The 230,686-nt window shown below is 53.0% G+C and carries 207 protein-coding genes, 1 tRNA gene, 3 pseudogenes and 1 other annotated feature (2 of these 212 running past the window's edge); of the genes and pseudogenes, 151 read left to right on the forward strand and 60 right to left on the reverse strand.

Features of this window, described 5'->3' with window-relative positions; genetic code table 11:
• Both ACSFXJ_RS07945 and ACSFXJ_RS07950 read right to left on the reverse strand, forming a co-directional pair.
• Positions 1 to 1,045, reverse strand: partial view of a tagaturonate reductase gene (locus ACSFXJ_RS07945; RefSeq protein WP_435925705.1) — the 5' portion only. It extends 389 nt beyond the left edge of the window; only the first 1,045 of its 1,434 coding nucleotides appear in the window; the start codon lies at positions 1,043 to 1,045; the stop codon falls past the left edge of the window.
• 123 nt (positions 1,046 to 1,168) lie between these two features.
• Positions 1,169 to 2,164: a LacI family DNA-binding transcriptional regulator gene (locus tag ACSFXJ_RS07950; RefSeq protein ID WP_435924643.1), complete on the reverse strand. Its 996-nt coding sequence runs from the start codon at positions 2,162 to 2,164 to the stop codon at positions 1,169 to 1,171.
• 177 nt (positions 2,165 to 2,341) lie between these two features.
• On the opposite strand from ACSFXJ_RS07950, the gene ACSFXJ_RS07955 reads away from it, so the two are divergent.
• Entirely contained in the window at positions 2,342 to 4,585 is a 2,244-nt protein-coding gene (locus ACSFXJ_RS07955; protein ID WP_435924644.1) for an AraC family transcriptional regulator, read from the forward strand.
• A 69-nt stretch (positions 4,586 to 4,654) separates the two neighbouring features.
• Here the strand turns inward: ACSFXJ_RS07955 and ACSFXJ_RS07960 are convergent, their stop codons facing one another.
• The gene (locus tag ACSFXJ_RS07960; RefSeq protein ID WP_435924646.1) at positions 4,655 to 5,539 is read right to left on the reverse strand and encodes a carbohydrate ABC transporter permease; all 885 of its coding nucleotides are present in this window, start codon (positions 5,537 to 5,539) and stop codon (positions 4,655 to 4,657) included.
• A 312-nt stretch (positions 5,540 to 5,851) separates the two neighbouring features.
• Here ACSFXJ_RS07960 and ACSFXJ_RS07965 point away from each other — a divergent pair, with 312 nt between their 5' ends.
• The 7 genes from ACSFXJ_RS07965 (at position 5,852) to ACSFXJ_RS07995 (ending at position 14,037) form a co-directional block, all read left to right on the forward strand.
• A complete protein-coding gene (locus ACSFXJ_RS07965; RefSeq protein WP_435925706.1) occupies positions 5,852 to 6,781 on the forward strand; it encodes an ABC transporter permease in 930 nt (309 codons plus the stop codon).
• A gap of 76 nt (positions 6,782 to 6,857) precedes the next feature.
• Positions 6,858 to 8,372 carry an extracellular solute-binding protein gene (locus tag ACSFXJ_RS07970; protein WP_435924647.1) on the forward strand — a complete coding sequence of 505 codons (1,515 nt, stop codon included), beginning with the start codon at positions 6,858 to 6,860 and terminating at the stop codon, positions 8,370 to 8,372.
• Between the two features lie 71 nt (positions 8,373 to 8,443).
• A complete protein-coding gene (locus ACSFXJ_RS07975; RefSeq protein ID WP_435924648.1) occupies positions 8,444 to 9,556 on the forward strand; it encodes a glycoside hydrolase family 88/105 protein in 1,113 nt (370 codons plus the stop codon).
• A complete protein-coding gene (locus ACSFXJ_RS07980) occupies positions 9,549 to 10,973 on the forward strand; it encodes a glycoside hydrolase family 28 protein (protein WP_435924649.1) in 1,425 nt (474 codons plus the stop codon). The genes ACSFXJ_RS07975 and ACSFXJ_RS07980 overlap by 8 nt, the downstream gene beginning before the upstream one ends.
• Positions 10,970 to 12,577, forward strand: a complete 1,608-nt coding sequence (locus ACSFXJ_RS07985; RefSeq protein ID WP_435924650.1) for a glycoside hydrolase family 43 protein — start codon at positions 10,970 to 10,972, stop codon at positions 12,575 to 12,577. The genes ACSFXJ_RS07980 and ACSFXJ_RS07985 overlap by 4 nt, the downstream gene beginning before the upstream one ends.
• Positions 12,578 to 12,771: 194 nt before the next feature.
• Entirely contained in the window at positions 12,772 to 13,695 is a 924-nt protein-coding gene (locus tag ACSFXJ_RS07990; RefSeq protein WP_435924651.1) for a dienelactone hydrolase family protein, read from the forward strand.
• 258 nt (positions 13,696 to 13,953) lie between these two features.
• A complete protein-coding gene (locus ACSFXJ_RS07995; RefSeq protein ID WP_435925707.1) occupies positions 13,954 to 14,037 on the forward strand; it encodes a putative holin-like toxin in 84 nt (27 codons plus the stop codon).
• Between the two features lie 167 nt (positions 14,038 to 14,204).
• On the opposite strand, the gene ACSFXJ_RS08000 is transcribed toward ACSFXJ_RS07995, so the two are convergent.
• The 3 genes from ACSFXJ_RS08000 to ACSFXJ_RS08010 form a co-directional block, all read right to left on the reverse strand.
• Positions 14,205 to 14,555 carry a hypothetical protein gene (locus ACSFXJ_RS08000; RefSeq protein WP_435924652.1) on the reverse strand — a complete coding sequence of 117 codons (351 nt, stop codon included), beginning with the start codon at positions 14,553 to 14,555 and terminating at the stop codon, positions 14,205 to 14,207.
• A gap of 1 nt (position 14,556) precedes the next feature.
• Entirely contained in the window at positions 14,557 to 15,168 is a 612-nt protein-coding gene (locus ACSFXJ_RS08005; protein ID WP_435924653.1) for an ImmA/IrrE family metallo-endopeptidase, read from the reverse strand.
• A 138-nt stretch (positions 15,169 to 15,306) separates the two neighbouring features.
• The gene (locus tag ACSFXJ_RS08010) at positions 15,307 to 15,669 is read right to left on the reverse strand and encodes a helix-turn-helix domain-containing protein (RefSeq protein ID WP_435924654.1); all 363 of its coding nucleotides are present in this window, start codon (positions 15,667 to 15,669) and stop codon (positions 15,307 to 15,309) included.
• A gap of 292 nt (positions 15,670 to 15,961) precedes the next feature.
• Here ACSFXJ_RS08010 and ACSFXJ_RS08015 point away from each other — a divergent pair, with 292 nt between their 5' ends.
• Positions 15,962 to 16,456 (forward strand): ArpU family phage packaging/lysis transcriptional regulator, encoded by a 495-nt coding sequence (locus ACSFXJ_RS08015; protein ID WP_435924655.1) that lies wholly within the window; start codon positions 15,962 to 15,964, stop codon positions 16,454 to 16,456.
• A gap of 191 nt (positions 16,457 to 16,647) precedes the next feature.
• On the opposite strand, the gene ACSFXJ_RS08020 is transcribed toward ACSFXJ_RS08015, so the two are convergent.
• Positions 16,648 to 17,676 (reverse strand): hypothetical protein, encoded by a 1,029-nt coding sequence (locus ACSFXJ_RS08020; protein WP_435924656.1) that lies wholly within the window; start codon positions 17,674 to 17,676, stop codon positions 16,648 to 16,650.
• Between the two features lie 358 nt (positions 17,677 to 18,034).
• Between ACSFXJ_RS08020 and ACSFXJ_RS08025 the strand changes: the two genes are divergently transcribed.
• The 16 genes and pseudogenes from ACSFXJ_RS08025 to ACSFXJ_RS08100 all read left to right on the forward strand — a co-directional run bounded on the left by ACSFXJ_RS08025 (position 18,035) and on the right by ACSFXJ_RS08100 (position 30,518).
• Positions 18,035 to 18,889, forward strand: coding sequence for a hypothetical protein (locus ACSFXJ_RS08025; RefSeq protein ID WP_435924657.1), 855 nt, complete (start codon positions 18,035 to 18,037; stop codon positions 18,887 to 18,889).
• Between the two features lie 8 nt (positions 18,890 to 18,897).
• On the forward strand, positions 18,898 to 19,140 hold the full coding sequence (locus ACSFXJ_RS08030; protein ID WP_435924658.1) for a hypothetical protein: 243 nt from the start codon (positions 18,898 to 18,900) through the stop codon (positions 19,138 to 19,140).
• Between the two features lies 1 nt (position 19,141).
• Entirely contained in the window at positions 19,142 to 20,599 is a 1,458-nt protein-coding gene (locus tag ACSFXJ_RS08035; protein WP_435924659.1) for a phage tail sheath family protein, read from the forward strand.
• A 19-nt stretch (positions 20,600 to 20,618) separates the two neighbouring features.
• On the forward strand, positions 20,619 to 21,035 hold the full coding sequence (locus ACSFXJ_RS08040) for a phage tail tube protein (RefSeq protein ID WP_435924660.1): 417 nt from the start codon (positions 20,619 to 20,621) through the stop codon (positions 21,033 to 21,035).
• Between the two features lie 37 nt (positions 21,036 to 21,072).
• Positions 21,073 to 21,531: a phage tail assembly chaperone gene (locus tag ACSFXJ_RS08045; RefSeq protein ID WP_334075223.1), complete on the forward strand. Its 459-nt coding sequence runs from the start codon at positions 21,073 to 21,075 to the stop codon at positions 21,529 to 21,531.
• A gap of 14 nt (positions 21,532 to 21,545) precedes the next feature.
• Positions 21,546 to 21,695: a hypothetical protein gene (locus ACSFXJ_RS08050; protein ID WP_435925879.1), complete on the forward strand. Its 150-nt coding sequence runs from the start codon at positions 21,546 to 21,548 to the stop codon at positions 21,693 to 21,695.
• A gap of 39 nt (positions 21,696 to 21,734) precedes the next feature.
• Positions 21,735 to 23,465, forward strand: a complete 1,731-nt coding sequence (locus ACSFXJ_RS08055; protein ID WP_435924661.1) for a hypothetical protein — start codon at positions 21,735 to 21,737, stop codon at positions 23,463 to 23,465.
• 14 nt (positions 23,466 to 23,479) lie between these two features.
• Positions 23,480 to 24,112, forward strand: a complete 633-nt coding sequence (locus tag ACSFXJ_RS08060) for a LysM peptidoglycan-binding domain-containing protein (RefSeq protein WP_435924662.1) — start codon at positions 23,480 to 23,482, stop codon at positions 24,110 to 24,112.
• A pseudogene (locus ACSFXJ_RS08065) lies at positions 24,109 to 25,081 on the forward strand (XkdQ/YqbQ family protein). Before ACSFXJ_RS08060 ends, ACSFXJ_RS08065 begins: the two are co-directional and overlap by 4 nt.
• Positions 25,071 to 25,436: a hypothetical protein gene (locus tag ACSFXJ_RS08070; protein WP_435924663.1), complete on the forward strand. Its 366-nt coding sequence runs from the start codon at positions 25,071 to 25,073 to the stop codon at positions 25,434 to 25,436. The pseudogene ACSFXJ_RS08065 and the gene ACSFXJ_RS08070 overlap by 11 nt, the downstream one beginning before the upstream one ends.
• Entirely contained in the window at positions 25,429 to 25,884 is a 456-nt protein-coding gene (locus ACSFXJ_RS08075; RefSeq protein ID WP_435924664.1) for a DUF2634 domain-containing protein, read from the forward strand. The genes ACSFXJ_RS08070 and ACSFXJ_RS08075 overlap by 8 nt, the downstream gene beginning before the upstream one ends.
• The gene (locus ACSFXJ_RS08080) at positions 25,884 to 27,002 is read left to right on the forward strand and encodes a baseplate J/gp47 family protein (protein WP_435924665.1); all 1,119 of its coding nucleotides are present in this window, start codon (positions 25,884 to 25,886) and stop codon (positions 27,000 to 27,002) included. The genes ACSFXJ_RS08075 and ACSFXJ_RS08080 overlap by 1 nt, the downstream gene beginning before the upstream one ends.
• Before the next feature lie 64 nt (positions 27,003 to 27,066).
• Positions 27,067 to 27,618 (forward strand): YmfQ family protein, encoded by a 552-nt coding sequence (locus ACSFXJ_RS08085; protein WP_435925708.1) that lies wholly within the window; start codon positions 27,067 to 27,069, stop codon positions 27,616 to 27,618.
• The gene (locus tag ACSFXJ_RS08090; protein WP_435924666.1) at positions 27,608 to 28,813 is read left to right on the forward strand and encodes a tail fiber protein; all 1,206 of its coding nucleotides are present in this window, start codon (positions 27,608 to 27,610) and stop codon (positions 28,811 to 28,813) included. Before ACSFXJ_RS08085 ends, ACSFXJ_RS08090 begins: the two co-directional genes overlap by 11 nt.
• 447 nt (positions 28,814 to 29,260) lie before the next feature.
• Positions 29,261 to 29,704 (forward strand): phage holin family protein, encoded by a 444-nt coding sequence (locus tag ACSFXJ_RS08095; protein ID WP_435924667.1) that lies wholly within the window; start codon positions 29,261 to 29,263, stop codon positions 29,702 to 29,704.
• Positions 29,682 to 30,518: a glycoside hydrolase family 25 protein gene (locus ACSFXJ_RS08100; protein ID WP_435924668.1), complete on the forward strand. Its 837-nt coding sequence runs from the start codon at positions 29,682 to 29,684 to the stop codon at positions 30,516 to 30,518. Before ACSFXJ_RS08095 ends, ACSFXJ_RS08100 begins: the two co-directional genes overlap by 23 nt.
• A 65-nt stretch (positions 30,519 to 30,583) precedes the next feature.
• Here the strand turns inward: ACSFXJ_RS08100 and ACSFXJ_RS08105 are convergent, their stop codons facing one another.
• A complete protein-coding gene (locus ACSFXJ_RS08105; RefSeq protein ID WP_435924669.1) occupies positions 30,584 to 30,709 on the reverse strand; it encodes a hypothetical protein in 126 nt (41 codons plus the stop codon).
• A 180-nt stretch (positions 30,710 to 30,889) separates the two neighbouring features.
• Here ACSFXJ_RS08105 and ACSFXJ_RS08110 point away from each other — a divergent pair, with 180 nt between their 5' ends.
• From ACSFXJ_RS08110 to ACSFXJ_RS08160, 11 genes and pseudogenes are all read left to right on the forward strand, one after another.
• Positions 30,890 to 31,099, forward strand: coding sequence for a hypothetical protein (locus ACSFXJ_RS08110; RefSeq protein WP_435925709.1), 210 nt, complete (start codon positions 30,890 to 30,892; stop codon positions 31,097 to 31,099).
• Positions 31,089 to 31,319: a hypothetical protein gene (locus tag ACSFXJ_RS08115; protein ID WP_435924670.1), complete on the forward strand. Its 231-nt coding sequence runs from the start codon at positions 31,089 to 31,091 to the stop codon at positions 31,317 to 31,319. Before ACSFXJ_RS08110 ends, ACSFXJ_RS08115 begins: the two co-directional genes overlap by 11 nt.
• Positions 31,320 to 32,584: 1,265 nt before the next feature.
• Entirely contained in the window at positions 32,585 to 33,754 is a 1,170-nt protein-coding gene (locus tag ACSFXJ_RS08120) for an amidohydrolase/deacetylase family metallohydrolase (protein ID WP_435924672.1), read from the forward strand.
• Positions 33,720 to 34,826: a DgaE family pyridoxal phosphate-dependent ammonia lyase gene (locus ACSFXJ_RS08125; protein ID WP_435924673.1), complete on the forward strand. Its 1,107-nt coding sequence runs from the start codon at positions 33,720 to 33,722 to the stop codon at positions 34,824 to 34,826. The genes ACSFXJ_RS08120 and ACSFXJ_RS08125 overlap by 35 nt, the downstream gene beginning before the upstream one ends.
• 2 nt (positions 34,827 to 34,828) lie before the next feature.
• On the forward strand, positions 34,829 to 35,587 hold the full coding sequence (gene dagF / locus ACSFXJ_RS08130; RefSeq protein WP_435924674.1) for a 2-dehydro-3-deoxy-phosphogluconate aldolase: 759 nt from the start codon (positions 34,829 to 34,831) through the stop codon (positions 35,585 to 35,587).
• Positions 35,580 to 36,596, forward strand: a complete 1,017-nt coding sequence (locus ACSFXJ_RS08135) for a sugar kinase (protein ID WP_435924675.1) — start codon at positions 35,580 to 35,582, stop codon at positions 36,594 to 36,596. Before dagF ends, ACSFXJ_RS08135 begins: the two co-directional genes overlap by 8 nt.
• The gene (locus ACSFXJ_RS08140) at positions 36,583 to 37,338 is read left to right on the forward strand and encodes a GntR family transcriptional regulator (protein ID WP_435924676.1); all 756 of its coding nucleotides are present in this window, start codon (positions 36,583 to 36,585) and stop codon (positions 37,336 to 37,338) included. The genes ACSFXJ_RS08135 and ACSFXJ_RS08140 overlap by 14 nt, the downstream gene beginning before the upstream one ends.
• Positions 37,339 to 37,665: 327 nt before the next feature.
• Positions 37,666 to 38,397 carry an SDR family oxidoreductase gene (locus tag ACSFXJ_RS08145; protein ID WP_435924677.1) on the forward strand — a complete coding sequence of 244 codons (732 nt, stop codon included), beginning with the start codon at positions 37,666 to 37,668 and terminating at the stop codon, positions 38,395 to 38,397.
• A gap of 37 nt (positions 38,398 to 38,434) precedes the next feature.
• Positions 38,435 to 39,094 carry a ThuA domain-containing protein gene (locus ACSFXJ_RS08150; protein ID WP_435924678.1) on the forward strand — a complete coding sequence of 220 codons (660 nt, stop codon included), beginning with the start codon at positions 38,435 to 38,437 and terminating at the stop codon, positions 39,092 to 39,094.
• 213 nt (positions 39,095 to 39,307) lie between these two features.
• A pseudogene (locus ACSFXJ_RS08155) lies at positions 39,308 to 39,523 on the forward strand (GntR family transcriptional regulator); the annotation flags it as partial.
• A gap of 705 nt (positions 39,524 to 40,228) precedes the next feature.
• Positions 40,229 to 41,359 (forward strand): sn-glycerol-1-phosphate dehydrogenase, encoded by a 1,131-nt coding sequence (locus ACSFXJ_RS08160; protein ID WP_435924679.1) that lies wholly within the window; start codon positions 40,229 to 40,231, stop codon positions 41,357 to 41,359.
• 365 nt (positions 41,360 to 41,724) lie between these two features.
• On the opposite strand, the gene ACSFXJ_RS08165 is transcribed toward ACSFXJ_RS08160, so the two are convergent.
• A complete protein-coding gene (locus ACSFXJ_RS08165) occupies positions 41,725 to 42,087 on the reverse strand; it encodes a helix-turn-helix transcriptional regulator (RefSeq protein WP_435924680.1) in 363 nt (120 codons plus the stop codon).
• Between the two features lie 185 nt (positions 42,088 to 42,272).
• On the opposite strand from ACSFXJ_RS08165, the gene ACSFXJ_RS08170 reads away from it, so the two are divergent.
• Entirely contained in the window at positions 42,273 to 42,701 is a 429-nt protein-coding gene (locus ACSFXJ_RS08170; protein ID WP_435925710.1) for an RbsD/FucU family protein, read from the forward strand.
• A 44-nt stretch (positions 42,702 to 42,745) separates the two neighbouring features.
• Here the strand turns inward: ACSFXJ_RS08170 and ACSFXJ_RS08175 are convergent, their stop codons facing one another.
• A complete protein-coding gene (locus ACSFXJ_RS08175) occupies positions 42,746 to 43,627 on the reverse strand; it encodes a LysR family transcriptional regulator (protein WP_435924681.1) in 882 nt (293 codons plus the stop codon).
• Between the two features lie 128 nt (positions 43,628 to 43,755).
• Here ACSFXJ_RS08175 and ACSFXJ_RS08180 point away from each other — a divergent pair, with 128 nt between their 5' ends.
• Together ACSFXJ_RS08180 and ACSFXJ_RS08185 are read left to right on the forward strand one after the other, a co-directional pair.
• Positions 43,756 to 44,451, forward strand: a complete 696-nt coding sequence (locus ACSFXJ_RS08180; protein ID WP_435924682.1) for a DMT family transporter — start codon at positions 43,756 to 43,758, stop codon at positions 44,449 to 44,451.
• A complete protein-coding gene (locus tag ACSFXJ_RS08185; RefSeq protein ID WP_435924683.1) occupies positions 44,448 to 45,185 on the forward strand; it encodes an SDR family NAD(P)-dependent oxidoreductase in 738 nt (245 codons plus the stop codon). Before ACSFXJ_RS08180 ends, ACSFXJ_RS08185 begins: the two co-directional genes overlap by 4 nt.
• 78 nt (positions 45,186 to 45,263) lie before the next feature.
• Here the strand turns inward: ACSFXJ_RS08185 and ACSFXJ_RS08190 are convergent, their stop codons facing one another.
• Positions 45,264 to 46,181, reverse strand: a complete 918-nt coding sequence (locus ACSFXJ_RS08190; protein ID WP_435924684.1) for an ArsR/SmtB family transcription factor — start codon at positions 46,179 to 46,181, stop codon at positions 45,264 to 45,266.
• 416 nt (positions 46,182 to 46,597) lie between these two features.
• Between ACSFXJ_RS08190 and ACSFXJ_RS08195 the strand changes: the two genes are divergently transcribed.
• From ACSFXJ_RS08195 to ACSFXJ_RS08250, 12 genes are all read left to right on the forward strand, one after another.
• A complete protein-coding gene (locus tag ACSFXJ_RS08195; protein WP_435925711.1) occupies positions 46,598 to 48,088 on the forward strand; it encodes an alpha-N-arabinofuranosidase in 1,491 nt (496 codons plus the stop codon).
• A 155-nt stretch (positions 48,089 to 48,243) separates the two neighbouring features.
• Positions 48,244 to 49,638 carry an ABC transporter substrate-binding protein gene (locus ACSFXJ_RS08200; RefSeq protein WP_435925712.1) on the forward strand — a complete coding sequence of 465 codons (1,395 nt, stop codon included), beginning with the start codon at positions 48,244 to 48,246 and terminating at the stop codon, positions 49,636 to 49,638.
• A 118-nt stretch (positions 49,639 to 49,756) separates the two neighbouring features.
• A complete protein-coding gene (locus ACSFXJ_RS08205; protein ID WP_435924685.1) occupies positions 49,757 to 50,650 on the forward strand; it encodes a carbohydrate ABC transporter permease in 894 nt (297 codons plus the stop codon).
• 25 nt (positions 50,651 to 50,675) lie between these two features.
• Positions 50,676 to 51,518 (forward strand): carbohydrate ABC transporter permease, encoded by an 843-nt coding sequence (locus tag ACSFXJ_RS08210; RefSeq protein WP_435924686.1) that lies wholly within the window; start codon positions 50,676 to 50,678, stop codon positions 51,516 to 51,518.
• 65 nt (positions 51,519 to 51,583) lie between these two features.
• Complete coding sequence (locus ACSFXJ_RS08215) at positions 51,584 to 52,987, forward strand: arabinan endo-1,5-alpha-L-arabinosidase (protein WP_435925713.1); 1,404 nt, start codon at positions 51,584 to 51,586, stop codon at positions 52,985 to 52,987.
• Between the two features lie 30 nt (positions 52,988 to 53,017).
• Positions 53,018 to 54,499 (forward strand): alpha-N-arabinofuranosidase, encoded by a 1,482-nt coding sequence (locus ACSFXJ_RS08220; protein WP_435924687.1) that lies wholly within the window; start codon positions 53,018 to 53,020, stop codon positions 54,497 to 54,499.
• Positions 54,500 to 54,518: 19 nt separating this feature from the next.
• Complete coding sequence (locus ACSFXJ_RS08225; RefSeq protein ID WP_435924688.1) at positions 54,519 to 55,487, forward strand: glycoside hydrolase family 43 protein; 969 nt, start codon at positions 54,519 to 54,521, stop codon at positions 55,485 to 55,487.
• 197 nt (positions 55,488 to 55,684) lie between these two features.
• A complete protein-coding gene (gene tnpA, locus ACSFXJ_RS08230; RefSeq protein ID WP_148450401.1) occupies positions 55,685 to 56,158 on the forward strand; it encodes an IS200/IS605 family transposase in 474 nt (157 codons plus the stop codon).
• 335 nt (positions 56,159 to 56,493) lie between these two features.
• Positions 56,494 to 57,522, forward strand: a complete 1,029-nt coding sequence (locus tag ACSFXJ_RS08235) for an ArsR/SmtB family transcription factor (protein ID WP_435924689.1) — start codon at positions 56,494 to 56,496, stop codon at positions 57,520 to 57,522.
• Positions 57,523 to 57,573: 51 nt separating this feature from the next.
• Complete coding sequence (locus ACSFXJ_RS08240) at positions 57,574 to 59,403, forward strand: ABC transporter ATP-binding protein (protein WP_435924690.1); 1,830 nt, start codon at positions 57,574 to 57,576, stop codon at positions 59,401 to 59,403.
• Positions 59,400 to 61,277 (forward strand): ABC transporter ATP-binding protein, encoded by a 1,878-nt coding sequence (locus ACSFXJ_RS08245; RefSeq protein ID WP_435924691.1) that lies wholly within the window; start codon positions 59,400 to 59,402, stop codon positions 61,275 to 61,277. Before ACSFXJ_RS08240 ends, ACSFXJ_RS08245 begins: the two co-directional genes overlap by 4 nt.
• A 264-nt stretch (positions 61,278 to 61,541) precedes the next feature.
• Positions 61,542 to 63,089, forward strand: coding sequence for a response regulator transcription factor (locus ACSFXJ_RS08250; RefSeq protein ID WP_435924692.1), 1,548 nt, complete (start codon positions 61,542 to 61,544; stop codon positions 63,087 to 63,089).
• Between the two features lie 220 nt (positions 63,090 to 63,309).
• Here ACSFXJ_RS08250 and ACSFXJ_RS08255 read toward each other — a convergent pair whose 3' ends face one another.
• Positions 63,310 to 64,212, reverse strand: a complete 903-nt coding sequence (locus ACSFXJ_RS08255; protein WP_435924693.1) for an AraC family transcriptional regulator — start codon at positions 64,210 to 64,212, stop codon at positions 63,310 to 63,312.
• Positions 64,213 to 64,350: 138 nt separating this feature from the next.
• On the opposite strand from ACSFXJ_RS08255, the gene yicI reads away from it, so the two are divergent.
• From yicI to ACSFXJ_RS08290, 7 genes are all read left to right on the forward strand, one after another.
• Positions 64,351 to 66,669, forward strand: coding sequence for an alpha-xylosidase (gene yicI, locus ACSFXJ_RS08260; protein ID WP_435924694.1), 2,319 nt, complete (start codon positions 64,351 to 64,353; stop codon positions 66,667 to 66,669).
• Positions 66,670 to 66,792: 123 nt separating this feature from the next.
• Complete coding sequence (locus tag ACSFXJ_RS08265; RefSeq protein ID WP_435924695.1) at positions 66,793 to 68,571, forward strand: sensor histidine kinase; 1,779 nt, start codon at positions 66,793 to 66,795, stop codon at positions 68,569 to 68,571.
• Positions 68,572 to 68,693: 122 nt separating this feature from the next.
• Positions 68,694 to 70,054 (forward strand): IS1182 family transposase gene (locus tag ACSFXJ_RS08270; protein ID WP_435921350.1). Its coding sequence is split into 2 segments (ribosomal slippage): positions 68,694 to 69,264 and positions 69,264 to 70,054, totalling 1,362 coding nucleotides; the frame shifts between segments, so codons are not numbered across the junction.
• A gap of 180 nt (positions 70,055 to 70,234) precedes the next feature.
• Positions 70,235 to 71,215, forward strand: a complete 981-nt coding sequence (locus ACSFXJ_RS08275; RefSeq protein ID WP_435924696.1) for an ABC transporter permease — start codon at positions 70,235 to 70,237, stop codon at positions 71,213 to 71,215.
• Positions 71,216 to 71,228: 13 nt separating this feature from the next.
• A complete protein-coding gene (locus tag ACSFXJ_RS08280; RefSeq protein ID WP_435924697.1) occupies positions 71,229 to 72,131 on the forward strand; it encodes a carbohydrate ABC transporter permease in 903 nt (300 codons plus the stop codon).
• Between the two features lie 196 nt (positions 72,132 to 72,327).
• Positions 72,328 to 74,061 (forward strand): ABC transporter substrate-binding protein, encoded by a 1,734-nt coding sequence (locus ACSFXJ_RS08285; RefSeq protein ID WP_435924698.1) that lies wholly within the window; start codon positions 72,328 to 72,330, stop codon positions 74,059 to 74,061.
• Between the two features lie 100 nt (positions 74,062 to 74,161).
• The gene (locus ACSFXJ_RS08290) at positions 74,162 to 76,534 is read left to right on the forward strand and encodes a glycoside hydrolase family 95 protein (RefSeq protein ID WP_435924699.1); all 2,373 of its coding nucleotides are present in this window, start codon (positions 74,162 to 74,164) and stop codon (positions 76,532 to 76,534) included.
• Here ACSFXJ_RS08290 and ACSFXJ_RS08295 read toward each other — a convergent pair.
• A complete protein-coding gene (locus ACSFXJ_RS08295; RefSeq protein ID WP_435924700.1) occupies positions 76,531 to 77,367 on the reverse strand; it encodes an AraC family transcriptional regulator in 837 nt (278 codons plus the stop codon). The two genes, ACSFXJ_RS08290 and ACSFXJ_RS08295, sit on opposite strands and share 4 nt — an antisense overlap.
• Before the next feature lie 127 nt (positions 77,368 to 77,494).
• Here ACSFXJ_RS08295 and ACSFXJ_RS08300 point away from each other — a divergent pair, with 127 nt between their 5' ends.
• Both ACSFXJ_RS08300 and ACSFXJ_RS08305 read left to right on the forward strand, forming a co-directional pair.
• On the forward strand, positions 77,495 to 79,528 hold the full coding sequence (locus ACSFXJ_RS08300; RefSeq protein WP_435924701.1) for a beta-galactosidase: 2,034 nt from the start codon (positions 77,495 to 77,497) through the stop codon (positions 79,526 to 79,528).
• A gap of 113 nt (positions 79,529 to 79,641) precedes the next feature.
• Positions 79,642 to 80,607, forward strand: coding sequence for a phosphotransferase family protein (locus ACSFXJ_RS08305; RefSeq protein WP_435924702.1), 966 nt, complete (start codon positions 79,642 to 79,644; stop codon positions 80,605 to 80,607).
• A gap of 66 nt (positions 80,608 to 80,673) precedes the next feature.
• Here the strand turns inward: ACSFXJ_RS08305 and ACSFXJ_RS08310 are convergent, their stop codons facing one another.
• Positions 80,674 to 81,747 carry a M42 family metallopeptidase gene (locus ACSFXJ_RS08310; protein WP_435924703.1) on the reverse strand — a complete coding sequence of 358 codons (1,074 nt, stop codon included), beginning with the start codon at positions 81,745 to 81,747 and terminating at the stop codon, positions 80,674 to 80,676.
• Between the two features lie 408 nt (positions 81,748 to 82,155).
• Here ACSFXJ_RS08310 and spoVAC point away from each other — a divergent pair, with 408 nt between their 5' ends.
• The 26 genes from spoVAC (at position 82,156) to ACSFXJ_RS08440 (ending at position 111,757) form a co-directional block, all read left to right on the forward strand.
• Positions 82,156 to 82,656 carry a stage V sporulation protein AC gene (gene spoVAC, locus ACSFXJ_RS08315; protein ID WP_435924704.1) on the forward strand — a complete coding sequence of 167 codons (501 nt, stop codon included), beginning with the start codon at positions 82,156 to 82,158 and terminating at the stop codon, positions 82,654 to 82,656.
• Positions 82,656 to 83,675 carry a stage V sporulation protein AD gene (gene spoVAD / locus ACSFXJ_RS08320; protein WP_435924705.1) on the forward strand — a complete coding sequence of 340 codons (1,020 nt, stop codon included), beginning with the start codon at positions 82,656 to 82,658 and terminating at the stop codon, positions 83,673 to 83,675. Before spoVAC ends, spoVAD begins: the two co-directional genes overlap by 1 nt.
• 2 nt (positions 83,676 to 83,677) lie before the next feature.
• Complete coding sequence (spoVAE, locus tag ACSFXJ_RS08325; RefSeq protein WP_435924706.1) at positions 83,678 to 84,028, forward strand: stage V sporulation protein AE; 351 nt, start codon at positions 83,678 to 83,680, stop codon at positions 84,026 to 84,028.
• Between the two features lie 158 nt (positions 84,029 to 84,186).
• Positions 84,187 to 85,143, forward strand: a complete 957-nt coding sequence (locus tag ACSFXJ_RS08330; RefSeq protein WP_435924707.1) for an AAA family ATPase — start codon at positions 84,187 to 84,189, stop codon at positions 85,141 to 85,143.
• A 2-nt stretch (positions 85,144 to 85,145) separates the two neighbouring features.
• Positions 85,146 to 86,399, forward strand: a complete 1,254-nt coding sequence (locus ACSFXJ_RS08335; RefSeq protein WP_435925714.1) for a DUF58 domain-containing protein — start codon at positions 85,146 to 85,148, stop codon at positions 86,397 to 86,399.
• Positions 86,396 to 88,690, forward strand: coding sequence for a DUF4129 domain-containing transglutaminase family protein (locus ACSFXJ_RS08340; protein ID WP_435924708.1), 2,295 nt, complete (start codon positions 86,396 to 86,398; stop codon positions 88,688 to 88,690). Before ACSFXJ_RS08335 ends, ACSFXJ_RS08340 begins: the two co-directional genes overlap by 4 nt.
• 108 nt (positions 88,691 to 88,798) lie before the next feature.
• Positions 88,799 to 89,326, forward strand: coding sequence for a YqeG family HAD IIIA-type phosphatase (locus ACSFXJ_RS08345; protein ID WP_435924709.1), 528 nt, complete (start codon positions 88,799 to 88,801; stop codon positions 89,324 to 89,326).
• Positions 89,323 to 90,450 (forward strand): ribosome biogenesis GTPase YqeH, encoded by a 1,128-nt coding sequence (yqeH, locus tag ACSFXJ_RS08350; RefSeq protein ID WP_435924710.1) that lies wholly within the window; start codon positions 89,323 to 89,325, stop codon positions 90,448 to 90,450. The genes ACSFXJ_RS08345 and yqeH overlap by 4 nt, the downstream gene beginning before the upstream one ends.
• 50 nt (positions 90,451 to 90,500) lie before the next feature.
• Complete coding sequence (locus ACSFXJ_RS08355) at positions 90,501 to 91,367, forward strand: shikimate dehydrogenase (protein WP_435924711.1); 867 nt, start codon at positions 90,501 to 90,503, stop codon at positions 91,365 to 91,367.
• 263 nt (positions 91,368 to 91,630) lie between these two features.
• On the forward strand, positions 91,631 to 91,921 hold the full coding sequence (gene yhbY / locus ACSFXJ_RS08360) for a ribosome assembly RNA-binding protein YhbY (protein WP_435924712.1): 291 nt from the start codon (positions 91,631 to 91,633) through the stop codon (positions 91,919 to 91,921).
• A gap of 129 nt (positions 91,922 to 92,050) precedes the next feature.
• Positions 92,051 to 92,644 carry a nicotinate-nucleotide adenylyltransferase gene (locus ACSFXJ_RS08365; RefSeq protein WP_435924713.1) on the forward strand — a complete coding sequence of 198 codons (594 nt, stop codon included), beginning with the start codon at positions 92,051 to 92,053 and terminating at the stop codon, positions 92,642 to 92,644.
• Positions 92,628 to 93,203, forward strand: a complete 576-nt coding sequence (yqeK, locus tag ACSFXJ_RS08370) for a bis(5'-nucleosyl)-tetraphosphatase (symmetrical) YqeK (RefSeq protein WP_435924714.1) — start codon at positions 92,628 to 92,630, stop codon at positions 93,201 to 93,203. The genes ACSFXJ_RS08365 and yqeK overlap by 17 nt, the downstream gene beginning before the upstream one ends.
• 29 nt (positions 93,204 to 93,232) lie before the next feature.
• Complete coding sequence (gene rsfS, locus ACSFXJ_RS08375) at positions 93,233 to 93,580, forward strand: ribosome silencing factor (protein ID WP_435924715.1); 348 nt, start codon at positions 93,233 to 93,235, stop codon at positions 93,578 to 93,580.
• A complete protein-coding gene (locus ACSFXJ_RS08380; RefSeq protein ID WP_435924716.1) occupies positions 93,577 to 94,479 on the forward strand; it encodes a CvfB family protein in 903 nt (300 codons plus the stop codon). The genes rsfS and ACSFXJ_RS08380 overlap by 4 nt, the downstream gene beginning before the upstream one ends.
• 30 nt (positions 94,480 to 94,509) lie before the next feature.
• A complete protein-coding gene (locus ACSFXJ_RS08385; protein WP_435924717.1) occupies positions 94,510 to 95,283 on the forward strand; it encodes a class I SAM-dependent DNA methyltransferase in 774 nt (257 codons plus the stop codon).
• Positions 95,284 to 95,516: 233 nt separating this feature from the next.
• Entirely contained in the window at positions 95,517 to 96,164 is a 648-nt protein-coding gene (locus ACSFXJ_RS08390; RefSeq protein ID WP_435924718.1) for an SGNH/GDSL hydrolase family protein, read from the forward strand.
• Between the two features lie 247 nt (positions 96,165 to 96,411).
• The gene (gene rnjA / locus ACSFXJ_RS08395; protein WP_435924719.1) at positions 96,412 to 98,127 is read left to right on the forward strand and encodes a ribonuclease J1; all 1,716 of its coding nucleotides are present in this window, start codon (positions 96,412 to 96,414) and stop codon (positions 98,125 to 98,127) included.
• Between the two features lie 54 nt (positions 98,128 to 98,181).
• Positions 98,182 to 99,162, forward strand: a complete 981-nt coding sequence (locus ACSFXJ_RS08400) for a sugar kinase (protein WP_435924720.1) — start codon at positions 98,182 to 98,184, stop codon at positions 99,160 to 99,162.
• Positions 99,163 to 99,694: 532 nt separating this feature from the next.
• Entirely contained in the window at positions 99,695 to 100,816 is a 1,122-nt protein-coding gene (locus tag ACSFXJ_RS08405; RefSeq protein ID WP_435924721.1) for a glycoside hydrolase family 88 protein, read from the forward strand.
• On the forward strand, positions 100,806 to 102,938 hold the full coding sequence (locus ACSFXJ_RS08410; protein ID WP_435924722.1) for an alginate lyase family protein: 2,133 nt from the start codon (positions 100,806 to 100,808) through the stop codon (positions 102,936 to 102,938). The genes ACSFXJ_RS08405 and ACSFXJ_RS08410 overlap by 11 nt, the downstream gene beginning before the upstream one ends.
• Positions 102,939 to 103,009: 71 nt before the next feature.
• Positions 103,010 to 104,737: a sensor histidine kinase gene (locus ACSFXJ_RS08415; RefSeq protein ID WP_435924723.1), complete on the forward strand. Its 1,728-nt coding sequence runs from the start codon at positions 103,010 to 103,012 to the stop codon at positions 104,735 to 104,737.
• Complete coding sequence (locus tag ACSFXJ_RS08420; protein ID WP_435924724.1) at positions 104,730 to 106,316, forward strand: response regulator transcription factor; 1,587 nt, start codon at positions 104,730 to 104,732, stop codon at positions 106,314 to 106,316. Before ACSFXJ_RS08415 ends, ACSFXJ_RS08420 begins: the two co-directional genes overlap by 8 nt.
• 157 nt (positions 106,317 to 106,473) lie before the next feature.
• Complete coding sequence (locus ACSFXJ_RS08425) at positions 106,474 to 107,403, forward strand: carbohydrate ABC transporter permease (RefSeq protein WP_435924725.1); 930 nt, start codon at positions 106,474 to 106,476, stop codon at positions 107,401 to 107,403.
• Positions 107,404 to 107,416: 13 nt separating this feature from the next.
• A complete protein-coding gene (locus ACSFXJ_RS08430; RefSeq protein WP_435924726.1) occupies positions 107,417 to 108,253 on the forward strand; it encodes a carbohydrate ABC transporter permease in 837 nt (278 codons plus the stop codon).
• Between the two features lie 141 nt (positions 108,254 to 108,394).
• Positions 108,395 to 109,777, forward strand: coding sequence for an ABC transporter substrate-binding protein (locus ACSFXJ_RS08435; RefSeq protein WP_435924727.1), 1,383 nt, complete (start codon positions 108,395 to 108,397; stop codon positions 109,775 to 109,777).
• A 126-nt stretch (positions 109,778 to 109,903) separates the two neighbouring features.
• A complete protein-coding gene (locus ACSFXJ_RS08440) occupies positions 109,904 to 111,757 on the forward strand; it encodes a glycoside hydrolase family 35 protein (RefSeq protein ID WP_435924728.1) in 1,854 nt (617 codons plus the stop codon).
• A gap of 66 nt (positions 111,758 to 111,823) precedes the next feature.
• On the opposite strand, the gene kduD is transcribed toward ACSFXJ_RS08440, so the two are convergent.
• The 3 genes from kduD to kduI are packed head-to-tail and all read right to left on the reverse strand — an operon-like array spanning position 111,824 to position 114,232.
• Positions 111,824 to 112,576 (reverse strand): 2-dehydro-3-deoxy-D-gluconate 5-dehydrogenase KduD, encoded by a 753-nt coding sequence (gene kduD, locus ACSFXJ_RS08445; RefSeq protein ID WP_435924729.1) that lies wholly within the window; start codon positions 112,574 to 112,576, stop codon positions 111,824 to 111,826.
• 35 nt (positions 112,577 to 112,611) lie between these two features.
• Complete coding sequence (locus ACSFXJ_RS08450; RefSeq protein ID WP_435924730.1) at positions 112,612 to 113,361, reverse strand: DeoR/GlpR family DNA-binding transcription regulator; 750 nt, start codon at positions 113,359 to 113,361, stop codon at positions 112,612 to 112,614.
• Between the two features lie 37 nt (positions 113,362 to 113,398).
• A complete protein-coding gene (kduI, locus tag ACSFXJ_RS08455) occupies positions 113,399 to 114,232 on the reverse strand; it encodes a 5-dehydro-4-deoxy-D-glucuronate isomerase (protein ID WP_435924731.1) in 834 nt (277 codons plus the stop codon).
• A gap of 255 nt (positions 114,233 to 114,487) precedes the next feature.
• Between kduI and ACSFXJ_RS08460 the strand changes: the two genes are divergently transcribed.
• The 3 genes from ACSFXJ_RS08460 to ACSFXJ_RS08470 all read left to right on the forward strand — a co-directional run bounded on the left by ACSFXJ_RS08460 (position 114,488) and on the right by ACSFXJ_RS08470 (position 117,864).
• Entirely contained in the window at positions 114,488 to 116,155 is a 1,668-nt protein-coding gene (locus ACSFXJ_RS08460; RefSeq protein ID WP_435924732.1) for a hypothetical protein, read from the forward strand.
• A 37-nt stretch (positions 116,156 to 116,192) separates the two neighbouring features.
• Entirely contained in the window at positions 116,193 to 116,858 is a 666-nt protein-coding gene (locus tag ACSFXJ_RS08465; RefSeq protein ID WP_435924733.1) for a bifunctional 2-keto-4-hydroxyglutarate aldolase/2-keto-3-deoxy-6-phosphogluconate aldolase, read from the forward strand.
• 880 nt (positions 116,859 to 117,738) lie between these two features.
• Positions 117,739 to 117,864: a hypothetical protein gene (locus ACSFXJ_RS08470; RefSeq protein WP_435924734.1), complete on the forward strand. Its 126-nt coding sequence runs from the start codon at positions 117,739 to 117,741 to the stop codon at positions 117,862 to 117,864.
• Between the two features lie 300 nt (positions 117,865 to 118,164).
• Here ACSFXJ_RS08470 and ACSFXJ_RS08475 read toward each other — a convergent pair whose 3' ends face one another.
• From ACSFXJ_RS08475 to ACSFXJ_RS08490, 4 genes are all read right to left on the reverse strand, one after another.
• The gene (locus ACSFXJ_RS08475) at positions 118,165 to 119,268 is read right to left on the reverse strand and encodes a Gfo/Idh/MocA family protein (RefSeq protein ID WP_435924735.1); all 1,104 of its coding nucleotides are present in this window, start codon (positions 119,266 to 119,268) and stop codon (positions 118,165 to 118,167) included.
• A 16-nt stretch (positions 119,269 to 119,284) separates the two neighbouring features.
• The gene (locus ACSFXJ_RS08480; RefSeq protein WP_435924736.1) at positions 119,285 to 120,034 is read right to left on the reverse strand and encodes a ThuA domain-containing protein; all 750 of its coding nucleotides are present in this window, start codon (positions 120,032 to 120,034) and stop codon (positions 119,285 to 119,287) included.
• A gap of 37 nt (positions 120,035 to 120,071) precedes the next feature.
• A complete protein-coding gene (locus tag ACSFXJ_RS08485) occupies positions 120,072 to 121,247 on the reverse strand; it encodes a Gfo/Idh/MocA family protein (protein WP_435924737.1) in 1,176 nt (391 codons plus the stop codon).
• Positions 121,248 to 121,393: 146 nt separating this feature from the next.
• Positions 121,394 to 122,221 (reverse strand): helix-turn-helix domain-containing protein, encoded by an 828-nt coding sequence (locus tag ACSFXJ_RS08490; RefSeq protein ID WP_435924738.1) that lies wholly within the window; start codon positions 122,219 to 122,221, stop codon positions 121,394 to 121,396.
• A 141-nt stretch (positions 122,222 to 122,362) separates the two neighbouring features.
• On the opposite strand from ACSFXJ_RS08490, the gene ACSFXJ_RS08495 reads away from it, so the two are divergent.
• From ACSFXJ_RS08495 to ACSFXJ_RS08635, 29 genes and pseudogenes are all read left to right on the forward strand, one after another.
• Positions 122,363 to 123,412 carry an ABC transporter ATP-binding protein gene (locus ACSFXJ_RS08495; RefSeq protein WP_435924739.1) on the forward strand — a complete coding sequence of 350 codons (1,050 nt, stop codon included), beginning with the start codon at positions 122,363 to 122,365 and terminating at the stop codon, positions 123,410 to 123,412.
• The gene (locus ACSFXJ_RS08500; RefSeq protein ID WP_435924740.1) at positions 123,413 to 124,222 is read left to right on the forward strand and encodes an ABC transporter permease; all 810 of its coding nucleotides are present in this window, start codon (positions 123,413 to 123,415) and stop codon (positions 124,220 to 124,222) included.
• A gap of 4 nt (positions 124,223 to 124,226) precedes the next feature.
• The gene (locus tag ACSFXJ_RS08505) at positions 124,227 to 125,048 is read left to right on the forward strand and encodes an ABC transporter permease (RefSeq protein ID WP_435924741.1); all 822 of its coding nucleotides are present in this window, start codon (positions 124,227 to 124,229) and stop codon (positions 125,046 to 125,048) included.
• Between the two features lie 264 nt (positions 125,049 to 125,312).
• Positions 125,313 to 127,121 carry a sensor histidine kinase gene (locus ACSFXJ_RS08510; RefSeq protein ID WP_435924742.1) on the forward strand — a complete coding sequence of 603 codons (1,809 nt, stop codon included), beginning with the start codon at positions 125,313 to 125,315 and terminating at the stop codon, positions 127,119 to 127,121.
• On the forward strand, positions 127,099 to 128,649 hold the full coding sequence (locus tag ACSFXJ_RS08515; RefSeq protein WP_435924743.1) for a response regulator transcription factor: 1,551 nt from the start codon (positions 127,099 to 127,101) through the stop codon (positions 128,647 to 128,649). The genes ACSFXJ_RS08510 and ACSFXJ_RS08515 overlap by 23 nt, the downstream gene beginning before the upstream one ends.
• Positions 128,650 to 128,837: 188 nt before the next feature.
• Positions 128,838 to 129,797: an ABC transporter permease gene (locus ACSFXJ_RS08520; RefSeq protein WP_435924744.1), complete on the forward strand. Its 960-nt coding sequence runs from the start codon at positions 128,838 to 128,840 to the stop codon at positions 129,795 to 129,797.
• A gap of 15 nt (positions 129,798 to 129,812) precedes the next feature.
• A complete protein-coding gene (locus tag ACSFXJ_RS08525) occupies positions 129,813 to 130,745 on the forward strand; it encodes a carbohydrate ABC transporter permease (RefSeq protein WP_435924745.1) in 933 nt (310 codons plus the stop codon).
• Positions 130,746 to 130,844: 99 nt separating this feature from the next.
• On the forward strand, positions 130,845 to 132,542 hold the full coding sequence (locus tag ACSFXJ_RS08530) for an ABC transporter substrate-binding protein (RefSeq protein WP_435925715.1): 1,698 nt from the start codon (positions 130,845 to 130,847) through the stop codon (positions 132,540 to 132,542).
• Positions 132,543 to 132,740: 198 nt separating this feature from the next.
• Complete coding sequence (locus ACSFXJ_RS08535; RefSeq protein ID WP_435924746.1) at positions 132,741 to 133,712, forward strand: glycosyl hydrolase; 972 nt, start codon at positions 132,741 to 132,743, stop codon at positions 133,710 to 133,712.
• Between the two features lie 220 nt (positions 133,713 to 133,932).
• Positions 133,933 to 136,002, forward strand: a complete 2,070-nt coding sequence (locus tag ACSFXJ_RS08540) for a bifunctional aldolase/short-chain dehydrogenase (RefSeq protein ID WP_435924747.1) — start codon at positions 133,933 to 133,935, stop codon at positions 136,000 to 136,002.
• 105 nt (positions 136,003 to 136,107) lie between these two features.
• Positions 136,108 to 136,866, forward strand: a complete 759-nt coding sequence (locus ACSFXJ_RS08545) for a DeoR/GlpR family DNA-binding transcription regulator (protein ID WP_435924748.1) — start codon at positions 136,108 to 136,110, stop codon at positions 136,864 to 136,866.
• 182 nt (positions 136,867 to 137,048) lie between these two features.
• Complete coding sequence (locus tag ACSFXJ_RS08550; RefSeq protein ID WP_435924749.1) at positions 137,049 to 137,777, forward strand: (Fe-S)-binding protein; 729 nt, start codon at positions 137,049 to 137,051, stop codon at positions 137,775 to 137,777.
• Positions 137,774 to 139,522, forward strand: a complete 1,749-nt coding sequence (locus tag ACSFXJ_RS08555) for a LutB/LldF family L-lactate oxidation iron-sulfur protein (protein ID WP_435924750.1) — start codon at positions 137,774 to 137,776, stop codon at positions 139,520 to 139,522. Before ACSFXJ_RS08550 ends, ACSFXJ_RS08555 begins: the two co-directional genes overlap by 4 nt.
• Positions 139,515 to 140,330, forward strand: a complete 816-nt coding sequence (locus ACSFXJ_RS08560; protein ID WP_435924751.1) for a LutC/YkgG family protein — start codon at positions 139,515 to 139,517, stop codon at positions 140,328 to 140,330. The genes ACSFXJ_RS08555 and ACSFXJ_RS08560 overlap by 8 nt, the downstream gene beginning before the upstream one ends.
• A 468-nt stretch (positions 140,331 to 140,798) precedes the next feature.
• Positions 140,799 to 142,262 (forward strand): rhamnulokinase, encoded by a 1,464-nt coding sequence (gene rhaB, locus ACSFXJ_RS08565; protein ID WP_435924752.1) that lies wholly within the window; start codon positions 140,799 to 140,801, stop codon positions 142,260 to 142,262.
• Between the two features lie 16 nt (positions 142,263 to 142,278).
• Positions 142,279 to 143,535 carry an L-rhamnose isomerase gene (rhaA, locus tag ACSFXJ_RS08570; RefSeq protein WP_435924753.1) on the forward strand — a complete coding sequence of 419 codons (1,257 nt, stop codon included), beginning with the start codon at positions 142,279 to 142,281 and terminating at the stop codon, positions 143,533 to 143,535.
• A gap of 35 nt (positions 143,536 to 143,570) precedes the next feature.
• Positions 143,571 to 144,419: a rhamnulose-1-phosphate aldolase gene (gene rhaD / locus ACSFXJ_RS08575; RefSeq protein ID WP_435924754.1), complete on the forward strand. Its 849-nt coding sequence runs from the start codon at positions 143,571 to 143,573 to the stop codon at positions 144,417 to 144,419.
• A gap of 79 nt (positions 144,420 to 144,498) precedes the next feature.
• Positions 144,499 to 144,855 carry a hypothetical protein gene (locus ACSFXJ_RS08580; protein WP_435924755.1) on the forward strand — a complete coding sequence of 119 codons (357 nt, stop codon included), beginning with the start codon at positions 144,499 to 144,501 and terminating at the stop codon, positions 144,853 to 144,855.
• 52 nt (positions 144,856 to 144,907) lie between these two features.
• Complete coding sequence (ung, locus tag ACSFXJ_RS08585) at positions 144,908 to 145,600, forward strand: uracil-DNA glycosylase (RefSeq protein ID WP_435924756.1); 693 nt, start codon at positions 144,908 to 144,910, stop codon at positions 145,598 to 145,600.
• Between the two features lie 123 nt (positions 145,601 to 145,723).
• Positions 145,724 to 146,686, forward strand: coding sequence for a DUF1861 family protein (locus tag ACSFXJ_RS08590; protein ID WP_435924757.1), 963 nt, complete (start codon positions 145,724 to 145,726; stop codon positions 146,684 to 146,686).
• Between the two features lie 281 nt (positions 146,687 to 146,967).
• The gene (locus ACSFXJ_RS08595; protein WP_435924758.1) at positions 146,968 to 148,011 is read left to right on the forward strand and encodes a sugar phosphate nucleotidyltransferase; all 1,044 of its coding nucleotides are present in this window, start codon (positions 146,968 to 146,970) and stop codon (positions 148,009 to 148,011) included.
• A complete protein-coding gene (locus ACSFXJ_RS08600; RefSeq protein WP_435924759.1) occupies positions 148,008 to 149,171 on the forward strand; it encodes a glycosyltransferase family 4 protein in 1,164 nt (387 codons plus the stop codon). Before ACSFXJ_RS08595 ends, ACSFXJ_RS08600 begins: the two co-directional genes overlap by 4 nt.
• A complete protein-coding gene (locus ACSFXJ_RS08605; protein ID WP_435924760.1) occupies positions 149,161 to 150,243 on the forward strand; it encodes a glycosyl transferase in 1,083 nt (360 codons plus the stop codon). Before ACSFXJ_RS08600 ends, ACSFXJ_RS08605 begins: the two co-directional genes overlap by 11 nt.
• A 105-nt stretch (positions 150,244 to 150,348) precedes the next feature.
• Positions 150,349 to 151,266 (forward strand): annotated as a pseudogene (locus ACSFXJ_RS08610) (aldo/keto reductase).
• A 10-nt stretch (positions 151,267 to 151,276) separates the two neighbouring features.
• Entirely contained in the window at positions 151,277 to 151,510 is a 234-nt protein-coding gene (locus ACSFXJ_RS08615; protein WP_435924761.1) for a hypothetical protein, read from the forward strand.
• A 151-nt stretch (positions 151,511 to 151,661) separates the two neighbouring features.
• On the forward strand, positions 151,662 to 153,965 hold the full coding sequence (locus ACSFXJ_RS08620; RefSeq protein ID WP_435924762.1) for a helix-turn-helix domain-containing protein: 2,304 nt from the start codon (positions 151,662 to 151,664) through the stop codon (positions 153,963 to 153,965).
• An 873-nt stretch (positions 153,966 to 154,838) separates the two neighbouring features.
• Positions 154,839 to 156,455, forward strand: coding sequence for an ABC transporter substrate-binding protein (locus ACSFXJ_RS08625; RefSeq protein ID WP_435925716.1), 1,617 nt, complete (start codon positions 154,839 to 154,841; stop codon positions 156,453 to 156,455).
• An 89-nt stretch (positions 156,456 to 156,544) separates the two neighbouring features.
• Positions 156,545 to 157,456, forward strand: coding sequence for an ABC transporter permease (locus ACSFXJ_RS08630; RefSeq protein WP_435924763.1), 912 nt, complete (start codon positions 156,545 to 156,547; stop codon positions 157,454 to 157,456).
• Between the two features lie 28 nt (positions 157,457 to 157,484).
• Entirely contained in the window at positions 157,485 to 158,378 is an 894-nt protein-coding gene (locus ACSFXJ_RS08635) for a carbohydrate ABC transporter permease (protein WP_435924764.1), read from the forward strand.
• A 306-nt stretch (positions 158,379 to 158,684) separates the two neighbouring features.
• Here ACSFXJ_RS08635 and ACSFXJ_RS08640 read toward each other — a convergent pair whose 3' ends face one another.
• Positions 158,685 to 159,971, reverse strand: coding sequence for a Gfo/Idh/MocA family oxidoreductase (locus tag ACSFXJ_RS08640; protein ID WP_435924765.1), 1,287 nt, complete (start codon positions 159,969 to 159,971; stop codon positions 158,685 to 158,687).
• Positions 159,972 to 160,105: 134 nt separating this feature from the next.
• Between ACSFXJ_RS08640 and ACSFXJ_RS08645 the strand changes: the two genes are divergently transcribed.
• The 9 genes from ACSFXJ_RS08645 to ACSFXJ_RS08685 all read left to right on the forward strand — a co-directional run bounded on the left by ACSFXJ_RS08645 (position 160,106) and on the right by ACSFXJ_RS08685 (position 168,272).
• Entirely contained in the window at positions 160,106 to 160,933 is an 828-nt protein-coding gene (locus ACSFXJ_RS08645) for a helix-turn-helix domain-containing protein (protein WP_435924766.1), read from the forward strand.
• Between the two features lie 152 nt (positions 160,934 to 161,085).
• A complete protein-coding gene (locus ACSFXJ_RS08650; protein ID WP_435924767.1) occupies positions 161,086 to 162,267 on the forward strand; it encodes a radical SAM protein in 1,182 nt (393 codons plus the stop codon).
• A gap of 16 nt (positions 162,268 to 162,283) precedes the next feature.
• Positions 162,284 to 163,309, forward strand: a complete 1,026-nt coding sequence (locus ACSFXJ_RS08655; protein ID WP_435924768.1) for a radical SAM protein — start codon at positions 162,284 to 162,286, stop codon at positions 163,307 to 163,309.
• A complete protein-coding gene (ahbA, locus tag ACSFXJ_RS08660; protein ID WP_435924769.1) occupies positions 163,306 to 163,791 on the forward strand; it encodes a siroheme decarboxylase subunit alpha in 486 nt (161 codons plus the stop codon). The genes ACSFXJ_RS08655 and ahbA overlap by 4 nt, the downstream gene beginning before the upstream one ends.
• On the forward strand, positions 163,784 to 164,242 hold the full coding sequence (gene ahbB, locus ACSFXJ_RS08665) for a siroheme decarboxylase subunit beta (protein WP_435924770.1): 459 nt from the start codon (positions 163,784 to 163,786) through the stop codon (positions 164,240 to 164,242). The genes ahbA and ahbB overlap by 8 nt, the downstream gene beginning before the upstream one ends.
• A gap of 117 nt (positions 164,243 to 164,359) precedes the next feature.
• Positions 164,360 to 164,890, forward strand: coding sequence for a nitroreductase family protein (locus ACSFXJ_RS08670; RefSeq protein WP_435924771.1), 531 nt, complete (start codon positions 164,360 to 164,362; stop codon positions 164,888 to 164,890).
• A 403-nt stretch (positions 164,891 to 165,293) separates the two neighbouring features.
• Positions 165,294 to 166,238 (forward strand): hypothetical protein, encoded by a 945-nt coding sequence (locus tag ACSFXJ_RS08675; protein WP_435924772.1) that lies wholly within the window; start codon positions 165,294 to 165,296, stop codon positions 166,236 to 166,238.
• Positions 166,235 to 167,569 carry a hypothetical protein gene (locus tag ACSFXJ_RS08680; protein ID WP_435924773.1) on the forward strand — a complete coding sequence of 445 codons (1,335 nt, stop codon included), beginning with the start codon at positions 166,235 to 166,237 and terminating at the stop codon, positions 167,567 to 167,569. The genes ACSFXJ_RS08675 and ACSFXJ_RS08680 overlap by 4 nt, the downstream gene beginning before the upstream one ends.
• Before the next feature lie 169 nt (positions 167,570 to 167,738).
• On the forward strand, positions 167,739 to 168,272 hold the full coding sequence (locus ACSFXJ_RS08685) for a DUF1266 domain-containing protein (protein ID WP_435924774.1): 534 nt from the start codon (positions 167,739 to 167,741) through the stop codon (positions 168,270 to 168,272).
• Positions 168,273 to 168,322: 50 nt separating this feature from the next.
• Here ACSFXJ_RS08685 and ACSFXJ_RS08690 read toward each other — a convergent pair whose 3' ends face one another.
• Both ACSFXJ_RS08690 and ACSFXJ_RS08695 read right to left on the reverse strand, forming a co-directional pair.
• Positions 168,323 to 168,721, reverse strand: coding sequence for a hypothetical protein (locus tag ACSFXJ_RS08690; RefSeq protein ID WP_435924775.1), 399 nt, complete (start codon positions 168,719 to 168,721; stop codon positions 168,323 to 168,325).
• Positions 168,722 to 168,851: 130 nt separating this feature from the next.
• A complete protein-coding gene (locus ACSFXJ_RS08695) occupies positions 168,852 to 169,775 on the reverse strand; it encodes a MerR family transcriptional regulator (protein WP_435924776.1) in 924 nt (307 codons plus the stop codon).
• Between the two features lie 220 nt (positions 169,776 to 169,995).
• Between ACSFXJ_RS08695 and ACSFXJ_RS08700 the strand changes: the two genes are divergently transcribed.
• The 4 genes from ACSFXJ_RS08700 to ACSFXJ_RS08715 all read left to right on the forward strand — a co-directional run bounded on the left by ACSFXJ_RS08700 (position 169,996) and on the right by ACSFXJ_RS08715 (position 174,473).
• Positions 169,996 to 170,793: a helix-turn-helix domain-containing protein gene (locus ACSFXJ_RS08700; protein WP_435924777.1), complete on the forward strand. Its 798-nt coding sequence runs from the start codon at positions 169,996 to 169,998 to the stop codon at positions 170,791 to 170,793.
• A 251-nt stretch (positions 170,794 to 171,044) separates the two neighbouring features.
• Positions 171,045 to 171,785, forward strand: a complete 741-nt coding sequence (locus tag ACSFXJ_RS08705; RefSeq protein ID WP_435924778.1) for a hypothetical protein — start codon at positions 171,045 to 171,047, stop codon at positions 171,783 to 171,785.
• 457 nt (positions 171,786 to 172,242) lie between these two features.
• Positions 172,243 to 173,601, forward strand: a complete 1,359-nt coding sequence (locus ACSFXJ_RS08710; RefSeq protein ID WP_435922015.1) for an IS4 family transposase — start codon at positions 172,243 to 172,245, stop codon at positions 173,599 to 173,601.
• 98 nt (positions 173,602 to 173,699) lie between these two features.
• On the forward strand, positions 173,700 to 174,473 hold the full coding sequence (locus ACSFXJ_RS08715; RefSeq protein WP_435924779.1) for a hypothetical protein: 774 nt from the start codon (positions 173,700 to 173,702) through the stop codon (positions 174,471 to 174,473).
• A gap of 538 nt (positions 174,474 to 175,011) precedes the next feature.
• Here ACSFXJ_RS08715 and ACSFXJ_RS08720 read toward each other — a convergent pair.
• Positions 175,012 to 175,085 (reverse strand) — tRNA-Pro (locus tag ACSFXJ_RS08720).
• Between the two features lie 192 nt (positions 175,086 to 175,277).
• Positions 175,278 to 175,494, forward strand: a binding site (T-box leader).
• A 269-nt stretch (positions 175,495 to 175,763) separates the two neighbouring features.
• On the opposite strand from ACSFXJ_RS08720, the gene leuS reads away from it, so the two are divergent.
• Positions 175,764 to 178,205: a leucine--tRNA ligase gene (gene leuS / locus ACSFXJ_RS08725; RefSeq protein ID WP_435924780.1), complete on the forward strand. Its 2,442-nt coding sequence runs from the start codon at positions 175,764 to 175,766 to the stop codon at positions 178,203 to 178,205.
• On the opposite strand, the gene comER is transcribed toward leuS, so the two are convergent.
• Positions 178,202 to 179,059, reverse strand: a complete 858-nt coding sequence (gene comER, locus ACSFXJ_RS08730; protein ID WP_435924781.1) for a late competence protein ComER — start codon at positions 179,057 to 179,059, stop codon at positions 178,202 to 178,204. The two genes, leuS and comER, sit on opposite strands and share 4 nt — an antisense overlap.
• Before the next feature lie 160 nt (positions 179,060 to 179,219).
• Between comER and ACSFXJ_RS08735 the strand changes: the two genes are divergently transcribed.
• The 8 genes from ACSFXJ_RS08735 to ACSFXJ_RS08770 all read left to right on the forward strand — a co-directional run bounded on the left by ACSFXJ_RS08735 (position 179,220) and on the right by ACSFXJ_RS08770 (position 188,179).
• The gene (locus ACSFXJ_RS08735) at positions 179,220 to 179,753 is read left to right on the forward strand and encodes a ComEA family DNA-binding protein (RefSeq protein ID WP_435924782.1); all 534 of its coding nucleotides are present in this window, start codon (positions 179,220 to 179,222) and stop codon (positions 179,751 to 179,753) included.
• Between the two features lie 18 nt (positions 179,754 to 179,771).
• Positions 179,772 to 180,290, forward strand: a complete 519-nt coding sequence (locus ACSFXJ_RS08740) for a deoxycytidylate deaminase (protein ID WP_435924783.1) — start codon at positions 179,772 to 179,774, stop codon at positions 180,288 to 180,290.
• 105 nt (positions 180,291 to 180,395) lie between these two features.
• A complete protein-coding gene (locus ACSFXJ_RS08745) occupies positions 180,396 to 183,002 on the forward strand; it encodes a ComEC/Rec2 family competence protein (RefSeq protein WP_435924784.1) in 2,607 nt (868 codons plus the stop codon).
• A gap of 156 nt (positions 183,003 to 183,158) precedes the next feature.
• Entirely contained in the window at positions 183,159 to 183,707 is a 549-nt protein-coding gene (locus ACSFXJ_RS08750; protein WP_435924785.1) for an RNA polymerase sigma factor, read from the forward strand.
• Positions 183,704 to 184,939 carry a zf-HC2 domain-containing protein gene (locus ACSFXJ_RS08755; protein ID WP_435924786.1) on the forward strand — a complete coding sequence of 412 codons (1,236 nt, stop codon included), beginning with the start codon at positions 183,704 to 183,706 and terminating at the stop codon, positions 184,937 to 184,939. Before ACSFXJ_RS08750 ends, ACSFXJ_RS08755 begins: the two co-directional genes overlap by 4 nt.
• A 282-nt stretch (positions 184,940 to 185,221) precedes the next feature.
• A complete protein-coding gene (gene holA / locus ACSFXJ_RS08760; RefSeq protein ID WP_435924787.1) occupies positions 185,222 to 186,244 on the forward strand; it encodes a DNA polymerase III subunit delta in 1,023 nt (340 codons plus the stop codon).
• A gap of 100 nt (positions 186,245 to 186,344) precedes the next feature.
• The gene (locus ACSFXJ_RS08765; protein ID WP_435924788.1) at positions 186,345 to 187,121 is read left to right on the forward strand and encodes a TetR/AcrR family transcriptional regulator; all 777 of its coding nucleotides are present in this window, start codon (positions 186,345 to 186,347) and stop codon (positions 187,119 to 187,121) included.
• Positions 187,122 to 187,240: 119 nt separating this feature from the next.
• Complete coding sequence (locus ACSFXJ_RS08770) at positions 187,241 to 188,179, forward strand: alpha/beta fold hydrolase (RefSeq protein ID WP_435924789.1); 939 nt, start codon at positions 187,241 to 187,243, stop codon at positions 188,177 to 188,179.
• 49 nt (positions 188,180 to 188,228) lie between these two features.
• Here ACSFXJ_RS08770 and rpsT read toward each other — a convergent pair whose 3' ends face one another.
• Complete coding sequence (gene rpsT, locus ACSFXJ_RS08775) at positions 188,229 to 188,501, reverse strand: 30S ribosomal protein S20 (RefSeq protein ID WP_435924790.1); 273 nt, start codon at positions 188,499 to 188,501, stop codon at positions 188,229 to 188,231.
• A 183-nt stretch (positions 188,502 to 188,684) separates the two neighbouring features.
• Between rpsT and gpr the strand changes: the two genes are divergently transcribed.
• The 4 genes from gpr (at position 188,685) to ACSFXJ_RS08795 (ending at position 192,863) form a co-directional block, all read left to right on the forward strand.
• Positions 188,685 to 189,701 (forward strand): GPR endopeptidase, encoded by a 1,017-nt coding sequence (gene gpr, locus ACSFXJ_RS08780; protein WP_435924791.1) that lies wholly within the window; start codon positions 188,685 to 188,687, stop codon positions 189,699 to 189,701.
• A gap of 148 nt (positions 189,702 to 189,849) precedes the next feature.
• On the forward strand, positions 189,850 to 191,190 hold the full coding sequence (locus tag ACSFXJ_RS08785) for a stage II sporulation protein P (protein WP_435924792.1): 1,341 nt from the start codon (positions 189,850 to 189,852) through the stop codon (positions 191,188 to 191,190).
• 27 nt (positions 191,191 to 191,217) lie between these two features.
• On the forward strand, positions 191,218 to 191,697 hold the full coding sequence (locus tag ACSFXJ_RS08790; protein ID WP_435924793.1) for a hypothetical protein: 480 nt from the start codon (positions 191,218 to 191,220) through the stop codon (positions 191,695 to 191,697).
• A gap of 104 nt (positions 191,698 to 191,801) precedes the next feature.
• Positions 191,802 to 192,863, forward strand: coding sequence for a LacI family DNA-binding transcriptional regulator (locus ACSFXJ_RS08795; protein WP_435924794.1), 1,062 nt, complete (start codon positions 191,802 to 191,804; stop codon positions 192,861 to 192,863).
• A 106-nt stretch (positions 192,864 to 192,969) separates the two neighbouring features.
• On the opposite strand, the gene ACSFXJ_RS08800 is transcribed toward ACSFXJ_RS08795, so the two are convergent.
• The 4 genes from ACSFXJ_RS08800 to ACSFXJ_RS08815 form a co-directional block, all read right to left on the reverse strand.
• Positions 192,970 to 194,142: a glycoside hydrolase family 130 protein gene (locus tag ACSFXJ_RS08800; RefSeq protein ID WP_435924795.1), complete on the reverse strand. Its 1,173-nt coding sequence runs from the start codon at positions 194,140 to 194,142 to the stop codon at positions 192,970 to 192,972.
• Positions 194,143 to 194,175: 33 nt separating this feature from the next.
• The gene (locus ACSFXJ_RS08805; protein ID WP_435924796.1) at positions 194,176 to 195,369 is read right to left on the reverse strand and encodes an AGE family epimerase/isomerase; all 1,194 of its coding nucleotides are present in this window, start codon (positions 195,367 to 195,369) and stop codon (positions 194,176 to 194,178) included.
• A gap of 12 nt (positions 195,370 to 195,381) precedes the next feature.
• Positions 195,382 to 196,341: a glycoside hydrolase family 113 gene (locus ACSFXJ_RS08810; protein WP_435924797.1), complete on the reverse strand. Its 960-nt coding sequence runs from the start codon at positions 196,339 to 196,341 to the stop codon at positions 195,382 to 195,384.
• Between the two features lie 202 nt (positions 196,342 to 196,543).
• Entirely contained in the window at positions 196,544 to 197,584 is a 1,041-nt protein-coding gene (locus tag ACSFXJ_RS08815; protein ID WP_435924798.1) for a substrate-binding domain-containing protein, read from the reverse strand.
• Between the two features lie 240 nt (positions 197,585 to 197,824).
• On the opposite strand from ACSFXJ_RS08815, the gene ACSFXJ_RS08820 reads away from it, so the two are divergent.
• The 7 genes from ACSFXJ_RS08820 (at position 197,825) to ACSFXJ_RS08850 (ending at position 208,255) form a co-directional block, all read left to right on the forward strand.
• The gene (locus tag ACSFXJ_RS08820; protein WP_435924799.1) at positions 197,825 to 199,171 is read left to right on the forward strand and encodes an ABC transporter substrate-binding protein; all 1,347 of its coding nucleotides are present in this window, start codon (positions 197,825 to 197,827) and stop codon (positions 199,169 to 199,171) included.
• A gap of 124 nt (positions 199,172 to 199,295) precedes the next feature.
• A complete protein-coding gene (locus tag ACSFXJ_RS08825) occupies positions 199,296 to 200,171 on the forward strand; it encodes a carbohydrate ABC transporter permease (RefSeq protein ID WP_435924800.1) in 876 nt (291 codons plus the stop codon).
• Position 200,172: 1 nt separating this feature from the next.
• On the forward strand, positions 200,173 to 201,006 hold the full coding sequence (locus tag ACSFXJ_RS08830) for a carbohydrate ABC transporter permease (RefSeq protein WP_435924801.1): 834 nt from the start codon (positions 200,173 to 200,175) through the stop codon (positions 201,004 to 201,006).
• Positions 201,007 to 201,038: 32 nt separating this feature from the next.
• Positions 201,039 to 202,061 (forward strand): glycoside hydrolase family 130 protein, encoded by a 1,023-nt coding sequence (locus ACSFXJ_RS08835; RefSeq protein ID WP_435924802.1) that lies wholly within the window; start codon positions 201,039 to 201,041, stop codon positions 202,059 to 202,061.
• A gap of 120 nt (positions 202,062 to 202,181) precedes the next feature.
• The gene (locus ACSFXJ_RS08840) at positions 202,182 to 203,147 is read left to right on the forward strand and encodes an acetylxylan esterase (RefSeq protein WP_009224130.1); all 966 of its coding nucleotides are present in this window, start codon (positions 202,182 to 202,184) and stop codon (positions 203,145 to 203,147) included.
• A 46-nt stretch (positions 203,148 to 203,193) separates the two neighbouring features.
• The gene (locus ACSFXJ_RS08845; RefSeq protein WP_435924803.1) at positions 203,194 to 205,278 is read left to right on the forward strand and encodes a methyl-accepting chemotaxis protein; all 2,085 of its coding nucleotides are present in this window, start codon (positions 203,194 to 203,196) and stop codon (positions 205,276 to 205,278) included.
• A gap of 184 nt (positions 205,279 to 205,462) precedes the next feature.
• Entirely contained in the window at positions 205,463 to 208,255 is a 2,793-nt protein-coding gene (locus ACSFXJ_RS08850) for a glycosyl hydrolase (protein ID WP_435924804.1), read from the forward strand.
• 76 nt (positions 208,256 to 208,331) lie between these two features.
• On the opposite strand, the gene ACSFXJ_RS08855 is transcribed toward ACSFXJ_RS08850, so the two are convergent.
• The 29 genes from ACSFXJ_RS08855 to ACSFXJ_RS08995 all read right to left on the reverse strand — a co-directional run.
• Positions 208,332 to 208,706, reverse strand: a complete 375-nt coding sequence (locus ACSFXJ_RS08855) for a hypothetical protein (RefSeq protein ID WP_435924805.1) — start codon at positions 208,704 to 208,706, stop codon at positions 208,332 to 208,334.
• Between the two features lie 13 nt (positions 208,707 to 208,719).
• Positions 208,720 to 209,502 carry an N-acetylmuramoyl-L-alanine amidase gene (locus ACSFXJ_RS08860; protein ID WP_219639064.1) on the reverse strand — a complete coding sequence of 261 codons (783 nt, stop codon included), beginning with the start codon at positions 209,500 to 209,502 and terminating at the stop codon, positions 208,720 to 208,722.
• 14 nt (positions 209,503 to 209,516) lie between these two features.
• The gene (locus ACSFXJ_RS08865) at positions 209,517 to 210,587 is read right to left on the reverse strand and encodes a reverse transcriptase domain-containing protein (protein WP_219639063.1); all 1,071 of its coding nucleotides are present in this window, start codon (positions 210,585 to 210,587) and stop codon (positions 209,517 to 209,519) included.
• A 295-nt stretch (positions 210,588 to 210,882) separates the two neighbouring features.
• Positions 210,883 to 211,221, reverse strand: a complete 339-nt coding sequence (avd, locus tag ACSFXJ_RS08870; protein WP_219639062.1) for a diversity-generating retroelement protein Avd — start codon at positions 211,219 to 211,221, stop codon at positions 210,883 to 210,885.
• Between the two features lie 69 nt (positions 211,222 to 211,290).
• Entirely contained in the window at positions 211,291 to 212,769 is a 1,479-nt protein-coding gene (locus ACSFXJ_RS08875; protein WP_435924806.1) for a hypothetical protein, read from the reverse strand.
• Between the two features lie 17 nt (positions 212,770 to 212,786).
• Entirely contained in the window at positions 212,787 to 213,143 is a 357-nt protein-coding gene (locus ACSFXJ_RS08880) for a hypothetical protein (protein ID WP_219639060.1), read from the reverse strand.
• Between the two features lie 14 nt (positions 213,144 to 213,157).
• A complete protein-coding gene (locus ACSFXJ_RS08885; RefSeq protein WP_435924807.1) occupies positions 213,158 to 213,586 on the reverse strand; it encodes a hypothetical protein in 429 nt (142 codons plus the stop codon).
• Between the two features lie 14 nt (positions 213,587 to 213,600).
• Entirely contained in the window at positions 213,601 to 213,987 is a 387-nt protein-coding gene (locus ACSFXJ_RS08890) for a phage tail-collar fiber domain-containing protein (protein ID WP_435924808.1), read from the reverse strand.
• Positions 213,988 to 215,367, reverse strand: a complete 1,380-nt coding sequence (locus ACSFXJ_RS08895) for a hypothetical protein (RefSeq protein WP_435924809.1) — start codon at positions 215,365 to 215,367, stop codon at positions 213,988 to 213,990.
• Complete coding sequence (locus tag ACSFXJ_RS08900; RefSeq protein WP_435924810.1) at positions 215,364 to 216,512, reverse strand: baseplate J/gp47 family protein; 1,149 nt, start codon at positions 216,510 to 216,512, stop codon at positions 215,364 to 215,366. Before ACSFXJ_RS08900 ends, ACSFXJ_RS08895 begins: the two co-directional genes overlap by 4 nt.
• A 2-nt stretch (positions 216,513 to 216,514) precedes the next feature.
• The gene (locus ACSFXJ_RS08905; RefSeq protein WP_219639055.1) at positions 216,515 to 216,934 is read right to left on the reverse strand and encodes a hypothetical protein; all 420 of its coding nucleotides are present in this window, start codon (positions 216,932 to 216,934) and stop codon (positions 216,515 to 216,517) included.
• A complete protein-coding gene (locus tag ACSFXJ_RS08910) occupies positions 216,927 to 217,226 on the reverse strand; it encodes a hypothetical protein (protein WP_435924811.1) in 300 nt (99 codons plus the stop codon). Before ACSFXJ_RS08910 ends, ACSFXJ_RS08905 begins: the two co-directional genes overlap by 8 nt.
• A gap of 5 nt (positions 217,227 to 217,231) precedes the next feature.
• Positions 217,232 to 217,963 (reverse strand): hypothetical protein, encoded by a 732-nt coding sequence (locus ACSFXJ_RS08915; protein ID WP_435924812.1) that lies wholly within the window; start codon positions 217,961 to 217,963, stop codon positions 217,232 to 217,234.
• A gap of 5 nt (positions 217,964 to 217,968) precedes the next feature.
• Entirely contained in the window at positions 217,969 to 218,625 is a 657-nt protein-coding gene (locus tag ACSFXJ_RS08920; RefSeq protein ID WP_435924813.1) for a LysM peptidoglycan-binding domain-containing protein, read from the reverse strand.
• 4 nt (positions 218,626 to 218,629) lie between these two features.
• Positions 218,630 to 221,470: a hypothetical protein gene (locus ACSFXJ_RS08925; RefSeq protein WP_435924814.1), complete on the reverse strand. Its 2,841-nt coding sequence runs from the start codon at positions 221,468 to 221,470 to the stop codon at positions 218,630 to 218,632.
• Positions 221,471 to 221,494: 24 nt separating this feature from the next.
• Complete coding sequence (locus ACSFXJ_RS08930) at positions 221,495 to 221,701, reverse strand: hypothetical protein (RefSeq protein ID WP_219639050.1); 207 nt, start codon at positions 221,699 to 221,701, stop codon at positions 221,495 to 221,497.
• Positions 221,702 to 221,706: 5 nt separating this feature from the next.
• On the reverse strand, positions 221,707 to 222,054 hold the full coding sequence (locus ACSFXJ_RS08935) for a DUF6848 family protein (RefSeq protein WP_219639049.1): 348 nt from the start codon (positions 222,052 to 222,054) through the stop codon (positions 221,707 to 221,709).
• Between the two features lie 17 nt (positions 222,055 to 222,071).
• Positions 222,072 to 222,503, reverse strand: a complete 432-nt coding sequence (locus ACSFXJ_RS08940) for a hypothetical protein (protein ID WP_219639048.1) — start codon at positions 222,501 to 222,503, stop codon at positions 222,072 to 222,074.
• Between the two features lie 13 nt (positions 222,504 to 222,516).
• Entirely contained in the window at positions 222,517 to 223,923 is a 1,407-nt protein-coding gene (locus ACSFXJ_RS08945; protein ID WP_435924815.1) for a DUF2586 domain-containing protein, read from the reverse strand.
• Between the two features lie 5 nt (positions 223,924 to 223,928).
• Positions 223,929 to 224,150: a hypothetical protein gene (locus ACSFXJ_RS08950; RefSeq protein ID WP_219639046.1), complete on the reverse strand. Its 222-nt coding sequence runs from the start codon at positions 224,148 to 224,150 to the stop codon at positions 223,929 to 223,931.
• The gene (locus ACSFXJ_RS08955; RefSeq protein ID WP_435924816.1) at positions 224,147 to 224,638 is read right to left on the reverse strand and encodes a hypothetical protein; all 492 of its coding nucleotides are present in this window, start codon (positions 224,636 to 224,638) and stop codon (positions 224,147 to 224,149) included. The genes ACSFXJ_RS08950 and ACSFXJ_RS08955 overlap by 4 nt, the downstream gene beginning before the upstream one ends.
• A complete protein-coding gene (locus ACSFXJ_RS08960; RefSeq protein WP_435924817.1) occupies positions 224,635 to 225,174 on the reverse strand; it encodes a phage virion morphogenesis protein in 540 nt (179 codons plus the stop codon). The genes ACSFXJ_RS08955 and ACSFXJ_RS08960 overlap by 4 nt, the downstream gene beginning before the upstream one ends.
• Positions 225,174 to 225,614: a DUF1320 domain-containing protein gene (locus tag ACSFXJ_RS08965; protein ID WP_435924818.1), complete on the reverse strand. Its 441-nt coding sequence runs from the start codon at positions 225,612 to 225,614 to the stop codon at positions 225,174 to 225,176. Before ACSFXJ_RS08965 ends, ACSFXJ_RS08960 begins: the two co-directional genes overlap by 1 nt.
• A gap of 121 nt (positions 225,615 to 225,735) precedes the next feature.
• Positions 225,736 to 226,011, reverse strand: coding sequence for a DUF7210 family protein (locus ACSFXJ_RS08970; protein WP_435924819.1), 276 nt, complete (start codon positions 226,009 to 226,011; stop codon positions 225,736 to 225,738).
• A gap of 13 nt (positions 226,012 to 226,024) precedes the next feature.
• Positions 226,025 to 226,939, reverse strand: coding sequence for a hypothetical protein (locus ACSFXJ_RS08975; protein WP_435924820.1), 915 nt, complete (start codon positions 226,937 to 226,939; stop codon positions 226,025 to 226,027).
• Between the two features lie 22 nt (positions 226,940 to 226,961).
• The gene (locus ACSFXJ_RS08980; protein ID WP_219639040.1) at positions 226,962 to 227,315 is read right to left on the reverse strand and encodes a capsid cement protein; all 354 of its coding nucleotides are present in this window, start codon (positions 227,313 to 227,315) and stop codon (positions 226,962 to 226,964) included.
• A 15-nt stretch (positions 227,316 to 227,330) separates the two neighbouring features.
• Positions 227,331 to 228,278: a hypothetical protein gene (locus ACSFXJ_RS08985; protein ID WP_435924821.1), complete on the reverse strand. Its 948-nt coding sequence runs from the start codon at positions 228,276 to 228,278 to the stop codon at positions 227,331 to 227,333.
• A 15-nt stretch (positions 228,279 to 228,293) separates the two neighbouring features.
• Entirely contained in the window at positions 228,294 to 230,546 is a 2,253-nt protein-coding gene (locus ACSFXJ_RS08990) for a phage portal protein family protein (RefSeq protein WP_435924822.1), read from the reverse strand.
• Positions 230,543 to 230,686, reverse strand: partial view of a terminase large subunit domain-containing protein gene (locus tag ACSFXJ_RS08995; RefSeq protein ID WP_435924823.1) — the end only. It continues 1,158 nt past the right edge of the window; the window shows 144 of its 1,302 coding nt (coding positions 1,159-1,302); the start codon falls outside the window, past its right edge; its stop codon occupies positions 230,543 to 230,545. Before ACSFXJ_RS08995 ends, ACSFXJ_RS08990 begins: the two co-directional genes overlap by 4 nt.

A 230,686-nucleotide genomic window follows, 5' to 3' on the forward strand; every position in this document is an offset into this window, starting at 1 on the left:
TAAACGGATTTTTGAACCGTTCCTGGACGGCTTCGGCATACGACTTCAATTCCTGCTCCGGCAAATCCAGCATCGGAATCAGTTCGTCCTCGATCAAGCGCCGCACGAAAGCGGAGAACACTTCGTCGTTCATCACATCTTCGACGGTTTCCAGGCCGGCGAGCAGGCCGAGCGACACCATCGCCGTGTGAGGCCCGTTCAGCAGATGGACCTTCCGCTCGCGGTAAGGCGTCATGTCTTCGGTCACGACGACGTTCAACCCCGCCTTGGCGAGAGGAAGGCGTTCGGACAGCCATGCCGGTCCTTCTATGACCCAGAACAGGAACGGTTCGGCGGTCACCATCAGCTTATCCTGGTAACCCAGCTCCGCTTCAAGCTCCCCGGCTTTATCGCGCGGGTATCCCGGAACGATCCGGTCCACCAGGCTGCAGCAGAACGTATTTTCCGCGTCCAGCCATTGAACGAATTCCTCGCCCAGACTCCAATCCTCCGCATATTTCAGGACGATCTCGCGCAATTTCTCCCCGTTCCGGTCGATCAGCTCGCAAGGAATGATAACGAAGCCTTTTTTGCCGAGTTGAAAGCGTTTGTAAAGCAATGCGGTCAGCTTGCCCGGAAAGCTCTTTTGCGGCGCATCCGCAAGCGTGTCGCCCGGGTGATAAGCGATTCCCGCTTCGGTCGTGTTGGAGGTGATGAACTCCAGATCATCGTTTTCCGCCAGCGCCAAAAAGCTTTCATATTCCGCGTACGGGTTGATAAGGCGGCTGACGCTCGTGATGATCTCGCGGTCGTTTACGGTCTGTCCGTCCAGGATTCCGTTCAACAGTACGGTATAAAGATAGTCCTGTTCGGCCAAAAGGCCGCCGAGCCCTTGATCAAGCGGTTGAATCAGCACGGCGCTGCCTTGGAAAAGCCCTTTATTGTTCATCTGCTGAAGCTGCCAGTCGATAAAGGCCCGCATGAAATTTCCTTCACCGAACTGGATCATCCGCTCGGGATAGGAGGGCAAATCGGGAAAACTGGTTCTGGAAAGCGGCTTGGTCATGGTCATGTTTCGCTCCTTCTCATTATAAAATAATTATGCACACGTGAACATTTTTATTTAAAAAAAGAGAGGCTCTCTTTTTTTAAATCGATATGCGCGGAACGCGTCAAGCATCCCTCAAATCTACATTTCGGCGACGGTTTGCCGGATCATCAGCGTCGTTTTTACGAGAAACTGCTCGGGGTTCGTTTCCGGCTCCTGCATCAGTTCGATCAGCTTCTTGGTACCCAGCTCGCTGATATCGGCGATCGGTCTGCGGACGGTCGTTAACGCCGGATTCGTAAATTTGGCGAATACGATATCGTCGAACCCGATCAGCGACACTTGTCCCGGAACCGATATTTGCGAGGCATAACAGGCGTTCATGGCACCGATGGCCATATCGTCGTTGCCGCAAAACACGAGGGTCGGCGGTTCGGGTAGCTCAAGCAGCGCATTCATCATCCGATAGCCGCTTTCGATGCTGTAATCGCCTGCGACGAAATAATCGGATCTCAAGGGAATGTGATGTGCCAGCAGGCAATCGATGAACCCTTGTTTCCGCACGGCGGAGGATTTGAAGCCCTCTTTCCCTTCGATCATCGCCAGCTTGCGGTGGCCCCTGGCCAAGGCGTATTCGACCGCTTCACGAACTCCGCCGTTGTCGTCGGCCACCACGTTCATGATTCCGGGATCGTCGAGATGCCGGTTCAGCACGACGAGCGGTATTCCGGCCCGGCTGACATGGTAAATGAACGCATTGTCCGCATCGCTCTGGCTCATGACGAGAATGCCGTCAAACCGCTGCGGCGAAATGCCGTCCAGCTGTTTGATGCTGTCGATCCCGTGAACCGTAAGGCTGTAATTTTCGTCGAGCACATGATTGATGCCCTTGATGACGTCGACGAGAAAACTGCCCGAAGTCCCCTGATCAATGCTGGAAAAAAACAAGCCGATCGTGTACGATTTCTTCATAACGAGGCTTTTAGCGTTAAAGTTGGGGATGTAATTCAGCTCGGCGGCGATTTTTTCGATCTTTTCCCGGGTTTCCTTCTTGATGAGGGGATTTCCGTTCAGAGCCCGGGATACCGTCGTATGCGAAACCCCGGCGACTTTGGCGATATCTTTGATTGTGACCATAGGACCTCTTTTTTCGTGTTCAGATTAGTTTCACGGTTTCATTGTAGTACCGTCAACCCTTTAAAGTCAAGGGATTTTTGTTATGCACACGTGAAAAATAATATAGTTGTCATCCGATTATTGAAAGCGCTATAATTGTAATATAAGTACATATTTCGGTTTTCGAGGAGACCATTCATGAGAAAGAGCAGAACGTTTTATAACATCTTCATCCCCTTTCTGCTTTTGGGCCTGGGGTTGGTGATCGGCTTCGGAAGCTATATTTATACGTCGACGATTCATTCGGTGGTGGAAGGGGTGGAAGAAAGCCAGGAGAGCCTGGTCACCCAAATCAGGAACACGCTCGAGCAAAAGATCCAAACGATCGAATATGCCTTCAACACGTACAGTACGACCAAATCGTTTAATACGGTGGTTAACAGCCCGTTAACGGAGCAGGATTTTCAGACCTACCGGGAATTGAATTCCCAATTAAGCTATATCGCGACCATGGGTCTTAACGGTGTCCAATATTCCTTGATCAGCCTGGAGCAGAATTGGAGCATTTCGGGCGGCTCCGTATCCCGGCTCTCGAACGAGGAACGGAAGGAAATCTATGAGACGTATGTCGAGCCCGGGAATCAAAGTTTATTTTGGAAAAAAACAGATACGGGAATCAGGTTCGTCCAGACCCTCCCCGTATATTCGAAAAAGAAAAAGGCGATCGCGCTTTCCGATATTTCGCTGGCCACGCTGAACAACTCGCTCCAAACCAATGCCAGCACGCCGCTTTATATCATTAACAAGCAAGGGGACTTGCTTTATTCCGCGGAAACGGGAGAACAGGCTCTTGCCGGACCGCAGATTTCGCAAATCCTTGAGCAGGCCTCGGATAAGACGCCGGCGGGACAAATCAAGGTCAAGGGGAGCAACGGGGGGGCCATCACGGCGATTTACTCCAAGTCATCCTATAATAACTGGTTGTACGTGACCGTTCTCGACAAGGCGAAGGTGAGCGAAGCGCTGACGGCGACGCGGGTCGGTTTGATCGTTATGGGCTTCGTCATTATGCTGCTTATTGTCATTGTCGCTTACTACCTGTCGATCTATTTGACCCGGCCGTTCCGCAAAATCCAAAGCAGTCTGTCCAAGAGTACCGGGCCGGCGGTACAGGACGAGGTGGATTGGATCATCCGGTCCATCGATTCCATCGTTTCGGAGAAGGAAAGTCTCGAAAACTTGATCGAGCTGGAAAAGCCGAAGCTGGAGATGCAGTTTGTGCTGAATCTCCTGCATAACCGGTTGAACGAGGAGGAAGCGGATCGGAGCGTTCAGAGATTCGGATATGCCATCAACGAAAATACGGTATTCGTCACGATGCTGATCCAGTTGGACAGCTACGGAGACAGGCAGCCGTCGGATAAGGACGTCCTATTGCTAGCCCTAAACAACATGGTGAGAGATATCGTTCCGGAGACGGAACGCCTCCTGCCGATCGTGATGAACGACCAGACGCAGGCAACCGTGCTGCTTTTTCAAAACAGGAACGATAGTCAAATCAAAAAGCAGGTCATGCAATATGCCAAAACGATCATCAGAACGACGAGAGAATCCCTTGATTTTCACGTCAGCGTAGGCATCAGTAACATATACGGATCGTTGATGGAGAGCAAGAAAGCGTGCGACATGAGCCTGGAGGCGCTGCATCAGCGGTTGAACTTGGGCAAGGAGTCCATCATTTTTTACGACGATATTTCCTCCATCTCCTCGGAGCCGATTCCGCTGCAGTATCCGAACGAATTGGAAATGCATTTGTTCGAGGCGATCAGGCTCGGCGACGAAAAGGAGGTATCGAGGTACCTGTATCCCCTGCTCGCCGAAATGATGAAGCACGGGCGAAATCCGATGCATCTTGAGGTTACGCTGGTGCGCTTCGTCAACAATCTGATCCAGTTGGAACAATCCATCGGGGCCCAAGTGCTCATGACGCAAAGCAATGCGAATCTATACCATCGATTGCTGGACACCCGCAATCCGGAAGAAATCGAACGGATCCTGGTGCAGGAGCTCATCCAGCCGATGGTCGACAGCATGAAGGCGAAAACGAGTCAACAGATCCGTTCCATCGCGGATCAGGTCGCCGTCATTATCCGAACGGAATACGACCAGAACATATCGCTGGAATCGATCAGCTCCCGGCTGCATTATAGCCCGAACTATCTGGGCAGCATTTTCAAGAGAGAGTATGACACGACGTTTAGCGATTATTTATTGAATTACCGCCTTGAAATGGCAAAGAAATGGCTTGTCGATACCGACATGTCCGTGAAAGATATCTCGGAACGCCTGAGGTATCAAAATCCGCAAAACTTTATCCGTTATTTCCGCAAGAAGGAACAGGTTACACCCGGCGAATATCGAAAGCTGAAGCTGGGAGGATAAAGCAAGAAGCTTCGGCGTACGCAAGTATCTAATGCGTCAGCCGAAGCTTCTTCTTTGAACAACCGGTTCTCACCCCTTAACCGATCCCAAAAGAGCTCCTTTCGTAAAGTGCTTTTGCACGAAAGGATATGCAATAAGCATTGGGGCGGTGGCGACGACAATCACCGCCATTTTGATCGTTTGCGGCGGCGGCACGACATCCACCGACGCGTTGTCGCCTTGCATGCCGCTGGCTACGATCACGATTTGGCGGAGCAAAATTTGCAGCGGCCATTTATTGGAATCGTTGAGGTACATGATGGCATTCGTGTAGGTATTCCAATAAGTGACGCCATAGAACAGGGAGAGGGTGGCGATGGACGGCAGCGCCAGAGGGAGCATGATCTTCCACAGGATCAACAGGTCGTTGGCCCCGTCCAGCTTTGCCGATTCTTCCAGGCTGTCGGGAAGCGCTTGGAAGAAGTTTCTCATAATGATGAGGTTAAACGCGCTGACGGCCGCAGGAATGATCAGGGACCAATAGGAATCGATCAGCCCGACCGCTTTGACGACCAGGAAGGTCGGGATCATGCCGCCGCTGAACAGCATGGAGAATACGACGATAAAGTTGATGAAGTTACGTCCGGCCAAATATCTGCGGGACAAGCCGTACGCCATCAAGGCGGTCAGCATCATGCTGACGGCCGTCCCCACAAGCGTAGTGCCGGTGGATACGGCGATTCCTTTAAAAATAGTCGGCGTCGAAAATATATATTTGTAGGCATCCAGGGAAAACGCCGTCGGAAACAGGACCAGCTTCTTTTCGACCACCTCTTGGGTGGATGCGAAGGAACTGGCCACCACGTTAATGAAAGGGACCAGACAGGCTACGGCGATCAGCAGCAGCAGTGAATAGTTGATTACATTAAATATAAGGCTGCCCCAGGATTGTTTTTTTAGCGCGGTTTTTGGCACGGTGTAATCCTCCTTGATTTATGATGTAAATCCACTTTAGCAAGGGGTCCGGATTACGTATATAATCATCTCCTACTCGGTCAGTTTCGGAGTTTTGCGACCTCGACTCGAACGGATTACAGGAATAATCACCAGCAACGATGACCCTTCCGGAAACGGCGGTATCCCTTGGCGCACGGCCTCCGGAGGATGGTTGATGATGATTATGTACGTAACCGAAACCGGCGGATATGCTTAGCCATGTACACAGATGCGAGATCGAGGAGGAGACCGCCGTTGAAACAAAATATGAACCCCGCCGTTTCGGCTCCGATGAAATCGGCACCCCGGGAAACCAGGCTAGGCATGTGGAAGGCTATCCGGAAATACAAGCTTCTATATTTAATGATCCTGCCCGGATTCATTTATTTCGTCATATTCAAATATTTGCCGATGGGCGGCCTGATCATCTCTTTCCAGGATTACCAGCCCTTTTTGGGGATTCAGGGAAGCCCATGGGTAGGGTTAAAACATTTTATCCGCTTGTTTACGGAACCGACGTTCACCATGCTGCTCAGCAACACATTGATCCTGTTTGCGCTTGAACTGATCTTTTTCTTTCCGCTGCCGATCATCATATCCCTGATGCTGAACGAGGTCAGGCACAAGCTTTTCAAAAATTCGATTCAGACGATGATTTACATTCCGCACTTTATGTCGTGGGTCATTATCGTATCGATTACTTATGTATTCCTGAACGTGGACGGTGGCGTGATCAATGAATTGATCGCCGCTTTCGGAGGGAAAAAAATCAGCTTTCTGACGTCCCCGGAATGGCTTCGCACGATTTACATCGGCCAAATCATCTGGAAGGAAGTCGGATGGTCCACCATCATTTATTTGGCGGCCATCACCGTCGTGGATACCCAGCTTTACGAAGCGGCGGAAATGGACGGCGCCAGCCGGATGAGGAAGATTTGGCATGTTACGCTGCCGGCGATCCGCCCCGTTATCATTACGCTGCTGATTTTGAAGGTCGGCAATACGCTGGAATTGGGATTCGAGCATATGTACCTGCTCCTGAACTCCCTCAACCGCGAGGTAGGGGAAATTTTCGATACTTATATTTACACGGCAGGCCTGAAAAACGGGCAGTTAAGCTTCAGTACGACGGTAGGACTGTTTAAAGGGTTTGTCGGACTGATCCTGGTCATGCTGACGAACAGGCTGGCCAAAAAGTTCGGTGAAGACGGCGTTTACTGAATGACGAATTCTTGCTTCCGCTTTTGCGGAAGAGGAAGATAAATAACTTGAGAGATGAACAGAGAGGGGATTAGAAATGAAGAAAAAAATCGTGAAACTCGCGGTGCTCGCCATTTGCGGTTCCATGCTGCTCAGCGCTTGCGGCGGGAACAAAGGCGCGGATTCGGCCGGAAAACAAGGCAGTGCCGAGGGCGGAAAAACAAAGATCACCTGGCTGAACATTTTGCAAACGACCTCTCCGCCGACCGACACGGTATTAAACAAAATTGAAGAAGCGACCAATGCGGACATTCAGTTTTCCTGGATCCCGGACCCCTCGAAGGAAGAGCGGATCAATACGGCGCTCGCTTCCGATTCCCTGGCGGATATCGTGACGCTGACCCTTTTGGAGAATTCCTCGGTCCGCAACGCTTTGAAGAACGGAGTGTTCTGGGAAGTGAGCCCGTATTTGGACGAATTCCCTAACCTCGCAGCCATATCGCAGGATATGCGCAACTCCGCTTCGATAGAAGGCAAGCTGTACGGTATCCCGATGCAGAAGGATATCGCCAGAAACGGCATCATTATCCGAAAGGATTGGCTGGATAAACTCGGGCTTCCCGTCCCGAAAACGACCGACGAGCTGTTCGAAATCGCGAAAGCGTTTACGGAGCAAGATCCGGACGGCAACGGCAAAAAAGACACGACCGGCTTTATCGACCGGAGCGACCTCGTATTTGGCGCTTTTAAAACATTAGGCTCTTATTTCGGCACGCCGAGCGGCTGGGATGTCGACGAGAACGGCAAGGTTACGCCCGAGTTTGAATCGGAAGGCTACATTAAGGCGATGGATTACATGAAACGGCTGTATGAAGGCGGCTACATCAATCAGGACTTTGCGGTAACGGCCAAAAAGGACCAGCAGCAGGGCTTTGCCCAAGGCAAAGCGGGCATTTATGTAGGGGCGCTCTTTGACAGCAAGAACCTGCTGAACTCCGCGAAAGGAATTCAGGACGAGATGGAGCTTGTGATGGTCAACGACATTACATCGACCGGGAAAGAAGAAGACCGTGCGATTTGGAGTACCAGCAACGGGGTGGGCGGTTTGATCGCGTTCCCGAGATCGGAAGTGAAGGATGAGCAGGAGCTGAAGCGACTGTTGAAGTTCATCAACGATTTGATGTCCGAGGAAGTATACGCCTTGATGACATACGGGATCGAAGGCGTTCATTATACGATCGATGCGGATAAGGCGGTCACGATCAAGGATACGAAGCTTTGGGAACAGGAAGTGCAGCCGTTTGCGTCTTCGCGGCCAAAGGAACCGGGGTATGAGATCCATGATTCGGACCCTTTAAGAACGGAAGCGGCACGTTTGATTCATGAAAACGAAAAATATGCCGTGTTGAATCCGATGTATTCCCTGGAATCGGAAACCTTCTCGTCGCAAGGCTCCGAGCTGCAGAAGATCGTTACGGACGCAACCTATAAATATATTCTCGGCAAAATCAATCTGGATGAGTTTAAGGAAGCCGTGCAAAACTGGAGAAAATCCGGCGGGGACAAAATCATCTCCGAGTACGAAGCGGCTTATAAAGCGGTCAACGGCTAATCATCTATCGCAACGTTCCGCCGGCCCGGCCGGCGGAACGGATTTATTTCTTCCAAGAGGAGCGATCAAAAATGGCATATCCAACATGGGCCGTGAGAACGGCCGAGTCGATCATGGCCCGGACGCCGAAGCTGTTCGAAGGCTATAACGGCAAATGGTCCTATGACTATGGCGTCGTGCTGAAAGGTTTTGAGCGGTTGTGGAATCTGACCGGGGAAGAACGCTATTTTCAATACATCCGGGATAATATGGATTATTTTATCGGGGAAGACGGTTCGATTCTCGGGTACCGGGGAGATGAGCACAATATCGATCACCTGAACAACGGCAAATTACTTTTCGGCTTATATAGGAAAAACGGGCTGGACAAATACAAGAATGCCGCTTCACTGCTGAGGGACCAACTGAAAACGCATCCCCGTACTTCGGAAGGGGCTTTTTGGCATAAGCAAATTTATCCGTACCAGATTTGGCTCGACGGGCTATACATGGGATCGCCCTTTTATCTGGAGTATTTGCTCTCGTTCGAGCCGGACGGCGACATCGGCGACGTGACGAAGCAGTTCATCCTTTGCGAGCGGCATACGAAGGATGAACGTACGGGGCTGCTGTATCACGCCTGGGACGAAAAGCGCGTTCAGCCTTGGTGCGATCCGGAGACGGGAAAGTCTCCGAATTTTTGGGGCAGATCGTTAGGTTGGTTTGTCATGGCGCTGGCCGACGTCCTCGAGATGCTGCCGAAGGATCATCGGGATTGTGGCGAGCTTGAACGTATTTTCCGGGATACGCTAACCGCGCTTCTCCGGTTCCAGGATAAGGAGGCCGGCGTTTGGTACCAGGTGGTGGATGCCGGAGACCGAAAAGGCAATTATCTGGAGGCCTCCGCTTCCAGCATGATTACGTATGCGATGGCTAAAGGGTTCCGGCTCGGGCTCTTGGACGAAAGCTGGCGGGAGCCGCTGGATCAAGCGTTTACCGGCCTGCTGACGGAATTCGTGCTGGAGACGAAAGAAGGATTTTTAAACTTGAATAAAACCTGCCAAGTGGCGGGGCTCGGCGGATCGGACCGGCGTGACGGCACCTATGCTTATTACATCAGCGAGCCGATCATTACGAACGACTTGAAGGGGCTTGGCGCATTCCTGCTGGCTTGCGCGGAGTACGAGGGACTGAATCATGAATGACGGGCCGATCAAGATGAATACTCGTGAGGCGCAGACGGCTTGGTACAACATCGATGATTACGGGGCGGTAAAAAACGGGGAGGAGCTTTCGACTTTGGCGATTTTGGCCGCCATCAACGCCGCACATCAAGCGGGGGGAGGAACGGTTTTTGTCCCCGCGGGCACGTACCGCACGGGCGCCATTCTTTTGAAAAGCAACATTGAACTGCGCCTTGCCCCCGGAGCGGTTCTTTCCTTCAGCGACAATCCGGAGGACTATCCCGTCGTGCTGTCCCGTTGGGAAGGCGTGGAGACGAAAGTTTACGCTTCTTGCATATTCGGAACCGGGCTTCAAAACGTTTCCGTGACGGGCCAGGGCGTGCTTGAGGGGAACGGCTTTGCATGGTGGGAGAAAAAAAGAAGCAAGCCGGAGGAGCTGGAATATCCGCGGCCCAAACTGATCAGCTTCGATAACTGCAGCCGGGTTACCCTAAGGGATATTACGCTGTTGAATTCGCCGGGCTGGACCGTGCATCCCGTACTGTGCCGCAACGTCACCATCGATAATCTGACGATCGTGAATCCCGCCGATTCCCCCAACACGGACGGGATCAATCCGGAATCATGCAGCAACGTGCGGATCAGCAATTGCCATATCGACGTTGGCGACGATTGCATCGCGATCAAAGCGGGCACGGAGGATACGGAACGGCGGGTTCCTTGTGAAAATATCGCCATCAGCAACTGCACGATGGTCCACGGCCACGGCGGCATCGTTATCGGCAGCGAGATGAGCGGGAACGTGCGGAATGTCGTCGTGACGAATTGCATTTTCCGGGGGACCGATCGGGGAATTCGCCTCAAATCGAGACGAGGCAGAGGCGGGATGGTCGAAGATATCCGCATCAGCAATATCGTCATGGAGGATGTCATTTGCCCGTTCATCCTGAATCTCTACTATTTTTGCGGCCCGAGAGGGAAAGACCGTTATGTGTGGGACAAAAATCCGTACCCGGTGACCGAAGAGACCCCCGGCTTCCGGCGGATTCACTTTTCCCATATTACAGCGCGAAATGTCCATGCGGCAGCAGGATTTTTATACGGTCTTGCCGAGCGGTACATTTCCGAAATCACGTTCGATCATATCGATATTTCGATGGCGGAAAACGCGATTCCCGGGGTTCCGGCTATGATGAGCGGCATCGAAGAGATGAATAACAGAGGCTTTTTCCTTGGAAATGTGAGACATGTCCGCTTTAACCGCGTAACTGTCGGAAATCACGAAGGTCCCGCCTTTTACGTGGAAAACGGAGAACACGTTTCCGTGGAGCATTGCGAGTCCAGAAATACGAAGCGGCCCGAACGGCTGCTGGAACAAGCTTCGGTCCCGCCTTCCGAGCCGGATGCGGGAGAATGTAAGGGAGGAGAACAGCAATGACCACGGAATCCCGAAAGGCCGGGTTTATCCAAAACCCGATCCTGCCCGGATTTAACCCGGACCCCTGTATTTTGCGAGTGGAGGATGTTTACTATATTGCGGTTTCGTCCTTCGAATGGCTCCCGGGAGTCAGGGTTTACAAATCGGATAATTTAGCGGATTGGGAGTATTGCACGGATATATTGACCCATCAGGTCGACCTCCGGGGCAATCCGAAAAATTGCAGCATTTGGGCCCCGCAAATCAGCTACCATGACGGTTTGTTTTATCTGATGTATACCGATGTGAAAAGCACAAAACGCCCTTTTAAGGACAGCCACAATTATTTGATGACGGCTTCGTCGATCCATGGCCTTTGGTCGGAGCCCGTATATTTGAACAGCAGCGGCTTTGATCCGTCCCTGTTCCATGATGACGATGGCCGCAAATGGCTGCTGAACTGCCTGTGGGATTATCGTATTACCGAAGGCAACAAATCCAGCGGTATCGTGATCCAGGAGTACGACCCTGTACAAGGCGAGTTGATCGGGAAGCCGCACAAGCTTTTCGACTGCACGCCGCTGAAAAAAACGGAAGCGCCCCATATTTATAAACGCGGGGGTTATTACTACCTCATTACGGCCGAAGGGGGAACCGGCAGCGGGCATGCCGTTACGGTGGCCCGTTCCAAGGAATTGCTGGGACCGTATGAGGTAGATCCTTTGAATCCGATGCTGACCTCGCGCAACGACCCGGGACTGGAGCTGCAATGCGCAGGCCACGGCAGCCTGGTGGAAACGCCGGACGGAAGTTGGTATATGGCGCATTTGTGCACCCGTCCGGTAGAGGGGCAGTATGCCATTTTGGGAAGGGAAACCGCCCTGCAGCAGGTATATTGGGACGAGGAAGGCTGGCTTCGTCTGACGGCGGGAGGCAATTCTCCGCAGGTCCGGGTGCCGCTTCCCGAAGGGATGACGCCAAGAGAACGCGGCGGCCTGGCGGGAACGGCATTCGAAGATGATTTCTCGGGCGAATCGCTCAAGAAGAACTGGAATACCCTGCGAATCCAGGCGGACGAAGGCTGGTGTTCTCTCGCTGCAAGAAAGGGCTATTTGCGGATTATGGCGGGCGAGTCCCCGCAGAGCTTGTTCCGGCACCATATTTTGGCCATTCGCCAAACCGACAAGTCGTTCCGGGCGGAAACGAGCGTGGACTTTCGAGCGGACCGTTATTTGCAAATGGCGGGCCTTATGCTTTATCTCAATGAGGACAATTATTGGTATGCCTGCGTCAGCCATGAGGAGGGGCGGGGCAAAGTACTTAGGGTTATGCGCTGCGAAATGGATGAGTTTGAACTGGATCCTGTCCTTATTGATCTGAATCCGGGAGAAACGGTTCAATTGGCGGTAGACGTGAACGGCGTCAACGGGCAGTTTTATTACCGGTCGGGCGCGGGCGCGGAGCAAGCTTGGAAGCCATTGGGCAGTCATCGGCATATCGGCTTTTTATCCGGGGGATTTACCGGAAACTTTGTCGGGATCGCCGCTCATGATATGAACCGGTTTGGCGGCAGTTATGCGGATTTCGAGTATTTTAGATATGCAGGACGGGATAGCAAGGTATAAGGACGTATATAAATAGATCGAGATATAAACAAAGCAAAGGCTCTTTGCCGATATATGTTAAGCTCCCATTCTATGACGGAAGGATGGGAGCTATTTGCTAGTTGCGAATTGAAGCAGTTTCTTCGGTAGTCAAGAAGTTGGAATAATAGGTAGAATAAAAAAGGAAGAACTCGATAGGAGGCGAACAAGCCGCTATGGAAAGGGACACAAATAAGGAACGGGAAAAATTGCTTGGTTTACTGGGGGATTTGCCGGAGGAGAGGCCGATATCGGCCAAGTTGCTGAAAACGGAGGAAAGGGACGGGTATCTTCTGGAAACGGTGCTGCTGGATTTGAACGGAATAGAACCGGTGCCCGCTTATGTGGCGAAACCGCTTGAAGGGACCGGGCCGTTTCCGCTCGTCGTCTTTAACCATTCCCATGGCGGAAATTACGGGAACGGCCGCAAGGAGCTGATTAACGGCGCCGCCTATCTTCAGGAGCCTTCATTTGCCAAGGTGCTTACTTCCATGGGGTGTGCCGTTTGCTGCATCGATATGTGGGGCTTCAACGAACGCGGCGGCAAGACCGAGAGCGAGCTTGTGAAAGAAATGCTGTGGACGGGCCGTGTCATGTGGGGCATGATGGTGTTTGACAACCGGCGGCTTCTCGATTACATGTGCGGCCGTGAGGATATCGACCCCTCGCGGATCGCCACGGTCGGCATGTCGATGGGCGGCTTGATGGCCTGGTGGCTGGCGGCGCTTGATGATCGCATCAAGGTGACGATCGACATTTGCGGGCAGGTGGAAGCCCGGACCCTGATCGCTAAGCGAGGACTCGACCATCATGGCTTCTACTCCTATGTCCCCGGCTTGCTGAAGTATTTTACGACGCTCGATATTCAGAAGCTGATCGTGCCGCGTCCCCGAATGAGCCTTGTCGGGAAAAACGACCGGCTCTGTCCGCCGGAAGGCGTGGAGCTGCTGGCGGAGGGACTCCGCCACGAGTATGAGGCCGCAGGGCAACCGGAGCATTGGCAACCGATCCTCGGCGGGGGCGGCCATATGGAGACCGCCGAGATGCGAGCCGCTTGGGTCCCGTTTTTGGCCGAGCATTTGCATGTGCCGGGAGAATGAAGATCGTCATTTGCGCAGACCGGGAAAATTAACGGGAAAATGTCCCTCTAATTCCCGGAAAAACGGTCTAGGTAGAAAAATAACGGGAAAATGTGGAGCTAATTTTACGTATTTCGAGTGAATCGGCATGAACGCCTCAGATTAGCGGGAGCTTTTCCCTTTATTTTGCGAGCAGACGGCGATTTCGTGAAAATAACGGGAGGAATTCCCGTTATTTTTTGAAGGGAAGGTTACTTTCTATAGCAATATCGGTTTCCCATGGAGGTCAAAGATGCACTTTCCTTAATGTTCATGTTCGGCATGTTCATTTTGGCGCTTCTTACCTGCATGAAAAAGAAATAGACCGCCCTCGCTAAGGAAACGGTCTATTCTCGACCTGACTTGTATGGCCGACTGCTCTTTATGCAGTTATTGTACTTAGGAGTCGTGTTGGGCACGGCTCCTTACTATTCTTACCACATTATAGCTCTTTCTTTCGAAAAGCGCAGCGAGCGTAGCATTGGACCGGTTCAGGCAAGACCGTCCATAAGCCTCTCCCCCCATTTAAACCCGAGAACTTCCTCCGCATCCGGGATTTGAACGATAAGCAGCTGGATGTCTGTTCCGGGATGACGGCGGGCGATTTGCGGCAGCAATATCCCGAGCTCCTCATCCTCCGAGCGTTTCAAAATAAGATCCTCCAACAGTACGGAGACGCCGGTTAAGTCGGCAAATTGTTCGGATTCCCATCGTTCAAACGGACCTGCCAGGGGCAAATACAAATTTTCGCTCCAATCCAGTTCGCCCGCCTCTGTCTCGACGATCAACTGAAGGGGCCGAACTTCCTCGACGACGAAATCGCAATACAGCCACAGCCGCAATTTATCGCACCCCTTTGATGTGCATGCCGCCGATCTGGCGTTCCAGCTGGGCCAAGACGCGCCTTGTTTCTCCGGACCACTCCATCGCTGACTGGCTATGTAATTGACGGTCGGCTTCCTTGGCCGCGGCCATCAGGCTGCCGTGCAGCACCCGCCGCTGGATTTGGTCCAGCCGGTTTTCCGCCAACTCGTAAGGGACGCGAAACGTTTCGGCCAGAAAATGAATGGCCTCCCCCCGCTGATCGGGGACCGGGAGCTTGACGAACATGTAGAAGGGGATCGCCGCGTACAAGACGAACTGCTCCGCCTCGGATTCCTGGGCGCTCCTGAACAAAGCGGACATGGTTCTTTGATCTCCGGCATGCCTCAAACAATGGCATAGCTCATGAAAAAACACGACCCGTGATGTAATCTCGTCAGCATGCTTATTCAAAAAAATAACTTGCTCCTCATTATCGGAAAAAGGAGGACATTCCTCGTAAACCAGCTCCACGCCGAAAGCCCGGGCAATATGCTCGATATCGTGCTCGGCCGTGCTCGTAATCCCGTGTTTTAAATATAAGCCGCTGATCCACTGCTCCAATTCTGTTTCCTTATAATAAGAAAACAACATATAACCACCCCAAAAGAGAATGTATGTTCGGTATTTATCGGAAAAGAAGGGCCCTCCAAATCGTCAGGGCCTGCTCGTTATATCGCATTTGTCGGTTTTGCCTTGGTTATTTGATTCGACGCCGCTGACCGAAATCCTTTATTTTTTATCTGGATTTCCGTCTGGCTCCAGCAATTTTTTTTTCTGCTCTCGGTATGCTTTAAGCGCCGCTTCCATCATCGCGATTTCATCCGCCGTATAAGCCTCGGGCCCGCCGTAAAAAGACATGCTGACGCTTTTCCCGTAAGAAGGCGAAGCGTCCTCCGTCCGTCCGAGCAAGTAATCCGCATTCGTATCCAATGCGTCGACGATGCTGCGTAGCGATTCGGGGTCCGGTTTGCGGTCGCTCGTCTCGTATCGGGACAACTGAACGACGGTAAGTCCCGCTTTCACCGCGAGATCTTTTTGCGTCATTTGCTTTTGTTCCCTAAGGAATTTGATCCGATCGCCAAGACTTTGCATAGAAACTCCTCTTTTCCCATTTGGGATAGTATAACATGTTATTGCCAAAATGGTAAATAAAAAGTTAAAAAATTTCACGGTTGGAAATTAATTGACATTACCAAAATGGTAACTTATAATGAAGTTACATTACCGATTCGGTAAACAAATCCAGTATATCAGGAGATTTAGCTCATATCAACGAAAAAAAGGGCTTCATTTATCCTGTTAGGCACCACCATTCGAACAGAGGAGTTGTCAGCATTCAATTACCGATTTGGTAACTTTTTAAATCATACTTGGAGGGATCGCCATGGGAAGAAAACGGACAAGCCTGCTATTAACCGCATTTGAAGCAATGCCGATCGATTATCCGGCCACGCGGGCCGCGGTAGAAAAACGTCTGGAAGAAGTCCGCCAGTATCGGCAGTTCGGTTTCATTCGCCGGGAGGCGGCAATCACCGTAAATTATGAGCCACGATATCATGGCGCCACCCATGCCGTCGGAAAGCCCGCAGAGCGTACCGCCATATCCAATGTGGACCGCGAGGCCGAGCTTGTCCGCAAATCCGAACTTCTGGACAAAGCCCTGGCCGGACTAACGAAAATGCAGCGGGAAGTCATCGAACGGAGCTATCTCGATCCCGAGGGAGAGTTCGACTTTATCAGCTGCGGCGAGATGGGCATCAGCGACCGCACGTACCGCCGGATCAAAGCGGATGCCATCCGCATACTGGCACTGGCGATGAATTTGGAAGTTTACGAGGAACAGGAAGCCGGCATGGTTGCAACGGCCAAAGCCAGATGAATGTTAAAAAAAATGAGAGGCTGGCTTCCGCCGGCTTTTTTGTTTTTGCGGTCAAGGCGCTACCGCGTTGGAAATGACGAACCAGAACAAGAAAAAGCCTATGATGAATAATGCGGCAAATCCCAGAACGCTGCTGATGATGATTTTTTCCAGCATTGTGAATGGTTTCAAGGTTCTCTTCCCCTTCCTCCTCATAAACTCCCGTCCTTTGTGATATCCAATTCGGAAGGCTTCAATTTCCCGTCTGTGAATTCATATTTCACCGTGGCGACTCCCAGAAAAACGCCCATTCCGATTTGAACAGGGAGGTCGGCGATCAGCTTATCGTTTTGAATACCGAATCTCAATATATTTTTAACCGTTGGAACCTCAAACCACTCGCTCGTATCGTTATCCTGAAATACATTTGAATATTTTCTTCCATCATAGGAAGCTTCATATTTACGAATTTCGTGATCCGTCACCACATCCACCTTCAACTTCTTCATCACGAATTCTCTGGGATCGTCAATTGGAATTTCCGCGAAATGATGCGTCAGGATATGGACTTCCGATTCAAAGATTCCGGTTCCTGAGCCTGTCGTCAAAACTACGGCAATTTCTTTTTCACCGTCGGCATTGAGATCAACGAGAAAGATTTGCGGGTAAAAGGAAGGGTTCGTAACATTTATCCAATCGTAATCCTTTGCTTCGCCGTCAAAATGTATCGTCAGCGTTTTAAATATATCGCTTTGTGTTCCTTCATTACCATATATAGCGACTTTTTTGTCCGGCGTTTCGGATAGAAGCAGGCTCGGTTTAGGAGCTGTATCGGACTTTGAGAAATCGGTTTCCGCAGGCTCGCCGGTAATCCTGTTATCCAGGTTCAGCATCTGTTGATTGACGCATCCGGACAATAAAATGACAGAAATGATTGAGGCGAAAAATAATCTTTTCAAACGTGTTCCTCCAATCCCATTTTTTTCAGTATACACACCCTGCCATTCCAATAAGTTTAAAAATTGTCTTATATTATTACTTTTTAGATAAGAACATGCGTTCCTATTTTTGTCCGCTATCTTGCCGCCCCTTGTCCATTCGTTCGACTTTTCCCGTGGTAAATTGGTATTGTGGAAATCGTGAATCCGATCATCCGCAAAAAATATACGCGAAAGCCGCCGACATGTTCGGCGGTTTTTCATTTTTGGGAGGTAAGCCGATTTGAATGCACGCAAAAACAATAAAAATCCTCCGGTCAAAGCGTTAGCTTCAACGGAGGAGGATTGGACACAGCCCCATCATTGCATCGGATGCATCTGGGGGCGTTTTGAAGGAACCAGGCAGTTTTGCAGCTTGCCGAGGTGCGTGCTGGAAGGATGCGAGCTGGGGAGGAGGAAGCGATGATCGAAGTTGAAGTTACCTCCAAACTCCTGCTTGAAGGGGTTATGGCCGCTCTGTCCGGTGCTTTTCCGGGCACCAACATCATATGACGAAAAAGCTGCTGAAAACTATCGGCGGCTTTTTTTATTGCACCAAAATCTCTCCACCTCGCCACATCGCGAAAGGAGGTGAAACATCATACCAGACCAAACGCTGACCGTGATTCGCGGCAAACTGTTGGAAGCCGTCCCGGAGCTGAAAGAGGTTTACATCCTCTCAAAAAAACCGCCCGGATCGAATCCGGCAATGCCCTATGCGGTGCTGTCTCAAGAGGTTGATAGCGGGGGAAGCCCATGGAAAGGATGGCGGTATCCTTTCCATATCCGGCTTTATGCCCCGAAGGACCCCGATCCGACCCGAGAATTGGATGCGCTGACCGCTTCCGTCACCGGAGCTTTGGATAAGCAGCTGTTGAGAGACGAAACCGCCGGGAACTGGGTGGTTTTCTCGGAAGGGCACGCCGGTCCGGACACGCTCGATGAGGAAAACACCGCTGTGGTGCGGCTCTTGTCTTTCGCGAGCCTGTCGCCGCGGCCGCTTGCCGGGGAGACGCTTGTCATCAGCGATCCGTGGTTAACGGCGCTCGTCGCATGGACGCAGCAAAAGCTGGGAGCCAATTGGTCCGTTTATAGCGGAAATTGGCCGTCCATCCCTACCGTCCCGTCCATCCTTTGGCGAATCACCGAAACTACCGCATCTCCAAGAGGATTGTCGTCCTACGAACTGCAAAAGAAAGCGACAGCCTATATCCAGGCCAAGGATTCCGATGAGGAACATATGGTTTTAATGCAGCTTGTGGAGGGCTTGGGGGCGGCGGCGAAAATTCCGCTTGGCGCGGATGAACGCACATTTGTCAGGGTGAACGGGCCGCAGGTCAATACCAAAAGCCTTGCCGATGGTTACGCCGCGACCGGGGAAGGTCCGCTAACCGTTGCTTTAAGCCGGAGAGTCACCCTTTTGACCGAAGATCCGGCGCCACTCATGCAATTTGTCCATTACGAATCCCATATTTGAGGTGAGAAATGTTGAAGGCAGCGAAAAAAGAACCCGTCAAAAAGACGGCATCCAAAACCAATGCCGCCTCCCGGGCGGCTTCGGTCGTTCCGGTCTATTCGCTCGATGAACTGACCGAACACAGCTTGCCCCTTCTCGGCGTTAAGCCGGAAGTACTGACAGGCGCTGTTCATGGAACCCGGCAGGAAGCTTTTAACGTGCAGGAGGCAAAACAGTTAGTCCAACAATTTTTGAAAAGGAAGGTGCAGTAATATGGCAGGAGGAAATTGGAGCGTAACGAACCAGCCGGTGCTTCCCGGCTTGTACATGAATTTTGTGAGCGCGGCGGGAACGGCGATTCAGCCGGGGGCGCGCGGGGTCGTAGTAGCCCCGGTAAAATCCCATTGGGGGCCGGTTAATCAATTTGTTGAAGTGGCGAATGAAGCCGCGATTAAGGAACTGTTTTCGGAGGATGAGTCCGACGGCGCATCCGCTTATACGACGCTGTACTTCGCCTTGCTGGGCGGGCCGAAAAAGCTGCTCGCATACCGGATCGTCGACAGCTCGGCGGCGGCAGCTGAACTGACGCTGAATACGGCGGCAGCCGACAACAGCGTTGTACTTAAGGCGATTTATCCCGGCAAACGCGGGAACGGCTTCAAGGTGACGATCCAGCCGAGCCTCTCCTTGGCAGGCGCGAAAGAGCTGAAGCTTTATGAAGGCGGAACGCTGCTCCGTACGATCGCGATCGGAAATGGGGAAGCTGCTGCAGCCGTGGAAGCCATCAACGGCGATGCCGCCAACAAATGGATCACAGCGGAAAAAATCGCCGACGGCGTGCTCGCGGACGTCTCTGGCGAAGCTTTTTCCGGCGGGGAAAGCGGCATTTCCGGCATCACGAACGCGGATTATATCCAAGCGACCGAAGCGTTCGAAACGCAGGACTTCCATGTGCTGACGTTGGACGGCGTCACCGACGCGGCGCTGCGCACCAGCATCACCGCTTGGTTGAAGCGCGTCCGTAACGAAGGTAAAGGAATTATCGCGACATTGGGCGGCACGGCTGCAGAAGATACCGCAGCGGATGCCGTAAACAAGGCGGTTGCCCGCAGTACGGCAATCGATTACGAAGGCATCGTCAACGTCGGCACGGGCGCAAAAATGAACGGCAAATCGTACTCCTCCGCCCAAGTGGCGGCATGGGTTGCCGGGCTGATCGCCGGCCAATCCCTGAAGGAGTCGACCACGTATGCCGCATCTCCGTTTGAGGACGTGACCCGCCGCTGGACCCGCTCCGAGCAGGAAACGGGCGTGCAGAACGGCGTCTTTTTGTTGGTGCATGACGGTCGGAAGGTGAAGGTGCTGCGGGGCGTGAACAGCTTGGTTTCGCTGCGCGAAGGCCAAAACAAGGGCTGGAAAAAAATCCGCAAAATCCGTGTCATGGACCAAATCAATGCCGATTTGCAGCGGACCGCGGAGGACATCTATATCGGCAAGGTGAACAACACCGAAGAGGGACGCCTTGCGCTGATCAGCGCCGGGAAGCAGTATTTGCAATCCCTTGCGATGGAAAATGTCATCGAATCCACGGGCTTCGACGTGACGCTCGATCCGCGATTCTACGGTACCGCGCCGCAATTCCAGCCGGAGGATGACCAGGTGTTCCTGGCTTGGACGGCGGACGACACCGATGTAATGGAACAAATTTTCGGCACGTTTTACGTGCAATAATTTCGAGGGGGAATAGCAAATGGCACAATATCTTGATCCGGGTCGCATCATTATGGGGACGTTCGGCCAAATTTTTATCGATGGCGTATGGCAGTCGAACCTGAACCATCTGGAGGCCAATGTGGAAGCGGAGAAACGCGAATTGAATCTGGTCGGTACGGATTACACCGTTTTTAAACTGGGCCGCAAAAAAGGAACCGGCACGATGAGCGGTTACAAAGTCTCGTCCGACATGATCTCGAGAGGATTCCAGAAATTTTCGATCATTCACAAGCTCGACGATCCGGAAGCCTACGGATTTGAACGGATTCAGCTGAACAACTGCATGGTGGACAAAATCCAACTGGCGAACTGGACCGCGGGCGAGGAAGTGGCGGAGGAAACGGCGTTCACGTTTGAATCCTACGAGCTGCTGGACCCGATCACCGTGTCCTGATTTTTATGAAACCGAAGTTTAAGGAGGATCCCAACACATGAGCACGGAACAATGGAATGAACAGGATATTTTGGACGGTCTCTTCGAGACGGCAGCGAATCTGCCGGAAGAGACCATTTTTATTGGGCGCTTAAGCTTGCGGATTACGCTGCGGGGTCTGACCTCCAGCAAGGTGGATTCGATCCGCGAACGCTGCACGGTCCGCAAAACGGCCAAAGGCCAGGTGACCGAAAAAATCGACAGCGAACTGTTTAATGCGGCTTTGATTAAGGAAGCGACCGCGGCTTTGGAGGTCGTCAAAAAGCTGGAGGATGGCGGAGAGCAATGCGTCAAACTCAGCGGCTGGGGCGATGACCGGCTCATCAGCCGGTTGAAGCTGTCCGGCGGCGAAGAAGCCGTGCGGCGGATGCTGCTGGCCGGGGAACTGGACGCGGTGGGGGACAAAGTGCTCGAAATTTCCGGCTTCGGGGTAGACATCGACGACGTAAAAAACTGATCGACTCCGGCGGCATGACGACGCTGCTGTTCCATTTGTGGGCGCGGCATCATCTTCGCCCCGGGGTATTCTGGTCTCTACCCAAAGGCGAGCGCCTGCTGCTGCGGGCTTTTTCGGAGAGGGAGCTGGAGATGATGTCTCCGCCTTCCTCGCCCGGAGGCTAAGCTCATAAAGCAAGGCGCTATACGGAGAAAGGAGGGCATATGGCGAATAAAGAAATACTGAGTTTGGAAATTGAAACGGATAGCGGCAAGGTCGAAGAAACGGAGAGAAAGCTTAGTAAATTAGATAAGCTGCTGGAACAAACGCAGAAGAGGGCGGCGCTTTTGGGTAAAACCAAGATTGTCCCTAAGCTCTCCCTGGACGACCGTTTTTCATTAACGGCTGAAAAGGTTATGCGTACCTTATCGCAAATTCAGCGTACAAAAGCGAGTCCAACCATTCGCCCTGTGGACAATGTGTCGGCTAGTGCAGCAAAAATCCGCGCCTCATTGGCTGGATTATCCTCCACGCCCTGGCGTGTGTCACTAGCGGGGGTGGATTGGGATGCGATTATTACAAAACCTTTAACGGAACTGCTTGAGAACGGGACTACTTTTACGGATTCGGGTAAGAAGGCAGGGGAGACATATTTTCAATCCTTTTTATCCGTGATCGATCCGAAAAATATCGCCGGCAAGCTTGGCGGCGGAACTCAAGGAGCTGCTGCCGGCACGGCGGCGACTGGTACAGGAAAAACGGGTAAGGGAGCAACTGGCTCTGGTAATGGAGGCGAGAGCAAAGTCGTCACCATCCTTAAGGACGGATTAAAATCGGTATGGGACTCTACTTTGAGTATTGGGAAGGACCTTGCCAAGGATTACGCCAAAGATGGGGCCAAAAGCTTTATCGATAAAAAAATTCTTAAGAAAGACGACAGTAACGATAAAAAGGCCTCTGCAAGTTCAAGTTCTTGTCAATGTAAATGCGGCGGAGGCGGTTACGGTGCCGGCGGTTACGGCGGCACGGGGGCAGGCGAAAGAAAAAAAGGCAGAAACGGATCGAAAAGCCGCAGAATAGGCGGAGTCGATAATGATTCCTCCGTATCACCGAATCGAAGGATTGCCAATCAGCGGAGAGGATCGAAATTAACCGATACTTTGGGAAAAACTTTAACGAAAACAAAATCAGGGTTGAAGCAAGCGGGGATCGCTACCTTGATTGGCGGCGGGCTCAGCCTTCTTGATAAGAATGGGCCTGCTATACTGGAAGGCGGGAAAAATGCACTTGCAAAAGGGGCTACCTTTGTCAAGGAAAACACTCCGAATCTGCTTGAGAAGACCGGCGGATGGTTGAAAGGCGGAGCAAAATTTCTTGGGAAAGTGGGTAAGGCCATCGATCTTCCAGGCCCGGCCGGTTTACTTTTGGATGCCGGTACCATTGCCACAGCCGGTTCAAAACGGGATAAAACAAAAGCAACCGCTTCGGCGGCTTTATCCGCTGCGGGAGGAGCCATTGGCGGTGCTATCGGCTCCATTATTCCTGGAGCGGGAACTATCGTGGGAGCGACACTTGGTTCAATGGCAGGTGATTTTCTCGGCGGTAAACTGGGCGGTTTTCTATACGATAAATTTTCTAAAAAGAAAAAGAAGAAAGATATGGCTACCGGAACGGATAATCTTGCCTTAAATAACAATGCCGTAAATAACAATGCCGTAAATTCTTTACCGAAGCAAATAGCCTCTAAAAGCACGGAACAGTGGCGGCCTTTCAATGCGGCAAACCTGAATTATTATCAAGGAACGGCGACTTCGCCGCAAATTAATGTAACCCTACCTAAGGGTTCCGTCAGTCTTACCGTCAACAAAGACGAAATCAACTACGAAGAAATCGGAAAAGTAACCGCCCAAAAGATCACAAACGAAATCAGGCTCGCCATGCAAAACGTGAGTTAAAGGAGGGAAGCGCGTTGGATATTCACTTGAGGGATGCGGCGGGGAACGATTTTCAGTTTCCGGTCAATCCCGAAGAAATAACGATCACCAGGGGAAAATCGCTGGAGACGATTAATATTTTGTCCCTCGGGGAGTACGACTTCCCGGCCGGAGAGAAGGTGAAGGAAATCGCCTTCTCTTCTTTTTTTCCGGCGTCGTATGACGAGGGGTACTGCAAGTACAGCAATCTTCCCGATCCGCAGGAGGCGATGAACCGGCTCACCCGGATGATGAACAGCAAGACTCCCGTCAGGCTGATTATTACCGACACGGCGGTCAACGTCCTCGTCATGATCTCCGCGCATAATTCCACGTTCAAGGGCGGTGAACCCGGAGACGTTTATTTTGAACTGACGGCACGCACCTGGCGGGACATGAAGGTTCATACAAATGCGGCGGCAGCCCAAAAATCGCAAGGTTCCCGTCCGGACACCAAGCCGAAAGCCAAAACGTACACGGTCAAATCCGGGGACACGCTGTCCAAAATCGCGAAGCTCGAGCTCGGTAACAGCGCCAAGTGGCAGGACATCTACAACGCCAACGTGAAAATCATCGGCAAAGATCCGAACAAGATCAAGCCCGGTCAGAAGCTGGTGATGCCGTCATGAGTTACGAGGTGGTGCTGCAAAACAAGTATTACCTTCGCGAGCTGATCGAAAGCATTTCGCTGAGCGATTCGCTCGATCAGATTGCCTATCAGGCTTCCGTCACCATGAATATTCCGGCGGATTTTCCGGGGATCGAACCCGGACAGGAGATTCACGTCAGCGGCGTGCCGTTCGGCGAGTCCGGGCAGGTGTACCTGCTTCATCCGGGCGTCGTTTGGGATTGCAGCAGCACGGCCGGGATGACCAAGAAGATGACGCTCACGGTCTATGACCGGACGATCTATCTGGCAAAATCGGAGGACGAGTGTCTTTTTGCGGCGGGAGGAACGGCTTCCCAGCGGCTCAAAAAGCATGCGGCCGATTGGAACATCAAGCTTGCCCAGGTCCCGGACACGAAGACCAAGCTGAAAAAATCGGTGTACCGCGCCCAGACGATTTACAACATGATCATGTCCGATCTGAAGGAAACGGTGAAATCCGGCGGCGATATGTATATCCCGCGAATGACCGCTTCGGGACTGGAGCTGTTCAAAATCGGCGGAAACAAAACCGTGTGGAGGCTGGAAGGCATCGAAGAGGCCACGCAAAACCGCACGCTGGAAGAAACGGTGACGAGAGTCAAGGTGCTCGGCAGCGAAAGCGGACAAGACGCCCCCTCCAAGGTGCTGGCGATCGCCTCGGCCCAAACGGCCGAATACGGGGTGCTTCAACGGATCGTGCAGGATGACGATGTCAAAACGGCGGATGCCGCGAAAAAAAATGGCCGAGTCGATGCTCACGGGAAAAGGCGTAACTTATTCCGTCTCCTGTACGGACCTGAATACGATCCGCGCCGGCGATAAAGTCAATTTCAACGGGATGGGCTTAATCGTCACTTCGGTCACTCACCAGCTTGGCGATCCCGGGCATATGACCTTGGAGCTGTCTTCATTTGAGGACGTAAAAAGGAGGTATTTTCTTGACAGTTGATCCATACACGGCGCTGGCGGTGACGTTGCGGGACAATGCCGTCAGCAAGACGAAGGAGGCCCTTTCGGGCGTCACCATCGAGCTTGGCACCATCACCGCTTCCGGTTTGAAGCTGGACCGGTTCAAGCATGAGATTGGAGATTATTATTTGGCTGAATTTCCCGGAACGTTGAAGCTGCCCGAGTTCAAATTGACCTCGGCGACGGACGCGGTGAAATATGCTTTTCAGCCCTCTGAGACGAAGGAAACCTCATTGAAGCTCGAATATAAACCCGGGGACCGGGTCCTGGTAATCCCGTTGAACGGCGGGCATGACGCGGTCGTGATCTGCAAGGTGGTGAGCAGGGGTGGCTAATCTTTTTCCGGAGGCGATGGAACGTTCCTGGGAAACGGATCCGGCGGCTGAAGCGCAGGCTTCGGATGTTCGGTTCGGGAGAAGCTGGAGGTTCGATTTTGACGCCGGGGAGTTTGTAATGACGCCGACGCGAAAAATCGCCGGAGCCGAAGGCACGGAAGCCTGGGTCATGTGGTGCCAAAAAGCGATTCGGACGCCCCGTTACCGGCATCTCGTTTATTCGCGGGATTACGGACAGGAATTCGAGGAACTGATCGGCAAGGGGGATAGCCGGGCCGTTCAGGAGAGCGAGATCCAGCGGATCGCCAGGGAAACGTTGATGGTTGATCCCCGCACGGCAGGCGTGGAGGGGTTTGTTTTTGAATGGCAGGGGGAGCAATGTTCCTTCTCTTGCCGGGTAACGAATATCCGCGATGAAGAAATGACTTTGGAAGGGAGCGTGAGCTGATGGCGGAGCTGCCGCTTTTTTTGCAGGAAGAAACGGAAGAAACGATTATGCGGCGAATGCTGGACCGGGTGCCTTCGGATATCGATAAATCCGAGGGTTCTTTTATTTGGGATGCCCAGGCTCCGGTGGCTTTCGCGCTGGCGGAAGCGGCTGGCTGGGCTCGGCAGGTGCTGAAGCGCGGTTTTGCGGACACGACTTTCGGGGAGTATCTCGACTTGCGGGCCGCAGAGCATGGACTGACCAGACGGGAAGCTGTTGCGGCTGTCGGCACGGTCAGGTTCACGGGAGTGCCGGGTAAGGCGGTGCCCGCGGGTACCGTGGTGGCTACCCCGGCCGACGAAATTACGGCGGAAGCCTCGATCGAATACGAGACGACGGAGCCGGTAACCTTGGGCGCCGATGGTTTGGGGGAGGCTCCGATCCGGGCGCTGGCGGCTGGCCGGGCGGGCATCGTCCCGGCGGGAGTCATCACCGTCATGTCCACGCCGGTCGGCGGGATCACGGCGGTAACGAACCAGCAGGAAACCCGCGGGGGAGCGGATGTCGAGTCCGATGAGCTGCTGCTGGAGCGTTTTTATGCCCAGGTTCGCAATCAGGGGACCAGCGGCAACAAAGCGCAGTACATGAAGTGGGCCGGGGAGGTGCCGGGCGTCGGCGGCGTTCAGGTGCGTCCATTGTGGAATGGGCCGGGAACCGTGGGCATTTATTTGTTGGACGCCGAAAAACGGGCGGCAAATGCGGATATCGTCGCCGCGGTCCAGGAGTACATCGATCCGACGATGGACGGGCAGGGCGAGGGCATGGCTCCGGCCGGGCCGATCGTGAAGGTGATGGCCGCCGAAGAGGTGCCCATTGATCTCTCGGTCCGACTGACGCTCGTTGCCGGAGCCTCTTTGGATGAGGTTACAACAAATATTGAAGACGGAATCCGCGCGTATTTGAAGACGCTGGCTTTTGCGGATCCGCTTGTGCGGTACACCCGGATCGCGGCGGTCCTGCTGGATTTGCCTGCCATCGTCGACTATGCCGAATTGTCCGTCAACGGCAGAACGGATGCGAATATCGAGATTCTGCCAGGGCAGGTCGCGGTGCTGGGGACGGTGGATGTGCATGAGTAGTTTAGGTGTTTTGACTAGCAAGTTGGGTGCAAGTTCCGGTTCTTTTGATCTTGAACGAACCCCGATGGGGCGCGAAATGTTCTCCTATTTGCCGGGGTACTATGAAAATTCCCGGGTTATGAAATCCGATATGGCTGCCAAAGGGGCGGAGCTCGACGAGCTTTACCGTGCGTTGAACGAAACGCTTGACCAGTTTTTCGTCCGGACCGCGACCTGGGGATTGGACCGGTGGGAGGCCGAGCTTGGCATCCCGACCGAGCCGAACAAGCCTTTGGAGCAGCGGCGCGCGCTCGTCGAATCCAAGCTCCGCGGAGCCGGCCAATTCTCCGGCCGCCTCGTCAAAAACGTCGCCGAAGCCTATGACGGCGGCACCGTCGACGTCACCTTCCAACCGGCCGAATGGAGCTTTACAATCAAATTCGTCGATACGATCGGCATCCCGCCGAATCTCGACGACCTGAAAGCGGTCATCGAGGAAATCAAACCGGCGCATTTGGCGGTGGAGTATGAGTTCAGTTATTTGCTGATCAAGGAACTTCACGGCGTTAAATCTCTACAAGAAATGGAGCAAATCCCTTTATCCAAATTTGCAGGAGGTGGTCCAAATGGCCAGTAATACGCCTAACCTTAATTTATTGAAGAAAGACCCTGTCGCGGACGGGAACGATACGTTTAACATTCAGACGATGCTGAATGAAAACTGGGATAAGATTGATGCGGCGGTGGGGGAAGTGCGGGAGGAGTTGGGGGATATTGATTTCCCGCTTTCCGATGCAACGAATGGGACGCGGAGTGACGTGGCTGCTTCGGAGAAGGCTGTTGGGCAAGTAATGAGTGCGGCACAGGCAGCGCAGACAACGGCGAACGCAGCTAATCTGGCAGCAACTGCGGCACAATCCAAAGCTGATCAGGCTTTTCAGTCTGGAATTGATCGTAAAGCGGAAGTGGTTGCCGCGCTCAATTCCATAGGTGTAACGGCATCCACTTCGGAGTCATGGGCTCAGCTTATTCCCAAAATGGCGGCAATAATCAAGGCGAATGGGGATGCAACAGCAGCCGATGTATTAAGTGGAAAGACGTTCTCAAATGCGGGCGGTAATGGCTTGATTGGCTCAATGCCGAATCAGGGCGCGAAAACGTCAACAATAACTACACAAGGCGGACAGTATACAATTCCAGCTGGTTATCACAATGGGAGTGGCAAAATTACAGCTTCTTTTGCAAACTTGGTCGCGGGTAATGTAAAGAGTGGAATAAATATTGGCGGTGTAACCGGAACGCTGGTGGGGGCGAACAGCGCGACGATAAGCTATGCTTATCCCCGAACAAATGTCTCGGCTGGGGCTTTACGGTTATTAGATACCGTTATTACCTTGCCGCCAAATTTGAGTTATATCAGCTACGTTTATAGTATTGTCTGGGGTGCCTTTCCTACTAGTTACCGAGATTTTAACTATCACACCGCACAGAAATTCTCGGCTGGTAGCGGTAACCATAGTACCGACTATATGTCAATAGGTCTATTCACGGGTACAGAATACACCAGCGGTAACTATGTGCAGCTTTTCAGTGATTACGATTATAGTTCCTCAATATACCCCATGAGTTTTAGCGTTGATTTTGTAAATAACATTGTCATGGTAACCTGGGGAAATGGCAGCAGCCAGCAGTTTACGAAAGTTGCACAACTTCAAAGCAGTTATAACAGGTCAGCTGAGCAAAAAATCGGGGTATTCGCGGTTAACGGCAGCGGATCATCAACCTTTACTGCTTCTGTAGACAATATGAGTGGAACGCTGATTTATGGCTAGAGAAGGGCGATAACTGACATTAAGGAACCTTATTACGTTTACGAAGCAGTTCCGGGGCTAACATAAAAAATGTGGGGGTAATGAATATGATCAGAACTTTCCAATCAACGAATCAAGTAGTAGCGATTGAGTTTTCGGATGCCGAACCAACCATATCCGCTCTATTATCGCATTCACCGGCTTGCCAGTTACCGTTGAATATTTACCCGACGGAAATGCCCGTGCTGGTGTCATCATGGGCGCAACGAATCTTCAAGTGGTGAATATCGGACAGTTCGTTTACAAAGACAGTAACGGTACCATAGGTGTATGTGATTACGAACACCTCACCGCAAATTACAAAGAGATCACAACAGAACCCGCTCCGTAACGGTAGCGGTTATTGTTATGCCCTCGGAAGCCTGAGGGCTTCTTATTATAAAAGAAATGAAGACAGGAGGTAAGGGCATGGATGGACGGATTGACTACATTATCAAATTCGCATCTGCAGCCTTGGGTGCCGCCTTAGGAACCGCAGTGGGAGGGTGGACGATCATGGTACAAGTTCTTTTGGCATTTGTGATGGCTGATTGGATCACCGGGTTAGCGGCAGCGTGGCTAAATGGAGAATTACGAAGCCGTATAGGGCAAAAAGGAATATTGCGGAAGGTAACTATATTGATTTTAGTTGCCATAGCTCATTTGGTTGACGGCATACTCGGAGAGTCGCATTACATCCGGGATGCGGTCATCTTTTTTTATCTGGCCAATGAGTTACTCTCGATTATCGAAAATGTCGGGAGAATGGGGGTGCCCATACCGGGCGTCCTCCGCAACGCCGTAAAAATCTTTCAATCCAAAAGCGGAGACAGCGAAGAGGGAACCGAAGATGCAGGCAAGAAACAGCCGTAACGCGAAGGGAATTGACGTATCCCACTGGCAGGGGAGCATCGACTGGTCCAAAGTGAAGTCGGATGGAGTTACGTTTGCTTTTATAAAAGCGACTCAAGGGACAAAATTTGTGGATCCGAAGTTCAATGCGAACGCTCAGTCCGCTAAAGCCGCCGGTCTTTTGATCGGTGCGTACCACTTTGTCGATGCGACGACGCCGGAAACGGCTCAGAAGCAGGCGCGGCATTTTGTCCGAACAATCCAGGCGGCAGGCGCCAAGTTAGACTTGCCGCCCGTCATGGATTACGAAAACAACCCGGCCGGACTGAGCAAAGCGCAGATCAACGCCGTGGCGGCAGCTTTTTTAAACGAAGTCGAAAGTCAAACGGGCATGGTCCCGATCATCTATTCGGGCAACGCGTTCGCGCAGCATTTTGAACAAACACTCGGCAAATATCCGCTCTGGATCGCGCGCTACAGCTCCAATGTTCCGTACGATGTTCCGGCCTGGAAGCGATGGGATTTTTGGCAGTATAGCGACAGCGGCAAGGTTGCGGGTATTGCAGGAAATGTCGATTTGAACGAATTCAGAGGAAGTCCGAGCGATCTCAATAAGTATGTTCAGAATCCATCATCCCATGAAAAAGAAAAGGAGCAAACAAGCATGACGGAACGGGATATTCACAAGGTCAGTGAATGGGCGGCCAAGGATTGGGACAAGGCCAAGGCAGGCGGCTTTTTTGACGGGACGCGGCCGGGGGCTCCATTAACTCGCGAGGAAGCGGCGATCGCCTTGAACCGGCTGGAAGCGTCTATTTTATCCAAGCTGAAATAATCGCATTCTCCCCAAGCCCAGCCACTAACAGGTTGAAATCAGCCCAAGAGCCCTCGCCCGCCAGCCTACTTCCAATACACCGAAAACAAAATATATACCACATACAAGCTCCCGAGCAGGAGCGCAAAAGAGCTGATCCACAGCACGGCTTTTCCCCAACTCCGGTACCGGTCTTTCGGAGGTTTCCACATGTCGCGATCGCCCCCTTTCGATAGTTAATTCAGTCTGACAACCGCATATATATAACTTAAGTTGTTACGCCAACTTCTAAACGATTTGATCGATTTGCAATTTCATCCATTCTTTTCTTGTTGAATAAAGAACGAACGTTCGCATATAATACAAACAAACGTTCTTATTTGGAGATGGTGCTGGTGAAAAAATACATCGGTCAAATCGTGGAAATCATTTACCTGGACCGGGCGGGACGGGTGTCGCAGCGGCGGATCGAAGTCCATGCGGTGAAAGGGGAGCTGGTACGGGCGACCTGCCTGAAATCCGGGGAACCGAGAGCTTTTCGGCTGCAAAATATTTTGGCCTGGGCGCCTGTCGGGAAGGGTGGCGGAAGCCATGCTTCCTGATCTGGAACGCAAGGTGTTGCGCATCCTGTTCAATTTCTCCATACAGCGTCGGCGGATGCCGATGATGGGGGAGTTGGAGCGAATGACCGGCCGGAGCAAAAAGGATATTCTCGAAGGGCTGCGACACCTGGAAAAGGAGCAGTATATTCATTGGCCGGACTCGCCGGAATTGCACAGTATTCTCGTGCTGGAAGCGTGGGATCGGGAAGCACCTCGTTAGGAGGAAGAAGTAATCGCGGCGTTGGACGGCATGAGGGAGGGCGATTCGTCTATACGCTAACGCTTGCCACCGGCCTTATTTAGCTCAATTTCAGTTTTTCGTCAATGTAACGCTTGCCAGCGCGCTTATTTGCAGAAATGTAAGGAGAAACAGCTTATTTCAGGTAAATAACAACTGTGGCAAGCGTTAGAATATGAACACGCCTGTTTTTAGGGAAATAGTGCCGAATACAAGCGTTAGAGCAACAATGGAAGGGTCAGCATAGAGAGCACGGTTGTCAGCAGCAAGTTACCCGAAATAGAGCAACAATAGTGATCAGTATTCTCGTGCTGGAAGTTTGGGATCGGGAGGCACCTCGTTAGGAGGAAGAAGTAATCACGGCGTTGGACGGCATGAGGGCGGGCGATTCGTCTATACGCTAACGCTTGCTACCGGCCTTATTTGGCTCAATTTGGGCTTTTTGTCAATGTAACGCTTGCCAACGCGCTTATTTGCAGAAATGTAGGGAGAAACAGCTTATATCAGGTAAATAACAACTGTGGCAAGCGTTAGAATATGAACACGCCTGTTTTTAGGGAAATAGTGCCGAATACAAGCGTTAGAGCAACAATGGAAGGGTCAGCATAGAGAGCACGGTTGTCAGCAGCAAGTTACCCGAAAATAGAGCAACAATAGTGGTCAGTATTCTCGTGCTGGAAGTTAGGGATCGGGAGGCACCTCGTTAGGAGGAAGAAGTAATTTGTGGCGTGGAAGGCATGAGGGCGCTTCGTCTATACGCTAACGCTTGCCACCTGCCTTATTTGGCTCAAATTCAGCTTTTCGTCAATCTAACGCTTATCAGTGTGCTTATTTGCAGAAATGTAGGGAGAAACAGCTTATATCAGGTAAATAACAACTGTGGCAAGCGTTAGAATATGAACACGCCTGTTTTTGGGGAAATAGCGTCGAATACAAGCGTTAGAGCAATAATGGATGGGTCAGCATTGAGAGAGCATTTGTTCAGCAGCAAGTTACCCAAAATAAGAGGAACAATATTGGGACACTACAGAAAAAGCGACGGTTCGGCAGAAACTTACCCAAACTAAGGCATTATCGACGGATCAAATAGTTAACATAACCACCATAGTCACCATGATCCCAATAGACGCATCATCCCCCCCTTTTTTTGTTCACAAACATTATAACGTTATATTTACAACCTCCGGCGATCGTGCTACTTTAGAGTAAACATTATAATGTTTTAACCAGAGCAGGGAGGTGAACGCTTGAACGAGAATACCTACATACTCCGAAATGTGAAGCTGCTAAGCGGAAAAGAGGTAGACATCATCATAGAGCACGGCCGGATCGCGGAGATCATCGAAATCGCAGCACTCGGGCAAACGCAGCTGCAAACGCAACCGCAGCCGCAATCGAACCCACATCAGCATGAGGACCTGCCCGAACTTGACGGAGGCGGGGCCTACGTTTCCAGCGGCTGGATCGACATGCACGTCCATGCGTTTCCCGAGTTTCAGCCCTACGGGGACGAGATCGATGAGATCGGGGTCCTTCAGGGCGTGACGACGATCGTGGATGCCGGGAGTTGCGGGGCGGACCGGATAAGCGATTTGATACGCAGCGGGGAGCAGGCAAAGACGTCCGTGCTCGCGTTCCTGAACATTTCACGGATCGGCCTCATGCGCGTTGACGAGCTGTCGCGATTGGAATGGATCAACCGGGAAAAGGTCAAAGAAGCCGCGAATGCATACAAAGGCTCCATCGTCGGCCTCAAAGCCCGCATCAGCCGAAGCGTCGTCGGCGGGAACGGTACGGAGCCGCTCCGCGTCGCCCGGGAGCTGTCGGACTACACCGGATTGCCGCTCATGGTCCATATCGGATCGGGCCCGCCGGACATCCGGGAGGTCATTCCGCTTCTTCAGCGAAAAGATATCATCACGCATTTTCTCAACGGCAAAAGAAACAATCTCTTCGACGCCGATGGCATGCCGCTCCAGGTGCTAACCGACGCTATCATCAGGGGCGTCCATCTCGATGTGGGGCACGGGACGGCGAGCTTTTCGTTCCGGGTGGCCGAAGCGGCCAAACGGCACGGCATCGCGCCGGATTCCATCAGCACCGACATTTACCGGGGCAACCGGCTGCAAGGGCCGGTGTACAGCCTCGCCAACGTGCTGTCCAAATTCCTGCTTCTCGGTTACTCGCTGGAAGAAATCATCGCGTCGGTTACCTCAAACCCGGCGGCATGGCTCGGCCGACCGGAGCTCGGCCGCATCCAGGCCGGGGATCCCGCGAACTTGACCTTGTTCACCGTAGAAAAAAGCGCAGCCATCCTGACGGATTCCGAAGGAGAGCAGCGTACGGCAAATCAAATCATCCGCGCAAAAGGAGTTGTGGCAAATGGGGAATTCATTGCATGCAAAATACGGGCTTAAACGCGTCATCAACGCCAGCGGGCGCATGAGCATCCTGGGCGTGTCCGCGCCGAGCGACACGGTGATGGAGGCGATGAAGCAGGGCGGACAGAGCTACGTCGAAATCGCCGACCTGGTCGACAAAGCCGGCGATTACATCGCCGCCAAACTCGGCTCGGAGGCCGCCGTCATCGTCAACTCCGCGTCCAGCGGAATCGCCCTGTCCGTCGCGGCTCTCGTCACGAGGGGGAACCGCCGTCTCAGCGAGCGGCTGCATCAGGAGACGATCCCCCGGAATGAGATCATCATCTTGAAGGGCCACAACGTGCAGTACGGCGCCCCGGTCGAAACGATGGTCTATTTGGGCGGCGGACGTCTCCTCGAGGTGGGTTACGCCAACGAGGGCAAGGCGGAGCATATCCAGGACGCCATCTCCGACAAGACCGCGGGCATCTTGTATGTCAAATCGCATCACGCCGTCCAAAAAAACATGCTTTCCGTCGAAGAAGCCTGGCAAATCGCGCAGCAAAACGGCATCCCGCTCATCGTGGACGCAGCGGCCGAGGAGGATTTGCGCAAATACGTGACGTGCTCGGACCTGGCGATCTACAGCGGCTCCAAGGCGATTGAAGGCCCGACCTCCGGCATCGTCGCGGGAAAACGCACCTACATCGAATGGCTCAAAGTACAGCTCCACGGCATCGGCCGCAGCATGAAGGTCGGGAAGGAAAGCAGCTTCGGCCTGCTTCAAGCCTTGGACGAATACCTGGTCAAACAGGATAAGAGCGAACAGGAAAAAGCATCGCTCGAAGCGCTTACCCCGCTGAACGATCTCCCCGGCGTCCGGGTAACGGTCGTGCAGGATGAGGCGGGACGCGCGATTTACCGCGGTCGCGTGCATATTGACCCGCAGCAGGCGGGAACGACCGCGAAGGAAGTCGCAGAAGCGTTACAAAACGGCGAAATCGCAATCTATACCCGGGATTACGGGGTGAGGCAGGGATACTTCGATATCGACCCGCGTCCTTTGATGGGAGACGATATCCAGGTGATCGAATCACAAATCCGGAAGATCGTGACGGGAGGAGAATAAACATGGCGGGGAATATCGAAAACAGATTTTATAAAGGCCGCGTCGCTTTAAACGTATTGGCAAAGGATATCGCGAATGCGAAGGAGGTTTTTGAAGCCGCGGAAGGCCATGTCCTGGTCGGCGTCCTCTCCAAGGCATATGCCACGGTGGAGGAAGCCGTCACGGCGATGAAGGCATACGGTAAGGAAATCGACGACGCGGTGTCCATCGGGCTCGGCGCCGGCGACAACCGGCAGGCCGCGGTCGTTGCCGAAATCGCGAAGCATTATCCCGGGAGCCACATTAACCAGGTGTTCCCGGCGGTGGGAGCAACCCGCGCCAACCTGGGCGGGAAGGACAGCTGGATCAACAGCCTGGTGTCCCCGACAGGGCACCCCGGATTCGTGAACATCTCCACGGGGCCACATAGTGCGGCAGCCAGCGAAGCGGCCATTGTGCCGGTTCGCGCGGCGATTGCCCTTGTGCGCGATATGGGCGGCAATGCGCTGAAGTATTTTCCGATGGAGGGGCTCAGCCGGGAAGAGGAGTATCGCGCCGTCGCGGAGGCCTGCGCCGAGGAAGGGTTTGCGCTGGAGCCGACGGGAGGCATCGATCCGGACAATTTCGAAGCGATCGTGAGGATCGCGCTGGAGGCGGGCGTCAAGCAGGTCATCCCGCATGTGTATTCCTCCATCATCGATAAGGAATCGGGCAATACGAACATTCGGGACGTACAAAACTTGCACGCCGTCCTGAAAAAGCTGGCGGATACGTATGCCTAAGCGGATCGCGGCGTTCGGCGAAGTCATGATGCGCCTGCAAGTGCCCGGCTATGAGACGTTGTTGCAGGCAAACACGTTGCAGTATTCTTTTTCCGGGACCGGGGTGAACGTCGTTTCGGCGCTCTCTCGCTACGGGCACACCGGATATCTCGTGACTCGTCTGCCGGTGGGTCCCCTTGGTGACGCGGCCGCAGCCCATCTCCGTAAACTGGGGATCACCGGGAACTTCATACACCGGGGAGGAAACTACTTAGGCATGTACTTTCTCGAAAACGGCTTCGGCGTCCGTCCGAGCCGGGTTACATACACGAATCGGCAGGAGAGCAGCTTCAATACCGCGCCGGAAGATACATACGATCCCGACAACATCGCAAGCGCGGTGGATGCGATCCATTTTTGCGGAATCGCCCTGGCGATGAACGATGGCGTTCGCGGTCACATGATCACCCTGGCCAAGGCGGTCAAAGCGAGGGGCGGCCGGGTGATTTTCGATTGCAATTACCGTCCTTCGTTATGGGGTGAACAAGGGTACGCCGCAGCCAAACCGCATTACGAATCGATGCTGGAGCTGGCCGATCTCGTGCTGATGAACGAAAAAGACGCCATGCTGACGCTTGGCATGAACACCGCCGGGGAATCCCGTGAAGAGCAGTTGGCGGAACTGATCCCCGCCGTTGCCGACCAATACGGCATTCACGTCATTGCCGGCACGAACCGGGAGATCCATGACCATAACAAACACTCATTGCGGGGCTTTTTATTTAAAGGCGGAGGCTTCGTTTTTTCGGAGCGGCTGACGTTTTCCGTCTATGATAGAATAGGGGCTGGAGACGCGTTCGCGAGCGGCATGATTCACGGGGAACTGGAAGGCTTCGCCCCGGAAACCACCGTGAACTTTGCGGCGGCGGCGGGCATGCTGGCCCATACGGTGGCGGGCGATACGCCGATCGCGAACGAAGCGGACATTTTTCGGGCCATGCAAAGCGGAGCGCGCGATGTCGAAAGGTAGAAAGGCAGTGGATGGAAAAGTGAGCTTGTTGCGAAAAGACCGACCATTGTATTTGCAGATCAAACATATTTTGAAAGACCGGATTTTGCACGGCGTATATCCTCTGGATAGCAACATCCCGTCCGAGCCGCAGCTTGAGCAGGAATTCGGCGTCAGCAAAATTACCGTGCGGGGCGCGATCCAGGAACTGGTGCAGGAAGGATACCTGGAAAAAGGCAGCGGCAAAGGGACCCGTGTCATCCGCAACAAAGCCGCTTCGAAGTTGTCGAAGTGGAAGCATTTTACGGAAATTTTGGTGGAGTCCGGACACCGGATCCGCAAGCAGTGGCTGAATACGAAGATCATCAGAAACGAGCAGGGCTCGGAACCGTTCCGCTTGTTCGGGGAGCGCTGCCTGAAGCTGGACCGGATTTATTTTCTGGACGATGAGCCTTACATATATTACGAGCATTACGTAGCCTTACAGGCTGGCGGGTTGGTCAACCTTACGCTCTCCGACTTGAAGGACCGCTCGTTATACGAGCTGCTGGAGGAGCAGGGACTGTCCCTCGAAAAACTGCGCGACGAATTCGGCGCGGCAGCCGTTTCCCGCGAGCCGGGGGAGATGTTGGGACTCACCGAAGGTACGCCGGTTTTGAAACGCATCCGGTACTCCCGCGACGGGCAAGGGAATGCGATCGAATACAGCGTCGGTTACTATAACTCTCAAATGCAAAATTATATCGTGGATTATGATGCATAGCTTATCACGGTTCGCTAAGGGCGCTGAAGGGCGTTGTCCTGGCGGGCCTTTTTTTGACGCTAACGAAACAGTATCACTCTATTTGCGAAAAAAGCGGTCCTTTTTTTATCTAAGGAAACATGGTAACGCTATACCGGCGAAAAACTGCGATTCCAGAGAAAAACAGGTCAAATAAGATTACCCAGTTTCGTTAACCGCGGCCGTTGCCGATTTTTTGCCCAATAAGATTACCCAGTTTCCTTAGCAAAAATAAAGCGGTTGCATTTCGCCTCCATTGCCTCGAAAATGGAGATAGATTCAAAGGACGAATGAAGGAGAGTGTGCAGCATGAACGACATGAACTACACGGCACTGGTCACGGGAGCAAGCCGCGGCGTAGGACTGGCATTGGTCCAATTGTTATTGGAAAAAGAATACTGGGTGTTTGCCGGGTACCATCATACGCCCGGATCCGACTTGGAGCAGCTTCAGGCGAAGTTTGAGGAAAAATTAACGCTGGTCCATCTGGATATCGGGAGCGACGAAAGCGTGCGTAAAGCGGCGGCAGTCGTGAAGGAGGGAACGGATCGACTCGATCTTCTCTTGAACAACGCGGGGATCCTCGGCGAAATCGAAGAGAGTATCAAGGACGACATCAATTACGAGGATATGCTGAAAGTTTACAATGTCAACGCACTGGGCGCGCTGAGGGTGACTCAGGCTCTGGTGCCATTGGTGATGAACAGCTCTGCCAAAATGATCGTCAACATCTCATCGGAAGCCGGAAGCATCGGCCAAAACGGCCGCAGAGGCTGGTTCGCCTATTGCATGTCAAAAGCGGCCCTCAATATGGAATCCAGTCTGGTCCATAACGGCTTGAAGGATGACGGCGGGCGCGTGCTGGTCGTTCATCCGGGCTGGGTGCAAACCTACATGCGGGGCGAACTCGATGCGGCTGCGGATTTGACTCCGGCGGAGTCAGCGTCCAAAATTATCGCGCTCGTCATGGACCGGATCGGAAACGCGCCGGGAAGCGAGCCGGAATATATCGATGTTTACGGAAACAAGCTGCCTTGGTAAATGATCTGGACAACCCCAACGGAAGGAGGAAACAAATATGATGAACAATCATTCGAAGCCGAAGGCGTTGCTGATCGGAGATTACAAAGATGCGCCGTATCATCCGCTTGAAGCGGTGGAGGAGAAGCTGCTGCAAATTTTGGAGAGCGGGTGGCAGGTGAGCACCACGGATCAATACGACAGCTTGCTTCGTGAAAATAATTCCGCCTACCGGCTCTACATATCCTATGCGGACCGGTGGGACCGTCCCGTCTCGTCGGAGCAAACGGCGGGACTCCTTTCGTACGTGGCGGAAGGCGGCGGGCTACTGGTGTTGCATAACGGGATCTCGCTGCAGGCGAGACCGGAAATGGCGCAGATGATCGGGGCCCGGTTTACCGGACATCCGGCGTATCAGGAGCTCGGTTTTCACGTAGAAATGCCGGAGCATCCCGTTACGGCAGGCATCCGACCGTTTACGATGGAAGAGGAGCCTTACCGCTTCGAGATGGCTCCCCTTAGCGACCATGAAGTATTGCTGACTTATCACCATGAAGGAGAACGTTACCCCGCAACCTGGGCGAGATCTTATGGCTTGGGCCGGATCGCCTACTTGATGCCGGGGCATCATCTGGAATCTTTCCTTCACCCCGAATATGCGAAGCTGATCCAAAACGCTGCAAACTGGGCAGGAAGGCTTAACGAAGAAAAGATATAGGGCTCACCATATCTCAGACCGGACTTGCGGGCGAACGTGGTCCGGTTTTTTTGTGATTTTGAAGCTTGCTATTGGCCGCGGAGACGGATAAAATGAAGTCAAAGTTGTACGTACAACAATCGGTGTGAGCATCCAAGCCGCTTTACGGTTGGTTCGAAAACTTACGGATCGGCAAGATTACAGCGGCTGAAGTAAAAAAGGACGGATCATGAGATGTCCGACCGAAAAATACCGAAATACATGCAACTCAAGCGGGAGCTGCTCTCCTGGCTGGAATCCGGCAGGCTTGCGCCGGGGGCACAGTTCCCTTCCGAAAATGAAATTGCCGAAAAGGTTAAGCTCAGCCGCCAAACCGTCCGGCAAACCTTCGGGGAACTGGAGAAGGAAGGCTGGCTGACGCGGATTCAGGGAAAAGGGACGTTCGCCAGAATATGCAGGCCGCTTCAAGCCGGGTCATTACCTACGCGCCGAGCAAAAAAGAGACGAGGCGGTAAGACTGCTCCAAGAGCCCGAAAAGGAACGAGGCGGCAGCCGGTGCGGACTAAAGATTCCGGGAGACCTGTCCCTGATTGGCTTCAACGATTCCATCCTTGCGACCGCATCGCACGAAATTGACAACGCTTACTCACTCATAATTGAGTTGGGATCGACGCGACAAGGCAGTTGATCGCCATGATCGAGCAAGGGGCCGTTTTTGAGAACACGGTGTATGAGCCCGAGATCGTAGAGCGCGAAACGGTAGCCAGAAAAGGAAAGCTGCAGTGAACGAAGCTACTAAGGAACAGCGTTAGAGTACGCGGATACTCGGATTAACCGGAAAACTTACCCTTAAATATCTTGGAAATCGTCATCAGAGATAATTAACGGGAAAACTTCCAGCAAATCGGGTTAAAAACACATTGGGGCAGCCACTTTCATCAATTTAGCAGGAACAATTCCCGTTAACTCGGATTATATCGCTACAATTCCAGGATTTGCGGGAGAATTTCAGCTTATTTTTTCTAGCACGGCGGCAATCCATTTTTATAGGATAAACTTGTACGTACAAAAGGTTCTGTTCGCAAGCACGCCGCCGTGTCTCGGTCGGTTTAGACAAATATTTAACATAGAAAATAGAATGGGGAGGAATTTGCTATGTCAAACGTCAAGGAGCTTCCGTTCTTCGAACAGCTGGTTCTCGAATCCGGGGCTTTGGGAAAGGTCGCGCCGTTTTTGCGGGAAAAAGGATGCAGACGCGTGCTGCTCGCCGCGGATGCGAATACTTATGAAGCGGCGGGGAGGGAGCTGGAGCGGCAGCTTCGCGAAGCCGGCATGGAACCGGCGCTTTGCATGCTGACGCCCGACAAGACGGGGGATGTCGTTGCCGATGAGGCGTCGATCGTCGAGCTTCAGCTTGCGATCGAACCGGGCATGACCGAATCGATCGTCGCCGTCGGTTCCGGGACGATTCACGACATCGTCCGGTTCGCCGCACACCGCTGCGGCATTCCGTTCATCTCCGTACCGACGGCCCCGTCGGTGGACGGATTTACGTCATCCGGGGCGCCGCTCATTATCCGCGGAGTCAAGAAGACCGTTCCGGCCGTGCAGCCTACCGCCATTTTTGCCGATTTGGACATTCTGATGAAGGCGCCGCAGCCGCTCGTTGCGGCAGGCTTCGGGGACATGCTCGGCAAATACACCTCCTTGTTCGACTGGAAATTTTCCCACCTGACGGGGGGAGAACCGTACAATGAACAAGCGGCGCTGATCACCGAGCGGGCGCTGGCCTCCTGCGTGCGGCACGCCCGCGAGATCGGCGAACGCACGGAGGAGGGCATCACCGTGCTGATGACGGCGCTGATCGAGTCCGGCATCGCCATGCTGCTGTTCGGGCAGTCGCATCCGGCTTCCGGCGCGGAACACCATCTCTCCCATTTCTGGGAGATGGAATATTTGCGCCGGGGCAACCGCGCGCTGCTGCACGGCGCGAAGGTCGGCGTGGCCTGCGCCGAAATCTCGCGCATGTATCATGACGCCGCGGAGCGGGGCGTCTACCCGGGCGGCGAGCCGGAGGCGCTGCGACGGCACGGCGAGGTCGTCCGCAGCTGGCTGGCAGACGTCCCGAGCGAAGCGGCGATCCGCGAGCTGCTTGCGCTCGCGGGCGGGCCGTCCAGCCGCGAAGAGCTCGGCATCGACGACGAGCTGCTCGCGAGCAGCCTGCGCGAGGCGCACCTGGTTCGTACGAACCGCCATACGCTGCTGCGCGCGTTGAATGAAGCTTGATATTTAAACCGCCTTCGTCCGGGCCTCTCTCTGAGAGGAGCCTGGGACAAGGCGGTTTTTAGCTTGAACTCCGAGCTCCTCTTCGTTGGAAAAAATCCAACCATTCAGGCTGATTTCGGGCAGATTTGGGAGCTTCATTGGAGATTTTCCAATCAAAATGGCTGCAACCGGCCGTCCGAGCATCCAAAACCGCCAAACCGTTGGATTTTCTCCAATCAAATCTCTGTTCCTCGACTTAACTCCTAAGCAGGTTGGATTTTCTCCAATCAAAGTTTGATCAGTGTAATCTCCTCCTCCAAAATGTATGCTGAACGCCCATCATGTTCATCGCGCGTCAGCCTTCCGCATCATCGCCATTCAGATCGTCAACCGCGTCGGGCCCTTTCCATCTCCCGAAAAGCGCTGGGCGAGGTTCCCGTCATTTTTTTGAACAGCATCGAAAAATACTTGTCATTCCCGTACCCGACTCGGGCAGCGACCTCATGAACGGGGGCGCCGGTTTCCGAAAGCAGGCGTTTGGCTTCCTCGATGCGGCGGTTGATCAGGTAATTGACGGGCGAGTCGCCAAGGTCTTTTTTGAACAAATGGGATAGATAGTGTTGACTAACGTAGAGAGCGCCGGCGATCTCTTTTAACGAGATGTTCCGGGTGTAATTTTTGTCGATGAATTGCTTGGTGCGGAGGGTAATTTCGCTCTTGTCTTTGAGTGCGAGAAAGGAATGCTTCACGGAGCTGGTGAAGTCCTCATTCCCATTGCGAACTTACGAGCCGGTGCGTGCTGATCGCCGAGTCGCTTGGACGGAGGCATACGAGAGGTTTCGGCATCTTACGGCGTCCCCTACACCGGTCAGCACGGCTAATCTACGCGCGCGGTCGCAGCATATTTTAAACGAAGATATGGAGGACCACTATGATGTTAAAAGGAATTTACAGCCTGCTGACTCCGGATTTGCTAAAAATATTGATGGAAATGGGGCATTCGGACGAAATCGTGCTCGCGGACGGTAATTTTCCGGCGGCCAGCCATGCCAGAAGGCTCGTGCGCTGCGACGGGCACGGGATTCCCGAACTGCTGGCGGCGGTTCTGCAGCTATTTCCCCTCGACGGCTATGTGGAACACCCGGTTTCCCTGATGGCCGTGATGCCGGGAGATCCCGTGGAAACGCCAATTTGGGGCCAGTATCGCAATATTCTAAGCCGCTATCATTCCGTGGAAGATTCTTTTGAGACGATCGAACGGTTCGCTTTTTACGAAAGGGCCAACCAAGCGTACGCCATCGTTTCGACGGGCGAAAAAGCGTTGTATGCCAATATGATATTGAAAAAGGGAGTCGTCATTTAGGCCGAGACATTATATGTCGACAACCGCAAAAAAGGCCGGCACGGTTATATCCGCAGTTCGGCCTTTTCCCCTTCTTCGGGAACCAGCATATCGACGAGTGCAAGTAAGGCGCTGGTGGCTTGAGCATTTTTACGAACAACAAGCTCGGTTTTGGTATATCTGTAAGCTTCGGGAACCTGATGCAGGGTCACGGTCCCGGCGCTCGCCTGATTTTGCACGACGATCCGGGGAAGCAGGGAGATGCCGAGGCCGGCCGAGACGCCGCCGATAATGGCTTCCAGCGTGCCGAATTCCATGGTGTACGGATGGCTTTTGCCTCGGGCATGCAGCCAATGCTCCAACAGCTCCCGGTAAGCGCAGCCTTTGCTGTACACGAGATTCGGTTTGGCCAGCGCATCATCGATATCCGTGATTCCCGGAGGGGAAATCAACACCACTTCCTCCTCGAAGACCGGGATCGCTCGCAACTCGGGATGACTAATATGACTACTGATAAACGCGACATCCAGCTCGTATTGCGCGACTTTATCCGCCAGACGCTCCGAAAGATCGGTGATCAGCGACAGTTCCACCTTGGGATACATCTTGTAATACCGGGTGAGCAGCTTAGGCAGCCGAACGGCGGCGGTCGTTTGCGACGAGCCGATCAGCAGCGGGCCGCCCGGTTCGCCGGAGGACGCGATGACCGCGGTCGCTTCATTCAAGAGGCCGACGATTTTATCCGCGTAATTCAAAAGCATTTTTCCGCTGGAGGAGAGCGTCATTCCCCGATTATGGCGGTGGAACAACACCGTTCCCAATTCCGTTTCCAGCTGCCGGATGCGGGCGGTCACGTTGGACTGCACGTAGCCGAGCCGAAAGGCTGCTTTCGTGATTGAGCCCTCCCGGGCCACGGCTTGAAATATTCTCAAATCCGTACTTTCCATGGGCAGTAACCTCCATACTTATTTGATATCAAAAATAATGATGCACACCATCTTTATCAATCATTATACATAATTACAAACCTCCGGTACAATACAACCATACTTCGAGAGAATGGAGAGGATACGCCATGAAAATGAGTGCGATCAAATACACCGGTCTTCTTCTGCTGACCACTTTTTTGATGGGAATCGCTTTTCCGGTGGGCAAGATCGGGCTGGAATTTGCTCCGCCCTTTCTGTTGATGGGACTGCGCTTCGTCATTGCCGGAGCCTTGCTGGCGCTCCTCACGGCGCGGAAGCGGCAGCCCAAGGGAGCAAGGCAATGGCTGCAGGCCGCTGCACTCGGCCTGTTTCAATCCGCCGGCGTGATGTTCACTTTTGGCCTCCACCTGGAAATCGAGCCGGGGACGTTCATCTGTTTTGCGGGTGCGGTCTGCTTTACGATCGCCACGCTTATACTTAACCGGATCGGTCCAGCCTTTGATTTGAAGGTGCTCGCCGCTTATCAAATGATGGCCGGAGGAATAGCGCTGCTTGTTTTAAGCGGAGTGACGGAAGATCTTTATTTCTCCGTTAACGTTACGTCGATACTGGTACTGCTCTGGCTGGTGGTGATGTGCTCCATCGTGCAATTTTCGGTCTGGTTTTATCTGCTTCAAAACAGCGACCCGGCCAGGACGAGCGCATTTCTGTTTCTGGTGCCGCTTTTCGGCGTGCTGACGAGCTGGATGCTGCTTGGAGAACGGGTGACCTGGCATGTTTATGCGGGCGGAGCGATGATATGCATCGGTATATTTATGGTGAATTGGAGGAGAACCTCATGAGCTTTGAAAACAAAGTTGCCCTCGTCACGGGCGGGGGCACCGGGATTGGCCGGGCGACCAGTCTTTTGCTGGCTGAAAGGGGGGCGATGGTCGCCGTCAATTATTCGCGTTCCGCAGCGGAGGCCGAGGATACCGTGCGGGAAATCCAACAAGCCGGAGGTACGGCCGTCGCCATCCGCGCGGATGTCTCCCGCGATCCGGAGGTCCGGCGGATGGCGGAGCGAGTCGCGGGCGAGTTCGGGTCCATCGATATGCTCGTCAATAATGCCAGTGTTACCAGGTATATTGCCATGAATGATCTTGACGCGGTGACCGAGGAGGCGTGGGACGAACTGTTCGGGGTAAACGTCAAAGGCATGTTCAACTGCGCCCGCGCCGCGGCTCCTTACTTGAAAGCCGGAAAGGGGGCGATCGTGAATGTCGGAAGCATCGCGGGAATCACGGGTAAAGGCTCGTCTTTGCCTTACGCCGTCTCTAAGGCAGCCGTGCACGGCTTGACCAAATCATTAGCCCATGCCCTGGCGCCGGACATCCGGGTGTGCGGCATAGCGCCGGGAGCGGTTGCGACGAGATGGTGGGAAGGCCAAGAAGAGCGGATGAGATCGCTCATTACCCATTTACCGCTGGAGCGTATTTCGCCTCCCGAAGAAATCGCGGAATTGATTTGCGCGATCTTGGCTCAGCCTTCCCTGACGGGGCAGATCATTACCGTGGACAACGGTCAGACCATGTAATCGCGGGGACGCGAGGCCTTGCCGATGAAATGCAAAAAGACTGCGCGGAAAGGAACCCTTTTCCATGCAGTCTTTTTATTACTCTTCGTGAACGTCGTATAGGACGCGGGCCAGCAGGTCCTGGCTGTAGTTGCCGAAGTTTTTGCCGAAGATCGTAAGTCCGCGTTTGTTGACCGATTTATCGCTGACGGCGATGCGGAAGGTGAGTTCGCTCTTGTAATCCAGCTGAATTTGGTCCAGCGTGACGTCGGAAATGCGGCACCCGTCGATGAAGCTGCCTTCATTATTGATTCGAATCAGTTTGAGCATACCGTACTGATTCAAATGCGGCGGCCACCAGTCCGGATTGAACGTTCCCCGCGCATCCCCGAAATCTCCAGGGCTGGTCCAGAATCCGATTTCGATGCCATTGATGTAAAAATAAATATCCGATGGATAGTTATCGCAAAAGCCCGGAGCCTCCGAACCGAGCTCCATGGAAAATTGGATTTCCCGGAACGATTGATTCGGTTTCAGATAGTTGGGAATCCGATATTCCAGAAATCCTTCGGCGAGCCAAATGATTTCCGAATCGATCCGCTGCGGGTCCGCAAAATAACGCGGGTCGTCAAAATCGCCGATAATGCTGTCCTTCGTGGCCAATCCGCAGGTCGGTACGGCCTGATAGTTGCTGTAATGCCCTACCTGAATTTCGACCTCGTACAGGTTTTCCACATCTCTGCTTTTCAAGTCGACCATAAGTTTATCTTTATTAAGATAGCAAATTTTCTGGATGCCGTGTTTACCTACAGATGTATTGATTTCGATCAAGCCGCTTTCCTCAAGCTTCTTAATATGCATGGTGATGGCGCCGTTACTGAGATTCAGCCTGGTGGCCAGATCATTCAGGTTCAGGGCCTGATTCTTGGCGAGAAGTTCGAGGATTTGAATTCTGATCTCAGAACTTAAAGCTTTAAAAATATCGAGCCCGCTCATCAAATCCTTGATGTAAATCATACAACATAACCCTCTTCCGCTAGGAAATAAAAAAGTGGCAAAACAATTTGTTTTAAATAATTATAAACTAACTTAGCGAAATAATAAAGAGTAAAACTATATCTGTAAAAATATTTTAAATTTCAGCTAATAGTTGCATTATTTTGATGCTATACTTTATATAAATGTGAAACTAATGTACTAGATTAAGCAAGAGAAATCACGAAAAAAGAATGAAATATGTTTATTTATAAGGGTTTGCAGGTTATGTTTAAAAAAACTTAAAAAGATTTAGGTTTTTCTATTTACAAGCTGCTTTCTATATGATATTTTATACCTGTAAGCGGATTCATTCAAGTCATTTCAAAATGATTTAGGATTTATTGAAACGGAAGGTGATAGACTTGTCTTCAGCAGCACAGTCTCTTAAAGCTAGAATGGTTGTAGACGAATCGTTCAAGATCGCCGAAATTGATCCGCGAATCTATGGTTCTTTTATAGAACATCTGGGCAGGGCCGTGTACGGAGGGATTTATGAAGCCTCCCACCCGGCTGCGGACAGCAAGGGGTTTCGCAACGATGTCAAGAACTTGATCCAGGAATTGAATGTACCTATTATACGCTATCCGGGAGGGAACTTTGTATCCGGATATAATTGGGAAGACGGCGTTGGCCCGGTTGAGAATCGTCCCAAACGGTTGGAACTCGCCTGGCGAACCGTTGAACCGAATCTGGTCGGTACGAACGAGTTTGCCGAATGGACCCGGGAGATCGGTTCCGAAGTGATGATGGCTGTCAACCTGGGGACCCGGGGCGTGGATGCGGCTAGAAACTTGCTGGAATACTGCAACCATCCTGGCGGCAGTTATTGGAGCGATTTGCGCCGGAGCCACGGCTACGAACAGCCGCATCGGATCAAAACCTGGTGCCTCGGGAATGAAATGGACGGCCCTTGGCAAATCGGCCAGAAGACGCCGCAGGAATACGGACGATTGGCCTATGAAACCGCGAAAGCGATGCGGCTGGTCGATCCGACGATCGAGCTTGTCTCCTGCGGAAGTTCCAACACTGCGATGCCGACATTCCCTGAATGGGAAGCGGTTTCTCTGGATCACACATACGACGTCGTCGACTATGTGTCCCTGCATCAATATTACGGCAATCGCGATAATGATTCGGCCAACTTCTTGGCGAGATCGATGGATATGGAGCATTTTATCCGGACCGTCACCGCCACCTGCGATTATGTCAAAGCAAAGAAGCGCAGCAAGAAAACGATGTATCTCAGCTTCGATGAGTGGAATGTTTGGTATCACTCCAACGATGCGGACGCCAAGCTTGAACCTTGGAGCGTAGGTCCGCCTCAATTGGAAGATATATATAATTTCGAAGATGCGCTCTTGGTCGGAAGCATGCTGATTACGATGCTCCGTCACGCCGACCGGGTCAAAATGGCTTGCCTGGCTCAATTGGTCAATGTCATTGCGCCGATCATGACGGAAAACGGAGGACGCGCCTGGAAACAGACGATATTTTATCCTTATTTGCACGCTTCCCGCTATGGACGGGGTGTTTCGCTACAACCGATCGTTCATTCGCCGAAGTATGACGCCCAGGACTATACCGATGTGCCTTATCTCGACAGTGCCGTCGTATACCGCGAAGCGGAAGAGGAGATTACGATCTTCGCCGTCAACCGTCATCTGGAAGCGCCGCTGGACCTCGAATGCGATGTCCGCGGGTTTGAAAACTATCGCGTTTCCGAACATATCGTGCTGGAACATGATGATTTGAAAGCGGTAAACACCGCGGATGAGGAGAAAGTCAAGCCTCATAACCAGGGGAATGCGGAGTGCAAGGACGGATACGTTCATGCGCGACTGTCCAAGGCATCCTGGAACGTCATCATTTTGCGCAAGGCGAAGTAATCCTTGGAACATCAAAATGGAATACGGTTTCACCATGAAGTTGATATAGGTCGGACTAAAGTGAGGCGCAGTGATACATTACGAATAGAAGCTTCCTCTGTACTAGCTTTAGTTCTTTCTATATAGTTTCATCCGATCTTATAGGAGGGGTTATGATGTTAAAGAAAAAAGGCTGGTTTTCACTCATGTCTTTGATCCTCGTATTGTCCACCGTGCTTGCGGGCTGCGGCGGCAATAACGGCGGCGAAGCGGGCGGAAGCGCAAACGGCGGCAAGGCAAGCTCCGGCAAATCCGGAGAAACCAAAGAATTGACGTTCATGTACCGCGGCGGTACTGACGAGCAAAAAGCGTACAGTGCTGCAGTTAAAAAGTTTGAAGAAGATCATCCTGGCGTAAAGGTCAAGATCACCGTAACGGCTGCAGACCAATATGCCACCAAGTTGAAAGCTGCTATTACCGGCAACAAAGTTCCTGACGTATTCTATTTCGAATCCGGCGATACCAAGGCTTATGTTCATAACAACATTTTGCTTGATCTTACGCCTTATATCGAAAACAACCCTGACATCAATCTTGACAACATGTGGAAGTATGGTCTCGATCTGTATCGCTATGACGGTAATATGGCGGGACAAGGGAATCTGTATGGCATGCCGAAGGACGTAGGTCCGTTCGCGCTCGGATATAACAAGACGATGTTCGAAAAGGCCGGTATTCCGCTTCCGGATCCGGACAAGCCCTACACTTGGGATGAATTTATCGATGTTTCGAAGAAGCTGACGCAAGACACCAATGGTGACGGCAAAATTGATCAATACGCTACAGGCTTTAACGTGAACTGGGCGCTCCAATCCTTCGTATGGAGTAACGGAGCCGACTGGCTTGACGAAACGAAAAAGAAAGTAGCGATCGACGATCCTAAATTTGCGGAAGCTCTGCAATTTTTCGCGGACATGCAAAACGTACACAAAATCACGCCGTCCGCAGAAGACGCGCAAACGCTGGACACTTACCAACGTTGGATGAAAGGCGAACTCGCATTCTTCCCGGTAGGTCCATGGGATATGAGCACATATGATACTTTGCCTTTCGAATATGACTTGATGCCTTACCCTGCTGGTTCTACCGGCAAACCCGCAACTTGGACAGGATCCCTCGGAATTGGCGCATCCGCTAAAACGAAATATCCTGAAGAAGCAGTTGCTCTGGTTAACTACCTGACAGCTTCCGAAGAAGCCATGAAAGTGCTCGTGGATGCCAAAGTTCAAATTCCTAACATGATCGATATGGCGGAAGAATGGGCTGCGGATACTTCGACAAAACCGGCTAACAAGAAAGAATTCCTGGACGTCGTAGGCGATTACGGCCGCGTATTGCCTGGCCACTACACTTGGACAGCGGAATGGTATGACTTGTTCTTCACCGATATTCAACCGGTGCTTGACGGAAAAATCACCGCTGCCGAATACGTGAAACAGGAACAACCAAAAATGCAGAAATTGCTCGACAAGGCTATCGAACAGGAAGAAAAAGCAAAAGCCAAGAAATAAGAGCAGGACTAAGCGCGTTTATTAATCCAGAACGAAATGATGTTAGTCGCCGATGTTCGATCGACAAAGGGACTAACATCATTTTCATTATGGTATTCGAAAACAGAGGTGACATTTGATGCAAACGGAAACCAAATCAAACCTGTACCGGAAAGAGAAACTCTACGGTTGGTTGTTCATATTGCCTCCTGTCCTTGGCTTCGTGCTTTTTACCCTGTTCCCGTTGGCTTATTCTGTATACGGCTCTTTTACGGACTGGGACGGCTTGGGTCAAATGGATTTTATCGGACTTAGCAATTTCAAGGAACTCCTTACCGACGAACTGTTCCACAAAGCGGCATTCAACACGATCTTTATGATGCTCGGGATCCCGATCGGTCTTTTGCTGGCCCTATTGGTTGCGCTGGGCCTCAATCGCGGCATTCCGGGAACGACGACGTTCCGCGTCATTTATTATATTCCGGTCATCTCCTCTCTGGCTGCCATTTCCATTATGTGGAGCTGGGCGTTCAACGGGGATTATGGGCTCGTAAACCAGTTTCTTGAGATTTTCGGCATTCAAGGGCCGAACTGGCTGATGAATAAGCATACGGTCAAACCGGCGCTCATTATGATGACGGTCTGGAAAGGCCTCGGTTACACGATGCTTCTTTATTTGGCCGCACTGCAAAGCGTTCCGAGATCCTACTATGAAGCTGCGGAGCTGGACGGAGCGAGCGGGTTTAAAGCTTTCTGGCACATTACTTGGCCGATGGTCAAGCCGGTCACTTTCTTTATCGTCGTAACGAATATTATCGGCGGTTCGCAAATTTTCACGGAGATCAACATCATGACCAATACCGGCGGACCTGAATATTCGTCCGCTTCCGTCGTGTTCTATATTTGGCAGAAGGCATTCGATAACTTCCAGATGGGCTATGCTTCCGCGATGGCGGTCGTACTGGGCATATTCATATTTATCGTGACTCTAATTCAATTCAAAATGAACGAAAAATCATCCCACGAGGCGTGATTGTAACGGAAAGGAGAATATGAATATGTCTCATTCGGCTAGAACCAAACTGATCAATACCATTATCTTTATTATTCTGGCGATCGGGGCTGTCGCTATGATTGCTCCGCTTCTCTGGATGCTGTCGACTTCGGTCAAACAGAAAATCGATGTGTTCGCTTTGCCTCCCGTTTGGATTCCCAAAGACCCGCAGTGGGGGAAATATCTCGAAATCTGGACGGCGGGACCGCTGCTCAGCGGCATTAAAAACAGCGTCATTATCGCGCTTTCGGTAACTATCGTAGGGACCTTCACTTCAAGTTTGGCCGCGTTCTCGTTCGCCAAATTAAAGTTCCCCGGCAAAAACGCGATTTTCCTGGGGCTTCTGACCGCGCTGATGATTCCTTATCCGGCCGTCATGATTCCGCAATTCATGATGTTTTCCAAAATCGGCTGGGTGGATACGCTGCTCCCGCTTATCGTTCCGGGATTGTTCGGCAACATCGTCATGATCTTTTTCCTGCGGCAGTACTTGCTTAGCGTTCCGAATGAAGTCATCGAAGCGGCAAAAATTGACGGTAGCTCTTATTTCCGGCTATTTTCTACGATTACGTTTCCGCTCATTAAGCCGGCGGTCGCCGCGCAGCTTATTTTGTGGTTCATGGGCATTTGGAACGATTACCTGGCGCCGATCATTTACCTGACTTCGCCGGAAAAGCAAACCTTGCAGCTGGTTATCGCCAACTTTAACGCACAGTATGCGATTCAAACGGACTATCCGCTCATTATGGCCGCTTCCGTCATCGCCTTGCTGCCTGTGTTGACGATATTCCTGATTTTCCAAAAACAAATTATCGAATCTGTAGCCATTTCCGGCGTGAAGGGTTAAGTTTCGGCAGACCGAAAGCGAGCGTTATCATGAAAAGTTTGACGAAAAAGGTGGTACTTCCGGCCATGTTGGTGCTTACCATGTTTGGCGTGGCGGGGTGTTCGGAGGAACGGACGGCCGAGGTCGTTTTTCCGGTAAATCCCGAAGCGACCGCCATGTACGATACGACGGTGCTTCATAATGAAGCGAAATGGACCGTCAACAACGCGCATGACCCGGGCATTATCAAAACGGATCAGGGATATTACGTTTTTTCAACGGACGTCAAGGTCGGCGGGGAGCCGAAGCCCGGGATCATGGTCCGCAAATCCGACGATTTGATTCATTGGAACTGGGTGGATTACGCACTGCCCGGCATTCCGCAAACTGCGCTGGATTGGACGGGCGCGACCAATTTGTGGGCGCCTGATATCGTGAAGCATGGGGACGGTTACCGGCTCTATTATTCCGCGTCCACCTTCGGCAGCAAACAGTCGATGATCGGTATGGCCGTCTCGGATAACATCGAGGGTCCATGGACGGACCAAGGGGAAGTGATCCGGACAAAAGCCGATGATCCGCTGAATGCGATCGATCCGAACATTATAACCGATTCGGATGGGGCCATGTGGATGGTATACGGTTCATTTTTCGGCGGAATTCACATCATTGAACTGGATGCGGAGACGGGCAAACCGAAGGAAGAGGGCTTCGGCAAATTGATTGCGGCCCGAGACATGGTCACCGAAGACGGGGCGGTTGAAGGTCCGTACATTGTCTATAACGAGAAGTTCAAGAAGTATTATTTGTTCGTATCTTACGATTCATTGTTTGAGGATTACAACGTCCGCGTGGGCCGTTCCGATTCCATCACCGGACCTTATGTCGATTTTAACGGCAGGGATATGGCGGACACGGCATTCGAGCCGCAATTCGAAGTCGGCACGAAACTCATCGGCGGTTACAAGTTCGGAGAGGATGAAGGATGGATCGCTCCGGGCCATAACTCCGTTTTGAATGACGGAGGCAATTACTACTTGATTCATCACGCACGAGGCGAATCCGATAAAAACTGGTCTTATTTGCATGTCCGCAAAATATTGTGGACTGAGGAAGGTTGGCCTGTAGTATCGCCTGAACGCTATGCGGGCGAGACAGAGCAGGACATTCCGAAAAGGTTGCTGGCCGGAGAATGGGAGCGGATCGAGCATGACCCGTTCACCGACGGACAGGTTGAATCCGATAAGCTGTCTTTGCTCGATAAAGGCAAGCTGACGGGAAGCAAAGGAAACGGTACGTGGACGTTTGACGGAAAACGTACTTTGACCTTGAATTGGGAAGACCCGGCGGAAGGCGAAGGCCGGACCGAAACCGTACAGGTACTGCCCTCATGGGATTGGGAAAAGGGCGTGAGCACGCTCGTTTTTACGGGTCTCGATGATCGGGGAATCGCGATTTGGGGAAAGCAAATCACTCGGACAGGAAAATAACGATGTGAGTGGAGAGGAAGGCTGTAACGAATGGTAAGAATGCGTATCGACGCGACAGAGAAAAAAGGGACGATCAGTCGTTACTTGTACGGACAATTTGCCGAGCACCTTGGGCGATGCATCTACGAAGGAATCTGGGTCGGAACGGATTCGGACATTCCGAATACGGAAGGGTACCGGAACGATGTGCTCGAGGCGCTGAAAAAATTAAACATTCCCGTTTTACGCTGGCCGGGCGGTTGTTTTGCGGACGAATATCACTGGATGGACGGCATCGGCCCGTTATCGCAGCGTTCCCGGATGATCAACAATCATTGGGGCGGGGTGGAAGAAAACAATCATTTCGGCACGCATGAATTTTTGCGGCTTTGCGAATTGCTGGGAACGGAAGCTTATATCAGCGGCAACGTCGGCAGCGGCACGGTTCGGGAAATGCAGCAATGGGTTGAATATATGACGTTTGACGGAGAATCTCCGATGGCGAACTTGCGTAAGGAGAACGGTCGGGAGCAGCCTTGGAAGCTTCCTTTCTTCGGCGTTGGGAACGAGAACTGGGGCTGCGGAGGAAATATGCGGCCGGAGTATTATGCCGATCTGTACCGTCGCTATTCTTCCTATGTACGTAACTATGGAGACAATCAAGTCCAAAAAATAGCCTGCGGACCGAACACGGATGATTATCATTGGACGGAAGTGATGATGAGGGAAGCCCATCATTTAATGGACGGATTAAGCCTCCACTACTACACCATTCCTTCGGGGAACTGGTTTGCCAGCAAAGGCTCCGCGACCGAGTTCGGCGTGGATGAGTGGTTCTCCACGATGAAGAACACGTTGGTCATGGAGGAATTGATCGTCAAGCACTCCCGGATCATGGATAAATACGATCCGGAAGGCAAAGTGGGTCTGATGATCGACGAATGGGGCGGCTGGTATGACGTGGAGCCGGGCACGAATCCGGGATTCCTGTACCAGCAAAATACGCTGCGCGATGCCCTGATTGCAGGCATAAACCTGAATATTTTCCATAAATACAGTAAACGGGTCAAAATGGCAAACATCGCTCAGGTCGTAAACGTGCTCCAGGCGATGGTGCTTACGGAAGGCGACAAAATGGCGCTGACGCCGACGTATCATGTGTTTGACATGTACAAGGTGCATCAGGACGCCGAATTGCTGGACGTGGAATTCGACAGCCCGATGTATAAACACGGCTCGCAAATGATTCCGCAGCTCAGCGTATCCGCATCGATGGATTCGGAAGGGGCGATTCATCTGTCCGCCTGCAACCTGCACCATGCGGTCAGCGTTGCGGTGAGCTGTCATCTGGAAGGGGCGGAAGGCAAGGGAGTGACCGGCACCGTGTTGACACATTCCAGCTTGAACGCCCATAACACGTTCCTTCAACCGGATGTTGTGAAGCCGGAAGGTTTTACGGGCGCTAGAATCGAAGCGGGGGAATTGCATTTCGAGCTGCCGCCGGCTTCGGTCGTCGTCCTAAAAATAAAGTAGAAAAAAAGGAGAAACCCATATGGACACAAACAAAGAATATATCAACCCGGTCGTGGAGCAGCGCGCTGATCCATGGGTATATAAACATGTTGACGGATACTATTACTTCACCGCATCGGTGCCCGAGTACGACCGGATTGAAATCCGGCGTTCGAAGACGATTCAAGGCTTGAAAGATGCCGTACCGGTAGTGGCGTGGCGGAAATATGAAACCGGTCCGCTCAGCGCGAACATCTGGGCGCCGGAAATTCATTATATTCAAGGGAAATGGTATATCTATTTTGCCGCGGCAAGAACGACCGAGACGCAGGACGGATTGTTCGATCATCGTATGTATGTGCTAGAGAACGAGTCGGCTAACCCGTTGGAAGGCCAATGGGTGGAAAAAGGCCAGGTGCGTACAAAATGGGAAACCTTCGCCCTGGATGCGACGACTTTTCAACATCGCGGGGAATTGTATTATGTTTGGGCGCAAAAAGATCCGGACATCGAAGGCAACTCCAATATGTACATTTCCAAAATGGAGAACCCATGGACGCTGACCGGAGAACAGGTCATGATCTCGACGCCGGAGTACGAATGGGAAGTGATCGGATTCCGGGTGAACGAAGGTGCCGCGGTACTTAAGCGGAACGGCCGGATCTTTATCAGCTATTCGGCCAGCGCGACCGATTTCAATTATTGCATGGGCCTTTTGTGGGCCGACGAGTCCGCGGACTTGCTGGATCCGGCTTCCTGGCATAAATCGCCGGTTCCCGTATTTCAGACGAATGAGGAATCGGGCCAATACGGACCCGGGCATAACAGCTTCACGGTCTCCGAGGATGGCCAAGACGACGTGCTGATCTATCACGCAAGAAATTATAAAGAGATCACCGGCGATCCGCTGTACGATCCGAACCGCCATACCCGTGCGCAAGTATTCGGCTGGAACGAGGACGGCACGCCGAATTTCGGCATTCCCGTAAAGGACGGCGCGATTCGCTAAATTTACAACAATATACCCGAGACGGTTTGGTTTTTGCCAAACCGTCTTTTTATTGCGGCTTTAGCCAGTTGAGCTCGCGAAGCGTGCGAAACAAAAAACCACCCGCTATGCGGGTGGAGGGATCAAGGGTTTGACCAACAAGACCATTCCAATAAAATTGAGATGTTCAGGCTCAATAATGAAAGGAATGGTCTTAGATGGCAAACAAGAGCTATAGTCTAGCTCACACGAAGTGGATGTGCAAATACCACATTGTGTTCACCCCGAAGTATAGACGGAAAGAAATTTATAATCAAGTGAGAAAAGACTTGATCGAGATTTTCAAGCGTTTGTGTAAATACAAGGGAGTGGAGATAATAGAGGGCCACATGATGCCGGATCATGTACATATGTTAGTAGCAATTCCCCCAAAAATCTCAGTATCATCATTTATGGGATATCTGAAGGGAAAAAGCTCGTTGATGATATTCGAGAAACACGCGAGCTTAAAGTATAAGTATGGGAATCGGAAATTTTGGGCGGAAGGATATTACGTCAGTACTGTTGGCTTAAATGAGGCCACCGTCGCAAAATATATACGTGAGCAAGAAGCACATGATCAAGCAATTGATAAACTGAGCGTGAAAGAGTATGAAGATCCCTTCAGCAGGAACAGCAGCAAGAAGAAGTAAACCAGTTTAACTGGTAAGTGAAAGTGACAAATAACACTGAGCCTGAACAATTTTATTGTCAGGCTAGCGTCTTTAGGCGCAGTTTGGCAACAGGGGGTTATACCCCAAGAGCAAACCACCCGTTGGACGGGTGGTTATGATTTTGTGCCAAAAGGTATTGACAAGGCAAAAGGGAAAGGATAATTTTAACATTAAGTAATTATTAAATATTATAGATGTTTTGCATAATATTTAAATAATACTTAATACAATGAGGGGAGTTATATCCACTGAAGATCCCATTAAAGAAAAACATCAATTTTGCATACAACGAAGCCTTTGAGTTAATCATCGCGATGGGCATGTTTGCCTGTCAGGATCAAATGCTGCGGGCGGCCGAGGAGTACCGGATCGGACTGGACGACAGATATCTTAAGATTTACGGGGATGCCCAAAGCAAGCTCTCGCCTCACATGCTTCGCGAATTGCAGTTCTTTTTCGGATACGACTTTTTCCATAAAGCGCTTGATTTTGCGTTCTATGAATCGATTGCAGCTTCCCGGCAAGCGTTAACTGCGGAAGTCTGGATCAACAGGTTGAAAGATACGGAGGCCGAGGAAACGATCGCAAACATGGTCTTCGGCGTCTATAGCGATAAAATGGAAGAACTGCTGGATGGCGTTGAATGGGGGAAAGCCAGAGCGGATTTGGGCTGGCTTACCGAACGCGTAAGACTGGTCACTCCCCAGCGCGAAGTTTCGGATGCCCGGGAACCGCTTTTGGAATGCCTGGGACATCCCGAGGAAACCAAGCATCGTTATATGGGATTGATTTCCCAATTTTACCGGGATGTATTTGCCGGCTGGTCCGGATTCATCCGGGAAGAAAGCGAGCGGGCTTTGTCCCGCTATGAAGCGTTTTTTAACGCGGATCCCGAACGGTTCCTCGAAAATTTCAAAAGCGAGCGGGAGCTGTTTCAACATCCGGCCACGTTCCATATCAGCTTCGTATCTCAGGTGGCAAACCATCATATATGGCCGGTGGATAGACAACTGAACCATTTCTGGGTGCTGTTCGGAGCATTTAATGATCGGGTTTACGGCCCGGCTGCGGACAGGGAAAAGGCGGAGCTATTTTTCAAGGCGCTTTCGGACAAGAGAAGGATGGAATTCATCATGCTGCTGCGGGAGCGCCCGCGCTATGGAGGCGAGATTGCGGCAGAGCTCGGAATAACGCCGGCGGCGGTCATCTATCACGCGAACTTTTTCTTCTTTTTGAATCTGATCGAGTTCAAGCGGAGCGACCACCGGCTGTATTATCATCTCAATGTGGAGAAGCTGCGCGAGCTTCTGGAGATCTCAACAAGAGTGCTGCTTAACGATTAAGACATCAGGGGGGACACAAATGGTTGATTAGGGAGCGAAGGGGAGAGCGGAATGGAAGGCGAAGCAGTAAAAGAAGCAAACAGGGAAACGCGCGAGGCCGGTAGAACGCAAAGCGGCGCGGGCCTTGCGCTGAAACGGTTGTTATCGCTAGGCAGGCCGTACTTCGGGAGATATGCCGTGTTATGCCTGTTGGCCGGGGTTCTCTCGGTTACGGGCGTTTTTCTGGCGGAAGGGTTGCGAAGAATCATCAACGCCGCGGTCGATAAGGATGCGGCAGGCCTCGTTTCGGGCCTCGTCTTTGCGGTGGCCGTCGTCGTCATCGATGCGGCCGGCAACTTTGTGCGGACGTATTTGTCGGGTACGTTGGAGATCCGTTCGACCGCCCGGTTACAGGCATCCCTATTATCAAAATTGATGCGGACAAAAACGAAGGAACTCGCGAAATATCACTCGGCGGACTTGATCGGCCGGATCCAGGACGCGGCGCCGGCCGCCCAGAAAGGGATCAACGAAAAGACGATCGAGTTGTTCGGGAACGTACTGCAGATCGTTTTTTTGCTGACCTACCTGCTGTCTTTGCAGTATATATTAACGATCGGGACGGTGCTTATCTGTATTCTGTTTCCCCTGGTCATGATTCCCTTCAGCCGCCGGCTTCGCGAGTTGAATCTGGAGAGGGAGCGGGCCTCGGCGAAACAACAATCCCTGGTGCAGGATGCCCTTCAGGGGGCGGAAGTCGTTCGCGCCTTTTCGCTTGCCCCCATCCTCGGACAGCAGTTCCGCAAGCAGCTTCGGGGGATGAGCGCTCTCCACATGAGAATAACCCGGCTCGAAGCGGTAGGATACAATATGCCGTTTGCGGTCATTCTCGGAGGACTGTTGTATGTCCTTGCTTTCGGGGGATATCTCTCGATTCAAGGGCGGCTCGATGTCGGAGCGGTTGCCGCCTTCCTCATCTGCTTCGATCAAATTACCCAACCCGTGTCACGCCTCGCAAACCTGTGGACCGAGTTACAATCGGCGTTGGCCCAGGGCGGCAGGGTTTTTGAAATTACCGATCTGGAAGAGGAAAAACACGTTCGTTCGTGCGCAGATACAGGCAGTGAGCCGCTCGGCTCCTTGACATTGCAAAATGTGAGCTTCCGATATGGGAGCAACGCCGCCGGATTGCGGGGAGTGTCGTTGACGATCCAACAAGGAAAGGTGACGGCCTTTGCCGGGCCGAGCGGAAGCGGAAAGAGCACGATTTTAAGTCTCCTGATGGGGATTTATGAACCGGAGGAGGGGCTGATTGTTTGCGAGAGGGGACCGATGACGGAAATTTCCCCGAAGGCATGGCGAAGCCGGATCGCTTACGTCTCCCAGGAGCCCTACCTGTTTTCGGGAACGATCCGCGAGAATATCGCCTGGGGACGGCCGGATGCGGATATGGCCGCTGTACGGGCGGCAGCCGAATCGGCAGGGATTCATGATTTCATCGACGGCTTGCAGCAAGGTTACGAGACCCGAGTCGGAGAACGCGGGTTGACGCTGTCCGGCGGCGAACGGCAGCGGTTGGCCATCGCCCGCGCTTTTGTGCGGGAGCCGGAAATTTTGCTGCTCGACGAGCCGACCGCCGCCTTGGACAGCTATCATGAGGAAAGGGTACAGCGGGCGCTGGGCGAACTGATGCGGGGAAGAACGACGGTCGTCGTCGCTCACCGGCTATCCACGATTCGGGATGCCGACCGGATTTATTATGTCGAGGACGGGACGATTCTGGAGGAGGGAACGCATGAATCGCTAATGGCGGATGACGGAAGATACCGGGCGCTCGTGGAGAAAAACATGCGTTCCAGTAAGAACGATCTCTCCTTAACGGAAGGAGGCGTTATCCAATGAATCAACCCGCCAACCAAAACGTCGCCAAACCGGTAACCACGGTATGGGCCGCTTTTCGGCGCTTGGCCAAATATGCGACCCTGTACAAGGTCGGTTTTATCGTCGCCATCGTCCTCCTCGCGGCAAGGATGGTCGTAGACATCGGTTTTGCGACGGTGCAGCAATTGTTTATCGATACGATCACCGATTCGGACATGGATGGCCTGATGCGGATTACGACCTTATGCGCCATAGCCTGTGCCGTGATCCTCATTTGTTTGATCTTTCAGCACTATTTCCGGTTTTCGGTTCATTTCCGGATGACCTGGGATCTGAGGGCACGCTTGTTCGATCAAAGCAACCGGCTCCCGTTTCGGACGATTCAAGAAATGCATAGCGGGGATTTGTCCTCAAGGAATAATAAAGATGCGGCCTCGGCGATGAATATGGTCGGGAGCGTCGTTTATGAGCTCTTGTACAATTTGCTTCTTACGTTCGTTTCCTTCATATATTTAGCTCGAATGGATGTGTGGATCGCGCTGCTTGCGCTCGGGTCCGGACCTGTCGTGTTTTTCTGCAGCCGATTCTTTGACCGCAGACTCCGCAGGCTTTCCGAGGACATATTCGCCAGGGAGGCTGATTTAAGGGCACTGCTTCAGGAAGTGGTCCAAGGCATGACGGTTGTCCGCGCGTTCGGAATGGAGGAAGCGATGCAGGAGGGTTATGTCCTTAAGAGGACGGAACTGGCGAAAATGCAGCTGAAGAGAACGGTGCTGGTAGGCCTGCTGTGGCAGACCTCCGCCTTTATCAATAATGCGGTCATGATTATTTGTTCCGGGCTGATCGCCTATTCCGCAATGGGTGGCGGGTTGACCGCCGGGGGCGTGCTCGCATTCGTTATCTTGATCGGCCGGGTCCAATGGCCTTTCGTGAATATGTCCCAAACCTGGGGCGGGGTTCAGGAATCGCTGGGAGCTGCGGACCGTGTGTTTGAAATTCTCGATAGGCCCGCGGAAGGTGGGGATGAAACCGGGAAGGGGCGGGAGCGCAAACCGGGGGCCGTCACTGCCGCCGATCAACAGGAGCCTGTCGATTCCTCCGGTACGTTGGACGTTCCCCCTCCTCCGGCAATTCGGATGCAAGACGTACGTTTTTTCCACAGGGATGTTGGCGGAAAAACCTCGTCCCCTCTTTTTAACGGGTTGGATCTTACCGTTGCTGCCGGGGAGACCGTCGCGATCGTCGGTCCGAGCGGTTCGGGCAAATCGACCCTGGTCAGGCTTTGCTGCGGACTTTATCAGCCCGATCAAGGGAGCGTCGAAATAGGAGGGCTTTCGTTAAAGGACCATCTTGAATCAGGGCGCCGGCTTACGACATATGTGCCGCAGATTCCGTATCTTTTCTCGGGAACTATAAGGGAAAACATCTCTTTCGGAACAGAGGGGAAAACCGAAGCGGAAATCCGGAAGGCGGCGATTCTTGCGGGTGCGGACGAGTTTATTCAAAAGCTCCCGGACGGATACGACTCCTGGATCGGCGAGCACGGAACTTCCCTTTCCGGCGGACAGAAGCAGCGGTTGGCGATCGCGCGGGCCTTTTTGCGGGAAGCTCCTTTGCTCATATTGGATGAGGCTACCTCGGCGCTTGATCATGAATCCGAGAGCTTGGTCCAGGATTCACTGGAGCTGTTGATGAAAAACCGAACGACATTGGTGATTGCCCACAGGCTGTCCACCGTGAGGAATGCGGACCGTATTTTGGTGATGGATCGGGGGCGGATCGTGGAAGACGGCACGCATGAGCGGTTGATGGAGCTTGGGGGTCTGTATGCAAAATTGTATCGTATTCAATTTAGGGAGACCACTGCGGCAGAGGATGCCCATCGAGCTGTATAACAGTGACTTTCCAGACTGTACCAGAAGTCTTCCGGTTCGCGACAGCGGATCGGAGGATTTTTTTGTTTTTTCATCCACATCAAAATAGTGCAATAAATTAACAGGATAATGTTGGTTTAGTAAAATTTTTATCTTTATAATAAATTGAAAACGCTTAATTTATTTTGACGGATATAACGGATTTGAATTTTCGAATAATAGGTGAGTCATCATGTCGGCTGGGGAAAGCAATCATGTAATCTTTTCCGGCAGGGGGAACATAAAATGATCAAAGTGCTTATTGTGGAAGATGAACCTAAGCTGAGAGAAGGGCTGCGGACATTTATAGACTGGGACGCTCTAGGGTTTACTGTTGCCGATACGGCGGCGAACGGGAATGAAGCGTTGGAGAAATACGATATTCACAAGCCCGATCTGGTCATTACGGATATCAGGATGCCGGGTATGGACGGGCTGCAGCTGATTCAGCAGTTCCGTTCGTTTGACCAGGGACTGCATGTTCTTATTTTGAGCGGATATGCGGATTTTGACTATGCCAAGAAAGCCATCTCGCATCGGGCTGACGGTTACATGCTGAAGCCGGTGGATGAGGACGAGCTCGTTAATTACTTGAAACAAATCAAATCCCAGATCGATCATGAAAAGTTTGTAGAACGCTGGCAGCATGAAAGAATGGAGTGGAGCCGAGAAGCTTTCGTTCAATCCCTTATGACCGGGGCGGAAGACGATCTTGCGAATGCGGAGCAGAAGGCGGAGGAACTCGGTTTGCTTTGGAAATGTTATCAGGTGCTGCTGATCGGTTTGCATACGGAGGACAATTCGAGCAACGAGCTTCATGCCCAATTCAAGAAGAAGCTGTCCGGGATTTTCGAAGATACGGGCCGAGGCTTCCTGTTCAGTTATCTAGCGCAAATCGGCGTTCTTCTGAAGAATCCGATTTTGGGCGTCGAAATGGATGAAATGTACGGGCGAATCCGTGATGCCGCATCCAGTTTAGGGTTGGAATTTACGGCGGCCCTGGGGCCGAAGGTTTGCAGTTTGTGCGGGGTGGCTTCTTCCTATGCTACTGCCCGCGAAATCAACAAAAATTGCTTCTTCTTTGGAGAAGGCAAGCTTCTTGGACCCGATACGGCGCTTCCTTCGCGATCGGAAAATATCTCCGAAGATTTCTCCCATGAAACGTTGAAAGACCAGCTCTATTACGCGATCGAAGTAGGAAACCGGGAAACGATGAGCTCATTGCTTCGACGCCTCGGTCAACATCTGATCGCCAACGGTCACGGAGAAGGAGAGATTAAACGCCGGTTTGCGGAAATGCTTACCTCCCTTCTCGGCAAGGGGCTTAAGCACTCGCCCGAACTGCAGAGCCGGAGCAAGGAACTTTCGGATGACCTGCCCAATATTTATCAGGCTCGCACACTTGAAAGCCTTTTCGAAAAAACGGAGCTCTTTCTGGGGAAACTGGCGGGAGGGTTGAACGAGAGCGGAAAGCATCGTGAGGTTAAAATCATGCTTGATCTGATCCACCGCAATTTCAGCGACAATTTGAAGCTGGAGACGTTATCGGGCATTTTTAATTACAATAGCGCCTATCTTGGGAAGTTGTTCAAAAACGAAACCGGCGAATACTTCAACACCTACCTCGACAAAGTGCGGATCGAGAAGGCCAAAGGCTTGCTTGAAGAAGGCTTGAAGGTTTATCAGGTGGCCGAAAAGGTCGGCTATACGAATGTGGATTACTTCCACACCAAATTCCGAAAATATGTGGGAGTTTCCCCTTCCGCCTACCGCAAAACCGCGAATCATGCCTAATCATCGGACTATGACCAACAAGGCCTCTCCATAAGGAGAGGCCTTTAATTTTCACATGAATTCGTAACTAATTATGATAGTATTAAAGCGCTTACTTTTCGCGGTAAAATAAAATCGTGCTTATATGGGAAGCGAAGCTACCATTCCGTGCTTTCCATAAAACGGTAGCCGCGCTTTTGTATGTTTAAGGCAATAATAATAGGCGATACCGGAGCCGGTTTCAAGCTTCGATATGGGTTTGCAATCTCTTTCGGAATTCCGAAGGGGAGCAGTTCATCGTCTTACGGAAAACCCTGATGAAGTAACTGATATTGTCGTAACCTACTTCCAGGGCGATATCCGAAATTTTTCGTTCGGGCTGTCTAAGCAGTTCTGCTGCCTGGCGGATCCGGTAAGAGTTGATGTAGTCCATTGGAGTCTGCCGGGTCATGGACTTGAAAAAACGGCAAAATTGGCCTTCGCTCATCGGAACGAGCGCAGCGAGCTCGGACAGGCGGATCGGATGCTCGTAATTATGCTGGATATAGTGGATTACGGTTTTCAACCGATCGATTTTGAACGATTCGCTCCGGTTGCTGGCAGTGCGGTTGCAGGTTTTTCCCTGGGTCGCCAATTCCGATAGCATCAGGTATAGATGACCCTTGACGGCACCTTCATAACCGGAAGATTTCTCGCTGCAGCTCTTCATGATCACCGCAATGTGATCCAGCAGGCTGATTTCAAAGGGTTCCTCCTGACGAATATGCCGGGGGAATGTCGCTTTTCTTTCTTGCAAAGGAAGAATTAGATTTTCCTGTACGGCATCATAATGGGCGCTTGCCAGCAAATTCGTGTCAAATACGAAGGAGAAGAAAGTGCAACCCTCTTCACCGTGAGCATGGGCGGCATGGATATCGCCCCCATCGACGAAGACGGCTTCGCCTGCCTTGACCGGGAAATAGTCGGTATCGACCTGAAACAGCGTTTCCCCTTGCAAGCAATAAAAGATTTCAGCCTCTTCGTGCCAATGGCAGTCGATGACGTGTTCACCCGGACCGTATCCGTACCAATAGGTCCCAAAAGGGAGATGCTCGGTACCGTGAGCTTTGACTTCTTTGAGGGAACGACGTAGTGCTTGGTCCATTTCAAGATCACCTCATCAATATAGTGTTATATTATAGCTTGATTATGTTAGAATGTTTTCTTTTTAATCAGTATAATGCAAGTGTAAGTGGATTTACAGTATAAAAAGATACGTTTAGCGAAAGGCGGTATATTACCCATGAAATTTACCGATGGAAACTGGTTAATCCGCGACGGATACACGATTTCTCCCGCGGTTCAGGCTTACGACTTTATGGTCAAAGATCATACATTAATCGCTTCGGCATCCACGACCCCGCTGCGCGGCCGCGGCGATATGATTAACACTACACTTCTTACGATGCATTTCCATTCCCCGCTGCCTGGCGTTATCGGCGTCAAGCTGGTGCATTTTGCAGGGACGGTCGATCACGGGCCTCATTTTGAATTGGCCCAGGGCGGAGATCATGCGGTCATCACCGAAAACGATGAATACGCGGAACTCAAAAGCGGCGACCTGAGCGTTCGCATCTCCAAAGGCGCGCAGTGGTCGGTGGATTTCTATCGCGGAAACCAACGCATTACCGGCAGCGGCTTTAAGTCGATGGCTCATGTCACGGAAGCCGGTGGCGCAACCTTCATGCGCGAAGAGCTGGATCTCAGCGTAGGCGAGCTCGTTTACGGCCTCGGCGAACGTTTCACGGCCTTCGTCAAGAACGGACAGGTTGTCGACATCTGGAATAAAGACGGCGGCACCAGCTCCGAGCAATCGTACAAAAACATTCCTTTCTATGTAACAAACAAAGGCTATGGCGTCCTGGTAAACGATCCGGGCGGCGTATCCTTCGAAGTCGCTTCCGAAAAAGTCAAAAAGGTACAATTCAGCGTACCGGGCGAATCGATCGAATATTTTGTCATCGACGGCCCTCAGCCGAAGGATGTGCTTGATAAATACACTTCTTTGACAGGCAAACCGGCACTGCCTCCTGCATGGTCGTTCGGCCTCTGGCTGACCACTTCGTTTACGACGAACTATGATGAAGCAACGGTAAACTCCTTCGTGGACGGCATGGCCGAAAGAGATCTGCCGCTTCACGTCTTCCATTTCGACTGCTTCTGGATGCGCGAATTCCACTGGACCGATTTCAAATGGGACGAGCGCACTTTCCCGGATCCGGTCGGCATGTTGAAGCGCCTGAAAGAAAAAGGCTTGAAAATTTGCGTCTGGATCAACCCTTATATCGGCCAGCGCTCCCGTTTGTTCGAAGAGGGCAAGCAAAACGGCTATCTGGTGAAAAAGCCGAACGGCGACGTATGGCAATGGAATTTGTGGCAACCGGGCATGGCGCTGGTCGATTTCACGAATCCGGAAGCTTGCGAATGGTTTGCAGGTTATCTGCGCGAGCTTGTCGACATGGGCGTCGACAGCTTCAAAACCGACTTCGGCGAGCGGATTCCGACCGATGTCGTTTACCATGACGGTTCCGACCCGGTTAAAATGCACAACTACTATACGTACCTGTACAACAAAGTGGTATTTGATGTGCTCGAAGAGAAGCTCGGTAAAAATGAAGCGGCGCTCTTCGCGCGTTCGGCCACGGTCGGCGGACAGAAGTTCCCTGTTCACTGGGGCGGCGACTGCTACGCGGACTACGAGTCGATGGCGGAAAGCTTGCGCGGCGGCCTGTCGCTCGGCTTGGCCGGCTTCGGCTTCTGGAGCCATGACATCGGCGGATTCGAAAACACCGCTCCGGTTCATGTATTCAAACGCTGGCTCCAATTCGGCTTGCTGTCCAGCCACAGCCGTTTGCACGGCAGCAGCTCGTACCGTGTGCCTTGGGCTTATGATGAAGAAGCGGTCGACGTTACCCGTTACTTTACGAAGCTCAAATGCAGCCTGATGCCATACCTTTTCGATGCAGCGGTTTACGCTACTGAGAAAGGGGTTCCGACCCAGCGTGCCATGTTCCTGGAATTCCCGGACGATCCGGCTGCGGAAACGCTGGACCGTCAATACATGCTCGGCGATTCCTTGCTCGTGGCACCGGTATTCAGCGAAGCCGGGGATGTAACCTACTACCTGCCTGAAGGCAAATGGACTCATTTCCTGAACGGCAAGACGGTAGAAGGCGGCAGATGGCTGAAAGAAAACTACGATTTCTTCGGATTGCCGCTCTTCGTTCGCCCGAATTCGATCTTGCCGACAGGCGCGAACAACGTCCGTCCGGATTACGATTTCGCGGACGGCGTAGAACTCGGATTGTACCAGCTTGAGGACGGCGTGAAAGTAACGCGCACGGTCCGCAACATGAAAGGCGAAACCGAGCTTCAAGTTACCGCGGTTCGCGAAGGATCCAAAGTAACCGTGACGGCGGAAGGCGCCGGCAAAGCGTTCAATGTATCGCTGCACGGCATGGGAGATGTCGCTTCCGTACAAGGCGGAGAGCTTAACAATGAAGGAAAAGTGGAAGTCGCATCCTTCTCCGGAAAGATCGAGCTCGCCATTTCCCTGAAGTAACCGTATTGCCCGCAGGATTGAAATAAACTAATATGAATTTATCGCACCGGGCGAATCGGTGCAGCCAGAATATCCCCGCTTGTCAAAGCCGGGGATATTCGGCTTTTTGCGGGAGGTATCGTCATGATTAGAAAAGCGCTGCAAAAAACGAATAATTTAAGGCTCAAGCATAAGCTGATGGTTTCCTATATTGCGGCAGTCATGATCCCTATACTGATTGTGGGCGGAAGCGTGGTCGCCTATTTCCGGGCGCAGGCGATGGATCGGGCGGTCGGGCAGGCGACGAACAACGTGGAGAAGATCAAAACCCAGTTGTCCAACAAGCTGCGTATCCCGATTGATGTCTCGAATACGCTGCTGCTGGACGAGGATTTGGAAAAGATCGTAACCACCAGATACGACAGCGTGCTTGAATTAACGAAAGCCTACCTCGAGTACAACGGGTTTGAGCGGTTTAAAAGGACTTACCGGGAAATTGCCGATGTGCGCTTTTATTACGACAATTCGACTTTGATCAACAATCTGGAGCTTATTCCGATCGATGAAACGGTGAATCAAACCAATTGGTATAAACAAGCGATGGAATCGAAGAGCTTCAACTGGTTCTATCTCACCGACAACAAGTTCAGTCCGACTAAACGGTTGAGCCTGGTCCGGCAGATGCCGCTGCCCGAACACCGTTCCAGCGGGGTTTTGATCGTTTCGCTGGAGCAGGAAGAATTGACCCGCATGCTCAGACAGGAGCCTTTTGAAACGCTGATCGCGGACGAACAAGGGTACGTCGTGGCCGCGAAGAATCCGGCTCTTGTAGGCAAGACTTTGAACAGTCTGGAATATGGCGTGAACCTGGACGAGGTCGTCAAAGGGACGCAGCATACCGAGATTAACGGCGAACCTTCCTATATGGTGGTGGACGAGCTGATCCCCGAAAAGAGCGGGAACGGAATTAAAATCATCTCCGTCTTCAGCAGCGACTCCATCGTTAAGGACGCGAACCGGGTGAGTATATTGGGACTGGCCATCATCCTGCTTGTTTTGCTGATCGCACTCGTCTTCGTTTATATCGTATCGTTTTTAACGACGAACCGCCTGCTTCGGCTCAGCCGCCATTTGAATCGGCTTGCCCTTGGCGATTTACATGTCGTATCCCGGATCGACGGCAACGATGAAATCGGACAGCTGTCCCGGCAATTCAATTACATGGTAGAAAGCATCCGTACGCTGATGAATCAGGTCGTTGAGAAAACGGAACAGAACAATGCGCTGGAAATTGCGCAACGGGAAATCAAACTGAAAATGCTGGCCAGCCAGATCAATCCGCATTTTTTATTTAATGCCCTGGAATCCATACGGATGAATGCTCATAGTAAAGGCGAGCGGGAGATCGCGAACGTGGTTCGCCTCCTCGGCCGGTTGATGCGAAAAAATCTCGAGGTAGGCCGGGAGAGAACGCCGCTGAAAGAGGAAATAGAAATGGTGCGTTCTTATCTGGAAATCCAGAAATTCCGCTATGAGGATCGTCTGCGGTACAACATTTCAATAGATCCTTTGGCCGACGGTATCCTTGTTCCGCCGCTCATCGTCCAGCCATTGGTCGAAAATGCGGTCATTCACGGGGTGGAAGACAAAGAAGACGGTGTGGAAGTGTCGGTACAAATCGAATTACACGAAAACGTGGTCGAGATCATCGTGCGCGACAACGGGTTAGGCATGACGGAAGAACGGCTCGCGGAAGTGGTAAGGTCCATTTCAGCTCCCGACGAGCGCGGAAACAACCGGATCGGATTAAGGAACGTTCATCAAAGATTGGTGCTCTCCTACGGAGAGGAACACGGACTAAAAATTTCCAGCCAACAAGGGGTTGGAACGGAAATTTCGTTCACGATTCCGGTCAATGTCTAATTTTTATATGGCAGGCTGTCGAGAAAGTCTCGACGGCCTTCTTTTGATTCAATTAATTTAAGACGGCACCGCGTTAATGTTGTATAATATATGTAACTACTCATGAACGGATGGTGTTTTTGGTGCTGAGATCTAATCGGGAAAAACAACAAAGCTATGAATTCGTTTCGATCGAAGAACTGGTTCCACAAGATCACTTGCTGCGTAAAGTAGACAAGTATATCGACTTCTCTTTTATTGAAAAAAAGGTTCAGCCCCTGTATTGTGCGGACAATGGACGCCCGGCCATTGATCCAGTCATCCTGTTTAAGATGATTTTTCTCGGCTATTTTTATGGCATTCGCTCCGAACGCCAGTTGGAACGAGAGGTTCAAACCAATTTGGCTTATCGTTGGTTTTTGGGTCTGGGCCTGACCGATAAAGTCCCAGACCATTCGACGATTAGCTGGAACCGGCGAACTCGCTTTAAGGATACGGATATTTTTCAAGAGATCTTTGATGAAATCGTTCTCCAAGCCATTTCACATAAAATGGTGGGCGGACGCGTACTTATCACCGATTCGACTCATGTGAAAGCCAACGCCAACAAGCACCAATATACCAAGCAGGAAGTTCTGCAAAACACCAAGGACTATATTGACGAACTCAATGGAGCCGTCACGGAGGACCGTAAAGCGCATGGAAAAAAGCCCTAAAAGAGCGAGAGGAAGTGAGTGAAACCAAGGAAATTAAAGTGAGCACCACAGATCCAGAGAGCGGCTATATGGTTCGTGACGGAAAGCCAGAAGGGTTCTTTTATCTCGACCACCGGACGGTGGATCTCAAATACAATCTCATTACCGATGTCCACATCACGCCGGGAAATGTCCATGATTCGGTTCCGTATTTATCTCGTTTAGACCGTCAGAGAGAACGTTTTGGTTTTCGAGTAGAAGCTGTAGCGCTGGATTCGGGTTATTTAACGACGCCGATTTGCCGTGGTTTACAAGAACGAAAAATTTTTGCAGTGATTGCACACCGGAGATTTCACCCCAAGCAAGGCCTATTTCCGAAGTGGAAGTTTATTTACGACGCCGAAAACAACACTTATATCTGTCCAGCAGAGCACCGTCTGACATACCGGACGACCGACCGAAAGGGTTACCGACAGTATGCGTCGGACCCGGAGCATTGCAAACAATGTCCTATGCTTGCGCAATGCACTCATTCCCGTAACCACCGAAAGGTGTTGACCCGTCACGTATGGGAGGACAGCAAAGAGTGGGTACGAAACAACCGGCTGAGCCGTGACGGCAAACAGTTGTACCGCAAACGAAAAGAAACGATTGAGCGAAGCTTCGCGGATGCCAAAGAGCTCCATGGGTTTCGCTATTGCCGTTTACGCGGATTGGCTAACGTCAAAGAACAAGCTTTGATGACGGCCGCTGTGCAGAACATGAAGAAGATGGCGATCCATCTGGATCGCCTGGAAAAGTGGGGATGATCCCCTCTTTATAAACCTTGAGAGTACACTGCAAATAAAAAAGAGAAACCCACCGTCTCAAAGACGTGGGTTTCTCGACAATCTGAATTTTTATATGGTTTTGTTCGAAATCTGTCGGGTATTTCGGATCCCCTCCCTCCTATATCATAAAGGTATAGAAAAGAAGGGGGGATTGGACAGATGGAAACGCTATCAGCGAGCTCCGAGACTAGAAATGTAAGCGTATCCCCTGAACCGCGGAAGAAGCGGAAGGAAGGATTTTGGAAAAGTATAGTCCGGCAGAAATATTTGTACCTGATGTCCTTGCCATTCGTTATTTGGTGTTTTGTATTCAGTTATTTGCCTGTGTGGGGATGGACGATGGCGTTCCAGAACTACAAGCCGGCCAAGTCGTTTTCGGATCAGAAATGGGTCGGTTTTAAAAACTTCGCAGAACTGTTCCAGGATGAAAGATTTTATCTCGTATTAAGAAACACACTCGCCATGAGTGGTCTGGGTTTGGTTTTCGGGTTTATCGTTCCGATCTTTTTCGCGGTATTCCTGAACGAACTTCGCGGTACGGTTTTCAAACGTACGGTACAAACGGTTTCCTACTTGCCTCACTTTGTTTCCTGGGTCGTGGTCGGAGGTATCATTACTAAGATGCTGTCCACTGACGGCGGGATCGTGAATGATCTCCTGGTGAACCTGAACATTATTAATGAACCTATACAGTTTATGGCCCAAGGCAAATGGTTCTGGGGAATTGTAACCAGTGCCGACATTTGGAAGGAAACGGGCTGGAACGCGATTATTTATTTGGCAGCGATTACAGGAATCGATAAGGAGCTCTATGAAGCTGCCCGCGTCGATGGCGCCGGACGTTTCAGACAAATTTGGAATATTACGCTTCCGGGGATCCGGACTACGATATCGGTATTGTTGATTATGTCGATCGGTCATTTGATTGGTATCGGCTTCGAAAAGCAGTTCCAGCTTCAAAATGCGCTTGTCAAAGACTACTCGGAAGTATTGGACTTGTATGCATTGAATTACGGTATCAATATCGGGCGATTCTCGTACGGTACCGCGATCAGTATGTTCACCTCTGTCGTGAGTATCATATTGCTGCTAACGGCAAACGGAATTATGAAGAAGACAACGAAAGAAAGCATTATGTAGGGGAGGGGAAAAGATGGCAGCATCAAAAGCTTTTAATGCAACCAGGGCTGAAAAGATTTTTGATATCACCAACTTCATTATCATGGGGATTATCATGATCATCACATTGTATCCTTTCCTGAACGTGCTTGCGATTTCGTTAAACGATTCGGTAGACACAGTTCGCGGCGGCATCTATCTTTGGCCTCGTGATTTCACTTGGGAGAACTACAGTACGATTTTCAGCTATACAGGGCTTATTCAAGGCTTTAAAATCACCATTCTTAGAACAATTGTAGGTACTTTGCTGGGCTTGGTCAGTTCGTCGATGCTGGCTTATACGTTAAGCCGTCAGGACTTCTCGGCGAGAAAATTTGTTTCTACATTTCTGGCTTTCACCATGTATTTCTCCGGCGGCTTGGTTCCAACGTACATGCTGATGCGTCATCTCGATTTGATCGGTACGTTCTGGGTTTATGTCCTTCCGGGTATTGTGAGCGCATTTAACGTGTTTATCATTCGTTCCTTTATCGACGGCTTGCCGTATGCCTTGCAAGAATCGGCAAAGCTGGACGGAGCGAACGACTTCAAGATTTTCTATAAAATTATTTTGCCTCTTTGTAAGCCGGTTCTCGCGACAATCGCGTTGTTTCTGGCAGTGGGGCAATGGAATTCCTGGTTTGACACTTACTTGTATAACGGAAACAAGACTCATTTGACCACTTTGCAATATGAGTTAATGAAAGTGCTTGCGAGCACCAACCAAGGTTCGGCGATGAGGAATGCAAATGACCTGGCGAACCAAATGGCTCAGGTCTCGCCGGAGTCGATTAAGATGGCGATTACCATCGTTGTAACTGTTCCGATCCTCTTCGTATATCCGTTCCTGCAAAGATACTTTGTGTCCGGTATGACGTTGGGTGCTGTTAAAGCTTAAATCTCATGCATGTAACCTCTGCGTTCCGCCAAGCTTGTCGAAGTTTCGCGGAACGCAAAAAAAGATGGAAGAACCTATTTTTAATCCATCGATTGAAAGCCCTTTCTTGAAGGGGTTGCAAGGATTTCCATTCGGTATAAACAGGCTGAGCCTGCTATACAATACAGTTTAAAATTATTATAGGGGGAAAGTAGACATGAATTGGAAAACTCCAAAAACATTTGCTGCTCTTTTGCTGGCAACGACCCTGCTCATCGGCGGATGCGGTAACTCCGGCAATGAAAAGGCTTCTGGCGGCGGCAACACGGGCAACAAAGGCACTACAGAAAATTCGCAAGCTGCGGATTCCAAGGACCCGATCACTTTCACATTCTTTGGTGCGGATGCAAGCCCTAACTGGAATAACATGCAGGACGAAGTAGGGAAAGTCATTACTGAAAAAACAGGCGTCACCCTTGAAGCCGAATTCGACGTAGGCAGCGGCGGCGGCGAAAACAAAATTGCATTGATGACGGCGAGCGGAGACGTTCCGGACTTGATTTTTGCAAAAGGCGAGCTGTCCAATTTGATTGACGCAGGTCTTGTTATTGATCTCACGGACCTGATTGAAGAGCATGGCCCGAACATTAAAAAGGTCATCGGGGACAACATGAACCGCATGAAATACAGCAATGACGACCCGGCAATTTATTCGATCACCACAAACGGCGGGGTAGACAATCAGTATTTCGATGCAACCGGCGGTTTTGAAATCCAGCAGCGCGTCCTGAAAGAACTGGGTTATCCGCAAATCCGGACTGTAAAAGATTTTGAAAACGCATTAAAACAATATGTTGAGAAAAACCCGACTACGGACGGACAACCTACGATTCCGCTTTCCCTGAATGCGGATGACTGGAAAATCATGATCACTGTTACGAACCCTGCCTTCCTGGCAACAGGTGCTCCTGACGATGGAGAATACTTTGTAGATCCGGAAACTTATGAGGCAAAATTGCATTACAAACGTCCGGAAGAGAAAGAATACTTCCGTTGGTTGAACCATATGTACAATGAAGGTCTTCTGGACAAAGAAACATTTGTTCAAAAAGATGACCAATACAAGGCAAAAGTAGCCAGCGGTCGTGTCCTTGGCCTGATCAGCCAAGAATGGGAATATCAAGATGGTGAAAATGCGCTGAAGACGGCGGGTAAAGACGAATTTACTTATGCTCACTTGCCTGTTACTTTGACTGAGGAATACAAAGACCGTTCCTTCCAAAGTGTAGGTGTTGACGGATACGGTATCGCAATCACTACGGCATGTAAAGATCCGGTTCGTGCTATTCAATTCATCGATTGGCTCGCATCTGAAGAAGGTCAAGTGCTCAGAAACTGGGGTATTGAAGGCAAACATTACACTGTTGATGAAAATGGACAACGTGTAGTCCCTGCAGACATTCAAGACAGAAAAGTCAATGACGCAAATAACTTTGCAAAAGAAACAGGTATCGGACAGTACAGAGTACTTGCACCTTGGTATGGCGATGGTGTGAAGGACTCCACTGACAACTATTACACAACGAACTTCCCAGAACAAATCGTTGCAGGTTATACGGAAGCTGAAAAAGAAACTTTGAAAGCTTACGGCGCAACGACTTGGAAAGACTTGTTCCCTAGCGAAGATGAATTCCCTGTAAAAGAGTGGGGCGCATTGTACAACATGCCGGTTCCTACGGATGGGGACTATCAAGTGATTTTCCAAAAAACACAAGATATTATTCGTAAGAAAATTCCTGAAGCTGTACTGGCTAAACCAGACCAATTCGACAAGATCTATGACGGCTTCATTGCCGAACTGAACAAAGCCGGCGCAGAAAAAATGGAAGCCGAGTTTACAGAGCTTGTGAAGAAGAGAGTATCGTTGTTCACCGGCAAGGACGTTCAATAATCTTTGAATGGCCCGAGAAATTGAATAGAATGAATTGGAAAAGGCCCGTGCATTCTTCGGGCCTTTTCTCTTAAGTTTGAAGTCGCGGAGGGATATGAACATGACAGAAATGAAGATTCCGGGCACACCGTGGAAACTTTGGTACAATCAGCCCGCTTCCCGCTGGGAAGAGGCTCTGCCGGTCGGAAACGGGCGGATTGGCGGCATGGTTTTCGGAGGGGATCGGACCGAAGTCGTCGCGCTGAACGAAGACACGCTTTGGTCCGGCTTTCCGCGGGATACCCAAAATTACGATGCGATCCGGCATTTGAATAAGGTCCGGGAACTGATATTTCTTGGGAAATATAAAGAAGCGGATAACCTGGCCAAGGAAAAAATGCTCGGACGTCGAACGGAGTCCTATCAACCATTAGGAGATCTGAAGATAGAGCATCACGGCGAAGCGGCCACCCGTGATTATGTCAGAGAACTGAATTTGGAAACAGGAACGGCTGCGGTTACGTATAGCCGGGGAGGATCCCGTTTTACCCGGGAAATATTTATTAGCGCCGTCGATCAGGTTTTGGCCATCCGCTACCTGTCGGAATCCGATGAACCGTTGCAATTGTCGATCACGCTGGATTCTCCGCTGGTTCATATGACGGAGGATGTCGCTGCAGAGGGCGGACTTCGGATGAGCGGACGGGCGCCGAGTCATATTGCCGACAATTATATGGGCGATCATCCGCAATCGATTTTATACGAAGAAGGGTTAGGGATGTCCTTTGTTGCGGAAGCGCGGATCTTGCAGGATGGCGGGACCGTTGCCTGGAATCAAGGACTTGCCAAAATAGACGGAGCCAAATCAGTAACCATTCTGCTTGCCGCAGCAACCGATTTTGCCGGATACGGCGTTATGCCGGGTAGCGGACCCGAAGCATCGCCGGCGGAAAAATGCCGACCTTTATTGGATGCGGCCGTTCGCATCGGGTTTGAAGAATTGCGGCGCAGGCATACAGCGGAACATCAAAGCCTGTTCGGGCGCGTGGATCTTAGTCTGGGGGAATCCGATACTGCGGTATCGCTGCCGACGGACCAACGCCTTAAACGTTATCAAGCCGGAGAAAGCGACCCGATGCTGGAAGCCCTATATTTCCAATATGGGCGTTACTTGCTGATGGGAAGCTCCAGACCGGGCACGGAAGCCGCCCATTTGCAAGGCATTTGGAATCCTCATATGCAGCCGCCATGGAACAGTAACTATACGACGAATATTAATACGGAGATGAACTACTGGCCTGCGGAGGTATGTAATTTAAGCGAGTGCCACGAGCCGTTGTTCGACCTGATTCGGGATCTTAGCGTAACCGGGGCGAGAACCGCACGGATTCATTATGGTACCCGGGGTTGGGTGGCCCACCACAATGTCGACCTATGGAGAATGTCCACGCCGAGCGACGGAGACCCGAGCTGGGCCTTGTGGCCGATGGGCGGAGTCTGGTTATGCAGGCATCTGTGGGAGCACTATGTTTTTACACTGGATAAATCATATTTGCGGGAAACGGCGTATCCGTTGATGAAGGGCGCCGCGGAATTTTGCCTGGATTGGCTCGTGCCTGCACCGGACGGCATGTTAGTGACGGCTCCGTCAACCTCCCCGGAAAATAAATTTTTGACGGAAGACGGGGAGTCTTGCAGCGTATCCGCGGGTTCGACGATGGACCTCTCCTTGATCAGGGAATTGTTTGGCCATTGCATTCAAGCGGCCGATCTTTTGGATGCCGATTACGACTGGGCTCGAATGCTCGAAGCGACATTGGAGCGTATGGCCAAACCGGAAATCGGTCCGGACGGACGCCTTCGCGAGTGGAGAGAAGATTTCGTTGAAGCCGAACCGGGACATCGGCACGTATCCCATTTGTATGGGCTGTATCCGGGCGATGCCATTACGCCGGAGGATACTCCGGAATTGGCGGAGGCTGCGCGCAAGTCGCTAGACGCACGGATCAGCAATGGCGGAGGCCATACGGGCTGGAGCTGCGCCTGGCTGATCAACCTGTATGCCCGGCTCGGGGATGGTGAAGCGGCCTACCGGTTCGTGCATACGCTGCTTGCCCGTTCCACCTATCCGAATCTGTTCGACGATCATCCGCCGTTCCAAATTGACGGTAATTTCGGAGGTGTCGCGGGGATTGCCGAAATGTTGTTACAAAGCCATCGTGCCGGAATCCACCTGCTGCCCGCGTTGCCGGAAGCGTGGCCCACAGGGCGTATCAGCGGCTTAAAAGCAAGAGGCGGATATACTGTCGGTATCTCTTGGAAAGAGGGGCGACTAGAGGAGGCGCGCATTACCGCTTCGCATAGCGGTCAATGCACGGTACGCTACAACGGAAAGCGCATCCGCGTTTCAAAAGCGGACGGAACCGCCGTTCCCTCGGAAGAAGGACGCTTCCAGGCAGTGACGGGCGAAACGTATGTCATTTCGGCCGACTAATGCAGTTTGCGGAATTGCTGAGGCGTGAGCCCCGTATGCTTTCGAAATGTAGCCACAAAATGGCTTGCATCCCGAAAGCCTGTTTCTCCAGCGATGGCCGCTACGGTAAGGTTCGGAACACCGGCCAGGCGCTCCTTGGCTTTATGAATCCGCATTTGGACCAGATAGGCATAAGGGGAAAGTCCGAACGTGGATTGAAAAAGCTTGCTGAGATGACGGCCGGAAATGCCGAGCACGCCCGCCAGATTGTCCAGTCCGATGTCCGGATTGCCGTAGTGCTGCTCCATCCATTCGAGCAGATGCTCTAATTTTTCCATATTCCGAGTGATCGAGATCTGGTTGCTTTCTTGTCCGTATTTGCTTAACAGCCCCAGAAAACGGTACGTATCGGCGGAAGTCTCCAAGCCGAATAAATCATGCTCGCTTTCCAGTTTTTCAAGCATCGTTCCGAGCAATAGAGCGAGCGGCGAGTTCGGTTCCCAACGGAACAGGGCGGGCTCCCGAATCGCGAATGCGGACAAAATTTGGCTTGCGGTTTCGCCGCCGAAGGTCAAGTAGTAGGTACTCCATATTTTTCCCTGGGGGGACTCATAGGAATGGGGCATCCCGGGGGGCAGCAAAAAGCCGCTGTGCGGTTCCAGCATGACGGTTTCGCTGCCATACGAGAGTTTTCCGGCTCCCGCTTCCGTTTGGATCCAATGGTAACAAGGGTATCCTTCGGGGCGGGAGATTTTTTCTTGGTTCGGATTATAACCGACGCTGTCTACCTGAAGAGGAAGGTGAGGGTTTCCGGAAGGCGAAAACACGAAGCGGCGGAAGGTCAGGGGTTTCATGAGGGAGTCTCTCCTTTATTCTGTTCCATATTTTTATATCCTAAGTCGATAATATTATATATAAAGGGACTGAATTGCATCTTACAATGGATATATAATTATATCACATACAAAGGATGTGTAAGCAGTGATCAACGAAAAGCTGCCCAAAATATGGTATGGCGGAGACTATAACCCCGAGCAATGGGATTCGGAAATTTGGAAAGAAGACGAGCGGATGTTCAAGCTGGCCGGCATCGACGTGGCCACGGTCAATGTATTCTCGTGGGCTTTGAATCAGCCGGATGAGGATACTTATGATTTTGCCCAGCTCGACGAGACGATGGACCGCTTGTACAAAAGCGGAGTCTATGTCTGTTTGGCTACCAGCACGGCGGCTCATCCGGCATGGATGGCCAGAAAATATCCGGATGTCACCCGGGTGGACGTGCAGGGGAGAAAGCGGAAGTTCGGCGGACGGCACAATTCCTGCCCTAACTCGCCTACTTACAGGAAATATTCCGTCCGTATGGCCGGAAAGCTCGCGGAACGCTACAAGGATCACCCGGGTCTGCTGATTTGGCACGTATCCAACGAGTATGGCGGTTACTGTTACTGCGACAATTGCGCTGCGGCTTTCCGTACCTGGCTCAAGGAACGCTACGGAACGCTGGATGCGTTGAACAAAGCCTGGAATACCCGGTTCTGGGGACATACCTTTTACGACTGGGAGGATATCGTTCCTCCGAGCGAGCTGAGCGAGGAATGGGGCGGCAACCGCACGAATTTCCAAGGCATCTCGCTGGATTACCGCCGATTTATGTCCGACAGCCTTCTGGAATGCTACAAGCTGGAGCATGAAGAAATCAAAAAGCATACGCCGAACGTTCCGATTACGACCAATTTGATGGGCTTTTACCCGGAGCTCGACTACTTCAAATGGGCGAAGCATATGGATATCGTGTCTTGGGACAACTATCCGTCCCTGACGACCCCTGTGAGCCATACGGCAATGACGCATGATCTGATGCGGGGGCTGAAAAGCGGGGATCCGTTCATGCTGATGGAACAAACGCCGAGCCAGCAAAACTGGCAGCCGTATAACTCCCTGAAACGTCCCGGTGTCATGCGATTGTGGAGTTACCAGGCCGTTGCGCGCGGTGCGGACACCGTCATGTTTTTCCAATTGCGCCGTTCTATCGGGGCTTGCGAGAAATACCACGGCGCGGTCATCGAGCATGTCGGGCATGAGCACACCCGGGTTTTCCGGGAATGCGCGGAGCTGGGAAGCGAACTTATGCAACTGGGAGATACGCTGCTGGATGCCCGTACGGACGCCAAGATCGCAATCGTATTCGATTGGGAGAACCGTTGGGCTACCGAATTGTCCAGCGGACCGACGATTGCTTTGAATTATGAAAAAGAAGTCCATAAATATTACGATGCTTTGTTCCGGATGCATGTGGAAGCAGATATGGTATCGGTGGAGGAAGATTTCAGCAAATACGAAATCGTCATTGCTCCGGTGATGTACATGGTGAAGCCGGGCTTTGCCAAAAAAGTGGAGGAGTTTACGGCGAACGGCGGCACGTTCGTGACGACGTTCTTCAGCGGCATCGTCAACGAAAACGATATTGTGACGACCGGCGGTTACCCTGGCGAATTGCGCAAGGTAATGGGCATCTGGGCCGAAGAAATCGATGCGCTTCTGCCGGAACAGAAGAACCAGATCGTGATGAAAGAGGGCTGGGGACAGTTAAAAGGGCAGTACGAATGCGGTTTGCTCTGCGATCTGATCCATTCCGAAGGCGCGGAAGTGCTCGCGGAGTACGGCTCCGATTTCTATAAAGGCATGCCGGTTCTTACCGTAAACCGTTTCGGCAAAGGCCGGGCCTATTATGTGGCAAGCAGCCCGGAAGATGCATTTTTGCGGGGCTTCCTTGAGAACCTTTGCGAGGAAAAGGGAATCCGGCCGCTGCTGGATGCCCCTGCGGGCGTGGAAGTGGCGCGCCGGGTGAAGGACGGCAAGGAATTCCTGTTCGTGCTCAACCATAATGCCGAGGACGCCGGTGTCGAAATCGGCTCCGAAGGGATGAAAGACCTTCTCGCAGGCAAGGAAGTGAAGGATTCCGTCACCGTTCCGGGCCGCGGCGTCATTATTCTGGAAAGCAAAAGATCTTAAGCAGTTTTAACGCAAACCGCCGGTTTCTGTGAAGAACCGGCGGTTTTTTGCAGGAATTAGGGCATGCATTGGATAATACCAAATGGTTAAAGGAAATGGATGGAGGGATGCGGATGGATAACGCAATAAAGCGGCAATTGAATCCGGGAGAATTGGCTGCGATAGTTTCAAAGGCGTTCGGGTCCCGCCGTTCGATAGAGGAAGTACATGAGCTAAAGGATGGATGGTTTAACTCGGCGTACGCACTTTTGTTGAACGACGGAACACGTGCCGTGTTAAAGGCGGCTCCCGCCGAGGAGGGGGGAATGATGCGCTACGAGCGCCATGTGATGCGTACGGAAGTTGAAGTACTCCGGCTGCTGAAGCGTACGGGTGAGGTTCCGGTGCCGGAGGTTTATTATTACCAGGCTGCGGACAGCGGGGTAGAATGCTTTCTGATGGAACATTTGCCGGGGACTCCGTATAACAAAGTCAAGGCGGATCTCCCGAAAGAAGAGAGGGAACAAATCGAGCGGGAGCTTGGGAGCTACAACCGCCGGATCAACGAAATCCGGGGCGAACGGTTCGGTTACTACGCGCTGGAGGAACAGCAGGGCAGCGACTGGGCGGATGTATTTACGGAAATGGTGACGGGCATTCTTGCCGATGCCAAAGACAGATCCGTAACTTTGCCGGCGAGGGAGGAGGAAATCATAGCGCAAGTAGAGTCGCACAGGGAAAGCTTGAAGGAAGTAGTCCAACCCTCTTTGGTCCATTGGGATTTATGGGACGGAAATGTGTTCGTCGCGGAAGGCCGGATTATCGGACTGATCGATTGCGAACGTGCGCTGTGGGGAGACCCGTTGATGGAATATTATTACCGCGGTCTGGCCGGTGAAGTCCCGGCTTTTCATGAAGGTTACGGGAAAACGGAGTTTTCGGAACGTGAAAAAGAGCGACTGGGCCTGTACGACCTTTACCTTGCATTGATCCTGCATATCGAATGTACATACCGGCAATACGGCGATCAAGATTATATCCGCTGGGCGGCTAGCCATCTCACGCAGACCTGGGAAAGCTTAAAGAGCGCTCGAGCATGAAGAAGGACTATTCTTTCGTATCTTTTTGCGATACGGAAGAATAGTCCCTTTTTTTATAAAAACAGGTTAGCTCCGCTCCAGAATGGTGTTCAAGGTAGTCCGGTCAAGACCCTTCACCAGCTTGATCAGCAGTTCTTTTGCCGCTGCGTAATCGTCCGTGTGGATGATCGAGGAAGAGGTATGGATATATCGGGAGCAAATCCCGATGACCGTCGACGGAACGCCGATTCCGCTCAAATGGACCTGGCCTGCATCGGTGCCGCCCGGCGAAACGAAATATTGATACTTGATTTTGTTCGTATCCGCCGTATCCTGAATGTATTCCACCATGCCCCGGTGAGTAAGCATCGTCGGATCGTAAATCCGCAGCAGCGCGCCTTGCCCCAGTTGGCCGAACGCGCGCTTATCGCCGGTCATATCGTTGGCGGCGCTGGCGTCCAGGCCGAAGAAAATATCCGGCTGAATCAGATTCGCCGACGTCCGCGCGCCGCGGAGGCCAAGCTCTTCCTGCACGGTAGCCCCGCAATACAGCGTATTCGGCAGCTTCTCTCCATGCAGCGCTTCCATCAGTTCAACCGCGAGTCCTACGCCGTAACGGTTGTCCCAGGCTTTGGCCATAATCTTCTTCGGGTTGACCATCGGCGTGAACTCGCAAATCGGTACGATTTGCTGTCCAGGCCGAACGCCGGCGGCTTCGGCTTCCTCGCGGCTGTCCGCGCCGATATCCAGGTACATCGTCTTGATGTCGACCGGTTTGCTGCGTTGGGCTTCGTCCAGCAGGTGGGTAGGAATCGACCCGACGACACCGATAATCCGGCCCTTCGGGGTAATGATTTGCAGACGCTGTGCCAACACGGCTTGGCTCCACCAGCCGCCGAGCGGCTGGAAGTGTACCATGCCATTGTCCGTAATGCCCGTCGTCATAAACCCGACTTCGTCGAAATGGCCTGCCACCATGATCTTGGGACCTGCATCGTCGCCGCGCAGCACGCCGAATAGGCTGCCCAAGCGGTCCTGTACGAATTCGTCCGTGTATTCGGACAACCGCTCCTTGAACCATCCGCGAAGCTCGCGTTCGAAGCCCGGAGCGGAAGGAAATTCCGTCAAATGCTTAAACAATTCCAATGTTTTACTGTTCATATCAGTCGTTCTCTCCTTTCCATCATTATTTAGTATGTACCAGCTTGAAAGGAATGTCCATTTTCATCGTATTCTGTGCAAAATCCGCAGAGCAGCAAGCACGGGAGCGTTTCGTCCGTCATATACTGCAGCAAAAGTTCTGCCCCGAATGCATCGGAGGCAAGGAGGCAATCCGCGATGGAACGGTATGCGAAGGACTGGATTGTGATATTGCTTTTGTTCATCCTGCTGGTGATTATCCTGCAATATCTGTAGTCCGATGATGAGTACGCTTTGGGCGGCGTTATTCCGCAAGGGATGGACGCCGCTTTTTTTGCCGTCTTCGCATATGACGGAGCATCCACATAACAAACGGAAAAATGACAAATAATGAATCCATCCACTCAACCTGTATAGGAGGGATGGCATTTGCCAGCCAAGACAAAATCCGGAGCCAGAGTGAAGCTCAATTCGATGTCGCTGACCGAAAGCGATTATCAGGAAATCGCCAAAAAACATAAACCGAAGCCGAACATCTTCGGAAATTGCCTGAAGGCGTTTCTTGTCGGAGGGCTGATCTGCCTGATCGGGCAATGCATCCAGCAGTTGTTCATGACCTACGGGCACATGACGTCCAAGGAAGCGAGCAGCCCGACGGTCGCTGTGTTGATCATCATTTCCGTCATCCTCACTTCGTTCGGAGTGTACGATAAAATCGCCCAATGGGCGGGTGCCGGATCGGCCGTACCGGTTACCGGGTTCGCGAATTCCATGTGCTCTTCGGCGATCGAATCGAAAGCCGAAGGCCTGGTACTCGGGGTTGGGGCGAATATGTTCAAGCTGGCGGGTTCCGTCATCGTGTTTGGGGTCGTCGCCGCCTTCGTGGTAGGGATCATCCATGTCATTTTCGGCTTGGGAGGCGTGCATTAATGGTGCTGATCGGTTCCCAGACCTGGGAATTCAAATCGAAGCCGGCCATCGCCGGTGCGGCGGCAGTCGTCGGACCGGAGGAAGGACAAGGCCCGTTATCGTCCGATTTTGATTTTATCTACGATAACCTGGAAATCGACGAGAAAACTTGGGAGAAAGCCGAACGCAAGCTGCTGGAACACGCTTCCTCGCTTGCGTTAATCCATGCGGGCATTTCGCGGGAACAACTGCAGCTGTTTATCGGCGGGGATTTAATGAACCAGATCATTAGCGCGACTTTTGCCGCACGGAAAATAGGCGCGCCGTATCTGGGCGTATTCGGGGCTTGTTCGACCTCGATGGAGAGCCTGGCATTGGCTGCGCTCACCGTGGATGCGGGGGCCGCGAATTATGTCCTTGCCGGAACGGCCAGCCATAACTGCACCGTTGAGAAGCAGTTCCGGTATCCGACCGAATACGGATCGCAAAAACCGCCGACAGCCCAATACACCATCACCGGTGCCGGCGCTGCGGTCGTCAGTTCGGAAGGAACCGGGCCCCGGATTACCCATGCGACGATCGGCCGAATTCAGGATCTCGGCGTGAAGGATCCGTTTAATATGGGGGAGGCGATGGCTCCGGCCGCGGCCGACACGCTCGTCGCCCATTTCCGGGATACCGGGCGGGGACCGGAAGATTATGACCTGATCGTAACCGGGGATTTGGCTACGGTCGGACATGCCATTGTAAAAGATGTGTTGAACAAAGATGGGGTCGATATGGCCAGGACGAGCTTTAACGATTGCGGCCTCATGATCTACGACCGGGAGAAGCAGCCCTATGTCTTTGCGGGAGGCAGCGGTTGCGGGTGTTCGGCTGTCGTCACCTATGGGCATATTTTGAAAAAGATGAAAAAAGGAGAGCTGAACCGGGTGCTGATTGCGGCCACGGGAGCGCTTCTCTCCCCGCTGTCTTACCAGCAGGGAGAAAGCATTCCTTGCATCGCGCACGCGGTGGCTCTGGAAAGGGAGGACAGCTAATCATGATATTTCTGTGGGCTTTTGTCGTCGGAGGGTTGTTTTGCGTTGTCGGTCAAATTATGTTCGATGTGTTCAAGTTAACTCCGGCCCATACGATGAGTACATTAGTCGTGATCGGCGCAGTCATGGATGCGTTCGGGATATATGATCCGCTCGTCAAGTTCGCCGGTGCCGGCGCATCGGTTCCGATCACCAGTTTCGGGAATTCGCTGGTACACGGCGCGTTGACCGAGCTTCAGCGGGACGGCTGGATCGGCGTCATTACCGGCATTTTCGACGTGACCAGCGCGGGTATTTCCGCGGCGATCATCTTCTCGTTCCTTGCGGCTTTGGTCGTTCGTCCGAAAGGATGAATGCTTCATACGGACTGTATCTCCAGGAACCTTCAGCCGAACGGCTGAAGGTTTTTTCGTGCAGTGTACTTACCTATCCAACATCATGTACAATAGGAAGAAATATGATAAAGACACCTAAGATGCACCAGGACGAACAAATATCTGGAGGGATGGCCGTGCCCGTAAATGAGCAATCGATGCAAGCATTGAACGCCGTGAAAGATAATTTGGAATCATGTATTTTAGGAAAATCATTTGAAATCAAACTGCTGATGACCGCCCTGCTTGCCGGGGGGCATGTTCTCATTGAGGACGTACCGGGAACGGGGAAAACCCAATTGATCAAGGCGCTCGCAAAATCGATCAACGGAGAATACCGGCGGATTCAGTGCAATCCGGATATTTTGCCGAGCGATATTACCGGCGTCTCGGTGTTCCACCCGCATGAAGAACGTTTTGTGTTTCGTCCGGGGCCGGTGATGACGAATATATTGCTCGCCGACGAGATTAACCGGGCGACGACCAAAACCCAATCCGCCTTGCTTGAAGTGATGGAGGAGCGAAACGTGACCGCGGACGGGGTAACCTACCCGCTTCCGCATCCTTTCATGCTGTGCGCCACCCAAAACCCGATCGATTTCGAAGGAACCTACATGCTTCCGGAGGCTCAATTGGACCGGTTTATGCTGAAGATCGGGATGGGTTATCCCGATGCGGCCACCGAAAAATATATGCTGCACTCCCACAGCCAGGGGCAGCCAGCCGATCGTCTCGAGCCCGTGACGGATATGGAAAGCATCGCCGAAATTCAACGAGAGATTCGGGATGTTTATATCAGCGACCTGCTGTCGGATTATTTGCTCGACATCGTGCGGCGCACGAGGGAGCATGACGCCGTACTGCTGGGCGCTTCGCCGCGGGCTTCCCTCGCGTATCTGAACGCTGCCAAAGCGTTTGCTTATTTGCATAACCGGCATTACGTCATCCCTGACGATCTGAAAATACTGGCTCCGTATGTGCTGAGCCACCGGATCTTGTTACGCCCCGAATCCCGATTGGATAGCATGAATAGCGGCCATGTGATACAGCAAATATTGCGGCAGGTTCAAGTGCCGGTTTCCGCGGGGCGGTAATGATGCGCGACATGAAGGGACTTCTCAAATCCGGGTTGTCATCGTTTAATTTTTGGAAAGCGGCTTCATTTTGGCTCATATGTTTGTTATACGTTTTGTTTCAAGGCGGCAAAACCTCGGTCATGGTGTTCGCGATGGCGACGCTGCTCGTCATTTATTGGATGATGGGAGGACTTGGCGGAATCAAGCGGGTCAAGGGGGATCGGAGCCTGTCGCTGGAAGGGGATCGGACCGGGCTGTTGAAAGCCGGGAGCCAAGTCCAAGTAAGGCTTCAGGTCAAGACGCCGCGCTTTATCCCGCTTCCTTTTATCGTGGTCAGGGAGCATTTGCAGCGGCATAACGGCGACTCCTGGATTTTTGAGGATAGCATCGTTCCGCGCTTTAATCAGGAGACCGTCCTGGAATACCAAACGCCGCCGCTTGAGCGGGGGAAATATGTGTTTTCCGGTACCGATTGTTATGCGGAGGATATCTTCGGATTGATGGAGCACAAAGGTTCGTTCCAATCCGGCGGGGAATTCCGCATCCTTCCCCGGACCGTATTCATCCCCCATTGGCAGCTGCAAAGCCGGAATTCGAGATCGGCCGGTCCCGAAACGGCGGTATCCGTATCGCGGCGCGAAACGACGCAGATCAACGGGGTACGCGACTATATATACGGCGACCGTCTGTCGCGGATTCATTGGAATGCCACCGCCAAGACGGGGACATGGAAGTCGAAGGAGTTCGAGCACGAGTCGTTGCCGAAAACGGTGATCGTGCTGGATGCCCACTCGATCAGCTATGTCCAGCCTTCCCAGTTCGAAGTGGCCGTTTCCGTCGCCGCTTCCCTGCTGGAATACGGGGCGAGGGAACGAATCAGCATGGGTCTATGCACTCTGGGCAAAACGTGTCATGCCTTTGCTCCGGCCGAAAGTTATTTGGATCGGATGCAGATGCTCCATCATCTGGTCGATATTAACGCGGATGGGTACGGCGCGTACAAGAATAAGCTGGAGGGCAAGCGGGATTGCTTTCCGCCAGGGGCATTCTTTATTCTGATCAGCCCGCTGACGGACCAGAATATGCTCGAAATGATGCGCTTTGCGAAATCCCGCCAAATGACGCCATATCACATTCATATCGGCTTTCAGGGGCAGCAGGCTTACCGCCGGGGACCTTGGAGGGCGGCGCTCAGGGAACACGGCATGAAGGGGATTTCCGTGGATTCCCTGCGTGAGCTGCCCGCCGCATTGGGAGGAGGTGGCGGAGCATGAAAACAGCCTTTCACCGGGCCCCATATTCCTGGTATCGGATCATATCGGTATTATGGCTGGTCATCATTGCTTTTCAGTGGATCGACTATACGGAGCCGATCTGGTTTAAGCAGACGACCGCTCTCGTGACCTTTACCTTGCTGTCGGTTGCCGCAATTGAGCTGCTTCCGCTGGGAAACGTTTGGCGGTGGGCGCTTAAAACGATTGCGGTGTTGGCGGTTTGGCGGATCGTTCTCGTCGGCTATGGCATATACACGCCGGAGGGCCGATGGATTCCCGATCAGCTGAACGGGATGGCCGAGCTATTTTCGCCATATATGTGGTTTTCTCTGATAGCTTGGGGAGCCTTTGAGTTGTCCTTGGAATTCGCGGCGGGAAAGAAACGGATTTTGTTCTTTTTGGGAAGCAACCTGGCTGCTTTCGTATCATTGGATTCATTCACATCCTATTATTTATGGCAAAACGTTGCCTGGACGGTATTCGCCGGGCTCGGTTGGCTAGCCAGCCTTCATTTCAGGGAATTTCAGCTTAAATATCCGAACGGGTGGAGCAGGCTGCGCAGCCAGCCGCTGAGGGTGGCCGCAAACGTGCTTGCCATTTTCGCTTGCGTCCTGCTGGTCGGTATCAGCATGCCTTCGGTATCACCGGTGCTGACGGACCCGTACACCGCTTGGAAGAACCGCAATAATGATGCTGGCGGCGGGGGCGGCGCGGTCTCCGCGCCGGCAGCCGCCTCGGCTGCGCAAGCCGTGGTGGCGGTTCCCGACGAGGAGATCGTTTCGGGGTACAGCCGGGACGATACGGAGCTTGGCGGCGGGTTCGAATTCAGCTACAGCCCGGTCATGCTGGTCGATTCTCCGGTCAGATCGTATTGGCGGGGGGAGACGCGCAGGGAGTATACGGGCAAAGGGTGGGCAAGCGTAGGCCAAGAGGGAGGCCGGAGTTTTAAAGGGATCATCGGAGTTTCGACGACCGGCACGCTTGAAGGACCGAGGGCCTCCAAAACGGAAATGATGGAGGTTGTTCAGACGGTCACCATGCTGAATGAAGAAGTTTATCCTGTGCTGTTCGGCGCTTATGCAATGAAGCAAGTGGAATTGCTGGATGATGATATCCTTGCGGCAGACATGAGCTGGACCAACGAGCAAGCGGAGCTGTTCTGGAACGGAGTGGCAAGCCGGAAAGATACTTCGGATCGTCTTTATCCGCACCAATATAAGGTTGTATCGGAAGTGCCTGTGGTTCCTTTGGAGGAGATTCAGAAAGCAAGCCTGGATGAACTGTATCCGTGGGAAGGGAGCCGTGATCCTAATTATCTGCAAATCCCGGATGATTTTCCCGTCCGGGTCCGGGAACTGGCCGAACAGATTACCGCCGAAGGGGAGACGCCATATGCAAAGATGGAGCTCTTGCGGGATTATTTAAGGCAAAATTTCGAGTATACGAATAAACCGGATCTGTCCCGGAGAAAAAGCGAAGACTTTGTAGAAGGATTCCTGTTTGAGATCAAGCAAGGGTATTGCGATTATTTCTCCACTTCAATGGTCATGATGGCCCGGTCGCTCGGAATTCCCGCTCGATGGGTCAAGGGCTACGCTCCCGGATCGCAGCCGGATCCCGAAGCGTTTATGCGGGCCCCGGAGGAAATGATGGGATACCGGGTTAATAATGCGGACGCCCATTCCTGGGCAGAGCTGTATTTTGGCGAATACGGATGGATTCCGTTCGAGGCCACTCCGGGATTTGATGCGCCGGTGATGTATAAACAGGGCGAAAATGTGGTTACCTTGGCCGATATCGAAACTGCGTCGGACGTAAAAACCGCCGAATCCGAATCCGGTTTGTTCGGTGGGCTGAATTCGGACACCCTCCGGACCATCCTCCTGATCCTTATTGCGGGCATCCTGGTTTGGACGGCATACCGTTTTCGTTCGGAACTGGTTTTCGGATTTTACCGGCTGCAAAAGGGAAGGCCATTAACCTTAAGCGAGAAGGCTATTTTGGAGACGAAACGCATCATGCGGAAACTGGCGAGAAAAGGCTTCAAACGGAGCGGGGACGAAACCGTACGGGAAGCCTTCGGACGATGGAAGCTGGAGGACCCGAGACTGGCGTCATCCCTGGACAGTTTGCTTCGGGAATTCGAACGGGCAAGCTACAGTCCGCAGGAATTTACGCAAAATCAATGGAAAATCGTGAAACAGATTTCCGGTAAATTGACGATGGCGCTTCAGACAAGGCATTCTGCGGCTGATCGAACATCGCCGTCGTACAAAGAAACGAAATCCTAGCGCATTCCCCGGTGGTTGCACCGGGGACATTTTCTTTTTTAAAATATAAATATGTTGCGCGGACAGAATATGGTATAGTTTGTCGTATGAAACCGAGGTGAACGTAACTTGTTTGAAAGATTTTTGCCCGATCTGCGCGTGGGCAGCGTATTTGATATCGACTTGCACGGCCTGTATGAACAAGGATACCGGGGAATCATTACCGATCTCGATAACACGCTGGTCGGCGCCAAGGCTCCTTTGGCAACCCCGGAGCTGGTGGAATGGTTCGAAAAGGTGAAAAAAGCCGGATTTAAACTTGTGATCGTGTCTAACAATAATCTGGACAGGGTGTCGGTGTTTGCCACGCCCTTGAATATTGAATTCGTGCATAAGGCGAGAAAACCGGCCGGAGCTTCGTTCCGGAAAGGGATGGAGATGATGGGGCTTCGCCCCGAAGAAACGATCGTGGTCGGCGATCAATTAATGACCGATATTTTGGGCGGTAACCGTCAAGGATTGTTTACCGTGCTTGTACTGCCGATTTCGGCCGCGGACGAAGGCTTCGGAACCCGGATCAACCGGAGGCTCGAGAGGATCGTCAAGCATCGGCTGGGCAAATCGGGATTATGGCTGGAGGAGGACAAACAGAGATGACAGACAAGCGGAGCGAAGAGCTTGATTTCCGCTGTAGCGGCTGCGGCATCAAACTGCAGACCGAGGAACAGAACAAACCGGGATATGTCCCGCAGCAAGCACTTTTACGGGAGCCGATCATCTGCCAACGATGCTTCCGCATTAAAAACTATAACGAATCTTCATCTGTAACGGTGGAGCAGGATGAATTTCTCCGTCTGCTCAGCCAGATCGGCGGGAAAAAAGCTCTCGTCATTCACATCGTCGATATATTCGACTTTCACGGCAGCGTCATTTCCGGGCTGCAGCGCTTTATCGGCAACAATCCGGTGCTGCTTGCGGTCAACAAGATCGACCTGCTGCCCAAGGTGACCAATTGGAACAAACTGCGGAACTGGGTGCAAAAAGAAGCGAAGGAACTCGGTTTGAAGGTGGAGGACGTCGTCCTGTGCAGCGCCAAACAAAGCAGCGGCTTCGACCGTTTGCTGGAGTCGCTGGCATCGGTCCGCGGCGACAGGGATGTGTACGTGGTCGGTGCGACGAATGTCGGCAAATCGACGCTGATCAACCGCTTGATCCGTGATTACAGCGATCTGGATCAGGAATTGACGGTGTCGAGATATCCGGGCACCACGCTGGATATGGTACATATTCCGCTGGATGACGGCCGGGAAATTATCGATACCCCCGGCATTATGTATCCGTCGCGGTACAGCGAGCTGGTCAGTCCCAAGGACTTGGGCGTCATTATGCCGGACAAGCCGCTGAAGCCCGCGGTGTACCAGTTAAATGAAGGCCAGACGATCTTTTTCGGCGGATTCGGACGATTCGATTTTATTCAGGGAGAACGGCAGTCGTTCACCTGCTTTGTTAGCGGGCGCGTGCCTTTGCACCGTACCAAGCTGGAAAGGGCGGACGAGCTGTTCGCGGACCACGCGGGAGAAATGCTGGCACCGCCGAGCAAAGAAAATCTTGAAAAGCTTCCGGAATGGACGCGTCATGAATTCCGGATCCCCAAAGGGAGCCGGTCGGATTTGTACGTTTCCGGTCTTGGATGGATCAAAGTAAACAGCGATGCAGGCGCAGTGTTGGCCGTGCATGTGCCCAAGGGCATCAAGGTTCTGGTGCGGCCGTCCATGATCTAATGGAATTGCCGTTCCCGGTTGTTTACGGATGCGATGAAAGGGGGAGAACTATGGATGTCCTAGAGAAAGCGCGGACGGGGAACGAATTGCCGCTTCTGCTCGGTGTCATGGGTGATCCGATTGTACAATCCAAATCCCCGGTAATGCACAGAGCGGCGTTGTCGGCCTCCGGGATTCAAGGGACTTACGTGCCGCTTCATGTTCTGGGGGATGACCTGAAGGAAGCGATGGAAGGCGTAAGGGCGCTCGGGTTCCGCGGGGTAAATGTAACGGTGCCTCATAAAGTCAATGTAATGAAATACCTTGACGCGATTGACGAAGGCGCGCGGGCGATCGGTGCCGTCAACACCGTCGTTAATGACGGAGGGGTGCTCAAAGGGTATAATACCGACGGAATCGGGTATATCCGTTCCTTGAAAGAAGAAGCGGAGCCCGAGTTGGCGGGAAAGCGGGTCGTTGTGCTCGGTTCCGGCGGCGCCGCCCGCGGCATCGTTTACGCGCTGCTTCATGAGAAGCCGGCGGAGGTGACCGTGGCGAACCGTACGGCGGATAAAGCGCGCGCCTTGGCCGACGAATGGAGCCATCTCGGTTCACTCAACGGATGTTCGATGGAGGAAGTCGGCGATTTGCTGCCGAAGGCCGATATCGTCATCAATACGACTTCCGTAGGGATGTATCCGCATCCGGGTCAATCGCCGATCGACCCTGCGCTCATTCCCGAAGGGATCGTCGTGAGCGATCTTATTTACAATCCGCTGAAGACGGAGCTGCTGATCCAGGCGGAACGCAAAGGCTGCCGGATTCACAACGGTCTCGGGATGTTCGTGTATCAAGGCGGCTACGCTTTTGAATATTGGACCGGGGCGACGGCTCCGGTGGACGCCATGAGAGCTGCGGTTTTGAGCAGTTTGGGTTAAGGAGTGAATAAATAGCCGGATGTTCTCCCGTTAATTTGTCATTTCCGGGCATCGGCGAACATTTAACTGGAAATTATCCCGTTATTTTGCCGGACAACAGGTCAATATGGCGTTTGCAGACGATTTAACGGTATCTTTTCCCGTTACTTTCCCTAAAGGGGCGATATTAATGAAATTATCGGTATCTTTTCCCGCTAAATCCTGCCGTGTACCGCCGAATTCAGCAATCAACTAATTTACATTTTAAGGGGTTATGTATTTATATGCTTACTGGTAAACAGAAACGCTTTTTGCGGAGTCAGGCTCATCATCTTCAACCGATCTTCCAGGTCGGCAAAGGAGGCACGAATGACCAGATCATCCGCCACATTTCCGAAGCGCTGGAGCGCCGCGAGCTGATCAAGGTGTCCGTGCTCAATAACAACCTGGACGATCCGCAGGAAATCGCCGAAGAGCTGGCGTCCGGCGCCGGCGCCGAACTGGTGCAGTTGATCGGCAGAACGATCGTGCTGTACAAGGAGTCCAAAGAATACAAACAAATCGAACTCCCTTAAAGAGGTTGTTCAATAGGTCACTTTCGATCGCGATGTAAGAGCGCGGAATAGCGGTTTCGATTTTTCGCATAACATCGCCGAAAGCCGGCTTTTTGAACATGAATCGAAAATTTTGGGAGGTTGAAACGCATGAAAAAAGTGGGCATTATGGGCGGCGCGTTCGATCCGATCCATTTGGGGCATTTGCTCGCTGCGGAAGCGGCGAGGGAGCAGCATGGCCTGGACGAAGTCTGGTTCATGCCCTCCCACATTCCGCCTCATAAGCATCAGGCGGGCGTTAGCGGGGAACAGCGCCTTGCTATGGTCAAGGCCGCGATCCAAAGCCATCCCCATTTTCGGCCGCTGGATATCGAATTGCGCCGCGGCGGGGTATCCTATACGGTGGATACGATCAAAGAGCTTCGGGGCGAGCATCCGGATTTGGAGCTGTATTTCATTATCGGCGCGGATATGGTGAACTATTTGCCGAAATGGGAAGGCATCGAAGAGCTGACGGACATGATCACGTTTATCGGGCTGCAGCGGCCGGGCAGCTTTCTCGAGCTGGATACGCTGCCTCCGTTCATCCAGGAAGCGGTGCTGCTTGCGGATATGCCGCTCGTCGACATTTCCTCCAGCCTGATCCGCAAAAGGATTTCGGGCGGCCATTCGGTGCGTTATATGGTTCCCGAAAACGTGTATGATTATATCGTAAGGAGCGGATTGTATGGTATACAGCCGTGAGCAATTGATCGAAATCGTCTCCGGACAAATGCCGGCCAAACGCTGGAAGCATGTGGAGGGCGTCATGGAGACGTCGGTGATTCTGGCCGAAAGGTTCGGCGGTGACCCGGTAAAAGCCGATTTGGCTGCGCTGCTGCACGATTTGGCCAAGTTTTGGCCGGTGGAACGGCAGGAGGAGGTCATCCGCGACAACGGCCTCAATCCCGAATTGCTCGAGCACGATAAACAGCTTTTGCACGCCGAGGTCGGCGCTTTTATCTCGGAGCGGGATTACGGGATTGCTGACCGGGAGGTGCTGGATGCGATCCGGTACCATACCTCCGGCAGAGTCGGCATGACGAAGCTGGACAAAATCGTTTGTCTGGCCGACTATATCGAGCCGGGAAGGGATTTTCCGGGCGTTGACCGGATTCGGGAGCTTGCCGGGCATAGTCTGGAAGAGGCTTTGCTCGCGGGCTTTGATTCCACGATCTCTTTCCTGCTGGAGAAACGGAAGGCGATTTTTCCGCTGACCGTCCTGGCGCGAAACGATCTCCTCAAGGAGATCAAAAATAAATAACGTAACTAAAACTACAGGAGGCTGAATGAATGCCGGTATCACCTAACGAATTGTTGAGTGCCGCGGTGGCCGCCGCGGAAGATAAAAAAGCGATGAACATCGTAGCGCTTGATTTGAAAGGAATTTCGCTGATCGCCGACTACTTTGTGATCTGTCACGGGAACTCCGACACGCAGGTCCAGGCGATCGCCACGGAAGTGCGCAAACGCGCTCAGGAAGCGGGTGCGGTCATCCGCGGAATCGAGGGAATGAACTCCGCCCGCTGGGTATTGATGGACCTGGGCGACGTCGTGGTGCATATTTTCCACCGCGATGAACGGGAGTATTACAATATCGAGCGTCTGTGGTCGGACGCCAAAGTAGTGGAGAACGTATGAGCTTAATCGCAGGAACGATAGTTTCGCTTCCCATCGACAGGGAAGTTTCACCATATGGTTATTTTCTTAGCGGCGGGACGCAGGATGTGCTTCTTCATTATTCGGAGTTGACCCGAAAGGTACAGCCCGGGGAGACGGTGGAAGTATTCCTGTTCTATGACACGGAAGACCGTCTGGCCGCCACGATGAAAAAACCTTATCTAACCCTGGGCGAACTCGGGCTGCTTGAAGTCGCCGACGTGCATCCCCGGCTGGGCTGTTTCCTCGAAATGGGGCTTGGACGGCAGCTGCTGCTGCCGATCCGTGAGCTCCCGGAGCTCCGGGAGCTTCATCCACAGGTCGGAGACCAAGTCTATGTCATCATGGAGCACGACAAGCAAGGCCGTTTGAAGGCCAAGCTGGCCGGAGAGCAGGAGCTTGCAGCCCGGGCTTTCCATGCGCCGGGTGCCTGGAACAATCAATGGATGGAAGCGATCGTTTACAAGCCGCTGCAGATGGGAACCTTCGTTATCTTGGACGGAGGTGTGCTCGGCTTCGGAGCGATCGGCATGATTCATTCTTCCGAACGCATCCGCCTGCTCCGTTTGGGTGAACGGGTCAAGGTTCGGGTGGCCCATGTGCGCGAGGACGGCCGGGTCAATCTGTCGATGGTGCCCCGCAAAGAAATCGGAATGACCGAAGACGCCGACCGGATACTGGCTTATTTGGAAAGCCGTCCCGGCGGCGGAATGCCTTATTCCGACGAGACGGCCCCGGATCTGATCAAGCAGCGGTTCGGAATCAGCAAATCCGCTTTTAAGCGGGCCCTTGGCAAGCTCATGAAAGAGGGAAAAATCACGCAAAGCGAGAACTGGACTTACCTCACTTCGGCACTAAAGGACAAATCCGACCCGAAGTGACGATCGAAAGCGCGGTGACGACGACTTAATATGGTATCCTACCGAAAATTTGCCTATGTATACGATGAATTGATGGAAGATATGCCGTATCCCGAATGGATCCGGTTCGCGCGAATGGCTTGGGAGAAGCACGGCATGCCGAAGACCGTCGTGGATCTCGGGTGCGGAACGGGGAGCATCACCATCCCGCTAGTGAACGCCGGGTTCGAAGTGACCGGCATCGATCTCTCCGCGGACATGCTCTCGGTCGCCCGGCGCAAAATGGAAGGGACGTCCCAAGGGGCGCGTTTGTTCCGGGAAGGAAGCGTACGCTGGGTGCAGCAGGACATGACGGAATGGGAGCTGCCCCGGCAGTCCGATTCGGTCATTTCTTTTTGCGATTGCATGAACTATTTGCTGGAAGAAGAGGACATCGTCTCCGCGTTTCGCAGAACGTATGACGGGCTGAAGCCCGGCGGGACCTTCCTGTTCGATGTTCATCATCCGGATACGTTCCGGCGGTACGAGGAAGAGCAGCCGTTCATCTGGGACGAACCCTCCGTGGCATATATCTGGACCTGTGAAAGGGACGCGTTGCGGGATGAAATTGAACATCATCTTACGATTTTTGCCCGTGAAGAGGAAAGCGGACCAGGATTGTATCGCCGGTTTGAGGAGACGCATGTTCAGCGCGCCTATGACCCGGAATGGATGAAGCACGAGCTGCTCCGCTGCGGCTTTCGCGAAGTGTCCATCTACGCGGACTTTGAGTGGGTGGAGACGACGGAGGATGCGGCAAGACTATTTTTTGTAGCGGTAAAATAAAAAGAAATGTCCATTTGAGAGAACTTCGCCTTGCCGGGCGAGGTTCTTTTTTGCAAGTGAAGGTTTAGGCATGCCGGACCGGGAAAGCTTCGTTGGAAAATAACCAATCAAATCCGGGCTAGAAATGCGTGCGTGTTCATGAGTCAACTTATATAGACAGAGCCGGGGAGATCGATTATCCTTTACCATAGTGATATGTACTTTGAAAAAAGAGAAGAAAGAGGCTGTTCATCGTGAAAAACAAAGTGATTTTGTTTCAGGGAGATTCGATCACGGACGGAAACCGGGACCGCGGAACCGACTTGAACCACATTTTGGGGCATGGATATGCGTACATCATTGCCGGGAAGCTTGGATGCGAGCATGCGGAAGATAAACCGCTGTTTATTAATCGTGGCGTCAGCGGGGACCGGGTGTCGGATTTGTATGCGCGTTGGAACGAAGACGCGATCAGCCTGAAGCCGGACATCATCAGCATCTTAATCGGCGTCAACGATGCCTGGAGAATGATGTCCGGGGAGCCGAGCGGCGCAACGGACCGGTTTGAAAGGGCTTACGTCCATCTGCTGGAAGAAACCAGGGAAGTGCTGCCGGAAACGAAGCTTGTGCTGTGCGAGCCTTTCATTCTGAGAACGGGCGCGACTGCGGACAAATGGGACGAGTGGACTAAACTGATGTCGGGATATCAAGCGATTGTACGTGATTTGGCGCAAAAATACGGCGCGGTGCATGTTCCACTCCAGGATGCTTTTGATGCCGCTGTCTCGCGGGCGAACGAAGCCTACTGGCTATGGGACGGCGTACATCCGACAGCGGCCGGGCACCATCTCATCGCGGAGCGTTGGCTTGAGGTGGTCGGCAGAAACGGTCTGTTGGCATAAAACCGAGCTTTTAACGACAAAATGAAAAATCTTGATGGTGTTTCATAATGCCGTTATGGGGGTAAAACCTCCGGATAGAAAATACTCCAGCAAGCAAGCTGACGAAGGTCGATCTGCAGGCGTCAGCTTGCTCGCGTGTCAGGGGCATTTTTACGTCTCGACAAAAATTAAATAGTTATTGCGGATTAAATTCAGTATAATTAGGCTTATATCAGTCTGCATTTTTCTAGAGAGGATCAACGGCATAATGAATGAAGTAAAAACCAAACCAGCGAATGCGCCACGGGCCGGCCGCCGTCCCAAGCCATCCCCGCCCCCGGTACGTGTCTTTTCCCTTGGGGGGATCGGCGAAATCGGCAAGAACATGTACTGCATCGAATTCAAGAATGAAATCGTGATTATCGACGCCGGATTAAAATTCCCGGATTCCAAGCTTTCCGGCATCGATTACATTATTCCGGATATCAGTTATTTGATCCAGAACCAGCATAAAATCAAAGGTTTGTTTCTGACCCATGGACATGAGGACCATATCGGCGCCCTTCCGTTCGTGCTGCGGCAGCTGTCGGTTCCCGTCTATGGAGGTCCGCTTACGATCGGACTCGTCCGCGCCAAGCTGGAGGAGTACCGGATGCTCGGGGATGTCCGCCTTCATGTGTATGAAGAAAACGACCGGTTCGATTACCAGCATTTGTCGGTACACTTTTTCCGGACAACCCACAGTATTCCCGACGCGTTCGGCATCGTTGTGGATACTCCTTATGGGGCGGTTGTGCATACCGGTGATTTCAAATTCGACTTTACGCCGGAGGATCGTCCGGCCGATCTGTTTAAAATGGCCAGCGTGGGCAGCGAAGGCGTTCTGGCTCTCTTGGCGGACAGCACAAATAGCGAGAAGGAGGGCTTCACTCCTTCGGAACGCCGGGTCGGAAGTTCGATTCTGGAAACGTTCCGCCAATGCGGCGGTCGAATTTTATTTGCGACCTTTGCTTCGAACGTGCACCGTTTGCAGCAGGTCGTCGAGGCGGCCATGCAGTGCAACCGCAAAATCGCCGTCATCGGGCGCAGCATGGAGAAGGTGTTCGCGATCGGCCAGGACTTGGGATATATTCGAATTCCCGAAGGCATGCTGATCGACATAAAGGATATCGACCGCTATGAAGACCGGCAGGTATTGATCGTTTGTACCGGCAGCCAGGGCGAACCGAACGCGGCGCTAAGCCGGATCGCTTCGGGGGCGCACCGCTCGGTGCAGGTTTACCCGCAGGACACCGTCATTTTCTCGTCGTCCCCGATTCCGGGCAATACGCAAAACGTCAACCGGACGATCGATACGCTGATGCGGGCAGGCGCGAATGTCATCTACGGCTCGATTTTCGATATTCATACCTCCGGACACGGGAATCGCGAAGATTTGAAACTGATGCTCAGCTTTATCCGTCCCAAATATTTTGTTCCGATCCATGGCGAATACCGGATGCTGCTCAGCCATAAAAAGCTGGCGATGCAAACGGGACTCGCGGAAGACAGAGTATTCGTCATGAATATCGGTGACACGTTATCGATTTACCGAAACCGTGCCAAGCGGGGAAGAACGATTCCGGCAGGCGAAGTGTTCGTCAGCAACGGCGAGATGCGCGCGCGCGAAGACGAGCTGATGGAAGAACGGCTGGAACTTGCGCAGGAAGGCATCGTGATCGTCGTCGTGAGCCTGGATCGCAAAACCGGACAAATTCTGGCGGGACCGGATATTGTGACACGCGGCTTCGTGTACATGCAGGACGCCAGACCTTTGCTCAGAAGGGCCGAAGCCGTATTGAAGCGAAACTTGGCAAAACAAGCCGAGCGGGAAGCCTACGACCGGAACGTCTGGATTCGCTCCATACACCGGGTCATGCGGAAGTATTTTATGAAAGAGGTTGGACGTACGCCTCATATCATGCCTTCGATTTTGGAAGTGTAAGTTCAACGCGTTGGATGCTTAATAGTAGGATCGGTTGCAGGGAGGGAGCTTAAAATGAACAATTTTAGCCTTTCACACCAAGATGGGCCTCAGGTCGAAGTCGTCACCTTCGGAGAAAGCATGGCATTGCTGATTGCCGAAGGCGGAAAGGGACTGGAATACGCAAGAAATCTGGAGCCCTCGTTTGGAGGAGCTGAAAGTAACGTGGCGATCGGACTGGCCCGGCTCGGACATGCCTCCGGCTGGTGCGGACGACTCGGGAATGATCCTTTCGGGCATCGCGTCATCAAGGCGATCCGGGGGGAAGGCGTTGACGTATCCCGTGCGGAATTGACGGACGAAGCCCCGACAGGGCTCATGATCCGCGAGAATGTCGCAGGCAAAAGTTCGGTTTATTATTACCGTAAGCTATCGGCCGCGAGCCGGATGCGCCCCGAACATCTCGACGAGAGCTACATCGCGGGCGCTAAAATTTTGCACGTGACCGGCATTACGCCTGCGCTTGGGCCGAGCTGTGCGGAAACGATTGCCGCAGCGATGGATATGGCCAAGCGAAACGGCGTAAAGGTCAGCTTCGATCCGAATCTGCGCCTGAAGCTTTGGAGCGTTGAGGAGGCACGAAAAACGCTTCTTCCGCTTGCGATGAAGGCGGATTACTTCCTGCCGGGCTTGGATGAACTGAAGCTGCTGTACGAAACGGAATCGATGGACGCGATTCTCGCGAAGCTGGATGAACTGCCCGGAGTGAGCGTGATCAAGGGCGGCGAGGACCAGACTTATTTGTACAATGAGGGCCGCCTGACATCCGTGCCTTACTTCAAAGCGGAGCGGGTCATCGATACGGTTGGCGCGGGAGACGGCTTCTGCGCGGGATTCCTTTCCGGCCTGCTTCGCGATTATTCCCTGGAGGAAGCGGTCCGTTTGGGCAATCTGATCGGCTCTCAGGTGATCCAGGCCGTCGGCGATTGGGAAGGCTTGCCGACCGCCGCGGAAATAGACCGGCTCTTGCAAGGAAAAGGGCATATCGAGCGTTAAGTTTTGAAATAATCCGTCAGCCGGAGAGACCGGTTGGCGGATTTTTTGCGTTATATCCGTGAATATAGCAGCAAATATTGATAGCACGTATCTGTCAGCCTAACCCAGCACCCCCTACTCCTTATTCCACTAATTCAAACCCACACATGTTGTACTATTTACAACAATTCGTCTAGTTTTGAGGGGCGAGTGTGATAATGTTGCACTTTTTGCAGCATTTAGCGTCAAATTCCGGCTAGTTATCGGAAAATAGCTGAAAATGCTGTATTTTCTACAGCTTTGGTTCCGTTAAGGCGGCATTTCGCAGGAAATTGTTGCATCAAATACAGCATTGGAAAACGTCGTCTCATCCAGCACGATAGTAAAGTCAGACATCACAGCTTCAACGAGTTGATCTATCGCCCCCTGCCCCTTCCCTTTTTTAAAAAGTCAAAATTGTGCACATCGAGGCAAAAATCACCTCTGGGAGTAAGGGACCGCGCTCCGTATCATGAACCATAAGACATGTTCGAATGGAAGGGGCAAAGGGGTTATGTGGAGCAGTGCAATTGAGGATGCGGTGAAGAAAATCCGGGTTAACATGGACAAATTCGGAACAAAATTTCCTCACGTCAGCAGGGATGGAGCTTATTTGCTGAATGACAACGACGACTGGACGAACGGTTTTTGGAGCGGAATGCTTTGGCTTTGCTATGAATATACGGGGAACGACGATTTCCGCCAAGCGGCGATCCGTACCGTGGAAAACTTTCGCCTTCGGTATGAGGAGAAAAAGGTGCTCGATCATCACGATATCGGATTTTTATATTCGCTTTCTTCCAAAGCGCGGTGGATCGTCGAAAAGGACGAGGATGCCCGTCTTTTGACGCTGCAGGCGGCGGATTTGCTGCTGAAACGCTGGCGTCCGGACGGCGAGTACATTCAGGCCTGGGGACCGGAAGGAGACCCGCAGGAAGGCGGGCGCATCATCATCGATTGCTTGATGAACCTGCCGCTGCTGTTTTGGGCCGGCGAGCAGACCGGCAACCCCGCTTACCGGGAAATCGCGGTCAAACAGGTGGAGAAAACGAGACGTTATCTGGTGCGGGGGGATGACAGCTCCTATCATACTTTTTTCTTCAACCCGAAAACCGGCGAACCGATCGGGGGAGCAACGCATCAGGGATACACAAACGGGTCGACCTGGACGAGGGGGCAGGCTTGGGGCGTGTACGGCTTTGCGCTCGCTTACCGATATACGCAGAATCCGCTGTTCCTGGAAACGTCCAAACGGATGGCCCGTTACTTCCTGGAGCGGCTGCCCGAGGATCATGTCGCGTATTGGGATTTTAATGTGCCCGTAACCGAAAACACTTACCGCGACAGCTCGGCCTCCGCCATCGTGGCCGCAGGACTTCAGGAATTGCTCGAACATCTCCGTGAAGGGGACCCGGACAAGGCATACTTTCAACGCGAATTACTAAGCTCGATGTCCTCTTTGGTGCAAAATTATTCCACGATGGGCGAAGAGGCGGAAGGTTTGCTGAAGCACGGCTCGTATCATGTCCGAGGGGGATTGTCCCCCGATGATTTCATGATCTGGGGAGATTACTTTTACCTGGAAGCCCTGATTCGTCTGGAAAACGGCGGGAAAGGGTACTGGTATGAGCGCTGACAGTCTGGGAGCTTTGTACGACGCCGTGTTCGGAATCCTGAATCTGGAGCATCCCGCTTTGGCCCCGGTCAAGCGAGCTTTGGGTCAAGGCGACAGGAAAGAGGCACTCGACGCCCTGTTCCGGCATTTTACCCGGAGGGAGACGCCGAGCTGGAGGATGGAAGATGAGGAGCGGCGTCAAATCTCCCATTATGTCAAATGGTTATGCCTGGATGAATTGGAACTGGTGATACGGACGGCGGACGAGGTAGAAAAACAAACCTTCCTATTCCGTTTTCCATGGGATATGGAACGGACTCGGGTTCCGGTTACGTTTCAAGGCGAAATCGATTGGCGTCATATCCCCGACCATGACCCGGAATGGACATATATGCTGAACCGGCACCGGTATTGGGTGGCGCTCGGCCAGGCATATGCCGTAACCGGCGACGAAAAATACGCCTCGGCGCTTTGCCGCCAGCTTGAAGACTGGATTGAGCGCAATCCGGCATGGCGAACGATCGAGGCGGGGCTGCGGGGAGCCAATTGGATCAAGGCGCTTCGTTACATCCTGGACAGCCCGCATTTTAACCCCCGATTCCTGGCAAAAGTGCTGATTTCCATTCACGAGCACGGCAGATATTTGGCTTCCGCGTTTACGAACTGGAAAAGGATCAGCAACTGGGGAGTTTTGGAGACAAGCGGACTGTTCCAGATCGCCCTGTTCTTCCCGGAACTCCGTCTGGCGGAACAGTGGCGGCAGCTGGGGCTGGACAGGCTTAAGCAAACGGCCGGGATTCAAGTGATGCCGGACGGCATTCATTGGGAGCAGTCGCCGACTTATCATCACGAGGTGCTGTCCTGCTATCTCGAGTGTATCCATTTCTCGTGGATCAACGGCATCTCGCTCCCCGCGCCGTTCCAGCAGGCGGTTCATCAAATGGCCGTCGCCTCGCTGTACTGGGCCAAACCGAATCACAGGCAGCCGATGCTGGGCGACAGCGACGACAGCGACGTACGCTCGCTGCTGACCTGCGCGGCGTGGTTGTTTCAGGATCCCGAGCTTCGCCACGGCGGATATCCGACGCTCGATTACGACAACGCCTGGCTGTTCGGGATGGAAGGGATCGAGCAATATTCGCGTATGCCGGCGAAGGAGCCTGCTCGCATGTCCCGCCCGTTCCCGCATTCCGGTCATTACGTCATGCGTTCGGGCTGGAGCGAAGAGGATTTGTACCTCTTTTTCCACTGCGGGCCGCTGGGGGGAGGGCACGGTCATGCCGACTTGCTTCATTTCGACCTGCATGCCTACGGAAGGGATCTTCTGACGGATCTCGGCAGATACAATTACAGCGACCACACGCCGCTTCGAAAAGCGTTGAAGGAGAGCTCGGCCCACAATACGACATCGGTCGACGGCATCGGGTTTACCGAAATAGAGGACACGTGGTCTTTCGGGAGAATTGCGAAGCCGTTGGGCAGCAGATGGATCAGTACGCGGGGCTTCGACTACGTGGAAGCGGGACACGACGGGTATTTTCATTTGGACGACCCGGTCTATCCGCAGCGTAAAATTATTTTTATCAAGCCTTACTACTGGCTGCTCGTTGACCGGTTTATTTGTAAGGAGGAGCATACCTTTACGCAGCGGTTTCATTTTGCGCCGGGAACCGTGACGATGGACGAGAAATCGCTAATTTGCCGCACAACCAACGAAGGGGAAGCGAATCTCTGTATCGTTCCCGTTCACACCGAGGGTCTGCAGGGCATCGTCTCCGAAGGGGTCATTTCAAGGGAATACAATTTGCTGGAACCGAATTTAAACCTAACCTACACAAAAAGAGGCAAAGGAACGGTATCGATGATGCAAGTTTTGTTCCCGCTGCGGCCCGGCATGAGCGAAACACCTCGGGTGGAGAAGGTTCCGGTATACCGCCATACGGGCGAGCAGGCGGAGGACACTGAGGCGGAAGCATGCAAAATCGTATTCCCGGAAACGGGCATTGAACATATTCTCGTCGTCAGCCACCGGGTTCCGTCCGTGCACGCTGATTCCTATGTCGTGGAAGGGATGCAATTGTTCGGAGAAGTCGTGCTGATATCCAAATCGGCCAACGGCCCGGAAGCGGCAGTCATTATTTAGTGAATGCTTCCCGGACGCCGGACTGATAGAATAAAAGAAAAGTATAAAGCACGAAAGAGGCGCGGGGAAGCATGTTCAAACTCACCTACTACAGACGCATCCAGTTATCGTTTCTTCTGCTGATTTTCATCCCGTTAATCGCCGTTTCGACGATCTCCTTCATGTTGATCAAGGAGACCATGGAGGAGAAGCTGCAGCTGAGCAACGAGAATTTTCTGAACGTCATGATCGACGAGCTCAACAAGACGATCGACGACGTGACGTTCTCCTCCCACTTTATCGTGAACGATGCCAACGTCCGGCAAGATTTGAAGGCGTTTGCAGACATCCGGCGGCTGAACAGTTATCAGGATTATGTGTATTTTACGCAGATTCAGGATGTGTTTTCGCTGATCAATTCCAAGCCGTTGAACAATAACATCCGCATGTATCTCGTGAACCGGCAGCATTTCGTGATTTCTTCCGGCACGGAGGATTTGAGCGGAATGAACGCGGGCGTGGGCGATTTGATGCGGCGCGTCAATCTGGATCAACCCGAAACGCTGCAGTGGCTCGGCATGGCGGAAGGCGGCTCGGGAAGAGACGGCAGCTATTATATTGCGCGGGTCATCCATGACAGCCGGGAAAAACAGTATGTGTCGGTGCTGCTGATATCCATTCCCGAGTCTTACTTCGCCAAGCTGCTCGGATCGGTCGATTTCGGCAAGGTCGCCCTGTTCGACGGAAACGGCGGTTTGATTGCCGGCCATGCCGAGCTCGCGCCTTCCGCCACGGAATCGAATGGAAGCCTACGGACCGTCAGAAATATATCCAAGTCGGGCTGGAAGCTGGTGTACGAGGCCTCCGAGAACGAATGGTCGGGTCCAATATCCCGTACCTTTTTCAGCGGAATCGGCGTCGTGCTTCTTCTCTTCCTCGTTTTTTCGGCGACTTCGATACTGGTTGCCAAACGGCTCCACAGTCCGATCCTCCGGTTGCAGCGCGTTGTGCGGCAGTTCGGGATGGGCAATCTGGACGCGAGGCTGGAGGTCAAAGGCAAGGATGACATCGCCGAACTGGGCCAGACGCTGAACACGATGCTGGACCAGCTACAAAAGCTGATCCACGACATCGAGCAGGAGCAGGAGCAAAAACGGGTGATGGAGCTGGAGGCTTTGTTTATGCAAATCCGCCCTCATTTTTTGATCAATACGTTGAACTCCATCAAGTGCAGCCTGATCCTGACGAAGGATACGCTGCATAGCGGCATTATCGATTCGTTGATGAGCCTGCTCAGGGCCTACCTCAAAGTCAACGAGCCGGCCACCTTGCGGGAGGAATGCAGACTGCTCGGACATTACGTCGACATTATGAAAATACGCAACGAAATCCCTCTGGAGTTAAAGGTGGATCTTGCCCCGGAAACGGAGGGACTCATCGTACCGAAGCTGATTTTGCAGCCGATTGTGGAAAACGCGATCGTCCACGGTTTGGTCGATCATCCGAATCCGCGGATTACCGTCGCTTCCCGGACAAGCCGGGAAAGCATCTTGATCGAAATTACGGACAACGGGTGCGGGGCGGAGGAAGGCGTATTGGACAAGCTGAATCGTACGCTGGAAAACAACAACGAGGAGCAGGACGGATCTTACAAAAGGGTCGGGCTCATTAACGTGGTCCAAAGAATCCGGCTGACGTACGGACAGGCGGCGACCGTGACGCTCCGCAATCTGCCGGAAGGCGGAGTATCCGTCCTCCTCGAATTGCCGCAGAGTCCGCAAGCTGTGTATCCGCCAGAGGGAGGGGAAGCAAATGTATAGAGTCATGCTGATCGACGACGACGTACCCATGCTTAAGGTACTCGGGCAAATGATCGACTGGGAAGCGATGAACTTGCAAATTGCCGGGAGCACATACTCCAGCGCGAAGGCACTGCATATGTTTGAGGAGGTGCATCCCGACATCGTCATCACGGATATCGGGCTTCCGCAAAAAAACGGAATCGAGCTGGCCGACAGCTTTATGAGCATGAAGCCGGATATCCGGGTCATCTTTTTAACCTGCCATGAGGATTTCCACTATGCCCAGCAGGCGGTCAAGCTAAGGGCCGACGACTACTTGATCAAAGATCAGCTGACGGCGGAGCAGTTGGAGAAAAGCCTCACCAAATCGGTTCGCTTGCTAAAGTCCAAGGACGGGCTCGTGAACCGCGAGACGGCGTATTACAACGCTCAGCTGTTCCGGCAGGACCTGCTGCAGAAAGTGATCGGCAGAGACTCCCCGGAAGCGGCGCTTGCCTTGGCAGGGAAAATCGGCATATCTTGGAACTTTCCCTGGTTTATGCTCGGAGTCGTCAGCGTGCGGTTTTCCGACTTTGACCAGCGGTACAGGCAAAGGGAATTCCCGCTTCTGATGTACGCGATGTATAACATCGCTTTGGAGCTGTCCGATTCGTATGAAGGGGTTACCCCATTTCTCGGGAAAGAGAATATCGTAATTCTGTACAATTTCCGGATGAATCTCGCCCGGAACGCCAGCCTGTATTTTCATGATTACTTGGAAAAGCTGCGCTCTCACTGCTCCCGGTTTCTTAAAATGGAGCCCGGTGTCCTGACGGTCACGGAAAAAATGGAGCTTTCGGCGATCGGTCCGGCCTATCACGAAATCATCCATGGCCGGGTTGAATATTACGAGAGCGACTATTATTCGATCGGCGATTTGTCGCAGTCGGCGGCACGCGTATTCCAGACCGCTCCTCCGGGATTTTTGGACAGCCGGGCGACCGAGCTGGAGTCCGCCGTGATTCAATACGATCAGGAGCGTATCCGCGATATTTTGCGGAAAATGGCCCGGACGGCGCGGGAGATGGCGATCGAGCCGGGCGATTTTGCCCGCGACCTGGCATTCGTGCTTAGGGGCATTGAACTGCTTTTTTCGAACCTGAAGTTCGAAGAGGATTTGTTCGTTTATCTCGCAAAGTCGCGAACGTTGGAGGATACGATGGAATTGGTGGAAAGAAAGCTGATCCAGATGACGGGAAGCCGGCACAAAGGGGCGGGGAATGCCCGGCAAGAGCCGAAGCTTCAGGTGATTCAGCAGTACATCGACCAGCATCTTGCCGATAACATTACGTCCATCGACATGGCGCGCTACCTGTTTTTAAACCCGAGTTATTTTTCGCGCTATTTCAAACGGATGACCGGAATGACCTTTACGGATTATGTCCACCAGTACAAGATGAAGCTTGCGACGAAAATGCTGAAGATGTCCAGCCAAAGTCTGGAATCAATGGCCGTCGGCTTAGGCTATTCGGACAGAACCTATTTTTCCAAAGTGTTCAAAAAGTACGTCGGGACGACGCCGAGCGAATACAAGGCCAAGCATTCCGCGCGCAAATAAAACAGGCATGACCGCCCTTACCGGGGCGGTTTTTTCTTGCCGGAAGCGTCATGCGCAAAGGTCAAAATCGTGCACACGGCTGGTCAGAATCTCTCCTTTTTCGGGGCCCCGCATGTATTACGATTAGGACAACTTACAAATGTCGAGGTGATACTGCATGGAGGCTGCCAAACCAACCGCACCGGAGATCCGTTCCGTCCGGAAAAAATTCTGGACCCCCAAACGGAAGGAAGCGTTAACCGGATGGCTGTTTCTGGCTCCCGAGATCGTCGGGATGCTGTTTTTGAACTTATTCTCATTAGGTTTTTCATTTTATTTAAGTTTGTCGAATTGGGATCTGTTGTCCGGGGTAAAGGGAATCAAATTTACGGGACTGGATAACTACATCAAAATGTTCCATGATCCGGCGATCATGCACGCATTGAAAAATAACTTGATCTATATGGTCCTGACGGTTCCGATTCCGATCGCCATCGCGCTGGTGCTTGCCGCTTTGATTCACAACAGCGTATTTTTCAAAAGCTACTTCAAGGTGGCGTTCTTTATTCCTTATATTTCATCCATTATCGCGGTTGCGGCCGTGTGGAGCGCATTGTTCCATCCGTCGCTCGGGCCGATCAACCAGTTTTTGATGGATTTGGGGATCTCCAATCCGCCGAAATGGCTCGTCGATCCCAAGACCTCGCTGATTTCGATCGCGATCATCAGCTCCTGGGCGAGCCTGGGTTATACGATTATCATCTATATGGCCGGTTTGACGAACATCTCGAACGAGGTGTATGAGGCGGCGGACATCGACGGAGCAAGCGCGCTGAAAAAGTTCTTCGCCATTACGGTTCCGATGCTGCGGCCAACGACCTTCTTCCTGCTGATTACGATGTTGATCGGCTCCTTCAAAGTGTTCGATATCATTGCTTTCCTGACCGAAGGCGGACCGAACAACTCCTCTACCGTACTGGTGTACCGGATTTATGAGGAAGGCTTCCAAAATTACAATATGGGCTACGCTTCCGCCATTTCCTGGCTGCTGTTCGCGATTATCGGAATCCTGACGGCGCTGACCTGGAAAATGAGAAACGAAGAATAGAGGAGGGATCAACATGCAGCTGGTCAGAAAAAACATATCCAAAATCATCATCACGTTTTTCATGGGGATCCTGTCCCTGGTGTTCCTCATTCCGCTCATATGGATGATATCGGCCGCCTTCAAATACGAGAAGGACGTCATGCGGTTTCCGATTCAGTGGATTCCGGAAAACATCAATTTCATGTACAATTTCAAGACGGTCTGGATGGGACGGGTTCCGTTTTACGATTTCTATTTTAACTCGTTCAAGGTTGCCATCATCACCACATGCATTACGCTGATCATCTCTTCGATGGCCGCCTATGCGCTGACCAAAATTCAGTTCAAGGGCCGTAATCTGGTGTTTATCGCGCTCTTGTCCTTCATGATCATCCCGGATCAGGCGACGCTCATTCCGCGGTTCCTGCTGATCCGCTGGTTCCACCTGTACAACACGCACGCGGCAATCATTTTGATGAGTATGTTTTCCATCTACTTTACGTTCCTGCTGCGCCAATTTATGATGGGTATCAGCGATGAATATATCGAAGCGGCCAGAATCGACGGAGCCGGACACACGCGCATTTTCGCGTCGATCATGGTTCCGCTGTGCAAGCCGATCCTGGCTACCGTGGCGATTATCAAATTCATCTGGACCTGGAACGATTACCAGAATCCGCTCATTTTCCTGCTGGACAAAGATTTGTATACGATACCGCTCGGAATGACGCTGTTCCAGGATGATTACACCAACAACTATGCCATTATGATGATGGCGGCCGTTTCGGCCATTATTCCGCTCGTGATCGTATTTATCGCGCTTCAGAAGCAGGTCATCAACGGAATCGCCTTAGGCGGGGTAAAGGGATAATCCAACCCCCGGAAAGCGCTTTAAAAGTCAAAATCGTAATCCTACTACCTCAAAATTTTGCACTTGGCCCGTAAAGCGGCTGGCTATAATGAAGTCAGTAAGGAGACACTCACATTTATTTCTTACGGGGGGAAGTCAATAATGAAGAAACGCAGATTATCGTTCATGCTGGGCACGGTGCTGGCGATCTCGTTGGCCTTAAGCGGCTGCGGAGGCTCCGGCAACTCGAAAGGCAATACCGCCGCTAACCCGAATAACGGAGGCGCTTCGGCGGACAAGCAAGTCACCATCAAGTATTATAACTGGGACAATGAAGCACAGCAGGCCAGCACGGACGCGATGCTGCAGGAGTTTATGGATCAAAACCCGAACATCAAGGTTGACCATGTCGTGCTGGTACCGGGCGATTCCGTGGAAATGCTGAAAAAGCTCGATTTCTTGATCTCTTCCGGCGAAGCGATCGACGTCATCCAGTTTCCGAACCTAGGTGCCGTGCTTGAACGCGGAACCCGGAACGCGCTCGCGCCGCTGAACGAGTTATATGAAAAAGAAAGCCTGGTGCCGGAAGACGAATATTACGTCAACGCCAAAGTCGGCGACAACTATTACGGCATGCAATATACGAAGAGCATCAACTACGTCATGTTGAACAAGGACGCGCTGGACGAAGCGGGACTTGAAGTCCCGAAATTCGGATGGACTTGGGACGACTACCGCGAATACGCCAAAAAGCTGACCAAGGGCGAAGGCGTGGACAAGCGCTACGGATCCTATTTCCATACCTGGGAGCTGTACATGAACGCTCCGGCGCAAACGATGATGAAAGATCCGTTCGTATACGAAGACGGAACCACGATCACGTCCGACCCGTCGTACAAATACTTCTTCCAGCTTCGCAAAGACATGGAGTCCGTGGATAAGTCGGCAAAACCATATGCTGACGTGCTTGCCGCGAAACTGAATTACCGGACCGAATTCTTTAACGAAGAAGCGGCGATGATTTTGTCGGGCAACTGGACGATTCCGGATCCGGGCAACACGGAGCAATACCCGCATACGTTCAAAACGGCGTTCGCACCGGTGCCTGTTCCGCCGGCCGGAGCCGAGCCGAAGGGTTATGAAGCCAAATACTTCACCAGCGGCAACATGCTGGCGCTCGGGGCGACCTCGGAAAACAAGGAAGCGTCCTTCAAGCTGATGAGATTCATGACGACCGCCGATTCGGACAACAGAGCGGAATTCTCCGGCTACAAAAAAGCGAACAACGAAGAATTGCTGAATAAGCTCGTTGCCGGCAAAGAAGATATGTACGATATGGATTCCCTGAAATACACCTTGTTCGACGACGAAATCCAATATCTCGACGGCGCGAAAGTCATGACTACCGCGACTACCGAGCTGACGAAGGTCGTCAATGACGGCTTCAGCAAATTCATGCTGAGCAATGAATCGATCGATGACGTACAGAAATGGATGGTTGACGAAGCGACCAAGATCATCAAGGAAAAAGGCGTAATCCAATAAGGAATTAAGCTTGAATAAAGCAATCGATATGTTTTAAATGCGGAGGGGCTTTGGGAAGTCGGATCATCGGATCAACGGCTTTCCAAAGCTTTCTTTTTAAGATGGATTTTACGGGAGGTACCTGCGATGAGCATACTTACATGGAAGAACGGCCAATACCTGCTGGACGGGAGCCCTTATCGGATCATATCGGGGGCGATTCATTATTTTCGGGTGGTGCCGGAATACTGGAGGGATCGCCTGCTGAAATTGAAGGCAAGCGGGTTCAATACGGTTGAAACGTATATCGCCTGGAACGTGCATGAGCCGAAGGAGGGGGAGTTTCGGTTTGACGGCATGTCCGATGTCGTTGCCTTTATTCGGTTGGCCGGAGAGCTCGGGCTTCATGTCATCGTGAGACCGAGCCCGTTCATTTGCGCGGAATGGGAGTTCGGGGGGCTGCCCGGATGGCTGCTGGCCTACGATGAAATGCAGCTGCGCTGCAACGATCCGCTGTATTTAAGCAAAGTGGACAGCTATTATGACGAACTGATTCCGCGGCTTGTACCGCTTTTATCGACGAACGGGGGGCCGATCATCGCCGTCCAGGTGGAAAACGAATACGGAAGTTACGGGAACGACTATGATTATCTGCGGTACCTTCGTGACGGTCTAATCCGCCGAGGCGTCGATGTGCTTCTTTTTACGTCGGACGGACCTACGGACGAAATGCTGCTTGGGGGGACCCTGGACGACGTGCACGCGACGGTGAATTTCGGCTCCCGGGTGGAGGAATCGTTCCGCAAGTACCGGGAGTATCGAACGGACGAGCCGCTGATGGTGATGGAATACTGGAACGGCTGGTTCGATCATTGGATGGAGGACCATCATGTACGCGAAGCGGCGGACGTGGCCGGCGTGCTGGACGAGATGCTGGCGCATGGTTCGTCGATCAATATGTATATGTTCCATGGCGGCACCAATTTCGGATTTTATAACGGAGCTAATCATATTGCCAACTATGAGCCGACGACGACAAGCTATGATTATGACGCCCCTTTGACGGAATGGGGAGATTCGACGGAAAAGCTGGAAGCGGTCCACCTGGTGCTTGCCAGACATGGATTCAAGTCTGATTGCCCGTTCCCCGAACGGATCCCGAAAAAATACTACGGAAACGTGAAGATGACGGAAGCTGCGGAGCTGATGTCGCCGGTGAACCTGGATAAGTTATCCGAACCGGTCGAAAACGTCGGTATCCGGCCGATGGAGAAGTTCGGGCAATCCTATGGATTTATTTTGTACAGCACCTTTGTGAAAGGGCCGCGGAAAGGCCAAAAGCTGTACATTCAGGAGGTTCGCGACCGGGCCCAAGTATTTCTGGACGGGCGTCCGCTCGGGGTCGTGGAGCGCTGGAACCCGCAGCCGCTGGAGATTACCGTGCCGAAATCCGGGGCGAGGCTGGATATTCTCGTCGAAAATATGGGCCGGATCAATTACGGGCCGCTGATTCGCGATCCGAAGGGCATTACGAAAGGCGTGCGGATCGACAACCAGTTCCAGTACGGCTGGACGGTTCGAGCCTTGCCGTTGGAGCCGGAATCGCTAGCGGAGCTTGGCTACAAGCCGGTAAGGGAAGAAGGACAGGCGGATCGGGAGACCGTGGAATCGGCACTTTCCGGGGGACTCGGGGTTCCAAGATTTTACCGGGGCTTTTTCGAAGCCGAAGAAATCGGGGACACCTTCCTCCGGTTTGACGGATGGACGAAAGGCGTTGCCTGGATCAACGGGTTCAACCTTGGCCGTTACTGGAACGCGGGGCCGCAACGGGCGCTGTATATTCCCGGTCCGCTGCTGCGCAAAGGGCGGAACGAGCTCGTTCTCTTTGAACTGCATGGGGGTCCCGAAGTCTGCGATGTGGAACTGTCCGACCTCCCGGATTTGGGAGAGATAGCCGCCGTCGATGATGCGGTGCTGAATTTTGTGCAGGACGATGAATAAGTCATGCAAAAAACCCGCCGGAGCAAATGCTCCGGGCGGGTCTTTTTATTGTTTAGCGAGTTGTTGTTATCTGGCCATCCAGCCGCCGTCCACGCACAGAATGTGGCCGTTCATGTAGTCGGAGGCGGAGGAAGCGAGGAAAACGGCCGGGCCTTTCAAGTCCTCCGGCGTTCCCCAGCGTCCTGCGGGAATCCGTTCGGTGATGGAGGCCGTTCTTTTTTCGTCGGCCAGGATCGGTGCGGTATTGTTGGTCTCCATGTAACCCGGGGCAATCCCGTTGATCTGGACGCCGCTGGCCGCCCATTCATTGGCCAGCGCCTTGGTCAAGCCGGCTACCCCGTGTTTGGAAGCCGTATACCCCGGAACGTTGATGCCGCCCTGGTACGAAAGCATGGAGCAAATGTTGATGATTTTGCCGCTGCCCCGTTCGATCATCGATCTTCCCGCGATCTGCGAAAGCAGGAAGACGGTGCTCAAATTGATGTCGATGACGTCGAACCAGTCTTTTTCGCTGTGGTCCTTGGCCGGCGTACGACGGATGATTCCGGCGTTGTTGACCAGAATGTCAACTTTACCCGTCAGCTTGAGAGCCTCGTTGAACATGTCCTGAAGCTTGGAATGATCGCTGAGATCACTCTCGATTACCGATGCTTTCCTTCCCAGGGCCGTGATCAGATCGGCCGTTTCTTGGCTGGAGCTGAACGAAGCGCAAACGACGTCCGCCCCCGCTTCGGCAAGGCCCAGGGCGATGCCCCGGCCCAAGCCGCCGGAAGCGCCGGTAACCAGCGCGGTTTTACCCGTCAAATCAAATATTTTCATGGATTGAACACTCCTTCGAGATCGAGGAAGCGGAATTATTCGATGACGATTCCCGCTTCCGTATAAGGTTTGCCCGCATCCGCGGGCAAGTTGTCGTCCGTGATGATCCGGCTCAGTTCGCTTAAGGAAGCAAACGTACGGAGCGCGGTTTGCCCGAATTTATGATGATTGATGACAGCGATCACCTCGCGGGCCGTTTGGATCAGCGCCCGTTTGAAGTCGATCAGGTCGCCGGTGTAAATGGACAAACCGTGCTCGGGATGAACGCCTGTCGCTGAAATAAAAGCTTTTTGAATGTTTAGCTGGCTGACATATGAAGTGCCTTCAGGCCCGGCAAGCATGTTGCGGACCCGGTAGCCGCCGGGAACGACGAGACGAATTTTGTCCTTGTTGGCCAGTTCGCTGATAATGTACACATCGTTCGTGATCACCGTGAGCGGCTGATTGTCCAGCCGGCGGGCGATTTCCAGGGTCGTGCTTCCGCCGTCCAGCGCGATGATATCGTTAGGCCGGATATGAAGCAGCGCCTTGCGGGCGATATCCGCTTTTTCCTCCGCGTGCTTGATCAAAGGGGTTTTGGAAGGGAGAATTCCGAACTGGTCTCCCTGGGCCAGCACCGCCCCGCCATGCACGCGGACGATAAGTCCCTGCTCCTCCAGCTTCGTCAGGTCTTCGCGGATCGTTTTTCCCGTAACTCCCAGCCGTTCGCTCAGTTCCGCCACGGTCACTTCCTTTTGGGTCAGCAGAACTTCCATGATTTTTTCGTATCGCCGTATCGAGCTCATATATGTTTCCACACTTTCGGTATTAAATTTGCTTCATTTATTTTAAATCTTTCATCGGAACGGCGTCCATATCTCCGTAAGCTTTATTATCTCCGGCCATGCCCCAAATGAACGTATAATTGCTCGTGCCTACGCCGCTGTGGATCGACCAGCTCGGGGAGATGACCGCCTGTTCGTTTCTCATGACGATATGGCGGGTTTCGGTCGGTTCGCCCATCAAATGAATGACGACCGCATCCTCGGGAAGATCGAAGTACATGTAAGCCTCCATCCGGCGGGGGTGAACGTGGGCAGGCATCGTGTTCCACATGTTGCCGGTCTTCAGCTGCGTCATGCCCATGACAAGCTGCGAGCTTTGAATGCCGTTTTCATGAATGAAGCGGTGAATCGTCCGGTCATTGGAGTTTTGGATCGATCCCAACGCCCCGGATTCCGCTTCGGCCAGCGTCGTTTTTGCGGTAGGGAATTCCTTGTGGGCCGGCGCCGAGTTCAGATAAAATTTGGCGGGTTTGGCGGCGTCCTTGCTTTTGAAAATGACTTCCTTCGAGCCCATGCCTACGTAAAGACAATCTTTGGTGTTCAGTTCATATTCGGTTCCGTCCACGACGATCATGCCGGGTCCTCCTACGTTAATCGCTCCCAGCTCGCGCCGCTCCAGAAAGTATGCCACGCCGAGTTCCTTCAAGTCCACCTCGAGCTTCACCTCTTGCTGAACGGGCGCCGCGCCGCCGATGATCAGGCGGTCCTCGTGAGTCAACACCAGCTCCAAACCGTCCGGAGTAAACAGTTTAGGGATATGAAATTCCTGACGAAGCCGGTCGGTGTCAAAATGTTTTACTTCTTGGGGATGAGAAGCATAGCGTCTTTCCATAAATAATTCTCCTCTTTTCGTTTATTTAGGTTTATAATGTTCATATAGGTTTAGATTAATCTTTTTGCGTTCATATTGCAAGCTTCTTTCCCTCTTATTTTTATTCCGGAAGCGGGGATGCGATAGAACAGTAATGCAAGTACTTTAAAAAGAAAGGAATGGAGTTAATAATTCTAATTTTGAGGATGGGACAAATATGATAGGATAGAGCCAGATCATTTTTGAGCTGCGCGTTCGGTCTGGGAAGGAGAACGAATGAACGTATACGAACAAAGAATGAACCAGATTGTACATGCCGTGGCGGAAAAGGCCTGGAATCAGCCTTTGCTGCCCAGCGGACTATGGTTTCACGGGGATGTACGCGATAATTTTTATTACGCTTCTTATTTGTTTGCGGCCGCGGTCGATTCGGATTCGGCGGCGGAACTTCCGTTTGAACGGAGGGAGGCAAAAAAACGGGCCGAGCAAGTTCTTGACCGGGTGCTCGGGCTGCAGCAGCGGGATCCGGATCGTCCGATGTACGGTCACTGGCCGCTGAACCTGGATCCGGAGCCCGATGCGGCGGCTCCGCACGAACTGCCGGTGGAACTGATGGGCAGTCTGATGGCGTGGTTCCGCCGCCGATATGAACGGGAGATAGACGGAAGACTGGCCGCAGAGTTGGAGGCCTCGCTTGAGCATATCTACCGCGGAGGCTTTTACCGCAAGCCGCTTACCGTGTGCAATCACCACGAGGCCAAGTATACGGCGGCCAAGCTGATTTTCGGGCAGCTTTTCAAGGATTCGGAGCTGCTGGAGGACGGAAAGAACAGTCTGAAGGAAACGCTGCGCCGTCTTCGCATGGACGGCATGGCGGAGTATGGCTGTTTGCCTTGGTTCTGGCATTGGGTACAGGCATTTAACTGCGCGCTGGAGTTTGCGGAGGATCCCGGGCTGCGGGGGAACCTGGAGGAGTTGCTCGATGAGCTGTGGAGCTTGCGTGCCGCTTATTATTTGCGGGGAGCCTGGGCGGGTGCACGTTCCAGAGCATGGCCCCATGACGCTCCGAAAGACGGGAATCCGCTGCACGACTTCGTTCAATTCGGGGATTTTGAGCTACCCGTGGAAATGCCGCGGACGGAGTATGCCGGCTTCCTGTTTTACGAAGCGCCGGAAGCCGCGCGGCAAAAGGCTTTGCAGCGGAGTGAGCCGTCGGAAGTTCGTAAGGTATTGCGGAAAACGGTCGACGGCACAAAGCGGGAGCTGCATTCCTACGCCTACGTAACGGAGCATTTTGCCGCCGGCGGATTGTGGGAACGCGTCCGGGAGTTCGACAACGAGCAACTGCGCTGGATGTTCAGCCTTCCCGTGCGTCAAGGGGGAAAGGGAAACCAGCTTTACTTTTTCCGCCCGGGCGAAGGCTATGATCCTTCCGGGCTTGACCCGAGGCATCAAAGCGGGCGGATGGAGGTGCTATACCACCAAAATGTGACGCTCGCCCTTTTTCCGCCTCGGGAACGGAACGACGATCGCGAGGCTGGCGAAGTTGTCGGCGTGCTTCCGGAAGGGGAATGGATCTGCGAACCGGAGGCGTTGTTCGGAAAAGCGGAGGGCGTTTTGTTTGCCGTCTTCTTGTCCGGCCGGTATGAAATCCGTCCGATGTCCGGATACAGCCTTGTCGTTTGCTCCGCTGCCAGCGTAGGCGTCGTCGTAGAGGCGCTCCCCGTAAAAGAAGCCGATCAGCGGGGAGTTCGATGCCTGGAGGATTTCGCCGCTTGGATGGCCGAACGGAAACCTGCATTTGAGCTGGGCGGCACGTCGTTCGCCGTCGATTATAACGGGGTAATGACCGGGGACACGCTGAGCCTGGCGGGTTCCTCTTTAGGGGACTTTGATCCGCTCGTCAACGGGCAGCGGATTTCATTCGGGAATTATACGGTTTGAACTGAAACAAAATCCAATATAAGAAAGAGGAGATCACATGAAAAAGTTGCAGCTGATCCAAAAAATCGTTGAAGAAGGCGTCGTGGCGGTGCTTCGCGGCGACACGCCGGAGCAAGTGGTGGAAATGGCCGAGCAGGCGATTGCCGGCGGCATTAAGGTGATCGAGGTGACGATGACCGTTCCGTTCGCGATCCGTGCCATCGAAACGTTGTCCCGCAAATATTCGTGGGATTCGAAGGATCCCGACACATTTGCCATCATCGGTGTCGGAACCGTGCTGGATCCGGAAACCGCGCGTGCGGCGATCCTGAGCGGGGCCCAGTTCGTCGTCGGCCCGTGTTTGAACCGCGAGACCGTTATGCTGTGCAACCGGTATCGCGTTCCGATCATGCCGGGGGCGATGACGATCAAGGAAATCCAAGAAGCGCTGGAGCTTGGCGCCGATATCGTCAAGCTGTTCCCGGGCAACCTTTACGATCCGTCGATGATCAAGGCGATCAAAGGCCCGCTGCCGCAAGCCAACATTATGCCGACAGGCGGCGTGTCGCTGGACAACCTCGGGGAATGGATCAAGGCCGGCGCGGTAGCCGTGGGCATCGGCTCGGATTTGACGACAGAAGCTTTGAAGCAAAAGGATTTTTCGTTGGTTGCGAAAAAAGCGGCCGCCTACAAAGAAGCTTATCTGCAAGCTAAAGGACGGTAAAAAGAAAGCTGCCCCCCGATGGACCGACTCGTCCATGCCGGAGGCGCAGCTTTTTGAGTTTTAATGGTCCGTCCGGCAAGCAAATGTTGTACTTTATGCAACAAAAGTGCTGAAATACGGGGCTACGAGTGTAAATGTTGCATTAATTGCAGCATTTTGCTACCTTACCTCGCCAAATCGGACGGAATCCGCTGAAAATGTTGTACAATGTACAGCTTGTGTATCAAAAGGTAGCCGTGAGAGGCAAAATGTTGCATAAAATACAGCAAAGGGTGCACCGCGGAACATGAACATGAGCATGAACATGAACATGAACATGAACATGAACATGAACATGAACATGAACATGTTGTACTTTATGCAACAAAAGTGCTGAAATGCGGGGCTACAAGTGTAAATGTTGTATTAAATGCAGCATTTTGCTGCCTTACCTCGCCAAATCGGACACAATTCGCTGAAAATGTTGTACAAAGTGCAACTTTGTGTATCAAAAGGTAGCCGTGAGAGGCAAAATGTTGCATAAAATACAGCAAAGGGTACGCCGCGGAACATGAACATGAGCATGTTGTACTTTATGCAACAAAAGTGCTGAAATGCGGGGCTACAAGTGTAAATGTTGTATTAATTGCAGCAATTTGAAGGCTTACCTCGCCAAACCGGACGAAATAAACTGAAAATGTTGTACTTTATGCAACAAAAGTGCTGAAATACGGGGTTACGAGTGTAAATGTTGTATTAAATGCAGCATTTTGCTGCCTTACCTCGCCAAATCGGACGGAATCCGCTGAAAATGTTGTACAATGTACAGCTTTGTGTATCAAAAGGTAGCTGTGAGAGACAAAATGTTGCATAAAATACAGCAAAGGGTGCACCATGGAACATGAACATGAACATGAACATGAACATGAACATGAACATGAACATGAACATGAACATGAACATGAACATGAACATGAACATGAACATGAACATGAGCATGTTGTACTTTATGCAACAAAAGTGCTGAAATACGGGGCTTCGAGTGTAAATGTTGTATTAAATGCAGCAATTTGAAGGCTTACCTCGCCAAATCGGACGAAATCCGCTGAAAATGTTGTACAATGTGCAGCTTGTGTATCAAAAGGTAGCCGTGAGAGGCAAAATGTTGCATAAAATACAGCAAAGGGTGCATTGCTGAGCATGAACATGAACATGGACATGGACATGGACATGGACATGTAAAGTCTCAGCAAGTGCACCCTTTTCCAGTTAAGACTGCCGTGACGCCGCTGAAGCGAACGAACCTTGTGAGCGCCGGGGGCGGGGCCTAATCCAACGTATAAGGCTCCAATCCGAGGGGCAACGCCGCCGGCTTACGGCAGCGGCTCTGCATTTCATGATATCGTCCCGAATCGGACGAGTCATGGAACGCCCACATCGCTTCCAGCACGTGGTAAGCGAGCTCGCCGCTGGCGCGGTGCGGGCGGCCGCCGAGCAGCACATGAGCCATGTCGGCCGGGCCGATGCCGCGGGTGTTGCCCTCGTAGCCCGGCAGCAGCGGCTGCTCGGTCCAGCGGTCTTCACCGGTTCGCCGATACTTGACCGGTCCGCCGAAGGTGTTCGGGTCCGGCACCAGCAAGGAGCCTTCGGTGCCGTGGATTTCGATCGGCGGTAGACTGCTGCCGCCGAATATATCAAAGCTGGTGACGAGGGTGGCGATGGCGCCGCCCTCGAACTCCAGCGTTCCGGCAACGTGCGTCGGAACTTCGACGGGAATCCGCGAGCCGAACTTCTTCTCGCTGGTGATGGTCCGTTCCGGCAACGCCATGCCGGTGATGCCGGCAATCCGGGTGATCGGCCCCAGCAATTGCACTAGCGCCGTCAGGTAGTACGGCCCCATGTCGAACATCGGCCCGCCGCCCGGCGCATAGTAAAACTCCGGATCCGGATGCCAAAATTCATGGCCTCGGCTCATCATGAACGCCGTAGCCGATACCGGCCGCCCGATCACGCCGTCTTCGACGAGTTTCAGCGCGGTCTGGATGCCCGCTCCGAAAAACGTCTCCGGCGCGCAGCCCACCATCAGCCCTCTGGACCGCGCTTCTTCCAGTACCTGGCGTCCCTCTTCGAGGGAAACGGCCAACGGTTTTTCCACGTAAACGTGCTTGCCTGCCTGAAGCGCCTTCAAACTAACTTCGGCGTGTACCTTCGGTATAGTCAGATTAATGACGATGCCGATCTCCGGATCGGCGAGCAATTCCTCTACCGAACAGGCGCGGGGGATGCCGTAAGCGGCGGCTTGCTCCCTGGCCCGGTTCAAATCGAGGTCCGCGCAGGCTACGAGGTCCAAGACTTCGAATTTCGGACAATTTTCCATATAAATGCCGCTGATTTTTCCGCAGCCGATGATGCCGACTTTGATTTTTTTCATAAGGGGTCCCATTCCTTTATGCTTGATATTGGTTGTCGCCCATGCCGCTGTAATTGAATTTGGTATCGTCACTGCCGCCGCCCGCTTGCAAGGAAATGGCACGCTGCTTGCCTTCCGCGGCCCACAGCAGCCCCCGGGTCATGAGCTCCTTGACCGTCGGAAGCGCCACGACATCGGCGTGATGGCCCAGCGAATTGTAATAGACCCGGCCGTAGCCCCAGCGTTTCGTCCAAATGACCGGCATATCCACCGCCTTATTGAAGCGATGCGGGCCGTCGATCACCGGAAACCGGGTCGTGGCCAGCACTTCGACCGCTGGGTCGACATGCAGGTAGTACTGCTCCGTTTTTACCATGAAATCCTCGATGCCATCCACCAAAGGACTGGAGGTTTGCTTAATTTCCACTTTATACTCGACCCCGTCGTTCCCCGGATGGGCGACCCATTGCCCGCCGGTCATGAACTGCCAGTCCACGTTGTTGCGGAACGAATCGCACATGCCGCCGTGGCATCCGGCGAGTCCGGTCCCGGCTTGCACGGCTGCGGAAACGTTGTTCACCAGCTCCTGGGCGATTTCGCCCATCGTCCAAACCGGAACGATCAGGTCGAGGCCAAGCAATTTATCGGCGTCCGCAAAAGCCTCCAGCGTATCCGAAACTTCCACGTCAAAGCGGTGTTCCCGCAAGCTTTCTGCAAATATTCCCGCGACCTGCTCCGGCTCATGGCCGTCCCAGCCGCCCCAGACGATTAGCGCTTTTTTGTTCATGATCATATCTCCTTAAAATATCCGAATTCCGTACATGCTACATTTCCGACAGATCCACCCAACGTCGCTCGTTCACCGAACGCTCCACCGCTTCAAGTACGGCCTGGCACTTCACCCCGTCGCGGAAATTCGGTTCGGGCTGACGGCCTTCCGAAATCGCATTGCCCAGCTCCAAAACTTCGTGAATGAAGGTGTGTTCAAAGCCGATCGTATGACCCGGCGGCCACCAGGCTTCCGCATAGGCGTGAGCCGGATCCGTCGCCAGCACGCGGCGGAAGCCCTGAACATCCTCGTCGTCCGAGGTGAAGTACACTTCGAGTTCATTCATCCGCTCAAAGTCGAATTTGACGCTGCCCAGGCTGCCGTTGATCTCGAACGCATTGGTCGACCGGTGTCCCGCAGCAAAGCGCGTCGCCTCGAAGCTGCCGAGCGCGCCGTTCGCGAACCGGGCCAGAAACAATGTCGCATCGTCCACCGTTACAGGGCCTTTCGGCACGTCCGCCGATCCTTTGCCGCCTTTGGCACTGGCGCTAAGTCCGGTCATTTCCTCCGCGAGCGGCCGCTCCTTGATAAACGTTTCGCTCATCCCGATCACTTCGGAAATATCGCCGACCAAATAATGGGCAAGGTCGATGAGATGCGCTCCGAGGTCGCCATGGGAACCGGATCCGGCGATGTCTTTTTGCAGCCGCCATACGAGCGGGAATTCCGGGTCGAGAATCCAGTCCTGGAGGAACCAGGCGCGGAAATGATAGATTTTACCCAGCCGTCCGCTCTCCACCAGCTTTTTGACCAGCTTCACCGCCGGGGAAAAACGATAGTTGAACCCGACCATGTGACATACGCCCGCTTCCTCCGCAGCCTGGAGCATCTCGCGGGAATCGCTCAGTGTAAGCGCTAACGGTTTTTCGCAAAAAATATGCTTTCCCGCCTTCGCGGCAGCCAGCGCGATTTCTTTGTGCACATCGCTCGGCGCATTTATGTCGACCAGGTCGATGTCATCCCGGGCGACGAGCTCCTTCCAGTCCGTGACGAATTCTCTCCAGCCCAATTGTTCGGCAGCCCGTTCCACGGCGCTGCTGTCCCTTCCGCACAAAACCGCCATTTCCGGCTTCACCGCTTCGGGAAAAAACATCGGTAACGTACGGTACGCGTTGCTGTGTGCTTTTCCCATAAACTTGTAACCTACCATCCCGACTCGCAGCTGCTTCATATCTACCATCCCTCCGTTATAGGATCAAATTTGAAATGAGGTGAGTAAGTCCAATATAACAAGTTACCGATACGATCTCTCGCCAGTTTATGCCGGTTACCAGTCAAAAAATGTACTTTTTCGAATTGTTAGTTCCAGTTGTATCGTTACTTCTTGGCTTTGCGTATGTCGGACGGAGCCCCGCCCCGAAGCTCGCGGTATACCCGATTAAAGGTTCGGACGCTGCCGAAGCCGCATTCCAGGGCGATTTCCGTGATGCTCGCGTCGCTATGCTCCAGTTTGCCTGCGGCGTTCATGACCCGGATGGAATTCAGATAGGTTCTGAAATTCATGCCGATCGACTTTTTGAATGTGCGACAAAAATAGGACGGCTCCATGCCGAACTCTTTGCACATCGCCTCGACGGAAAGATCCTCCTGGTAATGTTCCTCGATATATGACAGCATCCGCTGAACTCTGCGTTTTCCGGTGGAAGTCCGGTCTTGAGCGCCGCGCTCCAGGGAACGGACGGGGAGATGCCTTTCCAGCAGGCCGCAGAGCTCCAGCAAGCCGGCTTGAACGAGCAAACGATGCCCGGGAGCTCTACCGTTCATTTCCTCGAGAATCCGGCCCAAGATGGATTTCACCGGTTCCAACCCGGGCAGGGACCCCGGTATAAAGGGGGAGTCGAAACGGAAATCGGCGGGCCAGTTCAACGCTTTGCCGACCAGTTCCGGCCGAAAGATGACCACGATCGCGCTGGAGGACAGGTCTTTGCTGTCGAAATAATGAATATCATTGCTGCCGAACACGGCCATATCGCCCTCCCCAAGCAACCGTTTCTCCTCATTGGCGCCAATGAGAATTTGGCCGGATACGACATAAACGAATTCCACCTCGGTATGAAAATGCGGATAAAAGGACAGGTCCTTGCTTTGAAAGACCACGACGGGAAGCTCATGATCGAGTTTCCAGTTTTGATAAAACGATTTCATCGGGAAGACTCCTTGCTTGCGGCGTTTTCCCATATGATAAATGTAAGGGCTTTTTTTGTCTAATTGTTAGGGTATGAAGCCGGTTGTTTTTCACTTATAGTATTAAGAAAATTCATTTCGGGGGAAGGGAAGGGACGATAAGTGAGCTTAATAGAGACAAGAGGGCTGCAAAAAGTGTTCCGGCAAGCGGTCAAGGACCCCGGGCTGGCGGGAGCGGTCAAACACCTGTTCACCCAGAAGTACAAGGACAAATATGCCGTGGAAGGGATCGACCTGACCATCGAGGAAGGGGAAACGGTCGCCTATGTCGGCCCTAACGGGGCGGGGAAATCGACGACAATCAAAATGCTTAGCGGCGTGCTCGTTCCTTCCGGCGGCGAGATTCTGGTGGACGGGCTCGTGCCTTACAAGCAGCGGATGGAAAACGCCCAGCGGATCGGCGCGGTGTTCGGCCAACGTACCCAGCTGTGGTGGGATATTCCGGTCCGCGAATCGCTCGGCTTGCTGAGGGATATTTACCAGGTTCCGGCGGATAGGTTCAAAAAAAACATGGATGCGTTTACGGAATTGCTCGGGATGGAGTCTTTCCTCCATTTGTCCGCCCGTAAGCTGTCGCTCGGACAGCGGATGCGGGCCGATCTGGCCGCGGCGCTGCTGCACGATCCGAAGATCGTGTATCTCGACGAGCCGACGATCGGCCTGGATGTCGCGGTAAAGCACCGGATCCGGGATTTCATCAAGGAAATGAACCGGACCAAAGGAACGACGATGCTGCTGACGACGCACGATCTTGGCGATATCGAAGACCTGTGCGAGCGGCTGGTCATTATCGACCAGGGACGGATCATATACGACGGCAAACTCCAGGAGGTCAAGGATGCGTTTGCCCGGGAAAGAACCATACATATGCAGTTAAGCTCCCCGATTCCGGATGCGGAAAAACTATTCCTCGACCTGCCGGACGTAAGGGTAACGAGGCCGGAAGGGGAAGGAGTCGACTCACTTGCCCTTTCCATCCGGTTCGACAGGTTCCGGCTTACGGCCAGCGATATCGTCAAGCGGATCATGGGGCGCGGCGAAGTGGTCGATTTTCGCATCGACGAGCCGAGCATCGAAGACATCATCCGCCGCGTCTATGAAGGCCAACTGGATTCGGCCGAATTGCTCGAGGCCGGAAAGGGGAGTGCCTGATTGCAGATCGCACCGTCCTTTAAAAAATACGTCTCCCTGGCGCTCTGCGCCATGCAAAATACACTCGCTTACCGGCTCTCCTTCATCATGAATTTTCTCTCAAGCTTTATCGGGCTGATCGCCATGTATTTTCTGTGGCAGGCCGTTTATGCCGGTCAGGATCAGCTGTCCGGCTTTACTTGGAGTCAAATGCAATCCTATTTGCTCGTTACCTTTTTCATCAATTCCATGCTGTCCTACTATTCGGAATCCAGCATCACGAACAAAATTATCGACGGCAGCGTCATGATGGACCTGCTTCGGCCGATTCAGTTCCAAAAGGCAAGGCTGGCGGAATCGCTCGGCTCTTGCATCGTGGAAGGGCTGCTCAGCTGCGTGCTGATCGGTCTCGCGGCAATTTTTACGCTCGGCATTTCCCTGCCTCACGACGCCGCCACGATCCTGTTGTTCGCGCTCAGCATCGCCTCTTCGATCCTGCTTAAATTTTGCATCGTCTACCTGTCTGCCCTGCTTTGTTTCTGGACGACCAGCAGCTTCGGCATATATTGGGCACGGACGTCGATCACCAACTTGCTGTCCGGAGCCCTTGTACCGCTCGCGTTCTTCCCGGGCTGGCTGGAATCGCTCGCGATGGCGCTGCCGTTCCAGGGTATCGTGAACACCCCGGTATCGATCGGGCTCGGCATGGCGGGCGGAAGCGAAGCGCTGCGGCTGCTCGGCATTCAATGGGTGTGGATCATCCTGCTTTGGCTGCTCGGCAAATGGATGTGGTCCAGGGCCATTCGGCAAATCACGATTCACGGAGGATAAGGCGATGGAAATGAAAATGAAGGTGAAAAACTCGCCCCGGCGTCTTTTTTACTTATATTGGAGATTGTACAGTCAACAGTTGAAAGCGATGATGGAATATTCCGCGGACTTTTACATCATGATCGGCGCGGCCGCGCTGACCCAAATCACGGGTTTCCTCTTTTTGTGGGTCGTTTTCTCCCGCATCCCGGACATTCAGGGCTGGGGATTGTGGGAGGTCGCCTTCATGTACGCGGCAATCTATGTGTCGGAAGGCGTCGGATCCTTGTTTTTTGAAGGCACGTGGCGGATGCTGCGGCTTGTGAACATGGGGGAGCTGGATCGATACATGGTGCGCCCGGTTCCGATTGTATTTCAAATTTTTTGTACGGGAATCGGGATGAACGGACTCGGGAACATCTTGATCGGCGGGACGATCATCTTCATGTCCTTGAGCCATATGGATATCGCATGGAGCTTGCAGACGGTCGCCATGGCCGTGCTGTTGTTCGTTTCGGCGATGATTATCCGCGTGGCTATCAATCTCGCGGCCAACTGCGCGGCATTTTGGATCCGCAGCAGCGGAAACGCCTTTCCGATCATGATTCACAATTTGGGCGAATTCGCCAAGTATCCGATCACGATCTTTTCGCTTGGCCTGCAACTGGTGATATCCGTCGCCGTGCCTTTTGCGTTCGTCAGCTTTTTTCCGGCCGCCGTTCTGCTCGGCAAAGAACCGTGGAGCTGGTGGGGATGGCTTAGCCCGCTTGTCGCCGTCTACTTCGTTGCTTTAGCGCTGCTGGTATTGCGCATCGGCTTGCGGCGGTACGAGAGTGCGGGGAACTGACAAGAACTTCGAGACTTAGAGCAATAGGCTGGGTGATTTTGGAATATGACATTTTATTGACGGAGGGAACGAGAAGGAGTATATTATTTTTGTATTAAATAACAAAATCAATAACAAATTTTTGAATTAACATAACAAAATTGTGTTTTAACATAACAAATTATGTCTTTGTGATTGAGTGCTTTAAGTTACGGAATACGGGACCCCTTTTTCATAAAAAGGGGTCGTTTTTATGGAACTTCCGAAAACCGGGGAGGCCGGAAGATGAACGTCGTCAAAATGCTGAATGACATGAAGCTGAGAAGAAAATTGTCCCTAACGTTTATCACGGTTGCGGTTGTCCCGCTCCTGGTCAGCGGGATTTATCTGACCGGCAAGCTGCGGGAAATCATGGTCATGGATGCTTTCGAGCAAGCCGCGGACAATGTGGACCGCGTCCGGAAGAGAACGGAGGAGGTGATCAACGTTCCGCTTGACATCTCGTACCAGCTTTCGAACGACAGCCGCATGAAATCCGTGGCAAGCCGCAACTACGGCAGCTACATCGAAGTCATTCAGACGTACCGCCAATACTCCGACATTCGGGATTACATCCGGTTATACAAAGAAGTTAAGGCCATTCGGCTTTATACGCCGAATCCGACGATGATGAACAATTGGGAATTCATGCAGCCTGATGACCTGACTGAGCAGGCGGAGTGGTACAAAACGGCGCTGAGCAAAAAGGGGCTGGCCGGCTGGGGATTTATCCAGGACGAGCGTGATCAGGCATATTATCTAAGTTTGGTACGAAAAGTCACTCTGGATGAACCCGGTCAGGAAAGCGTACTCGTCATCAACGTGAATACGTCGTTACTCAACTCGATTCTTTCTCAAGAATCGTTCTCGACCATGATCGTGGACGACCAAAACAATATCGTGGCCGCCAACCGGCCGGATTTATACGGCAAAAATCTTGCCGAAGTGCATACCGGGGAAAGCATACTGACGCAAAAGGAAGGCAGCTTTGATGTCGTCATGGACGGAGAGCCGTCCAAAGTCGTCATCGCCAGCCTGATCCCTCAGAGCAGCTGGAATGGGTTGCGAATTATTTCCGTGTTTGCGGTGTCGGATATCGTCCGGGATGCGAACGGGGTGATCAGGCTGGCTACCCTGGTTATCGGCGGTTGCCTGATCATTGCGGTATTGCTTGTCCAAGCCTCGGCCTCCCTTATCACGAGCAGAGTATTGCGGCTAAGCAAACATATGTCCAGAGTAGGAACCGGCCCCGGTTCCTGGGATACCTATCTCGACCTGGACGGCAAGGATGAAATCGGGCAGCTTTCCAGGCAATTCAACGCGCTTGTCCATCGAATAAGCCATCTCATGACGGAAGTGGAGGAAAGCAACAGGCAAAAACGGTTGCTGGAGCAAAGGCAAAACGAGATCAAGTTCAAAATGCTGGCGAGCCAAATCAACCCGCATTTCCTGTTCAACACCCTCGAATCGATCCGAATGGAAGCGCATATCCGGGGAGAGGAAAATATAGCGCAAGCCGTCTGGCAGCTCAGCAGCCTGATTCGCAATAGCCTGGAGATCAGCGGCGGCAAGATCCGCCTTTCCGACGAGCTTAATATGGTGCTATGCTACCTGGATTTGCAGAAGTTCCGGTATGAAGACCGGCTTCAGTATAAACTCGAGATCGCCCCGGGCACGGAAGATGTCGAGCTTCCGCCTTTAATCGTCCAGCCGTTGGTGGAGAATTCGATTCTTCACGGGCTGGAACAAAAGGAGGAGGGGCCCACGCTGATTACCGTTCGAACCGAACTTGGCGAACATGGCGAGGTGCTCGTGGAGATTCATGACAACGGGGCGGGGATCGATTCCCGGAAGATGAATGATTTGCTAAAGCAGCTGAAGGATCCGGAGGAAGGCGAAGGGCGGATCGGGCTCCGTAATGTGCATGACCGTTTATGCCTGACTTACGGGGAACGGTCGGGGCTTTCGATGGAAAGTAAAAACGGCGAGGGAACCCGGATTACATTTTGCATACCGAGGGGGAAAGAATCCAATGTTCTCAGTGATGATTGTTGACGATGAACCTAAATTGCGCCTTGGACTGCAAACCTTGATTCCTTGGAAGGAACTGGGGTACGAAATCGTAGGAACGGCGGCGAGCGGAAATGAGGCGCTCGGCATGATCGGGGAGAACATGCCCGACGTGCTGCTGGTCGATATCCGCATGCCCGGCATGAACGGGCTGCAGCTCCTTCAGGAAATCCGGCGCCGCGAATGGAATATGCATGCCATCGTGCTCAGCGGATATGCGGACTTTGAATACGCCCGTCAGGCGCTTCAATATGGGGTTGAAGGCTATCTTCTTAAGCCCGTAAACAAAGCGGAATTGTCTTCTCTGTTAGAAAAGCTGCACGTCCGGCTTTCCGCGGAAAGATCGGAGAAGAAGGGGCAGCATGAAGTGAATTCCCGGGAATGGCTGGTGTATTCCTTGTTGTCCGGCTCGCACGATCTGGAAAGCGTTTCCCTGGAGGAGTTGGCCCAATCCCTTGGCATGGATTGGCCGAAGTTTCAGGTTGTATTGATTGGTTTTTCGGGCCTGCACCCGGAGGAGGACGACCGGATCCGCAGCTTCCGGGATCGGCTGGCTGCCGCGTACGCCTCGGACGGCAAAGGCGTAGTCCTTTATTTTGCTCCTTTTACCGTTCTGGTTCTCGGCAAACCGCCGGTCGGCGACTTCGCCCGGGCCGATCTGTACAGGGAACTTCATATGCTGTCCGGAGAGATCCGCGGCGAAATGGATGCCGCGGCGGGCGATACAGTCATGGCGCTTGAGCGGCTTCCGGATTCGTTCCGAACGGCCCGCTCCCTGCTGGAACATCGTTTTTTTTACGACAAGGGCAGGCTGTTAACGCCGGAGACTCCGGACAGCTACCGAACGACGGCCTCAAACCTTCTCGATGCTCCTTTGCCGGACGGGGAGGGGCTGGCTTTTCGCCTGTACTATTTGGTCGACGTCGGCCATGCCGAAGCGATTCAGTCTTTTCTGGACGGTGTCGCGGCACAAATGGTGGCGGAAGGAAAGAGCGAGACGGAGATTCGCGAGCGGTTCTTTTACTTGGCCAATGAGACGATACGAAAAATGGATCAACGGCTTTGGACGGAATCGGGTTATCCCGGGGAACCCACCCAATTCCTGGCGGGCATTTACAATCAGCGCTGCATTCGCGACCTCGTCGGTTATATAGTCGCGGTCATGGAAAAGCTTGCCCGTTGCTCCGACTACTCCAATAGGGATAACGAGTTGAAGCGGATGCTTGATTTCATCGACCGGAACTACAACGAAAACCTTAAGCTTGAAATGCTGTCAGAATTGTTCAATTACAGCAGATCCTATCTGGGACAGCTTTTCAAAAACCATACGGGGGAATATTTTAACGCATATTTGGATAAGGTCCGGATCGCAAAAGCCAAAGAACTGCTTGCTCGCGGCATGAAGGTATATGAAGTTGCCGAAAAGGTAGGATACTCGAACGTGAATTATTTTCACGGCAAATTTAAAAAAATCGATGGGCATTCGCCTTCCGCATATCAAAAGAAATCATAGTCCGGAACCGTGAGCTCCCCCTGGCAGCGCATGAACGTGCGCCCCGCAGGGGAGATTTTTTATTTTGTAAATGAATGATTGTTACTGAAAATACTGTGGATTTTGAGATGAATTTGTCCGAAATCCGTGATATGTTTCCAGGCCTTCGTTTGCTTTAGGATTATAGCAGAGAGGGGGGAAACGAATAGATGAAAGCGATAACACTAGAAAACCAAACCGGTAGCGGTCTGGGCAAAAAGCCGCAAAGATGGAAAGTGTTCAAGAATCAGAAATACCTTTACATGATGTCGATTCCTTTTGTAATCTGGGTCTTCATTTTTCAGTATTTGCCGCTTTGGGGCTGGACGATGGCCTTTCAAAACTATAAGCCGGGCAAAGGTTTTTTTGATCAGAAATGGGTCGGTTTCGAGCACTTTCAAACGCTGTTTCATGACGACCACTTCTATCTGGTATTAAGAAATACATTGGCGATGAGCCTCATGGGACTTGTGGCGGGCCTGATATTTCCGGTGATCTTTGCCGTTCTGCTTAATGAGGTGAGGGTTCAGGCCATGAAGCGGTTCGTGCAGACCGTTTCCTATTTGCCTCACTTCGTATCCTGGGTTGTGGCGGCGGGAATCGTGACCAAGATGCTGTCCACGGACGGCGGAGTGGTGAACGGCCTTCTGATGAGCCTGCATCTCATCGACGAACCCATTCAGTTTATGGCCAAGGGCCATCTGTTTTGGGGGATCGTGACGGGAGCCGACGTGTGGAAGGAGACAGGCTGGAACGCCATCATTTATTTGGCGGCCATTACGGGCATCGGTCCGGAGCTGTACGAGGCAGCCAAAGTCGACGGCGCCAGCCGGCTCAGACAAATATGGCATATTACGCTTCCGGGCATCCGTCCAACGATTATCGTTCTATTCATTATGTCGATCGGACATCTCATCGGTATCGGATTCGAGAAGCAATTCCTGCTGGGCAACCATATGGTTAGCGATTATTCCGAGGTGCTGGATTTGTATGCATTGAATTACGGTTTATCCATGGGGAGGTATTCCTTCGGCACCGCGATTAGCATTTTCAATTCGGTGATCAGCGTGATTCTGCTGTTTGTCGCGAATGGCATGTTTAAAAAGTTCGCTAACGAAAGCATCATGTAAAGGAGGAATTTTAATATGGGGACAGCCGAACCGGCCGTATCGGCCGCCGGAAAATCGAGGCTGGCATCCAAGTCTCCCCAAGACTGGACATTCGATATCATCGTATATGCGCTTATCACGATCATTACCGTCGTAACGCTCTATCCGTTCCTGAATGTGCTGGCTATTTCATTCAACGATTCCGTGGACACTGTGCGCGGCGGCATTTCGATTTACCCGAGAGAATTCACCTTGGAAAACTATAAGGTTATTTTCAGCTACGACGGATTGATTACCGGTTTTAAAATCTCGGTGCTCCGTACGCTTGCCGGTACGCTGGCAGGCTTAGTCAGCGGCTCCATGCTGGCCTACACGTTAGCGCGGACGGACTTCCAAGGAAGACGATTCATCTCGACGTTCTTGGCCATTACGATGTACGTCTCCGGCGGATTGATTCCCGGCTTTATTTTGATCAAGAATCTGGATCTGATCAATACTTTCGCGGTATATATTTTGCCGGGACTCGTAAGCGCCTTCAACATTTTCGTCATCCGTTCGTTTATCGACGGGATTCCTTATGCGCTTCAAGAATCCGCCAAGCTTGACGGGGCTAACGACTTTACGATCTATTGGCGGGTCATTCTTCCGCTCTGCAAGCCCGCGCTTGCGACCGTCGCGCTGTTTCTCGCCGTGGGGCAATGGAATTCCTGGTTCGATACTTACCTGTATAACGGTTCCAACGAAAACCTGACAACGCTGCAATATGAGCTTATGAAAGTGCTGCAGAGCACGACGACGAACGCGAACAACGTACGGGGCGAAAATTTGTCCCAACTGATGGCCCAGGTTTCTCCGGACTCGGTCAAAATGGCCATTACCATTATCGCAACGGTGCCAATTCTTGTCGTATACCCTTTCCTGCAGAAATATTTCGTGAAAGGGATGACGCTTGGGGCCGTGAAGAGCTGATGCTCCAAGGCAAGGCTAACCTGCTGCGGATAAGGTTGGTTATGTTCAGGTAACCCGGTATCATACATGATTTTTTTATAAGGGGAGTGCAAAGCCATGATGAAAAAACAAGTTAAGAGAGCGGCGGTCTCGCTGTTGTCGACGGGACTGATACTGAGCCTGCTCGCAGGCTGCGGCGGGAACAACTCCGCAAACGGTAGCAACCCGTCAAAAGAGGCTGGAGGCAGCGGATCCGGCCCGATTACATTGACCTATTTTTCCGAGGACGCCAGTTCGAACTGGAATAATATGCAGGACCGCATCGGAAAAGTCATTACCGAGAAAACGGGCGTCGTGCTGGATGCCGAATTCGCGGTGGGCGATCCCGTACAAAAAGTATCGATCATGGCGGCGACCGGAGAGGTTCCCGATCTCATCGCGGCGAAAGCCGATCTTGGCAAGCTGGTGGACGTAGGGGCGGTTCTCGACCTGACGGATCTGATTGAAGAGCATGCCCCGAACATCAAAAAGATGTTGGGAGATAAGATCGTTCGCACCAAATACAGTTTGGAAGACCAGTCCATCTACGCGATTCCGACTTGGTCTGCGGTAGACGAGCGGAAACTCAGAGCGGAATACGGGTTCCAGCTTCAGCACCGTGTCGTGAAAGAAGCGGGTTATCCGGAGATTCGCACGGTCGAGGATTACGAGAAGGTCATCAAGGATTATTTGGCCAAGCATCCGACGGATGAGAACGGCAATAAAAACATCGGGTTAACGCTGAATGCCGATGATTGGCATATGTATCAGGTGACGAATATGGGCTTCTTTACGACAGGCGCGCCGGATGACGGCGAATATTACGTCGACCAGGAAACGTTTGACGTGACTTACCACTTCCGCCGCCCGGAAGAACGGGAATATTTCCGCTGGCTGAACCATATGAACGATATCGGTTTGCTGGATAAGGAAAGCTTTGTTCAAAAAACGGACCAGTTTAAAGCGAAGGTGGCTTCCGGACGGGTTCTGGGCCTGATCGATCCGGCATGGGATTACGGCGAGGCGCAGCAGGCGTTGAGATCAGCCGGCAAATTCGATCAAACCTACGGCCATTATCCGGTTACGATGTCCAAGGATTACAAAGACACCAGCTTCTGGCCGGCCGGTTTTGACGGAGGCTATGGTATCGCGATTTCGAGCAAATCCAAGGATCCTGTGGCGGCCATCAAGTTTCTGGACTATCTAGCCTCCGAAGAAGGGCAAGTCCTTATCAACTGGGGGATCGAAGGCGAGGATTACATCGTTCAGGACGGAAAAAGAGTCGTTCCGAAGGAAATCCAGGACAAAATGGACAAAGAGGGCAATGCCTACATGAAGGAATCCGGTCTCGGGCTGTATTGGAACCTCACGGTCCATTATGGCGACGGAATCCAGGATTCCACCGGAAACTACTATACGAAGAGCAACAACGAGTCTTTGACCGCTACTTATAGCGAGCCGGAAAAAGAAGCTTTGGCGGCTTATAACGTTGACCACTGGAGAGACCTGTTCCCGAAAGAAGACGAGTTCCCGGAAAGAAAGGCTGGAGCCGTGTATAATCTGACTTTACCAAGCGACAGCAAGGCGACGATCCTGATGGCCAAAATGAAGGATATCACTTGGAAACGGATCCCCGAAGCCATTATGGCCAAGCCGGAAGATTTCGATAAAGTCTGGGACGCATACATGGCGGAGTTGGAAAAAGCCGGCGTGAAAGAGATGGAAGAGGCATACGGCCAATTCGTTAAGGACCGTGTCACGCTCTGGAGCGGCAAATAAGATTACGACATCAAATTGTCACGAAATTGGCTGGAGAAATTCCAGCTAATTTCGTTTTGGATTGCTATTATTTATTGACGATACATGCAATTTATGAGTATAGTTGTTTTGTGAAACATAACAAATTAAATAACAAAAATAATAACAACTGATCATCATGCCCGGAATTTTTTTGGGCGGACGGAAAGGGCGGATACGATGCAAGCGATCAATACGGCACCATGCAATCCCAAGGCTTCCGATGAAGTACGGGCGGTCCTGAACTATTTGAACGAAATTCGTGGAAAAGGCATTATCCTGGGCCAGCACACCCAAACCATTCCACAGGAGGAGCTCCACTATATCCGCGAAGTCACGGGGAAATCGCCGGCGCTTCTCGGCTTCGAGTTGCTCGGCTATTCGCCGAACATCAATTATGAAGACAGCGGTGAAGAGTGTCTGCTGGAGGTCGCCGAGAACAAGGATACGCTGCAAAAAGCGTGGGAGTGGGCGGAGAAGGAAAACGGACTGATCACTTTTACTTGGCATTGGTTCTCCCCGCTTGGCGGCCGGGACAAAAGCTTTTACGCGGAGCATACCGATTTCGACGCCACGAAAGCGGTAATCGAAGGAACCCCGGAATACAAGGCCTTTATTTCCGATATGGACGAGATGGCCGAAATTTTGAAGGAATTCCGCGATAAGCGGATCCCGATTTTGTGGCGGCCTTTCCATGAATCGGAGGGGACCTGGTTCTGGTGGGGAAGCAAGGGGCCCGAAGCGGCGAAGCAGTTGTACCGCATTATGTACGAAAGATACACGAATCATCATGATTTGACGAATTTGATCTGGGTATGGAACTCGCCGCTGGTCGAAGGTTATGTCGGAGACGATGTCGCGGATATCATCTCCAGGGATTTGTATCCGCCGGCCCATCAGCATACGGATTTGCGCAAGGAGTACGAGGAATTGATGCAAATCACGCCGACTCCGAAACTGGCCGCTCTCGGGGAAATCGGGCCGATTCCGAGCGTGGAGCAGCTGGCCGAATCCCGGATTCCGTGGCTGTGGTTCATGACCTGGTCCAACGATTTCGGGAAAACCGAAAAGTTCACGACCAAAGAGGAACTTCGCCGTGCGTACCATAGCGAGTATGCGATTACTTTGGATAAATTGCCGAAGCTATATTAAGATGTAAAAAAACCAGCTCTTCGCTCTATGCGGGAGCTGGTTTTTTGTTTGGCGGAACGATTCCCTGAAAACGAACGATAACCTTACTGATTTGCGCTTCATTTGGATTGATTTTGAATTTCTATTTTTGTGTTTATTTGAATTTGTTATATTCAAACATAAACAAAAATGATATTATGATATTCAAATATAAATAAACATATATGAGGAGGAAACAAACATGGTGCAAAACCTGTGGGACCAAGCCAAAGCCCCGCAGCAGCAGGACGGATTGGAGCAGCTCGTGTACCGCTCGAATCTGATCGGATCGGACCGCCGGGTTTGCAACTGGGGGGGCGGCAATACATCCTCCAAGACGACGGTAACGGATTTTCGGGGACGCGAAGTGGAGGTCATGTTCGTTAAAGGTAGCGGCTCCGATCTGGCAACGATGAAAGCCGGAAATTTTACGGGACTCCGCATGGAGGATATCCGTCCTCTTTTCGAACGGGAGGAAATGAGCGATGAAGAGATGGTTGCTTACCTTAGCCATTGCATGATCGACAGCAAGCATCCGCGGGCGTCCATCGAAACGCTGCTGCACGCTTTCTTGCCGTATCCGCATGTGGACCATACGCATCCGGATGCGATTATCAGCATTTGCTGCGCGGATAACGGCAAGGAGATCGCCAAGGAAATTTTTGGGGACCGTTTCGTATGGGTGCCGTATGTACGGCCGGGTTTTACGCTGTCCAAAATGATTGCGGAAGGCGTGATCGCCAATCCTCATGCGGAATTGGTGCTGATGGAAAAGCATGGACTGGTCACCTGGGGAGATACATCCGAGGCTTGTTACGCGCAGACGATCCATATCATTAATAAAGCGGAAGCTTATATTGAAGCGAAGATCAAAAAGGAGAAGCTGTCCGGCGGCGCCAAACACGCACCGCTCCCGGCCGGTGTCCGCCGCACGATCGCGGCTCAAGTGATGCCTGTGATCCGTGGCGCTGTAAGCGACGCGAAAAAAATGATCCTCACCTTCGACGATGAAGAGGACGTGCTGGAGTTTGTAGGCGGAGCCGATTCCTCCGTTCTTTCCCAAGTCGGTGCGGCATGCCCCGACCACCTTGTTCATACGAAGGTAACCCCGCTGTTTATCGATTGGACGCCTGACAAGGGCGACGTAGAAGGCTTGAAAGACAAGCTGATCCAAGGGATCGCGGGATATAAGGAAGGGTACAAGGCGTATTTTGAACGGAACAAGCACGAAGGCGACGTCATGTTCGAGCCGGCACCGCGCGTTATTCTCATCCCCGGCCTCGGCATGATCAATACGGGAAAAAGCCGGGCGATGTCCCGAGTGAGCGGGGCGCTTTACCATCGGGCGATTGCGGTAATGAGAGGCGCTACGGCGCTCGGCAAATTCGTATCCTTAAGCGAGAACGAATCCTACAACGTCGAATACTGGCCGCTTGAGCTGTATAAATTGTCCCTGGCCCCGGCGGAAGCGGAATTTTCCCGGCAAATCGCCTTCATCACGGGCGGAGCCGGGGGCATCGGCAGCGAGACCGCCCGCCGTCTGGCGGAGGAAGGGGCGCATGTGATCCTTGCGGATTTGAATCTCGAAGGAGCGCAAAAGGTGGCCGGCGAGATTAACGCCAAATACGGGGAAGAACGGGCCGTCGCCGTCAAAATGGATGTCACGCAGGAAGAGGAAGTGCAGGCCGCCTATCTGGAGGCAGTTCTCGCTTTCGGCGGCGTGGACATCATCGTGAACAACGCGGGTCTCGCCACCTCAAGCCCATTCGACGAAACGTCGCTCAAGGAATGGAATCTGAACATCGGCGTGCTGGGGACGGGATATTTTCTCGTGGCAAGGGAAGCTTTCAAGCTGATGAAGCGGCAAAATACGGGCGGAAGCATGGTCTTTGTCGGATCGAAAAACTCCGTGTATGCCGGAAAAAGCGCTTCCGCCTACAGCTCGGCGAAAGCGCTGGAAGCCCATTTGGCCCGCTGCATCGCTGCGGAAGGCGGGGAGTACGGCATCCGCGTGAACACGGTGCTGCCGGACGCGATTTTGCAAGGTTCAGCGATTTGGAACTCCGGCTGGCGAAACGAACGCGCGGCCGCATACGGCATCGAGCCGGATCAACTCGAGGAATATTACCGCAAACGCACGACGCTCCAGGTGAATATTTATCCGCGGGACATTGCGGAAGGGATCGCCTTCCTCGCTTCTTCCAAAGCGGCGAAAACGACGGGATGCATGCTGACGATCGACGGCGGGGTGCCGGCGGCGTTTACCCGGTAACATTTTTCGTAAATTGCATAAAGGTTTGTCATTCCTATCTTTGATGGTTTGGGGCTTTAACGCTATAATTTATTCATAAATTCCGTTTCGAAAAGAGGATGACAAATGCTGGTTGCAGAGCGTTACGAAAAAATCGTTCAGCTGGTGAATGAACGGGGAAGCATTCGGGTTACGGAGCTTAGCGAGCTTTGCTCGGTGACGGAGGAGACGATCCGAAGGGATTTGGACCGGCTCGAGCAGGCGGGGAGGCTGAAGCGGTCCCACGGCGGAGCGGTAAGCGTAAAGGAAGCGCAGCTTGAGGTGCCTTATTTCGAAAGGGAGGTTACCCGTTCGGAGGAAAAGAAGCGCATTGCGGAGGAAGCGGTGAAGCTGGTTCACGCGGGCGACCGGATCTTGCTGGATGCAAGCACGTCGGCCTGGTACATGGCGAAGATGCTGCCCGACATCCCGATGACGGTGCTGACGAATTCGGTCAAGGTCGTGACGGAGCTGAGTGCCAAGGAAAAAATCGAGGTCATTTCCATCGGCGGCCGGTTGTCCCCTCGTTCGCTCTCGTTCGTCGGGCCGTTGGCGGAGAAATCGCTCGAGGCATTCCATGTCGACAAGCTGTTTTTTTCCTGCAAAGGCGTGCATTTGGACCGCGGCATCAGCGAATCCGGAGAGCTCCAGGCGAGGTTGAAGCAGCAGATGATGGGCATGGCCGATCGAATCATTTTGCTTGCTGACGCAAGTAAATTCGGTGTGCAGGCATTCACTCAGGTGACGGATTTGTCCCAAGTGGATGTCGTCATTAGCGACTCGGGCCTGGACCGGGAAACATTGGACTCGCTTAACGAAGCAGGGCTAACCGTCACGCTTGCATAGGCAAGCCTATACGGGTAAACGGAGCTGCCGGCGGAAATTCGTGATTCGGTGCGCTTGACGATCAATGGTGATTTTCAAACTTCCTTTATTCTAAACCCCGCAAAGACATTGGACTGTGTATGTGCCAGTAGTGCTTGATGTCTCTTTGCGGGGTATTTTTCATGGAAAGCGGGTGACGGTCATTGAAGGTGTCCATGTTCATTACTTGTGTAAGCGATGTCATTTATCCCGGGGTCGGGGAAAAGATGATGCGGCTTTTGGCCCGACACGGCATTTTGCTTGATTTTCCGGACGTTCAGACCTGCTGCGGACAGCCTGCTTACAACAGCGGCTACTGGCCGGAAGCCAGGGAGTCCGCCAAGACGATCATTTCGGCTTTCGAGAACAGCGACTTTGTCGTCTCCCCTTCAGGCTCATGCACTTATATGATTCATCATTATCCGGAACTGTTCAAGGACGATCCGAAATGGCGGGAGAAGGCGAAGGCACTCGAAAACAAGACGTTCGAATTTACGCAATTTTTGGTGAATGTGCTCGGCGTTAAAGATATCGGCGCCAGATTTCCGCATAAAGTAACCTATCATCCTTCCTGTCACGGCAGCCGTCTGCTGGGCGTCAAAAACGAGCCGATGGAGCTGCTCAGCCATGTCAGGGATCTGGAGTTCGTCCCGCTTCCGTTCGCGGAGGACTGCTGCGGATTCGGCGGAACGTTCGCGGTCAAGATGGCGGACATTTCCGGGGCCATGGTCTCCGAGAAGGTGGATCATCTCAAAGAGACGGAGGCTGAAGTGCTGGTCGGGCTGGATATGGCCTGCCTCATGAACATCGCCGGCAACTTGCGCCACAGGAACGAGCCGGTCAAGGTAATGCATCTTGCGGAATTGCTTTACGAGGGGGTGCGGATGGCATGAGCGGGGCGGCGGCGAAACCGGAAGGAACCGTGAAAGAGCGGGCAGGGCTAGCATTGAACGACGAGTTTTTGCGCAAGGCGGTGAAGTTTACGACGGAACGGCTGCGCAGCGGCAAGCGGCAGGCGATGGAGGAGCACGGGAACTGGGAGGACTGGCGCGAACGCGGACGGCAAATCCGCATGCATACGATCTCGCACTTGGATTACTATCTTGGATTGTTTGCAGACCGGGCCAGAGAGAACGGAGTCCACGTGCATTTTGCCGACAATGCTGACGAAGCCGTGAGGCTGGCATTGGATATAGCCGGGCGGAACTCGGCGGAGACGGCCGTCAAATCGAAGTCGATGGTAACGGAAGAGCTGCATCTCAATCAGGCGCTCCAATCGATAGGGGTGGAGGCGATCGAGACGGATTTGGGCGAATATATTATCCAGTTGGCCGCCGAGGCGCCTTCGCACATTATCATTCCGGCCATTCACAAGAACAGATTCCAGATCGCCGAACTGCTTTCGGCGGATGCCGGAGAGACGCTTCCCCCGGAAACGACTGTTTTGGCAGGCTACGTACGCAAAAAGTTAAGGGAAAAGTTTCTGGAAGCGGACATTGGCGTGACCGGGTGCAATTTTGCGATTGCGGAAACCGGATCGATCGTGTTGTTCGAAAATGAAGGAAATGCCCGGATGGTGACCACCGTTCCCCAGACTCAAATTACGTTCATGGGCATGGAGCGGATCATTCCGTCTTGGGCCGATCTTGAGGTGATGGCCACGCTGCTGCCTCGTTCCGCCATCGGACAACGGCTGACCGTCTACATGTCCGGGATCACCGGGCCGAAACGGACGGAGGACGGGGACGGCCCCGAAGAAATGCACGTCATTATCGTGGATAACGGCAGGTCCCTGCAGCTTGGAGATCCGGAATTCCAGGAGCTGCTGAATTGCATTCGATGCGGGGCCTGCCTCAACGCCTGCCCGGTTTATCGGCACATCGGCGGCCACGCCTACGGGGGAACTTACAGCGGGCCGATCGGAGCGGTGCTCACGCCTGCGCTCAAAGGAAACGTCGCGGAATGGGACGACATCGCGAACGCATCCAGTTTATGCGGGGCTTGCTATGAGGCCTGTCCGGTCAAAATCCCGCTGCACGATATGCTCGTCTCCTTGCGGCGGAGAAAGGTCGAGCGGGGATACGGCAGCAAGATGGAAAGTATCGGCATGCGGGGATTCGGACGGATCATGTCCGATTCCAAACGCTACCGGAGGGTGCTCCGGGCGGGGAGGCTCGGGCAAAAGCTCGTGGTCAGAAACGGCGAAATTCGCGCGAAGCTGGGCCCCTTAAAAGGATGGAACACCTACAGGGTAACGCCTAGTCTGGCATCCGAGCCGTTCCGGGACCGTTACCCGACGATCGAAGCCGAGCTTCGGCAAGGAATTCGGGAGATGGAACCGGAGATGGAACGGCGGATGCAGCGGATGATGGATCAGCGCGGCGAAGGCGTTGGGCTTAACGGCGGAAGTGCCGGGAATGTCGGGCATGGCAGAATTGGCGGGAACGGCGGGAATGGCATGAATAGCGCGAATGGCGCGAGAGATATGAATGGCATGAATGACGCGAACGACAAGAATGGCACGAGTGGGGCGAATCCCTCGAAAGACGCGAATACCACGAAAGACACGGATTCAAAGGCGAATGGTGCATACGGTTCCGAGGGCATCGGTGTTAAAGGAGAAGACGGTGATGAATGACGCGCACGAAACCTGGCTGCAAAAACTGGACGAAGCGTCCAAGTCCAAGCAGGAAGCATTCCTGAGCAACATCGCCTCCAGGCTGCAGCGTCCGCGAGTGACGGAAAAACCGCGGCAGCCGTTCCGCGGCGCCCAGGAATTTTGGGACGGATTCAAATTGTCGGAGGAAGACAAGGCCTCGATGTTTTCCCGGCATTTTACGGCGGCCGGGGGTTATGTGATCCGGGCGGGCGATATGGCGGAAGCCGGGCGGCTGATCGCGGTTAAAGCGGTGGAGCTGGGAGCGCGCCGGATTTTGCGGCAGGATCAACCGGCTCTGGCGGAGATGAGTCTCGAAAAATTGCTCCCCGAGGCGGAACTCACGGTATGGAACCGGGAATCCGGGGAATTGGATCGGTACCGCAGGTCACATGGTCATAACCTGTCTCTGGCCGGAGACAGAGAAGAGCAGGCTCCCGACTGGACATCCCGCGCCGCCGAGGCGGATATCGGAATCGTGCAGGCGGACTACGCGGTAGCCTACACCGGATCGATCGCGGTGCTGTCGGGAGAGCGGAAAGGCCGTTCCGTCAGCCTGCTTCCCACCGTCTTGTTCGCGGTGATCCCGACCTCCTCGCTCGTCACCAGACTGGGTGAGGTATTGGCGGAATTCGACCGGGCCGGCCGCGAAGGCCTGCCGGCGGGAATTCATTTCATCTCGGGCCCGAGCCGGTCCGCCGATATCGAAAACGATCTGACGATCGGTGTACACGGCCCGGGAATTGTATACGCCGTGCTCGTGGACACTGCTGCAAACACATGCGACTAATGCGTAATGAGGCGGAAATTTGAGGGATGGGGCGAAATATACAGCGAATCTCGAACTACGAACGGGGACAATAACACCGGATTACTAACGGAAATCAGAGCCTCTATTTGGTATTAGAAGGTGCCTTTTTAATATGTAACAGAACTGAGAGACGTTATTTCTTCAAAAACAAGCCGAAAGAGGTACGAAACATCCAAATAAGCTCTCTGAGTTCCGTTACTATTTTTAAACATCAAAAAATAGCACGATAACGGCTCCTAGTTCCGTTAAGAGCGAATACGTAGATTCATCACAGCAAACGACTTCGTCATATGGATCGGATTTTCAAATAATCAAACATTATCAAAAACAAAACAACATAAACAAACAAATTTTCATTGACAAACAAATGACATCGCCTTAGGATGAAGGAAAAACGAGGGTGAAGGATAGCGAATCGACTTTTGTTCAATACAAGGGGAGAGAAATATGCTCAATCATATCGCGGTTGATATCGGGGCTTCCAGCGGAAGGCTGATCCATGGAAGGCTGGAAGGCGGGCGTTTGGAGATCCGTGAACTGCACCGTTTTTCCAACCGGTTTGAGCGGAAGGACGGTCATGACTATTGGGACGTCGAGCATTTATTCCGGGAGATCATCCAGGGGCTGACCAAGGCCAAGCGGGATGGGATCCGCGAATGCACGCTCGGCATCGATACTTGGGCAGTCGACTATGTGCTGCTGGATCAGGCGGGAGGCCGAATTCACGAGGTGTACGCTTACCGGGATCCCCGAACGAACGGGGCGCCGGATGCTTTTCACAAAGTAATATCACGAGCGGAAGTATACGAAAAAACAGGAATTCAGGAGCTTTCCTTCAATACGCTCTATCAGCTTTTCGTGCATGATCCACGGCAGTTGGAACTAGCGGATACGATCCTGCTCGTGCCCGATTATTTATATTACAGATTGAACGGGAAAAAAATCAACGAGCTCACGAATGCCTCCACGACGCAAATGTTGAATTTGCAGCAGGGGGATTTTGACGGCGATTTATTGGAGATTCTCGGCCTTTCCCGATCCCAGTTTGCCGAATTAACGGAACCGGGCGAGAAGCTGGGTCCTATCCTTCCCGAGCTTATGCAAACATACGATTTACCGAAGTGCGAGCTCGTAGCCGTACCTACCCATGATACCGCCTCGGCCGTCGTTGGAGTTCCGGCACTTGGGAAGTCGGGCTGGGCTTACCTCAGCAGCGGGACGTGGTCCTTGCTTGGCATGGAACTGGCGAGGCCGCTCAATACGGAAGCAGCACAGGCACATAACTATACGAACGAGCGCGGGGCATACGGGACTACGCGTTTTTTGAAAAACATCATGGGCCTGTGGATGATCCAGGAAACCCGCCGGGTATCGGGGGAAGCGTGCGGATTTGCCGAACTGGTCCAAATGGCCTTGGAAGCGCCTTCTTTCCGCAGCCTGGTCGCCTGTAATGATCCGAGGTTTCTGAATCCGGACCATATGATCGAGGAAATTCAAAGGTTTTGCCGGGAAACGGAGCAGCCTGTACCCGTAACCCTAGGCGAAGTGGCAAGAACGATTTTTGATAGTTTGGCTTTGACCTATTGCGATTATCTGCACGAACTCGAAGAGATCACTGGGCAAAAGATCGAAGTGCTGCATATCGTCGGAGGCGGGTCGAATAATGCGCTGCTTTCCCAATTAACCGCCGATTTGACGGGGAAAACGGTGAAGGCCGGGCCTTCCGAATCGACGGCGATCGGGAACCTGACGGTTCAAATGATGGCGTGCGGACTTATAGAAGATATGGCTCAGGCGAGGGAAATCATAGCGGACTCATTCGAAATTCAAACTTACTCCCCGCACCCGGTAAGCAATAAAGCGGAACTGCTTGAACGATGGAGGCAATTGACGAAGGCGAAGCAACTATAGAAAAGAGGGATGTCCGATGGATGCAAAAGTGATGGACGGCTATAACTACGCCAAGGAGATGTATGCGCAGCACGGGATCGACGTGGATGAGGCTCTGAAAAAGCTGTCCGAAATCAAAATATCGCTGCACTGCTGGCAGGGGGACGATGTACGGGGATTTCTTTTTAACGATAAGGAGCTTGGCGGAGGCATTGCGGTTACGGGAAGTTACCCCGGCCGGGCGGGAACGCCGGATGAGCTGAGGCAGGACCTGGAAAAGGCGCTGGCCTTGATCCCCGGCAAACATAAGGTCAACCTGCACGCGATTTATGCGGATACCGACGAGCAGGTGGATTTGGACGGCCTTGAGCCGAAGCATTTTCAAAAATGGGTCAAATGGGCAAAGGCGCAGGGGCTGGGCCTTGATTTTAACCCGACCTGTTTCTCCCACCCGAAAGCGGAGGACGGATTCACGCTTAGCCACCCGGACCCGGAAATACGCGGCTTTTGGATCGACCACTGCAAAGCTTCGCGCAAAATCGCGGAATATTTCGGCAGGGAGCTCGGACAGACCTGCGTGACGAATTTTTGGGTGCCGGACGGCTACAAGGATATTCCGGTTGACCGCCTGTCGCCGCGGAAAAGGTTGAAGGAAGCGCTGGATGAGGTTTTCCGGGAGGAGATCGATCCGAAATACAACATCGATGCGGTCGAGAGCAAACTGTTCGGCATCGGCTCCGAAAGTTATGTCGTCGGGTCGCACGAGTTTTACATGGGCTATGCGATGTCCTCAGGAAAGGCGCTGTGCCTCGATGCCGGACATTTTCATCCGACCGAAGTGATTTCGAACAAAATATCTTCGATTTTGATGTACATGGACCGGCTCCTGCTTCATGTCAGCCGGCCTGTCCGGTGGGACAGCGACCATGTCGTCATAATGGACGACGAATTGCTGGACATTGCGCGCGAGCTGGTCAGAGGGGACTTTTTATCCAGAACGCACATCGGCCTCGATTTCTTCGATGGAAGCATCAACCATATCGCCGCCTGGGTCATCGGCACCCGCAATACGATCAAGGCGCTGCTGCGGGCGATGCTCGAGCCGGTGGACCGGCTGGCGCAAGCCGAACTGGACGGTGACTACACGACGAGGCTGGCGCTGACCGAGGAATTCAAGTCTTATCCGTTCGGAGCGGTATGGGATTACTATTGTGCGGTGTCGGACGTTCCCGTGCGCGAAGCTTGGCTGGAAGAGGTTCAAGATTATGAACGCCGGGTTCTGCTCAAGCGGTAATGAGACTAGAAATAAGATAAGGGGATAGGATGACCATGACTGTATCGGTAATGGAATCTAGCAATTATATCGGCGCGATAGAGGCTCCGTTTATCCGGGAAATGTCCGAAGTGACCAGCAATATGTGGAAATACGGATGGGATGAGCGAAACGGAGGAAATGTCAGCTATATTCTAGATGAAACCGAGGTTGCCCAATATATCGATATCCGTCGCGTATTGCGGACGATCCAGCCGTCTTTTCCGGTGCATGAGCTGGCGGGCAAATATTTTATCGTGACCGGGTCGGGAAAATACTTCAAGAACGTGATGAACGATCCGGAGCTGAATCTTGGCGTACTGCGGGTATCCGAGGATGGCGGGCGGCTGGAGCTGCTTTGGGGCTTCAGGGACGGCGGCGTTCCGACCAGCGAGCTGGCGGCCCATTTCATGAGCCATACCGAGCGGCTGAAAGCGGATCCGAACCACCGCATCGTACTCCATACCCATGCTACGAACGTGATCGCAATGACCTTTATCCATGAGCTGGACGAAAATAAATTCACGAAAACACTTTGGGAAATGTGCACGGAGTGCCTCGTTGTTTTTCCGGACGGCGTAAGCGTGATCCCTTGGATCGTTCCGGGAACAACGGAAATCGGCAGAGCCACCGCGCAAAAAATGCGAACGAGCCGCGTGGTCATCTGGCCGCAGCACGGCATTTACGGCGCAGGCACCACCATGGACGAGGCGTTCGGCCTGATCGAGACGGTGGAGAAAGCTGCGCAGATTTATATGCTGATCGCGCCGCACGAAATTAAACAGCGGATTACCGAACCGCAGCTTCGCGATCTGGCCAAAGCGTTCGGCGTCACGCCGAAACCGGGCGTGTTGACGGAGGGGTAACGGGGGGCAAGAAGAGATGGAGCAGTAAGAGCGTTAAGCTTGGAGTCTTGAGCTTGGAGTTTGGAGCGTAGTTGCGGAAATGCGCTACCTGATAAGCAGTACCGGAATAAGGTTCCTCGAAATCAAAGCCTCATTGGAAAAAATCCAACGCACAGGACGGAAGTACGGGATCGAAGTCACTCCGATTGGAGAAATTCCAATCAAAAAGATGATATTCGGCCCGGACGATCCCGAATCAGCCGCTTTCATTGGATTATTTCCAATGAAGCAACCGGTAGGTCGATATTTGAATCTCATTCGTTGGAAAATTTCCAACGAAAGCTTGATCATTGCTCAGAAAGAAAGGGCACTTTCAGTCCGGATACACCCGGACATGCGAGAGGCCCTTTTTAGTTTGCTAGTGTTTGTCGGTTTCGATAGAATTGAAGGAGTTTGATAGAGTATAAAACGTCGAAACTTGACCTGTTACTATGGAGGATGGAAAAAACATGTTCGGAAACGATTGGGACGAGATTTTGCACGAAGAGACGCAGAAACCGTATTTTCAGCAATTACGGTATACACTGGCCCGGGAATACAAGCAGCATACCGTTTATCCGCCGAAAGAGCTGCTCTTCTCCGCACTGAAGCTGACCCCTTATGGCCGGACGAGGGTGGTCATCCTGGGACAAGACCCTTATCATGGGCCGGGGCAGGCGCACGGGCTCAGCTTTTCGGTCATGCCGGGAGTGCGGATCCCGCCTTCTTTGCAAAATATATATAAAGAACTCGAGTCGGACGTCGGCGTACCGGCCCCGAATCACGGCTATTTGCTGCATTGGGCGGAGCAGGGAGTGCTGTTGTTAAACGCCGTTCTCACCGTACGGGAAGGGCAACCCAACTCTCACAAGGGCATCGGGTGGGAGCAATTTACGGATGCCATCATGATGAAACTGAACGAACGGGATGTGCCGCTGGTCTTCATCCTGTGGGGCAGTTATGCCCAGAAGAAAGGCGCCTTTATCGACCGGAAACGGCATAAGGTCATTGAATCCCCGCATCCGAGCCCGCTTTCGGCGCATCGCGGATTTCTCGGCAGCCGGCCGTTTTCGAAGACCGATGCTTTTTTGGAGGAGAAAGGCTTGAAGCCGGTAGATTGGACTTTGCCGAGCATACAAAGAGCAAATCCGGCGGAGGTTTAGAAACAGGCGCTGCTTGCATCCATAGCGTTTCCGAGCCTGCCGGGACAGCGTTTTACACCGGCTTCTTTTTCTAGTATATTTTTTGTGAAAAAGTCCCTCTAGAGAAAGGAGAGTCGGATGCCTATGGGCTTGTCCAAGCGCCAGGTGCTGACTTGCGATTTATTGGTGAAGGAATTTTTCGTAAAACAGGTCCCGATATTGGACAGCAGAAAACTTCGTTTCGGGGATGTTCAAGGCAAGGATGTGTATAACATTACGGCGCCTTTCCGGCTTCAAGGCGAGACGTTTATCGCCGGACGCGTGGAATCCCGGGACAGCGAGGATTCGGAAGTCGTCTTTTTTGCGGAACGGGGAGGCGTCTGGCTTCCGCGTGAGGGCGCCCCTGTTTTTCGCCTGCAGGATCCGTTTTTTTGCCGCTTAAAAGAGGAGATCATCATCGGCGGGGTCCGGACTTTTCCTCATCCGGGCCTCCCCGGAGCGCTGGATTGGCGGACCGAATTCTACCGGGGCACCCGTTTGGAGAATTTGAGCCCCTTCTTCGAAGGGCCGAACGGAATGAAGGATATCCGGTTGGTAGAATTGGCGGAGGGCGACATCGGCGTCTTCACAAGACCGCAGGGAAAGATAGGCGGGCGGGGCAAGATCGGATTTATCCGCATACCGTCCATCGATGAATTGACCCGGGAGCTTATCGAAGAAGCGCCTTTGCTGGAAGGGCAGTTCATCAAGGACGAATGGGGCGGCGTCAATGAAGCGCATTTGCTGGCCAACGGACTCGTCGGCGTTTTGGGGCATATCGCCCGTTTTGACGATGAGGGGAAGCGCCATTATTATCCGATGGTTTTTGCCCTGGAGCCGGAAACGGGGACCGTGACGGATATCGAGCTGATCGCGGTTCGGGACAGCTTCCTTCCGGGACCCGCCAAACGGGATGATTTGCAGGACGTGGTCTTTAGCGGCGGGCTCGTCCGATCCGAAGACGGATCCGCCATGCTTTACGCGGGAATCAGCGATACCGAGGCGCATTGCATCGTCATACCGGATCCTTTTTTGCATTACGAAACCATAAAAATAAAAAGAAATTAATAGAAATTTAAAATAAATGATAGCTTTAATCCGCTAAACATTAGAAAACAAGGAATGCTGGCCCATTTTTGCGGAGAAACCGGCTTGATTCGATTCAACGATTCAAGTATATATTTTATTAGCAGCCCACTCGCTTGAGTGCTAACAATTTCATGTAATATAACGTCCCGAGAGAAGCCTTTATGCTGGATTTTTGCCGTTCATGGTGTTTGTCATGTCATGACCGTTGAAAACTTCACCATGATTGGACTTCTTTTTTTTACGAGAATGGAGGTTATAGAATGAAAGCTTTGTTATTGGCCGGAGGTTTGGGTACGCGTTTAAGACCGTTGACGGAACAGCTGCCAAAGCCGATGGCTCCCGTATGCAATCGCCCTTGGATGGAGTATATCGTCATGCAGTTGAAGGAGCAAGGGATCCGGGAGTTTGTCATTGCGCTGAAGCATTACCCGGATTTGATCAGAAACCACTTTGGAGACGGGCGCAGATTCGGCGTCAACATCGAATATACCGTCGAGGATAGCGCTCTGGGTACCGCAGGGGCCATAAAACTGGCCGAACCCCTCCTCGGTGACAGCTTCATTGTATTGAATGCCGATGTCGTGCAGCAGATCGATCTAAATCCGTTATTGTCGTTTCATCATGCGCATTCCGGCGTCGTGACGATCGGTCTCACTCAGGTGGAGGATCCTTCCCAATTCGGGGTCGTGGATATGGAGGAGTCCGGACGCATCCGGCGGTTCGTGGAGAAGCCCAAGCCCGGCGAAGCGCCTTCCCGTTGGATCAATGCGGGGATTTATGTGATGGACAAGCAGGCGCTCCGGTCCATTCCCGAAGGACGCGAAGTTTCCATTGAACGGGAAACATTCCCCGGCTTGATCGCTCAAGGCTACGGGGTGTATGGATTCCCGATGAGCGGCTATTGGCTTGACATGGGGACGCGTGACCGGTATCGCGCCGTTCACTGGGATTTATTGAACCGTAAATTGAATTTGCCCCTTCCCGGCCAAGAAGCGGAAGCGGGCATTTGGATCGGCGAACAATGCAGTATTAGCCCGTCCGCCGTTTTGAACGGGCCGATCCTGATCGGAAATCGCGTTAAAATCGAAGACGGTGCCGTTATCGGTCCTTACACCGTGATCGGCAGCGATTGCCGCATCCTGGGGAAGGCCCGCCTTAGCGAGACGATCTTGTGGGATCGCTGTCTGGTCCGGAACGGCGCGAGACTGCATCAGTGCGTATTCGGTTACGATTCGGAGATCGGACCGCAGCATATCTTGTATGAAGCCGTCGTCAATCGGATGAAGGAGGTTGTGAGCGCGTGACAAGGATAGCTTATATCGGTACTTATGTGCCCCAGAAATGCGGCATCGCTACGTATACCAGCCATCTCCGCCAGAGCGTGAGAGCGGCCAAAGGCTGGAACGGCAACGATCCGGTGTTTGCCTTCAGGCCCACGGGAGGACAGCCGGAGTTTACCGATCCTTCCATCTCGGTACTTGATAAGGACGACCGCCATGCCTACGGCAAACTGGCCGAACGAATTAACCGAAGCGATGTATCCGTCGTGTCCCTGCAGCATGAGTTCGGCATTTTCGGCGGCGAAGCCGGAGATTATGTACTGGAGTTCGCCGGCAGACTTGAGAAGCCCTTGGCGGTTACCTTTCATACCGTATTTGAAACGCCGGAGGAGCCTTACGGCAGGGTGCAGCGGCAACTCGCGGATCTCAGCGCCATGATTCTGGTCATGAGCCGCAAAGCGGCGGACTATCTGCATCATTCCTTCGGTACTCCAAGACACAAGATCCATTATGTGCCGCACGGCACGCCGGAACCTGAACCCGGGAAACGTTCGGCCTACCGGCGCCGGTTGGGCTGGTCGGACCGCAAAGTGATCATGTCCTTCGGCCTGCTGAGCCGGGGCAAGGGACTCGAAACGGTGATAAGCGCCCTGCCCGAGGTCGTACGAAACGTGCCGAATGCGCTGTATGTGATCGTGGGACAGACGCACCCGGAAGTTCGAAAGCGGGAAGGCGAAGCCTATCGGGAGGAGCTGCAGCAGCTTATCCGCGATTTGGGTCTGGAAGAACATGTCTCGATGCTGGACCGTTACGTGGACGAGGACGAGCTTGTGGGGCTTTTGTCCGCATGCGATCTTTACGTTACGCCATATCCCGGAATGCAGCAAATCACAAGCGGAACCCTTGCCTATGCGCTCGGATTGGGCAAGCCCGTATTAAGCACCCCTTATGTATATGCGAAGGACCTGCTCGGCGATCATCCCGATTTATTAATTCCTCCGGGAGATGCCGGACAATGGGCGGAAGGCCTGACAAGCCTGTTGTCCGACGACAGACGCATGAAGCAGCTAAGCCACGAAATCACCCGGATCGGCTCACAGATGCATTGGCCCAAAGTAGGCAAACTCCATCTTGCGCTGTTTGAACAATGTGCGGCAAAGGTGGCGTTTTCCAATGCGAATTGAACGGGAATGGATTGGGGTGAGGCAGGCATCGCCAGTGAAACGGGATACGGAGCGCTTTAGTCATATCCGCAGACTCACGGACGGGACCGGCATTATGGAACATGCGCTTGGCGCTGTGCCGCGGCGCCTGGAAGGCTACAGCACGGACGACCAAGCCAGGGCGTTATGGATGTGTCTGGAATGGCTGGAACTGCTGGATCAACGGGGCCAGGAAGCGTTGCATCCTTTGATGGATACCTATCTTTCCTTTATGTTGTGGGTTCAAAAGGATAACGGACACTTCCACAATAACATCGCTTATGACCGGACATTCGAGACCGAAGAGCCTTCCGACGATTGCCTCGGGCGATGCTTGTGGGCTTGCTCCGTCGCGTATGCCGCATGGCGGCAGGACGATAGACGCACTGCGGTTGAAGAAATGCTCAAACGAGCTCTAAGCTTAATCCGAAACCTGAGCTCTACAAGGGGATGGGCCCATGCGCTGGCTTCGGTCAGTCTTTTGATGCAGCATGGGTATCCGCAAAGTCTCCAGTCCGATGCCGAATGGCTTGCCGGCCGCTTGATGCAGGCTTATTCGGAAAATTCCTTGCAGGGCTGGTCTTGGTACGAGCCTATGTTAACTTACAGTAACGGTCTTCTTCCATGGGGGTTGCTGTGCGGGTACGAATTGCTGCAGGATCGCAGCATGCTGTCAACGGCGCTGGAGAGTCTTGACTTTTTGATCGGACTGTCCGTGAGCGAGCAAGGACACATACGCCCTATCGGGAACAGGGGATGGTGCGCGCCCGGTAAAAGAGCCTTATGGGATCAACAGCCCATCGACGTCTTCAAGCTTTTGCTGGCCGCGTCGAAAGCCTATCGGCTTACCAATAGGTCATCCTATGCGGATATTGCCGTAAAATGCTGGCAATGGTTTCACGGCGACAATGACGCCGGCGAGCCGATGATTTGCCCAGCGACGGGTGGAGCCTACGATGGATTGACTCCTAATGGAGTCAATTTGAATCAAGGCGCGGAATCGACCATTGCCTATCTCCTGTCGGAAGCTTATTTTATGAAACTGAGGTTATAAGCAGTCCCTTTTCAAACATTTTGACGGGCCGGAATTGCCACGGGAAGAAATAGAGACTAAGATGATAATAGGATGAGAACAAGTCAAATAACCGAGGTGACAAGCATGAAGTACAGACGTCTTGGCAAGACCGGGCTTAAAGTATCGGTGGTCTGAGTCGGAACGTGGCAATTCGGCGGCGACTGGGGCAAAAATTTTTCGCAAACCGAGGTAGACGGAATACTTGCTCGAGCAAAGGAACTCGGGATGAACCTGATCGATACGGCGGAATGTTACGGGCCTCATCATATGTCCGAATCCTTTATCGGCGATTTTATGGCCAGAGACCGTCGTGAAGATTGGGTGATCGCCTCCAAATTCGGGCACCGGTGGCATGATCACTGGGAGAATGCCTGGGATTCGAAGCAAATTCAGGTTCAACTCGAGGAATCCTTGAAAGCGCTCCGCACGGATTATATCGATCTTTACCAGTTCCATTCGGGCTCGGATGAAGTGTTCGACAACGACGAGCTTTGGACGATGCTGGACAAGCAGGTGCAGGCCGGAAAAATCCGGCACCTCGGCATATCGATCGGGAGCAATACGAACATTTACCAGACGGATAAAGCAACCGAGCTTCATGCCGGAGCGATTCAGGTCGTATATAACCGCTTGGACCAGGCGCCGGAGGAACACGTATTTCCATCCTGTCAAAGACAGAATCTTGGCGTGCTCGCAAGGGTCCCGCTGGCCAGCGGGTATTTGAGCGGCAAATATAAGCCGGGGGCCGTATTCAGCGACAATGTCCGGAAAGGGCATGAACGAGAGGAGATTGACGCCAAGCTTCGGCTTGTGGAGGACATCGCCCGGAATGAGGTGCCGGAAGGCGTCAACATGGCGGAATGGGCTCTGGCGTGGTGCCTCAAGCACCCCGCCGTTACTTGCGTGATTCCGGGCTGCAAGAGCATTGAGCAGGTAGAAACAAACGCTCGGGCGGCGAATCTCGCTTTGGTCAACGATGACCATCCTGGCGCTTGGAAATAAGGAGAACATCATGGGCAACTACTCGATATGCAAAATATGCGGTAATCTGTACGAGAGAAGAAACAAGCCGATTTGCAAAAGCTGCGAGGAACTTTACGAAAAGATAAGAAGCATCGTTGAGAAGAAACCCGATACGATCATATTGGAAATTTCTAATCAGACCGGAATCAGCGTCAGCAAAATTCTGGCTTTCGCAAATAACGGATATTTTACGATTAATGAAGGAACCATCGGAATGAAGTAATCTAGAAGAGCCTCCCTGAAGGAGGCTTTTTTGTTTACCTTTTTATAAAATAGTATTCCTGCATGTAAACTAAATGGTATTATATACTATAACTATAAAGGATGTTTCCTTCTGCCTATCATTTCCTGATGAAGAGAAAGGTGGATCGATCGTGAGAAAAAAGCGGAACCCTATGTTGATCCGGTTTCTTGTCTCCTACCTGCTTGTCCTTTTATTCCCCTTAATGATCATTCTGATGTATTATTATCCCCACTCGACCGCGGTGGTAAAGAAGCAGCATATGGACTGGAACACGCATGTGACGGAACAGTTCATGACTTCGATGAATACGTTCACCCGGTACGTTTATAATTTGCCTTACGAGCTGGTGCAAAACCGCGAAATCAAAATGTATGACAACAGCGACTATCAACGGGTGCTAAATGCGGGCGAAATGCGAAAGTACAATGCGACGGACGGATTTATTTACAATACGCTGCTGTATATCAAAAGCACCGGGTATTTGTTCGCCAAAACCGGAAGCGCTTACAAGGCGGAGGACTTCAACAAGCCGGGCATCGGGTACTATTATGAGAACTGGCCTTACCAGGAAATGATCGGAACGTTGAATCATTTGGAGGCCCCCATCGTCCGGCCGGTCGAGAGTGTCGTCATTCCGGGAAGCAATCAAGTCCGCATGATTACGTTCGCCCTTCCTTTGCCGGTCGGAGGGTACGATCCCCCGGGGGCGGTGCTGATCATGGTTCGCGAGGACACGATGATCCGCATGATGAATTCCGTTTCGGAGAAGTATACGGGACAGTTTTTTATTTTTGACGCGCAGGGCAATGAGCTATTGGCATCGGAGGAGACCGATTACAACGGCTCGACTGAGTTTCGGAGCATCGTCTCCGGCCTGAAGGAAGGAACCGAGAAGGCGGGGATCCACAGTTTGAACGGCAGGGATTACATCGTCTCCCATTCGGTATCGGATAAGAACGGCTGGCAATACGTAAGCATGCTGCCTGTGACGGATACGCTGCTTGGCATTCAAAAAATCCAGCGCAACTCGGTGATGCTGATCGGGCTGATGCTGCTGCTTGAATTGCTGATCATCTATTTATCGATCCGGCAAAACTATCAACCGATCAAACGGCTCGTCGACTTTGCCATAGATATTTTTGAGCCTGCGGATCGCAAAGCCCTGAACGAAATCGAAACGATCCGTTATGCGCTTGGGGAACTCGTTTCCGTCAACAGCTCGCTGGATGCCGAGGTCAAACGGACGCTGCCGATCATGCGCGATAACTTGTTGTTCGAGCTGGTCAGCGGCAAGATTCCGGCATGGGAGGACTTTCAACGGGAAGCGAAGGCGTACGGGATCAAGTTTGCGTTTCCGTACTCGGCGGTAGCCGTATTGTCCCTGGAACCGGAAGTAACGGCGGAGGGGGCGGAGGAAGGAAGCGGCAATGCCGTCCTGGATGCGGCGGACTTACTTCGTTCACTCGAGGAGAGCCGGACGGAAGGGATGGAAGGTTATATTTTTAAAAGCATTTATAATCAGGAAATGATCTTCGTTTGCTCCTGTGAGGAACAGTTTCCGGTTAAAGAATATCTTGACGGCGTACGGCGGAAAGTGGAAGCGGATACGGGAGTGCGGGTGTTTGTAGGAATCGGGACCCCGGCTAAACCGTTCTCGGCGGAAGACATTCATCTCTCCTACTTGCAAGCCGTGCGCGCATCCGAATTTTTGCGCCTTCGCCGGGATGATCAGGTCTTGGTTTTCAACGAGATGGACATTCCGAAATCGGGGACCGTATCTTATTTCGCCGAACTGCTGCAATCGCTGGAGTTGTCTATCCTGAAAAACGAGGTGACCGCCGTCAAAGCCGTTGTCGAGAAGATCGTCGGTCATATGGAGACGGGCAGCGGAGGAGCGTCGCCTCACATTGTGCGCAGCATCTATTTGAATACGGTCAGCGTCATTTTGAGCGGTCTGCAACGGTTCAGCCATGACGATGCCGGACTGCTCCGTCTGACGGATGCGGCGTTCAGGCACCATTACACGATCGGTCAAATGGTTGGGATCATCAGGGACAGCTGCAGCAAGCTGTGCGATATTATTCAAAGCACGCTTCCGTCGTCCAACGTCGTCTCCCGGGATGACATGATTCGTTATATCGAAGAAAAGGGCATGGAGCCCGACTTTTCGCTTCAGCGGATCGCCGAATATTTTCATATGTCCCCGTCCAATTTCAGTCATTATTTCAAAAAGACGATCGGTCAAAATTTCAAAGAATATATCGATATGCAGCGTATTCAAAAATCCGCCCAGCTGCTGCGCAATACGTCCCAGACGCTGGAAGAGGTGTCGAGGCAGACGGGATTCTCCAATACGTCGAGCTTTATCCGCTGCTTCAAAAAAATCGTCGGCACGACGCCGGGACAATACCGGGAAGCTCACAGGGCCGGGTGACGATGGATTAAGGATTGGTGCTGCCGTGATGTAAACGGCAGTTTTTTTGATGGCTGGCCCTGCTGAGATGTCCTCAACTTAGCGTAGCGGGTGAAATTGTTGTACTTAATGCAGCAATTCCGGCCGGATTTACTCGAATGGGTCGCACAAGTTGTATGTTATGCAACAATTTTGAGTTGGAAAGCGACTATTGGTGCTTGATAGGCCACATTTGTTGTACAGAGTACAACAATGAAGGGGCGCAGGCCCGAAATGGAGTGAAAATGTTGTACTTTCTACAACATTTTCGACTAATTTACTCGAATGGGCCGCACAAGTTGTACATTATGCAACAATTTTGGGCGGGAAAGCGACTATTGGTGCTAGATAGACCGCATTTGTTGTACAAAGTACAACAATGAAGGGGCGCAGGCCCGAAATGGAGTGAAAATGTTGTACTTTCTACAACATTTTCGACTAATTTACTCGAATGGGACGCACAAGCTGTACGTTATGCATCAAATTTGGGCGGAAAAGCGACTATTGGTGCTAGATAGACCGCATTTGTTGTACAGAGTACAACAATGGGGGGATGAAGGCGCAAAATGGAGTAAAAATGTTGTACAGAGTACAACAACGAAGAGGTGGGCGTACCCATTTTTTGAATATATACAAAATTTGAAATACCAAAAATACAAGCGTCGAGGAGGCTTTCGAACGCCTAGAATTAAGCGCTTTCAATTATTGCGCATTGCTTAAAAACTGCCCGTTTACGATCGGATGCATCGCCATTTAGAGTAAGTGCTGCGGAGCGGAAGGAGGATGCCCGCGGCGCAATAACCATAGGGATCGACAATCAGATTCTAAAGGGGAGGTTTTGTCATGCGAAAAGGAATGTGGAAAAAGGCCATCGCCTTCACCTCAGCCGTGATTGTGGCGGCTTCCGTATTGACGGGCTGCGGAGGATCGGGCGGCAATGAAGGAAAGGACGGCGCGGATACGCCGGGCGATGCGGCCGGAAACGGCCAAAAGGTGAAGCTGACCGCGATCGTCACGAAACACCCGTTGACGAAGCCGCTTGCGGAGATGGAATGGCTGCAGAAGGTGGAGGAAACGGCGGGGGTCGATATCGAGTGGCAGGAAATCACGGCCGACTGGGATCAGAAAAAAGGCACGATGCTCGCCAGCGGGGACGTGCCGGATTTGTTCGTCGGGCCCAACGTGATCACGGATGCGGATTTTGCCCAATTCCAAGGCTTGTTCCAGGACCTGAGCGGCATGCTGGACCAGGCGCCGAACGTACAAAAAATGTTCGAGGAGAAGCCGGATACGAAGCGGATCGCGACGCAGCCCGACGGGAAGATTTATGGGCTCCCGAAATACCAGCGGTTCTGGCCAAGCTCCGCGTCCAGGCTTTATATCAATCAGAAATGGCTCGACAATCTCGGCTTAAGCGTGCCGACGACCTGGGATGAGCTTTACGACGTGCTTGTCGCCTTCAAGGAAAAGGATGCCAACGGCAACGGCAATCCTAACGATGAAATCCCGATGGATTGGCCGGGCGGCATCGGCGGTTACTTCAATGCGGCCTACCTTCTTGGCGGCACAGGCATGACGCTGACCGACGGCAGCGGCCAGGGCTATTTCGTCGAAGACGGCCAGGTGAAGAACTTCCTGACCGATGAACGTTACAAAGAGCTGATTACGTTCCTGAACAAGCTTTATAAAGCCGGGCTCATCAATCCGGAGGTGTTCACGCACGACTATACGAAATATCAGTCCGTCGCCCGCGGCGAAGGCGATACCGCCAAAGTCGGGTTTACGCTGGGCTGGGTCGCTTCCGACCGGTTCGGCGAGCAGCTTGCTCCTCAATATACCTCGATGACGCCGCCGAAGGCGACGCCGGATGCCCAGGTTTCGTGGAGCTACGATTATAATTCCTTGAACTATGGCGTGAACCATGTCGTCATGTCGGCCAAATCGAAAAACAAGGAAGCGGCCATGCGCTTCATCAACGAACTTTATGCGCCGGAGGTCGGCATGCAGGTGTTATTCGGCTCGCTCGGACCAAACATTAAGGACAACGGAGACGGCACCTATGCCGTACTGCCGCCAGGCGATGCGAACATGGACCCGGGAACCTGGAAATGGACCTCCACGCTCGCCGACAACGGTGCCTTCTACATCCCGGATACGCTGCAGTTGACGCTGGGTGAGGATATGCAGGAAGTGATCGGACAATCCGAGCCGATCGAAGCGATTAAGATCGATGTGGAGAACGATGTACTGCCCGGCATTTTCATGAAATATACGACGGCGGACAACAGCACGATGGCACTCAACAACACCAATGTGATGAACCTGGCGAACACGAATTTTGCGAAATGGATTACGAAAGGCGGCATCGAAAACGAGTGGGACGCTTATGTGAAGGAGTCCGAGCGGGCCGGTCTGACGCAGAACCTGGAAATTATGCAGAAGTACTATGACGAATTCAAGAAAAACCAATAACGGCTTACCCGAGACCGGACGCCACTGACGCCGTGCCGCTGAATCGGCGGCGCGGCCGTATCCTACAAGAAGGAAGGGAGATGCACCTCATGCGCAACCGGGGAGGAATACGGCTGCTCAAACGCGACTATCAGCTATGGATCATGATTTTGCCCGCCATCGCCGTTGTCCTGGTTTTTAACTATATACCGATGTACGGCATCCAGCTCGCGTTCCGCGATTACGATTTCAGCAAAGGGCTTACCGGCGGCGAGTGGCGTGGATTGTTCTATTTCAAGCAATTTATCGACAGCTATCTGTTCACCGATTTAATGAAAAACACGTTTTTCATCAGCCTTGCCTCGATCGTGATCGGGTTTCCGGCTCCGATTATTCTCGCGCTGATTTTAAACCAGATCCGCAGCAAGCGGATGAAAAACGTAATGCAAACGACGGTGTATCTGCCTCATTTTATTTCGGTCATCGTGCTTGTCGGGATGCTGAACGTATTGCTGTCCCCGGAAACCGGCGTCGTCGGTTACATGATGAAAGCGCTCGGCCTGGGTCATATCAACCTGATCGCTTCGACGAATACGTTCATCCCGGTGTACGTACTGTCCGACATATGGCAGCATTGCGGCTGGAACAGCATCATTTATTTGGCGGCGCTGTCCACCGTCGACCCGCAGCTGTACGATTCCGCGAAAATCGACGGGGCGAGCAGATGGCAAATGATCCGCCACGTCGATCTGCCGGCGCTGATTCCTACGATCATCATCTTGTTCATTCTCAGCATGGGCAACATTTTGAGCACCGGATTCGAGAAAATTTTCCTCATGCAAAATTCGCTCAATCTGCCCGTATCGGAAGTGATCGCCACCTACGTGTACAAAATCGGGATCATCTCCAACCAGTTCAGCTACGCTTCCGCGATCGGGTTATTCAATACGGTGATCAATTTTATTTTCCTGTTCGGCATGAACGCCATTTCGAAAAAGGTGTCGGACACGAGCTTGTACTAGGAAAGGACGGAAGGAGGAGCTTTCAATCATGGTACGTAAAAAATGGGACGGAAAAGAGCTCGCGTTCCGGTTCGTCCTCTCTGCGGTGTGTCTGCTGATTTTTCTCGTGATCGCTTATCCGCTTTATTTCATCGTCATCGCGTCGTTCAGCGACTCTACGTTGGTGGCGACCGGCAAGGTGCTGCTGTTTCCGAAAGGAACGAGCCTGTTCGGGTACAAGGAAATTTTTCAGGACAGCCGGATCTGGACCGGTTACCGCAATACCGTGTTTTACACGCTGTTCGGTACGCTGGTCAACATGCTGTTCACGATGCCGGCCGCTTACGTGCTGTCGCGGAAGGAATTCAAGGCAAGACGTCCGATTATGTTCCTGTTCGTCGTGACGATGTTTTTCAACGGGGGATTGATCCCGACTTATCTGTTGATGAAGGACCTGCATATCACGAACACGGTTTGGGTCTTTATCTTGCCGTTTTGCGTCAACATCTTTTACTTGATTATTGCCCGGACATTCTTCGAAAGCTCGCTGCCGCCCGAACTGTACGAAGCGGCGGTCATCGACGGCTGCACGCATTTCAAATTTTTCATGAAAGTGGCGCTGCCGCTGTCCAAAGCGATGATATCGGTAATTGCGCTCTACTATTTGGTCGGACATTGGAACGACTTTTTCACCGCGCTGATCTATATTCGGGACAATAACCTTCAGCCGCTTCAAATCGTACTCCGGGATATATTGCTGTCCAACCAGGTGTTTCAAAACGGGGCCGGCACGGGGGGCGCGGCGGGCGGTTATGCCCAGCGTTACGCGGACCAGATCAAATATGGAGTCATTATCGTATCGTCGCTGCCGATCCTCGTCCTTTATCCGTTTCTACAAAAATACTTCGAGAAGGGCGTCATGATCGGGTCGGTGAAAGGATGAGCTTTAAACGAATGGGGGCCGTTTCGGTTTGAAACGGGCCCCTTATGTTTTTTTGATCCATGGTTCTAAGGAAACTGGATATCCTTATTTCGCCGGTTTCGGCACTTGAGAATTTTTAACGAAACGGTGTAACGTTATTCAAGTAAAATGGGGTCATGGAGCGCAATACACATCAAATAGCGTGACAGCGTTTCGTTAGAATTCGAACCGGCGCGAATTTGGTCAAATAAGGTTCCCTGGTTTCGTTAGCCGAAGAACCGTGGCCGAATCATCCAGTGATTACGACGATTCTGCCCAATCACTCCCTCACTCCTCCCAAAGCTCGTTGACCTTTACCGGCAGTCCGGTTCTGATCGAGCGGTTGGCCGCGATGCCGGTCATGATGGACCAGGCGCCGTCGACATGGGAAGCCGCCCGGTTAAACCGATCCTCCTGCGGCTTGTCGAAGATGTCGCGCAGCATGACAGGATCTCCGCCTCCGTGGCCGCCTTCGCCCTGGACGATCTCGACGCGGTAAGGTGCTGCAAAGAGGGGCTGCACGGTCATGTCAATGCCGCCGAGCGCGCCTTCATTTTCCTTGGCACCGCCGGAATTGACGTAGGATTTCTCTGTTACGCGCACCTCAAGCCGTCCCTTAGTCCCGTTAAAGACAATGATAAACCCTTCCCAAGGCATGTACGCATTCAGCGAATAGTTCATGACAGCCTTGTTTTTATATTTGACCATGACGCTCATCGTATCTTCGATGCTGATATTGTCCCCGAACACACTCTGGTCCCGTTGGTATCCGTCTTCGTCCTCGGCGTCCAGGTACATTTTTTTCAAATGCTCGTTCCGGTCCAAATGCAAGGCAAACGGGTCGTTTTCGGCGGCCTTGCTCCCGTAAGCGCGTTGATAAAACTGCGTAATCCCCCGCTTCTCGGCGTTTTCCTTCCCGTAAAACCTTAGATCTCCCATCGCATAGACGATTTCCGGTTTCGAATCGAGCCAGAAATTCATCAGATCGAAATGATGCGTCGATTTATGCACGAGCAAGCCTCCGCTGTTTCGCTTGTCCCGGTGCCACCGCCGGAAATAATCGGCCCCATGCTCCGTATTCAGGAGCCACTCGAAATTGACCGACAGCACTTCGCCGATCGTCCCGTCCATGATGATCTCCCGGATCTTCGTATTATGCGGGGCATACCGGTAATTGAAGGTCACGCGCAGCTTTCGGCCCGTTCGTTCGATCGCCTCGAAGATCTCCCGGCATTTCTCCTCATCGACGGTCATCGGCTTTTCGGTGATCACGTCGCAGCCGAGCTCCATCGCCCGGACGATATACTTGTGATGCGTGCGGTCAATGGTGCAGATGATCACGGTATCCGGCTTGGTTTCACGAATCATATCATCGAAGCCGTCCGCCTTATAAACGGAGACGGGGTGGTACGCATACTTGTCCCGGAGCAGTTCATTCGCATATTCCATTCGGGTCCGGTTCGCATCGCAAAAGGCGACCAGCTCCGACGTATCCTTGAAGGTGGTAACTAAGGCACTATAAAAAAACTCCGCTCTTCCGCCCGTTCCGACCAATGCGTACCTTTTTTTATCCACGATGATTCCTCCATTTACATCATTTTGAAGTTATCATATAGTAAATAAAATGTTGATTTCTAACCATTTCCTGCTTCTTTTGCGTAAAACTATGCATATTTTATCTTTGTAAAAAAAACGAAAGGGTGTTGCGGATGAATGCGTCATCGGTTCTGATCGTGGAGCAGATGAAACGGGACAGGCCGTTTAATATGGATTCGGAGCACATGCACGATACCTATGAAATCTACTACCTGTTGTCCGGCGAACGGTATTACTACATCCATGACCGCGTTTATGCGCTGCAGGCCGGCGATCTGGTATTCATCCACAAAAACCGGCTGCACAGGACGTCCAGCAAAGGCGGCGTCAAGCACGAGCGCATCCTGATCAATTTCGACGACTCCTGTCTGCGCTTTGCCGAAGGTATGGGGCTGGAAATGCTGCCTTTGTTGAACGGGGACAGCTTTTTGCTGCGGTTGAACGCCCAGGAACAAGGGCGGGTCACAGACCTGCTATTTACCATGCTTCAGGAACAGAAGGAAGAACGGTTGTTAAGCCTCTTTTACCTCCAGACCTTGCTTGTCCAGCTGCTGATTCTGCTCGGCCGAATCCGGGAGGAACAGGCGGAGAACCTGAAGCCGGAAAATAACGAAATCCAGCAGAGAGTATATGCGATCGTGGAGTTCTTGAACGGGCGTTACGCGCAGAAGCTTAAGCTGGATGAGATCGCACGGCATTTTTTTATCAGCCCGACTTATTTATGCCGCATCTTCAAAGAGACTACCGGGTTTACGATCATCGAATTTCTCAATCATGTAAGGGTCAGGGAAGCCCAGGCCCGACTGATTGATACGAATTGGAAGATCACGAGGGTCGCCGAGGAAACCGGGTTTGACAGCATCGCGCACTTTGGAAGGGTTTTCAAAAAAATAACGAGCCGTTCGCCGCTGCAATACCGCAAGCAGAACAAGCAACAATGATTTTTTGATAAAGGGAAAAGATCAGGTTCCTGAAGCATCCCTCCGGAAAAATAGTGGGCTCCGAGGGCTGTTTTTTTTTCGTTCGTCATGTGTATTTTTTCACAATTAAAGAAAATAATATTATTCAACAATCGGTGAAAAGGGGAGCAGGCATGATCAATGTAACGAAATTGTTGACCGGACTGGACGGAGAAGGCGACCATCTGCGCTACGGGCTAGGGGCGAGGAAAGCGAAAACCGGAACGTCCGAGGGAAACGGACCGGTGGTCGTCTGGAACGCGACGCGAGCCTGCAACTTAAGTTGCCGCCACTGCTACGCCGACGCCTGCTCCTCCAAGGACCCGGACGAGCTGTCGACGCTGGAGGCGATGGAGATGATCGACGATCTTGCCGATTTTCGCGTGCCGGTCCTGCTGTTTTCGGGGGGCGAGCCGTTGATGCGCAGAGATATTCTCGATTTGATCCATTATGCGGCGAGCCGGGGACTACGTGCGGTCCTGTCCACCAACGGCACGCTGATTACCCGGCGCAAAGCCGGACAGCTCAAAGAGGCGGGGGTCAAATATGCGGGTATCAGCCTTGACGGGCTGGGCTCGCGTCACGATGAATTCCGGGGGCAAAGCGGGTGCTTCGATCAGGCACTGGCCGCTATTCGAAATTGCCTGGGCGAGGGCCTGAAGGCGGGGCTGCGTTTTACGATCAGCAAGCATACGTATCGGGATCTGGAAGGGATTCTGGAATTAATCGAACGCGAAAATATCCCCAGAGCCTGCTTCTATCACCTGGTTTATGCGGGCAGGGGCGGCGGTTTGCGGGATGCGGACGTAAGCCGCGAGCAGTCCAGTCGGGCGCTCGACCTGATCATCGCCAAGACGCTGGACCTCCACGGCAAAGGAAAACGGGCGGAACTTCTTACGGTGGACAACCATGCCGACGGCGTTTATTTGTACCGGTGGATGAGGGACAGAGACCCGGAACGGGCGGCCGTCTTGCTTGACTTGCTGCGCCGCAACGGGGGCAATCGCTCGGGATCGGCGATCGCCTGCATCGACTGGTCGGGGAACGTATACCCGGATCAATTTACCCGGGACATCGAGATCGGCAATATCCGTGAGCGGAAGTTCAGCACCCTTTGGAAAGAGGCCGCCCATCCGGTCCTGGCCGGGTTAAGGGAAGACCGGACCCGGAATCTCAAAGGAAGGTGCGGTAGCTGCGCATGGCTCGATATATGCAACGGCAATTTTCGGGCGAGGGCGGCCTCGGTCCGGGGCAATTTCTGGGATGCCGATCCTGCGTGCTATTTGAGCGACCGGGAAATCGGACTCCCGGTCTAGGAGAAGGTGCAAATCGATGCTCATCTCGTGGAATGTGACCAAAAGGTGCAATCTGTATTGTGCGCACTGTTACCGCGATTCCGGTCCGGACGCCTCCGACGAGGGCCGGCTTACGACGGAAGAGGGGCGCCGCCTGATCGACCAGATTCAAGCGGCCGGTTTCCGGCTGCTTATTTTTAGCGGCGGCGAACCGCTGATCCGGGAGGATCTGACCGAACTGATCGCACATGCGGCTGCCCACGGCTTGAAATCGGCCATGGGCAGCAATGGGACGCTGTTGACCGCCGCCAAGGCCCGCGAATTGAAGACGGCCGGTTTGGACGGGATCGCCATCAGCATCGACAGCGCCGAGCCGGCTTCCCACAACCGGTTTCGAAATTCGCCGGACGGTTGGGAGAAGGCGGTGCAAGGGATCCTTCATGCCCGCGAAGCCGGATTGAAAGTCCAGATCAACATGACGCTGAAAGAGGACAATGTGGACGAATTCGACCGGGTGGCCCGATTGGCGGAGGAGCTGGATGTGGCATCGCTGCATCCCTTTTTTCTCGTGCCGACCGGAAGGGCCGTCAATATAGAGGAAGACGCGCTGAAACACGAGCGTTATTATCAGGTGCTGCGTAATGTGCTGCAACGGCAGCGGTCGACCCGCATCGAGATCAAACCGACCTGCGCGCCGCAGTTTATGCCGCTTGCCCGAAGCATGCGCCTTGAGATGCGGTATACCCGCGGATGCTTGGCGGGAGTAGGCTACTGCTCCGTACTGCCGAACGGAGACGTGCATATTTGCCCGTATTTGCCCGTGAAGGTGGGAAGCGTTCGCGAGACGCCTTTTGAGGAGCTATGGCGTGACAACCCCGTGTTCCGTGATTTGCGGAACTACAAAAAATACGAAGGCGCCTGCGGATCCTGCCGTGACGTCGGTGTCTGCGGAGGCTGCCGGGCCCGTTCCTATTACTATAGCGGCGGCAATTTTTTGGCCGAGGAGCCTTGGTGCCACAAAAGACCGCCCGTACGCATAATCGATGGAGGGATCAGGCGTTGAAGGAACTCGAAGCAAAGGACAGGGCGCTTCTGAATCGGCTGCAGGAAGGTCTGCCTCTGGTGGAGCGCCCGTGGGATGCATTGGGAGGAGAATTGGGAATGGCGGGAGACGAGGTTATCCGGAGATTGGCGAAGTTAAAGGAAGAAGGCCTCGTGCGAAGGGTGGGCGGCGTATTTAATCCGTCCAAGCTTGGCTTTTCGGGAAGATTGTACGCCATGGCCGTGCCGGAGGAGCTGTTTTATGACGTCGCCGCCGTCGTCAACGGATACAAGGGAGTGACGCACAATTACCGGCGGCAAAGCAGGCTCAATATGTGGTTCACTCTGTCGGCGAGAAGCGAGGAGGAAAGATCCGGGATTCTTTCGTCGATCCGGGACGCGGCGGGCGGAGCCGGCATCTACGAATTCCCTGCCGAGCGGATGTATAAGCTGAACGTATTTTTAAATATGGAGACATCGAAGGAGGCCAATGCGCATGGATGAGTTTGATCTGCTTTTGGTCCGGGAATTGCAAGGGGAGCTCCCCTTGTGCGCCGATCCGTACGGCGAATTGGCCGCCAATCTGGGGCGTCCGGTCGACGAAGTGCTGCTGCGTCTCCGGACGATGCGGGAGGAAGGAACGCTCAAACGGATCGGAGCCGTGTTAAAGCACCGGAACGCGGGTTTCTCGGCTAATGGTCTGTTTGTTTGCCTGATGCCGGAGGAGAAGATTGACGAAGCCGGCCGGAGACTGGCCGACCGTCGTGAAGTGAGCCACTGCTACCGCCGGACTCCCTATCCGGATTGGCCGTATAATCTTTATGCCATGATTCACGGGACATCGGAGGAGGAAGTGCTGCGGGTCGCCGAAACGTTTGTCCGGGAGGAGGGGGCCGGGGAGCATGAGATCCTGTTCAGTACGGAGGAATTGAAGAAGACCAGCTTTTCGCTGTAATCGGCCGTTCATCATTCCGACCCATGGAAGGCGCCTGCATTTTGCGATATAGTAAAAATAACAAATTGCAAGAAAACCAATTCGATAAGACGGTTTTCGAGGGAAGGAATGGATGAAATGGACGTGTTAAGCGCGATTGAGCAGCGTAGAGAGATTACGAAATTCAAGGATACCCCCATTAGCCCCGAAGTGATGGAAAATTTAATCCGCTCCCTGTATTTGGCTCCAAGCGGCAACAATTTGCCTTCCCGGGAGTTTGTCGTCATCACGGATCGGGACATGCTCCAATCCTTAAGTACGACTTCGCCATATATGAAGTGGCTGGAGAAAGCGGCTGCGGGGATCGTGATCACAGGCAATCCGTCTTTGAGCAAATATTGGCTTCAGGACGCTTCGATCGCCGGCGGCTTCCTGTGGCTTGCCTCCGTGTCATACGGGCTCGGGGCGGCGTGGGGAGCGGTGTATCATTCCGAGGATGCCGAGGAATCGGCCAAGCGGGAACAATATGTGCGAGGCTTGCTGGGGGTTCCCTCTGACCTGCGCGTCGTTGCGATCATCGGTCTTGGATACCCGGATGTGCTGCCGGATCCGAAAGAAATGGTTCCGTTGGAGACGGTCGTTCATCGGGAGAAGTACGATGGAGCATAGAGCTCGGTGGAAAAGCCGTGGCCGGTTGGAGATTGTTTCTCCGATCGCCCGGCTTTTTGCTATTTCAAAAGGTTGAAGTCATTCTCGCCAAGGAACCGAAATCTGTATGAATTATAATACACAGATCAGCCTTTAACTGGCTTTCGGGTGAATCTGTATGAATTATCGTACAGATTTCCAACGATTATCCGTATTCAGGGCAATTTTGTATGATTTTTCGAATAGAAATAGCGATTTGTCCGAAAATGCCAAGTTTAAGGTCGATTTTTCATACAGACATCCCCAATCTATCGTTCACGCTGACGCATTCTTGTCCTTTTGTAGGATTCCAAATATGGTCAATTTTCGTTTATATTTATTGAGACGGACGATTAAATCATGGGCTGAGAGGGGCTTGAAATAGATGGACTCATGGATTGAAGGATGGCTCGGGTCCTTCGCCGGGGCAGACCGGGAACAACGAAATCATAGAAAGAGAAAATTTATCGATCGGATTCCTTCATCCGGAGAGGTTCAGGCGGCAATTCAAGGTATTGCGGGTTGTTTGAAAAAAGCCTTGCAAGACGATGGCCGAGAAGGGTTTGTCGCGAAGATTGAGGATGCGGAACTCGTGGGGGATCTGCTGGAAATCGCCTACGAAACTGTGCGTCCGGACGCGGAGCTTGCTCCTTATATGATGCCGGTAGCACGATTCATGCATATCGATAAAAAGGCAACGGACAAAACCGATGCGGAACGGTATGTCCAGTATAGAGCAACAGTACTTATGGAGGCAATGCTTTCGGGAGAAACGGAGATGCCCGCTGAAGCGGCGGCTTTGATTCTATCGAATTATTACATACGAGATATTCCGACACAGGAGCTGTACGGCAAAATATGCTGGAGGCTGTCCGAACGGGGAATCAATATTTGCTCCCGGATCAATTGGCTGCATACCGGATTTCATAACTATGAAACTCCCGAACTGGCCGGCAATAACTTGCTGGCTTTATGGTCGGCGATCCGCAAGGGATATTTCGATTCGCCGATTCCCGATAGCGATAAAACCTATCAAGTATGGCTATGGCATATCGTTACAAGCTGCGTATCCAAAATGAAAAAGAAGTACCGGGAAGATATCCGTTTGGGAGCCGTAGGTTGTCTGCTTGATGTTTCAAGCCGTTACCCGCAGACGCAGCGCTTGATTCTGGAGTGCATGGAAAATTGGGGGATCGCCGAACCGGGCCGTCCGAGGAACGATTTGGCTAAAGACCTTAAGGAACTGTATGCAAGGTGCAGAGAGCATCCCGGTACGACTTGCTTGCCGGAAGGTTATGTGATTACGAAGAAAGGAATCATGAAACAGTGACTAATTGGGAGATATTGGGGATTGAGCCGACGAAGGATAAATCGCACATAAAAAGAGCATACGCCAGAAAGCTAAGAACGGTTCATCCGGAAGACGACCCCGCTGGTTATCAGCAGCTTCGGGAAGCGTTCGATACGTTGATGAAGCAAGCGGACCGTCCGGATGTTTCTTTCGATGCCATGGATAGGCCTCAGGAGCTTCATATGCATCCGGAAACGGATGTCACGATTGCCACGGATGCCGTTTTTCAAGCGGAAAGTACTTACGAATATACGCAGGAGTATGAACAGGATCCTATGGAGCTTTTCGAGCGGCATCTTCATGAGCTTTACGATGACATCCATCGGCGGATGGACCCGGAGGAATGGCGGAACCACCTGGCGAACCAGGATTATATGTGGGACATGGGAGGGCAATACGAACGTTTTGACCTGTTGATGTCGTTTTTGGACGAACACCGGCATTTGCCGCATCCGGTATGGATTGTGCTGGACGATCTCTTTTCGATGACCGAAAGCTTTGAAGACGACGACTATTACGATGAAGAACTGGCCGAGTTTGTGAAATCCGGGATCAACGGATCGCTGGCGATGGGTTATGACTGCTTTTCAAACAAAGAGTTGACGTTCGATATCGAAGAGTATCTTGATCTTCGGCAGTCCGCGCAAACCAGCTTGATGGAAGGGGATTTTGTACAAGCGGGGAAAGCCTTGTCCGAAGCCAGGACCCTGTTCCGGCAAGATCCGGATCTGGAGCTCATGAGGGCGAAGCATGCATTGCTGGCCGGGGATTCGGAAGCGGCGTTGAATATGCTGACTTACCTGATTGAAATGAATCCGAATCTTCCCGAAGCTTACCTTATGCGGGGAAAACTATTGCTGGATCGTCAGGAATACATAGAAGCGAAGCGGGACGGGGAGTATGTGCTGGAGCATTTTCCGGTAACCCAGGATGCTTACTGGCTGGTATGGGAATGCCGCGCCGCGCTCGGCGAGACCAAAGAACTGTGGGAGGAAGCGGCGAAGTACAGCGACATCACGCAACGATTTTTCCATTTCCGGGTTTACGACGTTTTGGCACGGATGAGAAACCGGCATTTATTTTCGCAGGAATATAATCCCCGGACACCGGAAGAGAAGCGGCGGATTCGGAAATTTAAAATACTGGGAAATATTTATATGTTCTTAAAGCTGAACTGGCTGTACCTTTTGGTTTTCCTCATATGGAAAATGGCGGCGGATACGTATTCTCCCGTGATGCTTGTCCTGTTTTTGCCCGTGCTATGGAATACGTGGAAAACAGCAAAAGTTTCGCATGTGCTGAACAACTGATATTAGGAGGAGAATGATGTTAAAAGAGTATAGTTCTTCTCGGCAAAAATCGTTAAAACGGTATTTTCGCTGTTTGTCATCATGCTGCTTCGATGGAATTATGGGCGAATATTTCACGGTTTTCGAATTTAACCCGATCAATCGGGTTTTCCGAAAAGGACAGGCGAAGATGGCGCTTAAGAAATGGAATATCAAAAACGCGGATGAGATGAAGAGCATCATCAACGGCCTGCTGGATACGACATCCGGATTAAGTTCGGAATACCGCAAGCTGCATGAACCCCTGTTTGCGCTGCCCGAATCCAGCCGGGAGAAGTACTTGGAATCCCGCAAAGATCATGACGAATACGGGAAGCTGACCATCGTAAACGTGAGTCTTCATCAAATGCCCTCGGGGGATATTTTCGGATATGAGGCAGCTTGGGCCGTCGCTTTGAGCCGAATCGGAGAATTCAAAGGCTGGATGACGGCCGAGGAGGCATGGCAGCTCAAGCTTCATGCGGCACGGATGCTGCAAAGCCGTTACGACAGCTGGAGCGATTTCTTCGTGGCTTACTGTATCGGCACTCATTTTGATGAGGAGAAGCCGGAAATCAAGCATTATATGAGATCCAGTGCCATGTTCACTCTGCTGGAGATGAGTTCTCTACCCTATAAGAAGGCTGCGTGGAACACGAATTTGGAGCCGGATCGAGAGGTATAGCGGTATAGAGGTTGAATTACGGCCAGCCGGGGGGGCGATTTATTTGCCGCTTAACCGTACACGGCGACGAGCAATAAGGATAAGCAGGCGATACCCGCCAAAGGCGTCATGATCCATTTCTCTTTCGGGCTTTTGGAAAGCAGGTTGGCGATCGTGTTTAAACCCAGGAAAGCGGTCATGATCCATAAAATGATCTTCGGAAAGCGAAAGCCGTTTTCAAAGCTGACGATGCCGGCAACATTCAGCGAAACGGCGGCGAAAAACAGAAGAATGAAAAACGAGAACAGGCTGGCGATCCGCAGCTTCCCCGGCAGTTTCCCTTTGTGAAACCCTCCCATCGTGATTTCTCCCCAAGGCGCGCCCAGTGTGAGCAGTAGTTGAATGATCGCAATCGCGACGAATAGCACCGAACTTACGATCGCCGCCGATTGCACGTAGACTTCACCCATGATTTTTTTTCCTCCTCCAGTTTCGACTATCTTGGAATTATTGATATTCGGATCGGCTGGGGATTAGCATCTAAAGCCAGGGCGCCGAATCTTTAAAATATAGATTCAGCGCCTTTCTCATTCTATTACGCTACTTTTTGCGAACTGGCTCCAGCAAATGGATCAAATAGGCGTTTCCGCTATCCTCGGGACGATCATTCCGGATGTGTTCTTCAAAGCAAAGCCGTGATCGATGGTCCGCTTCGTAGTCCGGGTTATCGGCTATTCTCTTCATTAGAGTCTTCCACGAGCCGGGGATGTCGTCATTGCTTTCCATCATCGCGTAAAGACCGCCTTCGAATCTCATTTCTTTCAGATGGGGCGGAATCTCTGCCTGTTCCGGAACGGAAGCGCACATCTCATAACCGTAAACGGCCGAGTTTTTGCTTGGATATGGCGGCATATTTCCGCCGAATAGCCGGGCGGTCCCGACCAGGTTCTCTTTTTCCAGCCAAGACTTTACGGGAGCCAGGGCCTCCTCCTCTGGGGATTCGCTTACGGCGATGCAATAGGCGAATCTCATCGGCGGGAGCGTTATATATTTTACGTTTGCGGGGTTCGGTAGCGGATTTGTCACTGAGAAAACCTCCTCTTTTTTCGTATCATGATACATGGAATTCATTGTTTCTTTGATCTCGGTCAGCAAAGCTGCGGTGATCGGTTTACCGACATAGGAAGAGGACTGCCGCAGCAGGGCGTTCAACGCCTGTTCTTTGGATACATACTCGCTCTTCCTTTGAGAGAGCAAATTCATGAAACTGGCCAGTTCTTGGCGCATGGTTTGAAAGGACATATCTTCAAGCACGGCTTTGATTTCTTTAATCCCCATATCGTAGCTTCTGAGAAAAGCGGTGACTTGAATGGCAAGAACAGCATGTTCATCATAAACCCGCCAGCCGGAGCTAGCGTTTCGTGAGCTTTTAAACAGCCCTTGAGATTCCCAGTGGCGCAGGGTCCGGCTCGTCAGCCCTAACTCCTGGCACAACTTATCGATTCCGATCATGGTATCGTTCACGTCGACTCGACTCCCATCAAAAAATAATAAGGCCTTATGGGATTGATTGTAGCAGTTTACGCCGCGTCAATTGCAACGACGTTTTTCATGATCGTGATTTGCGGAAACACCGATGATCACTGGATTTTTTTAAAATGCAACCTGTGGTTGACAATTTGCCAGCTTGGTTTGGTAGCCGTTAACGGCACGGCAAGCTTATGATGAGCGTGAGGTGATGGAGATGGATTTTGCGGAAAAATTGCAAAGTTACAGAAAGCAGAGAGGCCTGTCGCAAGAAAAGCTGGCGGAAATTATCGGCGTGTCGCGTCAGGCGGTATCCAAGTGGGAATCTGGGCAATCGTATCCTGAAATGGATAAGTTAATCGCGCTCAGCGAGCTGTTTCACGTTAGTTTGGACCATTTGGTCAAGGACGTGTCCGATCGGCGGGAGGAGGAGGTTCAGCATTTCGTCCCCAGTTCAGCAAACATGCATTCGAGGCCTAGATTTCATTATGAGTACAAGAGCAAGACGTCATGGTTCGGCGTTCCGCTGGTTCATATCCATGTCGGACGCGGCATCCATGTGGCCAAAGGAATCATCGCCATCGGCAATATTGCGGTCGGAGGTTTGGCGATCGGAGTTGTCGCGCTCGGAGGACTATGTTTTGGCGTACTGGGGGCGGGACTCATCTGTTTGGCGGCATTGGCATTGGGGCTATTGCTGGGCGCGGGAGGCTTCGCGGCAGGCGCCTTGGCTTTCGGCGGGCTTGCCATAGGTATCGTGGCCGTCGGCGGGTTGTCCATCGGCATGTTCTCGCTCGGGGGCTGCGCCATCGCCTCGCATATCGCTATCGGAGGATATGCGAGCGGGCATATCGCGATTGGCGATATGGTGAATGGAGCATATACGGTTCTTGTCCCGGACGGCGATTTTGGCAGTATACAAGCCGGGCAGGTAAGGGAGCTCATTGGGCAAGAGTATCCGGATTTATGGGAGACGTTTAGGGAGTGGATCGTTTCATTATTAACGAGAGGGTAATAATCTCAACAGGACGGATTAATAAAGGCGAAAATAAGCTACTACACCAATACGTAGGCGATCGAAACGTATTTTTAACCCCCAAGTTCACAAGGCAATAGATCGTTACCAAATGCGATCCAATCAGTAGATATCATTGGAGCAAAATCCATAATATATTCACATTTAGATTAACTTACATAATTTACAATATAAGGTGCTAGTTATATGCTATATATGATTTACATAAATTATGAGAGGAGAATTTAGGAATGAAAAAAATTTATATCTTTTTAGTCGGTTTACTTTTAATGGGATTTGCAGGGACTACCACTTACGCCGAATCATTTACTAATGGAAAGGCAGTTGTTACTATTCTTTCTGAGTATGACACTAAGTTACTAAGTGATGAACAAATCAATGAATTAAAAGAGGTTGGTTGGCAAGTAAATGAGAACGGTAGTATTTCCATCTCTTTTCCACTTCGAGGAAAACTAAATATTAATGGGGAAGAAGTAATTCCAAACAGTGACGGTACTTTTTATATCAAAGATAACCTCGATACTATTGCATTACAATATGGAGATACAACAATTCAATTAAAGAAGAACAGTCAAGGATTATATATGTATAATCACGTCTTGAATTGGGATACATTATGGAATCTCATGGATGAATCCGAGAAGCTACATAGGCAAAATAAATTTCAGGGTTTAAGTCCAATAACATTGAAAGGCTATTACGATGAATACAGTGAAGGTGATACTGTTCATTGTAACCGCTTTAACGGGGGAGCTTCAGATAATGTACATTATCCAAAAGATCACTGGAGAGCCTATCTGAACTTTATTGGAAGTGACTGCCAACAAGCTATCACAGACAACACTTTTTATGCAGCTCTTTGCGCAAATGATTACACAGATGATCCTTGGTGCAATGGTACTGGAGTAGCAGCAGCATGTTCAGCACTTATAGGGCATAAAACAACCTACCATAAACATGGAATATTCTAAGATAATAAAAGGAGGCCTTCAAAAAAGGTCTCCTAGATATTACATTTTTTTTGTAAATCTAAAAACTAAAAAAGGTGTGGAAAATGAACTATAAAAAAACCACTTTTGTAAGTGCCCTATTTCTTATCATCACTTTTTTAGTACTCTTCTTCAGCTCTATTCTTGCAAAAATGAATGTATACTTATCATTCTCTATATGTCTATTGATTGGCATTACTTGTCTCTTTCTAGGCGGTTATTCATTAGCTAAAAGACTATCAACACCTATCTCTATTTTTATTATATCAACATCTCTAATTATATTACTCAACTTTCGCACCTTGAAAATTAGTGTTAAGCCTTGATATGACTAGGATTTCTTATTGAAAAATCTCGTTCTTGACAGAAAAACACCTTTCCGTTTGGTAAAATGGAAGTAGCTAAACAAACCATTCCAAACAGAAAGGTGCGTAACTCTATGGTACAACACAACTTCCTGTCTGAAAAGGGCCAAGAACGAATCTCGACTTTATTTTCCGCTTTGCAAATCGGACAACTGTTGCGCAAAGCCGGCATTTCCAAGTCGTTCGGATTGTCCAGTCTTGCCATCTTTCAGCTGATCTTTACGCTCGTGTTTGAAGGGCGCAATTGGTTTCGTCTTCTGCATAGCGACCGCCGCCAGTCGTTGCCTGGCAAAGATGTAGTCTATCGATTCTTAAACCATCCACGCTTTGCCTGGCGACGATTTTTGCATGCCTTGAGTCTGAAGGTCGTTCAGCATTTTGATTCCTTAACCTCTTCGTCCCGCGTTCGGACGTTCATCATTGATGATTCGGTTCTTCGCAGGGATCGCAGCAAGAAAGCCGAGTTGCTTGCCCGCATCTTCGATCATACGACGGGGAGATATGCTCGCGGCTACAACATGCTCACGCTCGGATGGTCGGATGGCTTCAGCTTTGCGCCCATCGATTTTGTCATGCTCAGCTCGGCCAAGCTGACGAATCGCTTTTGCGAGATGAAGGAACGTCTGTCCAAGCGTACCCAAGGCTACAAACGCCGCATCGAGGCGCTTTCACGCAAACCGGATGCCGTGGCGGCTCTGCTTGATCGAGCGATTCAGGCTGGATTTAGCGCTGACTTTGTCCTGATGGACAGTTGGTTTACCCAAGCGCCTCTGTTGCGTGAACTGATGGCGAAAGGTCTGCATGTCATTGGGATGGTCAAGGCGATGAAACAACGATACCGGTTCGACGGAAAAAGCCTGACGCTCCATGAACTGTATGCCCTGTTGCCAAAGCAGAAAAACAAAGAAATCCTTGGCTCGGTCATCGTTCAAACCGCCTGCGGTTTGCCGATCAAATTGGTCTTTGTGCAAAACCGCCATCGGCGGCGGGATTGGCTGGTTCTGCTCAGCACCGATTTGGCGTTGGAAGAGGCTGAAATCGTTCGCATCTACGGCATGCGTTGGAGCATTGAGACGTTCTTCAAATTTGCCAAATCGTACCTGAAGCTGGGAACGGAGTTTCAAGGTCGTTCGTTTGATATGCTCATCAGCCACACCACGATCGTGTTTACCCGTTATCTCGTAATGGAATGGGAACGCCGTCACAACAACGACGCGCGGTCGTTGGGCGGTCTGTTTTTCCTGTTTTCCGACGAAGTTCGAGACCTGGATCTCAAAACGGCTTTGCAGCATCTGATCGCATTTTTCATGGCGTTCACGGAAGCGAAATCCAAACGGGATCAGTCTGCCGTTGTATGTCAACTCCAGCAATGGATTGCGAGTTTGCCCAATTATATCAAGGCTTTGTTCGGAAAATTAAGCTGCGAAAGTTGAGTTATATTATTTTTCACCTTTTTCTCTTATTTACTTCCTGAAGCAGGCTATCCCCCTCTTATAAAATATAAAACACAGTAAATAGTGAAGGAGAGCTCATGAGAAATAAGTTTCTATTATTGCTATTTGTCTTTGCTGTACCTTTGATAGTAAGTTGTAGCTCCGTTGGAAAATCACCAGATTCTATTATACCAATTAAGCATACATTTAAAAACGGGATATTAACTTCTTATATTGAAAAACTTAATCCGGAGGATTCGTATTCTATACAATTAAATGCAAAAATGAAGGGGATGGAGGAACATAAAGTTAGTTACAGTTACAATGACAAAGACTATACTGATGATGGTAACTCATACACTGCAGAAATAAAAATACCTATGGAGGGGGAGTGGATATTGGACTATGTAATATCGAATAGTGATACGACATGGACATACTCAACCATTGAAAACCTCGGGGTAGGTAATGAAGAGTATTACATAGACTCCAACATTTCTCCAGAGATTATCTCAGTTAATGACACGGTAGAGTTTAGATTTGTTATATATAATCAGTTCGGTGAAACAATAACACAAGAAGAAATTAATATAAATCTTGTATCTGATAATAGCAGCCATGTTCTATCTGAGAAGGTAAAAAGTAAGGATGGAGTATTCACCTTCAATTTCCGTTTTACTGAAAATGGAATTTGGAGATTGGATTTTATATCCAACCTTGTGTCAGATAGTTTTTTAATTCCAGTTGGTGAAGAATCAAGAAATGCGCTCAACAATATGATTAACAATTATGAAAATCATAGTCAAGAGAATCATATTCATGAGGATAGTAGTCAAGATAATCATATTAATGAAATTCATGTCAATCATTAGCTCTGATATGTTTGCTTTTACATAAATAGTAAACAAGCATCCTGGCTTATTTGGATGCTTTGTTTACTGTAATGCTCCACTTTGTCAAGACACGATTTTCTGAGGAATAATTTATGTCCCCCTTTTCGTGTAGACTACTATTGTAGCTGTTTAATAAAATGTATAGCAATGTTCTGGTTTGATTCCTTTGGTTCTGTCAAAATTATTGTGTACATTCATGAGAAGGAGCTCCTCGGGGATTTGGATTTAAGTTAAGTGATTGTCAATCCGTTTCGGATAAAAGAAGGAAAGCTGGAGCAGCATCTGGCCATTCGTGAGTAGTCCCCACGTTTCTTTCCTTGTAGCTGGCGATACATTACTTTAGTTTTTTCTCGTTAAAATTTTTGATAGCAAATTTCAGATGAATAAAAAAAGACAATACCCCTCAGGATTTTAATAATCCGTTAGGTTGTTGTCCTTTAATTCGGAACAGTCTCTGCCTTTGACAACAAAATACTACCTGGTCGGAAGGAACGGACCTTTAACATATAAAGAAAAATCGAGACGACAGGATTTGAACCTGCGACCTCTTGCTCCCGAAGCAAGCGCTCTACCAAGCTGAGCCACGTCTCGATAATAAATAAATATGGTGGAAACACTAATAAATTATACTCCTTTCGTCGAAGCTGTAAAGAGGGGCATTCGGGCTTTACGTGAAAAAGATTTCTCTGTTGCATGATGCTGGGAAGATCGCTATTCCTGTGGCGCTTCCCATTGACGAAGACGGGTTCCATTTTATATAATAATGGATAATTCAATTGGATATTTGTAACTTTGAAGAGGATTATTAGTTTGAATTCCTCCACCCAGAGAGCCGGTGCTTTGGTGCAAGCCGGTTGGAGAGAGCAAACGAACTCGCCTCGGAGTTACGATGCAAAACATCGTCGTCTTACCTGCGTTAAGGGTGTAAAGGGAGCGAAGGGCAAAGCATGTCCGGCGCTAACTAGGGTGGTACCACGGGAAATTTCCTCTCGTCCCTAGCGATAATACGCTACGGATGGGAGGTTTTTTTATTAAGGAAGTTCAAAAATCATATTTTGATCACGAAGGCACTCGTGAAGCGGATTCGACATCGAATCTTGAATTCAGCTCGGTCCTTCCGGTGCTCACGTAGGTTTTGCCTACGCTCCGCTCCTCAGTCCCGGCTTCATCCAACCTTCTCGGTGCTGAAAATCTGATTTTTGAACAAGATTTAATTTTTTTTCAGGATGTTTAATTAGAACCACGCTTTTCAAGGAGGATTCAACGGATATGACGGACAAAAACATGCCGCAGGACGTTTACCAGGCTCAGGCGATCGAGCCGAAGTGGCAGGCGTACTGGGACAAAAATCAAACTTTTAAAACACGGGAGGACGCGGGGAAACCGAAGTTTTACGCGCTGGATATGTTTCCTTATCCTTCGGGAGCCGGACTTCACGTAGGTCACCCGGAAGGCTACACGGCGACGGATATCGTGTCCCGCTTCAAGCGGATGCGCGGTTATAACGTGCTCCATCCGATGGGATGGGACGCCTTCGGCCTGCCGGCGGAACAACACGCGCTCGATACGGGCGAGCATCCGCGCGACATTACGGTCAAGAACATCAACAATTTCCGGCGCCAAATCAAATCGCTCGGTTTCTCCTACGACTGGGACCGGGAAATCAGCACGACGGATCCGGAGTACTATAAATGGACGCAGTGGATTTTTATCCAATTGTACAAAAAAGGCCTTGCCTATGTCGCCGAAGTTCCCGTCAACTGGTGCCCTGCATTGGGGACCGTACTGGCGAATGAAGAAGTCATCGACGGCAAAAGCGAACGCGGCGGTCACCCAGTTATCCGCAAACCGATGCGCCAATGGGTGCTGAAAATTACGGAATACGCGGAACGCCTGCTGGAAGACCTGGAGGAGCTTGACTGGTCGGAAAGCATCAAGGATATGCAACGCAACTGGATCGGCAAATCCGAAGGCGCGGAGGTCGTATTCGCGATCGACGGACATGACGAAACTCTGACGGTATTTACGACTCGTCCGGACACCTTGTTCGGCGCGAGCTATGCCGTGCTCGCACCGGAGCATGAGCTTGTCGCGAAGATCGCGACCGAGGCGCAGCGCGATGCGGTCAAAGCGTATCAGGATCAGGCCGCTCACAAGAGCGACTTGGAACGCACCGACCTCGCCAAAGAGAAAACCGGCGTATTTACCGGTGCCTATGCGGTGAACCCGGTAAACGGCGCGAAAGTGCCGATCTGGATCGCGGATTACGTATTGGCCGGCTACGGAACCGGTGCGATTATGGCCGTTCCCGGTCATGACGAACGGGACTACGAGTTCGCGAAGCAATTCGACCTGCCGATTATTGAAGTCGTCGAGGGCGGAGATTTGGCGAGAGAGGCTTATGCGGGAGACGGGCCACACGTCAATTCCGAATTCCTGAACGGGTTGTCCAACGAGGAAGCGATCAAGAAAATGATCGCCTGGCTGGAGGAAAACGGCAAGGGTAAAGGGAAGGTAACCTACCGTCTTCGCGACTGGCTGTTCAGCCGCCAGCGTTATTGGGGCGAACCGATTCCGATTTTGCATCTGGAAGACGGCACGATGAAGCCGGTGCCTGAGGACCAGCTTCCGCTGGTGCTGCCGGACGTCGACGCGATCAAACCGTCCGGTACGGGCGAGTCGCCGCTGGCCAATGTGACCGAGTGGGTGAACACGACCGATCCGGAAACCGGATTGCCGGCACGCCGCGAGACGAACACGATGCCGCAATGGGCGGGAAGCTGCTGGTATTACCTGCGTTATATCGATCCGCATAACGATAAAGAGCTGTGCTCCAAAGAGAAGCAGGAACAATGGCTGCCGGTCGACTTGTACATCGGCGGCGCGGAACATGCCGTGCTCCATTTGCTGTATGCGCGCTTCTGGCACAAGGTGCTTTACGATCTGGGCGTCGTTTCGACCAAAGAGCCGTTCCACAAGCTGGTCAACCAAGGGATGATTCTCGGAACGAACAACGAGAAAATGAGTAAATCCCGCGGCAATGTCATCAATCCGGACGAAATCGTGAACAAGTACGGCGCGGACACATTGCGCATGTATGAAATGTTCATGGGCCCGCTGGAAGCGACCAAGCCTTGGAACGAGAACGGCGTGGAAGGTACGCACCGCTTCCTTTCCCGCGTATGGCGCTTGTTCGTTGCCGAGGACGGCAGCCTGAACGCGAAAATCGTGGACGGAGACGGCAGCGATGAGTTCAAACGGACCTGGCACAAGACGATCAAAAAAGTGACGGAAGACTTCGAAGCCCTGCGTTTCAACACTGCGATCAGCCAGCTGATGATCTTTATCAACGAAGCTTATAAGACGGATGTCGTTCCTAAGGCCGCCGCGGAAAACTTCGTGCAAATGCTGTCCCCGCTGGCGCCGCATCTTGCGGAAGAATTGTGGGAGAAGCTTGGCCATCAAAACACGGTCACATATGAGCCGTGGCCTGCCTTTGACGAAGCTTGGACCGTCGATTCCGAGGTTGAAATCGTCGTCCAGGTCAACGGAAAGATCGTTGACCGGACGAAGATATCCAAAGATCTCGATCAAGCGGCAATGCAAGAGCACAGCTTGAGCCTGCCGAACGTTAAACAAGCCATCGAAGGCAAGTCGATCCGCAAAGTCATCGCCGTGCCAGGTAAACTGGTCAACATCGTCGCCGGTTAAACCCGCCCGTCCTGGACGACGCCTTCGTCCGGCAACGGGTGGAACAATTCGTCCAGCTTGCCGAGATCCTCGTCGAATTTCCGGTGGGTCGTTTCGATCAGGCTGGCGAATACCTGTTCAAGGCTGCCGCGCAGTACGGCGATCCCTTCGGCGGTCACTCCTCCCGGAACGGCTACCCGGCGCTGCAGTTCTTCCGGCGTAAATCCGCCTTCCGTCAGCAGCTTCCCGGTACCGTGAACCATTTCCGCTCCCAGGCGGACGGCATCCGCCAGTTTGATGCCGGTCTGTCTGGAGGCGGCTTCCGCCCACTGCTGCAGGAAAAAGGCGATGAACGCCGGACCGCAGCTGGCGATGTCGGAAGCAATGCGCGTCTCGGTCTCGCGGATGGGTACCGGAATGCTGATGGAAGACATCAGCTGCTCCAAGAGGAGGCGGTCCTCCGGCAAAATCCGGCTTCCGTAAATGCAGAGCGATGCCCCGGATAGCTCCGAGTGGGTAATGGAAGGGATAATTTTGGCGATTTTCGAAGGGATCCGCTCTTCCAGCATGGCGATTTGCACCGGACTGGTGATGGACACAACGATTTGCCGCTCGGTCAGCACTCCGGCCAGTTCATCGATAACGGCCGGATAATCGAGCGGCTTCACACATAAAAATACGATTTGGCTCCCGTTCGCGGCTTCGGCAATGCTGCCGGTAACGCGAAGTCCGGGATGCCGGTCCGCCAGCAGCTCAGCCTTGTGCAACGAGCGGTTACTGGCGCAGATGTAATGCGGGTGCAGCGCACCGGAACGCAGAAAAGCTTCTATCAGCAAGCTTCCCATCGATCCTGTTCCGATGAAGGCTACTTTCATCCCGGTTCCCCCTTCCGTGCGCAACCTGATTTTTATCAGTGCGAGCGAGTTCAAAATTCCGAAAACACGGTTTTTTGAACATTTTATTTATATGTATGCATCTTGATTGGATCTTCATGACCTAACGGGATCATATTCTTTGGAGATAGGGGAGTTCGGTTTGAAGGGGAAGTCCATTTGGATATCGGTTATTTCCGCTGCTGCGGGCGCTGGGCTAATGCTGCTGGCTCTCGGAAGCGGCGGGTCGTCGGGGATCGAAGGCTGGGTTCCGTTAAATGAAGGCATCGCTGCGGCGATGTCGGAGCAAACGGAACGGGTGGCCGATAAGGGGAAGAACGGCAAAGCGGAAGCGGCGGATGTCAATGCTGTCGGCGGCAAGGGGGAAGTTGATTCCCCGGCTGCTGCAGAAGCAGGAAATATAGCGCCGATTAAAACCGGGAACAACGCCGAATCCAAGCCGGCTGCAGAGGGCAATTCGGCAGAGACGCCTCAGGATCAAGACGGCAAAGTCAGCATCAACACCGCCGGGACTCTGGAGCTTCAGGAAATACCGGGTATCGGGGAAAAGAAGGCGCAAGCCATCGTGGAATACCGCAATGCCCACGGACCTTTCGGCTCGGTGAACGAGTTGACCAACGTCAAGGGCATCGGAGACAAATTACTCGAAAAAATGAAGCCGCATATCAGGCTGTAAGAACAGGAGAGAGGGCAGATGAATCCGGATCAACGTAAAGACTGGGATACTTATTTTATGGATATCGCCTATATGGTTTCTACGCGTTCCCGATGCAGCCGCCGGCATGTCGGCGCAGTGCTCGTACAGGGCAAGAAGCTGCTTGGAACAGCGTATAACGGCGCGCCGTCGGGAGTCCCGGATTGTTCCGAGGCGGGATGCATGATTTCGGAGCAATATGAGCTTGCCGTTGTGGACGGGAAGGAAACGATGGTCAAAAAACAGCGCTGCGTCCGAACCATTCACGCGGAACAAAATTTGCTGCTGTTTACCGACCGGATCGACCGCGAAGGCTCCAGCGTATACGTGACGGATGAACCTTGCTGGACCTGCGCCAACATGCTGGCCAACAGCGGGATTACGGAAATCGTGTTCCATCGCCCTTATCCGAAAGATACGGCCAATGTGACGGCAATGATGGCACAGAAGGGGATCGTGTTCAGACGCCTGGAAACGTATGAGCCTCCTCGAGAAACAGTAAGCGCAATTGAAAATTGAAGCGGGCATCTGTTCTGCCCGTAGGATGCGGGAAGAACCTCATCTGCCGAACGGCGGATGGGGTTCTTTTTTTGTCATGGCCACTATGAGGGAGGGGCTAAGGAAATGGAGCGAAGACCGCTGGCGGCTTTTGCCTGCTGCTGGATCGCGGGCAGCGGAATATCCTGTTTGTACGAGGGGACCGCGTTTTGGTTGTTCTGGGGCGGAATAACGCTGGTCATTCCGCTGTTCGTCTCATTGGCGCAAATTTCATGGAAACGCGGTCTCGTCCTTTGGATCGCATTCTCGTTAGGAGCGGCTTATTGGACCTACAACGACGGAAGAAACGTAAGCGGCATCGCATCGGAATTGGACCGGGAACAAGCGCTGGCCTCTATGGAAGAAGTAGCCGTAAAAGCGGAAGGAATCATCGTCTCTCCCGTAAAGATTGACGGGGATCGGGCGGATTTTACGATGCAGGTCGCCAGCTATTCTTTTTCGCGGGATGCCGGTACTAAGGCCCATAACGGGGAAGGCGAAAAGCTCGCCGTCCAGGTCAGGCTCGCCTCGCAAACCGAGCTTGCGGCGGCAGGTTCGTGGAAGCGCGGACAAAGCGTCGCGCTGAACGGTACGCTGCAGCGGCCGGGACATGCAAGAAACTTCGGGGCATTCGACTACAGGCAATATTTGCGGTACCAACGGATTCACTGGTTGCTGAAGGTGCAGGGCATTTCCGGCGTAAGCGGCTTAACGGTCAGTCATTATACGCCGGCGGCGCTGCTGGGAAAAATAGACGGACTCAGGGAGGGCCTTGGTGCCCGCGTCGAGGCGTTGTTTCCGGGGTGGCAGGCCGGTTACATGAAAGGCCTCATCATCGGATTGGCGGACGAACTGGAGCCGGAGAAATACGCCCAGTTTACCAATCTCGGGCTGACGCATATTTTGGCGATTTCCGGAAGCCATGTCGCCATCAATGTCGGGCTTTTATTCGGTTTGCTTCGCCTCTGTCGGGTTACCCGCGAGACTTCGCTGCTTGTCGTGATGGCCTTTGTCCCCGCTTATGTGCTTTTGACCGGTTTTTCCCCATCGGTGCTTCGTTCCGGAATCATGACCTTGCTCGGCCTTTACTTGCTCCGCAGAGGGCTATTAAAAGACGGATTGAATGTTCTGTCGGCGGCTGCGATGCTCATGCTGTTGTGGGACCCGTATTATTTGCTGAATGTCAGTTTCCAGCTATCCTTCGCGGTTACGGCCGGGCTGATTATTTATGTCCCAAAGCTCACGTCCTATCTCGACTGGCTGCCGCGGCGCATTCGGGGAGCCGTTGCGATTACAGTGGCGGCCCAACTGGTCTCTTTTCCGCTCACCATCTATTATTTCAACCAATTTTCGCTCCTGTCGCTCGCCGCAAACATGGCGATTGTCCCGCTGGTCAGCCTTGTATCGCTTCCGGCCGGGACAGCGGCGCTTCTCGCCAGCGGTTTGTGGCTGCCTCTGGGGAAGTGGATGGCTTATCCGGTGAGGCTGGTAAACTCGCTGACTTTTTGGGCAACCGAATGGCTGAACGACCGCAGCGGGGTAATGACCTTTTGGAAATCCCCTCCCCTTCTATGGATTGCGGCTTTTTACATTCTTCTTTATGCGCTGTTGACCGCGCTTGCGCCCCGAAGCCCTCAGGACCGTTTCATGGATACGCCTTCGCTCGGCCCCGACGACACAGTCCCCCTAACGCCAATCCCGCATGCAAAAAAACAGGATGTCGGGAGGCAGGGAAAAACCTGGACGAGAGCGATGCCGGGGATCGGGCTGACTATGGTTTTCGCGGCATTGATCCTATACGGTTATTTTCCGGCCAATGAAAAAGGCCTCCTGCACGTCCAGTTTATCGATGTCGGCCAAGGCGACTGCACATTGATTACGACTCCAGAGGGGATCAACATTCTTGTGGATGGAGGGGGAACCGTGAACTTCCGGAAGCCCACCGATGCCTGGAGGGAGCGTAAAGAGCCGTTTGAGGTAGGAGCAAAAACCGTTGTTCCGATCCTGAAAAAAAGGGGAGTCCATCGCCTGGATGCGATCGTATTGACGCATGGGGATCAGGATCATATCGGCGGATTACAGGCGGTGGTGGAGCAGTTTCCGGTGAAATCGCTGATTTTGAACGGGAGTCTGACGGAATCCGCAACGATGACTAAGCTCATGAACACCGCGCTGGCGAAGAAGATTCCGATATATGCGGCATATGAGGGCATGAAACTGAAGGCGGATGCGGAAACGGCCTTGGATTTTTGGTCGCCGGAGATGCCGGCGGACTCTAGCGAAATCGCCTACGTCAAAGATCAGAATCACCAGTCGCTTGCGTTCCGGCTGGCGGTCGACGGTGCTTCATTTCTTTTTACGGGGGATATGGATGCGTCGGCGGAAAAAAAGGTGCTGGAACGGCTTGACGGCGAGGCGGGGCAAGAAAAGCTGGGACCCGGCGGCGTCGACGTGTTGAAGGTGGCCCATCACGGAAGTAAAACATCGACATCCGAGTCCTGGGTCCGGCGGATAAACCCGGCGTTTTCCGTCATTTCGGTCGGTGCGTCGAACCTTTACGGGCATCCCGATCCGGGAGTCGTGCAGCGGCTTGCCGAAAACGGAAGCGGCATTTATCGAACGGATGAGCACGGTGAAATACAGATGAAAGTGGATAAAGGGCGGATATGGGTGAGAACGAAATTGTCGGAATGAACCGGGTGGACCGGGCCAGATGACGCATTCTCTTTTTTTTGGTATTCTTAGGTGAGATTCAGAGGGAACATATTATCGGCAAAAAAATAGTAACAACATTGCAACATTCCGCAGGACGACGGCGTCAGTAATGTTGCAAGGAAGGGGGCCCCATTCGTGGTGGAGCAAGGACTCATCAGAGCCGCTCAAACGGGCGATCGCGACGCTCTAATCACCCTGTTGCGAGAAATAGAGACTCATGTGTACCGGACGGCCTATTATATTCTAAACAATGAACAGGATGCGCTGGATGCGGCACAGGAGGCTTTGATTCGGATTTATACCAAAATCGATTCTTACGAAGAAAAAGCGCAATTCAAAACTTGGGTACAGCGGATCGTCACCAATATATGCATCGACAAATTCCGGAGAAGCAAGCCTACCGTTTCGATCGAGGAGCATGAAATGGTTTTTCAGGGCAGCGAGAGCGTCGAGCGGGACGTCATGTCCGGGTATTTGGCCCAGGACATCCGCGAAGCGATCGACCAGTTGCCGGAACATCATCGGACGGTCGTGGTGCTCCGGTATTTGCAAGATTTTTCCTACAACGAAATTGCTGACAGTCTGAATTTGCCGCTGAATACGGTCAAATCCTATCTATTCAGGGCCAGGCAGCAGCTTCAGCATTTACTCCAAGATTATCAGAAGGGTGGTGTGACAGGATGAAGTGCCCGGAGGCGGTGGAATGGATGCATCGTTATATTGACCATGATCTGAACGAGGAAGAGAGTTCGGTTCTGTTCGAGCATATGCGGGTTTGCGCGGAGTGCGCGGAGAAATTCGCGCTTTTGAGCGAGCTGTCGGCCAAGCTGGAAGGACTGCCGAAGGTAACTCCGCGCTTCAGCATCGTCGATTCGATCCTGCCGGAACTGGACGAGATTGACCGTGCGCGGCGGGAAGGCAGCGCAGCGGCCGCTGATCCGGCGACGATGGTGCCGCTGAAGCAGGCGGGCGAACCGGGCCTCGGCGAACGGTCGCAACGTCCGGCGCGGAGCCGGAACCGCGCTTACCGTACGGGAGCCTTGGGCCTTGCGGCAGCGGTTTTGCTCGGCGTATTCATATATCAGTATGAGCCCAAAACGATCCCGAACGCGGAAGTGGAGTCCCAGGTCGCTTACGACAGCGCTTCTTCAACGGCCGATAAATCCACGTTCTCCGAAGAAACGGCCGACAGCTCAAGAGCCGATCAACCATCGGCAAAACAGGACAGCGACGCGAATGGGGACTCAAGTCCCGCTGCCAAGGCAACCGAGCCATCCGAAGGTGATATGAAGTCCTCGCAGAGTGCCGGCAATGCCGGAAGAGAAGCGGAGGTCCCGCAGGATAGCGGAAAGAACGGGCAAAATGTTGGCGGAGCGTCGGGTAATACGGCTCCGGCTCAAGAAGGGAATAGCGCTCCCTCGCAAAAATCCCAGAACGGAAGCGGCGGGGCAGCGGAATCGCCCCAGACAAGTACGAACTCCGGCAGGGCGGATAACTACGCCAGCCTGACAAAACCGAATGAAGCCGGTGATCGTCAAGGCGAGCCTTCGTCCGGCGGCAACGATCCCACGATGGAAAAAGCGCCGCTAGCGGCAGAGGATCCGGGAATGGAATTTAAAGCCGCCGATATTATGGGAATCACCGGTTTCCCTAAAAACCAATGGGCATCCCCCGATGGAACGTACGTGGCGGAGTTGACCGAAGGACATTTGTATATCTATCGCAATGATGCCGATCAGAGGGTGACCCTCAAGAACGAGACGGTTACGGGCAATTGGGTAAAAGGGGAATGGTCGGAAGACGGACGGTCTTTTACGTATGAGACAGAGAAAGACGGCGTTTCGAACTCGCATACTTTGACCGTTAGCGAATCCGGAACGGGGTCGGGAGGCAATTCTTCTTCAAACCAGCCGTAAGCGCAAAAATGGGTTTTTTATGGAGTCACCTTTTCAGGAGATATGGAATAGGTTATATATAAACAGAAGCAAACAACAAGTTTGACCCTGACGTCGTATGACCGCCGGCGGGAAAGTTTCTAGAGCTTTTCAGCCCGCGTTTATATAGATGCTCGGGACAAAGGGGCCTTCGCGCGCATGGTGCAGAGGTCCCTTTGTTTGCCTTTGTAATCTGATATAATTCCAAGTATCATTATAAAGAGAAATATTTTAGAAATCGTGAAGAGAGTAGGGAGATGCCGGGTGGACGTCAAGACGGCAATCAAACAATTGAAACAGGGGCAAATCTCCCCGTTGTATTTGTGTTACGGTACGGAAAAGTATCAGATTAAGGAATTTACCGGGTTGCTCGAAGAAAATATCGTGGACCGGGATCAGAAGGATTTTGCGTTGGCTGCCTACGATTTGTCGGAGACGCCGATTGAGGTAGTGATCGAGGAGGCGGAAACGCTGCCCTTTCTTGTGGAGCGCAAGCTGATCATCGTTCGCGACTCGGCCTTGTTTACGGCGGCCGCGGGTAAGGAAGGCAAAATCGAACATAAAGTAGAGGCGCTGCTCGACTATATTAATAATCCGGCGGAACACAGCGTCATCGTATTCGTCGTGAACGGAGAAAAGCTGGATGAGCGCAAAAAGATCGTAAAGGCGATGAAATCGGCGGGAACGGTACTGTCGTTCATGCCGCTCGGCGGCGGAGAACTGACCGAATGGGTCGTGCGCCAGGTCGAGAAGCGCGGCTGCCGGATCGGGCGGGAAGCGGCCGAGGCGTTGGTGGCGGCGACCGGGGTGCAAATGTCGGCACTTTCCGTGGAAGTGGACAAGCTGTGCTTGTATGCCGGAACCGGAGGGAAAATCGAAACCGCGACGATCGAGATGCTTGTTGCCCGTACCACGGAGCAAAATGTGTTTGCAATGGTGGAGCATATCGCAGGACTAAGGCTGGAGCAGGCGCTCGGCATTTTCTACGAACTGCTGAAACAGCGCGAAGAGCCGATCAAAATCGCGGCCCTGATCGCCCGTCAATTCCGGATCATGCTGCAGGTCAAGGAGATGGCGCGGCAAAGCTACTCCCAGCAGCAGATCGCCTCCCAGCTCGGGCTTCATCCTTATGCGGTCAAAATTGCCGGAGAGCAAGCCCGGAAGTTTGAACCGGCCCGGTTAAAAGCGATCCTATCCGATTTGGCCCGGCTCGATCATCAGATGAAAAGCGGCGGGATCGACAAAGTGCTGGGGCTGGAGCTGTTTTTGTTAAAGCTCGGGGCATGAGGAATTTATAGTTGATCATTTCGTGCGATTTGTTTTATTATATTTACATACCATCCGGTATTTAAATGATATTTTTTAGCCGGGTATGAGGTGAATTTGCGTGACAGTTCGCGATAAAGTGATGCAAGCGGCCGAACAGCTGGCGGCAACGAGGCCGTTTGACCGGATTACCTTTGCCGATGTGGCCCAATCCGCCGGGGTTCATTGGACTGCCGTTCGGCGGCATTTCGGCAGCAAGCAGGCGATGAAGGAATGGCTGATGGAGAAACAGGCTTCCGTAAGGTCCGAAATGGCCGATACGAAAACAAGGGTGCTTGATGCGGCAGCGCATATATTTTCCGTTTATGGATATGCAAATTCCTCATTGGAAAAGGTAGCCGAATACGCGGGTCTCAGTAAAGGGGCGGTATATTGGCATTTCTCCAGCAAACAGGACCTGTTCCTCGCGCTTCTGGATCGGAATTATGAACTTCAGCTTCGCCTGCTTCCCGCTCAAATTGAACGTATTTTATCGGCCGACGACGCAAGGGCCGCGCTGTCGGACTGGTTTGAATCGCAGTTGACTTGCCTGATGACGGGCGATGAAAATTCCATGCTTTTTTTGGAATTCGTCGTTTCCTCACGCGATCGGGAAGTGCGCGAGCATTTGCAAAGTCGGCATGACCGCTTGATGCGGCAGGTCGGGGAGCTCATCCGAACGATGCAGCACAAAGGGCTCCTTTCGAACGACACGGACCCTGCCTCGACGGCAAAGATGATTGACGCCCTCCTAAAAGGGATTGTTATCGAGTGGTTGATGGATCCGAGACCCGAGGAACTGAAAAAACTGATACATACGACCTCGAAAATCATATGGCAAGGATTGAACGGCGTTTGAATGCTGAATCGTTTCATTTCCGCAAAGTTCTTCGCATGGGGGAAATGAAACTTTTTAGTAAGTATAACATACTAATTAGTACATTAATCAAATACTTTATGATATGGAGGGAATGTTAAATGATGATATTACTAGTGCTGCTTTTACTGCTTTGTATCGCGGTGATTCTTTTTATGTATGGGCGGATCAGAGTATCGTGGGCGGAAAAGCGTTATCCCCCTGGCGGAGATTACGTTATGGCTGAAGGTATAAGGCTTCATTATATAAGCGAAGGCGAAGGAAGAGCAATCGTGTTCTTGCATGGAGGCATTTTGGACGGCAGTGATTTTCGTGAAGCGATAAAGGTGGCGGCTTCCCGGGGATTACGGGGGATCGCCTTTGACAGACCGGGTTACGGTTATAGCGATCGGCCGCGAAAAACAAACGTGACGCCGGCTGTACAGGCAAGATTGTTGCATCGTGCGTTACAGGAGCTCGAAGTGGAGAAGCCGGTTCTGGTCGGTCATTCCTGGAGCGGAGTTTTGGTCATGGAATACGCCCTTCGTTATCCCGAAGAAATATCCGGGATCGTTACGTTGGGAGGAGGCATGTATCCCGAGGGATATCCCGCGGAAAAAGGCGATCCGATCTCTTCGGCCGTAACTGCGCCGGTTGTTGGATGGATGTTAATGAATTTGATTTTACCCGTGCTGGGGCCTCCCCTGGCGGACCGCATGTTGAAGGAAACCTTCAAGCCGGAGCCGGTTCCGGAATCCTACCGGAAAGCGGCAAAAGCCCTTTGGCTTCGTCCCGGACAGTTTAAAGCGAACAGGGAGGATGTGCTGGCCTTTGTGCCGGCTGCGAAGGCGGTATCGGGGCAATACGGGAAGATCGGGGTGCCGGTGGCGATCGTTGTCGGCGATCGTGATCCGTTCGAAACGAAGAGCCACAGTTACCGGCTGCATGAGGAGATTCCGGAGTCCAAGCTCATCGTTTTGGAACATGCCGCTCATATGATTCCGCAACATCATCCGGAGGCGGTTATGGATGCCGTTGCCGCATTCATCAAAAAGACCTGAACGAAAATCGTTCAGGTCTCTTTGAGCTTAAGTTTATAAATAGCGACGCTTACGCTTGCGACGTAAGGGCGTTCAATTTTTTAGCCAAGCGGGATTTCTTGCGGGCTGCTGCATTTTTGTGGATCAAACCTTTAGTTACGGCTTTGTCCAATTTTTTGGATGCAGCGGCGAAAGCGGCTTTAGCTGTTTCCACTTCGTTGTTCGCCAGAGCGGTGTCGGCAGCTTTAACTACCGTACGCAGAGCGGATTTTTGCGAAGCGTTCAGCGCGCGACGCTTTTCAGTCGTTTTCACACGTTTGATAGCGGATTTAATGTTTGGCATTGCATTCACCTCCTGTAAAGCATATATCATCCCAGATGATTCACAACTTAAAATATTTTATCATGACCCTCGTTAAAATGCAATGAGTTCCTCAAAAACAAACCTAGAAAGAATCTCGGGTGAATAATCGGTTTCCGTCTCCAGCAAACTATAGGCAACCGAGGAAAAGGAGGTCATCATGACATGAATTTGGATTTGCGGGATTATTCCGTTCGTACCGACTTGGCCGTGGAAGCGAAGGAAATCGCGGAGACGGCCCACGGCGGGCCGGTTCCGGGGCTGAACGAGCAGGTTGAAGAGAATGACGGAATCAAAATAACCCGGCTGGATGTCGCCAACGAAGCGGCATCGCGGCAAATCGGCAAGATCGTCGGGCATTACATCACGATCGAGGTTCCCGGTCTGCGCAGTCAGGACAGCGATTTGCAGGAAAAGGTTTCGGCCGCCTTCGCCAAGGAATTCGGCCTGTTTCTGAAGAAGATCGGCATTCAAGAGGGCGCAAAAGTGCTGATCGTCGGTCTCGGCAACTGGAACGTAACGCCGGATGCGCTCGGTCCGCTCGTCGTGGAAAATGTGCTGGTGACCCGCCACTATTTTGAACTGGCCCCCGATCAGGTGTCGCCGGGTTACCGGGACGTCAGCGCGATCGCACCGGGGGTGCTCGGGATTACCGGAATCGAGTCGAGCGAGGTCGTGCAGGGGATCGTGGACCGGACCAAACCGGATTTGATCATCGCCATCGACGCGCTTGCGTCCAGATCGCTGGAGCGGGTGAACACGACGATCCAGATTGCGGATATCGGTATCCATCCGGGCTCCGGCATCGGGAATAAGCGCCGCGGGTTGACCAAGGAGATTTTGGGGGTTCCCTGCATTGCGATCGGCGTGCCGACGGTTTGCTACGCTTCCACGATCGTCAACAACGTTTTTGACATGATGAAGTCCCATTTCGACCAAGAGAGCGGCCAGGCTCAGCAGGGTCAGACGAAACGGATCCTTGGACTGCTCACCGAGCTTAGCGAAAATGAACGGCTTGGGCTCGTCAAGGAAGTGCTTGAACCGCTGGGTCATGATCTGATCGTGACACCGAAGGAAATCGACGAATTTATCGAGGATATTGCCAACGTCATCGCGAGCGGACTGAATCTCGCCCTGCATGATGCCGTAAATCCGGACAACGTGGCCACCTATACGCATTAACAACCTCTTCCCTCCCTATGAAGTTCGCAATCTAGCGGACTTCTTTTTTTTGTGAGAATCCAAGGTTCTATCCGGGGCGCTAGGTTCATAGATTTGGAGTAAGAAGATTGATTGAGCCTGAGGTAAGCGGCTGGAGGAGGAAGAAGCAATGAAATTCAGAGCATGGAACATCGGAAAAATCAAACGGAACTTTCTGCACGTGCTGGCGATGGGGCAAACTTTTTTGCTGATGTCGGTATTGTCGGTCGTATTTTTTATTTTGCTCGGTACGTTCGGGATCGCCGAGAAAAATCTGAACACCTCGCCCGTTTCATCGATGAAGGGGCTGGCGGCATCCCTGTCGAGCCGGTTTTTCATCGATATGGTGGGCATGGAGCTGCCGCACTCCGTCAGCGAGAAGCAGGCGCCCGCAATTACCGGGAAGCAGGTATCGCAGTTTGTATTTCAATTGCTGACCAATGTGAACCCTTCGGATCCGAAAAGCTTGGTTGCCCGCGAAGTCCCGGGGCTGGGCGCCGACAATCCGATTCTGCTGAGGAGCGGTTCGGGTAACTTAACGGTCCAAGCGCCGGAGGATTACCGCCCGGGGACGGACCCGGGGGGCGGCGAAGCCGATCATCCCGAGCCGGACGCCGGCGGTCAGACTCCGGGTGCCGACCAGGGAACAACGCCACCAGGCGGGAATGCCGGTTCCGGGACGGACGGAGGGGGCGGAGGCGGACAGCAGCAAGGCCAGCCGGAAGAGCCCGCGATCAAACCGGGAAACAAAAATATCGTCATGATTTATCACTCCCATCCGCAAGAATCTTACAATCCGCTGTTGGGCACGAATGTGGACAACCCGGGATCGGCCGAGAAAATGAAGAGCGTCGGGCTGGTCGGCGATTTTCTGGCCAAGGAGCTGGAGCGAAAAGGGATCGCCACGCTGCACTCGTTTGAAAACTACGCCGCTGCCGTGAACGGATACAGTTACAATTACTCATATAAATACTCACGCGAAACCGTGAAAACGGCGATGGCCGAGAACGGCAAACTGCAATATTTTCTTGATATTCATAGAGATTCTCAGCGGCATGAGAAGACAACGACGGAAATCGGCGGCGAATCGTACGCCCAGGTTTATTTCATTATCGGCCATGGCAACGAGAACTGGCGGAAGAACGAAGCCTTCGCAAGCTTGATCCATGAGCGTCTCGAGAGTTCCTATCCGGGGATATCGCGCGGCATTTGGGGCAAAACAAGCTCTCAAGGGAATGGGGAGTACAACCAGTCCTTGTCGCCAAACAGCATTCTGATCGAGATCGGCGGCATCGACAACACCTCGGAAGAACTGGAACGAACGGCGAAAGTGCTTGGCGGAATTATTGCGGACCTGTATTGGGAGAGCCAGGATGCGGAGAAGGCGGGATCGTTGTCGAAGGGCGAAGCGCAAGACAAATCCCAGGCCAAAGCGGATACATCCGCCGGACAAGGCAAAACTAAATCATAGAATAGATTCATGGAAGGAGCGCTGAAAATGGGCAGAGTGAAAAGGAGGGGAATACTGTACGGAATTCTGCTGGTGGCCGGCATCACCTTAGGCATGCAGCTATCGGACTCGGGATCGGCGGAACAGACGGATTATTGGCGGAACGGATGGTACTCGCCTTACGTTTATAATAATGTTATTCAACCAGGACAGACGGGGCAAACGGGAGTATTCAATCCGACCCCTAATCCGGGATACGGAAATCCGGGGGGCGCGACAGGCTATGGAACGGGTAATGGAGCAGGATACGGCACGGGCGGCGACATTGGTTCCGTCCGGGACTACACGGCGAATTATGGCGTTCAGCCGAACGGAAGCAGGGTGCAGACGCCTGCCGACCTGCTGATGCCCGAGCCGGAACCGCCGGCGGTAGACCGTTTTGCGGACAAAACGGCAGGCCTGCTTCAGCAGCTGTCGCAAAAAGGGATTCACTGGTTTGCTTCCTTATTTGGGCCTTCAAACGAATAATTTTGGGAATACCTTTAAAACTCATTCCATCCCCGATGCCGTCTTTGTTATAATGGACGGAGTGAATAGTACAAACAGTTATGGTTTTCGGGGGTATTTACAAGTTGAAAAAAGTGACGATGCAGCAAATTGCAGACCATTTGGGCGTATCCAAGTTTGTCGTCTCCAAGGCTCTTTCCGGCAAAGGAGGCGTTAACGAGACCACGAAAAACCGGGTCATTCAGGCAGCTTCCCAACTCGGTTATTTCGCCCAAAAAAACGCCTATATGAAAAATCAAGCCATGACCCAGCAGGCCCCTTCCTTGCACGGGAAACAATCGGTGATCGTTCTGATGCCCAATATCCGCTTCCAGACGAAGGATTCCCTTTATTGGGGCAAAATTTTAGAGGGAATTTCCGAAGAATTGGAGGCCAAAGGGCTCGGCATGGTGATCGTCTCCGAATCCAGGGTGGACCACTTCATCCACGTCTTGAATCCGGAAGGGATTCTGGGAATGATCGGCGTTGGCCAAATCGACAGCTCTCTGCTGCTGGAAGTCCATCGACTCGGAATCCCCATGGTGCTTGTCGATCATGAGGACGGGCTCATCCCGACGGACACCGTGTTTGCGAACAACGGGGACAGCATTGCGCGTTTGTGCAACCATTTGATCGGCCTTGGGCATACGCGGATCCATTTTCTCGGGAACGTCGAATTCAGCCGCAGCTTCCGCGACAGATGGCACGGTTTTCGGGAGGCGCTGGAGGAGAACGGGCTGGACACGCCCGGCCTCAAAGACCCGATGCTGATGCTAAGAGGCGTGGATACCGGGGACTTTGCGCCGGACTTTGAAGAATGGATATTGGCTCGCAAGAAAGCCCGTCAAATGCCGACTGCGCTCGTATGCGCCAACGATTCGATCGCCATTCGGGTACAGCAGGTGCTTCAAAATGTCGGAATCGACGTTCCCGGCGAAATTACCGTCACCGGCTTCGATAATATTGACGACGCATACCGCAGCGAGCCGCCGCTTACGACGGTTCACGTATCGAAGGAAGCGATGGGGCGCAGAGCCGTCAAAAAGTTGATTGAGCGGATCGCTCTGCCGGATATGGCGCTGGAGAAGGTGCTGGTGGCCGCAGAGCTCGTGCATCGCGATTCTACAGCGGCACCGGCGAAGGTTTAAAACGAAGCACAAAGGGGTGCCCCATGGCGGCGAATACGCTGCCTAAGGCATCCCTTTCCACAATAAAAACCGGACCTAACGAATAGGTCCGGTTTTCTTGATTTTATTACGCCAAGGACAAGTTGCGGTCGATCAGACCGATTCTTTGTTCCACGCAGGCGAACGAACGAAGCGGGTCTTCCGGCGTGTTGGTTACATAGTCCAGCAACCGGTCCACCGTAGTGGTTGCGACATGAATCCGGGTATCGGAGGAAGCGTAGTAAATGTATACTTCGCCGCTATCCGTAGCGATGACGCCGTTGCAGAACACGACGTTCGATACGTCACCGATGCGCTCTTCGCCTTCCGGAGCGATCAGATGGCCGCCAGGGCGATGAGTGACTTCATACGGCTTCTCCAAGTCGGAAAGGAAAGCGTAAAGTACATATCTGAGGCCTGCCGCGGTGTTCCGAACTCCATGCGCGATATGGAGCCAGCCGCGATCGGTTTTGATCGGCGCAGGACCTTGGCCGTTCTTCACTTCTTTGATCGTGTGGTAATAACGTTCGTCAATAATGATTTCCTTCTCGATCACGGCGTTTTCGATCGATTCGGACAATCCCCAGCCGATGCCGCCGCCGGATCCGGTGTCGATAAAGCCGTCTTGCGGTCTCGTATAAAACGCGTATTTGCCGTCGATGAATTCCGGATGCAGAACAACGTTGCGCTGCTGTGCCGAAGCGGTTTTCAAATCCGCCAAGCGCTCCCAGGTCACCAAATCCTTGGTCCGTGCAATACCGCACTGAGCAACCGCGCTGGAGAGATCGCCGCGAGGGGCGTCGGGATCTTTGCGCTCCGTGCAGAACAGCCCGTAGATCCAGCCGTCTTCATGTTGCACAAGTCTCATATCATACACGTTCGTGTCAGGCACATCCGTTTCGGGAAGGACGACAGGATGATCCCAGAAGCGGAATCCGTCCACGCCGTTGTCGCTTTCGGCAACCGCGAAAAACGATTTGCGGTCAGCGCCTTCCACGCGGGCTACGAGATAAAATTTGCCGTTCAGTTGGATAGCTCCCGGGTTAAACACGCAGTTTACTCCGAGGCGCTCCATAAAGTACGGATTTGTTTCCGGATTAAAATCATATTTCCAGATCAGCGGAGCATGTTCCGCCGTCAACACCGGGTATTTGTAGCGTTCGTAAATACCGTTGCCGTAGGGTACCGCTTCGTTGCGGCGTGCGATCAGCGACTCGTAACGCTCGGTCAATTGCTTTTTTCTCTCTTCGAAAATACTCATTAGTTATCCCTCCAAAGGACGATGTAATATTTTTTAGTTCCGTTCCAAACGTTCAATCATTTCCAGGCATGCACGGCCGTTATGATAAGGACATTTCCAGGCGCTGATTTTCGGTTCGTGCAACAGCGGCTTGCCGTCGCGGTCAACGCCCCAGTACCATTCTCCTCCGGTACGGTCTACGAGATAGGTTTGAATGAACTTCCAGGAATGCGCGGCGGCTTCCTCGAATTTATTGTCGCCGGTCAGTTGATAGGCATTGTAAAAGCCGACCATGGCCTCGGCTTGCGGCCACCAGTCCTTATTCGAGTCGGTCACGCCGTTCTCGTCGGCCTCGTTCCAGATGCCGCCGTCCTTATCGATGCCATCCTTGCGGACGGCTTCGGCCATCTCGATGGCGGTTTTGATCACGCGTTTCAACAGCTCGGGATCGCCCAGCACTTCCGCCGCTTCAACAAGCAGCCAGCTGCCTTCGATATCGTGACCGTAAGAAATATGGCCGCCTCTGACCTCCCACTCCTCGCTGAAAAACAGCAGAAAACGCGCGTGCTGCGGGTCGACGATATGATCGAGGGTCACTTCAATCAGTTCCTTCAGGCTATGGTGCAGCTCCTGCGACTTCCAGACCCGGTAAAGATTCGTATACGCTTCAAGTACATGCAGATGGGTATTCATCGACTTTTTCTCGTTGAGGTCCTTAGCGCTCAGGCTCAGATTCCCGGTTTGTTGCCAGTCGCGGGATAACGCCTCGACATAGCCTTTATGAACGGAGTCGTAGCTGTATTTTTCCAGCAAACGATAAATTTCGATCGCCAGATCCAGCGCGTCTTGATGTTGAACCGCTCTGTAGTATTCCGTAAGCGCATAGATGACGAAGGCTTGACCGTAAACCTGCTTTTTATCCTGGGAAGGCCGTCCCTGGTAATCGACCATCCAGTACAAACCGCCATGCTCGCGGTCTACGAAATGTTCCAGCAAATAGGCATAGGCGCGTTCCGCAATCTCCAAATATTTCGGGACAGGGTAGAGGCGATAGGCGGAAGAAAACGTCCATAAAATCCGGGCATTCAGCACGAGGGATTTGTCGGCTTTCCCGTTCACTTGCAGCCCGCTGTCGATCTCGCCGATAAATCCGCCGTTCTCGGAATCGATCGTGTTATCGATCCAAAACTTCAAGATGTTGTCTTGAAGCTCTTGCTGCAGTTGTTCTTTCCATACATGTTTGTCCACTGAATTTCCTCCTTAGCGTTTGAGAGAACCAAGACGGGTCGTGTAGGCTTCCGCAACGACGTTCTCCGCTTCTTTTCCAAAAATACAGTAACCGTCGTCATCCATGGCCTGATCGCAATCATACAGTTTCGCGGGCCAATCCCATAACATAAATCCTTGCACCCAGTCGCGTTCTCCGCATTTTTCGAACATAGTCCGGTAAAACCGGGCCTGTTCGGAAGGATCCGCTTTGCCGGGGAGGGACCAATCGTTCGGAATCAGGGAAGAACCGGTGCGGCTCGGGCACCCGGCTTCCATGAAGAAGAACGGTTTGCCGTGTTGCCGTACAACGCTTTCAATCCGGTCAAGCTGACGATCCCAATCGTTGATCGGATAGTAGCCGCTGGAGCTGATCATATCCACGGCATCCCACCAAGCGACGTTATCCTCCTGGTATTTATCGCAGTTATAAGTGACGAGTCCGCTGTAAACTTTTCTTACCTCGGCGATCAGTTCCCGCCATTCCGCCTCGCGCCGGTCGGTTTGTACCATTTCGCAGCCGACGCAGAACATTTCGCATCCCGTTTCCTCGGCGATCTTGGCAAAATGCAAAATATAGGCACGGTAGGATGCAAACCAGTCCGACCATTTAGGTTCGCAGGGAACATCCTTGTCGAAAAAGTTGATGTGTGCCCGCCACGTACCGTCCGCGCAGTTGACGATCGGTTTTAAACAAACGCGGAGGCCGAGTGATTTTGCTTTTTGGATCGCCCATGTAACTTCTTCGTCGGTAACCGTGGGTTCATTCCAATAAGGGATTTCCGTAGAAAAGGCCGTAGCTTGAAGCGTGGTAAATGCGATTGCCGTCCAGTTGATTCCCGTTCTGTCGGCCATCATCTCCATAGATGCCTCAGCTTGTTCCGTGGCCCAGGTTCCCCGGACGCCCATGAACCCCCAGGTCATGCCTGCCACGTATTGATCCAAGCTTTTCATTGTGTCCACCTCGCTAACAAAATAACTGTTTGTTATATTTTGTTATAATTTTTGATAACAAAATAGCTACCTTAACTCTAATATAAGTCTATTTCCTTTATAATTTCAACTGCTTTATTTACTTTTTTGTTAGATTTCCAATCTTTTTATGTACAACAAAAACCGCCGATTTCTCGGCGGTCGGATCGCATCTATTCGTTTGTTAGCGAGATTTGTTAGAGGAAGTCACAGGGTTATTCGATAAATTGCGAACGGAATTGCGATAAATAATTTTGCCTTGCACGAGGACTCTTCCGTTTCGGCGGTTCGGATTCGATACCTTATCCATGATCGCCTTGACGGCCGTCCGGGCCATTTGTTCAATATCCACTTCCACGGTCGTTAGCGGTGGCGAATTTAAAGTGGCATAAATATCGTTATCGAAACCGACCACGGAACAATCTTCAGGAATTCGGTAACCCGCCTCCGTTAAGCGCTCGCATAAATTATAGGCCACCTGATCGCAGTTGCATACGAAGGCCGTCGGCAAGTTGTCCGGAAGCTCGATATCGATGTAATAGCCGCGCTCGTCCCGGTCATTCAACAGCAGGCGGTCCTCAAACTTCAGCCCGTGCTCCAACAAGGATTTGTAATACCCGAGAAAACGGTCCTGGATGCTGCTCGTAGAATACACATTGCCGACATAGGCGATGTCCCGATGACCGTTTTGAATCAAATAGTTCGTTAATTCGTATGCGCCGTAAAAGTTATCGGTAACTATCGAGTCGATCATGGCATGCTCGTCGTAGAAATCAAGAAACAGCTTGGGCAAATCCATATTTTGCACCGTTTCGATATATTTTTTGCTGATTTGGCCCAATATAATGATGCCGTCAACCTTGTTCTCGCTGTATACCCTCGGAAAATTCAGTTCCTCTTCATCATCGCTGCTCAAAATATTCAAAATGCCGAAGTATCCGTAATGATCCAGTTGTACGGCGATTTCCTGGTAAACCCGAAGGTAGAAGGAATCGTTTATGCCCGTGAACCGCTGCGGAATCATAACGCCGATATTGTAGGAGAGTCCGTCTTTAATGGACTTCGCTGCCGAATTAAAGCGATAACCCATCTCACCGGCAACTTTTTTGATTTTCAGCTTCAAAGTGTCGCTGACGCCCTCTTTATCATTAAGCGCTTTGGATACCGTTACGCTGCTGACCCCCAATTTGTTGGCGATATCCTTCATCGTAATGTTACTTTTCATTTACTTTATTCACCGTCCTGTCAAGCTTAATACGGAATCAGCTACATGATTTAGAATCAGTATACATTAATTATATCGTAAATATAAAGTGACAGATAAATAAATTCATTTTACTTTACGAATTAATTAAATTTCCCGTTAAAAATAAATTAATTATTGACGGGAAAGCGTATTCAATATAGAATGAGTACGAAGTTTATCGATAACTTAATTTAAGTTAACCGAAAGGGGTAAAAGAAAGTGAAGAAAAACAAAGCATTTCTCGGTTTCGTTGCTTTGATGCTGGTGCTGACGATGCTGGCGGGTTGCGGATCCAAGAACAACAACGCAGGGAACGACGCGCAAGGCAATACGTCCAACAACGCGTCAACCGAACAAACCGGGGGAGAAGTTTCCGGCGAAATTACCGTACTTACGCAAAGAACAGATATTGTAGATACGGTTTTCAAGGATTATGCCGCTAAATTTAACGAGAAATATCCAAAAGTAAAAGTAAACTTCCAAGCTTTGTCCGATTATGAAGGTCAAATTACGGTTCGCATGAACTCCAACGACTACGGCGATGTGCTGCTCCTGCCGACCAGCATTCCGCTGAAGGACACGCCGGAATTTTTTGAACCGCTCGGCGATTTGGCCGAACTGGGCAAGGAATACATCGGTTTGGAAGAAAGAGCCGTTGACGGCAAAGCCTACGGCATTCCGACCGCGGTCAACTTCTCCGGTATCCTTTACAACAAAAAAGTATTCGCGGATGCAGGCGTGACGACGGCCCCTAAAACTCCGGCCGAATTCATGGATGCTTTGAAAAAAATCAAAGAAAAAGGCGATGCGGTTCCGCTTTACACGAACTATGCGGATAGCTGGCCTTTGACCCAATGGGAATCGGTACTCACGACGGTAGCGGGAAGCGTGGACTACGTGAACGTGGATCAACCGAACACGGATGAGAACTTCGTTCCGGGCAAACCTCACTATGAGCTTTATAAAGTGATGTACGATGCAGCTAAAGAAGGCTTGATCGAAGCCGACCCGACGACAACGAACTGGGAAGCTTCGAAAGCGGACATGGCGAACGGCAAAATCGGCGCGATGGTACTCGGTTCCTGGGCGATCGGACAAGTTCAAGGCTTGGCCGCTAATCCGGACGATATCGCCTACATGCCTTTCCCGACAAACGCTTCCGAAGTCATTATGCCGCTCGCTGACGACTACACGATCGGGATCAGCAAGCACAGCAAGAATAAAGAAGCCGCAAAAGCATGGATCGAATGGTTCATCAAAGAATCCGGTTATCCTACGGAACAAGCCGGCGGCATGAGCCCGGTTGTCGGAGCTCCGCTTCCTGCGACGCTCAAGCAATTCGAAGGCACCGACGTGAAGTTCGAACTTCAAACGCCTGCTCAAGCCGGCCAAGAAGGTCTGGTTGACAAAATCGACAAGGATGCCGAGATCGGCCTCTGGCAGCCTGAGTTCAAAAAACGCATTATCGAAGCGGCGATCGGCAACCTGAATGAATCTTATGATGATATCATGAAGGACCTGAACGACGCATGGGTGAAATCGCGTGCGAAAGTAACGAAAGAATAGACGGCGGAAACTAGATTAGACACCTGATATAAAAAAAGGGGGAACGCATGAAAAATGCGTTTCCCTTATGTTTGAATCACCGGATAGGAAACCATACGCAGCAAGACCATTGGAGGTGTGAGTGGTGTTCAAAAATTTAAGCTACAAAACGCAGCGGAAATTGATTATCGTGCTCTTCTCGCTGATTCCCGTCGCTTTATTGTTCACTTTTTCGTACTTGCCCGTATTCAATATGTTCAAGTACAGCTTTACCGACTGGAACGGATACAGCAAGCATTATGATTGGGTCGGATTTGAAAACTATAAAACGATTTTTACGGATTCCAAATATTTTACCGTATTTAAAGTGAGTTTGTACTATTTTATAGGTTCCTTTGCTCAAATGGCGATTGCCCTTTATTTCGCAACCATTCTCAGTTTTAATGTGCGTTTGAAAAACTTCTTCAAAGGGGTATTGTTCTTCCCTTATCTGCTGAACGGCGTTGCGATCGGATTTATCTTTTTGTTCTTCTTCAGACCGGACGGCACGCTTGACACCTTGCTGCAATCCTTCGGCCTGGGCGAATATACGCAGGGCTGGCTGCTGAATCCGAACATCATTAATATCTCCCTTTCCGGCGCGTCCGTGTGGAGATACATGGGCTTTAACTTTATTATTTTCCTGGGCGCAATCTCTTCCATCGGCAAGGATGTATATGAAGCCGCGGATATTGACGGTGCCAACCGCTGGCATCAATTCCGCCATATTATTCTTCCGAGCATCAAGAGCATTGTTCAGTTGAATCTGATTTTGGCAATCAGCGGCGCCATTAGCGCCTTCGATATTCCATATATTATGACCGGCGGCTCCAACGGAAGTAACACCTTCGTTATCCAAACGGTGAACACCGCGTTCAAGTACAGCAAGCTGGGCATGGCTTCCGCGATGGCGGTCGTACTTTTGTTCATCGTAATTATTGTAACCCTGCTCCAAAAGATGCTGATCAAGGAGGACAAATAGAATGTACAGATTTAAATACGGCGCAGCCAGTGTCGTCAAATACGCAAGCTTGCTGTTTGGCGCGTTCGTCGCACTGATCCCGATCGTCGTCGTGCTGTTTGCCTCCTTCAAGACGAATCAGGAATACGGGGCTACAAGTCCGCTAACGCCTCCGGAAAACTGGCTTAATTTTTCGAACTATACGAAAGCCTTCGTGAACGGAAAAATGCTGCTTGGTTTCGGGAACACGGTCATTATCGTCGTCGTGTCCATTATCGGGGCAACCCTGATCGGTTCCATGATCGCATACGTATTGAACCGTTTTAAATTCCGCGGCAACAAGCTGTTGATGGGTGCGTTCCTTCTGGCGACACTGATTCCCAGCGTAACGACCCAGGTTGCTACCTACCGGATCATCAACTTCTTTCACTTGGTGGATACGCGGTTTGCGCCGATCCTCCTTTATCTGGGGACGGACATTATTGCCGTATATATCTTCATGCAATTCCTGGATTCGATTTCGGAATCGCTGGACGAATCCGCGATGCTGGACGGGGCGTCCTATTTCACGATTTATTGGCGCATCATTTTACCGCTGCTTGCCCCGGCGATCGTGACGGTCATCATCGTTAAGGGCGTAAACATTTATAACGACTTTTATACGCCGTTTTTGTACATGCCGAGCGAGGACCTTCAAGTGTTGTCCACCGCGCTGTTCAAATTCAAAGGCCCTTACGGTTCGCAGTGGGAAGTCATTTGCGCGGGCATTATGATTACGATCATTCCGATTCTTGTCGTGTTCTTGTCCCTGCAAAAATATATTTATAACGGGTTTGCGCAAGGCTCGGTGAAATAAACATCATTTATGACTTGGAAGGGGAATATTTCATGACTACTGTCAAAATTATTGGAGAGAATCTACCGAACATCCCATGGCAAAACAAACCGGAGGGTGCCGTCGGCCCGGTATGGAGACACAGCGAAAATCCGGTCGTCAAAAGAAATCCGGCCAAAGGCATCGCCCGTATTTTCAACAGTGCGGTTGTTCCTTATGAAGGCAAATTCGTAGGCGTATTCCGCGCCGAAACGATCAACGGCCGTCCTCATCTGCACTTGGGATGGAGCGATGACGCGCTGAATTGGAACATCGAAGAAGAGCGCATTCCGTTCGTCGACGAGCAAGGCAAGCCGTTCCAGCCGAATTATGCTTACGATCCGCGCCTGGTGAAGGTAGAGGATACTTACTATATCATCTGGTGCACCGATTTTTACGGAGCATCCATCGGCGTGGCGAAAACGACCGATTTCAAATCGTTCGTTCGTCTGGAAAATCCGTTCCTGCCGTTTAACCGGAACGGCGTTCTGTTTCCGAAAAAAATCAACGGCAATTTCGTGATGCTTTCCCGTCCAAGCGATAGCGGGCATACGCCTTTCGGGGACGTGTTCCTGAGCGAAAGCCCGGATTTCGTCTATTGGGGCAAACACCGCCATGTCATGAGCAAGGGCGGCCAAGGCTGGTGGCAATCCGTCAAAATCGGCGGCGGTCCGGCTCCGATCGAAACGACGGAAGGCTGGCTCATGTTCTATCATGGCGTAACGGGCACTTGCAACGGACTCGTGTACAGCATGGGCGCGGTTATTCTCGACAAAGACGAGCCGTCCAAAGTGAAATACCGTTCCAGCACTTATGTGCTGACACCGGAAGAGTGGTATGAGGAGCGCGGTTTCGTACCGAACGTCGTGTTCCCTTGCGCAACGTTGACCGATGCGGACACCGGCAAAATCGCAATTTATTACGGCGCGGCCGATACGTATGTGGGCGTGGCTTACACGACGGTTCAAGAAATCGTCGATTACGTGAAAGCGACGCATGAGGAAGTCGGCGATGATGCCGAAATCGGCATTATGTAATCGCAACTAATAACTTCTAATTTCTAATTTCTAATTTCTAAGCTTTAGCTAACCATACTTTTCGAAAACGGATAACTCTACGAAGAATTATCCGTTTTCGAGTTTCAGGAGGGATTCGAATTGGCAAACGATCGGATTGAGGAATTGCTGAAATATCAGGGGAGCAGCCCGAAGCCCCAGGATTTTGATGCTTATTGGGAACGGGCGCTCAAGGAGCTGGATGCCCAGCCGCTGGACTATGAGCTGGTGAAGGCCGAGTTTCAGACCCCGCTTGCGGAATGTTACCATTTGTACTTTACCGGCGTCGGCGGTGCGAGAGTGCACGCCAAATTTGCCAAGCCGACCAGACAGGATGCCGGAAGCCGCAACGGAATCGGCCTGGCCCTGTTCCACGGCTACCATACTGGGAGCGGCGATTGGTTCGATAAGGCCTCGTATGCGGCACACGGGATTACCGTGATCGCGATGGATTGCCGCGGACAGGGAGGTCTCTCCGAAGACAACCTGTCGGCGAAAGGTACGACCGTCAAAGGGCATATTATCCGCGGTATCGATGAGGAGAACCCGGATAAGCTGTACTACCGGAATGTATTTCTCGACCTCGTGCAAACGGTACGGATCCTGATGTCCATGGATCACGTCGATCCGGACCGGATCGCGGTCCACGGCTGCTCGCAGGGCGGCGCGCTGACCGTGGCCTGCGCCGCATTGGAACCGCGCGTGAAACTGGCGATTCCCGTTTACCCTTTTTTGACGGATTACAAAAAAGCATGGGAAATGGACGTTACGTCATCCGCATACGAGGAACTCGCTTACTATTTCCGGTTCATGGATCCGCTGCACAGCCGGCATGACGAAGTTTTCAACAAGCTCGGCTATATCGATATTCAAAACCTGGCCGACCGGATTCGGGCGAGGGTTGTTTTCGTGACGGGATTAGCGGATACGATTTGCCCGCCGTATACGCAGTTTGCTACCTACAACAAGATTCGTTCGGAAAAAGAGCTTGTCGTATACCATGAATACGGTCACGAGTATTTGCCATATTTGGGCGATCGCGTTATTCAGGAGTTACTGAAACTATAATTGAAATTCTTTTCGATATTTGAACAGTCGCAAGGGGGAAGCAGGCATGAAAAACAAGATAACTATAGATAAGACCCGCCTTATTGCCGGGTTACGCGAACTCAGGGTTCATCCGTCCAAGTCGGTGGGAGCACGCCTGTTTATGATCTTCTTTTTTGCGACCCTGGCTTTCGTATTATGTCTTGGAATCGTATCCTATCAGATGTCGAAAAGCACGATCAAAAATATCGCCAAGGCGTCGAACCAGCAAACCGTCAGCCAGACGGCCGAGAAGCTGGATTTGGTCCTGAAACGTTATGAAGATTCGCTGCAGCAATCGTTGTTCGGCAAAGAAATTCAGGAGCTTGTCCGTCAAGGCTCGCTTGCGGGCACGGATGCCAGACAGCAAATCATCATCAAGCAGAAGCTGGTCTCGGCTTTGGGAGGTTGGGCTTATTCCAATCCCGGGGTGCTTGGGGTATACCTGATCCCCGAGAACGACGCGATGCAAAGCGTAACTTCGGGGACGAAGGACGATGGTTTTCTGGAGAGCGCGAAGCAGTCGGAATGGTTTAGCGAATCGCTGGATTCCAGCCGAACCCTGTGGATGCCGGACCAAGCCGCTCCAGCAGAGGGTGGGCCGACCTCCCTGTTCCGCATGGTAAAATCGCTATCCGGCTCGATGGGAACGGGATATGTGGTCGTTGCCGACATCAAAAGCTCGATCCTTGGGGAAGAACTGGAAAAAATCAGCCTCGGCGAAAAATCCGTCGTACAGCTCGTCTCGGCTGACCAACATTTGGTCGCCACGTCCGCGGCCCAAGGAGAACCGGGATACGACCGGATCTGGAGCGCGGTAAAAACCGACCAGGAGCAGGACAGCCTGCAGGGCAAAGACGCGGTGGGGAAAGAGAGCTTGACGGTGTACAGCACGCTCGGTACCTCCGGATGGAAGCTGCTCAGCGTCATTCCCGTCGGCGAATTGACCCTGGATACAAACAAAATCATGCTGACTACCTATTTGTCCGCAGTCATCGTGGCGCTCATCGCCATCGCCATCGGTTTCTGGATGGCCAGAACAATCGCGGGGCCGCTCAATAAAATGAAGACATTGATGAAAGAAGCGTCGAAAGGCAATCTCAAGGTGCGTATGGAGAATCGAAGCCGGGATGAGATTGGCGAATTGTCTTTGTCTTTTAATGAAATGATGGAACAGATTACGGGGCTCGTAGACCAGACCGGCAAGACCGCGCTGGAAGTCTTGGAAACGGCAAAGGAGCTGGGGGAAGCCTCGCGTAAAACGGCCATTTCCGCCAAGGAAATTGCGGCAGCCACCGAGCAGATCGCTACGGGGGCGACGGATTTGGCCCAGGAAGCGGAGCGCGGCAACGAATTGACCGAGCAAGTCTCCGGGCAGATGAGACATGTTGCCTTGGTGAACCGGGAAATGGGGACGTCCGCTTTGAGCGTCGGGGAATCGAGCAAGCGGGGAATCGATCGGCTGGCAGCGCTAGAGGAGCAGACCGATCTGACCGGACAAAAAACCGCTGCGCTTACGGAACGGGTTAACGGTTTGAAAGAAACCGCCTCATCGGTGCTTGGTGTTCTTGACGTCATGCAAAATATTACGAAGCAAACGAATATTCTGTCTTTGAACGCTACCATTGAAGCGGCGCGAGCGGGAGCGGCAGGAAAGGGCTTCATGGTCGTGGCGGACGAAATTCGCGGACTTGCCGAGCAATCCAGGCAATCGATCGAAATGGTTGCGGGGATTGCGGATGGCATCATGAACGAAATGAACGAAACGGTCATCGCCTTGTCCGAGGTTACGCCGTTGTTCGGCAGACAGCGGGAGGCCGTCAAAGAAACGAATGCTATTTTCTATGACGTGCAGGAGCAAATGCAGGCGTTTATCGATCGGCTGGACTCGGTAACGGCTTCAATCGAACAGCTTGTTGTCTCGCAAGGCGTGTTGTCCGAATCGATGGGCAACGTCAGCGCCGTGGCCCAGCAGTCTTCCGCAACTTCCGAAGAAGTGGCCTCGCTGAGCGGAGAGCAGCAGAATGTCAGTGAAAGGCTTGTTCAGTTATCTAATAATTTGGAGCAGGCTTCTTCAAAATTGGAACAGAAATTGGCGTTATTTAAGTTGTAAATTGTTTGTGTTATCAAAATGTTATTACAATAAAATAATTTAATTATTAAATTAGCACTAACGTTATTGTTTATTCTGCTTCATGATGCTAATATTTTATGCGAAAGCAAAAGTTAGCTGATGAAGGGAGGTTAGTGCTACTTTTTTTAGATTCTTTATGAATACGATTCAAGGAGTGAGGCTTTTGAGCAGAGTTAAAAGGGGATGCATCACCGCCCTGGCGGCGCTCTTGTCCGTGCAGCTCGCCATGCCGGCAGGCAATGTCCATGCCGTGGACAATACCGAACGGAAAGGGTATATCGCCCAGGTTCAAACCGGTGCGCATTGGGCGCAGGCGAGCATTGACAGATGGCTGGGGTTGGGGGTGGTTCAAGGGTATCCGGACGGATCCTTTCATCCTAACGAGAAAGTGACCCGGGCGGAGCTTGCGGCCATCATCAATCGTTTGTTCGGTTACACCGACAAAGCGGAGGTTCCTTTTGCCGATATCCCCCAAGGGGCCTGGTACGGAGAGACTTTGTCGCTTGCTAAAGCGGCGGGCTATTATGAAGGGTTTCCGGGGAATCTGTCCAAAGCAACCGCTTTTGTATCGCGGCAGGATGCTGTTACCCTGATTTCGAAAGCGTTCTCATTGAAAAATGAAAGCGCTGCAAATCCCGTTGCGTTTGCGGATGCGGCCGAGATCAGCGGTTACGCGAGGGAAGCGGTAGCGGCGTTGGCCGGAGCGGTTTCCGGTTATCCGGACGGGACCTTCGGTCCGGAACGGACCATGACGCGAGCCGAGCTCATCACGGTTATCGATCATCTGGTCGCCAAGTTTTACCGGAATCCGGGAGCGTTCTCGGACGGGGAGATTTCGGGGAATGCGATCGTTAAGCAAAGCGGCGTCACCCTGAAGAACGGTACGATTGCCGGAAATCTGTATCTTGCTCCGGGCATCGGGGACGGGAACGCGGAGCTTCAAGGACTCACGGTAATAGGAACCGCATTTGTATCGGGAGGCGGGGAGCATTCGATACATATCGGCGATTCTACCTTATCGAAACTGATCGTCAATCGAACCGGCGGCAAGGTTCGGATCGTTTTCTCGGGGAAAACGAAAATAGTTCAAGCTTCCGTAGGCACGACGGCCGTCATGGAATTGGGGAACGAGTCCGTCATTACCGGCCTGGTGATTGGCAGCGGCGCGGAAGGTACGACACTGGACGGCCGGAGTAACGTGGACGTGGTTACCGTATTGGCCGATAACGTCAAAATTAACGGTCAGGCCGTTGAAAAAAACAAAAAATACACCTTGAAAAACGGCAAGTTACAGGATGCTGCCCTGACGGGCACCACGCCTCCGTCGACGGGCGCGGGAACCGGCGGTTCCGGTTCGGGCGGTTCCGGAGGCGTAGTCACCAATCCGGAAACTCCGGGAGCCCGTGCTCCTTATCTGGTGGATTCCCAGGCAACCGCCGAAACCAAATCGCTGTTTGCGTTCCTGAACGAAACGCGGGGCAAGGAAGTTTTGTTCGGGCACCAACACGACACGACGGTTTCCTTTGCCGGCAAGGACGATCAAGGCAAAGTCGTTTCCGATGTGAAAAATTCGGTCGGCGATTACCCGGCCGTGTTCGGTTGGGATACGCTCAGTCTGGACGGCCTGGAGAATCCGCCGGGAGTAGCTGGGGATTATGAAGCCAGCCGTATCGCATTGTCGGCGGCCATGAAGGAGGCGTACGAGCTTGGCGGTATCGTGACGCTGAGCACGCATCCTTACAATTTCGCCACAGGCGGCAGCTTCAACGACACCGGAAACACGCCGGGAGCGACGCAATCCGTCGTCACCCGCATCTTGCCCGGCGGCGACAAAAATGCCGATTTCCGGGAGTACCTGGACCGCATCGCGGCTTTCGCCACGCAATTGAAGGATGACGAAGGCAAACCTATCCCCGTTTTGTTCCGTCCGTTCCATGAGCAGAACGGCAGCTGGTTCTGGTGGGGTGCGGCCACGACGACGAAGAGCGAATATGTGGAACTGTACCGTTACACCGTGGAATACTTACGTGACGTGAAGCAGGTTCGCAACTTCTTGTATGTATTTTCGCCGAACGGACCGTTTAACGGAAACGAAAATGAGTACCTGGCGACTTACCCGGGCGACGAATTTGTGGACATTCTCGGGATGGACCAGTACGACAACAAGGACAATGCGGGAAGCGCCTCTTTCCTGAGCGGGCTGGTGAAAGATTTGAAGATGATCTCCAAGCTGGCTGACGCCAAAGGCAAAGTCGCGACCTTCTCTGAATACGGTTACAGCGCCCAAGGGATGAAAACAACCGGAAATAATGACCTGAACTGGTTTACCAACGTGTTGAATGCGATCAAAAGCGATCCAGACGCGCGCAGGATTGCGTACATGCTGACCTGGGCCAATTTCGGGGAAGGCAATAATTTATTCGTTCCTTACAAGGATGTTCCGGGCAAGGGAAGCCATGAGCTTCTTGCGGACTTTATCGATTATTACAATGATCCATATACTTCGTTTGCAGCCGAACTCGAAGGGAAAAACGTATATTCCCGCACTGTCGCAACGGCATCGGGCAAACCGTTTATGCATATCGTCACCCCGACCAACATCGGCACGGTTAGCGAAGCGCCTTTTGTTATCCGGGCGAAAGTGCTGAATACGATACCTTCCAAGGTGACCTACAGCATCGGTCAAACAGGGGAAGAAATCGAAATGAAGCTGGATGCGGACGGTTATTATTCGGCGGCTTGGCTTCCCGAAGCGGCGCTGAACGGGAAATCGGCGGAGATTACGGTCCGCGCGCATCAACCGGGCAAAGCCGCGCTCGTTCAAACGATCTCCGTGTTTGTTAAGGTAAGGGAGCTGCCGGTCAAGCAGATTACTTTTGACACGGCGGACAGCCTCGGTGTGGCGTCGCATCGAATTTGCGAAAAAATCTCACGTTTTTTGCGAAAAGTAGTTTAGGGAGACTGTGTAGAAACAGGTCGGCGGAGCGGGTTGTCGTGCCCACTCCATCGACCTGTTTTGTTCGCATCATCGCCTATCTATCGGCGGTTACTTGTTTGATCTTCAGGGTGCCGTCAGCTTCGGCACTCGTGACTTCATACCAGCCTTCGAGGCCGGGTATCTGTACTTGTTCGCCAATCAGGTCTTCAGTTCCTGCTGGCGTCTTCTGGAGAGCTTGCATGACGTTCTTTGTCCCGCTGTGAAACCCGATCGCCGTCGCGGCCAAGAGCACGCCTCCAATCGCGCCTTCAGGTGTGGCTCCGATAAATATCAGGCCGAGCACGATGCCGAGAACAAGCGCCACAATCGGCAGGAAACGCTTCTGCAATCCTGCCTGGCCGACGATCCACAGAATGAAGATCATGGCCGGGATCAGGGTCGCGTCGTAAATTCCGATGTCGATGTTCATGGATGACTCCCTCCTAGTTTTGTGAGATTTTTTGTTCCAGATATGTCACCGCGCGGTCCACGATGACGGCGGCATCCTCGCGGGTAATCGGCTTTCCGAATCCGAAGAAGTCGTCTGCCATACCGTTCATGATGCCCTTTGCGGCCAATCGTTCCGTCGCACCTTTGGCATAATGGCCGTCCGGTACGTCCTTGAACTTCCCACTGTTTTCCGGTTCAGGTGCAGGTGTTTGCGTCTTCTTCGATAGGCCGTACACCTTGACGATCCCGGCCACAATCGCATTTGCGCAATTACGTCGGTATGCGTCGCTTTTCAGGAGCTCTGCCTCTTCGCGGTTGGTCATGAAGCCGCACTCCGCGAGAATCGCGGTCATGTGAGTTTCACGCAGCATATGGAAGTTCTCCGCCTTAACGCCCCGATTTTTCCGGCCTGTTCCCATCACCAGATACTGCTGGATAGCTTCTGCGAGCTTAACAGCTTCCGCAGGGCGCGTCGTATAGACGAACGTCTCGATGCCTTGCGCGTCGTTCCAACCCTCCCCCATAGCGTTAGCATGGATGGAGACAAGCACATCCGCCTTCCAGGCGTTCGCTTTATCTGTCCGTTCTTTGAGCGGAACGTCACGGCTGCCGTCGTCCGCGTGGGTGAAGATCGTTTCCACTCCGATGTAGCCGCTCAAGCCATCGCGAACATATCGGGCGACTACGCTGTTGAATTGAAACTCCCGCATGGAATCGTCGGGGCAGCGTTTCCCCGGCGTGTCCGGCCCATGACCGGCGTCGATTGCTACTTTCATTTTCCGTTCACTCCTCACTCTTTGATTTGCCCAGTTCCCTGTGTCTTTGCGTATTGTTCGCCCTTGACGAGCGTATGTGTGGCGAATAGATGCTTGCGCAAGTTGTACGAGTTCGCATGCTTGACATGACCGATCCAGCTTTGCACCGTTCGCTCGATTTCCTCCAGTCCGATCGTTCCCTTGGCATATCCTCGTTGGAACTTTCGCATCTTCCGCTTCATGCGGATGACGCTGCTCTTTCGTACCAGGCGGTGCGTCCTCCAAGTGCGATACCCCAAGAAGTTGACGCCTTGTGATGCCGGGAAGATGGCCGTTTTCGGGTTCAGGCGCAGGCGCAAACGCCTGTTCAGGAATTGCTCGATGTCGTAATGAATGCGGTGCAGCTCCTGCTTGTCGTGATGGAGGACCACAAAGTCGTCCATATATCGAATGTAGTAGCCGATGCGGAGCGTCTCTTTGACGTAGTGATCAAGCTGGCTCAAGTAGATGTTCGCGAACAGCTGGCTGGTCAAATTGCCGACCGGAATGCCGACGCCGTTCTCCTCATCGCCACGGACAATGTGCTGAAGCAGCTGCATCGTATCCCTGCACTTCAACTTTCGCCATAGAAGGCGGATCAGGATGCCGTGATCGATCGACGGGAAATACTTCGATATATCGGCCTTCAGCACATACACGCGCCCATTCCATTTCCGATCCGTTTCTCGAAGCCAGGACACCAGCCGTTCGGAACCGGCATGAATGCCTTTTCCCACGCGGCAGGCGTAGCTGTCATAAATGAACGTCGGCTCGAAGATCGGCTCGATGATGTTGTTTATGGCGTGCTGCACGACGCGATCCCGGAACGGCAAGGCTTTGATGTTCCGCATTTTCGGCTCATACACGACAAACTCTCGGTATGGGCTTGTGCGATACGTCTTCCAGATCAGCTCGTTCTGAAGAATGATCAGATTCTCCTCCAGGTTGCTGCTGAACTGCAAAACCTCGTGTCGGAAGCGTTTATTCTTTCGAGCCTTCAGGTAGGCGATGTGCAGGTTCTCAAAGTCATATATCTGCGGGTACAGCCCGCCGAATCGTCGCGGCATCTCGTCTCCTCCTTGTCCTTCCAGGACGTTCGATCCTACTTGCCCCGGTCGGACGGTTCATATATTTGCCTGTCGCTGGTGCGCCAGGACGGGACCAGAATCCCAAGTCAAGCGCACAGCCTGAAACGGTTCCCACCGCAGGATCGGGCGCATTGATGACTTGCAGGCGCGGAAGCCGAGGTTCGTGTTCGTGTTCGACGGCAGATTGTTCAAGTTGAGCGCGAAGACCCCGGCATTCGAGCCATTGTTCCAGTTGCCGCCGCGAAGAGCCGCCTAGATTCTGGCCCCAAGTTTCTCATCTGCTGAACTTCCTCAACCAGCCGCCGAGCAAGCGACCGACTTCCGCGATCTGCTTGCCCAGGTGCTCGTACTTCTTGATGTCAATGAACCCCAAGTCTTTCGCGAGACGGATCAAGAATTTCAGCTTTTCTAAATCCGTGTCGATTTGATAGAGAATCGGCGCTTTGTTCTTCTGACGGTTGGCCTGGATAATGTTCTTCTGGATGTCCAGCATCGTATTTTGAATTTGCTGCCCCAGCGTGAACCGTTGTTGCTTCGGGAACCGGTTCACGACCGGGTAAGCGTACAAGATCAAATCGTACATCTTCTGGTAAATGACCAATTCGTGCGTCACGCTGCGTTTTCTCCTCTAGCTTCTTTTTGCGCCAAAACTTCAGATAACAGATTTTCAGAAAACCAGATTTCAGATTGACTTGCAGGCGCGGAAGCCGAGGCTCGGGTACGTGTCCGACGGCAGATCGCTCAAGTAGAGCGCGAAGACCCCGGCATACGAGCCACCGAGCCAGAAGCCGCCGCGAAGAGCCGCCCGCTGTTTGTATGCTCGCCACCAGTAACCATGAAGATTTTTATAATTGCTGTTACCGCCGGAGCTGACCGAATTGGGAAGCGCGAGCGCCTTCAGTTCGGCGTCGATCGAGAGCAGGTCGAGTTTCGCTTGACCATACTGGCCGTAATCGCCGGTGGCCGTCACGTTGTAGTTGAAGCTCGTATTCACCGTGGCGAACCCTTTGCCCGCGCTGGCCGCTGCCGCTGTCGTGCCGTTCGCACCGCGTGTGCAGCCGGTCAAGTTGGCCCCGTCGTTGCCGGTGTACGTGATTTGCTCGTTGTCGATCTGAATCGTGCCTGAGCTCGGAAGGTTCGGTCCCTTGTAATTGTCCGGGTACACATACGGAATCGTCGTTTGAGCCGCCGTAATGTTCGCGGACAACTTCGCCGCCGATCCGCCCGGAGGCGCGATGCAGTAACGCAGCTTGAGCGTGACCGTGGCGTTGTTGGCCGCTGCCGCTGCCGTCGTCCCGTTATACCCGCGCGTGCAGCCAATCAATGCGCCGGTGCCGTCGCCGTTGTCCAGGAACGACGTATATTTGATGTCCTCGTTGCCGATCGTGACAACCCCGGAAGCAGGCCACGCCGGATATTCGATGTCTTTCAGCGCGATCGTGCTGTCGGCGGCGGTGATACCGTCGGCGTCGTTGATCTTCGCGGTCTTTGCATGAGCATATACGCCGTCTTCGATCAGTAGGTCCACCCATTCCCAGACATTGCCGACAATATCGAAAATTCCGTTCGCTTGGCCGTTGTGGCTCCAAGAGGACGGTCCCGTCCCCGTAAGCGTCCTGCTCATAATCTGTCCGGCATATTGTGGCGCGATCGGGTCTTTAATGCCGAAGTTTTCCCACGAGTTCGCGTCGCGGTGATCGCGGCCATAGCTTGTGTTCCCTTTCAAGTCAGGGTTCAGCAGCCAGGACAGATAGGCGATCGCAGCCCATTCCTTCGGGCCGATCAGGCGGCAGGCTTCGCCATTGATCACGCGATTTGCGCAGGCCGTCTTTGCATTGTTCCAGTCGATGTCCGTCCACGGTACGACGCCCGCCTGCGATACGGCGGCGACCAAACCGGGAGCGTTGGAGTTCGTCGCTCCGCGACTTTTCGATGTTGCATCCGGCTGGCTGCATTGGTATTTGTCCACCCAGAAGCCGCCCATTTCAATGCCATTCAGTTCCGGCTGGGGAAGACCTGCTGTTTTGAACTTCGGCACGTACACCATCGTGGAGATGGCATTCGTACCCGACCCGTCGGACTTGCTGTTATGGATGAAATGTTTCTCCCGCGTACCGGCGAGGATTTGATCTCGTAATTGCGCTAAACTTAAACCAGGCATTTTGATTCCTCCTCAATTCATTCTGGAAAAGCCCAAACGCTGACGGTGACATCTTCCGCCACGTTCAGCGGCTGCTTCTGACTGACGACGATCGGCATGTCGTTGTCATCCCGTTCATCCGTCTCCACCATCACGATTTCGCGCGGCGGCACATGGGCCTCGGCGAGCTGCCAGAAGTGCCCTTGCGTGTCGTCGGTGCTCAAGCTGCCATCCGCATCGAGGTAAAGGCGGAAGCATTGACCTTCCCATTCGTTGAGACTGAACGCGCCACCCTGGCACTTGATGCTGTCGCCGAACGTAAACGGTGCGACGACGAGCTTGTCATCTTCCTCGGTGATCGTGGCCGGTCGCCCTTCATTGACCATCTGTAACATGGGCCGATTCCTCCTTAATCCTTGAAAATTTGATAATCGAACGCACCTCGGAAGTCGCCGGAGTTGAAGATCGTCATCGTGTTCGACGATTTGACGACCCACACTTCCCCGAGCGCGCCGTCGGGGTTGGCCGTCGGCGTGATCGATACACGGAAGTTCGTCGTGCCGAGGTTGTGGGTAATCGTGGTGCCGGTTGCTCCGCCGAAGTTACCCGTGCCGGACTGAAGCGCTAGGCGAATCGATTGGACGTTTGCCAAAAGCGTCGCTTTGCCTTCGCGCGCCGCCTGCACTTCCGCGTTGATCGCATCAGCCAGCGTTTTGAGAAAAACCGTGTTGTTCAGCAGCGCCTGGTGCACTTCGTTGTAGACCGTATAGACGACGGGCGTCTGCGCGTCGTACTCGGTCACGGTGGGGCTGAACGTGTTTTGACCATTGAGTGGCATCGTTGGTTCCCTCCTTAAAAGTCTTCGTCCCAGGTGAAGGTGAATTCATCCTCGGGTTCTTTCTTCTTCGCTCCGAACGTCTTGATCGCGACGACCTTGCCGTTCTGATCGATGAGCGCCTGCTCGGTGAGCACTACGCCGTTCAGCGTCCCCTTCGGGATCACGACTTTGTATTGCACCGTCGTGTCGTTGATCAGTGTGGCCGAAGCGATCGGGTACCGGGCGACTTCCGTTTCCAGGGCGGTCGCCGTTTCCGAAGGCTTGACCGGTGTCAGCACATCCCCTGGAGCATGGCCGCCGGTACCGAAAGCGATATGCGTGATCTTCGGCAGCGCGATTTGCCCGAGCCGGGCTCTTGCCATGTCCTTCCTAGCTTGCAGCATAGTGACCTGAAAGCTCATTCAGATGGCCCTCCTTTCGATGACATAATCATTTCGTCTCACAATTAGCGCGGCATTGTTGTGCCTTACGACCGAGAGCCTCATTTTCGCCGAGCCGTCCATGCGCCAGCTGCCGCCCAGCTGGCGACGACCGTCCATCGTTTCGGCATAGGCCAGATGTGTCGCGATCGGACGCATGCGAGCCACACCGGTCATGAGCAGAGCGCCGTTCATCAGCTGGTCGTTCGACATCTTGTTCTGACCATCCATGTAGCGCAGATGCTGGCCGTTCATGAACAGGATGCCGTCTCCCATGTGCCCGGCTGCACCGCCGCTCGCGGCGGTCGCAAACGCGCTGCGGACCTTGTACGCAAGGCCGTCCTCTCGCATGTCCACCTTCGCGCCATCCATACCCAGCATGCCGTTCATGCGGGGTGCGTGATACGGTCCGTTTATGCTCGCCCTGAAGACGGAAGCTTGCTGTCGATGCACCATGGTGATCGCCGTATCGGTGCTCGATTGGACAGACGCTGCCGCCGAATGGATGATGTGCGGCTGTGCCGACATCGTAAGCTGGCCGTTCATGCGATGCTTCCGATCGTGCAGGGCGAATATTTGACGGTCATTCTCGGCGAACGTCGAGATGCTGTCCGATCCTTTTGCGAAGGCATTTCGCATATCGATCGAGCCGTCCATCACCCGGCGGTCGTTCATCCGGTAGCCCTGGGGCCGGTTGAGCAGGTACGCGGGGGAGAGGATCGCACTTTCCCCGGAGCTGCGCAGCGTATAATCCGTCAGGGCGGCGAAGGTGAAGATGAACGCATAGAGCTTCGATTCGATCGGTTTCGCCTTGTTGATCATATGGAGCAGCCGGTCGCGATCGCGTTCCAGGAGTGCTTCGTCGCTGGCGTTCAGGTAGACGAGGAACTGCGACCACTTGGACAAGTAATCGACGTTTGCGCCTTCCTCCTTCGCCGTCATCGACTGCGTTCCGTCCATGAGCAGCTGTCCGTCCTGGAGATGGAACTTGTACTTCTCGCGGTACAGCGGATAAATCTCGGCTGCCGGGTACCCGAGCGATTCCAGGACGCGCTTCATGCCGGGCATGGTTCCGCCTTCGCGGTACAGATCGTAGGCGGCCAGCAGGCGCTTGCGGTAACTCTCGTCGCTTTCTCCGGCCAAGCGCGGCATCTTGCGATCGATGCCGTGCAGATCGAGCGCCCGGCCTTCCGATGTCATGATGAACTTCAGTTCCCGCACCCGGAAGGCCGCTTGCTTGGCGTCGTCCAACATGCCGCCGATCACGCCGGTGAGCTTCGTGATGTCCATATCCGCTTTGCGCGGCAGTTTCTTGAATATTCCGTGCGCCCAGGCGAAGAGATCGTCAGCGAACTTCCTCATACCCGATCCGCCTCCTGAACGTCAATCTGCACCGTTCCGAGCACCGCCACCTGCCTGCGGGTGATTGTCACCGATCCGACAGGCTGAAGCACGTCCACACGGACGACGCTCGCCGCGCTGCGCAGGTTGGAGTAGAGCATCGAGCTGTCAAACGGATAACGCGGATCGATGCGCAGGATGCCGTCGTTGATACTCGTTGCGCCATATCGGAACGTCTCCTGGATGCGGAGGTTCGCTTCTGTCTCGATCGCCTCGGGCGTGGTGTACTCGGGATCGTAGTACAGCACGACGTGGACATCGATCTCGACGGGTTCAGCGGCAAACGCCCGAATGTCGCCGATGATCGATCCCTTTTCGTCGATCAGCTGCTGCGCTTCCTGGACGATCGATTCCGATGGCACACCGGCGACGCTGGAGATGATGATGTCCGCCGTGCCTTCGCCTCTCGGTTGGTCATCCTCGATATGCACGGCCACGACGCCGTTGATCGATTCCACCAGCGAGCGGTAATAGTCGCGAATGCCGCCGGTGGACAGCTGTTCCCAGCGGTTAAGCGTCCGGGCCCGAAGGTCTTCGTCCGTTTCTTCGTCCGTCCCTTCGCGGTCAAGCCAGTCGTCCCGGTTCTCGATGGTCACGTAAGGAATGAACGTCAGCAAGTTGCGGATCGTCCCGCTGGCGGCGTTGTATGCGGCCCCGGCGGCTTCGGCTTCGATCGCGCCTTCCGCCTCCGCGACGCCGACTGCCAGCACGACGTTCTCCTTCAGGTAGTACCGGCGCTCGTTGCCTTCCAGATCGGGGTCGGTCGAGAAGATCGCCCCTGCTGGAATGGTGATGCGCTGACTTGTATTGCTGCGCACGAACGTAATCGTGCCAGTTGTTTTGGTGGCCTGCTTCCGGAAGACGCCATACTCCCGCGCCGCGACATCGAGCCATTTGCCGGTCGCCGAGTGTACGAACATTTGCTGGACGATGACTGGCAGCAATCCGTACAGAGCGGCGAGCGCCCGGAAGAACAGCGCCAGCAGCGTGTAGAACACACCGCCCTTGCGCAAAAGACGCGCCGGGAACTGCTGATCGCGGAGCTGCTGCTTCGCTTCTTCCATGAGCTCGTCTTCGGTTTTGGCTTGGATCAAGTCTTCATCCATGTTCATTCACTCCTTACCACGCGAACGCCGTCCACGGTAATCTGCACCGTCAGCTCCGCCGATTCGATCCCGTCCGGCGTCTGAACGCTGAACGATACGCTGAAGTCAATCTCCCGCAGCGTCCACGAATCGGCCCGAACATCCACGCTCCCCGGAACGACGAAGGAGTGTCGCTGCACGACTTCTTCCACGTCCTGGATCAGCTCTTGCCTGGACAGTTCGGTGTTCTCCCGTTGCAGGTACAGGATCAGGCGGGTGCCGTATGTCTCGTCGAGCGGATACGATCCGAGAACCGTCTCCAGCTCGTGCTTGACATCCTGCAAGTACGCCGCCTTTCCCGTCACCAGCTGCACGTCGCCGTCAGCGGATGCCTTGAAATTCCCCTCATCGTCCAGGTAAATGTCCGCCCAATCGTCAATCATCGTTTAACACCTCGTCGATGTAGGGGAGGGCAGGGTCACCGTAGTAAAAACCGACGCGGACCTTGCCTCCAACCTGGACTGTCATCCCGAACGGCATCGGCACGTTCGGCAACGGCGGAAAGGACGGGTGAGGGGTACCGTCCGCCGCCAACACCTGAAGGTCGCAGCCGGTCGGTTTCGTGTCGATCACGACCGCCTTCATCATGTGCCGAGCCGGGCTCAAGAGCTCGGGAAACTCTTTTTCGATGATGATTTTGACCGCTTCTTTGAACGTGTCCAATTCGTCCGGCATGAGAATCACTCGCTTTCTAACTTGTAATAGATTTCGGAGCGCAGCTTCTCGTCCTGGATGAAGTGATGCACCGTCTCCACCAGCGCGATCCCGTTCGCCCGAGGGTGCGAGATCGTGATGTACTGCGAGTGATCCAAGCCTGGAACGAACACCGTTCGGAACATGCCGATCGCGCCGTCGGCCATCAGTTCGAGGATGTTCTCTCCGTATTGGAACAGAAACATCTGGTCCGGCATTTCGAGCGGCTGCCACACAAACACGTCTCGCGTATCGAAGTAAGGCGCGAAGTCGATGCTCCAGTACGGATTGATGCGTTGCCGGATCATGTCATGCACGTTCAGGTTTGCAACGACCTGATCCTTCGGTCCGAACACTTGCGAAGCAATCGAAAACGCCTCGATTCCGGCCAGCTTCAGCCCGAACCGGATCATGTCCTGGGGTGTCGCCTGCAAGAAGGTTTGCATGACCTTCGTTTGCAGCAGTTTCGTCATGCTGTCTTTGGCGACGATCCACTCCTGATCCGGGCGGCTGACCTCGCCGGTGAACACCCTGGCGACGTTCTTCTCGTCGTACCCGATGTCGATCTCGACGATGGCTCCCTGGGGCGTGTCGATCTCCACTTCGTCTTTGAAAAGGAAGGAGGCATATCCTGCCGGGTCTTTGCGGGATCGCCACACATCGAGCGCCTTCAGACCGCTTGAGACGACCACGTTCCCGATGCGGATTTGCTGGAACATTACCGTCACCTCACTTTCGGCGCGTCGGCGTCATCCACCGCTGCGGACGAAGCGGCGAGCCTTGTCGGGCTGCTGCTGGCCCCTGGGATCGTGAGGCGCTGGCCGGTATAGATCAGGTTGACGTTGGCGATGTTGTTGGCCTTCGCGATGGCATCGACCGTCGTGCCGAACTGCCTTGCGATGGCCGAAAGCGTATCGCCTTTCTTGACGACGTACTGTTGGCCGCCGCCGGAGGCTGCCGCCACCTTTTGGACCGAGACGGTCGTCGATTCGGTCGCCTGGAACTCCAGACTGACCGCGATGATGTCGTTCACGTTCGTGTCCTGGCTGCGGAGCCGTAGCATCATCACCTGGCCGATGCCGCGCGCCTTGGCATGGCTGGATACGAACTTGTACGTCTGCGGCTTTTTCTGGGACGGGGAAGCACGGAACACCTTTTGAATGATGGCGAGCTTCGCTTCTGCCGTCCCGTTGTCGTCGTTCAGCAGCTTCAGGTTCAGCCGGATCGTGGCCGGGTTGTAGCTGTAATTAACGACCTTTTTACCGCCTTTGAGCTCCTCTTCGTCGGAACGAATGTCGCCCGTGATTTCCATCCCATCGTAAACACCAGGGAGGAGCGTATCGCCGACTTTGATTTGCTCGTCTTCCAATCGAATATCCATACGCTCACTCCCTGTGCTGTTCGATAAATCGCTTCAGATCGTCGAAGAAGTTGCGGCGCTCGCGTTCGCTGCCGCCGTGATAATGCAATTCGATCGTCGGGCCTTTCTGGCCGTTTTTCTCACGAATCGTCTCACGAACGGTCGTGCTTTCGCGGAATACTTCCTTCACGTCCACCCGGTTCGGGCGCATTCCTGGCGACGGAGCTGCCGGGAACGGCGCGTCATCCGTGTCGGGAACGCCTGGAAACGGGGCTGGTGAAGGGAAACCGCCGGGTACTCCGCCGCCTGGGATCGCTGGTACCGGCATCGGCTGGATGCCGAAGGTCAGCGATCCGGCTGCCGCTTGCAGCCATTCGGCCCCGCGACGGAAGCCGGAGACGATCATGCCCGCAAGGTCTGTGAACTGATGCTTCAGCGTTTGTGTGAAGCTCGCCGCGACACTCAGCTCCTGGATGTCGGTCGGCACAGTTTCCGCCATGAAGCGGACGGGGTACGTCCGATCGAGCTCCACGCCGTCCATCATCCGAGAAGCTGCGGCGCGCAGCTGTCCTGCGCCCTTGTCCACGCCTTCCGCGATCGTGCCCGGTATTTTCGAGCCCGAATACGTCAGATCGGAGAGAGGTCCGGTCTTCGCATCGGAGAACGGTAGCAGCTCGCGGACCTTGCCGAAGATGTTTTTCACCGCTTCGACCGGTGCCGTCGCCACCGACTTGATGCCGTCCACCAGCGTGTTGATGATCGCTTTGCCGCTTTCAAAGAGCCACGATCCGAATCCGCCGATGAAGGTCTTGATACCTTCCCAGACGCCGGTGACAATACCCACGACGCCATCCCAAGCGCCTTGCCAGTCACCGGTGAAGATCGCCAGCGCCGTCTTGATGATGCCCGAGATGACCGCCCAGGCGATCATGATAATGCTCTTAATTGTTGTCCATATGAACTGGATCGTCGCTGCGATGAAGTTGAATCCGTTGATGATGATCGACTTCAGGATTTCGAGCGCCGCCATGACATAAGGTCCGATTGCAGCCCAAACCCACTGTATAAAGGTGAACACACCCGCGATGATTTGCTGCACATACGGCCATATCGCCAGCGCCCACGTCAGCACCGCATTGAACGCCTGGACGACGCTCGTCACCACGTTCGTGATGATCGGCACGACCGCCTGATAAATCGCCAGGAAGATTTCTCCGACGAAGGCGAGCACCGGCGGCAGATACGTCGTCACCGCCCGGTAAATCGCGGCCACCGCCGCGAGTACGACCGGGAACACCGTCTGGAACAAGCGCCCGAGTGTGACGGCCAGCGGCTGTACCGCATCCCAGATGTCACGGAACGCTTTGACGCCGGTTGCGAGCAGCTGCGTCAGGATCGGTCTTGCAACTTCCCATATCCGCGCCATCATTCCGCTCACGTCTCGGAAAATTCTCGTGACGATCGGCAGCACGTTGGTCTGGATGTAGGCGAAGGCTTCAACAATCGCGTCCCGGATCACCGGCCAGTACGTGACGGCCTGCTGCCTGATCCAGCCGAACGCTTGCATCGCTTGATCGGCAAACTGCCGCAGAGCGGACACCGCCCGACTGACCCAGGCTTGCGTGCCATCCGATTGCCACCAGGTTTTCAGAGTGTCGAACCAACCGAGCAGCACTTTTTTCGTGCCCTCGATGCCGCCGTTCAGCTTGATCAGCCAGCCGATCAAGAGGCCGACGGCGAGGATGATCCAGCCGATCGGGTTAGTTAGCATCGCCGCCGACAGCAGCCGCATGGCGACCGTCGCCACCATCGTGTACGTCCTCATCACACCGAGAGCGGTCGCGACCGCGCCGATTGCGATAGCGATGCCTTGAACGAAGGGGCGAATGCTCTGCCAGTTGTCCCGCAGGAAACTGAAGATCGGGGCCGCCACCTTCTGCACGGCTTGGAAGCCGGTGCGGACGAGCCCTGCCGCATAAGCCACTTCATTCGCAACGATCGCTCCGGCTCGGTGTACGTTGCCGATGAACCGGTCGATCGCGCCACTGTCTTGCAGTCGGTCCAGTACGCCCAAGAAGGAGCCAAGTCCTTCCTTCAGCTTGTCAAAGAGCGGAGCGCCAAGCCTTCGTCCGAGCGTGCCCATGAAGTCCTGGGCGTTGGAGATCATGCCCTTGAACGACTTACTTTGCATCTCCATGCCGCCTTTGAACCGGTCTTCCATCAGGGCGAACAAGGCATCGTTGAAGGCTTGCATATCGGTGATCTGGCCCTTGTTGTTGATCGGGTTCGATCCCATCAGCTTCGCTTGGTCTTCGATCATGCCTTTGGTGATCCCGAACTCCTTCAGGCGCTCCAGCTCACCGGTCTGCGCATCGGCAACGGCCTCCACGGCTTGCATCAGGTCTTTGCCCATGACGGACGCCATGTCGCCGACGATGCCGAGCGTCTTCTGCGCATTGATGCCGTAGGCGGACATCCGCGTCGTCGCCTCGACGATCTGCGGAATCTCGAACGGGGTTTTCGCGGCGAATTGCTGCGCCCATTCCAGCGTTTTGACGGCTTCTTCCTCGCTCTTCAGCACGACAGACAAGGTGTTTTTGTACTGTTCCATGTCTGCGTTTGCGCCGACTAGCCAACTAAACCCCTTCTTGACGGCAGCGAACCCGCCGAGCGCGACTGCAAGTCCGCTCAATGTCGATCGAAGGCTGGAGCCGGTCCGCTCGAACGACTTGGAGGCCCGTTCAAGCTCGCCCATGTCACCGCGAAGGTTGTCAATCGACCGACCGGCTTTCATCGCTTCCGGCGTTACTTTATCGACCATGTTCATGATGACGGACAACTTGAACAGCGAGCTTAAACCGCCCATATATGCGCCCCCTTTCGCGCGCCGTCATTTTTCCTTACCGCTGCCGAAGGCCATTGCGATCGCAGCGGCGTGGATTTTGATTTCCCGGTCCTCATACCATAACGACTTTGCATAGAACTCGGAGAAGTCCTCTAGTTCTAGATTGTCGGGAGCTTCCGGGAAGTATTTGCGGATCAGCAGGTGCCCGGCTTCGAGGAAGTTGGAATCGATCTCCTCGAAGCGCTCGGACACCGCTTCTATAACTTTTTTAAGCTGGTGGCCGCGCTTGCTCCGACAAGCTCCATCAGGCGACTGGCGGTGTTAAACGGCAGCCCCGGAAACTCGTCGGCTGCCTGACGCAGCTCTTCTTCCTGCTCGGGAATGATGCAGGAGAACGTGAGATTTTTCATCGCCATGTCCGGCTTGGAGTTGAGCTCCTTCGTAAACCGGGAAATGTCGCTCGACTTCGGGCGGGTGAAGTAGAAGACGAACTCGGCTTCGTCGCCACTCTCGTATTCCAGCCCTTCGATGCGAATTTCGTACACGCGCCCATATTTTTGCTTCAGCTCTTCCTTGTTGATCGGTGCTTTGGCTGCTTTGCTCATGGATCGTTACCCTCCTGTCAAATTGCGCGAACGCCGTCGCGGATGATTTGGCCGGTCACAAGGATTTCGAGCTCGACTTCGAGCTTCGTGTCGCCTTGTGCCCCTTTGTTGGACGTTTTCGTGAACTTGCAGCCCCGGATTTCGTCCGTCCGTGTGCGCTCGCCGTCATTGGCGTATGAAACGGTGATCGGGAAGAGCGGCAGCCGGTACAGCGGCTTGCCCTGGCCGCGCGCGTAATCCAACAGCTTGTTGAACTCATCGCGCAGAAGGGTGATCTTGGCGCTAGCCGTATAGTTGCCGTTACCGTAACCGAGCGGAGCCGCGCCTTTGCCATACGCCAGCTCGGCGGACAGCTCGTCGTCGTAGTCGATTCCGGAGATGGCGATCGCCACGCCGTAAGGCAGGCCGACGCTGATCGATTCCCAATCGTACACCTTGCCGTTAATCATGCAGCTTCCTCCTTTAGCTTAAATTCGGATTTTGCAGCTTCAGCCGAACCGTGATCCACTTCATGATCGGGATCGGCACGACGGCCAGATCGATGTCCAGGCTGCGCGTCGAGAAGATGTCCTGCCCTTCCGGGATGGAAAGGGTGAAGTCGCTGATCTCCGGCGCTCCAGCGGACATCATTTGACCGGAAAGCGGTGCGGCCAGATTGGCGATCAAGTTGTCGAGTCCGTCTTCGTCCGCTTCGCTTTGCACGAACCGGACGCTGGCCTGGCGAACGAGCCGTGCCGCCTTGTCCACGGTCCGGCGTACTTCGACGAACTCGAAGTCGGAACCGGCATTCGCCATCATCCGGCCATTCGTGATATAGAAGCCGGAGAGCCCCTCAAACGTGCGGGCCGTGATGTAACCGGCGTCGTCGAGCGCTTTGATATGGCTGTTGTCCATGCCTTCCATGAGCGCCGTCACGTTCGTGAGCGGGAAGCTCATCACCTTGCCCGGCGATTCGCTGACACGGGCGCGTGCCAGAATCCCGGCATACACACCTGCGAGATTCGTCCACCGGACGCTGCCGTCCAGCGCCGCGACCTGCACGATCGGGGCGACGACGGACACGCGGTCGCTGACGAAGCTCTGGCGGGCAGTAATCAGGGCTTGCACCCACTGATCGACCGTTTCGCCCTCATCGGGCCGCTGCGCTTCGCAGATGAAGTGGATCGGCTTGTGGTTCTCTTCCAGCGCCACCGCGTCAGAAGCGCACATCGCCCACAGGGAGCTGTCGCTCTCGCCGACGACGTGGATGTACTCGTAATTCAGCGAGTTGTTTTTGACCACGTTCATCGCGGCCAAAAAGTCGGCATTACTCATTTGCGGCGCGGTCGTCTCGAAGCGGTATTCGTCGCCCTCGACGAAGTTGTCGGTCGTCGGAGGCGTCGGTGACGTGAAATTCAGCGTCAGGCCAGTGTCCGGCAAGGCGATCGTGCCGTTGCTCGGAATCGTGCGGACCGGTCCGAACGTGCTGCCGTCCAGCGAGAGCTGATACTGCGCCGCGTTGGCCGCGCCCGACTTCACGATCTTTACGATCACGTCGTGCCGGTTGTTCGGCGTGCCGGTTACATTCAGCACTCTGCCGCCGGTGCCGGTTTTCGTCACCGCGCCGACCGTACCCGCGACGCTGGCCGCTGCCGGGATGACGATGATGTCACGAGCGCCAAGCTGCATGGAATCCAGCAGCGCGCGGACAAGCTCGCCGGTCCCGAACGTGGATGCGATCTTGCTCGGGTCGGAAACCCGGTATATTTGGTTCGGCGTGCCCAGCGAGCAAACACCGATTTTCAGATGGACGCCGCCAGCCGCGTCGTGTGATGCGCCGAGGCCGCCGTCCTGGATGACGACTTTCGCGTCAGGAAGTCCTGTCGGCATCCCGTTCACCATCCTTTCTTATCAGGCCGCACGGGCTTCTTCAGGAAGCTTTCGACGGCCTTTTCATACTCTTTTTGCGTGCATTCGTAGCCTTCCGCCCAGCCGCTTGCAGCGAGGAGGCCGACGAAAAGCGTCTGGCCGGTGCCCAGGGCATCCCGCCATTCTTCGATCGGCCTTTGTTCCGCTGCCGGTTTCGGGTCGGACGCCGGTTTCGTTTTTTCACTCATGGGCTTGTCTCCTCCACCGTAATGTTGTTGATCCGAACCTGCTCGATCTTGCCGAGCTCGCGGTCGGTATAGATGCCCCATTCAAATTCGATGAACACCGTGGCCGCCGCGCGGTCCTTTTGGTCGGGAATCCATTCGATTTCCTTCGGCCTAAGCGGCGTATAATTGCCCTGGCCGTCGTCGATCCCGTCCGGCAGCTCGGCAAGCAGCAACCGAATCCAGGCATCGACCTTTTCCTCGTCGCGGTCGAAGATGGTCACTTCGATCGGCGTGATCCGCCTAAATCGCTTCGATCGGAGGAAGCGCCGCCCGGCGCTCTCGAACTTGGCCGCCTTCCGGTGATCGGGCTCCAGCTTCTCGCGGGCGGTCAGGATGATCGCCGAAGGGGAAGCCCGAACGCGGTCGAAGGCGTCTTCGTCGCGGAAAATCTGCTTGATTCCGCCGGTTTGCAAAGTCGTTTCGATGAGATTTTTTGCCGTATGGATCATTGGACACGCTCCCGAATGAACTCCTGGATGAGCTCCTTGATGTCGGCTTCCTCGCTGCTGGATACGCCGAGGAAAGGACGGGCCGGGATTTCGACCTTTTTCCCGCGCCCGGCTTTACCGCCGAGCTGCTGGACCGCTGCCTGCACAAGGTTTGTGCCGATGGCTGCGCCTTCGCCAGTCGCTTTCGTGGCGATCGAGCGCATCAGCCGCCCGGTATCCTTCAGCGGCTTGCCGCTGGCGACGATCCGCTCGGCTCGCTTCGACACTTTGCCGCGCTTCGTCCGGTACCCGCTGGAACCGTCCTTTCGTCTGGTTCTGCGCATGGCGCGGGCGATAAGCGTAGCAGGGGAGAGCGGCTCCCAGGATTCACCTTCCGGCGATCGCTCCGTCTCGAACCGTTCCTTCGAGCCTTCGGCGACGATCTGCGCGATTTGCGCGTTCAGCATCCGCAGCTCGCTTTTGGAGAGGTTCAGATCGCGGAGAATCTCGAACAGCCGGGACCAGTCACCCTCGACGCGAACGCCTTCGGCCGCCATCAGTCGTACATCCTCCGAAAATCCTCGCCGTACACCTTGCGGCGGGCGTAGGTGCGGATGCCGCTTTCGTTGGCCGAGAGCTTCACTTCGTCCGCCGCGATCTTTTCCAGCAGTTTGATCGCGTCCCGGTACCGGCGCGTGAACACGTTGTCCTCATCGTTGTAGTGACGGGTGAACAGGTTGTAGATCGCGATGTCCGCCGTCAGCTTGTTCACGATTTTCGGAACGGGGTAGAGAGGGACGGGATAGCGCATCGCGATGTACGTGTTCACAACCGCCGTCGCCGCGTCGATCGCGCTGTTCGCGTTGCCCTCATGGATGATTTCCTGACCGTTGTCATCGACCGCCGGATTGTCCCGGTCGTTCGTCAGCTCGATCAGTTTCGACTTGTCGATCTGGCCGAGCAGGTCGTCGATTGTGCAGTACATTGCAGTTGTCACTCCCTTCAACCTTCCAGCACGTTCTATAACGGCGTTATCTGGCGTTATAACACCCCGATGTGTATTGGTGAGTCCTTTTATACCCCCAAGCCGTCAAAATCGAAAATAGAGCGTCTGGACGTTATTCTTTCGGCGTGTCGTTCTCGCCGTCTTTCGGCGGGTCGCCAGTGCCGCCTTTCGGGTCGTCCGTGCCTTCCTTCGACTTGCCGCCGGAGCCGGAGTTCTTGCCCCCGGACTTCGGCTTTTCCAGCGCTTCGATTGCGCCGAGATCGAGCAGGCGCTCCGCCTCGGCTTCGGTCAGCTCGACCGTCTGGCCGGGCTTGACCTTCTCGTCGTTATGCCGCAGCTGGCGCAAAGCCTTGTAGGATGCCGTCGTTTGCTTTTCCTTGTCCGCCATGACCTAGCCCTCCTTATACCGCACCGGTGATGAGGAAGCCCGCATCCTTGGAGGTGAGCTCCACACCGTACACATCGGCAACGTGGATGATGTTCGACTTGACCGTCTCGTCGCGGTACTTCGACGTTTGCGGGCGGCCACGCTTGCGCATCGTGTAGCCGTAGCTCGGCACCCAGATGTCGGCGGAGCTCTCCGGCACGTAAGCCAGGACGAGGTTTTTGCCCCATACATCTTTCATCGTGCCGTCGCGATCCGCGTACACCGCCTTGCCGACGACGACTTTCTTCACGTCGAAGATTTCGGCAAGGATGTCCGTCGTCGCGATCCCCTTCATCGAATACTTGATCTTTTCGATGATCTGCGGGTGATTCTTCAGCACTTCGTACACGGACGCGCCGATCTCCAGCACGTTCGGATACAGGCCGATCTTGCTGCGAATGGTCGATCGTCCGTCGCCGATCACATCGATCGGCTTGCTGGCCGGATCGGTGAATACGGCGGTGCCCGAAAGGGCTTCGACGTGACCGGCGGAATAGTTGGCCGGGTTTTGCGCGGCATCCGCCTGGTCCTTCTCCATCTTCAGCCGGATGTTGTCGGTCAGCATCTTCGTGCGGCTCATTTCGAACTTCAGCACTTCCGCTGCTTCCTCCAGCTCGCGGTCGTCGATCGGCGCTTCGAGCGCTTCCTCCTCCAGGGAGTAGGGCACCGTCGTCGCGTCCATCTCGATGCGGTTCGTCTTGCTGCGGATCGCGCGGCGCGTGTTGTAGATGCGGAACGCCTCCGCGCCCCATTTCGGGATTTTGCCTTGCTCCTTGTCCACCGGCACGACCGGGAACAAGTTTTCACCGATGTACTCGGCGTTCTTGTAGCCGATGGCCACGTTGGTGAGGATCGGGTCCACGATCCTCGTCTTCTCTAATCCGGGCATGGTTTAGCCTCCTTTAGGTTGGTTATGCCTTGGCATACGGTGCGCCGATCAGCACTTCGACCGGCTGGTCGAGAGCTGCGGCTTCCAGGGCGACGCCGTTGATGACGTTGCCTGCGGCTGCCGGAACCGCCCGGCCTTGCGCGTCGCTGGTGACAGGATCTCCGGCGTTGATGGCAGCCCCTGCAACGACCGGGGCCGTGCCGCCGGTGACGACCGTCAGCGCTGCGCCAGCAGCTGCGGCGGCGGTCAGCGAAACGCCGATCGCGGCGGCTCCGGCTCCGGCCTGTGCTCCGGCTGCGGTGACGAAACGGTATTCGCCGACCGCGGCGGAAGCGATCCGGGTGATCGTATGACCGGGATTATATTGCGTGTTCATGGCCGCTTGCCCTCCTTACGCCCGAGAAACGGCGATGACCGCTTCTTCGTAGCTCACTTTGTTTTTCTCCGCGAAGTCGCGGGCCTTTTTGTCGAGCTCCAGCCGATCTTCATCGACCTGCTCGTTCGGGCCGACCGCAAAGTCGGCGGTCTTGCTGCCGCTCGCCTGGTTCTTCGCGAACTCGGTGAACAGCGCGTCCTTGTCCGGCAGATTGCCGACAAACGACCGGAAGAACTGATACGGCGACTGTTTCACCGCTTTGCCTTCCGCCGAGAACTCGACCGTCTCCTCGTCAGGCAGCTGCTGCATGAATTCGGCCAGGCCGGTCCGCAGCGCCGGAGGGAGCTTCGTCTTGTGCTCGTCGAGCAGGGCGTGGATGTCGCGCTCGCGCTCCAGCTGCTTGCGGGACCGTTCGCGCTCGGCGGCGAAGTCGGCCTCCATTTGCTTCCTCATCTTCTCGCGCTCGGCGGCGAACTCTTTTTCGAGCTCGGCCCGCACTTCTTTTTTGATGTCGTCCTTGTTGTCCGGCATCTTCTTGGCCTCCTTGTTTTCGCCTGAAAATTCCAGGTCGATTTGTATGCCTTCACGGTCCTCCTGGGAGAACTCGATGGGCTTCAATCCTTCCACCGCCGGGGCGGCTGCGCCGAGGAACCCGACGTGCCGCAGCGTCCAGCCGTTGTCCGTCTTGCGCAAGCGGACGGACACTTTCTTGTAACGCCCGGCATTGACCGCCTCCGAAAATTCGGGCACCACCTGTCGGAACGATGCCAGCAGCTTGTCGCCTTCGCGCTTCAAGGCGGACACCCACCCGAAGGCCGGATCGTCCTGCTTCGGATGCCCGATGACGATCGGTGCCTCGAACTTGTTCGGGTCGTAGTTGTCCACGACTTGCTGAATGTCGTCTTCGGTAAAGTCGCCTTGCGGCTCATAGCGCCCGGCGCGGAACACTTCGTACCATTTCATCGCTTGTTTGCCTCCTTATTCCTCACGGTCTTTGACCGATTCGGGCACTTCCCGAAGCGATACGCTCGGGGACTTGGCCCAGCCCGGATCGGGTGAAACGTCCGGCCTGAAGTTGGCCGGGGTGATACCTTCACGGGCGGCGCGGTACTTGTTGATGGCGATCACGCCGCAGCGGCAGCGGTGCCCGTTCGGCGGCCACCATTCCTGCCAGATCGGATCGTCGCGATGCGCGATCAGGCCGTTCATTGCCCGGTGACTGGCCCGCGTGCCCGAATCCAGGACGGCGGAATACCGGTAGAAGGGGAACATATCCGCCATTTCCGGCTGCTGGAGCTTCTCGTACTGGCCGGTTTCGTAGGCCGTCTGAATTTGGTTGCGGAACACCGTCTCCATGTGCCACGGGTCCGCCTCGGCGATGCCGAGCGCCTCCGCCTTGGCATTCACGGCCTTCAGGAAGTCGTCGAAGGTCGTGCCTTGTTCCAGGGAGGCGAGCAGCGCCTCGTGGATCGCCCGAACCATGTCCTGGCTTTGCACGCCCGCCAGCGTGAAGTGCTTCGCCTTCAGCTCCTCATTCAATTTCCGGTACTGCTCGATGTTCAGCGGCATCAGTTGCGAGAAGTAGCGGATCGCCTCCTCGAATTTGACCGGCTTGGCAATGACCTTATACGTCAGCTCGTCGTCTTCATCCGCGAAGGAGGCGCTGCCTTCGCGCTCGGCCTTCAGGTAATCCAGGTGCGCGCCGTACTCGCCCATCGCATAGGCGACGATGCCGGTGCGGTTCATCAGCTCGGCCAGCTCGGCGATTGCGTCCCGATCCGGCTGCAAACGCTTGACATCGGCAGCGCCGAAGTCCTGCCATTCACGCACTTGCTGGACCAGGTGATTCCACATCCGGCGGACGATCGGCTGCGCCGTATCCACGGACCGGGCGAACAGCAGCTGAAGCTGATCGGCTCTCTCCAGTTGGTCGTCCTCGCTGGCGGCGAACTGGACGACGTGCAGCTCGCGGTCATGGTCATGCGTTTTTCGCGCTTTTTGTGAGACGTTTTGTTCCGCAAACAGCGGGGAAGGGGCGACCTCCGCCTTCTTCACCAGTACATCATCCTTACCGGGACGGGGGATGTTGTACTTCTCGTAAAAGTAATCCACCGAGATCGGCACGCCCATATTGACCAGCTTCTCGTCGCGTTCCACCCATTCCTTATGCACTTCTTCGGTCTCGTAGCTGATATGGAAGAACGGATACGACTCGACCTCGCCGAAGTTGAAGGCGACCAGGAACGGGATCAGGTCCGTGTTGATCGCGCTCATGAGCATCTTGGCGTCCGCCTCGATGATCTCGTCCTTGACGCCCTCGTGCGTCTTGCTGGCGGCGAACGATCCGCCGGTCGGCAGCTCGGTCGTCAGCGTCTGGCCGAGGATCGCCTTCGAGATTTCCGCATTGCAGAAGCGCAGGAATGCTTCGTGCGCGTCGCCTTTCGCGTCACCGGCTTCGATGAAGTCCACAGATGAGTTGGCCGGGATCGCGACCGCCGCGTCCTGGACGAGCGAGACGAGCGCATCGAGCAGCCGGTCCTGATCGGCCTGCGACGTGCCGGGCTGGTACTTGCCGATGGCGGTCGGCATCCCGTACTTCTCCATGAAGATCGCCCAGAATTTGAACCCGTGCTTCTTGAACTGCCACGCCCAGAAGCATTTCGTCGCCAGCGCCACGCCGTAGGGGTTGTGATCGTCGCCCGATTCATGGACAACGGTTAGGAACTTGCCCGGCGGAACCGGCTCGCCCTCGATGTCGGCCGAGCTCTTCAGGAAGCGAAGGTTCCCGTCGATGTCGAAGGTGAAATATTCGATCGGGCGGTCCTTCATGTTGGCGATCGTCCAGTGCCCGTCCCGTTCCGTCCAGATCAGCTCGTGAATGTTCCGACCGGCGAATACGGCGTCGAGCATTTGCCGCATGTCCTGGTCGAAGTTGAGCCGCTCGAACGTCTCCTTGACGAAGGCGGCGATCTCCAGATCGCGCTTGTCGTCGGAGGCAGGGAGCACGTCCCAATCCTTGGAGAGGACGCCGCTTTTGCGCTTGGTTAGCTCTGCCCACACATGCGCGTCGGTCTTCATCTCCTCGAAAATCTCCGCCGACTTGCCGGTCTTCTTCAGGATGATGTCCGGGTTCGGCAGCGACTTCATGAAGGCGCCGAACGTATTCAGGACGCGGGCGATCTCGCTCGTATCCGGTTTTTGGATTGGTCTGCCGTCTGGACCGAGAATCATCCGTATCCCTCCATCATCCTCCGCGCTGTGCTGCGCCGGGCGACCGTCACATCCAGCGACACATGCGGGTTATTGATTGCTGCATGCAGCGAGAGGGCGAGCGCCCAGAAGCGGTCCGCGTGGCCGTTCTCGCTGCGTTC

The sequence above is a fragment of the Paenibacillus salivarius genome (genome assembly GCF_051307165.1).
GTDB lineage: Bacteria > Bacillota > Bacilli > Paenibacillales > Paenibacillaceae > Fontibacillus.

Bases quoted from the DNA above. Each gene is read 5' to 3' on its own strand.
- ACSFXJ_RS07955 (WP_435924644.1), top strand. From the start codon at position 2,342: ATGAGAAAGAGCAGAACGTTTTATAACATCTTCATCCCCTTTCTGCTT.
- ACSFXJ_RS08215 (WP_435925713.1), top strand. From the start codon at position 51,584: ATGTTGGTGCTTACCATGTTTGGCGTGGCGGGGTGTTCGGAGGAACGG.
- ACSFXJ_RS08040 (WP_435924660.1), top strand. From the start codon at position 20,619: ATGGCACAATATCTTGATCCGGGTCGCATCATTATGGGGACGTTCGGC.
- rpsT (WP_435924790.1), bottom strand. From the start codon at position 188,501: ATGCCAAACATTAAATCCGCTATCAAACGTGTGAAAACGACTGAAAAG.
- ACSFXJ_RS08385 (WP_435924717.1), top strand. From the start codon at position 94,510: ATGGTATCCTACCGAAAATTTGCCTATGTATACGATGAATTGATGGAA.
- ACSFXJ_RS08875 (WP_435924806.1), bottom strand. From the start codon at position 212,769: ATGCCTGGTTTAAGTTTAGCGCAATTACGAGATCAAATCCTCGCCGGT.
- ACSFXJ_RS08250 (WP_435924692.1), top strand. From the start codon at position 61,542: ATGATCAAAGTGCTTATTGTGGAAGATGAACCTAAGCTGAGAGAAGGG.
- ACSFXJ_RS08545 (WP_435924748.1), top strand. From the start codon at position 136,108: ATGCTGGTTGCAGAGCGTTACGAAAAAATCGTTCAGCTGGTGAATGAA.
- ACSFXJ_RS08225 (WP_435924688.1), top strand. From the start codon at position 54,519: ATGGACACAAACAAAGAATATATCAACCCGGTCGTGGAGCAGCGCGCT.
- ACSFXJ_RS08400 (WP_435924720.1), top strand. From the start codon at position 98,182: ATGAACAATTTTAGCCTTTCACACCAAGATGGGCCTCAGGTCGAAGTC.
- ACSFXJ_RS08635 (WP_435924764.1), top strand. From the start codon at position 157,485: ATGGTACGTAAAAAATGGGACGGAAAAGAGCTCGCGTTCCGGTTCGTC.
- ACSFXJ_RS08195 (WP_435925711.1), top strand. From the start codon at position 46,598: ATGGTTGTAGACGAATCGTTCAAGATCGCCGAAATTGATCCGCGAATC.
- ACSFXJ_RS08855 (WP_435924805.1), bottom strand. From the start codon at position 208,706: ATGAACATCGACATCGGAATTTACGACGCGACCCTGATCCCGGCCATG.
- ACSFXJ_RS08580 (WP_435924755.1), top strand. From the start codon at position 144,499: ATGCGCTACCTGATAAGCAGTACCGGAATAAGGTTCCTCGAAATCAAA.
- ACSFXJ_RS08755 (WP_435924786.1), top strand. From the start codon at position 183,704: ATGAAGTGCCCGGAGGCGGTGGAATGGATGCATCGTTATATTGACCAT.
- ACSFXJ_RS08890 (WP_435924808.1), bottom strand. From the start codon at position 213,987: ATGAGCTTTCAGGTCACTATGCTGCAAGCTAGGAAGGACATGGCAAGA.
- ACSFXJ_RS08245 (WP_435924691.1), top strand. From the start codon at position 59,400: ATGAATCAACCCGCCAACCAAAACGTCGCCAAACCGGTAACCACGGTA.
- yqeH (WP_435924710.1), top strand. From the start codon at position 89,323: ATGACAGACAAGCGGAGCGAAGAGCTTGATTTCCGCTGTAGCGGCTGC.
- ACSFXJ_RS08925 (WP_435924814.1), bottom strand. From the start codon at position 221,470: ATGGGCGGTTTAAGCTCGCTGTTCAAGTTGTCCGTCATCATGAACATG.
- ACSFXJ_RS08030 (WP_435924658.1), top strand. From the start codon at position 18,898: ATGTTGAAGGCAGCGAAAAAAGAACCCGTCAAAAAGACGGCATCCAAA.
- ACSFXJ_RS08505 (WP_435924741.1), top strand. From the start codon at position 124,227: ATGGAAATGAAAATGAAGGTGAAAAACTCGCCCCGGCGTCTTTTTTAC.
- ACSFXJ_RS08460 (WP_435924732.1), top strand. From the start codon at position 114,488: ATGAACGTATACGAACAAAGAATGAACCAGATTGTACATGCCGTGGCG.
- ACSFXJ_RS08115 (WP_435924670.1), top strand. From the start codon at position 31,089: ATGCTTCCTGATCTGGAACGCAAGGTGTTGCGCATCCTGTTCAATTTC.
- ACSFXJ_RS08410 (WP_435924722.1), top strand. From the start codon at position 100,806: ATGAGCGCTGACAGTCTGGGAGCTTTGTACGACGCCGTGTTCGGAATC.
- ACSFXJ_RS08980 (WP_219639040.1), bottom strand. From the start codon at position 227,315: ATGAACACGCAATATAATCCCGGTCATACGATCACCCGGATCGCTTCC.
- ACSFXJ_RS08295 (WP_435924700.1), bottom strand. From the start codon at position 77,367: ATGAAACCCCTGACCTTCCGCCGCTTCGTGTTTTCGCCTTCCGGAAAC.
- ACSFXJ_RS08630 (WP_435924763.1), top strand. From the start codon at position 156,545: ATGCGCAACCGGGGAGGAATACGGCTGCTCAAACGCGACTATCAGCTA.
- ACSFXJ_RS08515 (WP_435924743.1), top strand. From the start codon at position 127,099: ATGTTCTCAGTGATGATTGTTGACGATGAACCTAAATTGCGCCTTGGA.
- yicI (WP_435924694.1), top strand. From the start codon at position 64,351: ATGAAATTTACCGATGGAAACTGGTTAATCCGCGACGGATACACGATT.
- ACSFXJ_RS08015 (WP_435924655.1), top strand. From the start codon at position 15,962: ATGGGAAGAAAACGGACAAGCCTGCTATTAACCGCATTTGAAGCAATG.
- ACSFXJ_RS08955 (WP_435924816.1), bottom strand. From the start codon at position 224,638: ATGATCCATACGGCAAAAAATCTCATCGAAACGACTTTGCAAACCGGC.
- ACSFXJ_RS08450 (WP_435924730.1), bottom strand. From the start codon at position 113,361: ATGAGCTCGATACGGCGATACGAAAAAATCATGGAAGTTCTGCTGACC.
- ACSFXJ_RS08480 (WP_435924736.1), bottom strand. From the start codon at position 120,034: ATGAACAAAAAAGCGCTAATCGTCTGGGGCGGCTGGGACGGCCATGAG.
- ACSFXJ_RS08425 (WP_435924725.1), top strand. From the start codon at position 106,474: ATGGAGGCTGCCAAACCAACCGCACCGGAGATCCGTTCCGTCCGGAAA.
- ACSFXJ_RS08415 (WP_435924723.1), top strand. From the start codon at position 103,010: ATGTTCAAACTCACCTACTACAGACGCATCCAGTTATCGTTTCTTCTG.
- ACSFXJ_RS08170 (WP_435925710.1), top strand. From the start codon at position 42,273: ATGTTAAAAGGAATTTACAGCCTGCTGACTCCGGATTTGCTAAAAATA.
- ACSFXJ_RS08830 (WP_435924801.1), top strand. From the start codon at position 200,173: ATGTACAGATTTAAATACGGCGCAGCCAGTGTCGTCAAATACGCAAGC.
- ACSFXJ_RS08220 (WP_435924687.1), top strand. From the start codon at position 53,018: ATGGTAAGAATGCGTATCGACGCGACAGAGAAAAAAGGGACGATCAGT.
- kduD (WP_435924729.1), bottom strand. From the start codon at position 112,576: ATGAAAATATTTGATTTGACGGGTAAAACCGCGCTGGTTACCGGCGCT.
- ACSFXJ_RS08180 (WP_435924682.1), top strand. From the start codon at position 43,756: ATGAAAATGAGTGCGATCAAATACACCGGTCTTCTTCTGCTGACCACT.
- ACSFXJ_RS08140 (WP_435924676.1), top strand. From the start codon at position 36,583: ATGTCGAAAGGTAGAAAGGCAGTGGATGGAAAAGTGAGCTTGTTGCGA.
- ACSFXJ_RS08815 (WP_435924798.1), bottom strand. From the start codon at position 197,584: ATGAAAAGTAACATTACGATGAAGGATATCGCCAACAAATTGGGGGTC.
- ACSFXJ_RS08845 (WP_435924803.1), top strand. From the start codon at position 203,194: ATGAAAAACAAGATAACTATAGATAAGACCCGCCTTATTGCCGGGTTA.
- ACSFXJ_RS08935 (WP_219639049.1), bottom strand. From the start codon at position 222,054: ATGAGCAAAGCAGCCAAAGCACCGATCAACAAGGAAGAGCTGAAGCAA.
- ACSFXJ_RS08560 (WP_435924751.1), top strand. From the start codon at position 139,515: ATGAATGACGCGCACGAAACCTGGCTGCAAAAACTGGACGAAGCGTCC.
- ACSFXJ_RS08310 (WP_435924703.1), bottom strand. From the start codon at position 81,747: ATGAACAGTAAAACATTGGAATTGTTTAAGCATTTGACGGAATTTCCT.
- ACSFXJ_RS07995 (WP_435925707.1), top strand. From the start codon at position 13,954: ATGGAGGTCAAAGATGCACTTTCCTTAATGTTCATGTTCGGCATGTTC.
- ACSFXJ_RS08105 (WP_435924669.1), bottom strand. From the start codon at position 30,709: ATGTGGAAACCTCCGAAAGACCGGTACCGGAGTTGGGGAAAAGCCGTG.
- ACSFXJ_RS08135 (WP_435924675.1), top strand. From the start codon at position 35,580: ATGCCTAAGCGGATCGCGGCGTTCGGCGAAGTCATGATGCGCCTGCAA.
- ACSFXJ_RS08055 (WP_435924661.1), top strand. From the start codon at position 21,735: ATGGCGAATAAAGAAATACTGAGTTTGGAAATTGAAACGGATAGCGGC.
- ACSFXJ_RS08240 (WP_435924690.1), top strand. From the start codon at position 57,574: ATGGAAGGCGAAGCAGTAAAAGAAGCAAACAGGGAAACGCGCGAGGCC.
- ACSFXJ_RS08745 (WP_435924784.1), top strand. From the start codon at position 180,396: ATGGAGCGAAGACCGCTGGCGGCTTTTGCCTGCTGCTGGATCGCGGGC.
- ACSFXJ_RS08705 (WP_435924778.1), top strand. From the start codon at position 171,045: ATGAAAAAAATTTATATCTTTTTAGTCGGTTTACTTTTAATGGGATTT.
- tnpA (WP_148450401.1), top strand. From the start codon at position 55,685: ATGGCAAACAAGAGCTATAGTCTAGCTCACACGAAGTGGATGTGCAAA.
- ACSFXJ_RS08335 (WP_435925714.1), top strand. From the start codon at position 85,146: ATGCGCGACATGAAGGGACTTCTCAAATCCGGGTTGTCATCGTTTAAT.
- ACSFXJ_RS08090 (WP_435924666.1), top strand. From the start codon at position 27,608: ATGGCCAGTAATACGCCTAACCTTAATTTATTGAAGAAAGACCCTGTC.
- ACSFXJ_RS08905 (WP_219639055.1), bottom strand. From the start codon at position 216,934: ATGATTGACGATTGGGCGGACATTTACCTGGACGATGAGGGGAATTTC.
- ACSFXJ_RS08885 (WP_435924807.1), bottom strand. From the start codon at position 213,586: ATGCCACTCAATGGTCAAAACACGTTCAGCCCCACCGTGACCGAGTAC.
- ACSFXJ_RS08150 (WP_435924678.1), top strand. From the start codon at position 38,435: ATGATGAACAATCATTCGAAGCCGAAGGCGTTGCTGATCGGAGATTAC.
- ACSFXJ_RS08355 (WP_435924711.1), top strand. From the start codon at position 90,501: ATGGATGTCCTAGAGAAAGCGCGGACGGGGAACGAATTGCCGCTTCTG.
- rnjA (WP_435924719.1), top strand. From the start codon at position 96,412: ATGAATGAAGTAAAAACCAAACCAGCGAATGCGCCACGGGCCGGCCGC.
- ACSFXJ_RS08615 (WP_435924761.1), top strand. From the start codon at position 151,277: ATGGGCAACTACTCGATATGCAAAATATGCGGTAATCTGTACGAGAGA.
- kduI (WP_435924731.1), bottom strand. From the start codon at position 114,232: ATGGAAAGACGCTATGCTTCTCATCCCCAAGAAGTAAAACATTTTGAC.
- ACSFXJ_RS08275 (WP_435924696.1), top strand. From the start codon at position 70,235: ATGGAAACGCTATCAGCGAGCTCCGAGACTAGAAATGTAAGCGTATCC.
- ACSFXJ_RS07990 (WP_435924651.1), top strand. From the start codon at position 12,772: ATGGAAAGGGACACAAATAAGGAACGGGAAAAATTGCTTGGTTTACTG.
- ACSFXJ_RS08100 (WP_435924668.1), top strand. From the start codon at position 29,682: ATGCAGGCAAGAAACAGCCGTAACGCGAAGGGAATTGACGTATCCCAC.
- ACSFXJ_RS07985 (WP_435924650.1), top strand. From the start codon at position 10,970: ATGACCACGGAATCCCGAAAGGCCGGGTTTATCCAAAACCCGATCCTG.
- ACSFXJ_RS08540 (WP_435924747.1), top strand. From the start codon at position 133,933: ATGGTGCAAAACCTGTGGGACCAAGCCAAAGCCCCGCAGCAGCAGGAC.
- ACSFXJ_RS08145 (WP_435924677.1), top strand. From the start codon at position 37,666: ATGAACGACATGAACTACACGGCACTGGTCACGGGAGCAAGCCGCGGC.
- ACSFXJ_RS08970 (WP_435924819.1), bottom strand. From the start codon at position 226,011: ATGGCGGACAAGGAAAAGCAAACGACGGCATCCTACAAGGCTTTGCGC.
- ACSFXJ_RS08365 (WP_435924713.1), top strand. From the start codon at position 92,051: ATGAAAAAAGTGGGCATTATGGGCGGCGCGTTCGATCCGATCCATTTG.
- ACSFXJ_RS08700 (WP_435924777.1), top strand. From the start codon at position 169,996: ATGGATTTTGCGGAAAAATTGCAAAGTTACAGAAAGCAGAGAGGCCTG.
- ACSFXJ_RS08945 (WP_435924815.1), bottom strand. From the start codon at position 223,923: ATGCCGACAGGACTTCCTGACGCGAAAGTCGTCATCCAGGACGGCGGC.
- ACSFXJ_RS08125 (WP_435924673.1), top strand. From the start codon at position 33,720: ATGGGGAATTCATTGCATGCAAAATACGGGCTTAAACGCGTCATCAAC.
- ACSFXJ_RS08435 (WP_435924727.1), top strand. From the start codon at position 108,395: ATGAAGAAACGCAGATTATCGTTCATGCTGGGCACGGTGCTGGCGATC.
- ACSFXJ_RS07950 (WP_435924643.1), bottom strand. From the start codon at position 2,164: ATGGTCACAATCAAAGATATCGCCAAAGTCGCCGGGGTTTCGCATACG.
- ACSFXJ_RS08190 (WP_435924684.1), bottom strand. From the start codon at position 46,181: ATGATTTACATCAAGGATTTGATGAGCGGGCTCGATATTTTTAAAGCT.
- ung (WP_435924756.1), top strand. From the start codon at position 144,908: ATGTTCGGAAACGATTGGGACGAGATTTTGCACGAAGAGACGCAGAAA.
- yhbY (WP_435924712.1), top strand. From the start codon at position 91,631: ATGCTTACTGGTAAACAGAAACGCTTTTTGCGGAGTCAGGCTCATCAT.
- ACSFXJ_RS08800 (WP_435924795.1), bottom strand. From the start codon at position 194,142: ATGAGTATTTTCGAAGAGAGAAAAAAGCAATTGACCGAGCGTTACGAG.
- ACSFXJ_RS07970 (WP_435924647.1), top strand. From the start codon at position 6,858: ATGAAGAAAAAAATCGTGAAACTCGCGGTGCTCGCCATTTGCGGTTCC.
- ACSFXJ_RS07980 (WP_435924649.1), top strand. From the start codon at position 9,549: ATGAATGACGGGCCGATCAAGATGAATACTCGTGAGGCGCAGACGGCT.
- dagF (WP_435924674.1), top strand. From the start codon at position 34,829: ATGGCGGGGAATATCGAAAACAGATTTTATAAAGGCCGCGTCGCTTTA.
- ACSFXJ_RS08280 (WP_435924697.1), top strand. From the start codon at position 71,229: ATGGCAGCATCAAAAGCTTTTAATGCAACCAGGGCTGAAAAGATTTTT.
- ACSFXJ_RS08740 (WP_435924783.1), top strand. From the start codon at position 179,772: ATGAATCCGGATCAACGTAAAGACTGGGATACTTATTTTATGGATATC.
- ACSFXJ_RS08770 (WP_435924789.1), top strand. From the start codon at position 187,241: ATGATGATATTACTAGTGCTGCTTTTACTGCTTTGTATCGCGGTGATT.
- ACSFXJ_RS08010 (WP_435924654.1), bottom strand. From the start codon at position 15,669: ATGCAAAGTCTTGGCGATCGGATCAAATTCCTTAGGGAACAAAAGCAA.
- ACSFXJ_RS08520 (WP_435924744.1), top strand. From the start codon at position 128,838: ATGAAAGCGATAACACTAGAAAACCAAACCGGTAGCGGTCTGGGCAAA.
- ACSFXJ_RS08465 (WP_435924733.1), top strand. From the start codon at position 116,193: ATGAAAAAGTTGCAGCTGATCCAAAAAATCGTTGAAGAAGGCGTCGTG.
- ACSFXJ_RS07965 (WP_435925706.1), top strand. From the start codon at position 5,852: ATGAAATCGGCACCCCGGGAAACCAGGCTAGGCATGTGGAAGGCTATC.
- rhaA (WP_435924753.1), top strand. From the start codon at position 142,279: ATGGATGCAAAAGTGATGGACGGCTATAACTACGCCAAGGAGATGTAT.
- ACSFXJ_RS08785 (WP_435924792.1), top strand. From the start codon at position 189,850: ATGAAATTCAGAGCATGGAACATCGGAAAAATCAAACGGAACTTTCTG.
- ACSFXJ_RS08160 (WP_435924679.1), top strand. From the start codon at position 40,229: ATGTCAAACGTCAAGGAGCTTCCGTTCTTCGAACAGCTGGTTCTCGAA.
- ACSFXJ_RS08510 (WP_435924742.1), top strand. From the start codon at position 125,313: ATGAACGTCGTCAAAATGCTGAATGACATGAAGCTGAGAAGAAAATTG.
- ACSFXJ_RS08835 (WP_435924802.1), top strand. From the start codon at position 201,039: ATGACTACTGTCAAAATTATTGGAGAGAATCTACCGAACATCCCATGG.
- ACSFXJ_RS08985 (WP_435924821.1), bottom strand. From the start codon at position 228,278: ATGAAATGGTACGAAGTGTTCCGCGCCGGGCGCTATGAGCCGCAAGGC.
- yqeK (WP_435924714.1), top strand. From the start codon at position 92,628: ATGGTATACAGCCGTGAGCAATTGATCGAAATCGTCTCCGGACAAATG.
- ACSFXJ_RS08305 (WP_435924702.1), top strand. From the start codon at position 79,642: ATGGATAACGCAATAAAGCGGCAATTGAATCCGGGAGAATTGGCTGCG.
- ACSFXJ_RS08690 (WP_435924775.1), bottom strand. From the start codon at position 168,721: ATGGGTGAAGTCTACGTGCAATCGGCGGCGATCGTAAGTTCGGTGCTA.
- ACSFXJ_RS08185 (WP_435924683.1), top strand. From the start codon at position 44,448: ATGAGCTTTGAAAACAAAGTTGCCCTCGTCACGGGCGGGGGCACCGGG.
- ACSFXJ_RS08910 (WP_435924811.1), bottom strand. From the start codon at position 217,226: ATGCCGGACGAATTGGACACGTTCAAAGAAGCGGTCAAAATCATCATC.
- ACSFXJ_RS08915 (WP_435924812.1), bottom strand. From the start codon at position 217,963: ATGTTCCAGCAAATCCGCATCGGGAACGTGGTCGTCTCAAGCGGTCTG.
- rhaB (WP_435924752.1), top strand. From the start codon at position 140,799: ATGCTCAATCATATCGCGGTTGATATCGGGGCTTCCAGCGGAAGGCTG.
- ACSFXJ_RS08005 (WP_435924653.1), bottom strand. From the start codon at position 15,168: ATGTTGTTTTCTTATTATAAGGAAACAGAATTGGAGCAGTGGATCAGC.
- ACSFXJ_RS08050 (WP_435925879.1), top strand. From the start codon at position 21,546: ATGACGACGCTGCTGTTCCATTTGTGGGCGCGGCATCATCTTCGCCCC.
- ACSFXJ_RS08470 (WP_435924734.1), top strand. From the start codon at position 117,739: ATGAACATGAACATGAACATGAACATGAACATGAACATGAACATGAAC.
- ACSFXJ_RS08475 (WP_435924735.1), bottom strand. From the start codon at position 119,268: ATGAAAAAAATCAAAGTCGGCATCATCGGCTGCGGAAAAATCAGCGGC.
- ACSFXJ_RS08485 (WP_435924737.1), bottom strand. From the start codon at position 121,247: ATGAAGCAGCTGCGAGTCGGGATGGTAGGTTACAAGTTTATGGGAAAA.
- spoVAD (WP_435924705.1), top strand. From the start codon at position 82,656: ATGGTGCTGATCGGTTCCCAGACCTGGGAATTCAAATCGAAGCCGGCC.
- ACSFXJ_RS08650 (WP_435924767.1), top strand. From the start codon at position 161,086: ATGATCAATGTAACGAAATTGTTGACCGGACTGGACGGAGAAGGCGAC.
- spoVAE (WP_435924706.1), top strand. From the start codon at position 83,678: ATGATATTTCTGTGGGCTTTTGTCGTCGGAGGGTTGTTTTGCGTTGTC.
- ACSFXJ_RS08035 (WP_435924659.1), top strand. From the start codon at position 19,142: ATGGCAGGAGGAAATTGGAGCGTAACGAACCAGCCGGTGCTTCCCGGC.
- ACSFXJ_RS08990 (WP_435924822.1), bottom strand. From the start codon at position 230,546: ATGATTCTCGGTCCAGACGGCAGACCAATCCAAAAACCGGATACGAGC.
- ACSFXJ_RS08590 (WP_435924757.1), top strand. From the start codon at position 145,724: ATGGGCTTGTCCAAGCGCCAGGTGCTGACTTGCGATTTATTGGTGAAG.
- leuS (WP_435924780.1), top strand. From the start codon at position 175,764: ATGACGGACAAAAACATGCCGCAGGACGTTTACCAGGCTCAGGCGATC.
- ACSFXJ_RS08255 (WP_435924693.1), bottom strand. From the start codon at position 64,212: ATGGACCAAGCACTACGTCGTTCCCTCAAAGAAGTCAAAGCTCACGGT.
- rsfS (WP_435924715.1), top strand. From the start codon at position 93,233: ATGCCGGTATCACCTAACGAATTGTTGAGTGCCGCGGTGGCCGCCGCG.
- ACSFXJ_RS08810 (WP_435924797.1), bottom strand. From the start codon at position 196,341: ATGAAAAGCTTGGATCAATACGTGGCAGGCATGACCTGGGGGTTCATG.
- ACSFXJ_RS08290 (WP_435924699.1), top strand. From the start codon at position 74,162: ATGACAGAAATGAAGATTCCGGGCACACCGTGGAAACTTTGGTACAAT.
- ACSFXJ_RS08205 (WP_435924685.1), top strand. From the start codon at position 49,757: ATGCAAACGGAAACCAAATCAAACCTGTACCGGAAAGAGAAACTCTAC.
- ACSFXJ_RS07975 (WP_435924648.1), top strand. From the start codon at position 8,444: ATGGCATATCCAACATGGGCCGTGAGAACGGCCGAGTCGATCATGGCC.
- ACSFXJ_RS08865 (WP_219639063.1), bottom strand. From the start codon at position 210,587: ATGCCGCGACGATTCGGCGGGCTGTACCCGCAGATATATGACTTTGAG.
- ACSFXJ_RS08535 (WP_435924746.1), top strand. From the start codon at position 132,741: ATGCAAGCGATCAATACGGCACCATGCAATCCCAAGGCTTCCGATGAA.
- comER (WP_435924781.1), bottom strand. From the start codon at position 179,059: ATGAAAGTAGCCTTCATCGGAACAGGATCGATGGGAAGCTTGCTGATA.
- ACSFXJ_RS08920 (WP_435924813.1), bottom strand. From the start codon at position 218,625: ATGGATATTCGATTGGAAGACGAGCAAATCAAAGTCGGCGATACGCTC.
- gpr (WP_435924791.1), top strand. From the start codon at position 188,685: ATGAATTTGGATTTGCGGGATTATTCCGTTCGTACCGACTTGGCCGTG.
- ACSFXJ_RS08210 (WP_435924686.1), top strand. From the start codon at position 50,676: ATGTCTCATTCGGCTAGAACCAAACTGATCAATACCATTATCTTTATT.
- ACSFXJ_RS08045 (WP_334075223.1), top strand. From the start codon at position 21,073: ATGAGCACGGAACAATGGAATGAACAGGATATTTTGGACGGTCTCTTC.
- ACSFXJ_RS08895 (WP_435924809.1), bottom strand. From the start codon at position 215,367: ATGAGGAAGTTCGCTGACGATCTCTTCGCCTGGGCGCACGGAATATTC.
- ACSFXJ_RS08625 (WP_435925716.1), top strand. From the start codon at position 154,839: ATGTGGAAAAAGGCCATCGCCTTCACCTCAGCCGTGATTGTGGCGGCT.
- ACSFXJ_RS08675 (WP_435924772.1), top strand. From the start codon at position 165,294: ATGGACTCATGGATTGAAGGATGGCTCGGGTCCTTCGCCGGGGCAGAC.
- ACSFXJ_RS08950 (WP_219639046.1), bottom strand. From the start codon at position 224,150: ATGAGTGAAAAAACGAAACCGGCGTCCGACCCGAAACCGGCAGCGGAA.
- ACSFXJ_RS08710 (WP_435922015.1), top strand. From the start codon at position 172,243: ATGGTACAACACAACTTCCTGTCTGAAAAGGGCCAAGAACGAATCTCG.
- ACSFXJ_RS08960 (WP_435924817.1), bottom strand. From the start codon at position 225,174: ATGGCGGCCGAAGGCGTTCGCGTCGAGGGTGACTGGTCCCGGCTGTTC.
- ACSFXJ_RS08285 (WP_435924698.1), top strand. From the start codon at position 72,328: ATGAATTGGAAAACTCCAAAAACATTTGCTGCTCTTTTGCTGGCAACG.
- ACSFXJ_RS08085 (WP_435925708.1), top strand. From the start codon at position 27,067: ATGGGGCGCGAAATGTTCTCCTATTTGCCGGGGTACTATGAAAATTCC.
- ACSFXJ_RS08655 (WP_435924768.1), top strand. From the start codon at position 162,284: ATGCTCATCTCGTGGAATGTGACCAAAAGGTGCAATCTGTATTGTGCG.
- ACSFXJ_RS08880 (WP_219639060.1), bottom strand. From the start codon at position 213,143: ATGTTACAGATGGTCAATGAAGGGCGACCGGCCACGATCACCGAGGAA.
- ACSFXJ_RS08975 (WP_435924820.1), bottom strand. From the start codon at position 226,939: ATGCCCGGATTAGAGAAGACGAGGATCGTGGACCCGATCCTCACCAAC.
- ACSFXJ_RS08940 (WP_219639048.1), bottom strand. From the start codon at position 222,503: ATGATTAACGGCAAGGTGTACGATTGGGAATCGATCAGCGTCGGCCTG.
- ACSFXJ_RS08175 (WP_435924681.1), bottom strand. From the start codon at position 43,627: ATGGAAAGTACGGATTTGAGAATATTTCAAGCCGTGGCCCGGGAGGGC.
- ACSFXJ_RS08525 (WP_435924745.1), top strand. From the start codon at position 129,813: ATGGGGACAGCCGAACCGGCCGTATCGGCCGCCGGAAAATCGAGGCTG.
- ACSFXJ_RS08265 (WP_435924695.1), top strand. From the start codon at position 66,793: ATGATTAGAAAAGCGCTGCAAAAAACGAATAATTTAAGGCTCAAGCAT.
- ACSFXJ_RS08860 (WP_219639064.1), bottom strand. From the start codon at position 209,502: ATGAAAGTAGCAATCGACGCCGGTCATGGGCCGGACACGCCGGGGAAA.
- ACSFXJ_RS08405 (WP_435924721.1), top strand. From the start codon at position 99,695: ATGTGGAGCAGTGCAATTGAGGATGCGGTGAAGAAAATCCGGGTTAAC.
- ACSFXJ_RS08080 (WP_435924665.1), top strand. From the start codon at position 25,884: ATGGCGGAGCTGCCGCTTTTTTTGCAGGAAGAAACGGAAGAAACGATT.
- ACSFXJ_RS08595 (WP_435924758.1), top strand. From the start codon at position 146,968: ATGAAAGCTTTGTTATTGGCCGGAGGTTTGGGTACGCGTTTAAGACCG.
- ACSFXJ_RS08555 (WP_435924750.1), top strand. From the start codon at position 137,774: ATGAGCGGGGCGGCGGCGAAACCGGAAGGAACCGTGAAAGAGCGGGCA.
- ACSFXJ_RS08645 (WP_435924766.1), top strand. From the start codon at position 160,106: ATGAATGCGTCATCGGTTCTGATCGTGGAGCAGATGAAACGGGACAGG.
- rhaD (WP_435924754.1), top strand. From the start codon at position 143,571: ATGACTGTATCGGTAATGGAATCTAGCAATTATATCGGCGCGATAGAG.
- ACSFXJ_RS08235 (WP_435924689.1), top strand. From the start codon at position 56,494: ATGGGCATGTTTGCCTGTCAGGATCAAATGCTGCGGGCGGCCGAGGAG.
- ACSFXJ_RS08340 (WP_435924708.1), top strand. From the start codon at position 86,396: ATGAAAACAGCCTTTCACCGGGCCCCATATTCCTGGTATCGGATCATA.
- ACSFXJ_RS08605 (WP_435924760.1), top strand. From the start codon at position 149,161: ATGCGAATTGAACGGGAATGGATTGGGGTGAGGCAGGCATCGCCAGTG.
- ACSFXJ_RS08380 (WP_435924716.1), top strand. From the start codon at position 93,577: ATGAGCTTAATCGCAGGAACGATAGTTTCGCTTCCCATCGACAGGGAA.
- ahbB (WP_435924770.1), top strand. From the start codon at position 163,784: ATGGATGAGTTTGATCTGCTTTTGGTCCGGGAATTGCAAGGGGAGCTC.
- ACSFXJ_RS08530 (WP_435925715.1), top strand. From the start codon at position 130,845: ATGAAAAAACAAGTTAAGAGAGCGGCGGTCTCGCTGTTGTCGACGGGA.
- ACSFXJ_RS08095 (WP_435924667.1), top strand. From the start codon at position 29,261: ATGGATGGACGGATTGACTACATTATCAAATTCGCATCTGCAGCCTTG.
- ACSFXJ_RS08900 (WP_435924810.1), bottom strand. From the start codon at position 216,512: ATGGATGAAGACTTGATCCAAGCCAAAACCGAAGACGAGCTCATGGAA.
- ACSFXJ_RS08715 (WP_435924779.1), top strand. From the start codon at position 173,700: ATGAGAAATAAGTTTCTATTATTGCTATTTGTCTTTGCTGTACCTTTG.
- ACSFXJ_RS08430 (WP_435924726.1), top strand. From the start codon at position 107,417: ATGCAGCTGGTCAGAAAAAACATATCCAAAATCATCATCACGTTTTTC.
- ACSFXJ_RS08200 (WP_435925712.1), top strand. From the start codon at position 48,244: ATGTTAAAGAAAAAAGGCTGGTTTTCACTCATGTCTTTGATCCTCGTA.
- ACSFXJ_RS08440 (WP_435924728.1), top strand. From the start codon at position 109,904: ATGAGCATACTTACATGGAAGAACGGCCAATACCTGCTGGACGGGAGC.
- ACSFXJ_RS08490 (WP_435924738.1), bottom strand. From the start codon at position 122,221: ATGAAATCGTTTTATCAAAACTGGAAACTCGATCATGAGCTTCCCGTC.
- ACSFXJ_RS08420 (WP_435924724.1), top strand. From the start codon at position 104,730: ATGTATAGAGTCATGCTGATCGACGACGACGTACCCATGCTTAAGGTA.
- ACSFXJ_RS08790 (WP_435924793.1), top strand. From the start codon at position 191,218: ATGGGCAGAGTGAAAAGGAGGGGAATACTGTACGGAATTCTGCTGGTG.
- ACSFXJ_RS08685 (WP_435924774.1), top strand. From the start codon at position 167,739: ATGGCGCTTAAGAAATGGAATATCAAAAACGCGGATGAGATGAAGAGC.
- ACSFXJ_RS08670 (WP_435924771.1), top strand. From the start codon at position 164,360: ATGGACGTGTTAAGCGCGATTGAGCAGCGTAGAGAGATTACGAAATTC.